Raw genomic sequence first — 230,686 nt, 5'->3', positions numbered from 1 at the left:
CTGGTCGTCGGGGCCGGCGGGCTCGCGGCCCCGGTGATCCCCTACCTGGCAGGTGCCGGGATCGGACGGATCACGGTCATCGACGACGACGTCGTCGAGCTGAGCAACCTGCACCGCCAGGTCATCCACCGCACCGCCGACATCGGCGTTGCCAAGGTGGACTCCGCCGTGCGTGCCGCGCTCGACCTCAACCCCGACATCGATGTCGTCGGCATCGAGCAACGGCTCACCGCCGACAACGCGCTGGCGATCTTCGCCGACCACGATGTCGTGGTGGACGCGACCGACAACTTCGCCACGAGATATCTGGTCAACGACGCGTGCGTGATGCTCGGGCTGCCGCTGGTGTGGTCGTCGATCAATCGCTTCGACGGGCAGGTCACGGTCTGGGGATATCGCGAATTCCCTTGCTACCGCTGCATTTTCCCTTCGGCGCCGCCTGCCGGGACGGTGCCGTCGTGCGCGGAGGCCGGAGTGGTCGGATCGCTTCCCGGCGTCATGGGATCGATCCAGGCCACCGAGACCCTCAAGCTGGTGCTCGGCGTCGGCGAGCCGCTGGCCGGGCGGATCGTGGTGCACGACGCCCTCGCCGGGAGCTGGGCGACAGTGCCGGTCGCTCGTGACCCGCACTGCGCGGTCTGCGGGGACAATCCGAGCATCACGGTGCTGCAGGACGAGGCGTCCTGCGATGTTCCGGCGGAGCAGCCGGTCGCGACGATCGGCGCGCGCGAGCTGGCGGAGCTGGTCGAGCAGGGCCGTGCCCCGGTGTTGGTCGACGTGCGCACCCCGGCCGAACGCGACATCGTGTCGCTGCCCGGCGGCGGCATACAGGTGGAGGTGGGGGACCTGCGCGAGGGCCGCGGGCTGGACACGCTCGCCGACCTCGACGAGTCGGCGGTCTTCTACTGCAAGAGCGGTGCACGTTCGGCCGAGGCGGTGCGACTGGTGGCCGCGGCCACGGGAGTGCACGCGCGCTCGCTGGACGGCGGGGTGCTGGCCTGGATCGACGACGTCGATCCGTCGCTGCCGAGGTATTGAGCTCATGACCGTCCACGAGTTGCCCGACCTCGCCGACGCCGTGCTCGAGGTGGTCGATCAGGTGCCGGAGGGCAAGGTCGTCACGTATGGCGACATCGGTCGCGTCGTCGGCGCGGGCCCTCGCCAGGTCGGGTCGGTGATGTCGCAGTACGGCGGCATGGTCACCTGGTGGCGGGTGTTGCGGGCCGACGGCCGGCCGCCCCAGAGTCACGAGGACGAGGCGCTCGCGCACTACCGCGAGGAGGGCACTCCGCTGAAAGGCGTGTTCCTGGATCGCGTCGACCTGTCGCGTGCCCGCTTCGACCTGTCCGTGGTCGTGCTTGATCCACGTTCCTAAGCTTCGACGGTCGAGGTTTGGGTCGGGTTTTGGCGGGGATTGCCGTTCCTAACCTTCGACGGTCGAGGTTTGGGTCGCGAAGCCCGTATGTCGGTCGTGCGTGATGGGATGAGACGCGTGCTGGAACTACGACGACCTCCCGACCTGACGGAGCGCCCGCCGGTCCTGGACGAGATCCAGCAGGCCGCTCGCGACAGCACAGAACGCTCGACCGTGGTCCTCGGCGCGCCCGGCACCGGCAAGTCGACCCTGGCGGTCGAGTGTGTCGTGGCGGCGGTGGAGCGCGGCATACGACCGGATGCCTGTGTGCTGCTGACCCCGACCCGCCTGGGTGCGGCGGAGTTGCGTGACCGGGTCACCGCGCGGCTGCGGCGGACGTCGACCGAGCCGCTGGCGCGGACCCACCAGGCGCTCGGCTTCGGTGTGCTGCGGCAGGAGGCGGCACTGGCCGGGGAGCCGGCGCCGCGGCTGCTCAGCGGTCCCGAGCAGGACGTGGTCCTGCGTGAGCTGCTCGCCGGCCACGAGGCCGGTGACGGCATACCGCCCGACTGGCCCGACTTCGTGCGAAACGCGTTGCCCACCAGGGGGTTTCGCAATGAGCTGCGCGACCTGTTGATGCGCGCGGTGGAGTGGGGACTGACCGCCGAGGAGCTCGCCGAGCTCGGTCGCCGGCATGAGCATCCGGAGTGGGAAGCAGCTGCCCAGGTGCTCGACGAATACGACCAGGTCACTGCGCTGTCCCGGCCCGGGGCGTTCGACCCGGCGTGGATCCTCAGCGCCGCCGCCGACCTGTTGGAGGCTGACCCCGGCGCGCGCCAGCGGGTGCAGCAGGCGATCCGGCTGCTGGTGGTCGACGACGCGCAGGAGCTCACCCGAGCGGCGACCCGGTTGTTGCGGCTGGTCGTCGCTCCGGACACCCGCGTGGTGCTGATCGGCGACCCTGACGCCGCGGTGCAGAGCTTCCGCGGCGCGGACCCGCTGATGTTCGGTGCGCTCGGCGACCACTTCGGCGCGCGCGACCACCTCACGCTGTCGGTCGAGCACCGTCAGCCCGACGTGTTGCGACAAGCCGCCGAGCGGGTGGCTGAGCGCATCGGTGCGGTCGCGGGTGCCGAGCACCGGCGCGTGGCGCCGCGGCCCGGCGGACGGGTCGATGTCGCGCTGCTGCGATCGACGCCGCAGGAGGCGGCGCACATCGCCGCACAGCTGCGTCGGGCGCACCTGCTCGACGGACTGGCGTGGTCGCAGATGGCGGTCATCGTGCGCGGGCAGGGGCGTGCCGGTTCGTTGCGGCGGGCACTCGCGACCGCCGGCGTGCCGGTCAACTCACCGCCGACCGTCGTGCCACTGCGCGACGAGCCGGCAGTGCGGCCCTTCCTCGCGCTGCTGGAGACCATCGGCAAGCTGCTGGCCGACGATCCGGAGCCGATCACCGCCGAGCTGGCGGTGGACGTGCTCAGCTCGCCGCTGGGCGGGGCCGATGCGGTCGCCCTGCGCCGACTGCGGCGGGCCCTGCGCGCCGAGGAGCTCGGGTCGGGCGGCTCGCGCTCGTCCGACGAGCTGCTGGCCGCCGCGCTGGTGGACCTGCCGTGGCTGGAGCTGCTCGGGCCGGTCGCCGACCCGGCCCTGCGGGTCGCGGGCGTCATACGAGCGGGGCGGGAGGCTGCGCTGGCCACCGGCGCGACAGCCGAGACCGTCCTGTGGGCGATGTGGGAGGCCGCCGGGCTGGCCGACGAGTGGCAGGCTCGTGCGCTCGCGGGTGGTCGGGACGGCAAGCGCGCCGACAGTCGCCTCGACGCGATCGTCGCGTTGTTCTCCGACGCGGCGGCATACACCGATCGGTTGCCGGGTGCGGCGCCGCTGGACTTCCTGGAGCACGTGCGCGGTCAGGACGTGCCGGGTGACCGGCTGGTCGCGGCCGCCCCGGACGACGAGACCGTCTCGTTGCTGACGCCGCAGGCGGCGGCCGGTCGCGAGTGGCAGTTCGTGGTGGTTGCCGGGGTGCAGGAGGGCGTGTGGCCGGACTTGCGGCTGCGCGGTTCGCTGCTGGGCTCGGAGCGGCTGGTCGACGTGCTCGCCGCCCGTGGTGACTCGTGGCGCGCCGCCCAGACCGCCGTTCGGTATGACGAGACGCGCCAGTTCCTCGTCGCGGTCACCCGGGCGAGCGAGCGGCTGCTGGTGACCGCGGTCCGCAACGAGGACGAGCAGCCCTCGCCATACCTGGATGTCATCGACCCGCTCGACGGCGACTCTGCGGAGGACCCGGACCGGCTGCGTGCGTTCACCGAGGTCGCGCGGCCCACGACGTTGTCGGCGGTCGTGGCCGAGCTGCGCAGGGAGCTCGCGACCGGCGACTACGAGGTGCGTGAGCGGGCGGCCGCCCAGCTCGCCCGGCTCGCTGGGGCTCGCGTGCGCGGTGCCGACCCTGCCCAGTGGTGGGCGCTGCGGGAGCTGACCGACGACCGTCCGCTGCGGGCTCCCGACCAGCAGGTCCGGGTGTCTCCGTCACGGGTGGAGAGTTTCGGCAACTGCAGCCTCAACTGGTTGCTGACGACCGCCGGGGGAGACGGCCCCGACGTTGGCGCGGCCGCACTCGGCACGCTGGTGCACGAGGTTGCGCAGGAGTTCGGCGACGACGACCCGGAGGCGATGGCAGCGGCGTTGGACGAACGCTGGCCGCGACTCGGGCTGGGCGACACCTGGGTGTCGGAGCAGAAGCGAGTGACCGCTCACCAGATGCTGCAGCGACTCGTGGAATATCTCGACGAGGCCAAGGCGCAGGGGTGGCAGCCGGTCGGGGTCGAGATCGACTTCTCGGTGCTGGTCGGTCGCGCTCGCCTGACCGGCCGGGTCGACCGGATCGAGAAGCGGGAGAACGAGATTCGGATCATCGACCTCAAGACCGGGTCGTCCAAACCGAGCGCTGCGGAGCTGCCGACCAACCCGCAGCTCGGCGCCTATCAGGTGGCGGTCGCCGAGGGTGGCTTCGAGGCGGGTGACGTCTCCGGGGGTGCCGCGCTGGTGCAGGTCGGCAAGGCCGGCGGGAAGAAAGCCGCCACCCAGGTGCAGGCGCCGCTGAGCGAGCAGGACGATCCACGCTGGGCCTACGACCTGCTGGCCGAGACCGCCGACGGTATGTCGGGTGCGACCTTCACCGCACGGGTCAACAGTCGGTGCCGCACCTGCCCGGTTCTGAAGAGCTGCCCGCTGCAGCCCGAGGGAGGTCGCCTGTGACCCGCGAAAATCGTTATTCCGCAACAGACCTCGCACACGCTCTCGGGTTGCCGGTGCCGACCGAGGAGCAGGTTGCCGTCACCGAGGCAGCGCCGGACAAGCCGTTGCTCGTGGTGGCGGGAGCCGGCTCGGGCAAGACCGAGACGATGGCCGCCCGCGTGGTGTGGCTCGTCGCGAACGGGCACGTCGATCCGGACCAGGTGCTCGGTCTGACCTTCACCCGCAAGGCCGCCGGCCAGCTCGCTGAACGCATCGGGCTGCGGCTGCGGCGGCTGCGTCGCGAGGGCATCTGGCTGCCGTCGACGGACGACGGCACGCAAGCTCTGGTCGAACTGCCGACCGTGCAGACCTACCACTCCTACGCCGGGCGGCTGGTCGGCGAGCACGGACTGCGTCTCGGCATCGAGCCCGAGTCGCGGCTGCTGTCCGAGGCGGCCGCCTGGCAGCTCGCGTCCGAAGCCGTGCTCGGTTACGACGGGCCGATGGACCGCGTCACCAACACCGAGGGCAACGTCACGACCGCCGTCGTCAGCCTCGCAGGGGAGCTAGCCGAGCACCTCGTCGACCCCGACGAGCTGATCACCTACCTCGACCAATACCTCACGGACACAGCACAATTGCCCGCTGTCGGTGCGACGAAGGTCACCGGCGGCGAGATGAAGAAGGTCGCCGACGCACTGACCGCGCGGCGGCAGATCGTGCCGATCGTGCAGCGCTACCTGCAGCTGAAGCGGCAGCGATCCGCACTCGACTTCGCCGACCAGATGGCGCTCGCCGCGCGACTGGCCCGGTCCTTCCCTGCGCTCAGCACACTCGAGCGCGGCCGCTTCCGGGCCGTGCTGCTCGACGAATTCCAGGACACCAGCGAGGCGCAGATGGTGCTGCTGCGGTCGTTGTATGCCGGGCAACACCACGACGACTCCGCGGCTGCCCCGAAGCGCTCGGACGTCTCTTCGGGTGCGGACGCGCCGGGTGTCGACGTGCGTGTCACGGCGGTCGGTGACCCGCACCAGTCGATCTACGGCTGGCGCGGTGCGAGCGCGACGACGCTGGCGAGCTTCCCGCGGCTGTTCGCCGACGCCGACGGTCCTGCGGAAGTCCTTCAGCTGTCACGCAGTTGGCGCAACGACAGCGCCATCCTGGCAGCCGCCAACCGAGCCGCCGCGCCGTTGCGCGAAGCTAGCGCGGTGCCGGTCGCGACCCTGCAGCCACGCCCCGGCGCCGGCGACGGTGTCGTCGTCGCGGCACGGTTGGCGGACCAGGAGGCGGAGGCGGCATACGTCGCGGATTGGATCGCCCGGCGCCACACCGACAGTGAGGGGGAGTGGACCGGACGCACGGCGGCGGTGCTGTGCCGCAAGCGGTCGCAGTTCGTGGCTGTCGTCGACGCGCTGCGTGAGCGCGACCTGCCGGTGGAGGTCGTCGGCGTCGGCGGGCTGCTGACCACGCCCGAGGTCGCCGACATCGTGAGTCTGTTGTGGGCAGTGCAGGATCCGACGCGCGGCGATCAGCTGATGCGGTTGCTGACCGGTCCGTTGATGCGGCTGGGAGCCGCCGACCTCGACGGGCTCGGGGAGTGGGCACGCGCCCTGGAGCGACGGGACCGGCCGCAGCCTGCGACCGGTGACGGGATGGGGGACACGACCGGGTCCGCGACGGGTGGGTCAGCCGCGGCCGATCGCTCCCGCACCGACATCGAGAGCGAGACCCGTGACCGTCCGTCCATCATCGAGGCGCTCGAGGAGTTGCCGGGCGAGGACTGGCGGGGTCCCGCCGGGCAGCGGATCAGCTCGCTGGCCCTGGAGCGGCTCGCCGGCCTGCGCGACGAGATCCGCCGGCTACGCACCCTGACCGGGCTGCCGCTGAGCGAGCTGGTCGTCGAAGCGGAGCAGGCGCTGGCACTTGACATCGAGGTGCTCGCGCGCCCCGGTCAGACTCCCGACACCGCACGCGTCCACCTGGACGGATTTGCAGAGGTCGCAGCCGGTTTCGCGGCATCGGCAGACCGCCCGACGCTCGGCGGGTTCCTCGCCTGGCTCGCCGCGGCAGAGCGGGAGGAGCGCGGCCTGGACCGGCCCTACCTCGAGGCGGAGCCTCGCGCCATACAGGTGCTGACGGTGCATGCCGCCAAGGGGCTGGAGTGGGACCTGGTCGCCGTGCCAGGGCTGATCGAGAGCACCTTCCCCGACCACCTGAGCAAGGTCGGCTGGAGTGCCGATCACCACGGCTGGAAGATCAGTCCCAAGGGCCTGCCCGGCGATCCGTCGTCGTGGGCGGTCAACGCGACCGAGTGGGCCGGCGGGCTCGACGGGCTCCCCTTTGACCTGCGCGGCGACGCCGACGGCCTCCCGCAACTGCGCTGGGCGGAGGCGACCGATGCCCGCGAACTCCGTGACGCCATCACCGAATTCAAGGCTGCGGCGGGTGTGCACGGGCTGGACGAGGAGCGGCGCCTGGCGTATGTCGCCTTCACGCGGGCGCGCTCGGAGCTGCTGCTCACCGCGTCGGTGTGGGCCGCCGCGTCCACTCCGCGGATCACCTCGCGCTACCTGTCCGAGCTGGTCGACGCACAGCTGGTGCAGCAGGACGTGTGGGAGCCGATGCCGGTCCCGGAGCCGGGGGAGAGCACGGTGCCCAATCCGCGCGATGACGTCGATGCCGCGGTCAGTTGGCCGACCGACCCGATGGCCGGACGCCGCGCGGACCTGACCGAGGGCGCCGCACTCGTGTCCGCCGCGCTGACCGACCGGGACACCGTGCAGGCGGTGCTGCCGCTGGAGGACCGCGAGCAGGAGATCGAGCTGCTGCTGCGCGAGCGCGATCGTGCGCGCACCCGCGGCGTCGGTGCGGTGCAGCTGCCGCGACACCTGTCGGCGTCCGCGGTGGTGTCGCTGGCCGACGACCCTGCCGAGTTCACCAGCAGGTTGCGACGGCCGATGCCCTCCCCGCCCGCGCTGGCAGCCCGGCGCGGCACGGCGTTCCACGCCTGGATCGAGCAGCACTACGCCAAGGCGGCATTGGTCGACGTCCTCGAGCTCCCCGGTGCGGCGGACGCCGATGCCGACGACGGTGCCGACCTGGAGGTGCTGAAGGAGCGCTTCCTCGCCTCCGAATGGGCGTCGCGCACACCGATCGAGATCGAGGTGTCGGTCGAGACCTGGATCGACGGCATCTCGGTGCGGGGACGGATCGACGCGGTGTTCCCCCGTGCGGGCGGTGGGTTCACGGTCGTGGACTGGAAGACCGGGGCACGACCGTCAGGGGCCGCGATGCAGGCGCGGACGTTGCAGCTGGCGGCATACCGGCTGGCGTTCGCCCGGCTGCGGGACGTGCCGACCGACCAGGTCGACGCGGCGTTCTACTACGCCGCGACCGGTGAGACCGTGTGGCCGACGATGCCGGCCGATGATGCGATTTCCGTTCTGCTGCAACGAAATCTGAGCTGACCGGCGACCGGGGTTACTTCGGTATGTCGCCGCGGGGCTCCTCGTCCTTCGAGTCGTTGTCCGAGGTGTCCGGAGCGTCCTTCGCGTCGGGCTCGTCGTCGGCCGCGTCTTCCGGTGCGTCGTCTGCGGCGTCGTCCCCACGCTCGCCCGACTTCGCCTCGGCGTCCTCGATCGGGTAGCTCGACGGCTCTGGGTCCTCTGCGTCCTCATCGTCGCCGCTGCCCCGACTGCCACTGTCACTCTTGCGGTCCGGACCCGCGGCGACCTCCTGCCGTGCACCGACCGGGATCTCGACCGTCTCGTCGTCGGACCCGGCGTCCTGGAAATCGACCACCTCGATGTCCTCGGGATCGACCGCAGGGGCCGGCTCCGAAGGCGTGACTTCGGGCATCGTGCGGCGCCCGGGTGCGGCGGGCAGCAGCGACTCGTCGTCCCGCACCGCTTCGTCGAGTCGCTGCAGCGCGGCCTTGCGGCGGGCGACCAACTCGCTGTCGTTGCTGCTGACGGCATCCATCAGCGCGTTGACCCGCTGGAGCTCGGCGGCCAGCCGCACCCGACGCTCCAGGTGCGGGTCGATGGAGTCGTGCCGGGCGCCGGCATACGCCTCGAGCACGGTGTCGAACGCCGCGGGCTCGGCTAGCACCGACAGCACGGCGAAGTCCGCCGCAGGGTCGGACACCCCGGCCTGCTCCCACCCGGTCATCGCGACGACCTCGTCACCGTCGACGAGCACGTGCGAGCCCTCGAGCGGGCCGTGGACGGTGCAGGTCGCGAATTTCCAGAGCGCGACCTCCTCCAGGGCGCGCTCCCAGCGCGACAACAACCCGGACGGCACGTGCCCGGTCGCCGCAGCGCGGTCGAGCGTGGCCAGTCGCCGGGCGCGGTAGGCGTCGGCGTCGTATGTCGGCAGACCGGCTTCCTCCACCGCACGCGGATCCGTGTCGTGCAGCGCGGCCAGCGCCCGGCCGATGCTGCGTGCGATGACCGATCCGGGGCGCAGCTCGCGCCATACCAGCGGACTGCCCGGGAGTCGGGTCTGCACGGAGACCACGGTGCCGTCGTCGGCGATGGCAGTGCCCTGGATGCGGGGCACCGAGAACGGCACCCGCTTGGCGAGCAACCGCAGCAGCCCGTCGGACTGCTCCATCTGTGCGCCGGAGGCGGTGCTGAGGCCGGCTCGGACGACCCATTGGTTGCCGTCGGCGGTGGTCACGAAGGCAACCTGGAAGCGCTCGTCGGCGGCGGCCGAGCTGCCTTGGACGCTCGTCGGCTGGAAATGCGGGACGGCGGCGGTCGCCAGGGCGGCGAGCTTCAACGGACTGCGGAGCACGCCTCCACGGTAAGCCGAAGCGACCGCATAACCTGGATGGCGTGCCCGCAGCTTCGGAAACTGGTTTTGATCTCGTCCTCGACAGCTCCGCGCTCGACCGCGGCTCGTTGCGGCGCCGCGACGCCGCGCTGATCCCGTCCCTGCTCGTCGACCCGTCCACCGCGGTGCTGGATGTGTATGGCGACAGGCTCCCCAACACCGGCGGTGGCGACCGGCTGCACTACCGCGCCCCCGAGGCCGCGGATCGTGACGAGCTGGTGGTCTACCTCGGTGCGATCGCCGGCCGTGACGTCCTGGCGGTGCTGCGCGACAGGGATGACCGGGCGCCGGCCGAGGGTTTGCGGCATCTGGGCATGCGGCTGCACACCGACGACCTGCCGGTCGCCGTGACGGCAACGGGCATCGGCCGCTGGCATGCGGTCAACGGCTTCTGCGCCAACTGCGGCCAGGCCACCGAGGTGATGGAGGCCGGGTGGGTCCGGCACTGTGCGAGCTGCGGCCGCGACCACTACCCGCGCACCGATCCCGCGGTGATCATGTCGGTGCTCGACGCGGACGATCGACTGCTGCTCGGGCGGGGCCGCAACTTCGCGAGCAACGGGATGTCGGTGCTGGCTGGTTTCGTGGAGCCCGGCGAGTCGCTCGAGACCGCCGTCGCCCGAGAGGTCATGGAGGAGGTCGGGGTGTCTGTGGCAGATGTGCGGTTCCTGGGCGATCAGCCGTGGCCGTTCCCGTCCTCGCTGATGGTCGGCTTCACCTGCCGGGCGACCAGCACGGAGTTGACCCTCGACCCGGAGGAGATCGCGGCCGCCCGCTGGTTCACCCGCCCGGAGTTGGCCGCAGCCGTCGAGAGCGGCGAGGTCCACCTGTCTGCACGCTTGTCGATTGCGCGGCACCTGATCGAGCACTGGTATGGCGGGCCGATCGACCAACCCGACGACGGATCGCTGTTGCGACGGGGACGATGACCGAGGAAGGAGGCACGACAGCAGGTATGACGACCACCTCATGGGGTGCAGACGACGTCCTGGCCGGGCTCGACCCGGAGCAACGACAGGTGGCGAGCAATCCGCTCGGACCGATGTGCGTGCTCGCGGGTGCGGGCACCGGCAAGACCCGCGCGATCACCCACCGCATCGCCTATGGCGTGCACTCGGGCGCTTACCGCCCGGACCGCGTGCTGGCGGTGACCTTCACCGCGCGTGCGGCGGGGGAGATGCGCACCCGGCTGCGCGGTCTGGGCCTGCCGACCGTGCAGGCGCGCACCTTCCACTCTGCGGCGCTGCGGCAGCTGCAGTATTTCTGGCCGCAGGCGATCGGCGGTCCGATCCCGCAGATCCTCAAGCACAAGGCGCCGGCCGTCGGCGAGGCCGGAGCGCGGCTGCGGTTGGAGCTGGACCGGGTCGTCATACGGGATCTGGCTGCCGAGATCGAGTGGGCGAAGGTCTCGATGCTGACGCCGGAGACCTACCGCGCGGCGGCTGCCAAGGCGGGGCGTTCACCCGCCGAGCTCGACCTGACTGCGATGGCGCGGCTCTGGGAGACTTACGAGGAGGTCAAGTCGGCGCGTGACGTCATCGACTTCGAGGACGTGCTGTTGCTGATGGCCGGTGTGCTGGCCGAGCGTGATGACATCGCGGCCACCGTGCGCGGGCAATACCGGCACTTCGTGGTCGACGAATACCAGGATGTCAACGCCGCCCAGCAGGCGTTGCTCGACCAGTGGGTCGGTGATCGGCCCGACCTGTGCGTGGTCGGCGATCCGGCGCAGACGATCTACTCCTTCACTGGAGCCACGCCACGTCATCTGCTCGATTTCGCCAAGCGGCGTCCGGAGACCCGCACGGTGCAGCTCGTGCGCAACTACCGCTCGACGCCGCAGGTGGTCGACCTCGCCAACCTCGTGCTGCAGGCGGGCCCGAGGCATGCAGAGACGGTCCGGCTGCAGGCCCAGCGCGAGAGCGGTCCACAGCCGGTGCTGACCCAGTTGGCCGACGACGAGGCCGAGGCGGCATACGTTGCCGAGTCGGTGAAAAAGCTTCTTGAACAAGGGGTTCCGGCGAGTGAGATCGCCGTCCTCTACCGCATCAACGCGCAGAGCGAGGCCGTCGAGCAGGCGCTCGCGGCCGCCGAGATCCCTTATCTCGTGCGCGGCGGTGAGCGGTTTTTCCAGCGGTCCGAGGTCAAGCAGGCTCTGGTGCTGCTGCGTGGTGCGGTGCGCAGCGACGACGGTAGTGTCGAGCTGGGCAAGCTGGTGCGTGACATCGTCACCGCCGCCGGCTGGTCACCACAACGTCCGGCCGGTGGTGCGGTGCTGGAGCGGTGGCAGTCGCTCAACGCGCTCGCCGAGCTGGCTGACGATCTGGGCGGCGAGGACTTCCGGCTGCGCGAGCTGGTCGTCGAGCTCGACCGGCGCGCCGCCGAGCAGCACGCACCCACGGTCGAAGGCGTGACGCTGGCGTCGCTGCATGCCGCCAAGGGTTTGGAGTGGGACGCGGTCCTGCTCATCGGGTGCTCCGACGGGTTGCTGCCGTTCTCGCTCGCGGAGGGCCAGCAGGCGATCGAGGAGGAGCGCCGGCTGACCTACGTCGGCCTCACCCGTGCCCGCAAGCACCTGCTGCTCAGCTGGGCCGCCGCCCGCAACCCGGGCGGGCGGGCGAGCCGCCGGCCGTCACGTTTCCTCGATGCCGCGGCACCGGTGCTTGGTCCCGGCGCCCGCAGCGCACCCAAGGCCCGGTCCGGCCCTGCGCCCAAGAAGCCCTCGAAGCCGAAGACCTGCCGCACCTGCGGCAACACGCTCGACACTGCCGCCGAACGCAAGATCGGCCGCTGCAGCGACTGCCCCGCGACCTATGACGAGGCGCAGTTCGAGGCGTTGCGCGCCTGGCGGCTGGAGGTCGCGACCCGCACGAAGGTGCCCGCGTTCGTCGTCTTCACCGACGCAACGCTGATCGCCATCGCCGAGCGACGGCCGAGCGACATCGCAGGCCTGGCAGGTGTTTCCGGCGTCGGCAAGCACAAGCGGGACACCTATGGCGACGCCGTGCTGGCCGTGCTGGACGGCGCTGATCCGGTCTCCGCCGCTGCGGAGTGTGTGACGGCTCAGGAGACCGCCTGAGCGGTCCTTCGCTTGTCCGACGCTTCGTCGTCGGGCCCGCACAAACTCGTTGGTTCGACCGGGTCCGCGGTCCGTAAAACTTTCTGTGACTCAATCCTGTTGTCGCACAATGTTTTTCGAGCGCCGCGAGATCCGTGCAAAAATTTGTCGTTAATTCAGTTGCCGCGGTCTATATCGACGCCGTAGCCTGTCTGATGTTCAGCTCGCGCGCCCAGGCGGTGTGGCGAGGACCGAGAGAGTGAGAGGAGGGGTCGACACCATGGGAAACAACCTGATGACGCAGCCGTGTGACGAGCACGCCGCGATGATGTCTGCCCTTCCGATGCTGACGAGTGTTCACCTCGCTGCCGCCTCCGGTCGGGTCCAGGGGATCAGTGCGTTCGCCGCCGGCAGTGTCAACAACTCCGTCGTGCGTGAGCGCTCCGTTGATGGCACGTCTGCTGTCGACGCCCGCGATATCGACGTCAAGCGCCAGCTCCCGATCTACAACTCCACCTTTGCCGGCGGTGTCCGGCGTTCCGCTCTTCCGAGACCACCAGTCTGACTCAGACACAAGGTCCTCATCGAGGCCGCGGAACCCGACACCAGGGTCCGCGGCTTTTTTTATGTCGCGGGCTTCCGAACCACCACAGGAAGCAGGAACCGAACTCCATGTCAGAGCACAGGACGACGGAACGACCGGCCAGCGCGAACCGCGCGCGAACCGAGCAGGACGGGCCCCGCACCCGGGGTCACCGCGACAAGGAGGTGCCACCGATGATGTTGACCGATCTCATAAACGCAACAGGATTCGCCGCAGAGTGCGGCGAGCAGTTGCCTTGCCACCAGAACGACCCGGAACTCTGGTTCGCCGAGCGGCCGGAGGATGTCGAGTTCGCCAAGCAGTTGTGCACCAGCTGCCCGCTTCGGGAGGCGTGCCTCGCCGGAGCCAAGGACCGCTCCGAGCCGTGGGGTGTCTGGGGCGGCGAACTCTTCGCCCAAGGCGTCGTCATTCCGCGTAAGCGGCCGCGGGGCCGGCCGCGCAAGCAGACCGTGGCCGCGTGATCGCCATGCGCACCACCACATCTTCATTCCATGACACCGGTATGCCGCATGACCGGTGCCTCCAGTCCGGATCGCACCGGTCATGGCGGGATGCCCATCCCGGAAGAGCTTCCATCATGTTCCAGTTGCTGAGGGTCGAACCGACCCGACCGCGTCCACCGACGGGACAGACGGCGACCAGGCGAAGCAAACACGTGACGCGTGTGCTTCCCCCGCCGACCTCACCACGTCGATGAACCCGCAGATGCCGCCCTTCGATGGCGGTCCGATCGCAAAGCCGGTCGCGGCTTACCGCGGCCGGCTTTGCCATGTTGTTTTGCTTCGACTCCTCGCGGAAGGGTGCGGGTGATGGCACGAGCTCGCTCGTGCCATCACCCGCACCCTTCCGGTCGTCGTCTCCGCGCCGTCGGCTTGTCGTTCAGCTGGCAGACCTGGGCTGCCGCCTCCAATCTGTCCACCCACCTCGCCCAGTGACGGCTTCCTCGGCGAGCGACGGCGTCATACCGCCGTCAGTCGACGGGCGCGCCGTCACTCGGTGCCCTCGAGGGCATCTCGACGAGATCGCGACGAGAGCTCGAGGAGATCCGACGAGGTGTAGCACGGGAGAGTGCCCGGAGGCGGCGAGTGGCGTCGATATCGTGGTCGGCCGTCCTGGACGAGTGGCTAGTCCTTTCTGGGCAGAATTTGCCGGATCTTGGCGAATCCTTACCGGTACGTAACTTACTCATATATAAAGGCGGAGGTTCGTCTCACGGTGTGAGCCGGAACACAGACCAACAGCGCTCAACGTGCCCAGGAGGGCTCATGTCAAAGACCCAGACCGGCAAGACCCAGATCTCCCGCCGAACGGTGGCCAAGGGCGCGGCGTGGACGGTGCCGGTCATCGCCACCGCAGCCGCGGCACCCGCTGCGAGTGCCAGTGTCGTTCCTGGTCAGTCAAGCGCCGGTCCCGTGCAGGTCGCCTGCAAGCTGACCAGCCCTGTGCCGTTGGAGGCAACCTGGACTCTCACCCTGACCGCCACGACGCCGACGAGCGTCTCGCCGGGGGACGCCATTCCAGCTCCGTCGCTCACCGCGACCGTGACGACCGACGATCAGTCGGGGGATCTGCTCCGGCAGCTGGGAGTGACTTCGCTGGACGGCACGAGCACGGCGCCCTACACCGTGTCCGGTGCGATCGTGAACCCGGGCGATCGGAGCGCCACACTGACGGTTCCGCCGACGGATGTCGACCCGGAAGGCACGGGTGGCCTGACGACGACGGCGACCGGCGCCGGTGCTGGCGAGACTGCCGGCGGGAGCGCAGGGTCGATTGTGGTCACCCTGAAGCCGTTCGACATCAGTCTCACTGCGCACGGGGGCGCATTCGACGGCTCGAACATCGCTGGCACCTGCACCCCGCCGGACGGCACGGTCCTAGCGCCCGCGACCCAGGTCAAGTAGCACCCGAGTGGTTTCGGCGCGCGGCGCCGCTGAGTGAGCCCGGCGACCGACTGGTCGCCGGGCTCACTGCCGTCATACAGCGGGGTGAGTGGTTGCGGTGTACGCGAGCGGCGACCCAGCGCCCGCGCCGACTGACGGTCAATTCGTTGAGCGACGGTCAGATTTCGCCGTCGCTCGGCGAGGAAGCCGTCACTGGCCGATAAGGGTCAGTGTCAGTCGGGGAGTGGGGGCAGGTCGGCGCCGGGGACCCAGCGGTCGAAGATCTCGCGGGCGGGCACGGTCCCGCCGATCTGACAGAGCACCGCGATGCCGCCGAGCCAGGCGCGGTGGATCATCACGTAGTTGGGCGGCAGGTTCAGTCGCAGGCCGACGGTGAACGTCGTGTTGCGGGGGTCGTTGAGGTAGTTGAAGATGCCCCGCAACCAGTCGCGGTCGAAGGGGAAGTCGTTGCTGCGCAACGGTTTCAGGAAGACGCCGAGGTAGTCGAGCACGTCCTGGGCATCGACGTCGATGGAGCGCTTGACGAAACCTTCGTCGCGCAGACCGTCCAGCAGTGCGTCCGCATCGCCGCGCAGTGCGGCGGTGATCAACTCACCCATCGCCGGCGGCAGTCCGTCGGGCAACCTGTTGACCGCACCGAAGTCGAGCACACCCAACCGGCCGTCAGGCAGCAGCCGGAAGTTGCCCGGGTGCGGGTCGGCGTGCAGCAGCCCGGCACGCTCGGGGCCGCTGACGAGGAACTCGAAATACCGCGCAGCGGCCAGGTCCCGCTCCTCCGGGGTGCCGGAGTCGATAATCCGGGACAGCGGCACACCGTCGATCCAGTCACTGACGATGACCTGCTCGGTCGAGAAGAGCACGCCGGGCAGCAGATAGTCGGGGTCGTCGGCATACGCCTCGGCGAACTGCTCGTGCATCGCCGCCTCGAGGCTGTAGTCGGTCTCCTCCGCCATCCGGCCCTTCAGCTCGCGCAGGATCGGGACGACATCGAGCCCGGGCACCCAGCTGGTGCTCATCCGGGCGACACGAGACAGCTGGTTGAGGTCGGACATCAGTGCCTCGGCGGCGCCCGGATATTGCACCTTGACGGCCACCTCGCGGCCGTCCCGCCATACGGCGTGGTGCACCTGACCGATCGACGCGGCGGCGCGGGGCTCGTCCTCGAACTCGCGGAACTTCGACCGCCACCTGGCACCCAACTGCTCGCGCAGCACCGTGTGCAGGGACTTGGTCGACATCGCCGGCGCCGTGTCCTGCAGCTTGGTCAACGTCGCACGGTATGGCGCCGCCAGCTCCTCGGGGAGCGCGGCCTCGAACATCGACAAGGACTGCCCGAACTTCATCGCGCCGCCCTTGAGGCCGCCCAGCACCTTGAAGAGCTGCTCGGCCGTCTGCGCCTGCAACTCGGCAGTGACGGCTTCGGCCGGGCGCCCGCCGACGCGCTTGCCCAGGCCGACCGCGGCGCGTGCACCGATGCCGAGGGGCAGCGTCGCGAGCCGCGCGGCTCGTGTCACGGTCTTGCGTGGCAGGTCACTCATGTCATTCATGGCAGCCTGCTCCTGCTCGAACAGACCTCGCGCGGTCGGAGCACATGCATCCGGACGTCATGCATTCATTGTCACCCTTGTGTCCTCGCTTCCGCAGCAGGCCGGGTGACACGTCCACAGATGATGTCGCAGCCGCGGCTCGGGACGCTCCAGGCTGAGGCTCAGGCCGATCGGCAGCGGACGGTCCTCGAAGAACCCGCGGACAATCAGTGCCGTGAGCGCGGCTGCGGTCACCCGCAGCTCGGGCGCGGCGTCCAACTCGCGCTCCACGCCGTGGCGCACGGCCCGCGAGGCCAGCCACGGTGCCCACGCCGGGTCACGCGCCCCGCGGTGCAGGTCCAGGCAGGTCAGGCACGGACCGGTGTCGGCCCGCACCAGCGGCCCGACGTTCAGCCGGCCGCCGGAGACGACGACCGGGAGGTGCGGCACCTGCCGGCCGTGCCACGGCCGCCCGGCGAATGCCGTGACCGCGTCGACCGCCGGCAGCACGACCAAATCGGGCGTGCGAGTCACCGGATCACCGTCCGGCGCGAGGAGTGCCTCCGGCTCGGTGACGACGCGATGGACGAGCGGGGACACTGCGCGGGCGATCTCCTGCGGCAACGGTCCGTCGCCCAGCACCAGCACCTGGCCGCGTGCAGGTCCCGGAGTTAGCTGCGCGGCGGCCCGGCAGACGAGATCGAGGATCATCGACCAGCGCGCCGACGGCGCCGGCCGGATCGTGCCGCGGCCGGCCCCGCGCAACGCAGCGGGCAGGTTGAGCACAGCGTCCACCTCGGCCGGGGTGAGGCCCTCGATGACCAGACCGCCCGGCTTGCTCCCGCTCACCAGCACCGAGTCGCTGCCGCGCTGACGCACCACCAGACTCGTCGGCAGGATCGGTGTCAGTGATCGCTCGGCGCACTCGCCCATCAGCGGCCCTCCCTTCCCACGCCGGTCCGAGTGCCGACCGGCTCCCGGTGAGGCAGCTCACCGTGCCACCATCGGCGGTGTCGGCGCAGACGTTGTCCACAGGGGCCGGTCGGTCAGCCGGTGACCTTGAGGATCCCGTGGGCACCGCGCTCGCCGTCGGCCATGATGTGGCTGACGAAGGGATAGTGGCCGGCTGCCGGTGGCGTGAACTCCACGAAGCCGCCCTGCCCGGGTTGCAGAGCCAGTGCCTGCCCGCCGCCGCTCCGGTCGCCGAAGGCGTCCTTGCCGCGCTTGAGCTGGTAGGCGCCCTCGGCGTAGACGGTGTCGAACTGCGTGCCGATCACATGGAAGCTGGTCGCCCTGTTCGGGCCGGCGTCGAGCACCCAAACCCGCACTCGTTGCTTGGCTTTCGCGGTCAGCGGCCGGTCGTCATACTGGTTCGCCGCGCCGTTGAACGTCACGAAGGTCGGCTTGTCCTGCGCCGCGGCGTCGGCGTTCACCTCACGCACCGGCGAGCGGCCGTTGCCGTCGACATACACCTCGGACTGCACCAGCAGGTAGCTACGGGAGACCGCGGGCAGGCCGGGCGGCTCGATGACGACCGCGCCCGCCATACCCGCCGCGATGTGTGCGGTCATCGGCATCGTGGCGCAGTGGTACATCCAGATGCCGGCACGGTGCGCCGTGAAGGTGTAGGTGAGCGACTGGCCGGGCGGGACCTCCCGCATCGGCTTGTCGGGGGAGACCTCGCCGGCGTGGAAGTCGATCGAGTGCGACATCGAGCCCTTGTTGATCAGCTTCACCACGAAGGTGTCTCCGACCCGGCCGTGCAACGTGGGTGCGGGCACCTTGCCGTTGTAGGTCCAGCGCTTCTGGCGTATGCCGGGAGCGACCTCCATCTCCACGTCCCGGACGGTCAGCGTGACGTGGTGGACCTTTGCGGACGTCAGCGGCGGCAGCTTCGCATCGGCCGGGCGGAACGACGCGGGGAAGGAGCTGTCCGTGTGCACGGTGTCGCTGCTCGTCGTATCGCTCGTCGTATCGCTTTTCGCACCGCTCATGCCGGCCATGTCGTGACCGGCCGAGGCGCTCGCCTTCGTCACCTTGACGTCGAAAACCATTCCCATTGCTCGGTGTCCGGGCACAGTGCACCAGCCCTGGACACTCTTGGTGATGACCCCGACGTTCACCCGCGCACTCTGTCCCTGCGATAGGCGCGGCGCCTTCGCGCCGTTCGCGAAGGCGATGTCGTGTGCGGTGCTGGGGTCGGTGTTGGTCAGCACCACCACGAGCTTGTTGCCGCGCGGCACGGTGACCGACGACGGCGTGAAGCGCATGTCCTTGGCCGTGACGCGCACGACGGTGGTGTGTCCCGTCGCCTGCACCGCGGATGCTCCACCCCCGGTGGCCCCCACCGCGCTGACCCCCGTCGGGTTCCACGCGACACCGACACTGACGGCCAGCGCGAGCACGGCGACTCCGGCGACCAGTTGGCCGGGGGACCAGATGCCCGGGTCGGCGCCCAGCTTCCGGCCGCGCAGGCTGTGGTCGTCGGCCAACTCCCGCCGCATCCGTAGGGCGGAGGAGATGCCGAGCACCATCAACGGCGCCAGCGTCAGCAACGCGAGGAGCACGAGCACGCGTGCCGTGTCGCGAACGCCGGGTGGCGTCGGCGTGATCCACAGCAGCAGGCCCAGGTTGACCACGGTGACGCGGGCGACGGCGTAGCGGTCGAACCACTCCTGCGCGGCGCGCACCACCTGTGCGCCGCCGCCGATGACGACCGGCAGCAGGTGTGACAGTGCTCCGCTGAGCAGCTGGGCGGCGAAGCCGACCGCGGCGATCGTCGCGACCCGGTCGTAGCCGTCGCTGATCGCGCCCCACGACGAGGCGGTCGCGACGGTGACCGCCACGAGGACGAGCAGCATTGCGGCCCACACCACGGCGGCGCTGACGAAGTATGCCGAGGCGTGCTGCGGCGGATTGGCTCGCACCGGCCGCAGCAGCGCGCGACCCCACCAGCACGCCGCGGCGGCATACCAGACGAGACCGACGACCGCAGCCTGCCGCAGACCCAGCAACGCCGCCGAGTCGATCGCGATCAGGGCGACAATGAGGAACGGAAGTGCTTGGCGGGCAAGGGTTTCCGCGCGCTCGTCCATGCGGGTGCGCAACATCGTCGGCCACAGCGTCAATAGCGTGCCGAGCACGGTCAGCCCGAGCCAACCCAGCAGCATCGTCATCGTGTGCGCGAGCAGCAGACGCCCGTGCCACTCCTCGGCCGGACCCTTGGCGAGCGCGGCGCCGAAGCCCGCGCCCACCGGCAGGCAGACCGCCGCAGCCAGGTAGTAGAGGACCGTGGTGCGGAAGCGGCGTGCCACGCTGTGGCGCAGTCGCAGTGCGAGCGCGACAGCGTGCCACAGCACCGCGGCGGAAACCACCGACGCACCGGTGACCACCAGCGCCCACCGTGCCGTCGGCACACCGATCAGCACGCACACGACACCGACGACGACCAGCACGATCCGGGTCGACTGCAGCCGCCGGGGATCCACGTCGTCGGAGGTCTTCAGCAGTGCCTGGGTGAAGTAGGTGCTCCACACCATGGCCGCGTGGGTCAGCGCGCCCAGCAGGATCATGTGCACCATCAGCCAGTGCGCGTCGGCGACGAAGGGATGCAGCAGCGCGGTGAGGACAGCGGCCGCGATCCAGGCCACCGCCGGCTGGTCGCGCAACGCCCACAGCCCGCGGGCGGCGCCCGGCGCCGGTGCGCCGCGGCTCCCGCGTCGGGCGATGGGATCGATCATGTCGAGGCCTTTCCGGCTGGTGTGCGGGCGGTGCGGACACGTGCTGTGCGGGTCGGGATGAGGCTGGCCACCACGGTGATCGGCAGGAGCAGCAGCGCGATGACGCCGAGTGCCGCCCCGAGCTTCCAGAAGTGTTGGAGGCCAAGGAGATTCGCGCCGAGTATGCGCACGACGAGACTGACCTGCAGCACCACCAACGGTGCCCACTGCATCGGCCGGTAGGGCATCGGGCGGCGTATGACGGCCGGCAGGATCACCGGCGCGTGGGCGATCACCATCGACATACCGAAGCCGAGGAAGACACCGTGCACAGCCGTGTCGTATTGCGCTGTGGTTGTTGGGGTTCCGGCATACAGCAAGACGCCGGCGGCGACGGCGAGCCAGACATAACCGCACAACAGCGCGGCAGCCGAGAGCCGCGGCAGACCCGGCAGTCGGATCGTCCGCCGTGCGACGTCGTGGACCGCCAGCAGCGCGGTGAGCACCAGCAGGATCAGACCCGCGGCGCAGTTGCCGGCGTCGGGCTGCGCCAGCGACACGATCGCGGCCAGCACCAGCAGCACGCCCGCGGCCAGCAGCAGGCGTCCGGCGCTCGGGGGAAGGTGCAGCCGGGCGAGCTCGACACGCTCGGCGGCGATGGTCAGGACCACGAAAGCGACCAACCAGAGCAGTAATTCGGCCACCGGCAGGCGGATCCACAGGATGGCGGCTCCGGTCGCGGCCACCGCGGCGAGCAACTCCACCGCGGTGGAATCGTCGTGCTGACGTTGCTGCAGCATCGCGTAGACAGCGACCAGGGCCACGCCGCCGTCGGCCAGCAACACCGCGCCGACGTGTGCCGGCAGGCCGATGATCAGCGCGAGTCCACCGGCGCCGAGCAGGGCTGGGGCGGCATACCCCCAAGGTGCGCGTAAGGCGACCGCGCGTTCCAGGGCGATCAGCGTGCCGAGGAAGCCGAGCGTCATCAGCACGCCGTGCCGCGAGGCAAGCTGGGTGTCGTCGACGGGTGCGGCCAGTCCGGCCAGCAGCAGGGCGGCGTCCAGGCCGGCCAGCAGGCTCAGCCCCGCCGGCAAAATCAGCCAGACGCGCGACGGTGCCCGCACGCCGACCCGACCGGTGCGGGTCGGACGTGCGCGCAAGGTCATGCCGGTCGGGTCAGCGCCGCGTCATACGCAGCTGCCACGCCTCCGGGCCTTCGACCAGGTAGGAGACCTCGATGGCGCCCTGGCTGCTTTCGGCGATCTGCGCCAGCAGCGGCTTGGGGTCGTGGGAGGCGGTCAGGACCAGGCCTTCGCCGACACCCAACGTGGCGAGCGCACCGAAGACGGCGCCGTGCCGCAACTTGTGCGGGATGGTGCGCGTGTCCAGCTCGGGCAGGCCGGCGGAGTCGGAGCAGCCACAGCCGCAGCTGTGCGCCTCGGTGATCGGGAGTTCGGTCATCAGAGTCCTCGGTGCAGAGTGATTTATACGATTGACATTGTTAAAACTACTACGTGTCGGATTCGGCTGCCAGTCGGGCTGTCGACACCGCTTACCTGGTCGCCAATGTCACCGCCATCGCTTAAGTTCGGGGGTATGACGTCGCCGACACCCGAAGTGGAGGTGCGGCGGTCCGCCCGGCGTCGGCGCACCGTGTCGGCATACCGCGAAGGCAACCGCATCGTGGTGCTGGTCCCTGCCCGCTTGTCCAAGAGGGACGAGGAGCGGATGGTCGCCGACATGGTCCGGAAGGTGCAGGCCGCGGCGACCCGGGGCAGGTCCACCGACGCGGAGCTGATGCAGCGGGCGGCGCAGTTGTCCACGCGTTACCTCGGCGGCCTGGCCCATCCGGTGTCGGTGCGCTGGGTCACCAACCAGCGCGCTCGCTGGGGGTCCTGCACTCCGGCCAACGGCACGATCCGGCTGTCGGACCGGCTGCAGGGCATGCCCGACTACGTCAGCGACTACGTCCTGCTGCACGAGCTGGCCCACCTGCTGCAGCCGCACCACGGCAAGAGTTTTTGGGCGCTGCTCGAGGCCTATCCGCAGCTGGAGCGGGCCCGCGGCTATCTAGACGGCGTGGCGTTCGGGGTCGGCATGCCGGCCGACCAGGAGGACGAAGCGGTGGACGGCCTCGACGAGAGCGCGGCGGACGACCCGGGCGAGCCGGGTTCGCTGGCGTCCTCCGCGCTCGACGGCTGATGTGTCGGCGGACGTGTCGGCCGGACCCGGTAGCCGAACCGTAGGAGAGATGCGCATGAGCACCGTCAGTCGACGCGCCGCCCTCAGGGCGGCCGGAGCAGGAGTGGCGATGGCCGGCCTCGGGTGGCCACAGATCGGTCTCGCGGCACCGGCCGCGGGTGCGACCGACGATCAGCAGGCGGACGATCAGCGGGTGCTCGCCAACGTCACGGCGGCGTTCGCGGGCACCACGGCGACCAACGCCGACCCGGCGGTGCAGGACAAACTGACGGGGCTCTATCGCACCGCACAGAACAACCTCGCCGCCATGGTCGCCGAGCCGACGACCGAGCTCTTCACCGGTCTGCCGCTCGGCACCGACGATGCACACCTGACCAGCACCTATCTGAAGCTGAGTCAGATCGCCTTCGCCACGGTGATGCCGTTGCCGGACGGTTCCACGGTCCCGACGGATCTCGCGGGCAACACCGGCGTCCAGCATCGGGTGATCGATGCGCTCGGCTGGCTCTACGACACCTACTTCGGCGACCAGGACGCCGGTTACTACGGCAATTGGTACAACTGGGAGATCGGCATGCCGATGCACGCCAGTCGCACCCTGGCCGTGCTGCACGAGGAGCTGGCGGCATACCGCCCGGACCTCGCCGCCACCTACGTCCAGGCGATGGACGACTACCTGCGCAGCGGCAAGGACGGCGACGTCGACCTCGACTCGCGCTTCGACACCGGCGCCAACCTGGCCGACATGACGACCAACCGCATCGTGCAGGGCGCGGTGCTCGGCGACGACGCTCGCATCACCAAGGCAATCTCCGACCAACTGACCGTCTACCGCACCATCGATCCCTACCACCTGCAGCACGAGGTCACCGACGGCTTCTATGCCGACGGGTCGTTCATCCAGCACGCGTCCGTCGCCTACACCGGCAGCTACGGCATCGGTCTGCTCTCGCGGGTCGCCGCGACGATCGCGATGCTCGACGGCACCGGCTACGCGAGTGACGCCGAGCTGGCCGACCAGGTCAACGTGTGGATGTCGCAGACGTTCGCGCCGGTCATCGCGCAAGGCTGGATGATGGAGATGATCAAGGGCCGGGCGATCTCCCGCACCAAGACCGGCTACCAGGATGCCGCCGGCGTCGTCGAGTCGGCCGTCACGCTCAGCGCGTATGCCGGGTCGCCCGGGGCCGGCGATCTGCGGTCCTACGTGAAATATCTGCACGAGTCGACGAAGGTCCCGATCGACCCGACCTCGTTCACGTCGCCCGCGGCCGTGCAGCGCTACGCACAGATCGTCGCGGACTCCGGCACCGTCGCTGCCGACCTCCTGCCGCAGGAAGCGACCTTCGCGTTCAACGCCATGGACCGCAACGTCCACCGCCGCCCCGGCTACACCTTCGCGCTGGCCCGCAGCTCGAGCCGCGTCAGTAAATACGAATACATGAGCGGCGAGAACCTCCTGCCGTGGTTCCAGGGCGACGGGGCGCACTACCTCTACCTCGCCGGCGACGACCAGAGCGAGGCCTACGGCGTCGACTACGTCACGGTCGTCGAGCCCTACCGCCTCGGCGGCGTCACGTCGCCGGTGGAGGACCGCAAGACGATCCCGCAGCTGTATGGCGAGCAGTTCTACGACAACCCGGAGGCCGGGTTCACCTCGTCGTCGGTGCTGCAGAACACCTACGTCTACTTCCCGCTCGGCACCAACGACTACTCGGGCGGAGCGACGCTGGGCAGCTATGCGGTGGCCGGTCTGGTGCAGTCCGACGACGCCGCCTATGCCGCCAAGAGTCGTGGCGAGCTGCCCGGCGACTTCGTCGCCTATGCAAACTCCCGCTCGCAGAAGTCGTGGTTCCTGCTCGACGACGAGATCGTCGTCCTCGCCGCGGGCATCGACGACCTGCACGGCAGGGACGTGCTGACGACGATCGACAGCCGGATCGCTGCCCCGACCGACGACGTCTCGGTCACCGGTGTGCTGCGCGGTGGCACACGGTTCGCCGGAGCAGGCACCGCACATCAGCCGCGCTGGCTGCGCTACGCGAACGCGACGCGGGGCAATGCCGTCGGCTACGTCTTCCTCACCGATCCTGATGCCGATCCTGATGACGACGTCGCGGTCGATGTGCGGCTGCGCGAGGTGCGGCGCAGTCGCCGGCTCGTGCGAGCGACCAACCCGGACACTCAGATCACGAAGCAGGTCTTCGACCTGTCCGTCGCCCACGCCGCAGACGAGCGGCCGGGCGCGCTTGCCTACGCGATCGTGCCCGGTGCCGACGCAGCGGCCCTGGGACGCTACGACGGCACGTCGCGCGGGCCGGTCGTTGTCGCGAACTCCACCGACCTGCAGGCGGTGCGGCACCCACAGCTGGGGCTGGTCGCGGCCAACAGCTTCATCGGCGGCACACACCGGCTCGGGAAGCTCACGATCGACGGTGCCGCGTCGGTGATCGTCCAGGATGCCGATCGCGGGCGCACGACGATCGCAGTGTCTGACCCCACCTTCGGCCGGGACGAGATCGCCGTGACCGTGCCGGGGCATCGCCGCGTCGTGACGCCGCACGACGGCGTCACGGTACGTCCGGTGCGGGGTGGGACGCAGCTGGTCTTCGCCACTCGTCACGCGTATGGCGCAACGACCTCGGTCACCGTGCGCGGCCGCGGCATCGGCTGATCGCGCACCTGCCGGGTGCTGACGCTGGCGGCCGGCGCGCGACCGTCGTCAGGCCGAAACCAGTTGTCCCCGAAGGAAATCGATGCATTCGGCCAGGTCGGGGTCGGTCGGCTCCGGCAGGGCATCCACCGGCCACCAGCGGACGTCGTCCGACTCGTCCGACACCGTGACAGCCGCCTCCGGTGGTGCGACCGCGGCAATGCGCAGGTCCCAGTGCGCCATACAGCGGCCGAAGGCGGCGGCGAGGTCGTGCCGGTGCAGATAGAGGGCACCGGGCACCGGGCTGAGTCCCTCGATGCCGGACTCCTCGGTCGCCTCACGCAGCGCGGCGCCGGCGACCGTCGAGTCGCCGTCCTCGAAATGCCCACCGGGCTGCAGCCACAGCTTGGCCTTCTTGTGCAGCACGAGCAGCACCTCGGTGTGGTCCGCCGAGAAGACGACGGCACTGGCGGTGAAGTGCTCCGGCGGACCGTCGCGCCACATCGCGTCGTCGTATGCCGCGAGGTGTGCCTCGAACGCGTCGCGCGTCGGGCTCGCGGCCGCCGCGCGCAACACCTGGAAAGCGTTGTCGCGCAGGGCCGTCCGGCTCACGCCTTGCCCTCGGGCTCGTCCCCGTCGCTGTCCTCGCCGTTGTCGTCTTGGCCAGAGTCCCCGTCGGAGGTGCCCGAGTCGTGCGAGTCCTTCGTCCCGCCTCGCTCGGCATCCAGCTCCGCGGTGCCCTGGGCCAGCAGCTCCTCCAGCGCGGCGTCGACCTCGTCCGGCTGCTGCACGGTCTCGTCGGGGGACTGCCTGCGGCGGACATAGCCGCTGGGGTCGTCCAGGTCGGCGGTCGTCGGTGCGAAGTCCGGGTGCTTCCACGCGCCGTCCCGCTCCTTGGCGCCGAGCGCCTCCTCAAGCTCGGTGAACAGCTGCGCGCCCTCGCGCAGGCGGCGCGGGCGCAGCTCCAGACCGACGAGCGAGGCGAAGGTCCGCTCGGCCGGACCGCCGGACGCGCGGCGCCGGCGAACGGCCTCGGCGAGCTGGGTCGCGTGCGGCAGGTGCTTGCCAGCCGCTTCGTTGGCCACGACGTCCACCCAGCCCTCGACGAGCGCGAGCAGAGTCTCCAGGTGCGCCAGGGCGCGCTGCTGGGCCTCGGACGGCTCGTTGCTGAACATCGATCCCTGCAACGCTTCCTGCATGGCCGCCGGGTCGGACGCCTCGACGTCGGACACCGCACGCTCGATGCCTTCGGTGTCGATCGAGATGTCACCGGCATACGACTGCACGGCCGCGATCAGTGCGGGGCCCAGCCACGGCACCGCGGCGAACAGCCGGGCCCGGGCAGCCTCGCGCACCGCAAGGTAGAGGTGCACTTCGCCGCCGTCGACCTCGAGGCCCTCGGCGAAGTCCCGCACGTTGGCCGGCAGCATCGCGACGCCGTCGGTGAGCGGCAGGCCGACCTCGGTGCCGCTGACCAGCTCGCCGGCGAGTGCGCCGACCGCCTGGCCGATCTGTGCGCCGAACATGCCGGCGCTCATCCGCGCCATCATCGGCTGCATCTGCCCCATCATCGACGCGGGGTCGACGCCCGGAGGCAGCCCCATCTCGCCGGCCTGCTCGGGCCCGAGGCGGCGCAGCTGCTCGCCCATCGCGCGCTCGATGGCGCTGTTGACGCCGCCGGCCACCGGCTCGACGAGCTGCCGCCAGGTCGGCATGGTCTGCTCTACCCACTCGGCGCGGCTGAGCGCCTTGGCCGGGCCGACGGCGGAGAACTCGGTGACTTCGTCCAGCCACAGGTTGGCGACCTGCACGACCTGCTCGACGTCGCGGGTGGTCGCCGAAGTCACGCTGCTGTCACCGGCCGCGGACACCGTCTTGCGTGCCACGTCCGTCGCCAGCTCCAGGTTGACCGGGCCGTCGACCGGCCCGGACATCATCGCCTGCAGCTGACTCTGCAACGCCTCCATCATCTGGGGGTTCATGCCCTGCACGCCCATCTGCTCCAGCGCGCTCGCGAGCTCGTCGTTGCCCCCGCCGTCCCCGCCGAGGATCGACCGCAACAGCTCGGACAGGTCCGGCTGCGACTCGTCGTCGCCGGAGTCGTCGGGCAGCTCTGGTGGGTTGTTCGACATGTCTTCTCCTGTTCTCCGCCGATGCCCGGACCGGGCACGCGGCGAAAGCGCGCCGTAAGCGGTGAATAGGCTCTTCAATAGGCTCTGCACTAGACAACCACGAACCGGCCGGTGTGGTTCCACCACTCGGGACGTGTTCGCTGGAAGCGCAATGGAAAATTGCGGTGACACCGCGCCCGACCCGGTGACTTTCGTAACTTTCGTGATCAGGAGGACGTCGTATGTCGGAATCAGACTCCTTACCGGACGCCGGGTCAGACGCCGGGCCGGACCCCCGGGTGCGCCTGGTCGATCTGCGGGACTCTCCGCTGTCGGTGGACGAGGCGCTCGGCCTGGTCAGCGACCCCGCGGCCGGCGGCGTGGCGGTCTTCGTCGGCACGGTCCGCCAGCAGGACCATGCCAGGGCCGTTGAGCTGCTCGACTATTCGGCCCACCCGACGGCGGTCGACGTGCTGCGCGAGGTCGCGGAGTCGGTGCTGACCGACGAGATCACCGCGCTCGCCGCCGTGCACCGCGTCGGCCGGCTGGCGATCGGTGACACCGCGGTCGTCGTCGCAGTGAGCGCACCGCACCGTGCTGCCGCGCTCACAGTTTGCACAGAGATGATCGACACCCTCAAGGCACGGGTGCCGATCTGGAAGCACCAGGTGTTCAGCGACGGAAGCGACGAATGGGTCGGACTGTAGATCGATGACAGGTGCAGATGAACAAGGCGGTGCGGTGAGCGCTACGAAGACCGGCAACTCCACGACCGGCGGGCGGCTCAGCGGCCGCAACATCGCGGTGCTGGTCGCCGCGGTCGTGCTGGTGATCGCGGTGGCCGCACTCAACCTGATCCATGTGCCGAAGGTGATCCTGCGGCCCGGCCCGGTCACCAACACACTCGGTGAGAAGTCCGGGAAACCGGTGATCGAGGTCAAGGGCGCCAAGACCTATCCCACGACCGGCACGCTGGACTTCACCACCGTGTCGATGGCGGGCGGCCCGCGCTATCCGGTCAGTGTGCTGGAGTGGCTGAAGGCGAAATATCTCGACAGCGACGCCGAGATCTACCCCGAGGAAATGTGGTTCCCCAAGGGCATCACCTCCAAGCAGGTCGAGCAGCAGAGCACCGCCGAGATGACCAACTCGCAGCAGACGGCCGAGGTCGTCGCGATGCGCGCGGCAGGTGTCACCGTGCCGGAGACCGTCCGGGTGGTGCAGTTGCAGAAGGGCGCCGCCGCTGAGGGCAAGCTCAAGACCAAGGACGTGCTGGTCGAGGTCAACGGTCACAAGGTGCGCACGCTGAAGTCCGTGTCGACAGCCATGGCAAAGGTCAAGGCCGGCGCCACCGTCCCGGTCACCGTCCAGCGGGCCGGCAAGACCGTGCACCTGAAGGTCCCGACGAGCGCGGGCGACGGCGGCGACGCAGTCTTCGGCATCGCGATCTCGCCGGCATACAAATTCCCCTATGACGTCAAGGTCAACGCGGGCGACGTCGGCGGACCCTCTGCGGGCACGATGTTCACCCTCGCGATCTACGACAAACTGACGCCGGGGTCACTGACCGGCGGACACAAGGTCGCCGGCACCGGCACGATGAGCGAGGACGGCTCGGTCGGTCCGATCGGCGGCATCAAGCAGAAGATGATCGGCGCCAAGAAGGCGGGCGCGAAGTTCTTTCTGGCGCCCGACAGTGACTGCAACGAGGCCAAGGGGCACGAGCCCGACGGGCTGACCGTCATCAAGGTCGACAACCTCAAGGGCGCCCTGTCGGCGCTGAAGCAGATCCGGTCGGGCAAGACCTCCGGCTTCCCCAGCTGCGGTTGACCGTCGTCCACCGAGAGGCCCCCCGAATACCGAGCGGACCGGCGATTCTTACCGTTCGGCGCCCGATTCGGGGGCCTCTCGATGTGTCGCTGGGCCTCTCGGCGTAAGGGGGTGCCGGTCGGTTCGCGGGTCGGTCAGTCCTCGAGAGTGACCTGCAGCGCGTGGACGAGGCCCGGCGCGATGTCATTGCCGACCGCGACCTTGTCGTCGTCGTCATGGGCGCGCTGTCGCAGCAGGCAGATCGACTCGCCGTCCCGCAGGACGGCCACCAGCAGCCGCACGTCGGCGCGGTCGGGATGCGCGGCCAGCGCGTCGGTCGCGGCGTCGGGGTTGTCCGGCAAGCCCTGCTCCGCCTCGGGCGGCACCACGATCCGCTCCAGCGCCAGCGCGACGCCGTCGACCTCCGGCGGCCAGGCGAGCTGCCGCAGAAGGCTCTCGATGTTGGAGGTCTGCGGCAGCCCCTCCTGCTCGATCGTGCTGTATGCCGCTGGGTCGGCGGCTCCCAACTGCCCGGCCAGCGCCGGCTCGCGGGCCAGCAGGTCGCTGTTGCGGGCGATCGCGAAGAGTCGGGGAGCCTGGTCCCATCCCGCGGCTGCGACGTGTCGCTCGGTGTCGAGTGCACACTCGGCGAGGGGAGTGAGGACCTGTTTGAGTTGTTGGCCCGGGGTGGTGGGATCGTCCGACATGGGAACCATGCTGCCGCACCGCCACGGCGCGGGAGACTCCTGCCTCCGGTTTCGCCGGCATCAACGTGGCTGGCGCTGCGATTCATAGCACCGCGGGTTAGGTTTGGGTTTCACCATCAGCACCTTTGGACACGAGGCCCACGTTGACTTCTTCGGACGAGCCCGCCGGCGGCGACGAGCGAGACGAGCACGAATCCCGCATCGTGGTGCGACGATTCGGGCCATCCGGCGCACGCCGGGTGGTCATCGTGGCGGCTGCGATCGTCGCGATCCTGGTGCTCGCGCAGGTCTGGGCCAACGTGTGGACCAACCAGCTGTGGTTCCAGAGCATTGGCTACTCCTCGGTCTTCCGGACCGAATACCTCACCAAGGCAACGATGTTCGTCGGTGGTGCGGTGTTGTGCGGTGGGCTGATCTGGCTCAGCATGTGGCTGGCCTACCGGCAGCGGCCGATCTACGCCCCCACGACGGCCGAGTTGGACAGCATGGATCGCTATCGCGAAGCGATCGAGCCGTTCCGGCGGGCGTCGTTCTGGCTGGTGCCCGGTGTCTTCGCGCTGTTCACCGGCTCGGCGGCGATCGGGCAGTGGAAGGTCGCGTTGCTGTGGCTCAACCGGCAGAGCTTCGGCGTCAAGGACCCCGAGTTCCACAAGGACATCGGCTTCTTCGTCTTCACCCTGCCGTGGCTGCAGGTCGTCGTCGGGTTCCTGACGATGGCGCTGATCCTCTCGCTCGTGTCCGCCGCCGTCATGCATTACCTCTACGGCGGGATCTCCTTGCGCGAGAGGGGTGTTCACACCACCGGATCGGCTCGGGTCCACCTGTCGCTGCTGCTGGCCGCGCTGGTGCTGGTGCGCGCGGTGGCCTACTGGCTGGGTCGCTACGACCAGACGACCACCGACAACTCGCTGTTCACCGGTGTCGATTACACCGCACAGCACGCGGTGCTGCCGGCGAAGGCGATGCTCGCGGGGGCGGCCGTGATCTGCGCAGCGCTGTTCGTGGCGACGATCTGGACCCGCACCTGGCGGCTGCCGGTCGTCGGTCTCGCGTTGCTGATCGTCTGCGCCCTGGTGCTGGGCGCCATCTATCCCGCGCTGGTGTCGCGCTTCAAGGTGCGCCCCAACGAGCAGGCGCTGCAGTCGCCATACATCTCACGCAACATCAAGGCGACCAAGAAGGCCTACGGCCTCGACAAGGTCAAGGTCACGTCCTACACGCCGACCAAGAAGACCAGCGCCGGGCAGCTCGCGCAGGACGCCGAGACGGTGCCGGGCATCCGGCTGGTCGACCCGTCGATCGTGTCGCCGACGTTCCGGCAGTTGCAGGGCACGCGCAACTACTACCAGTTCGGCAACACCCTCGACGTCGACCGCTACAAGGTCGGCGGCAAGACCGAGGACACCGTCATTGGTGTGCGTGAGCTCGACCTGTCCGGTGTGCCCGGGTCGCAACGCAATTGGGTCAACGACCACATGGTCTACACGCACGGCTTCGGGGTCGTGGCGGCATACGGCAACGAGCGCACGGACGACGGCCAGCCGGTCTTCATGGAGTCCGACATCCCGCCGGTCGGCAAGCTCGGCGACTTCGAGCCACGGATCTACTTCGGGGAGTCCTCGCCGCGGTTCTCCATCGTCGGTGGCACCGCGGACAGTCCCAAGCGTGAGCTGGACTATCCGCGCACGTCCTCCGGTGGTGAGCAGCGCACCACCTACGGCGGCGACGGCGGCGTCGGGGTCGGCTCGTGGAACCGCAAGCTGGCGTATGCCGTGAAGTATCACGACCTCAACTTCCTCTTCTCCGGCTCGATCAACCCGGACTCGCGGGTGCTGGACACCCGCAACCCGGTCGACCGGGTCAAGAAGGCCGCACCGTGGCTGACGGTCGACGGCGACCCCTACCCGGTAGTCGAGGGCGGCCACGTGCAGTGGGTCGTCGACGGTTACACCACCTCCGCGCACTACCCCAACTCCGAGTTGCAGTCGCTGGGCAACGCCACCACGGACGCGCTGACCACGTCCTCGGACAACCTGCGCAACCTCGCCGGCGGCCGCGTCAACTACATCCGCAACTCGGTGAAGGCGACGGTCGACGCCTACACGGGCCAGGTGACGATGTATGCCTGGGACGACAAGGATCCGGTCCTCAAGGCGTGGCGGAGCGCGTTCCCCGGCACCGTGAAGCCGATGTCGAAGATCCCGTCCGGCCTGATGTCGCACCTGCGCTACCCGGAGGACTTGTTCAAGGTGCAGCGCGAGCTGCTGACGAAGTATCACGTCACCGACCCGGGGCAGTTCTTCCAGGGCAACGACCAGTGGCAGATCCCGACCGACCCGGCCCGTGGCAACCGTGAGCAGCAGCCGCCCTACTACCTGTCGGTGGCGATGCCCGACCAGAACTCGCCGACGTTCTCGCTGACGTCGACGTTCATCCCGACCGGTGACCGGCAGAACCTCGCCGCCTTCATGACGGTCGATGCCGACGCCGGATCGATGCCGGGCAAGAAGAGCAGTGGCTACGGGACGTTCCGCATCCTGGAGATGCCGCGCAACGTCACGGTCAAGGGCCCGGGGCAGTTCCAGAACGACATCAACTCCTCGCAGGCCGTGTCACCCACGACCAAGCAGACGCTGGCGCAGTTCCTGACCTACAACAAGCAGGTCGGCTCCGAGGTGCAGGAGGGCAACCTGCTCACCCTGCCGGTCGGCGGCGGGCTGCTGTATGTCGAGCCGATCTACGTCAAGGCGGCCGGGAACACCTCGTTCCCGTTGCTGAAGGCCGTCGTGGTCGGCTTCGGCGACAAGCTGGCGTGGGACACCACGCTGGATGGTGCGCTGAACGAGCTCTTCGGCGGCGATTCCGGTGCCAGTGCTGGTGATTCGGGCCAGTCGAAGGCGCCGGAGAAGAAGTCGAAGTCGCCGTCCTCCTCGCCCTCGTCGCCGTCGTCCTCCTCGAAGTCCAGCAAGTCGTCGAAGGAGCAGAGCGCCGAGGTCAGGGAAGCGCTCGCCGATGCGAACAAGTGGTATGCGCAGGGCGAGAAGGACCTCAAGAAGGGTGACTTCGCGGCATACGGCAAGGATCAGAAGAAGCTGAAGGCGGCGATCAAGCGGGCCATCGAGGCGCAGGGCGGCACACCGTCCACCCCGTCCTCCTCGCCCGCGCCGAAGTCGACCGACAAAAAGTGACCCCGCAGTCGATCGGGTTTGAGATTCCCCGTTTCGGGCATGCCGAGAGTGCGCCGGAGCGCACTCTCGGCATGCCCGGGGCGGTCGGGCGCCCCGCTGTTGCGGGCCGGCCCCCCGCGCGGGGGGCCGGCCCGCAACAGCGGGGCGCCCGACCGCCCCGGGCATGCCGAGAGTGCGCCGGAGCGCACTCTCGGCATGCCCGGGGCGTTCGGGCGCCCCGATTTGGCGCTCCGGCCACCGTCGCGTAGTGTTGGTTTCACCGACGCGGGGTGGAGCAGCTCGGTAGCTCGCCGGGCTCATAACCCGGAGGTCGCAGGTTCAAATCCTGCCCCCGCTACTACGCGAAGCGTCGCTGAGAGCGCCTCGGATCTGCACTGATCCGAGGCGCTTTCGTCATGTATGGCGCCAATGCCGCTCACAGCCGTTGAGTCGGCCCGTAGGCTGCCGGCATGGACGACGGACAGGTTGAGACGGCTGTTCGGGTTGCCTGCGCCTTGGAAGATCTGGGCGCCTTCCGGTCCGATGATTGGGTCCGGCTCGGGACAACGCTGGTCGGACTCGGCAGTGATGACGAGGGAGCCGTCGACCTTGCGATTCTCCACGAGTCCGCATCCGGTTGGGAGACGGCGCCGGTCACCCGTGAGCTGAGGGACCGCCTGGACATTCCGGTGACGACCGCGAACGACGCGACAGAGCTGGTCGCGCGGTTGCTGGCGGACGACCTGCGAGCTCGCCCGGCCGCCGTGAGTGCTCCGATGATCCGGATGCTGGCGCGACTCGCTCCCCCCGACTACGCCTCGGATCTGGCGAACGAGTGCAGCGGCACCGAGGAATACCTGGACTGTGACTGTGCGCGGGTCGATCCCGCGTTTGAGGCTGAACTCGAGGGGCGGGCACCACACGATCTGCCCGACGTGGTCGTGCGGGTCTTGGCGTGTCGACTGCGGGCGTCGCTGCCGACCGTGCAGCCCGTTCGCAATCACTGATCGCTGACTCGTCGGTCCCTCGAGCTGCGGCGGGGCGGGTGTTCACCGATCTGCATGGCAGGTCAACCGGAAGCCGGGCACCGGCACGGCGGAGGGGACGGTGACCTCCAGGCGCAGCCGGCGGAGCCGGGAGATGACCGCGGGTGCACCGATCACGGCGAGCCAGGCAAGAACCACGACAGCGCCTCCGACGATGACGTCGAGTGCCCAGTGGTTGGCGGTACCGATCACGACGAGGGATGTTGTGGCGGCATACGCGAACCCGAGTGTGCGGGCCAGCCAGGAGCCGGTCGCGGCGGCGACGGCGATCGCGACCCACAACGCCCAGCCGGCGTGCATCGACGGGAAGGCGGCCAGCTGGTTGGTCGCACCGCCCATGCCCTTGGGTGCTGATGCTTCGCTGCCCCACCAACCGACGTCCGCGTGCAGGCTAAGCACGTCGGTGAATCCGCCGAGCAGGCGCGGGGGAGCGGTCGGCAGGAGTAGGTAGCAGCCGAGTGCAGCGAACGTCGCGGCGACCAGAGCGGTGCGCGCTCTGCGGTAGACCTGCCGGTGACGTGCATAGAGCCAGACCAGCACCGCGAGCGTGACGATGTAGTGGCCGCTGGCATACCAATAGCTGCCGAAGAGCCCGAGCCAGTCGTGATCGACGAAGACCGCGTTGAGCCGGTGCTCCCAGTCGAGATCGAGCAGCGTCTCGATGTGCAGCAGTCCTTTGGCGGTGCCGGCGGCATCGCGCAGGTTGTCGTCCGCGAGCAGCCGACTGGCGGTGTAGCCGACGTAAAGCACTGCGAGCAGCAGCAATTCGCGGGCGGCGGCACGGACGCCGGGCGACATTTTCGGCCGGTGGCTCCACCGGCGGCGCGGGGCATCGGTCACGCGCCGTGGCCGGTGTCGTGCCGTCGTCGGTGTGTGCGTCCGATAGCTGACGCTGTGGTCGATGGTCATCGTTCCCCCGATCGATGCCGCGTAGTAGAGGATGAATTCGTATACCAACCGTACGCCCGAAACGGAGCGTTGCTCCATTTCATTCCCGACATTGCGGTGAGAATCACTCTCCGGAGGTATGTCGAGTGCGGGAATATACCCCTCTGGGGTATGTGTTGTGGTGTGAGTGCGCCCGGACCGCCCGGGGGCGGATCGGAGGACCAGCGACATGTCGACGCCCGACCCTGCAGCAGCGGCCCACTCCCACGGCGGCCACCAACACGCCGATGCGCACGCCGGCCACGACCACCACGGGTCCAGCCTGCCGATGGCGGTCGCGGCGACGCTGCACTGTCTGACCGGCTGTGCGATCGGCGAGATTGCCGGCATGATGATCGCCACCGGCGCCGGCCTCGGCAACGGCTGGTCGGTCGCGATCTCGATCGGCCTGGCGTTCGTGTTCGGCTACACGCTGTCGACCATGCCGCTGCTGCGCGCAGGAGTCGCGCCGGTCGCCGCGCTGACCGTGGTGCTCGCAGCCGACACGCTCTCGATCGCGAGCATGGAAGTCGTCGACAACATCGTCATGGTGGTGCTGCCGGGCGCGATGAACGCCGGCCTGGTCAACGTCGTCTTCTGGATCGGGATGATGATCTCGCTGACCGCCGCGTTTCTGGTCGCAGTGCCGGTCAACAAGTGGCTGCTCGGCAAGGGCAAGGGGCACGCGCTCACCCACGAGTTCCACGGCATGGCGCCGGTCGTCGACGGCTGGCGCCGCTGGGTCCCGAACATCCCGACCGGTGCGCTGGTCGCGGTGCTGATCGCCTTCATGCTCGGCGGTCTGGTCGTCTCGATCGCGGACGAGGCCGGCTGGCACCAGGAGGCGAGCAGCCTGCCCGTGGCGTCGGTCCCGCACGGCATCGTCCGCTGACCGGCTGCAATGCTGGGAGTCCGGGGGGCGGCATACACGGGCACTCACGAGGGAGCTGGACATGGCGGGAACGACCGAGCAGTACGACGTGTCACGGGTGCGGGAGCACTTCCCGGCACTGCGCACCGGGCGGGCACACTTCGATGCTCCCGGCGGGACGCAGACACCGGAGCCGGTTGCCCGAGCGGTGTATGACGCACTTACCGCGCCGCTGTCCAACCGCGGCCGGCACACCCAGGCGGCGCGCAATGCGGACGACATCGTGGTCGGTGCGCGTGCGGCGATGGGGGACCTGCTGGGTGTCGACCCGGGCACGGTCGTCTTCGGGCGCAGTGCGACGGCACTCACGTTCATCGTGGCGCGCACGCTGGCCCGCGGATGGCAGCCCGGCGACGAGATCATCCTCAGCCGGCTGGACCACGACGCCAACGTCGGCCCGTGGCTGGTCGCGGCGCGGCGTGCTGGGGTGGAGGTCAAGTGGGCCGACTTCGACGCTGGCACAGGCGAATTCGACCCTGCATCGGTCATCGGGCAGCTCACCGACAGCACTCGGCTGGTGGCACTGACCGCGGCGTCCAACCTGCTGGGCACGCAGCCGAACCTCGCCGAGGTCGCGGCTGCGACGAGGCGGGTGTCGGCGGTGCTGTATGTCGACGGCGTGCACCACACCGCGCACAACTTCGTCGACGTGCCGGCGCTCGGTGCAGACCTCTATGTCTGCTCGCCATACAAGTTCCTCGGCCCGCACTGCGGCGTGCTGACCGGTCGCGCCGACCTGCTGCGGGACCTTGCGCCCGACAAGCTGCGCCCGTCGAGCGACGAGGTGCCCGAGCGCTTCGAACTCGGCACTCTCCCATACGAATTGCTCGCTGGTGTGACGGCGGCGGTCGACTTCCTGGCCGATCTCACACCGGGTGACGGGACGCGTCGCGAGCGGCTGCAGGACTCCTTTGCCGCGCTCGAGCAGCACGAGGACGCACTACGCCGGCGCCTCGAGGACGGTCTGGCCGCACTGCCCGGGGTGACCGTCCACTCACGGGCAGCACGTCGGACCCCGACACTATTCATGACATTCGAAAACCGCTCTGCCGCAGAAATTTCGGCACACCTCGAAGCGGACGGCATCGACGCCCCGGCGGGGACCTTCTACGCCTACGAGACGGCGCGCCACCTCGGTGTGAGCGGTGGGGTGCGGGTCGGCCTGGCGCCATACAGCACGCAGGAGGAGATCGACCGCCTCATCGTCTCGTTGGGCAACTGCCTGAACCGGGTTGGTTGAGCTTGTCGAAACCTGAGCTTGTCGAAACCGCAGGTTCGCCCAGGTCAAGGTGGTTGAGCTTGTCGAAACCTGAGCTCGTCGAAACTACAGCGACGTGACGCGCGCCATCGTCAGCACCACGGCCGCGTCCTCGAGTGCCAGCAACGCGTGCCGGCTCTGCGGGATGGCGAGCAGGTCGCCCTCGCCGAGGTCCCACTCGTCGTCGCCGGCGGTCAGCCGGACGCGACCGCGCAGCACCTGGAGGAACGCCTCGCCGGGGTTCTCGTGCTCGGACAATGCCTGCCCGGCCATGAGCGCGAGCACGACTTGGGTGAGGATGCCGCGCGGTGCGGCGTGCAGTGCCTGCGTCGCGCGACCGCTGCTGGCGCCAGCTGCCTTCGCGATGAGTTCGTCGGTGAGGGTGCGCAGGGGTGTGGGCTCGTCGGTCATGCCCCTGAATTTACCCACACCGTCGATGCGAAAACAGAGCCGACTGGTATTTTCACAACACAACCTTGTGTAAAACATTCGAGCGAAAGTAGCGCCATGTCCGACTCGACTCCTGCCGCCGACACCCCCGACACCGCAGGCTCCACCCAGACCCTCGACGTGCGCGGCATGCGCAAGCCGGACAAGCACCCGACGATCTTCGCGACCTTCGGTGACCTCGCGGTCGGGGAGTCGTTCGTGCTGGTCAACGACCACGACCCGAAGCACCTGCACGACGAGTTCGAGGTCGAGTGGCCCGGCGGCTACGACTGGGAGTACCTCAACCAGGAGATGCGCGACTGGCAGATCCGCATCACCCGCAAGGCGAGCGCGCCGACACCGCGACCGCTGGGCCGGGCCGACGAGCTCGGCGGGAAGCCGGGCGCGGACGGGGCCGTATGGCGCCTGGGTGGTCGCGACCGCGACCTGGACGCCAGCGTCCTGGAGGTCGAGGCCAACGTCTCGCTGGAGCCGCATCGCGGACCTGGCACGGACGTGCTGGTCAGCGTGCTCTCCGGTGATGGTGCGCTGGTCACCGAAGTCGGCCACATCCCTTTGGCAGCAGGCGAACTCGTGCACATCCCGGCGGGAGCCACCCGCGGTTTCACCGCGGGCGAGTCTGGGCTGCGGTGCCTGCTGGTGCAGCAGCGTCGCCAGGAGCTCAAGCTCGGCTGACCGGGGCAAGGGGAGCGCTCGGCCGGGTCGGTGTCAGCTCGCCCGGCCGACCTTCCAGTAGCCGGTGAACTGGATACGGGACTTCGGCACCCCGGCGCCGACGAGGTGCCGTCGGGATCCCGCAACCATCGCCTGCTCGCCGCCGACGTAGGCCTGCAGCCGGTCGGGGTGTTCCGGCCGGAAGCGTTGCACCTCGGCGAGCGCGCCGGCGCCCGGCCGGGCACTGGCGCCGGTGCGGGTGACCCAGTGGACCTCGAAGCCGTCGGGTGCGGCCAGCTCCTGCTGGTCGGCCTCGTCACCGAGCTCGATGATCGCCAGCCCGGAGCTGTCGCTGGGCAGATCGCGCAGGATGCCGGCGACCGCGGGGAGCGCGGAGTCGTCGCCCACGAGCAGCACGAAGTCGGCATCCGCGAGTGGGTCGAAGCCGCGTCCCTGGTCCAGCATCACGACACGTTCGCCGGGCTCGGCGCCGCTCGCCCACGGGCCGGCGATGCCGCTGTCGCCGTGTATGACGAAGTCGACGTCGAGTTCGCCTGTGTGCGAGCGCAATTCGCGCACCGTGTAGTTGCGGAACGGCGGGCGCGTGCCCGACTTGGCGGTGAGGTAGCGCAGGTAGCCACCGAGTCCGAACTTCTCCGGCACCGCATCGAAGTCGGTCGTGCCACTCGCGTGTGGCAGGAAGAGCCGGAACCACTGATCGAAGCCGTGGCTCGGCAGCTCGCGCAGGTCGTCGCTGGCGAAGGTGACGCGCTGCATGTGCGGCGTGACGCGTTGGGTCCCCACGACCTCTGCGTGGTAGAGCCCGGACATTTTGCGACCGTCGTCGAATCCCATGAGAGTTAGGTTAGCCGATCCTAACTAGTTTGCGCGGCCTGTCCCTAAGGTGACCGAGCTTGTCCCTACGGTGGCCGAGCTTGTCCCTACGGTGGCCGAGCTTGTCCCTACGGTGGCCGAGCTTGTCGAGGTCATGAGGTGGTTTCGACGAGCTCAACAAGCTCAGCTCGCCACCTGGATCGGCACCGGCCGGGTGCGTATGACGAGGGCACCGCGACCGGGAGTCGGCCGTCCGGCGGGTCCGAGCTGGGCGCCGAGCAGGTTGCCGTCGCGCCGTCCGGGCTGCAGGATGATGCCGGTCTGCTTGCGGCGAAGCTCGGCACAGGCTCCGCGGTAGGCGTTGGCGAGGGTGTCCGATCGCCCACTGGCACAGACGATCCCGCCGGCTCGGCGACCGTGCTGCAGGTAGTCGGCCAGCAGGTCGTCGGTCGGTGTCCCGAGCATCTCGTCGAGATCGTCGACCAGCACCGCACCTCCGGGGTGGGCATTGAGCCACTCCGCGAACGCTTCGGGCGCCGTGGCGTCGAGGACGTCCACGTGCTCGGGCAACGACGGCGGGACTCCGTGGCCGGCGAGCCAGCAGACCGGTCGGTCGGGCAGTTGGTGCGCGATCGTGACCAGGGCGGTGGTGCGGCCGCTGCGCGGTGGCCCGGCGACCACTGCGGCCAACTCGCCGAAGCCACCCAGCGGCAGGCCGATCGGTGCGATCTCGGCACCGCCGACGCCGACGAAGATCTGCTCGGCGGACGACGGGAGGTCGGTGCGCAGACAGTGCTCGGGCATCGGTGCGAAGCGATGCACGTCGTGCGCCTCCATCTCCTGCGCGATCGCCGAAATGTGCTGTGCGACAGCTGATCCCGACACGTCGGCGATCGGGGTGGCCACCTGCAGCTCGAGACCGTCCGGGCAGGTCAACGCACGCCCGGCCGGCATCGCCTGGGGCAGGTCGGCCTCGCGCATGCCGAGCAACATCGCATCGGCGGAGTCCGCGAGACGGAGCATGAGCTTGGTCGAGAAGCTGCTGACCACCCGGCCGGTCGCCAGCCCGCGTCCGCCGGTGGCGGCGGCATACAGCCCGACGGCGGAGCCGTCCCGCAACAGTTGCAACACCTCCTCGGTGAGTCGCCCGAAGGTGGTCTCCTCGCTGATCTCGGTGAGCGACTCCCATCCGTCGATGAGCAGCAGGATGCGCGGGAGATGCCCACCGTCGTGGACGTGCTCGGCGAACCCGCTGACCTGATCACGGGCGAATTGTTGTTGGCGAGAGCGGATTTCGCCGGCCAGCCACTCCACCAGCTGAGTGAGGCGCCCCGTGTCGTCCCGGTCCACGACTGCGCCGACCTGCGGAAGTGCGGTCAGTGCGCCGAGGTTGGACCCGGCGTCGACGACATAGACGGCAAGGCCCGAGCGGGGCCATGCGTGCGCCGCCTGGACGGCGAGAGTGCGCAGCAGCGAGGTGCGGCCACTGCGCGGACCGCCGACGATCGCCAGGTGCCCGTCGGTCTCCAGGTCCCACGCGACCGGCCGAGTCTGTTGCTGCTGTGGGACGTCCATCAGCCCGAGGATGATCGACTCCGGCCCGCACGGGTCTCCGCCGATCGCGTACGGAGCGTCCGTCAGCTTTTCCGTGGTCACCGCGGCGGGCAGCGGCGGGAGCCATGGGGACGGTGGCGGCGTGATGGCCAGGTCTGTGGTCGCCTGCCGGATCGCGGTGACGGTCCGTTGCAGGTCGGTCGGGCCGTCGGCCTCCTCCAGAGCACTGAGCCGGGTCGGGAGACCCCCGCGGTGGCCGGCGACCGACACCTCGATCTGCGCGGTGTCGCCGGAGCTGCAACCTCCGATGCGAGCCGTCTGGAAGGTGACCGGGCGGCCACCGCCGGTGCGCAGGATCGCGCGGCCGGGCAAGGCAGCCGGGATCTGTGCCGCGTCGCCGTTGTCGATCACGTCCTGGGAGTCGGCACCGTCGCGCACTCGCAGCGCGATCCGTAGGTTGACGTTGGCGCGGATGTCGGCGGAGACCACGCCGGCGGGTCGCTGTGTCGCCAGCACCAGATGTATGCCGAGCGAACGACCCACGGCAGCAAGACGGACCAGACCGGAGATGAAGTCGGGCATCTCCTCGGCCAGCACGCGGAATTCGTCGATGACCAGCACCAGCCGGGGCAGTGACTCGACATCCGGAATGCGTTGATAATCCTCGATGTCCTTGGCGCCGACTCCCGCCAGCAGCTGCTCGCGACGGCGCACCTCGGCGCCGAGGGAGGTCAGTGCTCGTGCGGTGAGATGCGCGTCCAGATCGGTGACCAGACCCACGGTGTGCGGAAGCCGCGCGCAGTCCTGGAAGGCGGCACCACCCTTGTAGTCCACCAGGACGAAGACCATCTCGTCCGGGCGGTTGGCCAGGGCGAGCGAGGTCACCAGGCTCTGCAGCAGCTCCGACTTGCCGGCACCGGTCGTGCCGGCGATCAGTCCGTGCGGTCCGTCCGTCGCCAGGTCGATGCGAAGGGTGCCGTCCCCGGTGCGGCCCAGCGGCGCGATAGTCGACCGCGGCGAGGCCTGCCATTGTCGTGCCACCGCGGCGGATTCCGTTGCGTCGCAGGCATCGTCACGCCATACGTCCAGCAGCGCGGCCCGCTCAGGAAGTGCTCCGGAGTCGGTGTCCGGTGTCGCGTCCCGGATCGCGGCCAGCCGGGACGCGACACCGCGCGCGAGGAAGGCATCCGGCAGGTCGGGACAACCCGTCGCCGTGATGGCGCCGGTGACGGTCAGTGTCGTGCTGCTGGACACCTCGATCGAGAGGTCGCACTCGGCGGGCAGGTCGGCTGCGGCACCGATCGCGATGACAGCCACACCCGCGGACTCGACGTCACGCAACAGCGCGGTGACCTCCGGGCGGTTGCCGAGTAGCGCACAGCCGTCGAGCACGACGACGGTCCGGACCGGGTGGTCATCGCTGTGTGCGACGGGCATCTCGGACTTCTCCGGGAGCAGTGCGGAAAGGGCACGGACGCAAGCGGATTCGTCGGTCTCGACGTCGAGAATCGTGCTCGAGGCGTGCGGTGCTGCGGTGATGTGCGGCAGGCCCTCGGCCCACGACCAGCCCTCGCTGGTGGCCGCGCTGTCGCAGACGACGATGATGCGCAGGAAGTGCGGCGACTGCCAGGTCGCCAGCTGCAGGACGAGTCCGTGCGCCATACGATCGCGCTCGGTCGATGCCCCGGTCACGCCGACAACGCGGGACTCGTTGGCACAGAACGAGATCGGAGCTTCGGACAGCAGCAGGGTCTCGGTGCCTCGCCCGCCGCCGGTCACCCGAACCCGGCTGGGGATGCGGCCGATGCCGACGCGGCAGTGCAGGTAGTCGTGGTGTGCCGGTGAGCGTGACCAGAGTCGATTGTCACGACTGCTCACCGACCGCAGCGTCTCGCTGATCGGCGGGGTGATGCGACGTCGCAGCGCGACTTCGGTCTCGCGCGCGGACTCCTTGTCGGCCTCGAGTCGGCGCAGAGCTTCGGCGAACTCGGCGCGTTGGGTCTTGGCCCGGCTCGAGCCACCCTGACGGTCGTTGAGGTGCTGACCGATCATCATCACCGGTCCGAAGAACGCGAACATCAGGAACATCATGTTGTGCATGACCAGGACCATGACGACTGCGATCACGGCCGGCAGCACGACGACCGGCCAGGGCATCCGGTGTCGCTCCGGCTTGCTGGGCGGTGTCGGTCGCGTGAGCTCGGTTTCGTTGATTTGCAGAGGGATTCGTGCCGACCGTTGGAACGGAACCCGGCACGACTCATCGGTCGGCACCGTCGTGTCGACCGTCACCGAACGCTCGAGTGCGAAGGTGGTCGACCCGGCGCGCAGCCGTTGTCCGGCACGCAGCTCGGCGGGTCGCTCCGGGCTGAGTCGTCGCCCATCGATGTGGCTGCCGTTGGTCGATCCGGCGTCGGACACCATCGCCCGCCCCTGATCGAGGTCGACCACCAGGTGGGTGCGGGAGAGGTCGGGGTCCTGCAGCGGCAGGGTGTTGCTGGTGGCGCGGCCGATGCGCTGCACCTGCGGGCCGAGTGCGGTGCGTGCGCCGACCTCCGGACCCTCGGTGACCACCAATTCCAGCAGATGCCGTGCCTCGGCAGCCGTGGGCTGGACGCTCAGTTGTGCGCCGTTCACCAGAGGTGCCCGGCCCAGTGGGGTGTCGTCCTCGAGCAGCCGGCTGCCGACATACAACTCATCATGCACCGAAACCCCACACCCGCGTATGGCGTCGCGCGCGGCTGCCCACGTGGTGCCGTCCGGCGCGCGCAGGCAGAGTGTCACCGCGTCCGTGCTCGTCACCAGGGTGCCGGTGGCCGAGGTGTCGGTGGGCAGGTCACTCGCGACCAGATCGAGGCGGATGCTGCGACTGGTTGAGCTCGGTGCTTCGGGCGGGGCAGTGGTCATGGCAGCGATTGTCGGACGCCTCGGACCGACCCTGCTGTGTCGACAACTGCACCCTGTGGATAACCTCCACGGGCCGTCCGACTGGGACATGCTCAGGGGAGTAGTTCGTTCGCGAGCGTCGGTTCGGTGACTTTTCGAGAGGTTCGTCGAGAAGTTGTTCGAGAAGTTCGTCGAGCATGTCGCGAAGGTATGGCGTTCGTAAAGGATTCGTCCGAAAACGCCACACCGGACCGGTTCATGTGTTGTATGTGCACGTCCACTGGAGGAGTGGGCGAAATGTGTCAGGGGAGGAAGTCCGATGGACGGCGCAGACGTCATCGAGGACGAGATCCGTGAGTTGATCCGTCGGCAACGGCTGGACCCTGCCCGGGATCAGCAGGTGCTGCACGGACTCGTGCGTGATGCCGTCCAGGATTACGAGGAACGCAGCCTGCACGGCGGATTGGTGCCGCTGGGCGACCGGGAGAAGGCCACTCAACGTGTGCTGGACGCGGTGCTGGGTTTCGGCCCGCTGCAGCCCTATCTGGACGATCCCACGATCGAGGAGATCTGGATCAACGAGCCGGAGCGGGTGTTCGTCGCCCGCAGTGGTGTCGCCGAGCTGACCCCGACGATCCTGACCGGTGAGCAGGTCCGCACGCTGGTGGAGCGGATGTTGAAGCCCTCCGGTCGCAGGATCGACCTCAGTTCGCCGTTCGTGGACGCGACGCTGCCGGATGGCAGCCGGTTGCACGTCGCCATACCCGACATCACCCGCAGTCACTGGCTGATCAACATCCGCAAGTTCGTCGCGCGTGCTCGCCGACTGGACGATCTGGTGCGGTTGGGCACCATCACCGCGCCCGCCGCACGGTTCCTCGCCGCGGCCGTCGCGTCCGGGCTGAACATCCTGGTCTCCGGAGGCACACAGGCGGGCAAAACCACGACACTCAACTGCCTCGCGAGCGCGATCCCGTCGATGGAGCGGGTCGTGTCCTGCGAGGAGGTCTTCGAGCTGCAGCTCAGTCTGCGTGACTGGGCCGCCCTGCAGTGTCGCCAGCCGAGTCTGGAGGGCACCGGCGAGATTCCGTTGCGCCGGTTGGTCAAGGAAGCCCTCCGCATGCGGCCCTCGCGCATCGTCGTCGGCGAGGTCCGGCAGGAGGAGAGCCTGGATCTGCTGATCGCGCTCAACTCGGGCCTGCCTGGTATGGCGACACTGCACGCCAACTCCGCCCGCGAGGCGATCGTCAAGATGTGCACCCTGCCGCTGCTGGCGGGGCCCAACGTCAGCTCGACCTTCGTGGTGCCGACCGTCGCCGCATCGATCGACATCGTCGTGCAGATCGCGCTCGACCGGGACGGCAGCCGTCGCGTCCGGGAGATCGTCGCGGTCCCCGGCCGCGTCGAGGGCGATGTCGTCGAGCTGGCGGACATCTTCGTGCAACGTGACGGCCGGCTCGTGCGCGGCAGCGGTTTCCCCACGCACGAGGAGCGCTTCCACCGCGCGGGCTACGACGTCGCGGAGCTGCTGGGGGACCGCGGATGAACATCGTCCTGCCGCTGATGTTCGGCGCGGGACTGCTGTGCATCTGGTGGTCGTTCTGGCCGCAGGAGGAGTCGGCCGGCAACTCACGCAGCTCCATGCGAGACCAGCTGAATGACGAGGTCGTGCAGTCCGGCCTCAATGGGCTGACCGTGTCCAGGTTGCTGTGGATGTGCGGCGGCCTCGGCATGTTCGTGTTGCTGATCGTCATGGCTGCCACCGCTGTTCCCGCCATCGCCATCGCGTTCGCGGCCATTGCGGCATACGGCCCGATCGCGTTCGTGCGCGGCAGAGCCCGCCGCCGGCGGAGTCAACTGCGGGACCTCTGGCCGGACGTCGTCGACCACATCGCCTCTGCGGTGCGTGCCGGCCTGGCATTGCCGGAGTCGTTGTCCCAGTTGGCGATTCGCGGTCCGGAGGAGCTGCGCCCGGCGTTCGCCGAGTTCGCGCACGACTACCGCGCGACCGGCCGTTTCCACGAGTGCCTCGACGCCCTGAAGGCGCGGTTGAGCGATCCGGTCGCAGACCGGCTCGTCGAGTCGTTGCGGATCGCCCGTGAGGTCGGCGGCACCGACCTCGGCAAGCTGTTGCGCACCCTGTCGACCTTCCTGCGCGACGACGCACGCACGCGTGCCGAGCTGGAGGCTCGACAGTCGTGGACCGTCAACGCGGCCCGGCTGGCCGTCGCCGCGCCCTGGATCGTGTTGGCCATGCTGGCAACTCGCGGTGACTCGCTGGCGGCATACCGCGAGCCCGGTGGTGTCATCGTGCTGGTCATCGGCACCGCGGTGACGTTCGTCGCCTACCGGGTCATGCGGCGCATCGGACGGCTGCCGGTGGAAGTCCGGGTGTTGCGATGATCGCGACATACACCTGGTTCGGTGCGCTCATCGGGCTCGTCGCCGGCGCTGGTCTGCTGCTGATGTATGTCGGACTGCCCTTCCACCGCAAGCCCGACCTCAACTCCCGGATCGAGCCCTACGTGCGCGATGCACCGATGCCGTCCCGGTTGCTGTCCACTCCGACCGACAAGCTCGACGTCAATCAGCTGCTCGCACCGTCGCTGCGGAGACTGGGACATTACGTCGACCAGGTCCTCGGCGGTGCGACGTCGGTGCGCACCCGCCTGGAGCGAGCCGGACAACCGCCGGACCTCGAGGGATTCCGTGCGCAGCAAGCGCTGTGGGGGCTCGTGGCGATGGTCGTCGGCGGGTTCTACGTGTCGCTGACGTTCGTCGGTGGCAAGGGCTCACCGGTCCAAGCCATCCTGATCCTGGTGATCGCATTCGCGGCGGGAGTCGTCATGCGCGACCAGATGCTGACGCGTGCTGCCGAGCATCGTGAGCAGCAGATCCTGGCCGAATTCCCAGCAGTGGCAGAGATGCTCGCGCTGGCGGTCACCGCCGGAGAAGGCGCTGCTGCTGCCCTCGAGCGCGTCGCAGGACTCTCCTCCGGTGAGCTGTCCGGCGAGCTGGCACGGTGCCTCGTCGACGCACGATCCGGGTCTTCACTGCCGGAGGCGCTGCAGGGTCTGGCCGATCGCACGGGCGTGCCGAGCCTGTCCCGATTCGTCGACGGAATCGTCATCGCAGTCGAGCGCGGTACCCCGCTGGCCGACGTCATGCGCGCGCAGGCACAGGACGCACGTGACTCCAGCAAACAGCAACTCATCGAACTCGGCGGACGTCGCGAGTTGATGATGATGGTCCCGGTCGTCTTCCTCGTCCTGCCCGTCACCGTCCTCTTCGCCATCTATCCCGGGCTCGGAGTCCTCAACATGTCCATCTGACTACGAGCGCGCTGGGAGAGCGACTCGAAACACCCGTCATACAACAGAATTCGCAACAATATGGAGGAAACATGACCGTCATGGCAAAGCTGCAGTCGCGGACGATACGAGCGATGAACGCGCTGCAGGAGCGCGTCGACAGTCTCCAGGACCGCGAGCGCGGCGACGTGCCCGGCTGGGTCCTCATCACCATCATGACGGCCGGCCTGGTCACAGCGTTGTGGGCGACCGCCCAGGGCGCGCTGACCGGGCTCTTCGACAAGGCCGTCCACGGCGTCACCGGCGGAGGGAAGTAGTCCGTGCGGGCATTGCGCCCGCGCGAGTTTCAGCAGCGGCTGCTTGCGGACGAAAGCGGTTCGGCCACTGCCGAATTCGCGCTCGTCGGAGCTCTCGTGGTGCTGTTCTTCCTGGCTGCTTTCCAGATCGGCTTCTCCCTCTACGTCCGCAACACCCTGATCCAGAACGCCGCGGAGGGCGCGCGTTACGGAGCGCGCGCGGATGCCACACCCGGCATGGGCGCGCAGCGCACAGGCGAATTGATCCGCGCGTCGCTGGCCGACCGCTACGCGAACAACGTGTCGGCGACCACGGTGACCGAAGGCGGTGCACAGGTCGTCAAGGTCACGGTGCGGGCGCCGCTGCCGATCGTGGGGCCGTTCGGTCCTTCGCAGGCGTTGACCGTCTCCGGGCGGGCGTATGCCGAGGCGCAGCCATGAGCGGCTCGACCGACAGTCTGCTGGCGCGCCGGCTGCGGCAACGACTGCAGCGTCGTCTCGGCGAGAGCGGTGATCGGGGGAGCGCGCTGATCGAGTTCCTCGTCATCGGCCTGCTGCTCACGCTGCCGGTGTTCTACCTGGTCATCACTTTGGCAAGGCTGCAAGCCGGCACCTACGCGGTGGCGGAGGCAGCGCGTGAGTCGTCGCGGATGTTCGTGACCGCCGAGAGTGACGCAGCCGGACAGGGTCGGGCGCAGGCCGCCGCGGCGATGTCCTTCGCCGACCAGGGTTTCAGCGGGCAGGGGAAGGTCACGATGCAGTGCAGCAAGCACCCGTGCCTCAGTCCGGACTCGGTGATCCAGGGCGTGACCGACCTCGACGTCGAGTTGCCGTTGATCCCCGACTTCCTGCGGGGAGTGGTGCCTTCGAGCATCCACCTGCACTCGCGTCATGCCGAGGTCGTCGATCACTACCGGGCCCGATGACGATGCTGCGCGCCATACGAGACAGGCTGCCGGAGACGAAGGACGACGGCGGGCGCGTCGTGCTGCTCATCGCCGGGCTGTTCGGCATCCTCGCCGTGCTGATCGTCGGCGGGGTCAACGTCACGGCGTTGCAACTTGCGCGGATGCAGGTGATCGACGCCGCCGATGCCGCTGCCGCGAATGCCGCCGACGCAGCCGACGAGAGCAGCCTCTACAAGCACGGGCTGGGCGCGGAGCTGTCGCTGTCCGATCGCTCGGTCCAGCAGGCGGCAGGCAGCACCCTCGCCCGAGAGGATGTGCCGGCGCACGTCACCGGTTGGCGGGTCGCTGACGGCACCGGTGCGCAGGACTCCCGCACCGCCGTGGTGCGCGTGTCCGCCGTGGTCCACCCGCCGATCCTCGGCGGGATGGTGTCGGGCATGTTCGGCGACATACACATCACGGTGCAGTCCCGAGCCCGCGCCGACGTGAAGTGACCTCGACGGGCCGATCGCGGTGGCGGGCGTGTGCCGCCCGACGGGGCCTAGCCTCCCGGCATGAGCGGCAGGAGTGCCGACGCCGTACCCTCTGAGGTTGTGGCTACTGACTTTCCTGCCGAGATCAAGGCGTTGCGCACAACGATGGACACCGTCCGCGGGGTGACCGACCTCGACGTGCTGCGCGCCCAGATCGCCGACCTGGAGCAGCAGTCCGCCGCTCCCGACCTGTGGGACGACCCCGAGCACGCCCAGCAGGTGACCAGCCAGTTGTCGCGCTCCAACGCGGAGCTCGAGCGCGTGGAGACCATGGACAGCCGCGTCGACGACCTCGAGGTGCTGGTCGAGATGGCGCAGGAGGAGGACGACGCCGACACCATGGCCGAGGCCGAGAAGGAGCTGACCGCGCTGCAGAAGGCGGTCGGCGAGCTTGAGGTGCGCACCCTGCTGGCCGGCGAATACGACCAGCGCGAGGCCGTCGTCACGATCCGCGCCGGCGCCGGCGGCGTCGACGCAGCCGACTTCGCCGAGATGCTGATGCGCATGTACCTGCGGTGGGCCGAGCGCAACGGTTACCCGACCAAGGTCATGGACACGTCGTATGCCGAGGAGGCCGGGCTGAAGTCCGCGACCTTCGAGGTCAACGTCCCCTACGCCTACGGCCACCTGGCGGTCGAGGCAGGCACCCATCGGCTCGTCCGGATCAGTCCCTTCGACAACCAGGGCCGCCGGCAGACGTCGTTCGCCGCCGTCGAGGTCGTGCCGCTCATCGAGCAGACCGACTCCATCGAGATCCCGGACAATGAGCTGAAGGTCGACGTCTTCCGCTCCTCGGGCCCCGGCGGGCAGAGCGTCAACACCACCGACTCCGCGGTCCGGATGACGCACATCCCCACCGGCACCGTCGTGTCGATGCAGAACGAGAAGTCGCAGATCCAGAACCGCGCCGCGGCGTTGCGCGTCATGCAGTCCCGGCTGCTGCTCATCCGCCAGCAGGAGGAGGCCGCCGAGAAGAAGGAACTCGCCGGCGACATCAAGGCCAGCTGGGGTGACCAGATGCGCTCCTATGTGCTGCACCCCTACCAGATGGTCAAGGACCTGCGCACCGAGCACGAGGTCGGCAAGACCGACGCAGTCTTCGACGGTGACATCGATGACTTCATCGAGGCCGGCATTCGCTGGAAGCGCAGCCAGGAGAAGTCCCAGGCCGAGTGACCTGGGTCCTGGCGATCCGGTCCTGCGCATAACCGGCGACGGTCGCTGGGAAGTCTGCGTTCTGGGCCGGAAACCCGTGCGTAACCGGCGACGGTCGCCAGTTGGTGCACACGCGGCAGGTGCTCCTGTGGCACCTGAGATCTCTGAGGATTTTGTGACTCGCGGGCGCGCCTGACCCGCTGCAAGCGGGCCCCGTCATACCGTATTGCGGCCAGCGTCCTGCCCCCCGAAAAGGCCTCCCGTCCCACATGATTCGTTTCGAACACGTCACCAAGCGGTATGCCGCGGGCGCTTCCGCCGCACTGGACGACGTGAGTCTCGACATCGACCGGGGCGAATTCGTCTTCGTGGTCGGCTCCTCCGGGTCGGGCAAGTCGACGCTGATGCGACTGGTCACCCGGGAGATCACTGCCACGGCGGGATCGATCCTCGTCGCGGGCCGCGACCTGGCTCCGATGTCCGAACGCAAGGTGCCCGCGCTGCGTCGTGACATCGGCGTGGTGTTCCAGGACTTCCGGCTGCTGGAGGGCAAGACCGTCTATCAGAACGTCGCATTCGTGCTTCGCGTCCTCGGCAGCAAGCGCCACCAGATCAAGCAACTGGTGCCTGAGACCCTCGACCTCGTCGGCCTGGACGGTATGGCGGGCCGGCTTCCCCACGAGCTGTCCGGCGGCGAGCAGCAACGGGTGGCCATCGCGCGTGCCGTGGTGAAGAAGCCGCCGATCCTGCTGGCCGACGAACCGACCGGCAACCTCGACCCCGAGACCAGCGCGGAGATCGTCAAGGTGCTCGACCGCATCAACAAGACCGGCACGACCGTCGCGATGGCGACCCACGACCAGGGCATCGTCGACGTCTTCCAGAAGCGGGTCCTGGAGCTGAAGGACGGCCGGCTGGTCCGCGACGAGGAACGCGGCGGGTATGCCGCCGACGAGACACGTGCCCGAGAGCGTGCCGCCGACCGCGCGGCCGAAGCGCTCCTGCGGGACGAGGACTGACGCCGATGCGACTGACATTCCTGCTCGGCGAGGTCGGCAACGGCATCCGCCGCAACGCCTCGATGATCGTCTCGGTCGTCCTGGTGTCGATGGTCTCGCTCTTCTTCCTCGGCGCCGGCCTGCTCGCACAGCGCGAGGTGAGCGTGGCCAAGGGCTTCTGGTACGACAAGGTCCAGGTCTCGATCTTCTTCTGCACCCCGCAGTCCACGCAGTCCGAGTCGTGCGCCGACGGTGCGGCGACGCAGGCCCAGAAGGAGCAGGTCAAGAGCCAGCTGGACGGCATGAAACCGCTGGTCGAGCACGTCTATTACGAGAGCGAGCAGCAGGCCTACGACCGCTTCAAGAAGCAGTTCCGCAGCAGTCCCTACCTGTCGGACATCAGCAAGGACGCGATGCCCTCGTCATACCGGGTGAAGCTGTCCGACCCCGACAAGTACAACGAGATCGTCGCCTCGTTCGACGGCCAGCCCGGCGTCGAGGCGGTCAGCGACCAGAGCAGTGTGCTGAGCACGTTCTTCAAGTTGCTGCGGGTGATCAGTGTCGGTGCCGTCGCGCTCGCGGTGGTGATGGTGATCTGCGCAATCCTGTTGATCACCACCACGATTCGGCAGGTCGCCTACACGAGACGACGGCAGGTCAGCATCATGCGACTGGTCGGTGCGTCGTCGACGGTCATCTATCTGCCGTTCGTTATCGAGATCCTGCTGGCGACCGTCGTCGGTGCGGCGCTCGCGGTCGGGTTGCTCTGGGCCCTGGTGCATTACGGCGTCGAAGGCTTGTTCAACACCACCGGTTCATCGACCGGCAATCTGGTCAGCATGATCGGCACCGCGGACGTCTGGGACTTCGCGCCCTGGCTGTTCGCCGGGGCTGTCGTGATCGCGCTGGCCACGGCGTGGGTGACGCTGCGCCGTTATCTGAGGGTCTGAGGAGAGGCGAGGCGTATGTCGCACAACCACCGGGTGCTCCGGCAGGGACGGCTGATCGCGGGCGCGTGCGCGATCGCACTGCTGTCGACTGCGATCGCGGCACCCGCTTCGGCGGACGTCGACGACCAGAAGAAGAAGTCCGACCACAAGGTGGCCACCGCCCAGCGCAACCTGGACGACACCTCGGCCAAGCTGGTCAAGGTCAACAAGGCGCTGATCACGACCAACAAGAAGGTCACCAAGGCACAGTCGAAGCTGAAGTCGGCCAACAAGAAGGTCACCAAGGCCAACAACCACCTGCGCGACATGCGCTCGCAGCTGGCCATTGCCAAGGCGGACGAGAGCAAGAACAAGAACACCCTGAAGGTCAACAAGTCCAAGCAGGCCAAGTCCAAGGTGCTGGTCGGCGGCATCGCCCGGCAGAGTTACATGTCCGGTGGCCTGGGCAACCTGCAGCTGACCCTCAACATCCTGACCAGCCACGGGGACGTCACCTCCAAGCTGTCGGTCGCCGACATGGTGATGCGCCAGCAGGGCGGTGTGCTCAGCAAGCTCGCGAGCGAGCGCGCGAAGGGCACGGCGGCCAATGACCGGCTCAGCGCCGCGCGGCGGCGGATCGCCACCCTGACGGTGCAGGCGACCAACGCGCAGACGGCTGCGAAGAAGGCGCAGGGCAAGGCCAAGACTGCGCGCAACAAGGTCGTGTCGCTGCAGAAGACACAGACCAAGCAGCGCAACGCGCTGGCCAAGCAGAAGAAGACCGAGCTGGCCAACCTCAAGAAGCAGAAGAAGGAGTCGTCGCGGCTGGCCGCGATCATCCGCAAGCGCAACATCGCGGCGGCGAAGGCCGCCAAGCGCAAGCGGGAGACCGCGACCCGCAAGGCCACGCCACCGCCGGTGCGGCACTCCAGCAGCAGCAGCGGCAGCGGCACCAGTCGCCACAGCAGCGGGGGCGGCGGCATACTCGCGGCGCCCGGTTCACTCGGGTCGATCGTGTCCGGCTTCGGCAGCCGGGTGAACCCCGTGCTGGGCATCAGCATGCTGCACGCCGGCGACGACTTCCCCTACGCCTGCGGCACCCCGGTGCACGCGGCGCGGGGCGGCACCGTGGCCAGCACCGGCTGGGACAGCGCCGGCGGCAATTTCGTGCTGATCGATCACGGATACATCGGCGGCACTAACATCGCCAGCTACTACGCGCACTTCCAGCGGTCCGCCGTGGTGCACCGCGGTCAGCACGTCAGCAAGGGGCAGCTGATCGGGTATTCGGGCACCACCGGTCGGTCCACCGGCTGTCACATGCACTTCGGCGTGATGGCCAACGGTCGTTGGGTCAACCCGATCCCGTACATCAGCTAGGTCGCTCCCTCGATCGCTGTTGGCCGAGCCTGTCACATGAGGTGGCCGAGCTTGTCGAGGTCACGGTGTGGTTTCGACAAGCTCAACCATCTCGAGCGCAGCCCGTGGCCAAATCGGTTTGCGCTCGCTCCGTAGACTTGGCCGCATGGCCAAGAAAGCGAAGAAGTCCGCCAAGGACGAGCCGGCCAAGAAGGTCGTCGCCACCAACCGCAAGGCGCGGCACGACTACCTGATCGAGGACACCGTCGAGGCCGGCCTCGTGCTGACCGGCACCGAAGTGAAGAGCCTGCGCATGGGACGAGCCTCGCTCGTCGACGGGTATGCCGACGCGCGGCACGGTGAGTTGTGGCTGGAGAACGTCCACATCCCCGAGTACATCAACGGCAACTGGACCAACCACTCCACCAAGCGCCGTCGCAAGCTGCTCATGCACCGGCACGAGATCAACAAGTTGATCGGCAAGTCCCAGGAGGCGGGGCACACGCTGATCCCGTTGCAGCTCTATTTCGTCGACGGCCGGGTCAAGGTCGAGATCGCGCTGGCCAAGGGCAAGCGGCAGTACGACAAGCGGCAGGCGCTGCGTGAGCGCCAGGACAACCGCGAGGCCGAGCGCGCGATGTCGCGTGCGGTGCGTCGCGCACACAGCCAGATCGGCATCTGAGTCCCTCTCCGGGCCACTGCCGAATCACTCCTGTGGGGGATGTTCCTCGCCGATGAGCGAGCCTACGATCGAGAGATGAACGCGCCATTCACTCGTCGCCCCTTGCTGCGCTGGGCTGCACCCGGTGTCGCGCTCGCCACGATCATCGCCGGGTCCCAGGTCGCCGCACACTGGCCGGCGCAGGCCGACACAGATCTGCCGCCGCGCACCGCCGCGCAGTTGTTGACCGATGTGCAGCAGGCCAAGCCGGTCGCCATGTCGGGCACGGTCACCGCGACGATGGCGCTCGGCCTGCCCGAGTTGCCGACCAGCGGGAGCAACCCGACCGCTCCGCTCAACCTGCTGAGCGGCACGCACACGGCGAAGGTCTGGTATGACGGCGGCACTCAGTCCCGGATCGCCGTCCTCGGCAAGTCCGCCGAGACCGACGTCGTCACGAACGACTCCGGGCTGTGGGTCTGGCAGAGCGCCGATCGGTCCGTGCTGCACGTCGCCCCACCTGCCGGTGACCAGGGCCCCAAGGCGTATGCCGACCGGACAGGCCCGTCCCACTCGGGCATCCCGTCCGGTAAGAGCGCTGTGCCGGGCGGTCTGAGCACCCCGGAGGGCGTCGCGACGTGGGCGCTGAAGATGCTCGAGCCGACGACTTCCGTCACCACGACGAGCAACGAGCGGGTCGCGGGGTGCGCCGCCTATGAGCTGGTGCTGACGCCCAAGACGAGCAACACCAAGGTCGGCTCGATCCACGTGGCGATCGATGCCAAGCACCACATTCCTTTGCGCGCAGAGGTTTTCGCGCGCGGTGCCGACAAGCCGGCGATCAACGTCGGCTTCAGCTCGATCGACTTCGGCAAGCAGCCGGCGAGTCGTTTCGACTTCACGCCACCGCCGGGAGCGAAGGTCACCACCCCGAAGAAGTCCGCCAAGAGTCGCAACCACGCGAAGAGCCCGCGGGTGACGAGTCCGCGGGCGAAGGCCGACCTGCCGCAGGTTGTCGGCAAGGGCTGGTCCTCGGTCCTGGTCGGCACCATCCCGACGAAAACAACTGGGAAGAAGGCAAATCAAGACCTGCAGCGCGCCCTGAAGGTGCTGCCGAAGGTGTCGGGTTCCTGGGGCCAGGGGCATCTGCTCGACACCGCGCTGTTGAGTGCCGTGATCACCGACGACGGCCACTTCGCCGTCGGAGCCGTGCAGCCCAAGACCCTCTATGCCGCCCTCGGCTGATCCCAACGCTGGTCGAGTAGACCAGAGCGCCGGCGGAGGCACTGTCGAGACCGAGTCGCCATTCGCCATCGAAACCTCCGGTCTGACAAAGGTTTTCGGCTCGCAGCGCGCTGTCGACGGGATCGACATCAAGGTCCCCCGTGGCAGCGTCTACGGCTTCCTCGGCCCGAACGGATCGGGCAAGACGACGACGATCCGGATGCTGCTCGGGCTGATCACACCCTCGGCGGGTGAGCACCGGATCCTCGGGCATCCGATGCCGCAGGAGCTCACCACGGCACTGCACCGGGTCGGCTCACTCATCGAGGGCCCGGCGTTCCACGCGCACCTGTCCGGGGTGGCCAACCTGCGGCGCCTCGATGCCGCGGACGCGCGCTCGGATCCGTCGACCAGTGAGCGGCGCATCGACGAGGCGCTGGACCGGGTGGGCCTGCAACCGGCCGCGCGCAAGAGGTTTCGGGCATATTCACTCGGCATGAAGCAGCGTCTGGCCATCGCGGCGGCACTGCTCGCTCCGCGTGACCTGCTGGTGCTCGACGAGCCCACGAACGGGCTCGACCCGCAGGGGACCCGCGAGGTCCGGCATCTGGTGGGCACGCTCGCAGCGGACGGCATTACCGTGCTGATCTCCAGTCACCTGCTGGGGGAGATCCAGCAGATCTGCTCGCACATCGGTGTCATGCGCGCCGGGAATCTGGTGGCGCAGGGCAGCATCGACGACCTGCGAAGGTCGCAGACTGCGCAACTGGTGGTGCACACACCGGACCCGTTGCAAGCCGTGCGCACCCTGGAGCGCCTCGGAGTCACCGCGGTGCACCGTGACGGCGAAGTGGTGACCGGTCTGCCGGGCGACGAGCTGCCGGAACGCATCTCGGGTGCCCTGGCAGCGGCCGATGTCCGGCTGCGCAGGTTCGCGATCGAGCGACCCAGCCTGGAGGACCTCTACGTCTCGCTGACCGGTGAGGGATTCGAGGTTCGCGCATGATGACCACCCCACGAAGTTCTCCGCTCGTCCCTCGCTCCGATACTTCGCGGGGACCCCGGAAAATCGGGCGGTTCTTCCGTTCCGAGCTGCGGCTGATCATGGGCCGGCGACGCAACCAAGCGGGCCTGCTGGTGCTGGCCACGTTGCCGGTCATCCTCGGCGTTGCGGTGCGGCTGACCGAGAGCAACCCCCGCGGGGACGGCGGGCCGAGCTTCGTCGACGACATCGTCGAGAACGGCGTGTTCCTGGGTTTCGCCGCGCTCACCTTCGAGCTCACCCTCTTCTTCCCGCTCGCCATCGCGATGGTCTCCGGGGATGCGATCGCGGGGGAGGCCCACAGCGGCACGCTGCGCTACCTGCTGACCGTGCCGGCCGGGCGCACCCGGGTGCTGGTCGTGAAATACCTCGGCATCGTGGCCAGCTCGTTCCTCGCGGCACTGACGGTGACCGTGGTGGGCGCGCTGGCCGGCATACTCCTGTTCGGCACCGGACCGCTCACCACGTTGTCCGGCGACCGGATCTCGCTCGGCATCGGCCTGTGGCGACTCCTGCTCTCGGCGTTGTATGTCGCCGTCGGCCTGTGCGCTCTCGGTGCGCTGGGGCTCTTCGTCTCCACCCTGACCGAGCAGCCGATCGCCGCGACCGTCGCGGTCATGATCATCACGGCGACGATGTGGGTCCTGGACGCGATCCCGCAGATCGCCTGGCTGCACCCGTGGTTGCTCGTGCACCACTGGACCGATTTCGCCGAGCTGATGCGGAACCCGCCGGATTTCAGCGGGATTCGCGACGGGCTGCTGGTCGCGGCCGGCTACGCCGCCGTCTGCCTGCTCGCTGCGTGGGCGAGGTTCGACGGCAAGGACATCACCAGCTGAGGCGAGCAAGTATCCTCACGGCTCATGGGGCGCACCAGCAGCTGGCGGACGGCACTGATGAAGGACGGCACGGTCGAGGTGCTCGACCCGACCGGGCGCAGTCATCTGCGGATCAGCGTCACCGCCCACACCGACGGCGTGCGCGATCTGGCCACCAAGGGACGCATCCCACGTGACTCCGAGTGCCGGATCGAGACGCCCTGGGGCGAGAGCGTGGTCAGCATCACCGACAAGTCCGAGCCGATCCGTCGCAGCTCCGCCCGACGGGAGGTCGCTCTCGGCGGTCGGCGGTTCGTCTACCGGCATACCTCCGACCGGCGGTCGGTGGTGGAGCGCGACGGTCAGCAGATCGCCAAGCTGCACAAGAGCTGGCAGCACGTATGGCGCGGGCGTCGCCCGAGCTTCCGTGATCTGGGTTTCACCATGAAGGCGCCCGCAGTGCTCGACCCCTTCGACGAGGCGATGATCGTGGCGTTCGGCGCGGTGATCGGCACACCCGGTCACGAGGGCGGGTTCACCACCATCTGCCGCGTCCTTCCGTTGCTGGTGACTGAACTGCCGTGAGGCGGCTCAGCGCCCTGCCGCCTCTCGGACGATCGGGTTCGGCAGCGTGCCCACCAGCTGCAGCGCCCCCGACGGGTCGGCGAGGTCGACCATCTGCCGGTTGTTGCGCAGTTGCAGCCGATTGAGGCAGGAGAGCGCGAATTCGTCGGTGAACAGGTCGAATTGCGCGAACCGGTGCTGCAAGCTCGGCTCCGAGCGCTGGTAGTCGGATGCCGCCTCCGACACCGTCGCCCAGAACGTGCCGACATCAAGTAACTCCTCGGTGTCGAGGACCGCACTCAGATGCCGCAGGAAGCAGTCGAAGACGTCGGTGAAGATCGACAACAGCTGCATCTCCTCCGGCACGTCGGCGCGCACGCGCTCGACCTCGTCAGGCAGCGGGGTGTCAGGGGACATCACCGCGATCTCCTCGGCCAGATCCTTGAGCACCACCCGCTCGACCGCGCCGTCGTTGAGCACCAGGATGACGTTCTCCCCGTGCGGCATGAACGTCAGGCCGTAGCGGTAGAAGCAGTGCAGCAGCGGCACGAGGTATGCGTCGAGGTAGCAGCGCAACCACTGCCCGGCGGTGAGCCCGGAGCGCTCGATCAGGACACCGGCGAAGGACCGGCCGCTCCGATCGATGTGCAGCAGGGCAGCCATCGTCGACAACTGACGGCCGGGCTCGAGGTCGGCGACCGGGCTCTCGCGCCACAACGCAGCAAGCATCTTGCGGTAAGGGGAGTGCCGGTCGGTCGCGGCCTCGAACTGTGTCGGGTGATAGCCCACGGCCGCACGCTCGCGAATGATGCTCACTCCGGTGCGCTTCAGCGTGTCGTCACCGTCGATCAGGTCGGCGAGCCAGTCGTTGATCGCCGGGGTCGCCTTCATGTATGCCGCGGAGAGACCGCGCATAAATCCCATGTTGATCACTGAAAGCGCAGTCTTCACATAGTGTTTCGTCGGTGCGGTGGTGTTGAAGAATGTCCGCACCGACTGCTGCGCACGGTAGGAGTCCGCGCCGGCGCCCAGGAACACCAGGCGCTGCTGGGCGACCTCGGCGGCGAAGGTGACCGACAGCTTGTTCCACCACTGCCACGGGTGCACCGGGATCAGCGTGTAGTCGCGTGGTCGCAAGCCACGATCTCGCAGTCGCCGGTCGAAATCGTCCATCTGGTCGCCGAGCTCAGTGCGCAGGAACGTGTCGTATGACGTGTCGCGACAGCAGGTGACGGTCGTGCGATCGCGCCGAGCCGCGAGCCACACCAGCTGCATGTCTTGCGCGGATTCGGGTGCGAACGCGCGATATTCGTGCACGCCCCAGCCGACTCGTCCACTGTTGGCCAGGAAGCACGGGTGGCCGCCGAGCATGCCCTGCTCGATGTCCTGGAAGTCGCCGTCGAGCAGTTCGCGGCTGGTCGGGGCCGATCCGGACAGTTTGAAGGCCACCGCGGACGACGTCGCGGCGATCTCCTCCAGGTAGATCGGCAGCATGTCACCGGACAGCCCGAGCTCGCTGCGGAAGTCCAGCACGAACTGCAGCAGGTCGAGCGACCGATCGGCACCGGCGACGGTGCAGCGCACCGAGTCCGGGTCGATCTGCCAGTGGTCCAGCGGCAGCCGGCGGGCGGTGAAGGTGTAGGTCGCATCGTGTTGTCCATCGTGCTGTCCGGCGCTGAGCGACCACCGACCGTGGCCGATGTCGACCGGGGCCAGCAGCCGCTCGTGGCTGAACTCGGACAGCGCCTTGGCCAGCAGCAGCCGGTTCGCCGCCGACCAGTCGGTGGGGTTGAGGTGGGCGACTGCGGCGTCGGCATCGTCCGGGTAAGGGCAGGCGGTCACGTCGTGCTCCTGGAAGTTGTTGCGGGCTGGAAGGATTCGCGGGTGCAGACACTGAGCAGGGCGGTCTTGTCCGGGAGGGTGATCTCGCGCAACGGCACAAATCCGACCGCCGCATTGATCCGCTGGACCGCGGTGTTGCGGACGTCCGGTTCGACGACGACGCGTCGGACCGAGGCGTCGGCGAGTAGGGCGGTCAGCACCGCCGAGATGACCGACCGGGTGAAGCCGTGCCGCGGTGCCTGCGTGGGCGCGACGAGGAAGTGCATGCCGACATCGCCGGGCTCGGCGTCATACGCGCCGACGAGCTCGACGTGCGCAGGGTCATAACGCTCCATCAGGAATGCCGGTGATCCGTCGACGAAGCCGAGAAACGCCTCGTGGTGCGGGTCGGCCGCAATCCGCCGGTGCTCGGCTGCCACGTCTTCGACGGACGAGTTCGTCATCATCCAGAAGGTCGCCTTGGGGTGAGTCACCCACGAGCGCAGGATGTCGGCGTCGAGCTCGGGATCGACTGCTCGGAGGGCGAATTCGCCGTTGCCGTCGCGGAACACGGTGTCGAGCTGCACTGTCACGAGACCACACCGGCGGGCGCGCCGAACTCCTGGAAAGCGATGGACTTCTCGATCGGGTAGGGCTCGCGTCCGGTCAGCTCCCGCACGATGCACGAGTTGCGGTAAGCGCCCATCCCGAGGTCGGGGGACGAGACGCTGTGCACGTGGTCTCCAGCACTCTGCACAAATACGTTGCGACCGACATGATCCACCGAATAGTTGCGGGCGATGTCGAACCTGCCGTGGTCGTCGAAGCGCAACCGATCGCGGATCGGTGTCAGGAAGTCGGGCACCGGGTGGTGATAACCGGTCGCGAGGACCAGTCCCTCGGTCCCCAGGGAGAAGCACCGGTCCTGCTCGTGCTGACGCAAACCCACGGTGTACGAACCGGATTCGGCGTCATATCGCACGGTCTCCAGCGCCGTGTTGGTGAGCAACCGGGCGGCCGGAGCGGTCCGGAGGCTCTGCTCGTAGAGCTGGTCGAAGATCTCGTTGATCAGGTCGGCGTCGATGCCCTTGGACAACGACTTCTGCTGCCCCATCAGTCGATAGCGGTCCGCCTCGGGCAGCGCGCTGAAGTAGTCGATGTAGTCCGGCGACGTCATCTCGAGCGTCAGCTTGGTGTATTCCAGCGGGAAGAAGCGCGGTGACCGGGTCACCCAATTCAGTTGATAGCCAAGACTTTCCCGCTCACTGAGCAGATCGGCGAAGACCTCGGCGGCACTTTGCCCACTGCCGATGACGGTGATGCTGCGCTTGGCCTGCAGGGCGTCTTTGTGCTGCAGGTAGGCAGCGTTGTGCACCGCATCGCCCGGGAGGTCCCGCGCGGCGGGCGGCAGGTAGGGCACGCTGCCGGTGCCGAGCACCAGCTTCGGGGCGCGGTGCTCCACCAGATCGCCGGATGCTGAGCAGCGGGACGTCACGCGGTATGTCGAGTCGGTCTCGTCATACCGCACGGCGAGCACGTCGTGCCCGAATCTGACCGAGGTCAGTGAGTCCGCGGCCCAACGGCAATAGTCGTTGTATTCGCGGCGCAGCGGAAAGAACGATTCGCGGATGTAGAACGGGTAGATCCGGTTGTGCTGCTTCAGGAAGTTCAGGAAGCTAAAACGCGAGGTGGGATCGGCCAGGGTCACCAGGTCCGCCAGGAAGGGGACCTGCAATGTGACCCCGGGCAGCATCATGCCCGGATGCCAGTCGAACGCCGCGCTGCGCTCGAGGAAGACTCCGTCGACGTCGTCGAGCGGCTCGGTGAGGCAGGCCAGTCCGAGGTTGAAGGGACCCAGCCCGATCGCGATGAAATCGTGTGTGTTCACGGCGGCCCTCCCGATCACGAAGCGAGTGACGGACGGGCGGCCAAGTGCGCCGACGCATGTCCGGCGATGCGGTCGAGCACATCGGCGATGTCGTCGAGCGTGGTGCGTGGATTGAGCAGGGTGAACTTCAAGAACGTGCAGCCGTCCACTGTCGTGCTGGCGATCACTGCCTCGGCGTTCGCCGAAAGCGCAGCGCGCGCAGCAAGATTGGCGTCGTCGAGCGTCCCCGCGGCGCAGGTGTCCATCCTGGCGACCATCCTGGCCGGGGCGTAACGGAACACGACGGTGCTGAGGTCCGATGCGGTGACGACCTCGAAGCGCGGGTCGGTCCCGAGCAGCTCGTAGGCGGCTGCGGCCAGGTCGATGACGCGGTCGAAAAGCACCCCGACCGCATCGGCTCCCATCACACGCAGCGTCAGCCACAGCTTCAAGGCGTCGAAGCGGCGGGTCGTCTGCAGGCTCTTGTCGACCTGGTTCGGGATGCCGGCCTGCGCCATACGCATGGGGTTGAGGTAGTCGGCGTGATGCCGGGCGGCGTCCATCCACTCCGCCCGCCGGACGAGGATCGCGCTCGCGCTCACCGGCTGGAAGAAGGACTTGTGGAAGTCCACGGTCACCGAGTGGGCACGCTCGATGCCGTCCAGCAGCGCGCGGCGGCCGGGGGAGACCAACAACCCTCCGCCGTATGCCGCGTCGACGTGCATCCACACCGGATCCGGCTGCCGCTGCAGGATCTCTGCGATCTCCCGCAGCGGGTCGATCGCGCCGAAGTCGGTGGTGCCGGCTGTCGCCACGACCGCCATCGGGACGAGGCCGTCATCCCGAGCCGCGGCGATGGCTGCCTGCAGCGCGTCGGCACGCATCCGCCGGCGCTCGTCGACCGGCACGGTGACGACGGCATCCTCGGACAGGCCGAGCAGTCCGGTGGCGGTGCGAACGCTGAAATGGGCGTCGGCAGAGGCGAACACCCGCAGCCGGGCAAGGCCCTGGATGCGCCCGGCGTCCGGAGCACCGAGCGCGTGCTCGCGCGCAAGACAGAGCGCGTGCAGGTTGGACTGGGTGCCACCGCTGGTGAAGATGCCGTCGCTCGCCGTCGCATCGAACCCGAGTCGTGCGCACGTCCACGCGATGAGGCGTTGCTCGATCAGCGTGCCACCGGCGCTCTGGTCCCAGGTGTCCAGGGACGAATTGACCGCGCTCGCAACGGCGTCCGCGACGACGGCCGGGGTTGCCACCGGGCAGTTCAGGTGCGCGAGGTAGCGCGGGTGGTGGAAGTAGACCGCGTCGCGCAGGTAGAGGTGCTCAAGCTCGCGCAACGCACGCGAGGTGTCCCCGAGCGGGTGGTCGAGGTCGACCGCGGCGACCTCGAGCCGAAGGTCGGCGTGATCGACACCGGTGCTGGGTGCGGTGCAGCGGGCGAGACGGCTCGACACAGCGCGGACGGCGCGGGCCATGTCGTGTTCGTAGCGGGCTGGGGCAGCTGCGTCGAGCAGGAAGTCGGCCGGATCCGCCGGCAGGGGCGTCGAGGGCAGAAACTTCGCGGGCTGGGACATCGCGTCCTCTCGTCATTTACAAAGGCAAGCCTTACCTAATAACAAGACGCGTGACCAGTGCAATACCTCCCGGCGGTGGTCAACGCCACAGCCGAAAACGTCTGTCGGACAACCGGTTTGCGCACATCGCGTGGTACTCGCGCGCGGATGCATAGCGCACCGGGCCCCGGGAGCGTGCAGCTCCCGGGGCCCGGTGCGGTGGGTCGGATCAGCCGATCCGTCGGTCGATCACTCTCAGTCGATCACCTTGCGCGACAGCCGCCACTGGGTGACCGCGGCGAAGATTGCTGCCAGTACGAGCAGCATGAAGATCTCCAGCAGGAAGACGCCCGCCGAGTGCTTCCACAACGGGTCGGTCTGCGAGGCGAGGATGTTGCGGACGTCGGTAGTGGCCGCCGAGCCGGCATACCCCCAGCGCGCCGGTGTCAGCCAGGAGAACTGCTCCAGCCCGACCCGGCCGTTGACGGGGAAGAGCCCGCCGCACAGCGCCAGCTGCGCCATGATCGAGATGACCAAGGCCGGCATCGCCTGCTCGGAGGTCTTCACCACGCTCGACAGCAGCAGGCCGAGCGACGCCGCGGCGAAGGCCGTGAGCCAGCACGCCAGGATGATCTCCAGCATCGGCGACCCGAAGAGGATCGCGCCGTCCGGCATCGGCTTGCGGATGCTCACCAGCCCGACCATCAGGATCGACTGCAGCAGGGTGAGCACCCCGAAGATCGTCAGCTTGCCGGCGAGATAGGCCTGCGGCGACAAGCCGACGGCCTTCTCGCGTTGGTAGATCGCCCGCTCGCCCACCAGCTCGCGAATGGTCGCGGCGGTGCCCATGAAGACCGCGCCGATGATCAGGAACACCAACAGCTGCAACGGCTCGGTGGTGTGGATCTTGACCTGCCCCTCGCCGGTGCCGAAGGGAGGTTGTTGCTTCAACCCGTAACTGCCGGGCACCAGCATCGCCACCAGCGCCAGCGCGATCGGCAGCACGAGCATGAAGATCGAATACCCGCGGTCGGCGAGTATGACGCGCACGTGTCGCCGGGCCAGCGTCGACAGCTGCGAGGGGATGCTCTGCTGCCGCGGTGGCTTCTCCAGCGGCGGCGGCTCACGCCGCGGCGCGCTCAGCGGACCCTCGACCTGCTCGTCCTCCATCGGCGACTCCTTGAAGCGGCGCTGCGCGCCGTTCGGGTCGGCGGTGACGGAGGTGAAGACGTCGGCGAAGTCGGCCGCGCCGAAGAAGGACAGGATTTCGTTCGGCGGGCCGAAGTAGGCGACCTTGCCGCCCGGCGCCAGCAGCAGCACCTTGTCGCACACGTTGAGGTTGGCGACGCTGTGCGTGATGACACCGACCGTGCGGCCGCCGTCGGCCAGCTGCCGCAGGGTCTGCATGACCTGCTTGTCCAGGCCCGGGTCCAGCCCGGACGTCGGCTCGTCGAGGAAGAGCAGCGACGGCTGGGTCAGCAACTCCAGCGCGACCGAGGTGCGCTTGCGCTGGCCGCCGGAGAGGCGGTCGACCCGCGTATGTGCGTGTTCGCTCAACCCGAGCTCGGCCATCACCTCGTCGACCCGCCGCTCGCGCAGCTCGGCAGGCAGGTCGTCCGGGAAGCGCAGCTCCGCGGCGAAGCGCAACGCCTGCTGGACGGTCAGCTGCCGGTGAACCACGTCGTCCTGCGGGACGACGCCGATGCGGTGCCGCAGGTCCTGGAAGTTCTGGTAGAGGTCTCGGCCGTCGTAGTAGACCTCGCCCTCGGTGGCCGGCTGCGAGCCGATCAGTGCCTTGAGCATGGTCGACTTGCCGGCGCCGGACGGGCCGATGATCGCCAGCAGGCTGGAGCCCTCGAGCGCGAACGACACGTCGTCGAGCAGCTTCTTGCCCTCGGGCAGCGTGAAGCTGAGGTGGTTGGCGACGAAGTTGACGTCACCTTCGTCGACGCTGGCGACCAGTTGGCCGTGCCGGACGGTGAAGCGCGAGTGGCCGACCGCCAGCAGGTCACCCTCGCCGAGATAGCCGCTGGTGATGCGTTGACCGTTGACATACGTGCCGTTGCGGCTGCCGAGGTCCTGGACGGTGTAGCCGCCCTGCGCCTGCAGCAGTCGTGCGTGCTGGCGGGAAGCCAGCAGGTCGTCCACGACGATCTGGTTCTCCAGGCCGCGACCGATGGTGATCGCACCCTGCTGCCCGCCGGCCGGGCCGGGGTCGACCGACATCACCTGCGGCGTCGAACCGGTCACCGTGGCGTGGCCGGACGGTGTCACGGGTGCGCGCTGCTCGATCGGCCCGCTGGGCAGGGAGTAGCGGTCGAAGACCACACCGGTGTTGCTGGGCGCCGACGGCAGCGGCACGCGCTGCTTCTTCGCCCGCGTGGGCAACGGCTGGCCGGTGGCACGGTTGTGCTCGGGCAGGGACCGCTCGGCCGACGGCGCACTGGCGGCCGCCGTCTGCTGCGGGGCCTGTTGCCGGGCCTGTTGTGGCGCCTTCTGTGCGGCCGGCTGTGGGGTGCGTATGCCGCCCGACGGCGTGCGTGGTGTCCGCACGGCAGCACCGGTCGGGGCTGCCTCGAACTGCACCTGCGGTCCGGCGGCACCGCCGATGCGCAGCGCACTGCCGGGTCCCAGGACCATCGGCGCACTGATCCTTGCGCCGTCCAGGAACGTGCCGTTGGAGCTGCCCAGGTCGGTGACCGTCAGTTGTGTCCCGTCGAGGCGGAGCTCGGCGTGCCGGCGTGAGGCCAGGGCATCGGTGATGACCAGGTCACTGTCGAGTCCTCGGCCGACGACGAGCGTCTGCCCCGACTCCAACGGGATGGTCCTGCCCTCGCAGGACACTCTGATGGAGAAGTTGGTAGCGATGGCTGCTGCCCCCATGGTGTCGATACGGCGCAGCGAAGCTGCAGCCAACGTTCACATTGGACTGCACCCTATCGAGGAGATCGCTCAGACGTTCAACAACCAGCCGTCGCGGACCTCGAAGGTCGCCGCGCCGATGCCGATGCGGTCGCCCTCGGACAGGTGCGTGCTTTCGACGCGCCGTCCGTTGACATAGGTTCCGTTGCGGCTGCCGAGATCTTCCAACACCAGGCCCTGCGCGTCCGCGGTGATGCGCACGTGCTGCCGGGACACCAGCATGTCGTCGAGGACGATCGAGTTGTCGCGGCCACGGCCGATGGTCAGCGCCTCGGGCTCCGGCTCGGGTTCGGGCGCCCCGCCGCCGACCGCGGGCGTGGTCGCCGTCGCCGCCTCGTTGAACGACGGCTCGTGCTGCTGCGCCGGAGCGTCGTAGGACGGCCACTGCTGCTGCTCGGTCTGCTGCGGCTGCTGGGGTGGCGGCGACTGCTGGAAGTGATCCTGCTGCGTCTGCTGGTAGGGCTGCTGCGCGTGATCCTGCGAGTAGTCGGCCGCCGGCGGGCGCTGTGCCTCCTGGAAAGACTGCTGCGGCGGTGCCTGCAGCTGCGCCTCCTGGGCGGACTGCCAGTTGTCGGCGACCTCCTGGGCGGCGTGCCCGCCGCCGGACGGTGCTGCACCGGGTGCCCCACCCGCCCACGGCTGGTCGTGTCCGGTCGGGGGTGCGAACTGCTGCGGCTCACCGGCGGGTGGTCCCGCGGGAGCCGGCGGCGCGAACGCTGCTGGGCCGCGCCACGGCGCCTGCTCCTGCTGCGGCGGTGCGGAGTGCCAGTCGATCTGCGCGGGCTCGACCGGCTGCTGCCACTGCTGCTGGCCGCCCCACTGCTGCTGGGGCTGCTGCGGTTGTTGCCCGTATGCCGGAGGCTGCCCCCCACCCTGCGCGGAGCCCGCGTCATACCCCTGACCGGGCTGGCCCGGGTAGGCCGGCTGACCCCACTGCTGCTGATCCTGCTGCGGGGGGTCGTATGGGTTGCTCATTCGAAGCCTCCGTGCACGCGACGTCTGGTGATGGTGCGTGGCCGAGCAGGTTCCACGCACACGCTCATCCAGACTAACCCGCGATGCGGCCACTGCCGAACCGTTCGACTAGCCTGATGACCAGGAGCCATGCACACGACTTCATATAGCGCCCTGCGAAATGCTTCCGTGCGGAAGTTGGGGTCCCCGCGATGCATCGGAGCGAGGAACGAGCGGAGAACTTCGCGGGGCATTCGACTCAAGGCAGGTGCTGATGACCGACTCCACCGTCACTCCCACGGATACGCCCGCTGACCCGCCGGCTGACACGTCAACTGACAAGCCAACGGTGAGCCCGCGCCCCGCACACGGGCATCTCCCGACCGGGCGACACCGCGTGGTGATCATCGGCTCCGGCTTCGGCGGGCTCTTCGCGGCGCGCAAGTTCGGTGGGGAGGACGTCGACGTCACCCTGATCTCGGCGACCGCCTACCACCTCTTCCAGCCGCTGCTCTACCAGGTCGCGACCGGGATCCTGTCCGAGGGACTCATCGCGCCGACCACCCGTGAGGTGCTGGCCAAGCAGAAGAACGTCGAGGTCGCCTTCGGGAAGGTGACCGACATCGACCTCGAGTCGCGGACGGTCACCGCCAACGCCCTCGGCGTCGAGACCAGCTACGACTACGACTCGCTGATCGTGGCGGCCGGCGCCGGGCAGTCCTACTTCGGCAACGACCACTTCGGCGAATACGCACCGGGCATGAAGAGCATCGACGACGCGCTCGAGTTGCGCGCACGCATCTTCGGGGCGTTCGAGCTGGCCGAGCTGGCGGCCGCGTCCGGGCGCGAGGAGGACCTCGAGCGGCTGATGACCTTCGTGGTCGTCGGGGCCGGCCCGACCGGTGTGGAGATGGCCGGACAGATCGCGGAGCTGTCCCGGCGCACGCTGCCGCACGACTTCCGGCACATCGCCGCGGAGCGGGCACACGTCATCCTGCTGGACGGCGCCGACCAGGTGCTGGGCGGCTTCGGCTCCCGGCTGGGCAAGAAGGCCAAGAAGCGGCTGACCGAGATGGGCGTCGACGTCCGACTCAACGCGATGGTCACCAACGTCGATGCCGAAGGCATCGAATACCGCTCTCCCTCAGGCGAAACCGAGCGTGTCTCGGCGCTGACCAAGGTGTGGGCCGCCGGTGTGCAGGCCAACAGTCTCGGCAAGACGCTCAGCGAGCAGACCGGTGCCGAGCTGGACCGCGCAGGCCGCATCGCGGTCAACCCGGACCTCACGCTGCCCGGGCATCCGGAGGTCTTCGTCGTGGGCGACATGATCGCCCTGGACAACCTGCCCGGTGTCGCGCAGGTCGCCATACAGGGCGGGACGTTCGCGGCCAAGCAGATCCTGCACGGTCTGGAGGGCAAGTCGACCGACGCGAAGTTCCACTACTTCGACAAGGGGTCGATGGCGACCATCTCGCGGTTCAGCGCGGTGGCCAGCGTCGGCAAGATCCGCATGTCGGGCTTCCTGGCGTGGGTGATGTGGCTGGCCGTGCACCTCTGGTACATCATCGGATTCAAGAGTCAGATCGGCACCTTCTTCCACTGGGCCGTGTCCTTCCTCGGCAGCTCGCGCGGCGAGCGCACCGCGACCGAGCAGCAGATCTTTGCGCGCGGCGCGCTGGAGCAGCTCGGCGACCAGTTCGACCCCAAGGTGCGGTTGAGCGCCGGTCGACCGCTGCCGGAGCGGAAGAAGGACTCCGACGACGCGTCCTGACCCGAGGTGGCCGAGGAGCCGGGGGAGCGAAGCGGCGGAGGCGTCTCGAGGTCCCTCGCAACCAGTGACGGCTGAAACGGCCATTGACTCCCCAACAGGAGGGTCAATGGCCGTTTCGACCGTCAGTCGCAAGCGAGCCCGTGCCTCAGTTCGCCGGTTTGGCGAGCAGGCAGCCCTCGACGCTCAGGTCGAGCTTACGGTCGTCGGTCAGGCACGTGGTGATCCAGTAGGTCTGCTGGGCGTAACCCTCGCCCTCGGTCGCTGTCGTGGTGCCGTCCTCGTTGACCTCGCACGGATTGTTCATCGTGCAGTCCTCGCCGCCCTCGTTGATGGTGTTGTTCACCGCGACGACCTCACCCGAGGCGTCGTCGATGACCGGGGAGCCGGACGAGCCGCCGAGGATGTCGCAGCCGGGCATGCTGTAGCGAACCGAGTCGTGCATGGTCCAGTCGGCTTCCTTGAGGGTGTCGACGAAGCCGTTCACGTCGCAGTGCCAGGTGCGCTGCCAGTAGCCGGACGCGACGGTGATCGCGGTCTTGTCGGTCGGCTTGCTGCTGGCCAGGGTGAGCGGCTCGATGTCCGTGTCGGCCGTGATCTCGTCATACGTCGCGTCGAGCTGGTAGAGCGACACGTCGGTGCCGGTCATGGTCGAGTAGAGCAGGGTGTCCGCAGTGACCGTGCCGACCGGGTCGCCGGCGGTGTTCAGCAACTTGCCGGTGCGGCTGCTGGGCTGGTCGGTGATGACCTCGCCCGCCTCGGGCATCCCGCCCTCGTAGCAGTGCCCGTTGGTGAGCATCAGCGCCTTGTCACCGCCCTCGGACTGCGCGTAGCGCACCAGCGACCCGGAGCAGTTGTCCAAGGCGATCGTCCCGGCGAGGGAGTCGGACGCGACGGTCGTGCTCTGGGAGGTTGTTTGCGTCGCGGGCTCGGGCGCTGTTTGCGCGGAAGCCGGTGCGACACTTGCGAATCCGGCGCAGCTGAGGATGGCGGTGGCCAGTGCGGTGCGGCGGAGGACCTTCATGTGGTGACCTTTCACGGTTCGAATGTGACGGACTGCGAACGGTCATCGACTCTGCAGCCCGCGGCGTGGTCCCGTCCCGGAAGCCGACGAATGATTACCGCGTCTTGGGCAACTTCTGCACTCGTGCTGACCGGCCGCTGACACGCGGCACACGGTGGCCGGTCACCGGCGGGCGCTCCGCGGGTGCGGCGCGCCCGCGCAGCGCGGCATACGACAGGGTCCGTAGGGTGTGCCGATATGCGGCCCCAATACCCGATCGCCACGCACGTGCTCGACAACGGTCTGCGGGTGGTCGTGTCACCCGACCACTCCGTGCCGGCCGTCGCGGTCAACCTCTGGGTGGGCGTCGGCTCACGGCACGAGCAGCCGGGTCGCACCGGGCTGGCACACCTCTTCGAGCACCTGATGTTCCAGGGGTCGGAGAACGTCGCCGAGGGTGAGCACTTCTCGGCGCTGCTCGCGCAGGGCGCGCAGATGAACGCCACCACCTGGGTGGACCGCACCAACTACTTCGAGGTGGTGCCGACCGGCGCGCTGGAGCTCGCGCTCTGGCTCGAGGCCGACCGGCACGGCCGCCTGCTGCCGGCGCTGACCGAGGCCAACCTGGACAACCAGCGTGACGTGGTCAAGGAGGAGAAGCGCCAGCGCTACGACAACGTGCCCTATGGCACCGCGTTCGCTGAGCTGACCGCGCTGGTCTTCCCCGACGGGCACCCCTATCACCACACGACGATCGGCTCGATGGACGACCTCGACGCTGCGTCGCTGGCCGACGCCCGAGCCTTCTACAGCCGGCACTACCGGCCGAACAACACGGTGCTCACCCTCGTGGGCGATGTCCGGCCGGACGACGGATTTGCCCTGGTGGCAAAGTATTTCGACGAGCTGACCAACCCGGAGGTCCCGGCCGATCGGCCGCTGGCAGCACCGCTGCCGCCGCTGACCGACCCGCAACGGTTGGAGGTGACCGCCGACGTGCCGTCCGACCGCGTCTACCTCGGTTTCCGGTTGCCGGCCGGTGGCACCGACGACTTCGTGCGCGCCGAGCTCACCTTCGACCTCTTCGCCGGGCTGGCGACCTCGCGGCTCTACCGGCGGCTGGTGCGCCAGGACCAGATCGTCACCCACGCGTCGCGCAGCGCCGGCGCCCGGATCGACGGCACCTCGATGGGCGCGCTGATCCTCGACGTGGCCGACGGTGTGGCCGTTGAGCGCGTTGAGGAGAGCGTCGCCGAGGAGTTGCGGCGGCTGGCCACCGATCCACCGACCGATGTCGAGATGGCCGCTGCGCTCGCCGATGTCGAGCGGTGGTGGCTGCAGAGCCTCGCCCAGCCGGACGAGCGCGCCGACGTGATCAGCGGCAACACCTTGTTGTATGCCGACCCCGACCACCTCAACACCTACCTGGACAGGGTCGGGGCAGTGACCGCGCAGGACGTCGCGGAGACCGCAGCGACCTGGGCGCAGCCGGAGTCGGCCGCCGCCGTTGTCTACCGCAAGGAGGAGCACTGATGGTGCAGCCGCGTCCCACCGTGCCGCTCGCGCAGCCCTGGCAGTTCCCGGCGAGCACGCAGCACGTGCTCGACAACGGCATCCAGGTGCTGCTCTATAACCGTCCCGGGCAGCACATCACCTCCACGCGGTTGCTCGTGCCCACACCGATCGCGGTCGAACCGCGTGCGCTGGAGGGCGTCGCCACCATGGTGTCCCGCACGATGGACGAGGGCACCCAGAGTCACACGGCCGACGAGATGGCCGAGCTCTTCGAGTTGAGCGGGATCGCCTACGGCGCGGGCTACGGAGCACGCGGTCTGACGCTTGAGACCGACTCGACCGCGGCGAAGTCCGCACAGGCGTGGGCGCTGCTCACCGAGTGCCTGCGCGAGCCGGCGTTCCCCGAGCAGGAGGTGTCCCGGCACGTCCGGCAGCGGCTGTCCGAGATCGAGCACGAGGACGCCTCACCGGACATGCGCGCCGCCAAGGAATGCGTCGCGAACTTCTACGATCAACGCTCCCGGGCGTCGCGTCCCGCCGGCGGCACCGCCGACACCGTCAGCGCGATCACCGCCGAGGAGTGTGCCCGATTCCACGCGTCGTGGATCCGCCCCGAGGGTACGACGGTCGTCGTCGCCGGTGAGATCGACGAGCAGCAGGTGCTGCACGACCTGTCCGCCACGATCGGCTCCTGGCAGGTGGATTCCGCTGCGCCGCAGGATGATTCGCTCGCAGCCGAGGTTGCGCCGGGGGAGACCCGGGTGCGCTTCGTGCATCGCCCCGGTGCCGTGCAGACCGAGATCTATCTGGGCTCTTACGGACCCGACCGGCGGGTGGAGGGCGGTTGGGCGCCATACCCTGCACTGAGCTTCGTAATGGGCGGCTCACCCAACGCCCGGCTGGACGCGGTCCTGCGGGAGGAGAAGGGCTACACCTACGGCTTCCGCTCGGTCTTCCGGCCGCGGTCCGAGGGCGGCATGTTCATCGTGTCCGGCTCGGTGCGCAACGAGGTGACGGTGGAGGCGACCGCGCTGACGCTGGAGATCCTCGACAAGGCTGCCGAGGGATTCACCCAGGAGGAGACCCGCGCCGCCACTGACTTCATCGGCAAGACCGCACCGGCTCGTTATGCGACCGCGGACGCCGTCGCCGACGAGGCCGTGATGCTCCGATCCAATGGCCTGGGAACCGAATTCGTGTCGTCATACCTCGAGCAACTGGCCACCCTGCAGGCAGCCGACCTCGACGCCGCGTGGCGCCGGTGGGCCGACCAGCCGCGCACCATCGTGCTCGTCGGTGACGCGGAGGCGCACGCAGCCGGCATTCGTGACCTCGGCATCGGAGAGGTGACGGTGGTCTGAGGCACCGAGGTCCGGCCTCACTCCGGCTTGTGGTGCCTGCGCTTGCGCACGGACCGCACGGTGAGCGGGCCGACCAGGCGCGGACCGGACAGTCGCTGCTCCAGGCGGCGGCCCTCCCGGCGCAGCGGCTGCGCGATGTATTCACCGAAGATCACCCCGGCCGCCAGCGCGAGCAGGATGACGGAGGCGTTGATCAGCTCGACCAGACCGCCGGCATCGTTGGCGGACAGGTGCGCCAGCCCGCGGTAGACCGACAGACCGGGCAGCAGCGGCACCACTCCGGCGACGACCAGCACCAGCGTCGGCACGCGGATTCGCGACGCGATGGTGTAGCTGACCAGACCGACGATGACCGCCGCGATCGACGACGGCCAGGAGACGCCGAGCCCGAGGTGGTAGGCCCCGATGAAGGCCAGCGCCGAGACCATGCCGAGCAGCGCCGTCGGCAGCAGGGCGCGTCTGGGTGCGTATGACGCAAAGGCGAACGCGCCGGCACTGATCGCGCCGCCGAGAGCCATCTGCACCCAGGAGGGGTAGGCGATCGTGCCCGGCGTCAGGCTCGAGAGTTTGACCCCCAGTGCGGTGGCGATGGTCAGACCGGCGCTGACCCCCGCGATGACACCGGCCGTGGCGAGGGTGGCTTCCAGCGATCGGGCAGCCGCGGTCAGCGGGAAGCCGGTCAGGGCGTCCTGCACCGCGCCCATGTAACTCACGCCGGCGAGCAGCAGGATGATGCCCGCACTGACGATCCGGCTCGGGTGCTGACTCAGATCCGTGGCGAACATGAAGACTGCGACCAGTGTGGCCAGTAGTCCACCGGCGACCTGCTGGTAGAACATCGGCAACCGGCGACGGCCGAGGTAGCGCTGCACCAGGTCGATGCCGACCGCACCGAAGAACGCCGCCGCCAGCGCAGTGGGGCCCGCACCCAGCAACAGCCCGATGCCGAAACCCATAGCGCCCCAGCCGAACGTGATCACCCGACGGGAGCGGTCGTGTCCGGAGGACACGAGTTGCGCGAGCTGGGAGCGTGCCTCGTCACGGTCGATCCGGCCGGAGACCAGGTCGCGGACCAGCCAGTCGACCCGGGTCAGGTCCTCGTAGTCGATCTCGCGCTGCGTCACGTTGCGCACCTGGATCAGGGCCGGGTCCTCCGGCGACTGCTGGTGGGTCAGCTGCAGCTCGGTGAAGGTCACGCTGGCGCTGACCCCGCGCAGCCCGCAGGCGATGCAGACGTTCTGCATCTGCACACTCACGTCGGCTGCACCGGCTCCGGAGGAGAGCAACAACTCCCCGACGCGCAGCGCCAGGTCCAGGGTGCGGTAGGTCTCGTCCGTGGCCATCGTGGGTAAGTGTGACGGATTGCATGACCGAGGGTGCGCACACCCTCGGAGCACTGGCATCCCCGGCTTCTCCTACGCATTGTCGTATATCGACATACGACTCGATGAGTTGACGTGAATCCCGGCTCCTGACAACGTCGGAGGGCTGTTTTCGCCCGTCGAAAAGGAGTTGAGCCCACTCGTGCAGACCCTGGAACCGACCGAGACGCCACAGGATTGGCAAGTGAGCGACGTCGTCGTCACCGAGCCTGGCATCATCCGCAGAGCCATCGGAGCGGCCGCCATCGGGAACGTCACGGAGTGGTACGACTTCGGTGTCTACGCCTACTTCGAGCCCACCATCAAAGAGGTCTTCTTCGACGGGTTGAGCGACGCGGCCGGCACGATCGCGACCTTCGGCCTCTTCGCCGTGGCCTTCCTGGTCCGTCCCTTCGGCGGCATGTTCTTCGGGCCGTTGGCCGACCGCATCGGTCGCAACAAGGTCCTCGCGATGACGATGGTGCTGATGGCGCTCGGCACGTTCGCGATCGGCTGCATCCCCAGTCGCAGCTCGATCGGCTTCCTGGCGCCGGTGCTGCTGTTGCTCGCTCGGCTCGTCCAAGGCTTCTCCACCGGCGGTGAATACGGCAACGCGATGACGTTCATCGCCGAGTACGCGCCGGACCGCAAGCGTGGGTTCTGGGGCAGCTGGCTGGAGTTCGGCACCTTCACCGGTTACCTCTTCGGCGCGATCATGGTGACGGTCATGGACGGCCTGCTCTCGCACGACCAGCTGATCGCGTGGGGTTGGCGGATCCCGTTCTTCGTCGGCCTGCCGCTCGGCCTCGTCGGTGTCTACCTGCGGACCAAGCTGGCCGACACCCCGGCATACCTCGAGCTGGAGAAGGAGTCCGAGGAGCGCGAGAAGGCCAACAAGGCCGAGCAGAAGAAGGGCGGCGAGATCCGCGGCATCCTGCACCTGTGGCCTTACATGCTGGTCTGCATGGGTCTGGTGCTGGTCTGGAACGTCACCAATTACATGCTCACGTCCTACATGCCGACCTACGTGACCGACACCCTGCCGTCCGGCGGCCAGGTGTCGGACACGACCTCGCAAGTCATCCAGATCGCCGTGATGCTGCTCGCGCTGTTGACGATTCCGCTCCTCGGGATGCTCTCGGACCGGGTCGGTCGCAAGCCGATCTGCTGGTTCGGTGCGATCGGGTTGATCGTGCTCGCCATACCGATGATCGCGCTGGTGCGCTCGCAGACCACGGTGGGCATCTTCGCGGGGCTGCTGATCATGGCGATGCTGCTGATCTGCTTCTCGTCGACGATGCCGTCGACCCTGCCGACGCTCTTCCCGACCAAGGTCCGCGGTGGCGGGCTGTCGATTGCCTTCAACGTCTCGATCTCGCTCTTCGCCGGCACCACGTCGGTCGTCGTCGGGTCGCTGGTGTCGCTCACGGGCGACCTGAACTGGCCGGCCTACTACCTGATCATCGCCGGCGGCATCGGCGTGGTCTCGGTGCTCTTCCTGGCCGAGCCCAACGGCCGCAAGATGTGGGGCTCGCCGCCCGCCGCCGCGACCCGCGAGGAAGCGCGCGAGCTGGTGCGTGCGCTGCGCAAGAAGTTCAACGACGCCAAGGATCGCGCCGGGGGAGCTGTGCCCGGCAAGTCGCCCCAGCCGGACTGACCTCCGCCCCGCGCGCTCCTCACTCACCCCGCCCGGCCCCCATACCGAGCGGACACAAAACGCACCCAGCGGACACAAAATTCGGCCGGTCGACGGTCGGATTTCGTGTCCGCTGAGTGCTGTCGTGTCCGTTCGGTCAGGGGGATTGCAAATAATTGTTTGCAAAGAGGTCTTTGCGGTGTAGCTTCGTCGTATGGCGACAGGCGAGCGACACGAGATCAACCGGGTGCGGCCGGATCTGGACCAGCTGAAGGCGATGGCGCATCCGGTGCGCCTGACGATGCTCGGTCGACTGCGCACGGACGGGCCGGCCACCGCGTCGTCCCTGGCGCTGCAGCTCGGCCTCAACTCCGGCGCGACCAGCTACCACCTGCGGCAGTTGGCGCGTGCGGGGCTGATCGAGGAGGACACCACACGCGGCACGAAGCGCGACCGCTGGTGGAAGGCAGCGCACGAGGCCACGATGACCGAGCCGGCCGCGGCCGACGACGTCGAAGAGCGCGCGGTGCTGGGCGCGTACCACGGTGTCGTCGCGCACCAGGCGGCTGTGCAGATCGAGCAGGCTGCCGCAGAGCTCGCCGAACTGCCGAAGGACTGGGCCGATGTGGTCGGTGCCAGCGACTACAACGTCTACCTCACGCCGCAACAGGTGCGGCGGGTCAAGAACGCCGTGCACGAGGTGCTGCAGGAGGTTGCGGAGACCTCCCGCGATACCGAGCAGGCGCCCGAGGATGCGGCGCCGGTCGTCTTCCAGTTCCACACCTTCCCGCGCCCGGGTGTGCTCGCGACCGTGACGACTCAGCCGGCGAGGACTGAATCATGAGCAGCCGCAAGCCTTTCGCGTCGCTGGCCGTCGCCGAGGCATTCTCGATCTCCGGCACACGACTGTCCCAGATCGCGGTGCCGTGGTTGGTGCTCACGATGACCGGGTCGGCCGTCTGGACCGGTGTCGTCGGCTTCGCGGAGATGCTGCCGTATGTCGTGGCGAAGGCGCTCGGTGGTCCCATCGTGGACCGAGTGGGCGCGAAAGTCGTTGCAGTGACATCGGATTCGTGCAGTGTGCTGATTGTCGGACTGATCCCGATGCTGCACTGGTGCGGCATATTGCACCTGGCGTTGTTGGTGCCGATCTCGGCACTGATGGGCGTGGTGCGTGGTCCGTCGGACGGCGCGAAGTCCGCGATGGTGCCTCTCGTTGCCGAGCAGGGTGCCGTCCCGCTGGAGCGGATCACCGGCGTGATGGGCGCGATCGAGCGACTCGGCGGCACCGTCGGTGCGGCCGCTGCAGGTGCGGTCGTTGCGGTGCTCGGCGCACCGCAGGCGTTGCTGGTCAACGCGGTCACCTTCGCGGTTGCGGCAACCTGCATCTCGTATGGCGTGCCGCGCGTCAAACCTGTTGCAGGAGCGACTGATTCGGATGACGAGCCGATCTCGCCATACAAGGAACAGCTGGCGGAGGGTTGGCGCTTCCTGCGCAGCGACTCGGTGCTGGTCGGGATCACGGTGATGGTGGCGCTCACCAACGTGCTGGATCAGGCGTGGTCGGCGGTGCTGCTGCCGGTCTGGGCGCACGACACGGGTCGCGGTGCCGGCGCTGTCGGCCTGGTGCTCGCGGCACTCGCCGGGCCGTCCATCCTGGGTGCGCTCACGGCGGCCGCAATCGGGGAGCGGCTGCCGCGGCTGCCGATCTACGTCCTCGGCTTCCTTGTCGCAGGCCTGCCGCGCTTCGCGGTCTTCGCCTTCGACGTCCCGTTGTGGTCGCTGGTGACGGTGCTCGCGGTCGCGGGCTTCCTCTCCGGCTTCATCAACCCGATCCTGGGTGCGATCACCTTTGAGCGCATTCCTCGAGGACTCGTCGGGCGGGTGAGCGCGCTGAAGACCTCGCTGTGCTGGTCGCTGATCCCCTTCGGCGGTCTCGTCGGCGGCGTCCTGTCCGCACTCGTCGGCTGGCGTGCCGCCACCATGGCGGTCGGGGCGGCATACTTCGTGATCACGCTGATGCCGTTGGTGCGCAAGAGTTTCCGTGAGTTCAGCAAGCGCCCGCCCGAGGAGTCGCTCACTTCGAGCGCAGATATGCCGACCGCCCGCGACGTCGCCGTCACCTGATATGCCGAGAGGCTCAGAAACGTATCGAGAGGCTCAGAAAAATCGGCTTCTGGAGCGCGCTTATCTGAGCCTCTCGGCGGTTATGTGAGCCTTTCGGTCAGAAGGGGGCCGGGGCCTCGAGACGCGCGCTCGTCCCTCACGCGCTCCTCGACCACCTCACGGGACTGTCAGGCGGTCTCGGCGGCGAAGGCGTCGCCGAGAACCTGCAGACCCTCGGTCAGCAGTTCGTCGCTGATCACCAGCGGCGGGAGCAGTCGGATGACGTTGCCGAAGGTGCCGCAGGTGAGGATGACGACGCCCTGCTCGTGGCAGCGTTTGGCGACGGCTGCGGTCAGCGCAGCGTCCGGCTCCTTCGTGCCGGGCTTGACGATCTCGATCGCAAGCATGCCGCCGCGGCCCCGAATCTCACCGATGGCAGGGGTTTTCGTCTGTATGGCGCGCAGCGCGGACGTCGCCAGCTCCTCGATGTGCTTCGCGCGATCCAGCAGCCCGTCGGCCTCCATCGTCTCGATCGCACCCAGTGCTGCGGCGCAGGCGACGGGGTTGCCGCCATACGTGCCGCCGAGCCCACCGGGGTGCACCGCGTCCATCAGCTCTGCGCGACCGGTGACTGCGGACAGCGGCAGACCGCCTGCGATGCCCTTGGCGGTGGTGACCAGGTCGGGCACGACACCTTCGTGATCGACCGCGAACCACTCACCGGTGCGGGCGAATCCGCTCTGCACCTCGTCGGCGATGAAGACGATCCCGTTGTCGGTGCACCACTTCGCCATCGCAGCCAGGAAGCCCGGCGCCGGGACGATGAATCCGCCCTCGCCCTGGATCGGCTCCATGATGAACGCCGCGATCTGGTCGGCGCCAACTGCCTTCTCCGCCATGGTGATTGCGCGCTGTGCGGCTTCTTCGCCCGTCATACCCTCCGGGTCACGGAAGGGGTATGACGTGGGCACCCGGTAGACGTCCGACGCGAAGGGGCCGAAACCCTTCTTGTAGGGCATCGCTTTCGCGGTCAGCGCCATCGTCAGGTTCGTGCGCCCGTGGTAGGCGTGGTCGACCGCGACGACGGCCTGCCGATCGGTGGCGTAGCGCGCGATCTTCACGGCGTTCTCGACGGCCTCCGCGCCGGAGTTGAACAGGGCCGACTTCTTGGCGTGGTCGCCAGGGGTCAGCTCGGCGAGCTTCTCGGCGACAGCGACATACCCCTCGTAGGGGCTGATCATGAAGCAGGTGTGGGTGATGTCGGCGACCTGCTGCTGCACGTTCGCGACGACCCGCGGGTCGGAGCTGCCGACCGTGGTGACCGCGATCCCCGAGCCGAGGTCGATCAGCGTGTTGCCGTCGACGTCCTCGATCACGCCGCCGTGTGCGCGGGCGGCATACACCGGCATCGTGGAGGAGACGCCGGCCGCGACGACCGAGCTGCGACGTGCGGCCAACTCCTGCGAGCGCGGGCCGGGGATCGGCGTGCGCAGCTCGCGGCGTTGGGTGATGTCCGGTGCGGTCATGGTCATTTGGGGGCTCCTTCGCGTATGTCGATGCCCTTTCAGTGTGCCACGCAGAGTTTCGAAATCGAAGGAGTATGCCGATGTAGGACCTCTCTACGACCCGGTCGTAACTCCGCCCGTCTGGTCGTTTCGGGGCAACCCATCGACGACCCGGCACGTCGTAGTTCATATCCGGCCGACGCGGTCGGGCCGCCGGGCACACGAGGTGTCCGTTGCGGATGACGGCACGTATGACAATGCATACGACGAAGGGGGCCATCGTGAAGCGCACCAAACTCAACACCCTGGTCGTGGTGGCGATCGCAGGCAGTGCGACGCTGCTCGCCGGATGCCAGGCCAACGGGGACAGCACTGCCGGGCCGAGCACGGGGGACGGATCCACCAGCAGCAATCACGCGGCGCCGACGTCGGGTGCAGGGGAGACGCCCGACGGTGGCGCAGCCGGCGTCGGCGCGGCCGATGACTCGAACGGGGAGAAGGACGGGAAGGATGCCAAACCGGGCGAACCGGGGGCGTCGAAGAGCACTCGCCCTGCACAGTATTCGCAGACGGCCCGGGAGGCGGACCTGGAGCGGGCGACCGGCGACACCTCGCGCTCGGCGATGGTGCAGGTGTCCTCCGGGGTGTGGGAGGCCGCGAGCTGGGACGGCAAGGGGAACATCTGGTTCTGGCGCACCAGCGGACACGGCTGGCACAAGATCGGCAGCAGCCGCTACCCGACGTTGCCCGGCCAGCACGATGCGCAGGTCAAGGTGGCCAGCACGATCCTGCCGGGGATGCAGCACGCGGCATACCTGGCGGACGGTCCCTTCACCGGTGACAGCTCGGGCAACGACATCGCGTTCACGGCGACGGCCGACGGCAATTGGGGGACCGTCGCGCCGAAGGACGGCGGGTTGGCCCCGACCGGCAAGCCGGCGACGGACAACACCACGCCCGGCATCTGGCGGGACGCGCGATTCACCGGCGGCAAGCTGCGCACGACGATCGGCAACCCGTTCACGGCCAACGCCGGCGCGTCGGCATACCCGCTGATCAACGACTGGCAGTGGAAGTCGGGCAAGTTCGTCAACGCCAAGGACAACGCGTTCAAGTCGTGGACGGTCCAGCCGCCGAAGCAGGCGACCAAGTCCGTCACCACCTGTCCGGACAAGCTGTCGAAGGGCAGCTACAAGGCGCGGATCAAGGCGTCGCTGCCGGAGGAGGATGCGCCGTATTCGACTGTGGCACTGTCGGTTTGGTCCCCGAAGGGAGGCTCGCCGCTGTGCACCGTGCAGCTCGACGCCACCACGATCGTGCAGGCACCAGCAACCATCGACACCGGCAAGTCCTGGGTCGCGCTGCCCGCCTGGATGCTGCAGACGACCTTCCAGCCGGGTGGCGGTGTCACCAAGGTCTACCCGGATCAGGTGCGGGCCGGTGAGTCGCCGCTGATCGCGCCGCGGCTGCGCAGCCTGCAGCCGGACCTCGGCGGCAGCTCCGCGTCGTCGATCCCGGCGCAGCTGGAGGTGGACGGCGGCAAGATCACGGTCGTAGACCTGGCCGAACGCGGCTGACCCGACCGCCCATTGACGCAGTTACCGGTGAGTGACGCAGTTGCAAATGCGTCACTCACCGGTAAGTGCGTCACTCGGCGGTGGAGATCATCCACCGATCCGGCGCAGCACCTCGTCGTGCAGGATTCCGTTGCTGGACAACGCATTCCCGCTCCACGGGCCGTCCTTGCCGTCCAGCCCGGTGAAGCGCCCACCGGCCTCGGTCACGATCGGCGCCAGCGCCGCCATGTCGTGTATGGCGAGCTCCGGCTCCGGCGCGAAATCGATCGCTCCCTCGGCCACCAGCATGTGCGCCCAGAAGTCGCCGTAGCTGCGCACCCGCCATACGTCGTCCATCAGCTCGACGAGGGCATCACGCCGACCGAGCTCGTCCCAGGTGCGCCAACCGGCGACGGAGGTCGACGCATCAGAAATCTTCGAAACACCAGACACACCAATGTGTTTCGCGCCCGATAAGGACCGTCCGGTCCATGCCCCGGTGCCGAGACCGGCCCACCAGCGACGGCCGAGCGCGGGCGCCGCGACGAGCCCGACCACCGGCAGGTCGTCCTCGACCAGCGCGATCAGCGTCGCCCACACCGGGACACCGCGGACGAAATTCTTGGTGCCGTCGATCGGATCGACGATCCACCGCCGCGGCCCGCTGCCCTCGGTGCCCTGCTCCTCGCCCTGCACCGCGTCCCGCGGGCGGGCGCGCTTCAACTGGCCACGCAGGATCTCCTCGACCGCGATGTCGGCGTCGGTCACCGGGGTCAGGTCGGGCTTGGCGGTGACGTGCAGGTCCTCGGCCCGGAAGCGTGAGGTGCTCGTCGGCTCCACCGCGTCCGCGAGCACGTGGGCGAGGCGGAGGTCGTCGTCATACGTCGGCATGCCCCCGAACCTATCGGCCCGACGCTGCCTGGCGGTGGTCGACGCTCAGACCAGTGGCCAGCCCTTCTTCGCCAGCCGCTTGCGCACGCGGTCGATGTCGGCCTCGATCGGCACGACGCCGGCGACCTGCTGCATCAGCTCCTGCGCCTCCTCCTCGGAGATCGGCGTCTTGGGCTCGCCGGGGACCTTGTTGGTCGCGATGAGCTCCTTGGCGACCTTCTTGATCTCCTTCTTGGTGAGCCGGCGCTGCAGCAGCGCGAACAACGGCGGCAGGTCGGTCGGCGGCACGCCTTCGGGATAACCGGCCCGCAGCCAGTCGAGGATGCGGACGAAGAAGTTGAACCGCTCGGGGCTGTCGTCCTCCTCCTCGTCGTCGTCCTCGTCCTGCGGCATGCTGGCCGGCCAGCCGACGGCCTGCAGACGGGTGGCGACGGCCTGCACCTCGTCCTCGCTGGGCGGCGCGGACTTCAGCTGCTCCACCGCGTCGGCGACGGTCGCGGCCGAGATCTCCCCGTCGGGGTTGTCGGCGATGAGTTGCGCACACGCCGCCTGCACCTCCTCCGGCGCCAGGGTGCGCTGCAGCAGCGCCAGCAGCGGCGGGAAGTCCTTGGGCGGGATGCCTTCGGGGTAGCCCTTGCGCAGCCAGTCCACGACGGAGGTCAACAGTTGAGTAGCCATCAGAACAGCTCGATCCCGAGGTAGTGGTCGATGCTCTTGTGCGTGATGTAGAGAACGCCGACAGCGATCGCCGCGGTCACCACCGCGAAGATGGCGTATGCCGCCCAGCGCGCGACCACGTTGCCGGCGGCGACGGATCCGTCGGCCTGCTCGTGCTCGTCGCCGACGTCCCACAGCCGCATGCCGACAGTGAACAGCAGCGGCAGTCCGGCTCCGAAGAGCAGGCCCACGACCAGCACCTTGACGGTGCCGTCCACGATGCTCGTCCAGTCGATGTTCATTCGATGCCCTATTCCCCTTTGCCTGGCCGCCGGTCAGGCGGTCGGTACCTTCGACTTCTTGCCGCGCTTGCCGGGTTTACCGTCCTTGCCGTCCTTCTCCTGCGACTCCGGGCCCTGGGAGTCGTCCCAGTCCGCGTTGACGTTGTCCGCGCCGACCTTCTGCTGCTGCGCCCGGTAGTAGATGTAGGCCGCCAGGGCGACCAACACCAGGAAGATGACGCTGGCTCCTGCCGCGCCGCCGATGAGATGCCCGATGAAGAAGCTCACCGCGCCACCGATGGCCGCACACGGCAGGGTGATGATCCAGCCGGCCGCCATGCGCCCAGCGACCGACCAGCGCACGGTCGAGCCGGGCTTGCCGACGCCGCTACCGATGATCGAGCCGGTCGCGACGTGGGTGGTGGACAGCGCCATACCCAGGTTGCTGGAGGTGAGGATGATCGCGGCTGCGGACGCCTGCGCCGCCATACCCTGCGGGCCCTCGATCTCGACCAGGCCCTTGCCGAGGGTGCGGATGATGCGCCAGCCGCCGATGTAGGTGCCGAGCGCGATCGCTCCCGCACACACGACGATGATCCACACCGGCAGGCCGTGCTCCTCGATCTGCGCGTCGGACAGCGAGCCGTGTGCGATGAGGGCCAGCGCGATGACCCCCATGGTCTTCTGCGCGTCACCGGTGCCATGCGCCAGCGAGACCAGTGAGGCGGTCGCGACCTGACCCCAGCGGAAGCCGCGGTCCTGCTTGTCCTTGCTGACCTTGCGGCTGAGCACGTAGACACCGGCGGTGCCGACGGCTGCAACGCCTCCGGCGATGAGCGGCGACAGCAGCGCCGGGATGATCACCTTGACGACCAGGCCGTCCCAGTTGATGCCGCTGGTGCCGATCGCGGCCAGGCCGGCGCCGATGAGTCCGCCGAAGAGCGCGTGCGAGGAGCTGCTGGGCAGGCCGAGTAGCCAGGTCAACAGGTTCCACAGGATGCCGCCGATGAGCCCGGCGAAGATGATGAACATCGCTTCCTGTGCGTCGATGCCGGGGATCAGTCCGCCCGCGTCGTCCTGGATCTTCAGCACGGACGTGGTGACGGTGACTGCGACCTCCACGGACAGGAAGCCGCCGACGAGATTGAGGATCGCCGAGAGTGCGACGGCGGTCTTGGGCTTCAGTGCACCGGTGGCGATCGAGGTGGCCATCGCGTTGCCGGTGTCGTGGAAGCCGTTGGTGAAGTCGAATCCCACGGCGGTGATCACCAGCAGGATCAGAATGAAGAGTTCGGCACTCACAGAACCTGAGTATGACGCCGCCACCCAGGTGCGGTGCAAGTCGGGACCGGCACGTCCCGGAAATCGTCACTGCTCCGGCGCAGGCTGCTTTCCGATGTCCAGCATGCGTTGCAGGCCGCCGGCGATGACCCTGGCGTCGACCATCTTGGTGCCGACCGGCGGCAGCGCGGCGATCATCCGGGTCAGCACACCGGCCATCCGCTCGGCGTCGATCGCGTGCGGCGGGTCGGCCGTCCAGCACGCGGCGAGCACGACGTATGACGCCTCGTTCATCGACGTCTCGAGCAGGCTCCAGTCGGCGAGGGCGTCGGGCAGGTCGGTCTGTGCGAGCTGCAGGATTCGGCCGGATTGCAACTGTTCGTAGGCGAGGTCGCGGCGGGCGGCGTACCCGCGGGCGGTGCTCTGCTCGCCGTCGGCGATGAGCAGTAGGAGGCGTTCCAGTGCCCGCAGCGAGCGGCGGTATTGCCGTCGGACCAGCGCGATCGGTGCTCGCCGGCCGGCGACCCAGATGACGGCGACGGATGCCGCGGCGCCGATGAGCGTTTGCAGTAGGCGTTCGCCGACGATGTCGCCGACCGGCAGATAGGGACTGCCGGCGGTGCTGATCAGCAGCGCCATGGGTGTCACGAAGATCACGGCCAGCGCGTAGTTGCGGACGGCCAGCATCTGGATGAAGAAGATCAGCACCAGCGCAATCACGAGCAGCACCAGGCCGGTCGGTCTCGTCGCGTGGATGCCGAAGAACAGCAGGATCCCGGCGGCGGTCCCGGCCAGGCGGTGCAGCGCCCGGTGGGTCAGGGCGAGCCGGTCGGCGGTCACGGACATCACCAGCGCGGCGGTCATTGCGGCCCAGTAGGGATGGTCCAGGTGCAAGCCGTAGGAGATCACGCAGGCGATCAGCACCGCTGCCGCCATACGGCGTGCGGCCAGCCAGGGCAGCGAGGAGCGTGACAGCCCCCAGCGCAGCAGGTATGACGCGTCCGGGCGACCCAGGTAGCGACGGTGCTCGACGCCGCTGACGACGACTTCGCGGCCGGGCAGGTGCACTCGCACCACTTGCTGGATGATCGCCAGGTGCAGCCGTCGCAAGGTGGTGTTCATCCGGCGCCAGCGGTGCAGCCGCGGCTCTCGGCCGACGGCGTCCTCCAGGATCATCGACGCGCCGAAGACCGAAGCGAATGCCTGGTCGCGCAGTCGGGCCAACTCGTGGCGCGGGATGATGCTCCGGTCGGCGTCGAGGTAGGCACGGACGGCGTCCTCGGCGGTGTCGATCGCGTCCTGCTCGGCGTGCTGGTGCTGGGTGAGCAGTTGCAGCAGCAACGAGGTGGCCGAGGCGCTGACGCACCCGATCGCGCAGACGAGGATCACCTTGCCGGCCGGCACGCCGACGGTGGGCAGGTAGGACGCGATCGCCGGGCCCAGGATGAGGAACATCGCACCGGGAGGTTCGCCGACCAGGGTGTTGTAGCCGAGCACGGTGACCAGGGCGATGAGGCTCAGCAGGATGGTCAGCAGCACCGGTTCGCTGCCGACCAGGGCGCCGACGGCGACCCAGGCGATGTAGGTGGCGTTGAGGCAGCCCAGGATCACCAGGCGGGAGCGGATCGGCCGGGACTGCGCGATGAAGCCGAGGAAGGCGCCGGTGATGCCGATCAGGCCCATGCTCGGACCCAGCAGCACGCTGATGACGGTGACCGCGACGATCACGATCGTCAGCACGTGCAGCGCGAACTTCCATCTGCCCGGCGCGGACTTGATCTCCGCGAACGCGAGCAGTTGCCGGTTGATCGCTTCGGTCTCCAGGCGCACGGGGCTACTCGCTGTGGGGTATGTCGCCGTCGGGTATGACGCTCTGGGGCGGGTCGCCGGACGCGTCGGTGGTGGCTGCGTCGGTGTCCGACGTGTCGGTGTCGGTGTCGCCGCTGCGGGTGCGCAGCAGCCGGCGCAACGACGCCAGCCGGGTGACGCCGGAGGTGCCTGCGTGACCGTCGGCGACCCATGCGTCCAGCGCGCACTCCGGCTCGTCGTGGCTGCAGCCGCGTGGGCAGTCGGCGATGCCGTCGGCGAGATCGGGGAACGCGTGGATGATGTGGTCGGGCTCGATGTGGGCCAGCCCGAAGGAACGCACGCCGGGGGTGTCGATGACCCAGCCGCTGTCGTGCTGGTCGCCGTCGTCGTCGCCATTGCCGGGCAGCGGCAGTGCGATCGCCGAGGTGGAGGTATGCCGCCCGCGGCCGGTGACCGCGTTGACATGCCCGATGGTGCGGCCGACACCGGGCACGAGCGCGTTGACCAGGGTGGACTTGCCGACGCCGGAGTGGCCGACCAACACGGTGATCCGGCCCTCCAGCGCCGCCTGCACTTCCGCCAGGCCCTCGATCTCGGGCTCGGTACCGGCCGGGACCGTCGAGGTCACCACGTGCGGCACGTCGAGCCCGGCATACCCGGCGAGGAACTCCTCCGGGTCGGCGAGGTCGGACTTGGTGAGGATGAGCAGTGGCGACATGCCGGCGTCGTATGCCGCGACCAGGCACCGATCGACCATCCGCGGGCGCGGCTCGGGGTCGGCCAGTGCGGTGACGATCGCGAGCTGGTCTGCGTTGGCGACGATGACGCGCTCGTAGGGGTCGGTGTCGTCCGCGGTCCGGCGCAGCACGCTGGTGCGCGGCTCGACGCGGACGATGCGCGCGAGCGTGCCGGGGTCGCCGGATGTGTCGCCGACGAGGGCGACCCGGTCGCCGACGACGGTGCTGGTGCGGCCGAGCTCGCGGGCTCGCATCGCGACGACCTCGTGGCCGTCGACCAGGCAGGTCCAGCGGCCGCGGTCGACCGTGGTGACCTGACCGATGCGGGCGTCCTCGTGCTTGGGACGCTCCTTGGTGCGCGGCCGGCTGCCGCGCTTGCCCGGGCGCACGCGGACGTCGGACTCGTCGTAGTCACGACGTCCGCGGTTGGCCACGGGTCAGTCTCCGATCATGCGGGTCCAGCGGGCGGTGAAGTCCGGCATCGTCTTGGCGACGGTGCCGGCGTCCTGCACGACGAGGCCGGGCACGCGCAGGCCGAGCACGGCTGCAGCCATCACCATGCGGTGGTCGCCGTAGGTGTGGAAAGTGTTGCCCTGCAGTGGTTTCGGGCGTATGACGAGTCCGTCCTCGGTCTCCTCGACGTCGGATCCGAGGCGACCGAGCTCGGTGGCCAGCGCGGCCAGCCGGTCGGTCTCGTGGCCGCGGATGTGCCCGATGCCGCGCAGGTGGCTCGGCCCGTCGGCGAAGGCGGCGACGGCAGCGACGACGGGGGACAGCTCGCTGGCTTCGTGCAGGTCGAGGTCGACCGCATGGATGCTGCCGGTGCCGCGGACGGTGAGGCCGTCGCGGGTCAGCTCGACGTCGGCGCCGAACTGCTCCAGGATGTCGCGAGCATGGTCGCCCGCCTGGGTGGTGAAGTGCGGCCAGCCCGGCACGGTGACCTGACCGCCGGTGAGCAGCGCCGCTGCGAGGAACGGCAGGGCGTTGGACAGGTCGGGCTCGACCTCGACGTCGAGTGCGTGGATCTGGGAGGGCTCGACACGCCAGCGGTTGGCGTCGCCGTCGTCGACCATCACGCCGGCGTCGCGCAGCACCTCGACGGTCATTGCGATGTGGGGGAGGGACGGGACCTGCTTGCCGTCGTGGATGACGGTGATGCCGTCGTCATACCGAGCGCCCGCGAGCAGCAACGCGCTGACGAACTGCGACGAACCGGACGCGTCGATGTGCACGGTGCCACCGGCGACGCGGCCGGTGCCGGTCAGGGCGAAGGGCAGCCCGTCACCGTCGACGGCCACGCCCAGGGATCGCAGCGCCTCCAGCACGGGGCCGAGCGGGCGCACCCGCGCGGCAGGGTCACCGTCGAAGTCCACCCGGCCCTCGGCGAGCGCGGCGACCGGGGGCAGGAAACGCATCACGGTGCCGGCCAGGCCGCAGTCGATGAACGCCGGGCCGCGCAACGGCGCGGGCTCGACGATCCACTCGGTGTCGTCGCTGCGGCTGTCGATCCGGGCGCCGAGCGCCTGCAGCGCCTCGCACATCAGCGTGCTGTCGCGTGACCGCAGTGGGTTGGTCAATCGTGAGGTGTCCTGTGCGAGTGCTGCAAGCACGAGGAATCGGTTGGTCAGCGATTTGCTGCCGGGGACGGGCACGACGGCGTCCACCGCGCGGTCGACGGACGGGGCTGCCCAGTCTCCCGAAACGATCGTCGCGGTGGTGGTGGGACTCGGAGGTTCTGCGCTCATCGGGCCAAGATTACCGAGCGTTGCCGACATCGCAGCCCGCACCGGGCGCCGACGCTACTTCCCAGCCGACTTGCTCAGCTTGTCCAGTGTCGGCGTGATCTCGTCGATGAGCCACGGGATCGAATAGACGCCAGGGCTGTTCAGGGCCGTCGCGAAGTCCTGGTCCACGACCTGCAGCGTGCCGTTCTTGCTCGCCGGCAGCTGACGCACGCCGGGCGCTTGCTGCACGTCGGCGGCCGACTTGCCATATGCCCAGACGAAGACCGAGTCGCCGATCAGCTCCCGGGTGCGCTCGGTCGACAGAACCTTCCGGTTGGTGTTGTCCTGACCCTTGGCCGGCTGCAGGCCGAAGGAGTCCAGCAGTGAGCCGTTGCCGAATCCCCAGCCGTTGGCGTCATACCGCACCCAGTTGTAGGTCGAGCCCTTCGGCACGTCCTTGCTCACGGCGGACATCTGCTTCTTCAGCCCGGCGATCAGCTTGCTGCCCTGCTTCGGCTTGCCGAGCGCGTCGGCGGTCGAGGTGATCACCTTGTCCCAATCGGGGTTCACCGCGGAGCCGGCGACGTCGACGGTGGGCGCCAGGTTCTGCAGCTTGTTGGCCACGCCGGGCAGTCGCATCAGCCAGTTGGACACGATGATCAGGTCCGGGCGGTTTGCGGCGACGGCCTCGATCTTGACCGACTTGGAGTCGCTGAGCGTCTGGTGCTTGGCGCCGCGCGTCTTGCCCTTGAGCCATGGGGTGTATGGCGCGCCGTAGGTGTCTATCGCCACCGGTGTCACCCCGAGTGCCAGCACTGCCTCGGCCGGCTGTCCGCCCAACACGACCACACGCTGTGGAGCGGACTTGATGGTGACCTTGCCGTGGGTGGCCTGCACGGTGCGCGGGAAGGCGGAGTCGGCTCCGCCGCCCGGCGCCGAGCCGGAGGCCGGTGCGGCCGAGGTCGCGGTGGAGCCGGAGCCGCATGCGGTGAGCGTCAGCGGGACGGTGAGCAGAGCGGCGAGCAGCATCGTGCGGCGGCGAGCGGTGGTGTTCATCGGGGCCTTCCGGTGACAGTGGGGCGGATCGTGGAGTTAGGTTAGCCATGCCTAAATGAAATGTCATCGTGGGGTCCAGTACTTGGCTGTCGTCGTCGGCTCGGGCACGTAGGCTGGCCCCATGTGTGGCCGGTATGCCGCGAGCTTCGCGCCTGACGACCTCTTGCAGGACTTCGACATCGAGCAGGACCGCTCCGACGAACGCAGCCGGTCGTTGCTGGTCAACCCGCAGGATCCGCCGGTCGGCGCCCCGGACTGGAACATGGCGCCCTCCAAACAAGCACCCGTGGTGCTGACCCGCGCGCCGCGCGATGAGCCGGACGCGACACCGTTGCGACAGTTGCGGATGCTGACTTGGGGTCTGGTCCCGAGCTGGGCCAAGGACCCCAAGATCGGGCTGCGGATGATCAACGCGCGCTCGGAGACTCTGCTCGACAAGGGCGCCTATCGCAACGCCGCGCTGGCCCGGCGGTGCCTCGTGCCGGCGGACGGTTGGTACGAATGGCAGGCGTCGCCGACAGCGACGGATCGCAAGGGCAAGCCGCGCAAGCAGCCGTTCTTCGTTCGCCGTGGGGATGGCGAAAAGTGTGCATTCGCAGGGGTTTACGAGTTCTGGCGGGATCGCTCTGCGGGAGATGACGATCCCAACGCGTGGGTGGTCAGCTACACCATCGTCACGACAGCTGCCGAGGCCGGCATGGATCGCATCCACGACCGCCAACCGGTCGTGCTCGACCGCGACCAGTGGGCCAGCTGGATGGACCCGACGCTGACCGAGCCGGATGACGTGCGTGCGTTGCTGGAGCCTCGGGCGCTCGGCAGGTTCGAGGCCTGGCCGGTGGGCCGGGCGGTCGGGTCCAGCCGCAACAACGGGCCGTCGCTGTTGGAGCCGGCTCCGGCGGCCGATCTGGAAGGCGTCATCGACCCGATGACCGGCGAGGTGCTCTAACCCCGAGGAAAGGCATTGCGATGACGATCCGATCCCGACTGATCGAGACACCTCGCGGCCCCGGCCGCGTCCACATCGAGCGCCCTCCTACAAGCTGGTTGAGTAGCGGAGGAGCGAAGCGGGGGAGCGTATCGAAACCAGCGACCAGTGAGGGCGTATCGAAGCCCGGCCCCCGAGGCAGCGTCGTCCTCAGCCACGGCGCAGGGGGCGGCATCGACGCCGCCGACCTCGTCGCGCTGCGCGCACTGGTCGACGACGGCTGGACCTACGTCCGCGTCGAGCAGCCCTGGCGGGTGGCCGGCAAGAAGGTCGCGACCCCGCCGAAAACCCTTGATGCTGCGTGGATTCCGATCCTGGCAAGCCTCACCCGTGGCCGGTGGGCGCTGCCTCGCCCGCTGGTCGTCGGCGGTCGTTCGGCGGGCGCTCGCGTTGCCTGCCGGACCGCGTCGGAGGTCGGTGCCGACGCCGTGCTGGCGCTGTCCTTCCCGCTGCACCCGCCGAACAACCCGGATCGCTCGCGCGCGTTCGAGGCGCAGGCCGTGCTGGATGCGGGGTTGCCGCTTGCCGTCATACAAGGGGAGCGGGATCCGTTCGGCCGTCCGGCTGACGTGCGCGCCGCGCTCGGTGACGCCCCGACGATCACCGGGGTCCCCGGCGACCACAGTCTGGCCCGCGGTCGTGACCAGACGCTGGCCGCCGCCCGCGCGTGGCTCACCTCGCTGATCGAGTAGGGGAGGAGCACAGCGGGGGACCGTATCGAGATCAAGAGGCCGAGTAGCGTGGTCGTATGAGCCTGACGATCGGATACAAAGCATCCGCAGAGCAATTCGCGCCCCGTGAACTCGTCGACCTGGCCGTCGAGGCCGAACGCGCCGGGCTGGACAGCGTGTTCGCGTCCGATCACTTCCAGCCTTGGCGCCATGAGGGCGGCCACGCGCCGCACGCGCTGACCTGGCTCGCTGCGTCCGGCGCCCGCACCGAGCGCATCACGCTCGGCACGTCGGTCCTGACACCGACCTTCCGCTACAACCCGGCCGTGCTCGCGCAGACCTTCGCGACCTTGGGCTGTCTCTATCCGGGCCGGGTCATCCTCGGCGTCGGGACGGGGGAGGCCCTCAACGAGATCGCGGTCGGGCAGCAGGGCTGGCCGGAGTTCAAGGAGCGGTTCGCCCGGTTGCGCGAGTCGGTCCGGCTGATGCGCCGGTTGTGGACCCAGGACCGGGTGACCTTCGAGGGCGACTACTACCGCACGGTCGACGCGCATCTCTACGACCGGCCGGAGCAGCCGATCCCGGTCTACGTCGCGGCCGGCGGTCCCACCGTCGCGAAGTATGCCGGCCGGATGGGCGACGGCGTGATCGTCACCTCGGGCAAGGGCATGGAGTTGTATGCCGACAAGCTGGTCCCGGCGATGCAGGAGGGCGAGCGGCTCGGCAAGCGCGAATCCGGTGCTGTGGAGCGGCTGCTCGAGGTCAAGATCTCCTACGACCGTGACCCGCAGCGCGCCCTGGAGAACACCCGTTTCTGGGCACCGCTCGCGCTGACGCCGGAGCAGAAACACAGCATCGACGACCCGATCGAGATGGAGCGTGCGGCGGACGCGCTGCCGATCGAGCAGATCGCCTCCCGCTGGATCGTCGCCTCCGACGCGCAGACGGTGATCGACGGTGTGCGTCCTTATGTCGACCTCGGCTTCACCCACCTGGTGGTGCATGCGCCGGGCAATGACCAGCGGCGTTTCCTGCAGCAGTTCAGCGAGGATGTGCTGCCGGCGCTGCGCGCGGAGTTCTGACGGCGGACGCTGCAGCACACCCCAAAGTGAGCGGTCCGAGCGCGGCTCAGGCGGTGCGGGTCGCCGGGTGCGAGTCGGTGCCGGCCGAGCGCTCGATCGATCGGGACGACTGCGCTGATCCGCGCGCCGAGGCGACCGTGCTGAGGCGGGCAAGAGGTTCGCTGCGCTCCCGCCAGAGGACTCGAATGAGAAGTGTGCCCACACAACACAGTGACGCTGCGTAAATGACGCCGAGCGCCGCCACGATGTAAAAGGTCACCTGGCGAAACTTAGTGTCCGTCACTACAGCCGTCAACAGTGCGAGATCCCTGTGATGGCGCGGATCTGCGAGTCAGATGGTCGATCGTCCGCGTGTCCGACGCGTCGATTCGGCTATACCGCGGCTTTTTTCGGGCTTTACGTCTGCTTTACCTTCTCGCCTCGTCCTACGGCGCTCGTCCGATGTGGCTGTCCGCCTGTCGGACGGTCCGTCGGGACGGCATACCGGGCGGCATACGGGAATGCCACCGGAGGTGCCGTCGTTGAACACCTCAGTCCAGGCATCGTCTCTGTAGTGAGGAGTGCACTTTGTTGCACGCGCCATTGATGCTCTCGGAGTCCTCGGGCTCTGCGAGCGGCTCGACCCTCGTCGGCGCCACATCGGGGTCCGTCCACAAGCCGACCGGAGGACTAGGCTTGACGTCGATGACCACCGAAGAAGGCAGCGCTGCGCAGCCGAACTCCGCTGAGGATCCCACCCTCGACGTGGCGAGCGAGTCCGAGGCGGACCGTCTCGCGCGGTTCGAGCGTGATGCCATGCCCTACCTGGACCAGCTCTACAGCGCGGCGCTGCGCACCACGCGCAACCCGGCCGATGCCGAGGACCTGGTGCAGGAGACGTTCGCGAAGGCGTTCTCGGCCTTCCACCAGTACAAGCCCGGCACCAACCTCAAGGCCTGGCTCTACCGCATCCTGACCAACAGCTACATCAACACCTACCGCAAGAAGCAGCGGCAGCCGCAGCAGTCCGATGCCTCCGACATCGAGGACTACCAGCTCGCTCGTGCCGAGGCGCACACCTCGCGCGGCCTGCGCTCGGCCGAGACCGAGGCGTTGGACCACCTGCCCGACAGTGACGTCAAGCGTGCGCTGCAGGAGGTGCCCGAGGATTTCCGGATGGCCGTCTACCTGGCGGACGTCGAAGGCTTCTCCTACAAGGAGATCGCCGAAATCATGGACACGCCCATCGGCACGGTGATGTCGCGGCTGCACCGTGGCCGCCGGCAGTTGCGAGAGCTGCTGACCGACTATGCCCTCGAGCGTGGATTTATCAAGGAAGGGGCATCTTCCTGATGGGCGACGAATGTGGCGACTACCTGTCGCAGATCTACGAACTCATCGACGGCGAGCTCGATGACGCTGGTCGCGCGCGACTGCAGGCCCACCTCGACGAGTGCCCGCCGTGCCTGGACGAATACGAGCTCGACCGCATCCTCAAAGCGCTCGTCCAGCGCTCCTGCGCCTGCGAGCACGCCCCGGACACACTGCGCACGCAGATCCTGCAGCGCATCACGTCGGTGCGGGTCAACCAGACACAGGTGACCCAAGTGACCCAGGTGCGCATCCAGGAAGGCTGACCCACGCCTGCCGTATGACGACGAACGGCCCGGCCCACGCTTCTCGCGTGGGGCCGGGCCGTTTCGGTGTGCGGGGTGCGCCGACAGGTCGGGCAGTCGGGCCGACGGGTCGGCCGGTGCGCACTGCTCAGGCGTTGGGCTTCTTGCCGTGGTTGGCGGCCTTGCCCTTGCGGCTGCGGCGCTTGCGGGCGCGCTTGCTCATGGTGACTCCTCGATCGAGCGGAAGCTGAATGGGTATGCCGCAACGGCGGCGCGCCCATCATCTCACACACCTGAAAAGTAAAAAATTGGTCAAGAACCGGGGTTCCCATCCGTCTCGGCTTGCGAGATTCAGGTCACAGTATGGGATGATCAGACCGGATGGACCACGGTCGCCACCCTGGACGGCTGTGCTGAGATCTGCGTGCTCTCCCCCTGCTGAGCGCGCGGAAAGGATCTGGACATGGATCAGGCTTCATTGCTCGCGTTGCTGACGGCGCTGGCCGGCAACGGTGGCGGCATGTCGACCAACACTGTTAAGTGGGACCCAGACAACTGACGAAAGGCTTTCCCCGTCTAGGCGGAGGTGACGTCGTGGCGACCGGTGGGACGCCGCGAGCCAAATACATATGACACGTGCGTGGCGAGCAGTCCTCGCGATCTCGCTCGTATTCGCGGTCTCACTGTCTGGTTCTGTGCTGATTTCGTCAGCGCAGGACCTTTCCGTGTCTGCAGTGGTCATCCTCGCGGTGCTCTCCCTGCTCGCGTCTGCAGCGCAGTCGACGCGACTCGCGACGCCGAGCGCGAGCGTCTCGTTGACGTCCATCCTGCTGGGTGCGGCGATCCCGCTCACCGGCCCGCTCGGGGCTGGGATTGTCGGCTTTGTCTCCGCGGTCGATCCGCTGCAGAAGCGGTCGCTGGTCGTGCGTGTATTCAATGTCGCGATGACCGGACTTGTCGGTGTCGTTGGCGGGTTCGTCTACCTCGGGCTCGGCGGGATCGTGCACGCCGACGCGACCTTCGACCCGCTGGGCATCGTCGCCCGCCAGCTGCTCCCGCTCGCGGGAGCGACCGTGATCATGCTCTTGGTCAACACCGGGTGCGTGAGCCTGATGATCTCCGTGACGGGCGGCGCTCCGTGGTTGATCAACTGGCGCCGGATCGTCCGCCAGGTCGGACGCACCTACCTCGGATACGGCATCGTCGGTCTGCTGTTCGCCGTCCTCTGGGACCCGGTGGGCCTGGGGCCGGCCACCGTGCTGGTGATGTTCGTCCCGCTGGTCTTCGCGCAGTGGTCCTACGCCCAGCAACACGCTGAGGCCGTCGCGCACGAGCGCACCGTTGCCAGTCTGGTCGCTGCTGGCGAGGCGCGCGATCCGATCATGAAGGGTCGCATCGAGCGCGTCGCCAAGGTCAGTGAGCTCCTGGGCAATCAGTTGCGCTTGTCTCCGGCCGAAGCGGATGCGTTGCACTTCGCGGCGTTGTTGCACGACGTCGGCATGGTTGCGCCGATCGAGGGTCGGCATCGCAACAACGCCGACACCCGCGCGGACAATCTCGAGCGCATCCGCCGGCACCCCACTCGGGGCGTCGAGATGCTGCGATCCATCGAGTTCCTCGCAGACTCGATCACCGCCATACGCCACCATCACGAGCGGTGGGACGGCCGCGGCTACCCCGACGGGCTTGCCGGACCGCAGATCCCGCAACTGGCCAGGGCACTGGCGGTCGTGGACGCGTTCTGTGCGCTGGTGCCGCGAGTCGGCGAGGAGCGGGCGATGGAGCAGCTGCGCGAGCGGTCCAGCGTGCAGTTCGACCCAGAGTGTGTCGAGGCCATGGGCAAGGTCTCGTCCGCCGCGGCCACGATCGCGCAGGCGGACCACAGCGGACACGAGCCGGGCGAGGTCGTCGGCACCGAGCAAGCGGTGGACGAGCGCTGGCTGGACCACGATCTGCCCGAAGTGTCCGACCTGCTCATCGCCGATCGGAGCCGGCCATGACGCGCAATCGGACCGCAGCGGTCACGGCGTGGTCTGTGGTGCTCGTCCTGGTCTGCCTGGGTGCGGCCGTGTTGCAGGAGGAGCTGCAGACCGGGACGAGCGTGCTGGTGCTGGTGTGTTTCGCGTTGGCGATCGCGTGCGCGTCACTGTTGCACCTGTCGCTGCTCGGCGGTCGCGTGGCGACCCCTGTCGCCACGGCGGTCGCGCTGAGCGTCGCGCTCGCCGGTCCGCAACCTTTCGAGGGCAGTGGTCGCGCGCCGGACTCCACCTGGCAGGTCATCGTCACCGTCGTCGTCGGGCGCGTAGCCGGCGGACTGCTCAGCTGGCGCCTCTTCGGCATCCGGCCCGCGCCGAAGGAGCGCCTCGGCGCGCTGCTCGCCATCTTCATCGCGGCGGTGCTCTATCGCGATCTGCCGTTCTTCAACGGTGTCTCGGCACTCGACATGTATGGCGAATGGGGGCAGCATCGCTGGCGATCCGCCGCCGCCATGGCTGTGGCCGGCATCGTCGCGGGGATCGTGCTGCTGCTCACCTCGGTCTACCTGCACCGGCAGGGGAGGACCTTCCGGGCGGAGTTCGCGGAGGTCGCGCTGCTCCAGTCGACGCTCAATGCGGCAGTGGTCTCGACTGCCATCGCGATCGCGCTGGGCACGTCGGCGCTGGGTGTGCTCGCCATACCGCTGATGTCAGCACCGTTGGTGCTGTTGCGTTTTGCGCTGCAGCAGCAGTCTTCGGTGACCGACACGCGTCGGCAGACGATCGCTGCGTTGTCCCAGCTGACCGACATCGCTGGTTACACGCCGGACGGGCACTCGGCACGAGTTGCGAGCCTGGCCCGGCGGATCGGCACCGAGCTGCACATGAACGATCGCGAGCTCGACGAGCTGGAGGACGCGGCCCGGCTGCACGACATCGGGCAGGTGTCGCTCGACGCGCCGATTCCTGGCGGTGCGACCATCGACGTGGCGCCGGCCGATCAGCGGGGGATCGCCGACGAGGGTTCGCGCATCGTGCGGCGCACCGAGGTTCTGGACGGTGTCGCCGACATCATCGCGGCGCAGGTGGTGCAATTCCGGGAGGTGCAGGAGTATGGCGAGGCTGTCCCCATGAGTGCGCGGATAATCAAGGTCTGCAACGCATTCGAGGACCTGACCCGCGGTGACGGTGCGCTGCGGGAGGAAGCGATCGAGCGGCTGACTCTCGGCATCGGCTACGAATACGACCCGACCGTGCTCGACCTGCTGATCAACGTCACCGACCCGCACCGGCCACTGCACTGAGCCGGCCGAGCCACCAAGGCGACCGAGCTTGTCGAGGTCACGGTGTCATTTCGACAGGCTCAATGACCTCGAGGGGAGATGGCCGAGCTTGTTCCCCAAGGTGGCCGAGCCACTAAGACGGCCGAGCTTGTCGAGGTCACGGTGTCAGTTCGACACGCTCAATGACCTTGAGGGGAGGTGGCCGAGCATGTCGAGGTCACGGTGTCAGTTCGACAGGCTCAATGACCTCGAGGGGAGATGGCCGAGCGTGTTCCCCAAGGTGGCCGAGCCCCTCAGACGGCCGAGCTTGTCGAGGTCACGGTGTCAGTTCGACACGCTCAATGACCTTGAGGGGAGGTGGCCGAGCTTGTCGAGGTCACGGTGTCAGTTCGACACGCTCAATGACCTTGAGGGGAGATGGCCGAGCTTGTTCCCCCAGCTGGCCGAGCCACAAAGACGCCCGAGCTTGTCGCGGTCACGGTGTCAGTTCGTCACGCTCAAGGACCATGATGGGAGGAGCCCGAGCTTGTCGAGGTCACGGTGTCAGTTCGACACGCTCAATGACCTCGACAAGCTCAGCCGGCTTCGGCATACCTGATGATCAGGCTTTGCCGGGTGCCTCCTCGGCGGGCCCTTCGCTGGTCACGAGCTCCGTCGGGTCGAAGTCCTGGTCGACCCGAGGGTCGTCCGCCTCGACGAAGTAATCGGCGACTGCTGTTTCGTCGACACCGGCCGGCAGCTTCAACGCGTTGAAGGCGACCGTGAGCACGGCCGCGACCAGCACGTTGAGGATCACGGCTGTGAAGGCGATGTAACCGAGCTCGCCGATGACCGGGATGTTCGACAGCGAACCACCGAAGTGTTTGGTGGCCGGGCTGGCGACCTCGTAGGCCTTCCAGGTGCCGTAGACCATCGAGACCGCCCAGCCGGCGAGCAACGCCCAGCGATGCATCCACCGGGTGTAGAGGCCGATCACGATCGCCGGGAAGGTCTGCAGGATCCAAATGCCGCCGAGCAACTGCAGGTTGATGGCGTTCTGCTTGTCCATCGCCAGCACGAAGACCAGCGCGAAGACCTTCACGACCAGCGACGTCAGCTTGGAGACCTTGGCCTCCTCCTTGACGGTGGCATTCGGTCGCAGCCACTCCTTGTAGATGTTGCGGGTGAAGGTGTTGGCTGCCGCGATCGACATGATCGCCGCGGGCACCAGAGCGCCAATCGCTATGGCTGCGAACGCAACTCCGGCGAACCAGCTCGGGAACTGATCCTCGAAGAGTTGCGGGATGACCAGTTGCGGATTGGCCTTGCCGTTCAGGCCGATCGGTTTGGTGCCGGCAGCGATCGCGACCCAGCCGAGCAGCGCCAGGAGGGCGAGCACGAAGGAGTATGCCGGCAGCATCGACGCGTTCTTGCGGATCGTGTCGCGGCTCTTGGACGACAGCACCGCGGTGATCGAGTGCGGATACATGAACAGCGCCATCGCGGAGCCGAATGCCAGTGTCACGTAAGCCCATTGGGCCTTCGGGCCGACCGTGTCGGAGAACGCTGCGTCGGCAGGTGCTGTGGACTCGGACTTTGCGTGCGCCACGTCGAAGATGTGCGACCAGCCGCCGATCTTGGTCGGCAGGTAGATCACCGCGACGATGATGACCAGGTAGATCAGGATGTCCTTGACGAACGCGATGATCGCCGGTGCGCGCAAACCACTGGTGTAGGTGTATGCCGCGAGGATCACGAAGGCGACGAAGAGGGGTGCGTCGTTGGCGAACCAGTTGCCCTTGCCGCCGACCCCCGCGACTTCCAGCACGGCCTGAATACCCACCAACTGCAACGCAATATAGGGCAGCGTCGCCACGAAACCGGTGACCGAGATGGCCAGCGACAACTCCCGGGAGCCATAGCGCCCGCGGACGAAGTCACCTGCGGTGACGTAGCCGTGCCGGTGGCTGACCGACCACATCCGCGACATGAAGAAGAAGATGATCGGGTAGAGCACGATCGTGTAGGGCACGGCGAAGAAGCCGCTGACGGCGCCGGCGCTGAACATCGCCGCAGGGACTGCGACGAATGTGTATGCCGTGTAGAGGTCGCCGCCCAGCAGGAACCAGGTGATCCAGGTCCCGAAGCTGCGGCCGCCGAGGCCCCATTCGTCCAGTGACTCCAGGTCCTTGCCCTTCTTCCAGCGGGCCGCCATGAATCCCATGACGGTGACCAGCAGGAAGAGCAGGACCAGGACGATGGTCGCCGAGACATTGAGCCCACCGCCGGGATCCGACGGATTTGCTTTGAGCGGAAGGAGATTCGTCATGCCTCACCGCCTTGCCCGGTCGCCGCGTCCGCTGCCTCGAACGGCACGCGTGGCCGTGCCTTCTTGACCAGCACGTAGGCGATCGAGGTGCAGAACACGCAGAAGAAGACCAGCGCCATCTGATACCAGATGAAGAACGGGAAGGCGCCGAGCCTCGGTGTGATCCGCGAATACCAGCCGACCGGGACCAAGGCGATCATCGGCAGGAGCAGGAAGATGCCCGCGAGGACCTGTAGGCCGCGATTCGCAGGTGGTGCTTGGTCAGGGTGCTTGTGTTGTGCCATCCGGTGCAACCTCTCGTGGTGGAGTTGCTAACCGGAAAACGTTAGCGCCGGGACGACCGTCGCAGGTGGAAATTAAACGTGCTCATCTGTCCCCGAAGCTGGCCGCGCTTGTCTAGCTTGTCCCCGAAGCTGGCCGAGCTTGTCGAGGTCATACCCAGAGCTGGCCGAGCTTGTCGAGGTCATACCCAGAGCTGGCCGAGACTGTCACCGAAGCTGGCCGAGCTTGTCGAGGCCGATCATCCACATCCCCGGGAGTATGGCGCCGTCATACACAGGCGGCCAGACCCGAAGGGCGCTATGACGACTCGGGATGGATCTTTGCCGGATGGCTTGGACCTACATGCTGCGGTGCGCGGACGGCACCTACTACGTCGGCAGCACCCGCAACCTCGACGTTCGGATGGCGCAGCACTACTCCGGTTACGGCTCCAGTTACACGAGCAAGCGCATGCCCGTTGAACTCGTCTGGTGCGTCGAGTGCGACGACATCGGCACGGCGTGGGCCTTGGAGCGGAAGCTGCATGGCTGGAGTCGTGCGAAACGAGAAGCGTTGATAGCTGGTCGGTTTGACCTCTTGCCGGGGTTGTCGACGAACAGGATGGACGATTGACCTCGACAGGCTCGGCCACCTCAAGGACAGGCTGGGGTCGTTTCGTCTTGAGGACGTTGAGCTTGTCGAAGCGACGGTTGTGACCTCGACAGGCTCGGCCACTTCGAGGGCAGGCTTGGCGGGCTCGCGGGCAGGCTCGGGTCGCTTCCTCTTGTGGTCGTTGAGCTTGTCGAAACGACGGTTGTGACCTCGACAGGCTCGGCCACTTCGAGGGCAGGCTTGGCGGGCTCGCGGGCAGGCTCGGGTCGCTTCCTCTTGTGGTCGTTGAGCTTGTCGAAACGACGGTTGTGACCTCGACAGGCTCGGCCACCTCAAGGACAGGCTCGCCACATCGAGGGCAGACTGTGCGACCTCGAGGCAGACTGCGGGACTCAGTCGATCTTGAACTCGCCGAGCTCGTCCCAGTGGTCGCCTTCCATCTGCACGTTGCGGACGCGCGGAGTCTCCTGGACGTATTGCGGGAGCTCACGCTGCGCGGTCTTGAAGTGATCGGACGTCACGTGCGCCTCGGCGGCGTCGTCCTTGAAGGCCTCGATGAGGACATATTCGTTCGGGTCCTCGACACTGCGTGACCAGTCGAAGAAGAGGTTGCCAGGCTCGGCGCGAGTCGCCTCGGTGAAGGTCTTGCTGAGCTCGATCCACTCGTCGGCGTGCTCCGGCTTCACCTTCCACTTCACACAGATGAAGATCATGATGCTCTCCTCGCTCAGGTCGGCTGCGGTTGCTGACAACCACCCTGCCAGGTGGGTGCCGCGGCCGGGAGAGCGCTTCTCAATCAGTGACAACTCAGGGGCAACGCAGTGCCAACTCGGTGGCGACAAACCCCGTCGCCGGCCGTCATGAATCGGGCGCGCGGGCACGGCATACCGTCGTAGAGTCGGGAGCATGACCCCGGCGGATGATGGAGTCGCGTCCCGCGGCGGATCCGTGCGACGCACCCTGCAGATCCTGGAGCTCGTCGCGGCACGCGGCGGCGCCAGCGCGAAGGAGATCTCTGACGCGATGGACCTGCCGCTGCCGACGGTCTATCGACTGGTCCGCGAGTTGCTCGACTCCGACTACCTGGTGCACATCCGCTCGGAGCGACGGTTCGAGCTGGGTTACAAGTTGCACCAGCTCGCGCTCAGTCTCCATCAGCAGATCGGTGTCCCCCGGGCGGTCCGCAGCGAGATCGTTGCACTGCACCAGCGGCTGACCGCGGCGGCATACTTCGCGATCCACCGCGGCTCGCAGATCGTGGTCGTCCAGACAGTTGATTCCCCGGCGGCGCCCAGGTTGAAGCCGATCGACTTCGGCTTCCACGAGGCGGCGCATGCGACAGCGCTGGGCAAGATCCTGCTGGCCAACATGGATGCCGAGCAACGTGACCGGCACCTCGATCCGGAGCCGATGCCGCGATTCGGTCCGGGCACCATCACCACGCGGGGTGAGCTGGCCGATCACTTGTCGGTTGTCGCTGATCGTGGGATCGCCTGGGAAGTCGAGGAGTTCGAGCCCGGATCGTCGTGCTGCGCGGCCGCGGTCCGCAGCGCTTCCGGCAGCGTCGTCGGATCGGTGGCGGTGTCGGCGGCCAAGGAGCGATTCGCACAGCGGCGAGACGTGGTGGAGCGCGAGGTGCGGTGCACGGCGTCAGCGGTGAGCCGCTACTACCGGTCGGGACACACTGACTGAGAGCAGCGCGGGGTCTCGATACGGGCGCTCGTTCCTCACGCCCTACTCGACCACCTTGGTGGGGCTCGTTCCTCACGCCCTACACGACCACCTTGGTGGGGCTCGGTCCTCACGCCCTACTCGACCACCTGGGTGGGGCTCGTTCCTCACGCCCTACACGACCACCTTGGTGGGGCTCGGTCCTCACGCCCTACTCGACCACCTTGGTGGGGCTCGTTCCTCACGCCCTACTCGACCAGCTTGGTGGGGTTCGTCCTCGCGCCCTACTCGACCTGCTTGGTGGCGCTTATCGCGCCGCGAGAACGACTCTTGGGAGGGTCGCACCGGACTACCTAGTGTGCGGTAGATCACACCCGTAGGAGGTAGCGATGGCAACTCAGCCGAACATCGACGAAGTCTCGCTCGGCGCGGATGACCGGGCCAATCTGATCAAGCTGCTGCGCACGGCCTATCCGCACGCGCAGTTCCCGGACGGTCCCTACGAGCGCACGGCCGATGCGATCCTCCAACAAGTCGGCGAATCCACCTGGCATCGCACGGTGCTCAGCCGCGGACTGCGGACGCTCGACGGTGCGGCCGGCGGGAGTTTCCGTGACCTGGACGAGGCGGCCGCGACGGAGCTGCTGACCGGCATCGCGGACGCGGAGTTCTTCGTCTTCATCCGAGGCGCCGCAGTGCCGATCCTGTATGACGACCACGAGGTCTGGGACGCACTCGGTTACGAGGGGGAGTCGTTCTCCAAGGGCGGCTACCTGCACCGCGGGTTCGACGATCTGGACTGGCTGCCCGACCCGCGGATCGAGGAGTATGACGGCCCGGAGAAATTCGTCGAAGTCGCCGACGCCGACCAGCCGAAGGAGGCGTGAATCATGAGCACTGACAACGGATTCCAGATTTCACACGACGACGAGGCCGTGGTCATCGTCGGGTCCGGGGCAGGTGGCGGCACGCTCGCCTACGAGCTGACAGCTCGCGGCATACCGTGCGTCGTCCTGGAGGCCGGGGCCTACCTCAAGCCCGAGGACTACGAGAACGACGAGTGGGCGGCCTTCAACCAGATGGCCTGGCTCGACAAGCGCACGACGTCCGGGTCCTGGCGGGTCGCGCGTGACTTCCCGAACCTGCCGACCTGGATCGTGAAGGCTGTCGGTGGGTCGACGACGCACTGGTCAGGTGCGACGCCGCGTTTCAAGGAATACGAGTTCAAGACCAAGACCTACTATGGCGGAGTGCAGGGCGCGAACCTGCTGGACTGGCCGATCACGCTGGCCGAGCTCGAGCCCTACTACGACGCCGCCGAGAAGGCCGTGGGGTCGACGCATCGCCACGGTCGTCCGCCGCTGCCGGCGAACAACAACTACAAGGTCTTCGCCGGCGGTGCGGAGCAGGCGGGTTACCGGTTCTACGCGACGGGTCCCTATGCCACGAATGCCGAGCCGTATGACGGCCGGCCCGCCTCGATCCAGGACGGCTTCAACTTCCAGGGCGACAAGAACTCCTCGAAGTGGTCGACCGCGGTGCGGGAGATCCCGCGAGCGCTGGCGACCGGCAAGCTGGACCTGCGGACCCAGTCGCAAGCCGTGCAGATAACCCACGACCCGGCCGGTCATGTCGACGGTGTCCTCTACCTGGACAAGGACGGCAACCTGCATCGACAGCGCGCGAAAATCGTTTGTGTGGCGGGCAACTCGATCGAGTCACCGCGTCTGCTGCTGATGAGTTCGTCCTCGCTGCACCCCGACGGACTGGCCAACTCGTCAGGTCAGGTGGGACGCAACTACCTGCGGCATACGACCGGGTCGGTCTATGCCACGTTCGACAAGCCGGTGCGCATGTATCGCGGCGAGACCATGGCCGGGATCATCGCCGACGAAGCACGGCTGGACACCGCGCGTGGTTTCGCCGGCGGCTACTACCTGGAGACGCTCTCCCTCGGGCCGGCGTTCATGGGAGCGTTCGTCGAGCCCGGCGGATGGGGACGCGAATTCACCGCGCTGCTCGACGCCTACCTGAACACCGCTGGTTTGTGGATCGTGGGCGAGGACCTGCCACAGGAGACCAACCGGGTCACGCTGAACAGCGCGGAGCAGGACCAGTTCGGGCTGCCGGTGCCCAACGTGCACTTCGATGATCACCCCAACGACATCGCAATGCGCGAACACGCCTACGGAAGATCGGATCTGATCTACGAAGCCGTCGGCGCACGGAGCACGCACCACACGCCGCCATACCCGTCGACGCACAACCTCGGCACGTGCCGGATGAGTGCGCGCCCGGAGGACGGCGTCGTCGACTCGCACGGTCAGGCGCACGACGTGCCGGGGCTCTTCATCTCGGACGGCTCGCAGATGACCAGCGGTGCTGCCGCGAACCCGACCCTGACGATCGTCGCATTGGCGATCCGGCAGGCGGAGTTCATCGCCGACGGGCTGTCGAAGGGTGCACTCTAGTTCCGTGATGAGACCCTTGAGGAGCTCGTGAGGGACGAGCGAGCGTCTCGAAAGGGCGACGAAGTAGAAGAGGTGTATCGAGATCGACGTCGTGGCAGCCGATCGACTTAGAGGTGAACTCGCCGACGAGATCGAGGTACTGGGCCGGCAACTCGACCTGCGCGCTCGCGCACACGACGCGTCGCACTACCTGCTCGTGCCGTCGGCGGTTGCCGTGCCGCGGGACACGAGCCAGGTCGCCGAGGTGATGCGGGCGTGCGGACGGCTCGGCATACCGATGACCTTCCGCAGCGGTGGGACGTCGTTGTCCGGCCAGGGTGTGACCGACCAGGTCCTGGTCGACACGCGGGCGGGCTTCCGTGGCGTCGAGGTGCTCGACGACGGGGCACGGGTGCGGGTGCAGCCGGGCATCACGGTGCGGGCGGTCAACGCGCGACTGGCACGGCACGGGCGCCGGCTCGGTCCGGACCCCGCCAGTGAGATCGCCTGCACCATCGGCGGTGTCGTGGCCGACAATTCCTCGGGAATGCAGTGCGGGACGGAGTTCAACTCCTACCGCACGATCGAGTCGATGGTCTTTGTGCTGCCCTCCGGGACGGTCATCGACACGGCGCGACCCGACGCCGATGCACTGCTCAGGGAGCGCGAACCCACTGTGCACCAAGGGATTTCGGCGCTTCGTGATCGGGTGCGCTCCAACCGGGAGTCCGTGGCGACTATCGAGCGGCTCTTTGCGATCAAGAACACCATGGGCTACGGCGTCAATGCGTTCGTCGATCACGACGAGCCGGCGCAGATCCTCAGTCACCTGCTGATCGGCAGTGAGGGCACGCTCGGGTTCGTCGCATCCGTCGTGTTCCGGACGGTGCCGGTGCTGCCGCGGGCGGCCACCGGCCTGCTGGTCTTCGACGACCTGGTGACCGCGTCCGCCAGTGTGGACCAGATCGCGGCCGCCGGGGCTGTCACCGGAGAGCTGCTCGACGTGCGATCGCTGCGGGTGTCGCAGGCAGACCCGAAGTGCCCGGCGGAGATTGCCGACCTCCAATTGCGTGAGCAGGCAGCGGTGCTCGTCGAGTTGCAGGCGGCCGACGACCATGGACTGGCCGAGTTGCGGCGGACCGCGGAGGCGCAACTTGCCGATCTGCCGCTGCAGGTGCCGTTGCGGATGACGACCGACAGCGCAGCCCGGGCGGCGCTCTGGACGACCCGCAAGGGGCTCTTCAGCGCGGTGGCCGGAGCGCGCCCGTCGGGCACGAACGCACTGCTGGAGGACGTCGCGGTGCCGGTGCCACGACTCGGCGAGCTGTGCATCAGCCTGTCCGCGTTGTTCGCGGAGCACTCGTATGACGACTCGGTGGTCTTCGGCCACGCGCGCGACGGCAATCTGCACTTTCTGCTCGTCGAGCAGTTCGACGACGCGGCGAAACTGCAGCGGTACGACCGGTTTACGGCCGATTTGGTCGACCTGGTGTTGGGCCTGGACGGCACGCTGAAGGCGGAGCACGGGACCGGTCGGATCATGGCGCCCTTCGTGGAGCGGCAATACGGCACGGAGCTCTTCGAGGTGATGCGCGAGGTGAAGCGGCTGGCCGACCCGGGCGGTCTGCTCAACCCGGGCGCGGTGCTGACCGACGATCCGCAGGCGCACCTGAGGGACCTGAAGGTCGCGCCACGCGTGGAGGCAGAGGTCGATCGTTGCGTCGAGTGCGGCTACTGCGAGCCGGTCTGCCCCTCACGCTCCCTCACTCTCACGCCGCGTCAGCGGATCGTGCTGCGGCGCGAGCTCGAGGATGCCCGACGAGCCGGAAACGACGAGTTGGCACGTGAATTGGAGGCCGACTACGAGTATGACGGGCTGGAGACATGTGCCGCTGATGGCATGTGCGGCACAGTCTGCCCGGTCCACATCGACACCGGTGATCTGGTGCGCCGCCTTCGGGCGGAGACGACGTCACGGGCCGAGGATCGCGCCTGGCGGGTTGCCGCCAAGCATTGGGAAGCCGCCACGAGGGCCGGATCTGCAGCGTTGACAACGGCTTCCGTCATACCAGCTGCGGTACCGGAGGCACTGACGCGTGGGGCACGTGCGGTGGCCGGCGCCGACCGCGTGCCGCTGTATGACGAGGGTCTGCCGCGGGGCGGGAAGAAGCGGCCGCAAGTGGCGAGCGATAGTCCGGTGGCGGTCGTCTTCCCGTCGTGCATCGGTGCGATGTTCGGTCCGGCCCGAGGGGAGGGGGTGTCGGCAGCGTTGCTCCGGCTGTGCGAGGCCGCAGGCGTTGCGGTGCGCACGCCGGACGGCATCGACGGACTGTGCTGCGGCACCCCGTGGTCGTCGAAGGGGCACACGTCGGGACACCGCGAGATGCAGGAGCGAACGGCGAAGTCCTTGGCGGCCGCAACCGACGGCGGTCGGCTGCCGGTCGTCGTCGATGCGAGCTCGTGTGCGGAGGGTCTGGACAAGCTTCTGGACGCTGGTCGAGTAGGGCGAGCCCCCAAGGGCGAGTCCGTATCGAGACCAACGGCCACGGAGTTCACGGTCGTTGACGCCCTGGACTTCGTGGCGGAGTCGGTGCTGCCGAAACTCGCTGTCCGCAAAGAGGTTCCACGTGTCGTGGTGCATCCGACATGCGCCACGAACGTGCTCGGATCGACGCCGTCGCTGGTGCGTCTCGCGGAGGCGGTCACGGACTATGTCGAGGTGCCCAGCGACTGGGGTTGTTGTGCGTTCGCCGGTGACCGCGGTCTGCTGCACCCGGAGCTGACGGAGTCGGCCACGCAGCCGGAGGCGGCGCAGGTGGCGGCCCTGTCAGGCGTGCCCGGCACGGAATATGTCTCGGCGAACCGCACGTGTGAGATCGGCATGACGCGGGCCACCGACCGCACCTACCGTCACGTCCTGGAGGTCCTGGCCGAGCACGTCTGAGGTGGCCGAGGAACTGGAGGTGGCCGAGGAGGTCGTGAGGCACGAGCGACCGTCTCGAGGCCCCGATGCGAGGAGACCGTCTCGAGGCCCCGCCCCGTGTTGTGTGGTTGGTGGAGTGGGTTGTGGGGGCCGAGGAGGTCGTGAGGCACGAGCGACCGTCTCGAGGCCCCGATGCGAGGAGACCGTCTCGAGGCCCCGCCCCGTGATGTGAGGTTGGTGGAGAGGGTTGAGGTGGCCGAGGAGGTCGTGAGGCACGAGCGACCGTCTCGAGGCCCCGATGCGAGGAGACCGTCTCGAGGCCCCGCCCCGTGTTGTGTGGTTGGTGGAGTGGGTTGTGGGGGCCGAGGAGGTCGTGAGGCACGAGCGACCGTCTCGAGGCCCCGATGCGCGGGGAGACCGTCTCCGCTCCGCCCGAACGCTGTGTCCACATCCCGTCAGGCGACAACGGCTGGTCCACAGGCAGAGCATCAACTGCACGTCATTGCGCTCAGCCTTGCGCATGCTGCTGATATGCCCTGGACCTACATCCTCCGTTGCGGCGACGGCACGCTCTACGTCGGCAGCACGCGTGATCTTGACCTGCGTATGGAGCAGCACTGTGCGGGGAGAGGTGCGGCATACACCAGTCGACGTCTGCCGGTCGAACTTGTCTGGTGCTTCGAGACATCCGACGTCAGCACCGCGTGGGCACTGGAGCGTAAGCTGCACGGCTGGAGTCGCGCAAAGCGCGAGGCGTTGATCGACGGAAGGTTTGACCTGCTGCCGATGCTGGCCAGAAGACACGAGCAGCGCGGACGATTGACGTGGCGGGGCCTCGAGACGGTCGCTCGTGCCCCTTCGAGACGCCCGCTCGTCCCTCACGGGCTCCTCAGGGCGCAGCTCACGACCTCCTCGGCCAGCTTGGCGGGCTACCGCAGCGAAAAGCGCCGGACCCCAACGGGATCCGGCGCTCTGCGGTGCGACGTGCTCAGGCCTTCTTGGTCTCCCAGAAGATCTTGGCGATCTCGTCGATCTTGGCGAGCAGCTCGTCAGCGGTGGCGACGTCCCATGACGCCTTGGTGCCGCCGGCGCCGGCCAGCTTGGTGGCCTCGTTGACCAGCTGGTGCAGCTGCGGGTACTTCTCGAAGTGCGGCGGCTTGAAGTAGTCGGTCCACAGCACCCACAGGTGGTGCTTGACCAGCTCGGAGCGCTGCTCCTTGATGATCGCCGCGCGGATCTTGAAGTCGATGTCGTCGGCGTGGCCGGCGGCCTTCTCGATGATGGCCTTGACCGACTCGGCCTCGATGCGGGCCTGGGCGGGGTCGTAGACGCCACACGGCAGATCGCAGTGGGCACTGACCTCGATCGTGGGTGCGAAGATTCGGCGAAGCATGTGTGTCCTTCCATCGGTTGATCGGACGTATGGCGGAGCTTGACACCTCAAGCAGGCTTGAAGTCAATGGAAGACGTCGCTTTCACGGCGCTTCGTTTCACTCCTTGCTACGAACCTACTCGGGGGGTGACGTAAGACTGAACCCCCCTGTGTCATATGCGACTTCATCGCATATGGGGGTTGTGACGCGGCGTCTGGGCGAGTTGTCGGGCACCCTCTCCGGTCGGCCAGGCGGAGCTCGCCGGTCGGGTAGCCGAGCGTTCGGACGGTCGCTCCCGCCTCACGCCCCCTTCGGCCGCCGCACGCTCCGCGGCAACCTCAGCAGCACGACACCGAGCACGTCGGCGGTCGGTATGGCGCCGACCAGCCACGAGTCGACGCCCTCGGCGGGGTTGTCACGCTCCACCCACCAGCCGTCGCCGACGGTCCGGGTGATGCGCTTGACGGCGATGGGCCGCGGCCCGTCCGGAGCGTCCGGCAGCCGTATGACGTGCGCCCGGCCGATGCGAGGCCGCACGCCATACGCGACGAGCAGTCTGTCTCCGTCGACGTAGGTCGGCTCCATCGACCGACCCCGCACGATGGCGAACCCGAGTCTCATTCTTTGGTGGTTTCGACAGGCTCAACCAGCTGGCTGTTCACTCAACCACCGGACCGTTCAGTGGTTTCGCCAGGTCTGCCGCGGCCGCAGCTTGCTCCTCGTGCTCGGAGATGATCCGGCTGAGGAACGCCTTGGTCCGCTCGTGCTGCGGGTTGCGGATGACCTCGGCGGGCGGGCCCTGCTCCACCACGACGCCGCCGTCCATGAAGATGACACGGTCGGCGACGTCACGGGCGAACGCGATCTCGTGGGTGACGACGATCATCGTCATACCGTCGTCGGCGAGCTCGCGCATCACCGCGAGCACCTCGCCGACGAGCTCGGGGTCGAGTGCCGAGGTCGGCTCGTCAAAGAGCATCAGCTTCGGCTTCATCGCCAGCGCACGCGCGATCGCGACCCGCTGCTGCTGCCCGCCGGACAGCTGTGAGGGGTAGTGGTCGGCGCGCTCGCTCAGCCCGACCCGCTCCAGCAGCTCACGCGCATCGGCGACGGCCTGCTTCTTGCCGACACCACCGACCTGCACCGGCCCTTCGGTGACGTTCTCCAGGGCCGTCTTGTGCGGGAAGAGGTTGAACCGCTGGAAGACCATCCCGATCTGCCGACGCTGCCGGGCAATCTGCTTGTCCGGCAACCGATGCAGCGTGTCGCCGTTCTCGCGCAGGCCGAGCAACTCGCCGTCGACATACAGCCGGCCGCCGTTGAACACCTCGAGCTGGTTGATGCAGCGCAGGAAGGTCGTCTTGCCCGACCCCGACGGCCCGAGCAGCACCACGACCTCGCCCTCGGAGACTGTCAGGTCGATGCCCTTGAGCACCTCGACCCCGTGGAAGTCCTTGTGCAGGTTCACCGCTTCGACGAGCGGACTCTCAACCGAATTCACATTCCACCTCCGCCGGCGCGTAGCGACAGCATTCGTGAGCGCAGGGACGGCTTGGCGGCACCGGTCCGCACGCCGAAGCCTCGTCCGAAGTGGCGCTCGAGCATGGTCTGACCGATCATCAGGATCGAGCAGACGATGAGATACCAGATGACCGCTGCGACGAGCGCGGGCATCACCAGATACGTAGAGTTCGCAACGGCATTCGCCTGGAAGAACAACTCCGTGGTCACCGGCACGGCCGACAGCAGCGAGGTGTCCTTGACCATGGCGATGGTCTCGTTGCCGGTCGGCGGCACGATGACGCGCATCGCCTGCGGCAGGATGATCCGCCGCATCGCCTTGCCGCGGCTCATGCCGATGGCGCTGGCCGCTTCGTGCTGCCCGTCGTCCACCGACAGCAGGCCGGCACGCGCGATCTCCGCCATGTATGCCGCCTCGGACAACCCCAGGCCGAGCACACCGACGAGGATGCCGTTGCTGACCGACTTCACGTCGAGTGTGTAGAAGTGCACGTCCAGGAACGGCAGGCCGAAGTCGAGCTTCGGATAGAGGTAGAGCACGCCGACGCCGAGCACGACCAGCAGCACGTAACGCGGCACCGCCCGGAAGAACCAGGTGAAGACGAACGCCACGAACCGCAGCACCGGATTGGTCGACAGCCGCATGATCGCGAGGATCACGCCGAGCACGATGCCCAGGATCATCGCGCCGACGGTGCAGATGATGGTGCCTTTGACCAGGCCCTCCAGCACCGGGCGGTATTCCATCACCCGCCAGACGAAGTGCCAGTCCCACTTGGAGTTGGTGACGAACGAGTTGATCATCATCGCGCCGAGGATCACGATGACGACGACGCCGACCCACTGCCACGGGTGGGGCACCGGCCGGGCGTCGATCTTGCCGGGCTTCGCGCTCGCGGCCGGCTTCTCGGACACTGCCTGCTCAGCCATCGGCCACCGCCGGGTTCGCAGCGAACATCTCCACCGCTCCGCTCTGCTGGCCCCACTTGGCCAGGATCTTCTCGTAGCTACCGTTCGTCGCCATCTGCGCGAACGCCTGCGCCAGCGCCGTGCCCAGCTTGTCCTGGCCCTTCGGCAACACCACGCCGTATGGCGCGGAGCCGGTGATCTTGCCCAGCGGTTGCAGCTTGCTGCCGGTCTTCTTCACGGCATACAGCGCGACGGGTGAGTCGGCGGCCATGGCGTCGACCTTGCCGGCGAGCAGGTCGGTGGTGACCTTGGACTGCAGGTCCTCCACGACGGCCTTGACCGGGTGGCCCTTGCAGACGCCCTTGTTGATCGCCTTGAGCTCGTCGGCCTGCGTGGTGCCGGTCTGCACACCGACCGAATGCCCGCACGGTTTGGTCTGATTCACGTGTCTGGGGTTGCCCTTGCGGACGATCCACTGGGTGCCGGCGGAGAAGTAGCTGACCATCGTCACCTGCTTCAGCCGGGCAGTGGTGATGGTGAACGACGACGTCGCGATGTCATATTTCCCGCCGACGATGCCGGGCAGGATGTTGTCGAACTTGGCGTTCTGGAATTTGCCCTTGAGACCGAGGCACTGCAGTGCGCCCTTGAGCAGGTCGATGTCCATGCCGACGATGGTCTGGCCGTCGGAGGCGAGGAACTCGTTCGGTTGGTATGACGCGTCCGACGCCACCGTGAGGGTGGTGCCGGGTTTCACGTCCGGCGGCAGGACGTCCTTCAGTCCGCCCGATGCGCACCCGGCGGTGGCGGACTGCTGATCGGTCGAGCCGAGCCCGAGAGACGTTGCGCCACAACCGGATAACAACGAGGCGACCAGTCCGCCGGCGAGCACCATCGGCCCGCCGCGTGACCATGCTGACATGGAAGTCCTTTCGCCAGAGGAGGGTGCCCGAGCACCTCGTGCACGCCGAGCGACTCGGGGAAGGGAGCGTTGCGACGCTCCGGACTTCCGTGCCTTCGACCGGCCAAGTCTGGCAGCGCCGCGTCCTGCGCCGTAAGACACCCCGCGTGGTTTCCGTCAACAAGCTGATCGAGTAGCGGAGGAGCGCAGCGGGGGCCCACCCAAGCTGATCGAGTAGTGGAGGAGCGCAGCGGGGGCCCACCCAAGCTGATCGAGTAGCGGAGGAGCGCAGCGGGGGCCCACCCATGCTGATCGAGTAGTGGAGGAGCGCAGCGGAGGAGCGTATCGAGATCAACTGGCGTTGAAGTCCTACGGACCGGCCGAGCCGGACGTAGCGACCGTGGGGGTCACACCAGTCCGTCGATGAACTTCACGCAGTCGTCGTATGCTGGCAGCAGCCCCTGCTCGCGCGCGTCGGCAAAGGACGGGGCGGCGGTGTCCTTGGGGGAGAGGATCGGCTCGATGTCGTCCGGGAAGGTCAACGCGAGGTCGGGATCGAGCGGGTTGATCCCGTGCTCGCGCTCGGGGTTGTAGGTGGCCGAGCACAGGTAGATCGCGGTCGAGTTGTCCTCGCGAGACACCAGGCAATGACCGAGACCCTCGGAAAGGTAAACAGCACAACGTGTTTCGGTGTCGATCCGGACGCTGGACCACTGGCCGAAGGTCGGTGACCCGACCCGGATGTCTACCACGTAGTCGTCGAAGGAACCGCTGACCGCGGTGACGTACTTCGCCTGGCTGGGTGGCACGTCGGCGTAGTGGATGCCGCGCACGGCGCCCTTGCACGACACCGAAACGTTGGTCTGTATGACGTCGAGGCGGTGCCCGATGTGTTCGGCGAGCTTGTCGCCGCGGAAGCCCTCCATGAAAACCCCACGGTCGTCGGGGAATTGGCGAGGGGTGACGACATACGCACCGGCAATATCGAGTGGTTCGATCTGCATCAGCGGCCGTCCTCCAGCAGTTGCGTCAGGTAGTCGCCGTAGCCGCTCTTGGCGAGCTGCGCGGCGTGCTGTGCCAGGCCGTCGTCGTCCAACCAGCCGGCGCGCCAGGCCACCTCTTCGATGCAGCCGATCATGAGCCCCTGCCGGTCCTCGATGACCTGCACGAAATGAGCTGCATCCATCAGGCCTTCGAAGGTCCCCGTGTCGAACCACGCGGTCCCACGCGGGAGCACCGTCACGGTCAGTGCGTCGCGCTGCAGGTAGGTGTCGTTGACGGCCGTGATCTCCAGCTCGCCGCGCGCGCTCGGGGTGAGGCCGCGGGCGATCTCGACGACGTCGTTGTCGTAGAAGTAGAGACCGGGCACGGCGAAGCGCGACTTGGGCTCGTGCGGTTTCTCCTCGATGGAGAGCACCCTGCCGTCCTTATTGAATTCGACGACGCCGTAGGCCTCGGGATTCTTGACGTGGTAGGCGAATATCTGTCCGCCAGAAAGGGATCCGGTCGATCGGCGCAGTGCGGTGCCCAGCCCCGAGCCGTAGAAGATGTTGTCGCCGAGCACGAGCGCGACGGAGTCGTCGCCGATGAAATCGGCGCCGATGACGAACGCCTGGGCGAGTCCGTCGGGGGAGGGCTGTACGGCATACGTGATGTCGATGCCCCACTGGCTGCCGTCGCCGAGCAGCCGGACGAACTGCTCCCTGTCGTGCGGCGTGGTGATGATCAGGACCTCGCGGATGCCTGACATCAGCAGGGTCGACAGCGGGTAGTAGATCATCGGCTTGTCATAGACCGGCATGAGCTGCTTGCTGATGCCGCGCGTGATCGGGTGCAGCCGGGTGCCGGACCCGCCGGCCAGAATGATCCCCTTCATCGTGCCGACCTTAGCGGCAGGGCGTCCGACGACCCTGCAGCTAGTCGACTCCACCGGTGTGCCTGCAATATTCGCCGGTCCTGCGACCTCGCACCGTTAGTGTCCAGCGGCGACAGGAGGTGGGCCAGGATGGTGAGCGTTTCACCGATCACGGTCGACGACGTTCATGGTGTCGGCGCATTCCTGCACACGCACCTGAACCAGCGTGTGCAGGCCGCGGACTGGGAGCACGCACTGGACGTTCCCTGGGAAGTGGACCGTCCGAACTTCGGATTCAAGCTGATGGCGGAGGACTCAGCACTCGTCGGTGTCCTGCTCGCGTTCTACTCGGAGCGGCAGATCCGAGGCGTGACGGAGCGCTTCTGCAATCTCGGGGCATGGTGTGTGCTGCCCGAGCATCGCGCGCACAGCTTTCGGCTGTTGCGGGCTGCCCTCGCTCAGCCTGACTTCACGTTCACTGATCTGTCTCCGAGCGGGGCCGTGGTGCCGCTGGACGAGCGGCTCGGTTTCGTCCACCTCAACACAGCCACACAACTCGTCCCGTGCGTGCCATTGCCCTCTCTCCGCACTCAGGTGATCGATGACAGCGACGGCATCGAACGGCTCCTCGACGGCGTGGACCTGCAGGTCTATCGAGACCACCAGGGTGCGGCCGCGGCTCACCACGTTGTTCTGCGACGAGGCGGCCGGACGTGTTATGTGGTCTACCGGAAGGATCGCCGCCGCAACATTCCTGCCTTCGTGTCAGTCCTGTACGTCAGTGATGCGCACCAATTCCGTTGCTGCCTCAAGGCATTTGGTGGCTACGTGCTCCGTCGACGCCACGGTGTGGCGCTGTTGTTGGAGGAACGTGTCGTCGGCCGGCTGTTTATTGCACGACGTATGGCGGGTCGGCCAAAAATGTTCCGCAGCATGACGATCGGGCCCGAGGACGTCGACAATCTCTACAGCGAGCTGACCTGTTTGGCGTGGTAGTCAGATTGGCGGGCTGACCGAGAAGGGGTGTCGCCGAATGGCGCGGGCATTACACGAATTGGTGCGAGCCACCGCCGGCCGCACGCCATCTGCGGCTGCTGTGACGGACCGCTCCGGAACCACGAGCTACGCCGGTCTGTGGGATGCCGTCACGAGCTGTGCGGTCGGGCTCTCGTCACGCGGCGTCGGACGCGGAGACCGAGTCGCGGTGTTCCTCGACAAGCGCGTGGAGAACGTCGTCGCAATGTTGGCCGCGTCAGCTGTGGGTGCGATTTTCGTGCCGATCAACCCGGTGCTGAAGGCCAAACAGGTTGGATACATCCTGGCCGATTGCTCGGCGCGGTGCGTGGTGACCTCGTCGGAGCGGATGCCTGCCGTGGCGACGGCCGAGCTCGCCGGACTTGAGACCGTGGTGTTGGTCGACGACACGGTGGCGGTGGGCACAGTGCCTGCTGACACCGATGTCGTGCGATGGAGCGAACTCACGGCAGCGTCGGCTCCCGCGCCGGCATACCGGCCGGTTGACAGCGATCTTGCCGCCATCTTGTACACATCGGGCAGCACCGGCATGCCGAAGGGCGTGATGCTCAGTCACCGCAATCTGGTTGTCGGCGCGGAGAGTGTGAGCGAATACCTCGCGAACACCTCGGCGGACGTCATACTTGCTGCCCTTCCGTTGAGTTTCGATGCCGGTCTGAGCCAGGTCACGACGTCGCTCTACGTCGGAGCTCACGTGGTCCTGGTCAACTATCTGTTCCCGGCGGATGTGGTGCGGCTCTGCGCGCAATACGACGTCACCGGGCTGACCTGCGTTCCGCCGCTGTGGATCCAGTTGACCGCGGCCAACTGGCCAGCGGAGGCCACGCGGAAGATCCGCTATTTCGCGAACACCGGCGGCCGTATGCCGAAGTCCACGCTGTCGCGCCTCCGTGCGCTCTTCCCGGACGCTCAGCCGTTCCTCATGTACGGACTCACCGAGGCATTCCGCTCGACCTACCTCGATCCCGCCGAGGTGGACCGTCGGCCGGACTCGATCGGCAAGGCCATTCCGAACGCCGAGGTACTGGTGGTTCGTCCGGACGGATCTCGTTGTGAGCCGGGCGAACCCGGCGAGCTCGTGCACCGTGGACCGCTTGTCTCGCAGGGCTATTGGAACGACGCAGCGCGTACTGCCGAGCGGTTCCGGCCACTGCCGTCAGCGAGCGCAGGAGGCCGTGACGAAGTTGCGGTCTGGTCCGGTGACACCGTCATGTGTGACGAGGACGGGTTCCTCTACTTCGTCGGCCGTCGCGACGAGATGATCAAGACTTCGGGTTACCGCGTCAGCCCCAGCGAGGTCGAGGAGGCTGCCTACGACACCGGTCTCGTGCGGGATGCAGTGGTGCTCGGTGTTGAGGACGAGACGCTCGGACAGCAGATTGTTCTGATCGGTGCGGTCACACGTGCGGACTGTGACGAGGACGAGGTGCTCGCCGCAATGCGCTCGCGGCTCCCGCTGTTCATGGTGCCGCGACGTGTCCTGCTGCTCGACGACCTGCCGCGCTCACCGAACGGCAAGTTCGACCGGACCGCGTTGCAGGCATTGGTGACGGTGTGACTGCCACGGGGGCGTCGTTGCACAGCACGGTCGCTCGGTTCTCGACGGCCGGGGGACAGCTGGTCGTCGGCGGCGTCGAACTCCGCCGACTCGCAGCGCAGGTGGGCGAGACACCGTTCTTCGCCTATGAACGCGAGGCGATCGCGCAGCGGATCGATCTGCTGCACGGACTGCTCGGCCCGTCGATAGGCCTGTCCTATGCGATGAAGGCCAACCCCATGCCGGCGGTCGTGGAGTATGTCGCTGACCGTGTCGAACACCTCGACGTCGCTTCCTCGGGGGAGCTCAAGGTTGCGCTCGACGCCGGAATGCCAGCACGCAGAGTCAGTTTCGCGGGGCCGGGCAAGAAACCTGCCGAGCTGCGTCGCGCTGTCGCAGCCGGTATCACTGTGGAGGTCGAGTCGTCACTCGAGGCCGATCGACTTGTGACGATCGGGCACGAGTTGGGTGTCCGTCCGCGGGTCGCCGTGCGGGTCAACCCCGACTTCTCGGTGAGAGGGTCTGGCATGCGGATGGGCGGAGGTCCGCAACAGTTCGGCATGGACGCCGAGATCGTTCCGGCCTTCCTCGGGGACTTGGCGAGCTACGACGTCGATTTCGTGGGACTGCACGTCTTCTCGGGCTCACAGAATTTGCACCCTGAGATCCTGATGGAGGCGCAGGATCGCACGGCCGATCTGATCCTCCGTCTCTCGGACTTCGCTCCCGGACCTATCAGCGAGGTCAACCTCGGTGGTGGGTTCGGGATCCCCTACCACGACAGGGACGAGCCGCTCGACGTCGCTGCTGTCTGTGAGCACCTGAGTGCGGTGGTGGCGGATCGAATTGTCCCTTCCCTCCCGGGCGCGGCACTGTCACTGGAGCTGGGGCGATTCCTCGTCGGGGAGGCCGGGGTCTACGTCACCGAGATCGTCGATCGAAAAGTCTCCCGAGGACGGACGTATCTCGTGGTTGACGGTGGACTGCAGCACCAACTCGCTGCCACAGGCAACCTCGGTGCGGCTATTCGGCGTAACTACCCCCTCGTGATCGGAACCAGGATGTCCGACACCTCGCTCGAGTCGATGCCGGCAACAGTGGTTGGTTGCCTCTGCACACCACTGGACGTCTTGGGCGACGACGTAGAAGTCCCGACGGCGACCGACGTCGGCGACCTCGTGGTGATCTTCCAGGCGGGGGCCTACGGGAAGACCGCCAGCCCAGCCGACTTCCTCGGACACCCCCCTGCACCCGAGGTGCTCATCGGATCTGACCAGCGAAAGGTGGATAACCATGCATGAGACAACTTTTGACCACGTGAAGGAGATCGTCGTCGAAGCCCTTGGTATTCAAGGACGTTCAGCGACCTTGACTCCTGAGACCCCGCTTCTCGACAGCATGCCCGAGTTGGACTCGATGGCAGTGGTCGATCTGCTGGTGCGCTTGGAGAACCACTTCGACATACGCATCGACGACAGTGCCGTGAGCGGCGAGGTGTTCGGCACTCTGGGTTCGCTCGCAGAGTTCGTCGACTCCGAGCGCGCGCTCTCCGACGCTTGAGGTAACTACCGTGTCGTCGAGCAAACCGGCCGTCACTGTTCGCCCGATCGAGACATCTGACCTTGCACAAGTGAGCCGATTCCTCGCCCAGAACTTTCCGCCCAACAGTTCGGCGGAGGACTGGGTCACTGGATGGGCTGAGATCAACAGCCGACCCGAGGCGGAGGCTCCGAACCACGGCATGGCGTTGTGGTCCGGACAGGACCTCGTTGGCGTGTATGCCGCGATCTACTCGACGCGCATCATCGACGGTCGCCGAGAACACTTCTGCAACCTCGCGGTCTGGTGCGTCTGCGCCGAATTCAGGGCCAGTAGCGTGCGCATGCTGAGGGCCCTGCTGGCGCAGGACGGATATCACTTCACCGACTTGTCGCCGAACCCTGACGTGCAACGGCTCAATCTTCGACTCGGCTTCCGTTACCTGGAACCGAGCTGGCATCTCACGTTGAACCTTCCGTGGCCGACCTGGCCGCGTCGCATGACGGTGAGCTCAGAGCCGGAGGACGTTGCCCGCGCCCTGACCGGGGAGCCGCTGCGTTTCTACGAAGACCATCGGCGGTGTCCTTGGGCACGGCACGCCGTCATCGAGACCGACACCGAGGCGTGCTACGTCCAGTGGCGTTTCGAGCGACGCAAGCGCCTGAGGTGGTTCGCTGCGATCCAGTACGTCAGCGACCCGGTCTTGTTTCGAGCAGGCTGGCGCCATCTGTCACGACATCTCGGCTTGCGACACCAGGCCGTTGCGACACTCGTCGACGCGCACGTGGCCGGCGGAGCCGTGACGCCGTCGATGCCCCTGTCCGGCGAGCCGCATCGGATGTTCCGGAGCATGACGCTGAGACCCGATGACATCGACTACCTGTACTCCGAGATCACGGCCGCACCGTGAAAACCGCACCATGAAGAACCGAGTCTTGATCGCCTTGCTGCGCACAGCCGTCGGCGGAGCAAAAACTCCGGGTCGGGTCCGCCGATCTTGCTAATTTCCACGTACTTTCCGCGACAGCCGAGCATCCGCAATGTGACGGTCTCCGGCACGCGTCCGTCGTAGCACTACTGGGGAGCATGATGAAGATCGCCGTATTCGGACTCGGGTATGTCGGGGCGGTGACAGCCGCCGGTCTCGCTGCCCAAGGGCACACAGTCGTCGGCGTCGACGTCGATCCGGTGAAGGTCGATCTGATCGCCGGCGGCCACAGTCCGGTCGTCGAACCGGGGATCGACGACCTGATGCGCGAAGGGGTTGCCTCCGGCCGGCTCTCGGCGACCCTCGATTGCCGTGAGGCCATGGACTCGACCGACGTCTCGTTACTGTGCGTTGGCACTCCGTCGACCTCGCACGGTGCCACGGATCTGACCTACATCCGACGGGCGGTCCAGGACGTGCGCGATGCGATGGACCACGTGCGGCCACCGCGGTCGGGTCATCACAGCGTCGTCGTACGCAGCACCGTCCCGCCCCGGACCGGCAGGGACATCGTTGCGCCAGTCTTTGCAACAGACCCTCCGGAGGGCTGGCGGGTGGGAACCGCCATGTGCCCGGAGTTCCTGCGTGAAGGGGCCGGCGTAGCTGACTTCTTCGACCCGCCGTTCGTCGTGGTCGGGTCGGTCGACGACGACACACACCGCACGATGGCGTCGATGTTCGACTTCCTCGACGTCCCGATCCAACACGTCAGTGTCGAGACGGCTGAGGCATTGAAATACGCCTGCAACGCGTTCCATGCGACGAAGGTCAGTTTCGCCAACGAGATCGGCCGGGTGTTCCGACCGTACGGCGTCGACTCGCGCGAAATGATGGAGATCTTCTGCGCAGACACGAAGCTCAACATCGCGCCGACCTACCTCCGGCCAGGCTTCGCATTCGGTGGGTCATGCCTCCCGAAGGACCTGCGGTCGCTGCAGCACATGGCCAGGATCAACGGAGTCGACGCCCCGCAACTGTTGGGCACGGCGACGAGCAACGAGATCTCCGTCCGCGATGTGATCGACCGCGTCCTGTCCGTGGGTGGACGGCACGTTGCTCTGCTGGGGTTGAGCTTCAAGTCCAACACGGACGACCTGCGCGAGAGCCCGAACGTCGAGTTGGCCGAGCGGCTGATCGGGAAGGGCTTCGACGTGCGGATCTACGATCCGATCCTCAACCCGCAGCAGCTGATGGGCTCCAACCGCGCCCATGTGATGGCTCGTCTGCCGCACCTGGACCGACTGCTCATGACAACGCCCCAGGACGCACTCGTCGGAGCCGACATCGCCCTGGTGTCGGCCGGTGGCGAGCAGGTTGTCGAGGCGTTGCAGGACGCGCAACCGCGCCTGCTCATCGATCTCACGGGACGGCTCGGCCTCGAGGTGGAGCGTTGCGCCGGATACGAAGGAGTCGGCTGGTGAACCACTCCGGCGCACAGCGCGTGCTGATCATCGTCCAGAACCTGCCGGTGCCGTTCGACCGCCGTGTCTGGTTGGAGAGCCTCGCGCTGAGGGACGCCGGGTATGACGTCACGGTTGTTTGCCCGCAGGGTCGGGGCACGCGTGCCCGCCAGGTGATCGACGGTGTGACGATCCTCGCTTACCGACCGTATGCGCCGGGTGGAAGCGCGCTCGGTTACGTTGCGGAATACGCATATTCGTTCGCTGCCACTGCTCTGAAGGTCGCTCGCGCTCGCTCGGCCGGGCGGTTCACGGTGATGCAGGCGTGCAACCCGCCGGAGATCTTCTGGCCCCTCGCTCGCCTGCTGCGCCTGGTGGATGGCACACACTTCGTCTTCGACCATCACGACCTGTCGCCGGAGCTCTATCAGTCGCGCTTTCCCAGTGGTTCACGCGCGGCGTTGCGCGGTCTGCGGGCTCTCGAAAGATGGACCTTCCGGGCTGCCGACAAGGTGACTTCCACGAACGAGTCGTACGCCGCCGTGGCGAGAACCCGCGGGGGCAAGGCCGCCGACGATGTCACCGTGGTGCGCACAGGACCCGACCCCGAGCGGCTGAAACCCGGTGAGCCGCACCCCGATCGGCGTCGTGGCCGCTCCCATCTCGTCGCGTACATCGGTGTCATGGGGCCGCAGGACGGCGTCGATCTGGCGCTGCGTGCCGCCGAACTGGTGGTGCACCGTTATGGCCGTCACGACGTGGCCTTCACGTTCATCGGTAGTGGCGACTGTTGGGCCGACCTGGTCGCCGAACGCGATCGACTGGGCCTGCAGGACAACGTGGAGATGCCGGGGCGGCTGTCGGACGAGGATGTCATCGAGGTGCTGTCGACCGCGGACGTCGGATTGTCGCCGGATCCGAAGAACCCGCTGAACGACGTGTCGACGATGAACAAGACGATGGAGTACATGGCGTTCGGGATGCCGGTCCTGGCGTTCGACCTCCGAGAGACCCGCGTGTCGGCGGAGGGCGCAGCTCACTACGTGCCGGCGAACGACGTTGATCTCTATGCGAAGGAACTGATCGAGTTGCTCGATGACCCCGAGTCTCGCCGGGTGATGGGCAAGCGCGGTCGTCAACGCGTCGAGGACGAGCTGGCGTGGCACTACCAGCGTGATGGCTATGTGCGGGTGTTCGACGCGCTCGCACAGATGGAGCGGCGATGACGACGGTGCTCATCGCGGCATACAACGAGGAAGCGGTGATCGGCCGCACCCTCGACCGGCTGCTCGTCGGCGGCTCGGCCGATCCGCTCCACATCATCGTTGCGGCGAACGGCTGCAACGACGCGACGGTATCGGTTGCCAGTCGCAGACCGGTCGAGGTCGTGGAGGTCGACGAGGCCGGCAAGGCTGCAGCGTTGAACGCTGCAGAACGCGCTGCCGATGAATATCCGCGCATCTACCTCGATGCCGATGTGCAACTGGACAAACCGGCTGTTGAGCGCTTGTCCGATGCGGTGCGGGGGATGGACGACGAGGGCCGGCCGTCGTCGCTCGCGGCCGTTCCGTCACGGTTCGTCGATACCTCTGCGAGCTCTCGGTTGGTCCGCATGTACTACCGCATCAACGCACTGCACCCCAGCTACTCGTCCGGTCTGTTCGGCCGGGGCGCGGTTGCCATCTCGGCCGCTGGCCGCGGTCGCTTCGGAAAGTTTCCCGAGGTCATCGCGGACGATCTGTTCCTGGACTCGTTGTTCGAGCCGTCCGAGATCGCACACGTCGACGACGTGGTGAGCGTCGTGGCAGCCGCACCGTCGGCCCGCTCGTTGCTGCGAAGGTTGGCTCGGGTGCGGCGAGGTAATGCCCAGTTGCGTGCGACGCACCCGGGCAGCGGCGTTCGCGAGTCGGTCGGACTCGGCTGGCTGCGCGCGGCAGTGGGTGAGCGCCCAACACTCATTCCGTCCGCGACTGTGTATGTCGCACTCACTGTTCTCGCCGAGGCCAGAGCCCGATGGGGCCAGGTGCCTTGGGACGATCGGCGATCGATCCGCGCGCGGGCCGGGACGGTGACGACATGATCGTCGCGCCGGCGACCTCCCGACGGACTGCGAACATCTGCTTCCACGGCGTGGGTCGGCCTAGCCGTGAGCTCGAGCCCGGTGAGGACCGCTTCTGGCTCGACGAAGCCGAGTTCCTGCCTCTGCTGGACGAATTGGCGGACGCTGGTGACGCGGTGTCACTCAGCGTGGATGACGGCAACGCTTCGGATGTCGAGATCGTGCTTCCGGCGCTGCGTGAGCGAGGGCTTCGCGCGACGTTCTTCGTGATCGTCGATCGACTGGATCAGCCGGGCAGCTTGAGCACGTCGGATCTGGGCGCGTTGTCGGCCGCCGGTATGACGATCGGCAGCCACGGGTGGACGCATGCCCCGTGGAATGCGTTGGCTGCCGGGGAACTCCATCGTGAGGTCGTCGAAGCTCGAGATGTCCTGAGCGCGCTTGTGGGACAAGAGGTTTCAACTGCTGCGCTACCCCTCGGGCAATACAGCCGCCAGGTGCTGAGGGCATCTCGGCAGGCGGGCTACGCGCGCCTCTTCAGCAGCGACCGACAGCGCGCCGGCTCGCACCAGTGGCTGCAGGCGCGATTCAGCGTCGAACACGGCGTGACGCCGGAGTCGCTTCGCGACACGGTGCGGCGCTCCGATCGCAAGCCGAGCAGGCTCTACTCGGCTGCCAAGTGTCTCGGCAAGCGACTGCGGTGACCGTCCGGAGCACCACTCACAACAACCACCTGTACCGTCCGCGATGGAAAAGCAGGGGGTGTTTCCCAGGTCCGACGTGTGCCAGGGACTTGACCTCGCCGATCACGATGTCGTGGTCTCCGGCCGGGTGGACGGCATTCGTGAGGCATTCGAGTTGGGCCACCGAGCTGGTCAGCAGTGCGACGTCGGTCTCCGGACCACGATCGAACCGCACGTTTGCGAGCTGGTCCGCCGCGTCGCGCCCCGGAACCGCGAATGCGGTTGACAACTCGTGCGATCCGGCGTCCAGGATGCTGATGCCCCAGCGCCCCGACTGCAGGATCGCCTCGTGAAACCGTGCGGTCTTGGCGATGCAGACCAGGACGAGCGGCGGATCCAGGGACACCGAGGTCACGGAGTTGGCAGTCATCGCGACGTCGTGCCCGGCCGAGAACGTGGTGATGACACACACCCCTGTGGCAAGACAGCCCATTGCGTCACGAAGGGCTCGCGGGGTGACCGATTGGGTGAGCTCGGAGCGCTGAGCCTCGCTGGCATCCACTGCGGTGGATGCGAAGCGGAGCGCAACCGTCGCGGCGTCGACGTAGTTGGGTGCGACGTCGTCCGCGAAATCATCCGCGGCTGGCACGTCGGACCGCCAGCCCTCCGTCACCGGTGGCTTCGTCATGTTGTGCATTCTAGGTCTCTGCACGAGGCGGAGGGCAGAGCTTGATCCGGGCTGTGCGCACCGTCCGCCACGGTGCTCCCGAGCAGCTCGAGAGCGTCGTTCCGCTTCAGCACGGCCGACGGAACGCCGGGCGGTCGCGGTTGGTGGGCATCGACGTCGCTCGCTGTCTCGCGCTGCTCGGCATGATGGTGGCGCACATCGTGCCGAAGGCGGTCGGCGGCAGGGTGCCAGTTGCGCAGCGGCTGACGACAGGCACATCGGCTGCGTTGTTCGCCGTGCTGGCGGGGGTGTCGCTCGCACTCTTGACCGGTGGTCACGCACCGCACCGCGGGCACACCCGACTCACCGACTCGGTCGCGATCGGCGTCCGAGCGCTGATGATCCTCATGATCGGCTTCCTGCTGGAGCAGCTGCACCCTGCAGGCATCGCCGTGATCCTGCCCTACTACGCGCTTCTCTTCGTGCTCGGACTCCCGCTGCTCTGGCTGCGGCCACCGCAACTTTTCTTGCTCGGTGGCATCTGGATCTGTGCGGCTCCTGTTGTCTCACAAGCGTTTCGGTTGCTTCACCCGACCTCGGTCGCGGGTGGTTTCGGCGGCCTCGGTCCCGTGGCTGTGCTGTTACGACTGCTCGTCACGGGGGAGTATCCGGCGTTCACCTGGCTGAGCTATCTGTGTTTCGGACTCGCCATCGGACGCATGGATCTCCGACGAACGCGCAGCGCCGTCCACCTGTTGTGCGGCGGGGCAGTTCTCATAGCCGGCGCGACCTTCATGTCCGGGGCCATCACCTCGCGCGGCGAGGTTCGCTCCCGTCTGATGCAGAGCTGGCCGGGACCGCCCGTGTCGACCTGGGATGTGTTGCAGCCGCACTTGCAGGTCGGTCTCGAAGGAGTCACCCCAACGCACAGCTGGTGGTGGCTCGCGGTCAATGCCCCGCACTCGGGGTCCGTGGCGGACCTGGCCTTCACCACCGGGACTGCCTTGCTGATCATCGGAGCTGCGCTTGTCCTCACCCGGGTGGCGACCCGCTGGTGGCAAGTGGCGTTCGGGGCGGGCTCGATGACGCTCTCGTTGTACAGCCTGCACCTGGTCATGGTGTTGCCGCAGACATGGCCCGACTACGGGCCACGGCGACTGCTGCCGGAAGTGTTGGTGGTGTGTGTCATCGGTGCGGTGTTTGCCGGGCTACGACGGAAGGGTCCGCTCGAGAGCCTTGTGACATTCATATCGCGGACCTGTGCCCGATGGACCACGCGATTGCTGCGTTTGGGGGTGAGCTTCATCGGCTCCGCTGAGCGATGTGAGCCAGCACGCCGCGATGATCCGCCCCTTTCACATGCACCGTGCTCGCGCTGGAGGCTGCCAGTGTGTCCGAGAGCAGGATGTGATCGATCGTGACCAGACGTGGCACCGGGATGCCCAGGTATCGCCTCGTTGCGGAGTCCGGCCAGGTCGGTTGGAAACCGTGGCGCCGCTGGGTCATCGCGTCGGAGTAGCCCATGTCGAGGACGGAACGGAAAGGCACGTTGTCCGTGGTCGCGTTGAAGTCTCCCGCGATGATCGTCGGTTGTTGGTCGGGCCGGGGGATCGCACGGCGCAGGTATGACGTCAGGGCGTGGTAGTCGGGCCGCCAGCGCGTGGTGTACGGCGGCTGCGGGTGCACCGCGACCAGGTCGACGTCGCCGAGCGACGGAGCGTGCAGGCGAACGAGATCGGCATGCGACGAGTGTGGACCGCGCCGGACCGAGTCGATGGGAAGGCGGCTGAAGAACACCGAGGAGATGGTCTGACCCGGTTTGGTTCCAACGGAATACGGCAGGTCCCGAAGAACTCCCGTCGCAGCCAGGGCCCGCACCCGCCCTGCGTCGATGTCCGTCAACACGAGCACGTCGACATGCTGGGTACGGATCACCTGTGCCAGGGATGCAGGGTCGCCGTACTCGAAGTTCTGACTGAGCACGATCACGGGACGGCCGGTCGTCCCGGGCTGGGAGCCGACATACAAGGGAGCGAGCCACGCGATGTGGAACCCGAGCAGAATTGCGCTCAAACCGGCGAGTGCTGCGGCGGCGCGTTGCTGCGTCCGGTGGACGAAGACCAGCACGAGACCGCCGAGGAGCGCGATGAGTGCGAAAGGCGTGCCCAGGGGAGTGAAGGCTGCCAGTTGGGTCAGCCGGGGCACCGACGTGTCGATCCAATGCATCGGAGTCAGGGTCAACGCTGCCAGCAGACAGCCGATTACCAGTGCCCATAGGCAGATTCGCACCCACGACAATGGAGTGTCCCTGATCCCGGGTTGGCAGCTCACCATCCTGATGATGATGGAATTTCCGGCAGTGTGCCGAGTAGTTTCGCACCGGCCGCGAATCATGCCGAACGACTGACTCTTCCTTGCGGTAGCAGTGGAATTCCGCGTCGCGCACAACCCTGAAATAACCGGCTGCACTCCTGGCGCCGAGCCTATAGTTCGTAGCGCTCGGGACGGGCGACATCGACAAAGCCCGCTCGGTCCACACCGGCTCTGCCGGTGAATTCGCATCCATGGCTGCGCGGGAGGCGTCGTGCCCGATTCGCTCGCCGGCCGAGTGGCCAAGGCAGCTGTCTGGAGCGGTGTGAACACAGTCGCAATGCGACTGTCCGGTGTCGTGATCACCATGGTGATGCTGCGGATCGTCACCCCCTCGGAGTTCGGTAACTACGCAGTCGCGCTCGCGGTCTTCACCGTCGTCAGCTCGTTCTCCGAGTTGGGCCTCACCGCCTGTCTGGCGCAAGCCGACATGGATCCTGCGGAGGTCGGTCCGACCGTGTCGTTCTTGTCGATCGTCATCGGCGTCGGACTCGCAGCGGTGATGCTGATCAGTGCGCCGCAATTGGCGGTGCTGCTCGGGGCGCCGGACAGCGCCAACGCGTTGCGCATTCTTGCGCTGTGCATCGCGATGGTCGGCCTCTTCACGATCCCGTGCGGCCTCCTCGCCCGCGAGTTCCGTCAGGACGCGATGTTCTTCGGGGCGGCCGCCGCGTTCGTGCCGGGCAATGTGCTGATGATCCTTCTCGCTCTGAACGGCCCCGGCGACATCGCCTTCGCCTGGTCACGCGTGTTCGGGCAACTGGTCACCGGTTGTGTGTTGCTCTGGTTCGCCAAGAAGTTCTACCGGCCGCGCTTCGACAGGAAGCAGGCCATGCGGGTGCTGCGATTCGGCGTGCCTATCGCTGCAGCGAACCTGGTCGGCTTCATGTTGCTCAACGCCGACTTCCTGTTCGTGAGCAAGGTCCTGGGTCCGGTTCGGCTGGGCATCTACACGCTGGCGTTCAACGTCAGCTCGTGGGCGACCGCGACGTTGAGTTCCATGGTGATGAATGTCGCCATGCCGATGTTCAGCCACGCCAAGAGCGACCCGGGACGACTCAGCCGGGCGCTTCGCAGCTCGCTGAGTCTCATCTGCCTGGTCGCGTTTCCGATCTCCGGTTTCACCCTGGTGCTCTCGGGCGAGATCGTTGACACGCTCTACGGTCACCGCTGGATAGCTGCGGCGCCGGTCATCGTCGTGCTCGGCGTCTACGGCAGCTTGTTCGTGGCGTCGCTGTTGCTGAGCAACCTTCTGGTCGGGGTTGGCCTGCCGAGCCGCAACCTGATCGTGCAGATCATCTGGCTCGTTGTCCTGGTGCCTGCGATGTTCCTCGGAGTCGAGTTGGACGGAATGCGGGGCGCCGCCTTTGCACATATCGCGGTCATCGTGCTGGTCGTCCTGCCGGCCTACTTCGTGCTGACACGCGGTTTCGTCGAGCACCTGGCCAGGATCCTGCTCGTGTCGACGATGCCGGCACTCGGGCTGACAGTGGTCAGCGCGCTGGCTGCCTGGGCGACCAAGCAGGTGACTGACGTGACCGTCCTCCGGCTCGCGATCGGGCTCACCGTCGGCGGGGTCGTCTACCTGGGTTTCGGGCTCCCTGTGATGGGGCGCTACCTTCCGGGCCGGGTCATGCGCCTGCTCGGCAGAGTCGGCCTGGACGACTGGGCCCGCTATCCCCTTTACAGTCGCCTGCGGCGTCCGGCGGCGGCGATGGTCCGCGACTGACGGCCCTTCGTCAGTGCGTCAGTTTGCCGGAGCGAGCGCAACCAGGCTCGCCAGCAGTGCGGTCGTCGACGGATCGGCGTCGCCACCTGCAAGCAGTGCGTCGATCCATTCGTTGTCGAAGATCTGGGTTCCGCGAACTGGATCGAGCAGCTCCGGATTGCGACGCCAGTGCTCGGCCAAGAGGGCGGAGAGAGTGTCGCCTCCCGCTGGGGGGCGTCGATCCCTGCGTATCCGTTGGATGACCTTGCGGCGCGCTTTCTGTGCCATCGGAACGCTGTTCGCCATCCGTTGACGCAGTCCGGGCGAGGCGTATGCCGAGGGTGCGAGTCGTCCGTCGAGCGGGATCTCCGCCAGGTCCGTGTCCAGCCGGCATACGAGCTGCGCCAGGAAGCGGGCGTGCGCCTTGGCTGCCGGTGGCAACGAGTTCGCGATCGCGATGAATCGGGGATCGAGCATCGGATTGACCGTCGCCCGGCCGAGGCAGACGGCGCTGTCGGTCACTCCAGCCCATCGCTGCATGCGCTCGTAGAGGTAGAGCTCATCGGTCGCTTGGAGCCAGGGCATGCCCGACTCGAGCAGGACGCGGTGGATCTCCTTTGTGGCGAATTCCCTTGCCCAGGAGGAAAATTCGGGATTGAGCGCCGCGGGTGCCACTGAGTCGTTGGCATACATCCGCCACCCTGCAAGGGTGCGGGTGAACGGCTTTGACACGGGGTAGTCGAAAGCCGGGCCGACATAGTAGAAGCCGCGCGCGACCTCGCCGCCCAGCCCGGAGATCCGGTCGCCCTGGGGGAAGCTCGACTCGACACAGAGCAGCGCCGCGTGAGCGACCGGGTCGGCCATGCCGTTCAGGTCCTTGGCGGCAGACATGACCAGGGCGTGTGCTTCTGCGGGATCGAAGCCGTCCAGCCCGGACAGACCTTGCACGAGGTGGCGCATGCCATATCGCTCGGCGATCCGACCCGCGATGCGGACGTCTTCGGAGCCCGGTCCGCTCTCCAGGGTCAGCACCCGGAGGCCACGACGTCGCTCCGGTGGAATTGCCGCAAGAAGGATGCGCGAGTCGATGCCACCCGTCAGCTGCAAGATCGCATCCGGATGTTCATCGAGGTAGTCGACCAAATACTCCCGAAGCAAGGTGGCCGCCTCGTTGACGGCGTCGCGAGCTGCGACGCCGGCACGCGACGGCTCTGGCGCGTAGTGGTCCGTGAGCGATCGACCGCCGGTCATCGTCACGCGCTCGCGCTGTCTCAGTTTCGTGACTCCCTCGAAGAGAGTGCGATCGCCCAGTTGCCAACCCAGCATTGCCTGCACGGCGATTGCGTTGCGGTCCATGCGTGGTGTGTCGAGATGTGCGAGGACGAGGCTCGACGTCGAGACTGCGCTCCAGCCGTCGCATCGGCGCTGGTAGAGATGCCGGTAACCGAGCGCGTCGGTCACAGCCAGGGCGGTGTCCCCGGTGATCTGGACGGCCCCGAACGGCGGCATCAGGTCGGCGATCGAGTGGGCACCGGCTGTGCCCTTCGTGAGGTCGATCTGTCCGGGCGAGATGCTGGAACGGGGACCGCGCGCGAGCCCGCTCAGCACGATCGACGAGTCGTTGTTCGGTGTGGCAAGGCGGCCCCAGGTTCGCACTGCGATGTGCCCCTGCTGGCCGCACGTCGGCTCCGCGGTGCCCGCAGACCGAAGCGCGGCATCGGGATCCGGGTGATGCTCTTGCTGCTCATCCCAGGACAGGACCAGGGCGCCTCCGCTGTAGCGGTCCAGGTCGATCATGCGGCGAGTATGGCGCCAACCAGAATCGCCTGCGGCTATTGTGCAGACGGCGACCCGATGTGGTGACTACTTGGCGTATTCCACCGGTCGTGCGCCGATCCGGAGTCGATCCTCTCGCCCTCTCAAGAGCTGCACCATCGCCGCGATCGTGAGTGCGGTCACCAGCGCCATCCCGCCGAGGGCACGCACTCGGCTTCCCGACTCGAAGTAGACCGGCGGAGGGCCTGAGCTGACGAGGATCCTCACTCGTCGGCTCGACGGGACCTGCTTGGAGTCCTCACGGGCAGTCACGCTTGCCCGGATGCGATCCACCAGGTTGTCGATCTTCGTCGTGACGGACTCGGCGGTCGGTCCGGTGGCCTGCACTTCCATGCCGGCTTCGCTGAAGGCGTATGACCATTGGCCTCCGACGTTGGGCTGGATCACCCTCGACCCGTCATACACCCCGCTGTCCAGCAGCGTGACGTCTCCGGACACCGCCTGCGGCGGCGTGTGCAGGCCGGTAACCTCCCGAACCGTGATGGCTGCGAGGTCGATCAGGCTGTGCCGCGACGAGGAAGTGAGCGGATTGATCGCCTTGGTGAAGGGGTCGCGGGCGTCCTGTGGGTTGGGCGACGCGAACGTCACTTGGATGGTGCCTTGGTATGCACCGTGGGTCTGCGCGGCCCACAGCCAACCGCCGCAGAGGCCGATGACGACCACGAGCACAACTGCACGGGTCCATATCAACTGCGTCCGGCGTTTGGGGGGTTCTTCTTGCCTGGGCGGTGTCACGAACAAAACCTGCCTTCCGCCGATGCCGTCATTAAAGTAACAACGGTCGTCAGCGGGAAGGGACTTATTTTCAGGCGGCGCACGAGTGGAGGGGATCCGGTTGAAGGTCGACCTTGCAGGAGCCTTACGGCGGCGTTGGTACGTCGTGCTGATCGGTTTGCTGATCACGCCTGCCTTGTGCTTCGGTGCGACCCGGCTCGTGGGGGAGACCTACGAGGCCAAAGCGATGCTGGTGCTGTTGCCACCTGGAGCGAGCATCCCCAAGGCCGGCAACCCCTATCTCAACCTGGGCAGCATGCAACCGGTCGTCGGTGTTCTGTCCGACTCGATGCTGAGCCAGCAGACCGCGCGGTCGGTGCGCGACGTCAGCCCGACAGCCAGCTTCACCGTCGCACCCGACCCGGCGACCAGCGGCGCAGTCCTCATCATCGATGTCAAGGACACGACATCGGCGGGTGCTGCACGGGTGCTGAAGATGCTGACAAGCTCGGCGCCGCAGGAGCTGGAGAAGTTGCAGGACGCGGCGAAGACTCCCGCGAAGGGACGCATCACCACCGACTTGGTTGCCCAGGACACCAAACCGGTGGCGAGCCACAAGAAGCAGCAACGCGCCGGCCTGCTCATTGCGGCGATGGGGATCGCGCTGACAGTCCTGGTTGCGGCATTCGTCGACGGGTTCGCGAGCCGGCGGAGCCGTCGACGGGGGGCCGACTCCTCACGCGGGGCGCGGCATGCGAGTGAATCAGCCGAAATTGAATCAGTCGAAATTGACGACGTCCCGACGTCTGGAGTTGCGGATGCGGCGAGCACCCCTGAGCCCGGTCGCGAGGCGCGTGGTGAGCGGGAGCACCCTTCAGACAGTGACGGTTTCAACCTCGAAGACGACCGTGACGCTGCCCTCGCCGAATTCGACATGCAACGTCTCAGCCCTCGAGGCTGACCGCTTCAGCGTCCGGGACAATCATGACGGATCTGGGGGTGCGCCGGCAGACGGCCGATCCGGTTGCACCGGGGCCAGACCCGGGCGGTGCGGCCGATTGGCGGATCTGGCGTTTCGACGCCAGCGCCGTGCTTTCGCTCTATGTGTGGATGTTCGCGTTCATCCCATCGGTGCTCGTGTTTGCGCCGCTCGGGGCGGCCGGAACTCCCGCCCAGATGTTGGCCCTGCTCATTTTTCTCTGGTGGGGCTCGGAGCGATTGCGGCGCGGAGAGCGCGCGCATCGTCAGGGAGCTGTGATCCGATTCGCCCTCACCCTCTACGCGTTGGGAATGGTTGTCAGCTACGTTGCGGCCGCGACTCGGCCCATCGCGACGTTGGAGATCAACAGCACGGACCGCTCGCTGATCAGTCTGACGGCGTGGAGCGGGGTCCTGCTGCTCGCGCTCGACGGCATAGCCAGCCGTGAGCGGCTCGAACGGCTTGTTCATCGCATTGCTGTGTCCGGTGGAGCAGTCGGTGCGCTCGGACTGATCCAGTTTGCAACGAAGCGGCAGTGGATCGACTTGATTCAGATCCCCGGGCTGGGATTCAACTCCGACCTGGAGGCGGTGAGCCGCAGCGGGTTCGACCGGCCGGCGGGCACTGCCACGCATCCCATCGAGTTCGGCGTCGTCATCGCAATGTGCCTGCCGATAGCGATCCACGACGCGATGCACGGCCGGCCGGGACGCTCGCTGCTCCGCCGCTGGTGGCCTGTGGCGGCGCTCGCGATGGCGTGCCCGGTGAGCATCTCCCGGACCACCATCATGTGCCTCGTACTCTCGCTGCCGATCGTCGTCGCAGCCTGGCCGCCGGCCCGTCGGCGCCTGATGTATCTCATGACCCTGGTCGTTCTGGCAGTGTTCTACGAACTCGTTCCTGGGATGCTCGGCACGTTGGCGGGCATGTTCACCGGGATCAGCACCGATGGCAGTGCGAAATCACGCACCGACAGTTACGCCTACGCACTCGAATTCATCGAGCGGTGGCCGGTTTTCGGCAGAGGCTACGGAACGTTCCTGCCGGAATACCGAATCCTCGACAACATGGTGTTGGGCGTGCTGATCGGCGGCGGCATCGTGGGGCTGTTGCTGACCGTGTGGTTCGCACGCGGCGCGTTCGTCACCGGCATTCGAGTCATGCGCCGGTCCGTGTGCGGGTCCTGGTCCGACTCGTTGGCGAGATCGCTTGTGGCAGCGGTGATTTCGGCATTCGCGAGTTACGCGACGTTCGACACATTGGGATTTCCCATGGTGCCGTGCCTGCTCTTCCTCGTCGTCGGCATGCTCGGTGCTCTGGCGCGCATCAAGGCAGCTGAAAGCGGGTCGCAGACCATAGATATTGACCGGCATGTCGCACGAAAGCAGGACGAGCATGATGCCTGATGATCCGCCTCGGCGCGGCAACCGCCCTGCGGCGGCTGACGTCGCAATCATCTGCGTGACACATAACAGCGCCGACCTCATCGCCGAATTCATTCACACAGCGGCAGCCGGAGTATCGCTGAAGGCACAGCGGATCGTCGTGGTGGACAACGCATCCACCGACGGAACCCCCGAGGCCGCGCGAGCTGCTGCGGCCGATGTCGACGTGTGCGTGCTGGCGGAGAATCGCGGATACGCAGCCGGCATCAATGTCGGCATTGATCATGTCCGCCGCACCGGTGGAGCAGCCGCCTTCATCGTCGCCAACCCGGACGTGCGGCTCGGATCCGAAACCGTTGCACGACTGACCGATGCCCTGAAGCTGCCGGAAGTCGGGGTCACCTGCCCGATGATCGTCGACCAGCACGGAGTTCGCGACGACTCGCTCAGTCGACTGCCCAACGTCTGGGCCGGCCTGGTGTCCGCGTTCGTCGGAGCGCGATGGTCGGCTGCACTCGGGCTGCCGGTCGAGGTGCTACGGGATGAGGCCGCCTACCAACGGGCGCATGCCGTCGGGTGGGCATGCGGTGGCCTCCTCGCGATCTCCGATGAGTGCTCGACCAGCGTCGGACCATGGAACGAGGAGTACTTCATGTACGAGGAGGAGGTCGAATTCTGTGAGCGGGTGCAACACGACGGTCGGCTGGTCTGGTACGTCCCCGACGCGGTGGTCACACGCATCGTGTCCTCCGACGCCAACGCGCCGTGGCGGCACGCTCTGTCACAGATCAACCGGATCCGTCGGGACGACCGTGCCGGCCGGGGGTCGCTGCGCAGAGCGCAATTCGTTGTCGAGAACGTCTTGCGGCTGCGTCGTGCTCGTTCGCGCGCTGCCTTGTGGGCGATCCTGACCGGTGCATCGCCGGCCGCGGTGATGCACCGCTATCACCCGGACGCGAGCATCGAGGTCGGAGCAGTGCGCCCGCTGGGGACCGCCACGTTTCGGCTGCTGCCGCCGAGCCGGCAGGTCGACGATCCTGTCGATGGTGCCGACTCGTGCCGCACCCCTGCTGAGGACGGAGCGTTGTCATGACGACCGGGCAAGCCAAAGAGGCGGCACTCGCGATCGTCACGCCGACCTACTCGGTCGACTACGACGTATTCACCCAACTCCGGCGATCTGTCGAGCGATTCGCGCCACCGGACACCATTCATTACCTGATCGTCCCCGAGGAGGATGTCGCACTCTTCTCGTCGTTCCGTGGTCCCAACTGCGTCGTCTGGTCGGCCCGTGAGCTGCTCGTTTCGAGGATCCGGTTGACGCCTTGGCTGTCCCGGCTCAGTGATCGTCTGCCTCGAGTGCCCTCGTCCGCGCGTGTGGTGGCGATCGAGCCACGGCATCCGCTGCCGCCCGTTCGGGGCTGGATCCTGCAGCAGGTCTTGAAGCTCGCGGCGGCCGATCGGTTGTCGGCCGACACCATCCTCGTCGCGGACTCGGACGTGGAGCTGATCCGCCCGTTGCAGGCAGAGACGTTCCGGCATGACGGGCACAGCGTCCTGCTTCGCCGTGAGAATGCAGTGACCGAGGAGTTGCCCGACCACGTTCGCTGGCACCGATCTGCCCGGGCCCTGCTCGGGCTGCCGGCACAGGCGCCGCCGTTCCACGACTACATCAGTGCATTCGTGGCTTTGGACGGAGACGTCGTGCGGCGACTACGCGACCACCTTGAGCAGCGGCACGGCATGTCATGGCAACAAGTGATGGCACGACAGCTGAATCTGTCCGAATGGACGCTGTACGGCGTGTTTGCCGACGAGGTGTTGGGATGGCGGGACCAACCCGAACGGCACCGCGCTCAGTCGCTGTGCCACGAGTATTGGGGCACTGTGCCGATGCGGACAGCTGCCGTCTCCGACTTCGCGGAAGCCTGTCGACCGGATGACGTCGCAATGATGATCTCGGCCAAGTCACGCACCTCGATGCCGGTGCGGCGAGCAGTCTCGGACCTGCTCGCACCGCCCGGCACCTCCTGACGGCCGGTCCGTCGATCGGCGGACCGGGTTGTCAGCCCTCGGCGTGGTGCCGGGCGAGGACATAGAACCAGGCTGTGTCCACACCCGCTTCCGAGTCCTCGATCGGCAGGCCGTACTGGTCGAGCAGAGTCGTCGCCCCGAAGCCGTGCTCTGTGACCTCGGCGCGCGCACCTCGAGTCGTGATGTAGTGCACGACCAGTGACCAGTCGTGCGTCGGCATGGTGTCGATCGCCCAATCCCCGTGGTCCTCGAACTGGTCGGCGTGCTGCCGCACATGTCGGAAGCCAGACAGGTGTGCGCCTGGATGGAGCATTGCTCGAGCGGCGAATCTGCCCACGCGGTATGGCGTCGGCAGCTTCCCGGGTGCGTGGAGCGGACCCGGGTGGGCGCCGAAGAACGGCCCCGAACGGTTGAGCGTCGAGTAGAGCAGGATCCCGTCGGGCCGAAGTACCCGTGCGAATTCGCTGAGCGCCCGCGACCGTTGCGCGTGATTCATCGAGTCGATGCCCGCATTACTGAAGAAGACCAGGTCGAAGGACTCGTCGGCGAAGTCGAGCGCGCTGGCGTCGCCGAGGCGAATGTCGGCCCACGGGCAGTTCCGGGCGGCGGCCGAGACCATGGCGGGCGTGGAGTCGACCCCGGTGTATTGGTGCGTGAGCAGACCGAGCAGCCAACTGGTGCGTCCTGCCCCGACACCCACGTCTAGAACGCGGCCGCCGCGCACCGCGTCGGCGACCTGCTGCACCGCGACGCGTTCTCCTGCGTCGTTCCAGTTGAAGTGCGTCTCGTATGCCGGGGCAGACTGTGTCCAGGTCGAGAGATTAGGGTCCGTCCTGTCTGTTCGTGGCGAGGAGTCGGTCACTGCTGATTGCTCGCTCATGCTGCGCTCCTAGGGCGGCACGACGACTCCTCCGGTGGAAAGCGGTCGCGCAGGTCATTCTTGATGAGGGTGGCAACGAGTTGCTGGCCGTCCTGAGTCATCAGCGGATGGTCGATTCGCTCGTCGACGGACAGTCGGAACAAGCCCGCACGTCGCCACCGCCAGGTGTGCAGCCCGGACCAGAACACCGACTCCCAGAAGTGTCGTCCGTCCTCCGGGCTCATCAGCAACACGACTGCCGTGCCTCGTCGGACCAGGTTGTGAACCGCGGAGAGCGGGGCGTGCCAGACGGCGATCTGGCGGTAGAGCCGCCACGCAATTCCGCGCCGGCGCACGGCGGCCGAGTCACTCACCGACCTGGGAAGGAAGGCCCGGGTGACCGGGCGGGCGATCTGCCGCGAGCCGTTGTAGAGCCGTTGGCCACGGCTGGTTCCGTACATCGTCAGGATGACGTTGATGGGGTAGACGACTGCGACTGGTATGCGCATCGCGGCTTCGAGCGCGCTGTATGCGCCCGAGCACAGCGAGATGAGAGCAGTCCGCTCGGCGCCGGTCGCTTGTTCATCGCGGAGAACGGGATCCGCGAGCGCATCGGGCAGGTCGGTGAGCCACTCCGGGCAGTAGAGATCCCCGAAGGTCTGACCTGGCAACGTGATGCTGTCGCCGGTGCCCGATTGGCTCAACCGCACACAGTAGAACCCCTCCTCGGCCAGCTGTCGTGCCATGTCGACCCAGCGACGTCCAGGACCGGTCTGCCGGTCGTTGGCGACGTTGACGAAGACAACTGTCGCGCGACGCTTGCAGCCCACGGGTTCCGTGCAGATGCCGAACAGTCCGGCGTCTCCGAGGCGGACTGGAGACTCTCGGATCGTGAGTGATCCGTGCGGTGTTCGCGGCCGGCTGATGACGACGGGCGCGTGTGGGATCGCCAGCGTCGCCTGCTCCTGCTGGGCAGGTTGGGCATGGTGTTGTGCGACCCACTCGACGACCTGCTCGACGGCGTCGACCGGCACGGAATTCTTGTCCATCGGGACGTCGAGCATGTCGGACAGACCGACACAGGTCTCCCACGCGACTGACTCCGATGCGGGGAGTTTGCGACGGAGTCCGCGTGGGGGAGGACGGTCATCGCGATTCAGGACAAGGATGGTGCCGGCGGTGATGTTGCCTTGCACGGTCGCCACATCGAGACGCCGCAGGTCTGCCACCGTTTGGGGGCTGTAGAGGTAGCCGGGGGTCTCGATGGATCCGTCACTTCGCTCGGTCGTGCTGGGACTGCGCGCCAGACCTTCGCGCAGCATGCTCTTGCCGCTGCATGGGTCCCAGAGGACGAGAAGCTCCAAGTCGAGTGCACGTCGAGCGGACGCTTCGGCGAGAAGTGTTGCGCCCAAACGCATTCCGATCCCAGCGATGCGTCGGACGCCCGTTGCTCGGAGGACATCGTATGCATCGGAGAGGCTCGAACGCCACGCTGCGAGCCGGTCGCTGTCGGACCAAGCACCCATCGAGTCACCGGTGCCGTGGTAGTCGAATCTGAGGGATGCCACTCCGATTTGCGCGAGGCCCCAGGCCGTTCGCCGCATCGTCTCGTGTGCATTGTGTTCTTCTTCGCCTATCGGTGGGCACAGCAGGACTCCGAGGTCCGCGCGGCCGGAGTCGGGCGTGCAGAACCAGCCGAACAACGCACGGTCGGCGGGTCCGAACCAGCTAGGTGTGTCGATCACATCGCCACCGCGATCCTGGTCGGATGGGCCGCGTTGATCGCGGTGACGTCGCCGCGAGGGGGCCCGGGCAGGGCGTCGGCACGTCGTGTCAGCCGCATGGATCGTTCGGTGCCGGGCAGCAGGTGGAACCAGCTGTCCTCCGGCTGCCAGCCGTCGATGCAGATCTGCACCCACTGTGCGAATCGAGCCGTGGACACCTTCAGACGCCAGGTCTCTTCGTCCTCCTCGTGGGCGACCGCCTCAAGGCTGAGCCCGTGGTCGATCGGTCGGATGCGTTCTCCGGCAAGGAAACTCGCCTGGGAGATGGCCATGCCTTCGGGTACGACCAGGCTGACCGTGACGACGTCGTATGCCGGCGGCCCGAACCGATGGACGTAGCTGATGTCGCGGAACTCACCGAGAACTGCCGCCATCTCGATGCTGACCCCGGGCGGCGGCACGTGCAGAGCATGCGTCGTCGATTCCGTGATCGAACCGCCTTCGCGCACGAGGTCGATCCGCAGTTCGCCGTCCCATGTTCCGGGCCCATCGTTCGCGATGTGGATGCCGAGTCCGTTGACGCCTTCGTCGGTCAACATGACCGCGACGGGCTGCATGAGCCGGCGCATGACGTACCACGGTGCCTTGGGCCTGCCGTGCCCGTCGACGATGCCGATGCCGCCACCGAATCCGACGTCGTGACCGTCGAAGACGATGGCTCCGGCGCACCCGGATCCGGGCCGACGCCACTCGGACAACACGTCCTCGAAGACGGTCGCCACAGTTGCTCTGGCCACAGCAGACGCGCGCTCACTGTCGGCCCGGCGGAGCTCTATGGGGTCGAGTCCGAAGAGGTGCTGCGTGTACCACTCGCGGATGTCCTCCAGGTCCCAAGAGGACTGAGCGTCCCTGTGGATCAACGACTTCCAAGCGGGATGGTGTCCGAGGCGGCGTTGCGCCAACACTCCCTCGATGCTGTCCTCGGTCTCGGCAGGGCACGCCATACACAGACACTCGGACGCGAAGCGAACGCTTGCGCGTCGCGCGTCAGTCGTCGGCTGCAGGTAGGCACCGACACCGTAGTAGTGCGACGGTCCGGCATTGACCATGCTCGGCAGCGGACTCTCGCCGGGCGAGCTGCGGACGTATGGCGTGCCGGGGGCAAGCTGCTCCACCAGATGGGGGATGAGTTCGGCGGCGACCGGAGCAACCCACTTCTCCGGCGGCAGGCCCAAGTAGGCGGCCTGTTCCTCGGCGTCGCTGCTGCCGCAGACGACGGCCAGGCACGGTCTGCCCGCGAAGGAATCCAGGAGCTCTTCGACCTCAGCTCGCAAGTCCGCCGCGAACTCCTCGTCGTCGGGTGCGTCGAAGAAGGCCAGCATGCAGTCCTGCCAGACGAGGAGACCCAGCTCGTCGCAGAGGTCGAGGAACTCGGAGGTCGGGTAGACGCCCGTCCCGCTGAGTCGCACGATGTTGTGACCGCCGTCGCGCCGGATCGTGAGGTGTTGTCGGAGCCGATCATCCTGGAGCGAGATCGGGTCGGTCGGTGACCAGCAGGCTCCGCGAGCGAAAATGCGGACGCCGTTGACCAGCAAGGCGAATGCGCCGTCCGTGCGATCGACGGAGATCGTGCGGAAGCCCACATGACCGAGTGCGTGCTCGGTGCCGTCGACCGTCACGGCTACCTCGTACAACGGCTGGGGGCCGTGCGTGTGTGGCCACCACCGCTCGACGCCGCCGAGCTCGACCCTCGCGGTCGCCGTGGTGCCCTCGCGGTGCTGCGTGGTCCGACACGTCGCAGTGGTGTCACCCACGCGCACGAGGACCGGTCGCGTGTTGTCGACGTTGCGGAGCTCAACAGCGATCTCGACAATCCCGGTCCCGTCGGTGGCGCACTCGCTGTGCAATCTGGTCCGCCGTACGAGCGGGACGTCGGCGGGGCACAGAGTTATCGGGCGCCACGGTCCGACGGGAGCGGGGGCAGCTACGCCACCGATCTGCCGACCCTGCAGGGTGGTGCGGATCCAGCGCAGGTTCTGGTGCACCAGGTCAGGACTCTTCCACCGCGGCCGCGGGCGCCGACGTTCCAGGATCGGTTGCAAGGAACGGCAGTGGATCTCGATGGTGTGTACACCCGCGGGGAGTTCGACTCGTGCCTGGTGGCTGACGAACATGTTGCAGGTCTCGATGAGAGGGATGTCGTCAACGAGGACTTCGGCATACGTCGCGATCCCGCGAGTGGTCAGTGTGTGGGGTCCTGCCTTGGCGACCGTGAATTCGCAACGCCACCACCAGTCTTCGCCGTCATAGTCATGCCCCAACGCCTCTGGGTTGCCTGCCTGCTGCTGCGCTTGCGCGGCCGTCCCCGGCACCCAGGCAGGGATCCACCCCGTCCGCGGTGCAGCCGTTGACCCGACGGCTGCTGTCGCACACAGCCAGCGAGCGTCGGCGAGCAGATCGGTTGTGGTGTTCACAGCGTGGTCAACTCAGCCGTGAGTGTTCGCGCTCGGTCCCACTCTCGTGCCAGTTGCCGCATGCTGGTGCGTAGGTCGATGGATCGGCCACGAGCGGCCCGGGCGAGTGCAAACTGCAGGGCTTTGGACTGGTCCGCGATGTTCAGCCACGGTTCGGCAGCGGCGTGCGCTCTCTGTGGCCCGCCGTGGGAGCCGAGCCAGGACAGGAAGGACGCCGCGGTCTCGGCGCATGCACCGCACTGCCGCACGGTGCCGAACGCCCACGCGTGAAACATCTCGGGCGGTTGATCCCGCAGCCAGGTCAGGTCGGTCGTCATCCGGTCGGCCATTCGGATCACCGGGTTTTCCACCGGTGCGCGAGCTATATGTTCTGTGAGTAGGCCCATGGCCAGGGATACGGCGTCGGTGCCCAGCAGCCGGTGCATCTTCTCGAGGCGGATGATCTCGACGTATGGCGGCAGTGTCGGCTCGTCACCGTGTGGGCCGAGGCGAAAGACTCCGTCGAAGTCGTCACCGGTCAGTTCGAAATAGCCGGCGTTGTGGAAGTAGCTGAGCGTTCGGCCGCTCACATCGACCGCGTTCGGAACGATCGTCGACTTCGTATGGTCGAGTTGATAGCTGATGCCTCGGGTGTCCGGTAGGTAGAACGAGTCCGCCTCGACCGTCATCAGCCGACCCAGGGTCAGCTGCTCGACGACGTGCTCCAGGACGCCTCGCCAGGGGTTCATCTCGTGCACGTCGATGCCGTATGCGCGCCGCAGATCTGCCTCGGGGTACTTGAAGAAGGTCCACTGATCGCCTTCGAAGTCGGCGCTCACCGCGAAGGCCGCAGCGATCATCGGGTCCAGTCCCAGGCTGTGCAGGACCTCTATCCAGACATCGACGTAGCAGTTGGTCTCGGTCCAAACACGTTGTGTCGAGTGCAGTGGATGCGTGTGATATCTGTCTGCACGAAGCGGCAGCAACTGGGCCGTCACGGTTGACGGCTCAGCAGCAGTCGTGGGGATGCGCTGGACCGTCATATTTCCAGCTGTGCTCGCACCGCGCTCGGCCAGGCATGAGGGTCGAGACCGTGAGTCTTCAACAAGGCGAGGGTGATTCGCTCCATGCCGAATCCGATGCAGGCCGAGTGCGCAGTCTGTCCGTCCGTTGTGCGGATCGCGAAGGGGTTGCCGAAATGGTCGATGTGGTAGTTCCCCGAGGTGATCGCGGTCGGAGACTCGACCGACGTGATCGGGCAGACGATCTCGTATTTCAGCGTGGTCTCGCGCTGGTTGGCTGCGAGCATGCGCCCCGCCCGACCGAAGAACGGATCGTTGGCCACGACCTTGCTGACCGGCAGCCCGAGACCGCTGAGGATCTCAAGTGCTCGCTCGAGCCACTCGTCCCGATGCGCAATGCAGTGCTCCGGGTCGCCGACCGCGACGAACTCGTGCTGACGGAAGACCTGCATTCGGGCAGGGTCGACGCTCGGCTCGTGTCGGAAGCAGAATCCCTGCACCTCCATCTGCCTGCCCCCGGCCGGCAGGGTTCCCGTCAAGCTCGGATAGAGCGGGTGGCACGCAGCCGAGCAGAGCATCACCTCTGCCGGCACGAGGTGTTGCGTCCAGTCCTCACCGTTGTCGAGCGCGCGGAGCAGATCGGCATGGTCCCGGTCGTCACCCACGAAGGTGTCGACCGAACCGGTCAGGTCGGGGAAGGACCGCAGGTAGTCGCTGCGAATGAACACTTCCCGTGGCAGCACCGGCGGGAAGTAGAGCAGAGGCTCGTATCTGCCGCCACCTTCGGCGGAGATGCGCCGCTCGAGGCCACGGACGACGGACTCGAAGGTCGCAGAACGCTGGTAAAGCCCGTCGACAGAGGTCGCGACAAGCACTCCGGCGTCGATCAATTCGGCACGGAACTCCGCCTGAGCGGACTCAGGCGCAATGGCTGTTTGCTGGACCATGGCCGTCAGCCCCGTGACACGAGCAGTAGCTGAGCGTTGTTGGCGTTGATGCGGTCGTTGTTGACCATCAACTGCGCGCCGTACGCGTCGCGGAGAAGGCGACCGAGCGTGAAAGGTCCGTGGTTGGCGTAGCCCGCCATACCGCAGATCAGCAGCGCACGCTGGACGACATCGACAACCAGTGTGGACGCGGAGACCTTCAACGAGTTCATGTTGATCGCGAAGCCGATCGAGGTCGTCTGTGACTGGTCTTCGCAGATCGCGGTGTAGCGGTCCCGTGCCGCGATGACCAGGTCCTGGAACTGTTGGAGCACTGTGGTCAGCTCGGCCAGACGTAACGCGTTCGGTGGCGTTACGTCCGGGTTCTTGCGAGCGGCGGCCTGGACGAACCGACGAGCCTTGTCGCTCGCGGCGCTCGCCATTCCGAACCACAGTGAGGACCAGAGGATGTGCGACACCGGGAGCATCGTCTGTGACGAGATGTCCCCGTATGGCGCAGGCAACACGTCTTCCGGAGCCCCAGCTGCAGAGAGCACGAAACCGAGGCTGCAGGTCCCGCGGAAACCGAGCGCGTCCCAACCGGATTTCGGGTCGAGCGTGAGGTTTTCACGGCGACAGAGGACGAGGACCTGGTCGTTCGGCGGGCTCGTTCGGTTGCGCCGGGCGGTGGCGAGGATGGCATCGGCGTATTCGCCGTAGGAGATCACCGGTGCCTGCTTCTTCAGCGTGAAGCCGGTCGCGGTGGCGTCGACTGCGCAGCTGCTGTTGCGGACGTTGCCGCCGATCCCGACCTCGGTCGTGGCCGAGGCGAGCAGGAGGCCCTCGGAGGCAACGCGCCGGGTGAATTCGCGCAGCGCGTCGTTGGTGCCGTGACGCACCAGGCATGCGACCTGGATCTGGTGCATCGCATAGACCATTGCGGCGGACGAGCAGGCCTTGGCGAGCTCGGTCACGGAGTGTGCGACGTCTTCGAGCGACCACCCGAGTCCACCGTCCGCGACCGGCACGAGCGCGCCGAGCATCCCAGCTTCCCGCAGCGCGTTGATCGCCTCCGTCGGGAAACGAGACTCCGTGTCGACCGATTCCGCATTGGGCGCCGCGATGTTCTCGGCGATGCGGGCCGCGAGCTGCGTCGGTGACTGTGCGGACAGGCCCTCATCAGGGGCGGCCGCGACGATGCTGGTCATGCGATTCTCCTACGTCAAGCGGGCAGCCGTGACTCATCGGCGAGCTGCTGCAGCGCCGATTCGATGGCCGCGATTGATTCGAACGTGCTCTTGCGCAACATGGAGTCCGGAAACTCGACGTCGAACTCGTCCTCCAGGCCGAGCATCACGTTGACGCTCGCGTGAGACGTGAGGCCGGCCCGGTAGAGATCGTCGTTGACGCCGATCTCGCCGACCGGGCCCGGAAGTCGGCCGTAGTTGTCGAGCACCCCTCTGATTCGTTCTTCCATTTCCGTTCCTTTCTGGTCCGGATGCCTAAGCATTCGGTGCGGCTGTTGGTGAGACGGCGATCCCGACGACGGTCGCGACCGCAATGGCGCCGTCGTGCGACAGCGACAGCTCGAGATCGTGCAGCCCGCACTCGTCGGCGAGTTGACTCGCACCTCCGGTGAGCTGGATCCGCACCCAGCCGCCCGGCATCCGAACGACCTCGATGTCGCGCCACTCGGGGATGATGTTGTGTGGGCGTAGCGCTTTGAGCGTTGCCTCCTTCGCGCAGAAGCGAGCAGTGAGTCCTGGTGCGAGAGTGCGTGATTCAGCGTCATACCCACCGCACGCCTCGACCTCGTGTGCGGTGAAGATTCGGTCCAGGTAGCGGCGGCCGTGCCGCTCGATGGAGTCGGCGATGCTGCGGATGTATTGCACGTCCGTGCCGACGCGAAGTCCTCCCGGCTGGTTGGCGCCCGGCCGGTCGGCGGCAGCCCGCCCCGGCCCGGAAGGAGTGCCTGTCGCGATGGCCATCAGTACGCGCCGTTCGAGGTCACCACTGCACGCGCAGTCCGCCAGAGGATCTGCAGGTCGAGGATGACGGACCAGTTGTCGACGTAGTTGAGGTCCAGCCGCACGGAGTCCTCCCAGGACAGGTCGCTGCGTCCGCTGACCTGCCAGAGTCCGGTGAGCCCGGGCTTCACGTGCAGCCTGCGGATCACGTCGGTCTCGTATTCGTCGACTTCGCTCTGCAGCGGCGGGCGAGGCCCGACCAGTGACATCTCGCCGCGCAGGACGTTCAGCAGCTGCGGCAACTCGTCCACCGAATACTTGCGCAGGAACCGGCCCACGCGCGTGATCCGAGGGTCGGCATGACTCTTGAAGAGGTGGCCGTTGCCGTCGTCATGCTGCTTGACCTCGTCCAGCAGGCGTTCGGCATCGGGCACCATGGAGCGGAACTTCAACATCTCGAACGACTGACCGTGCTCACCGATCCTGCGTTGCCGGAAGAGGGCAGGCCCCGCCGAGTCCACGCGTATGACGATGGCGATCGCGATCAGAGCCGGCAGCGAGATCGTCAGTAGTGCAGCGGCTGCGACGCGGTCGAATACCGACTTGTACCTCGCCCGCATTCCATGAATCCCGGGGCGTTCCAGGTGAAGCAGGGGTAGGCCGGCCGCAGGGCGCACCGACACCCTCGGACCGACGACGTCGAGAAGCCCCGGCGACATCATCAGCTCGATCTCTTGCTCTTCCAGCAGCCAGGACAGCCGGCGCACGGAACTTGGTGCGAGTCCTGAAGGCGAAGTCACGAGGACAACCTCGGGCCGCGTCCGGGCGACCTCGGCCATGACCTGCGCGACAGGATCGGACGTCGAGGTTCGTGGCAGGGCACAGAAGGCCGTGGGTAGCAGGCCATGCGCAGGGTCGCGTCGCAACTCGGTGACCAGATGGTCGATCGCATCGTCCGGCCCGACGACCAACGCAGGGCTGACAGCCTGTCCACGGTTGCGTCGGCGGTAGAGCGCGCGACGTTGTTGTCGCCGTAGGAGGAGTGAGAGCAGCGGCAGAACAGTGAAGAAGGCCAGCACGGCATACCTCGACAGCAGCGGCCTACCGCTGTAGGCCGCATAGGACACCAGCCCGGTCATCGCGAGCAAGCGAACCGCAGCCGTGACGATCGCTCGGAATTCGTTCGTGCCCGTCCCCAGGTGTCGGCGGTCGTAACCACGTGAGAGGCCGATCATCAGCGGCCACAGGATGGGCGCGGCGACGGTGGTGAGGACGTAAACCGCAGGGAGTGGCCGGTTCGCTGCCGGTGCAACACCTGCGACCCGGATCGCCAGCACCGCAACGCACGCCGCCGCAGCGGCATCGGCCAACACCGCGCGTGTGCGGTAGTGAGCGGCCCACTCGCCCTCATGCGTGTCACTGGGCAAGGCTGTCGCGGCGCCGGGTGCTGTGTCCGGCGCGGCCGAGTCGACGACAGATCCGCGGTATCCGGTTGCCGGGAGCTCGACCTCGGCCGGGCCTGGAGCGACGAAGCTCAAGGCTTCACGCGGTGCTTCACTGATCTCAGTCATGGCAGCCGCCGATGGTCAAGGGTTTGGCGATGACCCGAGGGCTCCGGGTGAAGGGATCTGTCCGACGCCTTGTGGTCGAGGATGTCCTTCGCAAACGGGCGTCCTGTGGTCGTGACATCGTCGACGCTCCTTCCCCCGCTCACCTAGGTCGGCCGCCCATGCCGGGCTCAACTCGAGGAACGGTAGGGACGCCGGCGGCTGCCACGACGATGTTTTGCAGACTCCGACAAAGGCGGAAATAAGTCGTCGGGCCACGCCGGGCTGTGAGCGCGGGTCCGGTTACAGGCGACTTGCAGGCGACACGCAGATGACTTGCGACGCCTACGAGTCTTCGCAAGAAGCGCGACATCCATGCAGCCGCCGAGGAAGATCAGCGGTGGGGAGGGCAGAGTGAACCACAAATAAAGTAAAGTTTCAGTAAAGCCTTGTTCTGGAAACGGTAAAGTAGTACGTTGCCTAAACGTTACAAGTAGTACCCACGAGGTTGGCCAGCGGCGACGCTGGCCACACATAAGACTGCGGCGCACCCCTGTTATCGCGACGTGGTCTGCTTGTCCGCCCCCTGTCATTGGGCTTGCGGCGTTTTTGGATTCGTCAGCACAGCCGCCAGGGGAAGTAAATGTCATCCAAAGCTCAGCAAGATCGTTCATTCGGGGAGTCGGGGAGGCGCGGCCGCAGGACGGTTCTCGTCACCGGTGCCGCAGGAGACTCGGGGAGGTCGCTCGCGCACCAACTGCTCGCCCGCGGCCTGCACGTGCACTGCGTGGACACTCGCCCCGTGGATGTCCCGTCCGCGACCTGCCACGTGATCGCCGGTGTGCCGGGCGTGCTTCCGGCGCTCACCCGGCTCGTGCGGACCGAACACATCGATCTCGTCATACCCGCGAATTCGCCTGCAATGTCTGTCGTTTCGTCCGGACGCGCAGCCTTCGGCACCGACGTCGACGTGGTCGTCCCCGGCCCCGGGCCGACGGCAGCCGCCCAGGACCGCCTGGTGACCGCATGGGGGTTGTGGTCGCGCGGCATCGCGGTGCCCGACTTCGGCGTCCCGAGCGATTTCGCCGCCGCCGAAACCACTCCGTCGTTGCTGCGCCGCGCCCTGATGCTGCGGCCACGCTGGGCCGACGGTGAGCAGACAACTGTCCTGGTCGACCATCCGGCCGAGGTCGACTGGGCCTCGTTGGCCGACGACATTCTGGTGCAGGAATTCATTCCAGGCACGACATACAAGGTTGTTCTCTATCGCCCGCTGGACGGAAAAGGCCGCTTGACGACTGTCCTGGAGGAAACAATCCTCGACGACGGCGAGATCAGTGCGGCATACGCGGTCGGCGACAACAAGTTGCCGGATGTGGAGCGCGCGGCGCAGGCAGCGGTGCGGGCGCTCGGAGTCACCGGGCCGGCCGAGGTCTCCCTGCGCAGCCGTGCAGGAGGCGCCCCGGTCGTCCTGGACGTGCGCGTCGGCTTCGGCCCGCACAGCCACCTGGTCCCCGAGCTGCTGGACGCAGTGCTGCGCGACCACCCGCCGAGGGCGAGCGTGCAACGACCACGAGATCGGCTCAACGGCGCCCCTGCCGGCGGCTTCAGCGCGCGCACCGCACGCTCCCTCCCGAACGGAGCGCAGCTGTGACCTGGGTGCCCGGCCGCGGGCGACCAGTGGTTATCCCGGAGGACGCGACACCGCTGCGCGGCGCCCGGATCGACGCGCGTGGGCGCATCGCCTGGCTGTTGCGACTGAGCCGGCTGGCGGCCGCGCCCGGCCCGGCAGGACGCTTCGTGGAGATGCTGCGTGCGCAGGGTTGCGAGCTCGGGCCGAGCACGCTGTGCCGCTATGAGACCGGTGTCGAAGCGATCCCGAAGCAGGTCGTGCGAGCCTACGAGAAGGCGCTGGGCGCGCCCGCCGGCAGCCTGCTCGGCGCCAGCCTGGGCATCGACCGCGCATTCGGCCCGGCCCTGGCAGCCGACGGTCCGCAGAGCGTGTCCCGGACCGCGCTGAGCGACGCGCTCGGCGACTGGGAAACCATGATGGCCGCCGGGTCGATGGCGGGCACGGACTGGATCCACCTGGCCGACGCGATCACCCGACCGACCGGACCATTGCTGCCACCGTCGATGCTGCACGGCTGGATCCAGCAACTGGTCGGCGAGACGATGCGGGCCGTGCGACACGGTTACACCACCCGAGTGCACGCGCTCAACTGTCTGCTCAGTGACGCGTCCACGGGGCGCATCGTGCTCGACAGCATCGCCGACACGGTCGCCCAGCCCGGTGCGCAGTCGGTCTCCAAGGTGCTGCCGGTGCTCGGCAACAGCCGGGACCCGGAGGTGCTGCGCTGGCTGATCGACCACTTCGACAACTCCACGGGCGAGCAGATGTGGGGAGCGGCATACGGCATGCTCAGCCAGATCTGCAACGGCCGGATGCCCGGCCAGCTGGTCCCGACGGTTGCGCAGGCCGTGCTGAATGCCGCGGCGGACGGCCCGGGACGTGGCGAGCCGGCATTCCATGTGGCACAACGTATTTCGGCTGATCTGACCCGCCAGGTGGTTGCCCGTCTCGGCTTCTATCCCGCACCGACCGCGGCAGGTGCCCGGGTGCAGAGCCCGACGGCGCTGAGCAACTATCGAGCAGCCGGGTTGCGCGTCTCCGGCTTGGACGACCCGATGCTCGATCGGCTGTTGCGCGAGGCTCTTTCGCCGGACTTCCTCGAGCGGCAGCACCACTCCTCGACCCTGCTGGGCGTCAGCCCCTATCGCAGGACGATCGTCGAGGTCGCGATCGAGCAGGTCCGGCAGCCGGCCGGCCCCTATGCGAGGGACGCCGCCGCGCACCTGCTCGGCTACCTGGCGGTCCCTGAGGAGCAGGACCTGCTGGTCGATCTGCTCGAGACCGTGCCCGAGGCCCGCGGCGCGATGCTGGTCGCGCTCGCGCGCATCGGCGGTGTCCCTGGCGACATCGACCTGGCGGCGATGGCGACGGACCCGATGCTGGCCGCCACGGTGGTCGAGGTCGCCGGGATGAGCCGCCACCCCGACCTGGACCTGCTGGCAAGCAGCCCGCAGGTGGCCGGGGAGCAGGTGCAGCGCAACGCGATCTGGTGGCAGCAGATGGGCGGAGCGATCACGGACGTGCCAGCTGGTATGCCGAGCGACTGCCTCTCCCTGGCGGGCTGAGCGCACGGTGAGGTGGCCGAGGAGCGACGAAGGAGCGTCTCGAGGTGCGAGCCGTTCCTCGCCGACTTCTCGGCACGCGCCGATCGGTCGGGTCCCGTGGAACACCTGGATTCGCCCGGTCGGTGTGACCGTCGCAGCGGCTGCATCACACGGTTAGCATCACGGACATGCGCGTATTGGTCACCGGCGGAGCCGGTTTCATCGGCAGCAACTTCGTGCACCTCACGGTGGCCACGCGACCCGACGTGCAGGTGACGGTGCTGGACGCCTTCACCTACGCCGGAGACCGGGCCTCGCTCGCAGGCCTCGAGGACGCGGTCGACATCGTCGAGGGCGACATCAGCGATGCCGCGCTCGTGGACCGTCTGGTCGCCGGCACCGATGCCGTCATACATTTCGCCGCCGAGTCGCACAACGACAACTCCCTGGCCGATCCGTCGCCCTTCGTGCAGACCAACCTGGTCGGCACCTTCACCTTGCTGGAGGCCGTCCGCCGGCACGACGTGCGCTACCACCACATCTCCACCGACGAGGTGTATGGCGACCTCGAGCTGGACGATCCGCAGCGTTTCACCGAGAGCACGCCATACAACCCGAGCAGTCCCTACTCCTCGACCAAGGCGGGCAGCGACCTGCTGGTGCGTGCGTGGGTGCGGTCCTTCGGGGTGCGCGCGACGATCAGCAACTGCTCCAACAACTACGGCCCGCGCCAGCACGTGGAGAAGTTCATCCCGCGGCAGATCACCAACATCATCGACGGCGTCCGCCCCAAGCTGTATGGCGACGGGCTCAACGTCCGCGACTGGATCCACGTGGACGATCACAATCGCGCGGTGTGGACGATCCTGGAGCGCGGCGAGCTCGGCCAGACCTACCTCATCGGCGCGGACGGGGAGTGCAACAACAAGGATGTCGTCGAGCAGATCCTGACCGGCATGGGCAAGGACCCGCACGACTACGACCACGTGACCGACCGGGCCGGGCACGACCGACGCTACGCGATCGACTCCACACGGCTGCGCACCGAGCTGGGATGGCAGCCCGAATTCGGTGATTTCGCAACGGGACTCGCGGCCACCATCGACTGGTACCGCGACAACGAAGCCTGGTGGCGCCCGCAGAAGGCCGCAGCGGAGGAGCGCTACGCCGGTCAGTCGGTGATCAGCTGATGCGCTGGCTGGTCACCGGCGGTCGGGGCATGTTCGGCACCGACCTGGTCGAGCTGTTGCACGAATGCGGGCAGGAGGTCGTAGCGGTCGGCTCGGCCGAGTGCGACATCCGGTCCCTGGACTCCGTGCGCGCGACGGTGGACGGCTTCGACGTGGTCGTCAACGGCGCCGCGTGGACGGCCGTTGATGACGCGGAAACCCATGAGGCAGAAGCCTTTTCGGTCAACGCGGTGGGCGCTCGCAATGTCGCGCTGGTCGCCGCCGAGACCGGCACCCGGATGGTGCACATCTCCACCGACTACGTCTTCGACGGACAGGCGTGCGCCCCTTACGAGCCTGATCACCCGCAGAATCCGCGGTCGGCATACGGCCGGACGAAAGCAGCGGGGGAGTGGGCGATCCGCGCCACGAACCCGGACGCGCTGATCGTCCGCACTGCCTGGCTGTATGGCGCGCACGGCCCCAACTTCGTCACGACCATGCGTCGGTTGGCGGGCGAGCGCGACACCCTCAGCGTCGTCGACGACCAGCTCGGCCAGCCCACCTGGACTCGCGACCTGGCGGCATACGTGATCGCACTCGTCGAGGGAGGTGAGCAGGGCGGCTACCACCACGGCACATCAGACGGACAGGTCACCTGGTGCGGCTTCACCCGGGAGATCTTCCGACTGTCCGGTTGGGATCCGGGGCGCGTGCAGCCTTGCACGACAAGGGAATTCCCGCGGCCTGCCCCGCGCCCGGCATACAGCGTGTTGGGACACGACCATGCGAGCCTCGGCCCGTGGGAGGAGCGGCTGGCGGCCTACTTGGAGCGCGCGCGAGCGACCGCGACCGGCGGCCGCTAGGGCTGCCGAGCCTCCGCGGGCGGCTCACTCGGACGATGCCGAGTGCGGTGGGGGCCGCCCGCTGCCGACACCGACGACCGTCGCCACCGCAACGGATTCCTCGAAGGAGATTGACACCTGCAGGTCGACGAGCCCACGCTGCTCGGCCAGCTCGGCAGCGATGCCGCTCAGTTTCAGACGGAGCCAGCCGCCCGGCATGTTGATGATCTCCATGTCGGTCCACTCCGGCAAGATCCCGGCCGGCCGCAGCACCTTGAGTGCTGCTTCCTTCGCGCAGAAGCGGGCCGCGAGTCCGGGCGCGAGCAGATGCGGCTCGGCCGTGTATCCGCCGCACGACTGCACCTCTTGCGAGGTGAAGGTGCGGTCGAGATAACGGCGGCCGTGCCGTCTGATCAGCCCTTCGATCCTGGCGATGTCGTGCACATCCGTGCCGACCCGCACGGTGACAGGCGGAGTCGGCGGAGCGGTCGGCTCCGGGGCGTCCGGCGTCGATGGTGCCTCGGGCATTTCGTGTTCTCCGCTGTCGTGACCGCACGTGCAACCTGCCAGGGACGGCTGGTCACTCCTCGAAAGGTAAAGAAACAGTAAGGCCAGCCACGCCAACCGCTGAACAAAATGCGGGAGTGTCGCCGGCCCGCACAAAATCGGCACACCACGTCAGGCGGACGGGCCGGCGCGGCCCGGCGAGCCCTGCTGGAGGCTCATCCGACGCCGGACACCGGAGCAAATGCGGAGCGACGATCGCTCCGGAATTTGTCCTGTAAGTCGACAGCGGCTGCCTAGGGTCGACCGCACGGGTCGAGGAACGGGCAGAGCCGGAGGGCGACCATGGAGTTGGCAACACGGACGCAGGGCACGCACGCGCAAGCTGCCACAGAGCGGGTGGACGCCGATGAGATGCGCCGCCTGCGGCACGCACTCGGTGGTGCAGCACGGCCCCTGGCGACGCTCGACTTCTGGCAGGACGACCACTCCTGGTCGATGTTCTCCGGCGTCGACAACGTGGACTACAACGTCGCGATGCTGAGCGGTCCGAACGCGTCGCAAAGCGTGGAGCGGGTGCTGGACACGGCTGCCCGGCACGGCCTGCCGGCGATGGTCTTTCTTCCGCCGGGCGGAGAGAGCGCGCGGCCCGTCCTCGCGGCAGCCGGATGGTCGCACGTCAAGGACGTGCCGTTCATGCGACAACGACCGCGACACCGGCCGGCAGACCCGGGCATCCGCGAGTTGGGTCCCGCAGACATCGCCGCAGCGCGTGACTGCGTGATGGATGCATTCTCCGGACCGGAGAGCCTCGGGCGCGCGCTGTTCAACGACACCGTGCTCGCCAGGCCGGACGCGTCGGCCTGGGGGCTGTTCCTCCCGGACGGCGAGTTGGTCGGCTGTGGTCTGCTGACCGTCGGTCCCGAGGCGCTCTGCGCGTGGGGCATGGGTGTGCGTCACTCGGCGAGGCGGAGCCGCGCCGCGTTGTCGTTGGTGTTCTACGGCGTCAATCTCGCGGCGCAATGCGATCCGCCGCGTCCGTTCCTGTTCAACGCCACGGAGGACGGCGAGCGTCTGCATCTCGGGCTCGGCGGCGAGCTGTTGGAGCGGTGGGAGTTGTGGACCCGCCGGCGGTGGGTGCTCGGCTGAGTGTCTTGCGGTGCATCTTCGACTACGTCGTCGCCCGCGCGGTGAGCCGGTTACATTGAGCGGGTGAGTCCCGAGCTGAGCCGCACCACCGACGCCGGGCACGGATTGCTGGTCCACGAGTGGATCGAGCAGATCGGCGGCTCCGAGAACGTCCTGGACGAATTCGCCAGGATCTTCCCCGGCACCGACATCCTCAGCCTGTGGAACAACGCACCGGAGCGTTACACCGGCCACCGGGTGCTGCAGTCGCGGCTGGCTCGCACCCCGATCCGGCGCAGCAAGGCACTCGCACTGCCCGCCTCCGCTGTCGTATGGCGCACGCTCGGCCTGCACGCGTCATACGACTGGATGCTGGTGTCCTCACACGCTTTTGCGCATCACGCGCGGGTCCGGTCGGTGCCGGCCGACCGCAAATTCGTCTATGTGCATTCGCCGGCGCGCTACCTGTGGGTGCCGGACCTGGACGAGCGCGGCCAGTCGCGGGCGGTGCGTGCGGTCGCGCCGGCCTTCCGGGCGCTGGACCGGCACCGGGCGCAAGAGACCGTGCACTTCGCCGCCAACAGTGCGTATGTCGCCAGGCGCATCGAGGACAGCTGGCAGCGGCCGGCGCGAGTCATCCACCCGCCGGTGCGGGTGGCGGAGCTGCAGCAGCCCGCCTCCTGGCGTGGCGAGATCAGCGCTGACGAAGCCCGGGTGCTCGACGGGCTGCCGGACGAATTCCTTTTGGGCGCATCACGATTCATCCCCTACAAGCAGCTCGACCTGGTGATCCGGGCGGGGGAGGCAAGCGGTCTGCCGGTCGTGCTCGCCGGGCGGGGTCCGCTCGAGGCGGAGCTGCGGGCGCTCGCGGCGGACGCCTCGATCCCGGTGCACTTCGTCATCTCGCCGAGCGACGAGATGCTCTTCGCGCTCTACGAGTCCGCCGCGGCGCTGGTCTTCCCGGCGCTGGAGGACTTCGGCATCATGCCGGTCGAGGCGATGGCCCTGGGCACCCCGGTCGTGTCGCGCAACGAGGGCGGGGTCGTCGAGTCGGTCCGCGACGGGGTCTCCGGCACCCACGTGGAGGAGTGGACGCCCACCGTGCTGAAGGCAGCCGTGCAGCGTGCGGTCGGTCTCGACCGAGCGCAGGTGCGTGCGAGCGTGCAGCGCTTCGACAGCAGCCGATTCCGCGACCAGATCAGCACGTGGGTGCTCGGCACCTGACCGGGGCCTCAAGACGGGCTTCCCCCGCTTCGCTCCGCCGCCCTCCTCGGCCACCTTGTCTGCCGGATCAGGCGGATTGCTGATCGAGGATGATCTGCACCGTCTCGGCATACCACCGGCCGGCGCGCTGTGCCATGGCTGCGGTCGACCCGGCCAGCTCGGCGGAATAGTCCGCGGACGGCATCGTCAGCGCCTCGCGGATCGCGTCGGTCGCGCCGTCGGTGTCCCCGACCGCGAAGGTGCGCATGCCCTGCCGGGTGGGTGACAGATAGGGCATCAGGCCGAGCCGGGAGGCGACCACGAAAGCACCGTTGGACAACGCCTCCTGAGCCGACAGGCAGGCCGCCTCGCCACCGATGGACGGCACGACGAAGATGTCGCCGGGGTCGATCCAGGCAGGCGTGCGCGGCCCGTCGGTCAGCCACGGCGCCAGGTCGGTGGCCAGCCGCGTGCGATAGGACTCCTGCTCCTGCAGCGCGTTGCCGAGCGCGACCTCGCAGCTGAACCCCTCGGCCTGCAGGCGGGAGAAGACCGCCGGCAGCAGGTGCAGCCCCTTGGACTTGTCCGGCCGACCGTAGGACTTCACCCGGCCAGTGCGCCCGATCGTGGTGCGGCTCAACGTAGCCGCCCGCGTGCCGTCCTGCACCGACAGCCAGCTGGGAGTGAGTATGTCGGCGCGCAGCGCCCGCAGCCCGGGCTCGACCGCGACGGTCACGTCGACGAAGCGCAGCACGCCCTTGGTCACCGCACCCTTCGCCACAGACAGGGGGTAGTTGTGCACGATCGCGACCGTGCGCACGGCGTTGCCGGCAGCACGCAACCGGCGTGCGGTGCGCACGAGGTCGGGGAAAGCGGAGTTGGCGTTCGCGACGAGCGTGACCGACTCGCCACGCGGGGTCAGCTCCGCCGAGGTCGTCAGGTGCTGCACGGCGGCGGGAGCGGTGATGGCGGCATACCCGTCCTGCGGCATCACCAGCCGTATGTCGGGCTCGGCGGACAGCAGCTCCAGCAGGCGCTCCAGGACCACCTGTCCACCGCCGCGATCATGCTTGGGGTCGAAGAAGACGATCACGCCTCGACCTCGCCTGCGGGCTCGTCGGTGCGAGCGGTGGACTCCGCGGCATCGGGCTCGTCACGGGTGCTGACGATGCCGAGCTCGCGCAGTGAAGTGACGAATTCACGCACGCCTGCTGCGATTTCGTCCGGAGGTGGTGCCTGCTCGCTGTTGAACCTCGCCACCAGGTCGTCGAGCGAAACCCACGACCGCAGCGCCTCGCAGATCTCGACACCTGACTCGCGGATGACGACGGGGTCGGGGTCGAGTCGCCCGTCGAGCGGGAGCAACCCGACCTCGTGCGGGCGTCGGACGAAGGCGGTGCCGGGGGACAGGCGATATTGGGTGCTCATTGCGGCTCGCGGGGTGGTCGGCCGGCGCGGATGTCGGCGGTGATGGAGGGTGCCAGCGCGCGTAGCCCGCGGCCCAGCCGAGCGAGTCGGGCCCGGGTGCGAGCGACAGGACTGTCGCCGACCTCCGGGTGCAACTGGTCGAGCAGGTCACCGGGCAGGGTGAGCGCCCGCCAGGCGATCGCCGGCCGGGAGCGCCACGGTGAGCGGCGGATGGTGTAGAGCCAGCGGGAGGTGGGGGTGTTGTTGCTCGAGCGCATCCGCCAGTCGTGCAGCCGCTTGTCGTAGGAGCGGGTTGTCGGCCCGGCGGGCGGCTCGACGTCGAGGTCGGCGAAGAACTTCTGCAGGCTGTCCATCGTCTCGGTCGCACCGGCCAGGACACGCAGGTCGGCTCGCATATCGAGTTGGTTGAGCTTGTCGAAACCATGTGGCGCATCAAGGTGGTTGAGCTTGTCGAAACCAGGGTTCTTGGCCTCGACAGGCTCGGCCATCTCAGGGGCGGGCTCGGCCACCTTGGAGGTGACCTCGACAGGCTCGGCCATCTTCCGGAGCCGGTCCAGCAGCCAGCGGTATTCGTTCTTGTTGCGGTCGACGTCGAAGTCGCGCAACTGGTGCGCCGCGAGCACCAGTGCGGCGGCCAACCGGTCGCAGGCGGGGATGGAAACACCTGCGAGCTCTACGGTTTCGTGTCGGTCCCAGAGGAAGTCGAAGACTGCGCGCGGCTCGGCGAGCAGGCCGGGGAAGTAGCGGTGGACGTCGATGTCGCACGGCCAGTCGTCGTGCAGCAGCGTCACCGAGTGGCTCTCCAGGATGCGGGGGCCGTCCGGCAGGACCCGTCGACGCCAGCCGTGCTCGGCCAGCGCCCGGATCAGCGTCCCGTGCTTCTCCGGTTCGACCCAGACGTCGACATCGGTCGACGTGCGTGCCGGACGCAGGTCCTGGACGGTGGCAACCGGACCTTTGATGAACAGCACGCGGCAGTCGTGCCGCGCCGCCACGTCCGCGGTGAGAGCGTGCGCGAGTTCGACACCGACGTCGATCGGGAGCGTGGTGCGCTCATGCACGTCGGTCGTCCTCCCTACTTCTCGCATGTGCTCCGGATCCTGCATGCGACCCTGGCCGTACGATAGCCGCCGCCCCGGGCCTACCGTGGCGGTTCTCGACAGGTGGAGGTCGCACGGTGCTCGCGAGAGTTTATCGACTGATCGCGCTGGCTATTCGGCTGCTGCCGCCCTTGCCGATCGTCGTGGTCCACGGCTTCGCCGACGACGAGGAGAACTCGTTGCGACTGGCGGCCGCGATGGCTGCTCGCCGGCCCGGGCGGTGGCCGGTGGTGCTGTTGTGTGCGAATCCCGCACACGCCCGGCAACTGCTGCAGATCGCCAACCGGCACGCGGCATACCCGACGGCCGTGCCCCGCTTCGTGCGCAAGGACTCACCGCAGGGCGTGCTGCTCTTCGTGCTGGCCCGCGTCTTCTGCTACACGCACCACATGTTCGGCGCACCGGACCCGGGCCCGCGGCGGGTGCACGTCAACGTCGGGCACGGGCACGGGCCGAAATGGGCTGAGTCCAAAGGCGCTTCGGCGACGCACCGCGCAGACCTGGCGATGATCAACAACGCCGAGTGGGGCGGGGACGTCGTCGAGGTGCAGGGTCTGGCGCGCGGCGGCGAGACCGTCGTCCTGCCCAACCCGCGCGAGGACGCGCTGCGCGAGCCGGCCGACCGACACCTGCTGCGCTCGCTCGGTGTGGACCCGGAACGGCCCGTGGTGATGTGGCTGCCGACCTATAGGCGGACGATCGCGATGCGCAAGGCGCAGTGGCAGGACGGGTCGACGCTGCACGACGACCCGACGATGATCGCCGCGCTGGAGCGGATGTCCGCGTCGGCGCACGAGCACGGCATACAGCTGCTGACGAAGTTCCACAAGCTGGACTCCGAGGCCCGCACTGTCGTCGACTTCGGGATGCCGGTGGTGACCCAGGAGCAGTTGGACGAGGCGGGACTGAGCTTCTATCAGCTGCTGACCTGCATCGACGGCATGATCTCCGACTACTCCAGCGTCTACGTCGACTACCTGAGCAAGGACAACCCGGTCGCGTTGTTCTTCCTGGACTACGCGGCGATGGAGGGCAGTCGGGGGTTCAACTCGCCCGACTTCCGCGATGCCGCACGCGAGCTGATCCTGACAGGCGACGCGTCGGTGGCGTCGTTCTTCGCGGCGATCGCCGCCGGCGAGGGGTGGCGTGACGAGGCGCGGCACAGCTTCGCCGACGCCATCGGATTTGCCGAACCTGTTTATCCCGCAACGCTGGCCGCGCTCGCCAGGATCCGGCAGGTGGCGCAACGCAAGGGTGTGCGCGTGCCGGCTTCCTGGTCGTATGACGGCCGGTATGACGAAACCGGTGAATCGCCCGCTGTCAGTTGAACATCCGCTGTCGACCGAAGATCTTCCGGAAGCGCAACGCGCCGGCCAGCTCGCGAGGCGACGTCAGGGCCAGCTGGGCAGCGGAGTGGTAGACCCGCAACGCGAGTGCGCTGTCGGGACCGCGCAGCGCCGAGTGCATCACTCGGCGCATCTGCCGATGCTGTGCGCGTGACATCCGCTCGCCGTAGATGTCGAGGTAGAGCTGCAGCCCGTCATACCGGGCACGGCCGCTGCCGGTGAGGTGCCCCAGGTCGTGCGAGTGCCGGTCGACCAGCGAGATCGGCACGACTGCGTAGATGTGTCCGGCGTCGAGGAAGCGGACCATGAAGTCGTTGTCGTTCTTGACCCGCAGGCGCGGGTCGAAGCCGTCGATCGCGTGGAACGCATCGGCGCGCACCACGAAGTTGGAGCCACTGATCTGCGCGTTGTAGAGCACGTCGTCGGCCGTGTTGCCCTCGGCCGGCCGCAGCCAGAGCGACCGCAGGTCGCCGCGGACGTTGGACAGCCAGCTGGCGACGAGATCGGTGGACCGGTCAATCCGGGCCAGGGTCAGCTCGAGGAAGCGCGGATCCCACACATCGTCGTCGTCGAGGAACGCCAGGAAATCCCCTGTGGCGACCGCGGCGCCGCCGTTGCGGTTGCGGCCCGCGGTCGATCGGCCGTGGTCGGGCCGGGTGTCGACATACGCCAGAGTTATGCCGAGGTCGGCCGCCAGCCGGGCGACATCCTCGCGGGTCCGGGCCAGGCCGAGGTCGTCGGCCACGATGATCTGTGTCGGCGCGGTCGTCTGCGCGGCGACCGACCGCAGCGCGCGCTCCAGCAGCTCGGGGCGGTCGTGGGTCGGGATGATGCAACTGACATCTGCCGACGGCAGCGGGGGAGTGGACGCGGACAATCGGGGCTCCGTCGGCTGGGTGAGGTGAGCACAGCGTACTTCGGTCGCGACGCGATCCCCGGCATCGCCTGCTGTCTACACTGACGCCAGAAGTGACGATGCCGGTCGGATCGTCAGATGCGGGAGGGCGGTCCATTGTCGGTCATCGACACGGTGAAGCGATTCGCCGTGCGCAGCGCACTGCCTCGTGTTTTGCGGGTCGTCCGCAGAGTCGCTCCAGTGACGAACACCGCTCTGGTTGCCGGATATCCGAGCAGCGAGGGCAACGCCGTCGAGACCGTGCGTGCGCTCACCCGCAGGTTCTCCGGCACCGTGGTGTGGGTCGACGCTCCGCCGGCGGCATACCTGCGGGCCATCGGTTTCGGCGACGAGCAGCTCGAGCGGATCCGCCCGGTCGCCAAGACCGACCCGCGCACCTTGTGGGACTTCGCCACCGCGTCCGCGGTTTTCTTCACCCATGGCCTGTATGGCGACCCCGGCGTCGACCCGCGCAAGCTGACCGTCAACCTGTGGCACGGCGCGGGGATGAAGCGCAGCAAGTCGCTCTTCCCGGATCGGTCGTTGCGGTCCAAGCCATCCGACGTCATCGTCGGAGGGTCGGCTCTGTGGGGGCACTACACCGCAGCGCTGTCGGGGCTGCGTCCGGACGAGACGATCCTGTCGGGTTATCCGAGGAACGACCAATTCTTCCGAGACCTGGACGATCAGCAGCTGACCGCGATCGGCATCGATCCGTTGGCGCCGTTCGTGGTGTGGTTGCCGAGCTATCGCACCGCGCGAGACGCGGGCACGATGGCGGCGTTCTCGGACTCTGCGAGCATCCACGTGGATGCAGCACTCGCCGACCGCTTCGCCGCGGTTGTGCGTGTGTTGTCCGTCCAGGGTGTGCAGGTCGTGGTCAAGCCACATCCGCTGGACGCGGTCGCGCGCGACATCCGTGGCGGCATCACCGTCAGCGACACCGAGTTGCTGGACGCCGGAGTGCCGCTCTACTCGCTGCTGGGGCGCTCCTCCGGGCTGATCACGGACACCTCGAGTGTCTGCATCGACTATCTGGTGACGGACAAGCCCATCGGCTATTTCTTCCCCGACCGGGCGGACTACGCGGCCGGTCGGGGCTTCTTCCCGGCGGACATGCTCGACCGGTTGCCCGGCCCGTTGCTCGACACCGCTGACGACTTCGCGGCCTTCGCGCGCGACGTCATCGACGGGGGCACTGGCTGCCGTGATCGGCGAGCAGCGCTGCGACGCAGTGGTGGCGTTGTGCAGACACAGACCGCAGCGGATCGCTTGTTGGACGCGTTATCCTCCGGATCGACCGATTTCGCAACGGCCCTGCGCCATGGCCGGACTGGGTCCGGGGCGTTGCCCCGCGGTGACTCGGACACCCGTTGATCGTGAGCAAAGCAACCCACCCCGAACACGTTGAGAGTTGGAAAGGTGGCACCGTGCTGAACGGAGTTGCTGGCGCAGTTGTCCGCAGGCAACCGTGGACCAAAGTAATGCCTGCTGTCCGATCAGTGCGACCACGTCGCTACCTGCAGGTTGGACCGGGGGCACGGATCGGCAGGAACGTCACGTTCAGTCGTGCGGACGTCACTTGTGGGGCGCGGGTCAGGATCTTTCGGTATGGCGAGTTCGTCGGCCCTATCCGGGTAGGCGACGACGTCTTCTTCAACCGCAACGCTTACGTCCGGCCGATGACGACCATCGGTTCGCGCGTTGATGTGGGGCCGTTTGTCCGGATCATTACCGACACTCACGTCCTTGGAAGCCATGAGCGACGTGCTGGTGAACCTGTCTTTGAGCCTGTGACGATAGGTGACGGAGTGTGGATAGGAGCCGACGCGACAATCCTCCCGGGCGTCACGATCGGAGATGGAGCGGTCATTGCGGCGGGTGCGGTCGTTCATGCCGACGTGCCAGCTGACACGCTCGTCGCCGGTGTGCCCGCAACGATCCGCCGAAAGCTGCCGTAGCCAGCGATGCTCGGGCACGATGCGCAGGAGCTGGCGGTTGGGGCTCCATTAACCTTTGCTGATAGCACTCAAGGCCGCACCCTGCGCGCCACCGCGTCTTCGGGAGTGACTGAGAGTGAGGGACTGACGCGTTGACCACAATGCTGTGTGTGATCCCGACGCATCTGCGCCCGTCGCTGCTCGTGGCCGCCCTCGACTCAGTGCTTGCGCAGACGCTGCAGCCGACTCGGATCGTCGTCTCGGACGATGCCGACGACGCTGCGACTCGCGAGGTGGTGAGCGCCGCGGCTGCTCGCGCTGATGTCCCGATCGAATATCGCCCGCACCGGGGCGGCCCTGGCACAGCCGGCAGCTCCCGCAATGCCGGAGCTGCCGGTGCCGGCGAGGATCTCATCGGCTTCTTGGACGACGACGACCTGTGGGAGCCGACCTTCCTCGAGCGCAGTTGCGCTCGACTGGAAGATGCCGGCGCCGACTTTGCCGTGGCGTGGCTCGATCACGTCGTGGACGAGCACCGGTCGCCCGGAATGCGTATGCCGCAAGGTCTTTCGGCCGGTGACTGCTATTACCCGAACCACGGCATGTCGGGCAGCAACGCTCTTTATCGGCGGAGCGCGTTGGAGACCGTCGGTGGGTTCGACCCGGCGCTACCCGTCGCGAATGACATGGATCTATTGGTCCGATTACTGGGAGCTGGACTCCGCTACGTCGTTGTGGAGGAGCCGTTGGTGCAGCAGGTCGGCCACCCGGGCGAGCACCTGACGACCCGCAGCGAACGTCGGGCGCTGGGCCTGATCGCGTATGGCGAGAAGCACCAGGTCCAGATGTCCCCGGCGCAGCGACGCGACATCAAGCGTGTGGTGCACGCAGCGCGTCGTGGGCGCGACCGTGCGCTGCACGAGCGTGCTTGGCACCTGGCCGGTCAGCTCTGGCACACGTCGCCGACGCGTTTCGTCCAGGGCGCTCGCAGCAGGTTGGCGCGCAACCCTGACATGTTCAATCGGGCTGGGCGGTCTTCACGGTGAGTAGGTCCGCGGCGTCGGTCCCCGTCGCTGCGTCAGATATTGCGATCCCACGTGATCGTGCGGCCCGCTGGCGACAGCTCCAGTTCAGCTGGATCCTTGGCGCGGCGCTGCTCTATGCAACAGGAGGCGACTTCGTCGACATAGTGACGGGAGGCGGTCGGCTTCCGCCGGCTGCGGGTGTGACCGGAGGCATTGCCAGCACTCACCTGGGCACGGAGGTGAGCCAGTACTCCCGATATCTCCTGCTGCTCGTGCCGATCGTGATTGCGGTGATCAACTCCCGAACGAAACACGCGAACGGCCGCGCTCTACTCGCGGTCCTGATCATGGTGGCCGGTCTGCAGTGCGTCAATGCGCTGAGCCTGGGTTTGGTCCATCTGAGTGGCCGGTGGTACATCCTTCCGCTCATCGCCATCGGCCTGTGGTCCATCGGACTGCATTGGAACGACCTCAAGGTCGTCGGTTACTTCTGCGCCGGGGTCTCCGTGTTGAGTCTGCTGATGGCGGCGACAACGTCGCGGGCCTGGATGGTGAACGCGGTCGACGCCTCATCGCTCAACGAGACCAAGGCGCTCATCGGATCGCGTCTGCTGGCCGGGCCCTTCGCACAGATGAACAACCTCGGCATGTCGGTCGCCGTCGGTGTTCCGTTCTGCATGTTGATCACCCACAAGTGGCGTCGCCGCCTCGCGATCGTGGCGATCCTCGCGACGGCCACACTGGCTTCTTCACGTACATCGCTGCTCGCGGTCCTGGCCACAGTGGGCTGCATGTTCTTGTTCCGAGTGGTCAAGTCTGATCGGGCGCGTCGAGCTTGGTCGACAGTCTTGTTGCTGGGCATATCTGCCGTGATCGTGTGGCTGCCGTTGCACACGAGCGATCCGCACTCCTTCACCAACCGCGGCCGAATCTGGTTGGCATCACGCGAGATGTGGACTGACAACTGGCAGATTGGGCTATCAACCTGGGCCTACGTCAGGCAGGGACCGCTACTGGACGTGCTGCAACACCCCTCGTATCACGGGCACAATCTCTTCGTCACGGTGTTCACCTGCGGCGGTGTCGTGCTGATTGCGTGCATGACGCCGGTCGCAGTCTCACTGATCGGGCGTGCCAGGTCCGTCCTGCCGTATTCATACGCGCCAGTGCTTTTCACCGTGATCATCCTGACGATGTCCATCGCCGAGATGCCGTTGCGGATCGACTCCTTCGAGGGAGCGTCGTGGGTCACCTGGACCGCCTTGCTGGCGCTAGTGCTGTTCGACCGAGACTCGGTCACGGAGACTGCGCGGGAAGAAGCGGATGCGAAGCCCGACGCGGACGAGCCACGACTCGTCGGTGCAGTGTGATCCGGTCAAGAGGTCGACGACGAGACATCGTCATAGATGTCTTCCAGCTGAGCGGTGCATGCTGCCACGTCGAACTCTCGCTTCACGCGGGCCAGGGCTGCGCGGCCCATCTCGTCGCGCAGGGCGGAGTCGGACAACAACCGCTCGAGGTGCTCTGACAGAGCTCGGACGTCTGCCTCCGGCGCGAGGAGGCCGGTGAACCCGTCGACCACTGCTTCCGGCACGCCACCGTGCTGGTAAGCAACCACCGGTAGCGCGTGGGCAGCGGCCTCGAGGAAGACGATGCCGAATCCTTCGGTGTCTCCGGCAGCCGCAGTGCGGGACGGACCGCAGAAGACTGCGGCCTCGGACAACGCCTCGAAGACCTGCGCCTGCGGCTGGGCTCCTCGGAAGTCGACGGTGACGTCAAGACTGTCGGCCAGTTGCTCGAGCTCCGACCGGAGCGGACCATCCCCGACGACCGTCAGCGGATGCTCGTCCCGGAGTGCATGTGGCAGGGCGGCCCACGCCTGCAGGAGGTCGGCGACACCCTTCACCTCGACGAGACGACCGACGAAGACGACACCGCTGCGGTCTCGCTGACGGCGTGGGTCGGTCTGCGGCACCTCGACGCCAATCGGCAGGATGCTCGTGCGCGACGGGTATCCACCGAAGGACATGACGCGGCTTCGCAGCATCTCGGAGACAGCGATGACTCGGTCGGCGCCGCGCAGCGTCCGCCGAGCTGCCCGTCGCCGCCGCCAGCGCAGCATCGGCTGCACAACTTCCGGGAATGCCCGGGCCTTTGGCCATCTGGTGATGTCGAACCCGTGCACCGTCACGATGGTCGGGATGTCACAACGTATGGCGACAGGCACCACTCGCAGGGCATCGCGCAAGAAGTGGACGTGGATCACGTCGGGCTGGTGTGCCCGGATCGCTGCACGGACTGCTCGTCCGGTGCACAGATCCTCGCGGATCCGGGAGCCGAGCCGGGACTTCAGCATGTGGTCGAAGTAGACGTCGTCCGCCGGACTCGACAGTGGCGACTCATGACGGTAGAGACCGGCGGCAACCGGGCGCCAGCGCGTCATGGACTTCATCTGTTGACGGATGAACGTCTCCGATGCCGGGAGCCACGTCCTGCGCCAGATGAGAACAGTACGCCGCTCGGCGGAGGACGTCGGATCCGGCGTTGTCACGACGGCGTCCACGGGCAGGGCGGCATACGGCACAGAGTAATGCAGCCAAGTTGTCCCGGCGCTGCATGGCTATGAGCCTTTGGTCAGTACGATGCACCAGACGTGGACCCGAAGTTCGGTCGGCGAGGTAGCGGGGGTGGACCGGCCTCCTCCGTGGTGTGAGCGAAGATGCAGGTTCTCAATGATTCTGACGATGGTCATCGTGGTCGTTGGGCTCGTCACACTCGGCATCAACCGCAGACTGTGGCTCTGGCTGCTCTCGGTCCTATGGATCGTGTCGCCGGTCGGCGTCGCGGCAGCGATGAAGTTCTCGCCATACACCTGGTTTCAGCTCACCGGTGTGTTCTGCGAGCGCCGGCGGTCCTCGGTCATCACCAAGACCGTCTTCTTCCGAGCGATGCTCGCCGTTGCGGGGCTCTACGTCCTGGCTGCGTGGTGGTCTCCGGAGTCGGTCCAGTCGCTGAAAACCGCGTTCGGTGTCCTGGTGATTGCTCTGGCTTTCGTCACCGTGTGCGAACTCGCCGGTGGTGTCTCGGCGATCGCCTCGATGCTTGGTGCGCTGAGTCTGCCGGTCCTCGTGCAAGTGGCGTCCACGGTCTACTTCTACTTCGACGGCGCGGCGAAGGCTGACTATTACGGCTCGCGCATCGGCAAGTTCTTCATCGGCAGTGTTGGCCAGGAGGCAGTCTATGGAGATGCGCAGATCAATGGTCTGAGCATCGGCAAGTCGGCCGGCATGTTCTTCACCAACGGAAACCGCGCGTCGATGGTGATGGGTGTCGCGGGGATGGTCTATCTGGCCGCAGCGATCGCCAGTCGACGCCGGTGGCCCGCGGTGGTGGCGTTGCTCTGCGGTGTCGGTGTCTGGGCGAGCGGCTCCAAGACCGGCATCGCGCTCCTCATCGTGCTGCCGATCTTTGCCATCCTGCAGGCGTCCATTGCCAACCGGTCAGCCGGAGTCAACCGGCTCGTCGTGCTTCCGTTGTCCGCGATCCTGATCGCTGTCGGCGGTGCGTCGGTGTGGAAGTTCGGACAGTCGTACTTGGCGGAGTCCGATCAGTCGTTGTCTCCGCGTCGCGCTCTGTGGGAGACGGCATTTAACGGCATCAAGGACAATCCGCTGACGGGGTGGGGAGTCGGAGGTTGGGAGATCCATTGGCCACAGGTCGCCGGCTCTTTCGGTGTCCGGCCGACGTTGCCACCACACAACTTTCTGCTGTATGCCGGAACGCAGGGCGGGCTGCCGATGCTGGTGGCTCAGCTCGTCGTCACCGTTGGCATCGCCGGCTTCTGCATGCGCGGCATCACGCGGGTGGTCGATCGGCGGCAGCGCATGGCGATCGCATTCGCGGCCGGTGCGCCGTTGTGGGCGCTTTTTCACGGCCAGGGCGACAACACCGCCTTCTACGGGGCGTCCAACACAGTTCCGCTGCTGGCATTCGCCGTCGTTCTCTGTGCCACCATTCGCGGTGAGTTTCCTGACGACGACACGATGGATGCAGATGTGAGGCAGTCCGTGACGACTGCTGACTCGACTGCGCAGCTGACGGTCTGAGGCATTTAGATGTCTGTGCCGACGCCTCCGAGCGACGAGTTCGGTGCCGAATCCTACGGTGAAGATCCGCGCTCGCAGCCTGGCCGGAGCTACGGCGTCAATCTGGTCATCACAGCGTCGTCCAACCTTGCGCTTCCGATGGCGGCGCTCATCACCTCGCCGTTCTTGGCCCGTGGCTTGGGAGTCGCCGATCGTGGACACCTGGCAGCCGCTACCGCTCCTATGCTCCTCGCCGGCACTGCCGCAACGTTTGGATTGCCGGAGGCACTGACCTATTTCACTGCGCGTCGACCGCAAGCGGCACGGGCGATGCTCTATCGCGCGCTGCGGGTGCTTCTCGTCGGTGCGGTGCTGGTCGCGCTGTTGGCAATCGGCGCCGCTGACTGGCTTGCCGGAGGCAATCCCGAGGTACGCGACCTGATCATCGGTCTCTCGATCCTGATCCCACCAGCCATTGCAGTCGGCGCTGCACGCGGCGTGGCGATGGGTTTGCACCGGTGGAGACTCGTGGCGCTCGAGCGCATCACTTCTGCTGTCCTGCGCGTCGTCGCAGTCTTCGCGTTGTTCTTCACAGGCCAGCTCACGGTGGTGACGGCCGCGCTGGCGATCACCGGACCGACGGCGGTGACCCTGCTGGTCTATCTGCCGATCTTCCGGCTGCGAGCAGCGCCGGCGGTGCTCACGGAGACTCAGGACACTTCGTCCGAAGCGTCAGCGGCGAGTGTCTCGGAGCTCAGCCGTTTCGGACTCCGCGCTTGGGCGGGATCGGTTTCAGGGATTCTGCTCAGTCGACTGGACCAGGCGATCATGGTGCCGATTGCCGGCAGCACGCAGCTTGGTCTCTACACGGTCGCAACGAATATTGCCGACGTCACGGTGCTCGCGAACAACGCAATGCGCGACGTCACGCTCGCCGCCGATGCTGCCGAACGCAAGGACGCTCGGCTATTTCGGACCGCACGGGTGTCATTGCTGGTTGCACTGGCGGTTGCGTTGGTCGTGTGCGCCACAGTTTGGTGGTGGATCGACCTTGTTTTCGGTAGCGAGTTCCACGACGCCACTTCTGCGGTGCTGATCCTGATCGCTTCTGCAGCGATTGCGACGCCCGGCTCCGTGATGGGTGCTGCTCTCACCGCACGGGGGCTGCCCGGACTCCGCAGCATCAGTCTCTTCGGGGCATTTATCGCCGACATCGTCGCCTTGGTACTGCTCGGTCCGGCGTTGGGCGCTGTCGGCGCAGCGATTGCCACTGCGATCGGCAATCAAGTGGCAGCAAATATGAATGTGTTCTTCTACGCGCGTCGCTTTCCGCTGCGCCGCCGCGACATCTACTTCTTCGGCGCCGATGACGTCAGAACAGTCCTCGCCGGTTTGGCGGCTGTGCGCAGTCGCCTGTGGCAACAACTGCGGGTGCAACGCTGACGGGAGTCGTCAGCTGTCGAGTTGCAGCCAGGTCTGCCAGCCGGCGTGCAGCACCAGCCAGGCGATGAGTCCGTAGCCGGCCTGGCCTGGGTGCATGCCGTCACCGGACGCGAGGTCGGCGTGCCACTGGTCGTGGCCGAGCAGCGGGCGGAATGTGTCGACGTAGGTGATGCCCCGACGCGAGCAGACGTCGGACTGCGCGTCGACGAGAGTCTGCAGGCGATCGTTGGTCTCGGCGTCGATCGTGGGGGATGGTCCGACCACGAACGTGGAGATCGCCGCTGACGAGGCGTCGTCCAGAATGTTGGCCAGGTTGAGCCGGGACCGGGCAGTGGTCAGGCCCTGTGCGATGTCGTTGAGGCCGACACCGACGACCAGGCGCCGCTCGTTGCCCATCGCCCAGCGCGGCTCACACTCGGCCTGCCAACGGGCGAGCACGTCGGTCGAGCTCTGCCCGCGGATGCCGAGGTTGTAGCTGGCCAGATCGATGCCCGAGTGCGGCGTGCGGGCCACCACTCGCGAGACCCAGCCCAGCGCCTTGGGGTCGCCCAGGCCCGCGACGAAAGAGTCGCCGACGAAGCACAAGCCCACGTGCCGGTCACCTTCGGTCACGTGAAAACGCGCGGTGGGGCTGAACTCGGGTTCGCTGCCATCGTGGAGGGTGCTCACGGGGGACATTCTCGCGCATGTGGCGCGCGGAGTCGCGAAGGGGACCGGCGCGAGTCGCGGGCGGACTGACCACCTCAGCAGGAGGCCGACAGCAAATCGCACCGATGCAGGCAAAGGCGATGGCTGGGAGGTGGACTTGTGCTTACATTGCGGCGCAAGCGTCAGCGCAGGTGGGAGTGATCAATGAGTGGGCAAGAGGCCGAGTCCGAGCACTACTGGACGCGAGGCGGCGAGCACTTCGCCCTGCACGCTGGGCCGACGGGCAATCCAATCCTGCACATGGAGTACGACGCCGTCGCCGAGCGCGTCGCGCAGGACGGCAACACCGACGTGCTCGACTGGGGTTGCGGCGTCGGCTACGTCGCGCAGTTCATGCGGGACCGTGGACTGCAGGTCTCGCTCTACGACTTCGACCCGGGCGCAGAAGCCGTCGAAGAGCGGGTGTTGCCGAACTTCGACGGCATGACGGCCAAGTTCAGCGCCGACCCCGTGCGCCTGCCATACGCAGACGAGTCCTTCGACGCGGTCCTGTCGCTCGGAACCTTGGAGCACGTGCAGTTCCCTGAGCACTCTCTGGCCGAGATCCGGCGAGTGTTGCGTCCGCGCGGATACTTCTACTGCTACAAGCTGCCGAATCGTTGGTCGTATGTCGAATACGCAGCGCGTCGGAAGGGGAAGAACTATCACGGCGCGCAACCGCATGACCGCTTGTACTCCCTGCACTCGGGTCGGCAGATGATCGCGAAGTCCGGCTTCGACGTGCTCGAGGCGCAATACCGCAACATGCTTCCTGCCAGCGCTACCAGCCGGATCATTCCGCAGAAGTTTCACCACACGGCACGAGCATTCAGCGACGTGCTGTCTCGGGTGCCGATTGCCAACCTGATCGCCACCAACGTCGAAGTCATCGCACGCAAGCAGGACGAGTTCACCGAGCCGCGCTGACTGCTTGGGGAGCACGGTGCGGTATGACGAGCGCTGGAAGTCACCTGGCGCGAGATCTGAGGAGATCTGAATGCACGTCTCGGACAAGCAGATGCGGGCACTCCCTGGGAGTGCGAGCTTCTCGGGCGGACTGTGGAACCCGGACCTCGGAATCTTCCGATTCCTGTTGGAGGACACCGGGACTCGCGTCCCGGGTGGCGGTGACCTCGCGGAGATCGGGGCGGCGTGGGGGCACACTTCGGTGCTGATCGGGTCCTATTTGCAGGCCGGTGAGACGTTCACCGTGGTTGACCTGTGGGAGAAAGGAGCCACCGACGCAGAGAATGCGCGTGAGAATGCCCAGTCCTACACCGGCCTCACCAAGGCGAAGTTCCTCAGCAACTATCTTTCCGTGCTGCCGGAGCCGCCGACCGTCATACAAGATTTCAGCAGTGCCATCACGGGTGTTGCTTCTCATCGGAGCCATCGCTTCATCCATGTCGACGCGTCGCACCTCTACGAGCACGTCCGGCAGGACGTCGAATCGTCACGGGTGTTGGTCAAGCCGGGTGGCGTGGTCGTCTTCGACGATTACCGAGCCGAGCACTGTCCGGGTGTCGCTGCTGCTGTTTGGGAAGCCGTCACGCAGGACGGCTTGAGACCTTTCATGGTGACACCGTTCAAGTTGTATGCCACGTGGGATGACTCGATCGACTGGCGCGAAGTGATGCGTGGGTGGTTGCCGACCTTCGGGTGCGGCATCGATCCCCACTATGTCGGCGAGCACGAGATCCTGCGCGTGAAGGTGCCGAGTGCGTGGGGCAAGCACCCTGCGAAGCAGTTCCTACCGCCGGCGGCGATCCCAGCGCTGAAGGCTGTTCGCAACCGGGCGAAGGCCGCACTGCACCACGCCCGTAACCGCGGCTGACCGCTTGCGGAGTCTCAGTCGTCCTCGTCCTCATCGTCCAGTCGCGCCAGCCAGGTAGCTAGGCGCTCGACCGGCGTCTCGAACTCCGGGTTCAGGTCGACGAAGGTGCGCAGCTGATCCGACAGCCAGCCCAGGGTGACGTCCTCGTCGCCGCGTCGGGCAGCGAGCTCTTCAATTCCTCGGTCGGTGAAATACATGCGTCCTACTTGGCCTCATCTGCGGCGGGCTTCCGTGCGACCCCGACCGTGTCGACGGCGTACTTGCTCTCGAAGGCACCCCACGGCCAGGCCGGTCGCCCGAGGGCGCGCTTGACGAAGACCCGTGCGTCCCGTTTGCGCATCTCCCAGGTGGTCTGCGTGCTTTCGTGGCCATCGTCGATGCCATCGAACTCGGCCAGCACAGTCTCCAAGCCGGCGTCGTCATACAGCGCTCGGAGGCCATCGGGGTAGATACGCCAACAATCGTAGGGAGAGGCGTGATAGGGCCAGTTGAGAGGAACGACCGTGATGAGGATGCCGCCCGGGCGCAACACTCGAGCGAGCTCAGGCACCCAACGCCAGGGTTTCCGCACGTGCTCCATCACATTGGTGGACACGACGACGTCGAACGAGTCGTCGTCGATCGGCAACGTGTATTCGTCCGGCATCAGGTAGTCGTGATCAGACGCTACGTTGAACGCTTCGAGATCTGCGGTCTTCCAACTGGCGACTCGGTCTCCCACCAACTTCCGAACGGTGCTCGGTTGGGAGTCCGGACCAACTTCGAGGATGTCTTGACCGGCCTCGAAGAATGGCGCTGCATGCTTCTCGAACATGTAACGACTGTTGTGGTGCACGACGCTGATCCGCCTTTACCTGGACGATGATGCGGTAACGATACGGCGAGGGCAAGGATTATGGGAACGTCATGGTCGACCTGCCACAGATTGCGAAATCGACGTGGTGGCAGGCGAACTCGAACGGTCAGCCTGGATCCGTTTGGTGAAGAAAACGTGTGCGCGTCATACCCGACAGTTGTCGTGCATGGCGGGGAGGCGCCGGGCGCGGTACCTCGCTGACGGTCAGGAGCGCAACGTTGCCGCAGTGCGGCGGATGGAAGCCACGATGTCGGCTTCGCGATGCAGCAGGCCGACCAGGTCGGGGTGCAGCGCCTGCTGGGTCGGCGCGTCGACGCTTTGCTGTGAGGTGCGCAGCTGCCGGACCTGGTCCTCGACGTCGGCGAGTTCAGCGATCAACTCACGCACGGACTTGGATGCGACAGGGATCGTCTGAGTGGTCATTGGTGCCTCCAGCTTTCGTCGCCCGCGTCCCACCGCGAGCACCACGCCCCCCTGAACGAGGCGTCGACCCAAGGTCAGCGTTACTGCTCGGTATGTCAAAGCAGTGCTCGCAGTGAGGAGCAGTTGGTTGCTGCCGACCTCGTGAATCACGCTAGGCCGGCGACATACGAACCAGCTGTGGAGAGGGTTAGCGAAGGGGCCGCACACCGGGTGGTGTGCGCCCCCTTCGGTCTCGGGTCTCGATACGCCTCGCCTAGCGGCTCGGCTACTCGACCGGCGTTGGTGTGTCGCCTCGACCCTTCGAGACGCCCGCTCGTTCCTCACGGGCTCCTCAGGGATCTCGGGTGAGACGCCCGCTCGTTCCTCACGGGCTCCTCAGGGATCTCGGGTCAGCGGGCGAAGGCCTCCTGGATGAGCTGCTCGCGCTGCTCGTCGTGACGCTTGTGCGAGCCGGTGGCCGGTGCGGCCGTCGCCGGGCGGGAGACCAACCGCATCGGACGGGTCTCGCCGAGCGGGGCGAGCATCTCCGGCAGGTTGAGCGCCATGAAGGGCCAGGCACCCTGGTTCTTCGGCTCGTCCTGCGTCCAGACGATCTCGGCGGTGGGGTATTTGGCCAGCTCGTCGGCGATCTCCTTGGCCGGGATCGGGGCGAGCTGCTCCACGCGCACGATCGCGGTCTGGGTGTCGCCACGCTTCTCGCGCTCGGCCTCCAGGTCGTAGACCACCCGCGACGAGGCCAGCAGCACGCGGGTCACGTCCTCCGGCTTCGGCGACTTGTGGTCCGACATCACCGGACGGAAGCGACCGTTGGTGAAGTCCTCGGTGTCGGAGGTCGCGGCCTTCAGGCGCAGCAACTGCTTCGGCGTGAAGACGATCAACGGCTTGCGCGGGCGAGCCGCCGCCTGCCGACGCAGCAGGTGGAAGTATGACGCCGGCGTCGACGGGTAGGCGATCGTCATGTTGTCCTCGGCGAAGAGCTGCAGGAAGCGCTCGATGCGCGCCGACGAGTGGTCGGCACCCTGGCCCTCGTATCCGTGCGGCAGCAGCAGCACGACCGACGAACGCTGCGTCCACTTCTGCTCACCGGAGCTGATGAACTCGTCGATGATCGTCTGCGCGCCGTCGACGAAGTCGCCGAACTGCGCCTCCCACAACACGAGGGCGTCCGGGCGCTCCACGGAGTAGCCGTATTCGAAACCGAGGGCGGCATACTCGCTCAGCAGCGAGTCGTAGACCCAGAACCACGCCTGGTCGGGGGAGAGGTAACGCAGCGGCGTCCACTCGTTGCCGTTGGTGTGGTCGATCAGCACCGAGTGCCGCTGCACGAAGGTGCCGCGGCGGCTGTCCTGGCCGGCCAGGCGCACCGGGGTGCCCTCCATCATCAGTGACCCGAATGCGAGCAACTCGCCCATCGCCCAGTCGATGTTGCCGCTGGTCGTCATGTCCGCGCGGCGCTGCATCAGCTTGGCCAGCTTCGGGTGGATCGTGAAGCCCTCCGGCGGGTTGGCCCACGTCTTGCCGATCGTCAGCAGCTCCTCGGAGCTGATGGCCGTGTCGAAGAAACTGCGGTCCGCGCGAGTGTCGTCCTCCTCCTGGGCGGACGGACGCTCCAGGCCGCCGTGGCCCTCGGCGTCGGTGCCGACCGAGCTGTCCGCGGCGGGAGCCGACTGCTCCTGCTTGGCGGCCTTGGTCTCGGTGAAGACCCGCTCCAGCTGCTTCTGGTAGTCCTTCAGCGCTGCCTCGGCCTCGTCCGGCGTGATGTCGCCGCGGCCGATCAGGGCCTCGGTGTAGAGCTTGCGGACGCTGCGCTTGGCCTCGATGAGCTTGTACATCATCGGCTGCGTCATCGACGGGTCGTCGCCCTCGTTGTGACCGCGGCGGCGGTAGCAGACCATGTCGATCACGACGTCGCGGTTGAACTTCTGGCGGTATTCGTAGGCCAGCTCGGCCACCCCGACACACGCCTCCGGGTCGTCACCGTTGACGTGGAAGATCGGCGCCTGCACCATCCGCGCCACGTCCGTGCTGTATGTCGAGCTGCGGCTCTGCGACGGCGCGGTGGTGAAGCCGACCTGGTTGTTGACCACGATGTGGATCGTGCCGCCGGTGCGGTAACCGCGCAGCTGCGACAGGTTGAGCGTCTCGGCGACGATGCCCTGACCGGCGAACGCCGCGTCACCGTGCATCAGGATCGGCAGCACCGTGAACGCGGCACCGGCCAGGTTGATGCGGTCCTGCTTGGCACGGGCGATGCCCTCCAGCACCGGGTTGACCGCCTCCAGGTGCGACGGGTTGGCCGCGAGATAGACGCTGGTGCTGTTGCCCGCGTCGGAGGTGAAGGTGCCCTCGGTGCCCAGGTGGTATTTGACGTCACCGGACCCCTGGACCGACTTCGGCCGGGTGTTGTCCTCGAACTCGCGGAAGATCTGCCCCGGCGACTTGCCGGCGATGTTGGCCAGCACGTTGAGCCGGCCGCGGTGCGGCATACCGATGCAGACCTCGTCCATCGAGTCGTCGGCCGCCTCGGAGATGATCCGGTCGAGCATCGCGATGACCGACTCGCCGCCCTCCAGGGAGAAGCGCTTCTGGCCGACATACTTGGTCTGCAGGAAGGTCTCGAACGCCTCCGCCGCGTTGAGCCGGCGCAGGATGCGCAACTGCTCGGCGCTGGACTGCTTCTCGTAGCCCTTCTCGACCTTGCTCTGGATCCAGGCCCGCTGCTCGGGGTCCTGGATGTGCATGTATTCGATGCCGATCGAGCGGCAGTAGGCGTCGCGCAGGATGCCGAGGATGTCGCGCAGCTTCAGGAACGGCTTGCCGCCGAAGCCACCCGTCGGGAAGGTGCGGTCCAGGTCCCACAGGGTCAGGCCGTGCGTGGTGACGTCGAGGTCGGTGTGCCGGCGCTGCTTGTATTCGAGCGGGTCGGTGTCGGCCATCAGGTGACCGCGGACGCGGTAGGCGTGGATCAGCTCTTGGACACGCGCGACCTTGTTGATGTCGTCGTCGTGGCCGGCGTCGATGTCCTGGACCCAGCGGATCGGCTCGTAGGGGATCTTCAGCGACTGGAAGATGTCGTCGTAGAAGTTGTCCTCGCCCAGCAGCAGCTGGTGCACCACGCGCAGGAACTCGCCGGACACCGCACCCTGGATGACACGGTGGTCGTAGGTGGAGGTCAGCGTGATGATCTTGCTGACGGCCGCCTCGTTGAGGGTGTCGGTGCTCGCGCCCTGCCACTCGGCCGGGTACTCGAGCGCGCCGACGCCGATGATCGCGCCCGCGCCCTTCATCAGCCGCGGGATCGAGTGCACCGTGCCGATGCCGCCGGGGTTGGTCAGGCTGATCGTGGTGCCGGCGTAGTCGTCGATCGTCAGCTTGTTGCCGCGCGCCTTGCGGACCATCTCCTCGTATGCCGCCCAGAACTGCGCGAAGTCCATCTCCTCCGCGCCCTTGATGCTGGGCACGACGAGAGTGCGGGAGCCGTCGTCCTTCTGCAGGTCGATGGCCAGGCCGAAGCCGACGTGACCGGGCTTGATCAGGGTCGGCTTGCCCTTGTCGTCGGTGCCGAGCGCGTAGTTCATCTCCGGGATGAGCCGCAGCGCCTTGATCAGGGCGTAGCCGATGATGTGGGTGAAGCTGACCTTGCCGCCGCGGCTGCGGGACAGGTGGTTGTTGATGACGATGCGGTTGTCGATCAGCAGCTTGGCCGGGATCGCGCGCACGCTGGTCGCGGTCGGGACCTCGAGGCTGGCCTCCATGTTGGAGACGATGCGCGCCGCGACGCCCTTCAGCGGTGTCTTGGTGTCCTCGGCCGGGTCGACGTCGGGGACCTTCGGGGTGGCCGCGTCACGGGCGATGACCTTGGCGTTCTTCAGCTCCCAGTCCCGCGGGTTGGGGCGCGGGCCGTCCTTGGGGAGCTTCCGGGCTGCGCCCTTGGGCGGCTCGGCGGTCGGGCTGGTGCGCTTGGGCCGGGCCGGGGAGGCGGTGAACTCGGGGACCGCCGGGGTGTCGGCCGGCTGTGCTGCCTGCTGTGCTTGCTGGGCCGGTGCGGCCTTCGCGGCGGCGCCGGACGTGTTGTCGCTCGTGTTGCTGCTCGTGCCGTCGGAGGTGCCGTCGGTCGTGCCGTCGGAGGTGGCCGAGCCGTTGCCGGCCGCCGGTGTCTCGGAGGTCCTGGGCGTGTAATCCTCGAAGAAGCTCCACCACGCCTTGTCGACGGAGTTCTTGTCCTGCTTGTACTGCTCGTAGAGTTCGTCAACGAGCCATTCATTGGGTCCGAATGTCGCGAGTGGGTCAGGCGACTGGGATGACACGCGAATGCGCCTCTTTCGTCAAGGTCGGCACGGCCATGCTGAGGATGTCCGGCTATGCGGGTTTTCAGTTGTATGACGACGGTCGCCATACAGGCTCCAGCGTAACGCTCAGGTCACGATTGACCACACCAGGCCCAAGGCGTGTGGCGGCCCGATTTTCCGCGAACTTCGCGGCGTGTCGGGACGCCGCGGCTCAGTAGGCGCCGTCCTTGGCGGCGACCGCGCGGACCGTCTTCAGCATGATCGCGAGATCCCCTGTCAGAGACCAGTTCTCGACGTAGTAGAGGTCCTTCTGGATGGTCTGCTCCCAGGTCAGGTTGGAGCGTCCGCCGACCTGCCACGGGCCAGTCACGCCCGGCTTGACGTTGAGCCGGCGGTGCACGTGCTCCTCGTAGGTCTCGACCTCGCTCGGCTGCTGCGGCCGCGGACCGACCAGCGACATGTGGCCGATCAGCACGTCGAACAGCTGCGGGAGCTCGTCCAGCGAGTAGGTCCGGATGAATTTGCCGATGCGGGTGATCCGCGGGTCGTCCTTGAGCTTCCACACCGGTGTGCCCGACCCCTCGAACTCCGCCAGCCGGGCCTCCGCGTCGATGCACATCGAGCGGAACTTGGTGATCCGGAAGAGCGCGCCGCCCGCGCCCACCCGGATCTGCCGGAAGAGCACCGGGCCGCGATCCTCCAGGTAGATCAGCACCGAGACGATCAGGAAGACGGGGGAGAGGAGCAGCAGCGCCATACCGCTGAGGACGATGTCGACGACGCGCTTGACGATGAATTTGGTCCCCGAGTATGTCGGTGACTCCACGCTCATCAGCGGCAGGCCCTCGATCGGCCGGCGGTGGATGCGCGGGCCGGCGACGTCGGTCATCTGGCTGGCCAGGGCGAGTTGTATGTCGCTCTCCTCCAGCTGCCAGCCGATGCTGCGCAGCTGGGTGCGGGAGATGGCGCTCTGGCCGGCGATGATCAACGTGTCGATGCGACCGTCGAGCCGTCGCACGTCGTCGATCGCGGGCAGGTTGTCGACCTCGGTGCCGTCCGACAGCTCGAAGACCGGGTCCGGCTCGCCGATCACCGACACTGCCGCCGTGCGGTAGCCGGCCGACGGGTTCTGCGCGATGCCGGCGGCGACGTGCCGCACCTCGACCGGAGTGCCGACGATCAGCGCACGATCACACAGGACGCCGCCGAGCCGCTGGCGGACCACCCACCGGCGCACCAGCAGGCGCTCCAGCAGCAGTGCGGCCAGGCCGAGCGGGAACGCGATGGCCAGGTATCCGCGGGCGATGTCGACCCGGAAGAGCAGCGCCGCGATGGCGATCGCGCCGAAGACGCCGAACGTCGCACGGGCCACCCGCCGGTATTCCTCGGACCCGAGGCCGAAGAGCTCGTGGTGGTAGCACTGCGCGATGTGCAGGCCGGCGATCCAGCAGATGCCGAGCACCACGGAGAAGTAGACGTAGTCGACGGTCCCGGCTCCGGCCACGGTCCGGTCGACCGTGTCGCCGAAGCGCAGGATGGCGGCCAGGACGATCGCGAGCAGGATGACGACGACGTCGAGCAGGCCGACCAGGGTTGCAACCGGTTTGCGACGGCCGGTGGCCTCGCTGGTCACTCCCTCGAGCGTCGGGACGAGATTCACGTGGTTCTCCTGCGCGCCGTGACAGCGGGGTGCGATGCTGCCTTCCTCCCCGCTGGGGATGATAACCGCTGCAGGCAGAACGCGTGACCAGTTCCTGAACGCACGGTAACGTTGCCTGTTGCGACATATCGTGTTTACCATGAACGCGATATGTCGTGATCAACTGAACGCGACCTACCGGACATGACCTACCGAACGTGACCTACCGAACGTGAACTACCGAAGGAGCAGCGGCATGGCGCAGCAGTGGGAGCTCGACGGGCCCAAGGTGCTCGACATCGGCGGCGAGGGCGAGCGCGTCGACGCACTGACGGTGGCGCTGGTCGGCGGTCATGTCGACGTCGTCACGCACGACGCACCGACCGCCCAGGTCGAGGTGCAGGAAGTCGTCGGTCAGCCACTGAAGGTCACCTGGAACGGCCACAAGCTGAAGATCAGCCACGTCAATGCCGAGGGCAAGGACATCTGGACGACGCTGAAGGCCTTCGGCGGGCCCGGACACACCCGGGCGGTCGTGTCCGTGGCGATCCCGCGGGACGCCAAGACCGACATCAACACCGTCAGTGCCGGAGCGGTGGTGAGCGGCATACATGCCAAGACATCGCTCAACACCGTCAGCGGCGACGTCACGGCCGACGACATCGACGGCAAGATCGAGATCAACGGCGTCTCAGGCACTTTCGAGGGGCGGCGGCTGTGCGGGCGGCTCGAGGCAAACACCGTCTCGGGGTCGATGACGGTGCACGACAGCACCCTCGACCCGATCGAGCTCAACGGCGTCTCCGGCGACATCACCCTCGACCTGAACGAAGGCGAGACCAAGGTCGAGTCCAACACCGTCTCCGGTGACGTGACCGTGCGGGTGCCGGCCGGTGGCGGATACCGCGTCAAGGTGTCGACCATGAGCGGCGCCGCTGTCGTGGACGGGATGAAGCTCGGCGGCAAGTGGTTCCGCGGCGGCGAAGCACGCGACGGCGACGAGGCGCTCCGGCTGGAGGCGACCTCGGTGTCCGGTGACGTCGTGGTGTTGCGTGCGAAACCTGCGGCTGGGGGGCCGAGCTTGGCCAAGGAGTCCTGATGGCACCGGTTTTCGCCCATGGGCAGTTGCGCCTCTATCTGCTGTCGTTGCTCAACGAAGGGCCGCGGCACGGCTACGAGATCATGCGTGACCTGGAGCAGCGGTTCAACGGCCTCTACACCCCGAGCGCGGGCACCGTCTATCCACGGCTGGCCAAGCTGGAGGAGGAGGGCCTGGTCAGTCGCAGCGACGACGGACGCAAGGCGACATACACGATCACGGCCGCAGGCCGGGACGAGGTTGCCAGGCGGCAGCTGGACCTGGGCGACCTCCAGTCCGACCTGGACCGGTCGGCCAGCCAACTGGCCGAGGAGGTGCGCTCGCGGGTCAAGGGCGAGGCCGCCGACCTGCGCGCCGAGCTGAAGGCCGCCGCCCGCGAGGCGCGACGTGTCGCCCGCCCCGCCGGCGAGCCGATGTCCGGCCGCGCCGGCAGCGAGTTCGAGCGGCAAATCAACGAACTGCGTTCCAGTGCGCGCAAATTGGTGCGCTCGCGACGGACCAGCGAGGCCGTGCGTGCCGAAGCACTGCGGATCGTGCGCGAGGCCCAGCAGCGGATCGACGACTTGTCGTAGTTCGAGGTGGCCGAGCCTGTCGAGGTCCGAGGCGGCCGAGCCTGCCGGAGGAGCGCCTCCCCTCAAGCTGATCGAGTGCCGGAGGAGCGCCTCCCCCCAAGCTGATCGAGTGCCGGAGGAGCGCCTCCCCCCAAGCTGATCGAGTGCCGGAGGAGCGCAGCGGGGGAGGTGTATCGAGATCAGCGGCGGCCTCGATACGGGCTCGCCTTTGGGCTCGCCCTACTCGACCACCTTGGCAGCGTGAAACTATGTCGCCAACATGTTGGTCGAATGGCTGCTCATCCTCGCCGGGGTCGTATTGACCGTCGGCACTGCTCTCTTCGTTGCCGCCGAATTCAGCCTGGTCGCGCTGGACCGCCCGACGGTGCAGCGCGCTGTCGACGAGGGTGACTCCCGGGCCGGCGTCGTGCTCGGCTCGCTGCGCCGGCTGTCGACGCAGTTGTCGGCCGCCCAGGTCGGCATCACGATCACCACCCTGGTGCTCGGTTATCTCGTCGAGCCGTCGCTCGGCTCGCTGCTGGAGAGCCCGCTGGACTCGATCGGGGTCTCCGGGGCCGCGGCGGTTGCGGTGGCGACCGTGCTCGCGCTGGTCATCGCATCGTTCTTCTCGATGATCTTCGGCGAGCTGATCCCGCAGTTCCTCGGCATCTCGGCACCGCTGCAGGTCGCCAAGGTCGTCGCCGGCCCGGTGCGGGTCTTCGCGACGGTGACCAAGCCGTTGATCGTCATCCTCAACGGATCGGCCAACGGGGTGCTGCGGCGCATGGGGATTGAGCCGCAGGAGGAGCTGAGCGCGGCCCGCACACCACAGGAGTTGTCGTCGATGGTGCGGCGTTCGGCGGAGGCCGGGACGCTCGAGGAGGGCACGGCGCGGTTGCTGACCAAGTCGCTCGATTTCGGCGAGCGCACCGCGTCCGACGTGATGAGCCCGCGCGTGCGCTGTGTCTATGTCGAACGCGACGCCAGCGCCTCCGACGTGGTGGATCTGGCTCGTAGCACTGGACATTCGCGATTCCCGGTGATCGGCAACGACTGGGACGACGTCGTGGGCGTGGTCCACGTCAAGAAGGCCATCGCCGTGCCACAGGACCGGCGCGAGGACGTGCCGGTGACGGCGCTGATGATCAAGCCGGTGCTGGTGCCGGAGACGATGCTGCTGGACCCGCTGCTGCTCCTGCTGCGTGCCGGTGGCTTCCAGCTCGCGATCGTGGTCGACGAGTACGGCGGCACCTCGGGGGTCGTCACCCTCGAGGACGTCATCGAGGAGATCGTCGGTGAGGTCAGCGACGAGCACGACCCGCGGGTCGACGTCAGCCGGGTGCTGCCGGACGGGTCCTGGACGGTCCCGGGTCTGTGGCGGCCCGACGAGGTGCAGGACCGGATCGGCGCGACGATCCCCGAGGGCGCCTACTACGAGACGGTCGGCGGCTTCGTGATGGCCGCGGTCGGTCGCGTGCCGCAGGTGGGTGACGAGGTCGCGCTCGACGGTTGGACGCTGCGAGTCGTCGTCATGGACGGCCGGCGCGTGGATCGGGTGCGGCTGGCGCCCGTCATACCGGCGGACGATGCGGAGGTGGACCCCGCATGAAACTCGCACTCGGACTCCTCTTCCTGCTCGGCAACGCGTTCTTCGTCGGCGCGGAATTCGCCGTGATGGCCGCTCGGCGCTCGCAGCTGGAGCCGCTCGCGGCATCCGGCTCGAAGCGCGCGAAGCTGAGTCTTCAAGCGCTGGAGAACGTTTCGTCGTTGCTCGCCTGCGCGCAACTCGGCATCACCGTGTGCTCGGTGCTGTTGGGTGCGGTCGCCGAGGACGCGTTGCATCACCTGATCGAGCCGATCTTCACCGGGCTCGGCGCCCCGCACGGTATGTCGACCGTCGTCGCCCTGTTGTTGGCGCTGCTGATCGTCGCCTATCTGCACGTGGTGCTCGGCGAGATGGTCCCCAAGAACCTCGCGATCGCCGGCCCCGACCGGGCGGCGTTGCTGCTCGCGCCTGCGCTGCTGTGGGTGACCAAAGTGCTGCGGCCGATCATCCGGGCACTCGAGGCGATCGCGAAGTGGGCGGTGCGCCGCCTCGGCATCGAGCCGAAAGACGAAGCGACGTCGGCGTTCTCGGCCGAGGAGGTCGAGCTCATCGTCGCCGAGTCGCAGCGCGAGGGCACTCTCGCCGAGCGGCAGTCCGAGCGGGTCCAGGGTGCTTTGGAATTCACCGACCGGGTGGCGGCCGACGTCGCGGTCCCGGTCGACGAACTCGTCACCGTGCAGGTCGGCGCCACCCCGGAGGACATCGAGCGCCTGGTCGCCAAGCACGGGTTCTCGCGGTTCCCGGTCGTCGACCGCCGCGGCGTCATCGCCGGATACGTGCACCTCAAGGACGTGCTCTATGCCACGGACGAGGCGTATGCCGAGCCCGTCCCGCCACGGCGCATCCGCCCGCTCGCGACGGTCGCACCGTCCGACGAGGTCGACGACATGCTCGTCACGATGCAGCGCAGCGGTGCCCACCTGGCGCGGGTCGTCGACAAGTCCGCCCAGCGGGTGCTCGGTGTGGTGTTCCTCGAGGATGTGCTGGAGGAGCTCGTCGGTGAGGTCGACGACGCCACCCAGCGGTAGGTGCGCACCCAAGGTGGTCGAGTAGCGGGTGAGGAACGAGCCCGCGTATCCAGACCCAAGCTGGTCGAGTAGCGAGACCAAGGTGGTCGAGTGCCGCGAGGGACGAGCGGTGTATCGAGACCCGCCCTGTCCTCACGCCGTACTAGCGTGACAAGGACTTCCGATCGAGGAGAAGCCCATGTCGGCATACCCCGTCCTGTTGCACACGGCGATCGATGCGCGCGACTGTCGGGCGCTCGCGGAGTTCTACCGGCAATTGCTCGGTCTGCGTTATCGCGACGGTGAGGAGCCGCCGACCGACGGCACACCGGACGATGCGGACTGGCTCGTGCTGGTGAACGACGCGGGGGAGCGCGTGCTGACTGTGGAGGAGAAGACGGACACAACGCCTCCGACGTGGCCGGCCGAGGACGTCCCGATGCAGATGCACATGGATTTCAGGGTGTCCACTGTCGAAGAGCTCGAGCATCACCGTGATCGCGCGATCGAGCTCGGCGCCACTGTCCGCTATGACCGTTCGGCCGACGACGGTGAACCGCTCTACGTGCTGGCCGATCCGGCCGGGCATCCGTTCTGCTTCCTGGTGCAGTGACCACTCGTTGGCGCCTGCCGCGTTGACCCGCTCAGTGGGTCAACGATGCAGGCAGCCCCGAGTGACATCCGTCGCCGTGTTCGGGGTCGCACCGCGATCGAACGTCAATCGAGCCATGCCTGCAACGACTCGGCCTCGCGTGGCAAGACGGCCGGGTCGTCCTCGGGCACGAACTCGAGCAACAGATCCAAAGGCTCCACACGCTCCCGCAGCAGTGTGATCACGCCCTGCCAGAGCCCGGCACGATCGGCCAGCGGTAGTCGATCGGCGAACGGCCACCACGAGAACACGTGCACCGCACAGACCCGATCCACCATCCGTCGCAGTCCCTCGACCGCATCGGCCGCGGGCTCGTCGACGCGGGGCTGCCAATAGGTCGCCAGGTTGTCGTGCCCGACCTCGTCCAGCAGTTGCAGCGTCGAGTCGACCGTGTCGGTGAGCGTGAGCCGGTGAAACTCCAGTCCGATCTGTATGCCGTTCGCGGCGCCCACCTCGGTAGCGTGCCGCAGGTCCGTGACAACTCGATCCCGTTCGCCCGCAGGGCAGTCCGCTGATCCCACCGAGCCCGCCCACACCCGGATGCGGGGCGCGCCGAGGCGTGCTGCGGCATCGACCAACTGCTCGATGGTCGGGCTCGCACCCGCTCCGGACGCGCTCTCATCCCCACCCGCACGCCAGTAGCTGCCGTAGGAGCTCACTGTCAGGCCTGCCGCGGCGGTCGTCTCGCGCACAGCATCGAGTGCGCCCGGGTCGTCGGCCGGAGCGTGCACGTCCGACCCCCACTCGATGCGGCGCAGCCCGGCCGCGGCGACGTGGTCGACGACTTCGGCCGGCTGCAGCTGCCGGAACGTTACCGAGCAGATGCCGGTGTGCTCGATCCAGCTGTTGGTCGCGGCATCGTTGGCGGGCACAACAGGCATGCACCTCAGCGTAGGTGTCCGCTCGCCCGTCGCGGGTTCAGCCGGCCTGTGCCTGGGCGTCAACGGCGTCCGCCGCTTCCTCGAGGGCCAGCTCGGCGTTGATCTGGGCGCCGGCCATCGAACCGGCTGCCGCGGCAGCGCCCACCTGTGCGGCCAGGTCGGTGACATTGCCGGCCGCCCAGACACCGGGCACGTCGGTGCGTCCTGCAGCGTCGGTCGGCACGTGCATCCCCATCCCCGATGGGTGCTCGACGGGTTCCAGCCCGAGAGTTGCCACGACACCGGCACGGGCGACCATGCGGGTGCCGGCCGTGATCACCTCGCACGGGACGACCTGGCCGTCGGCCATCGCGACACCGGTGATGGCGTCGTCAGTCGTGACGACCGACTGCACCCGGCCCTCGGCGATGCGCACACCACGCGCGGTGACTTGCGCCAGTTGCTCCGCGGTGAAGTCGATCCCGTTGCGCAGCAACACAACTCGGTCGGACAGCTGTCGCCACAGCAGCGTGGAGTGGAACGTCATCGGGCCGGTCGCCAGCACGGCGATCGCCCGGTCGCGCACCTCCCAGCCGTGGCAGTAGGGGCAGTGCACCAGGTCGCGTCCCCAGCGTTCGGCGAGGCCGTCGATGTCGGGGATCTCGTCGACCAGGCCGGTGGCGAGCAGGATCCGACGTGCGTGGGTGTTGCGACCATCGGCCAGCGTGACAGCGAATCCGGTTGTGTCCCGGGAGATTTCGGAGACCTCGCCGTCGATGACGAGGCCGCCGTAGCGGCGGACGTTCTCGGTGCCGCGTGCGAGGTATTCAGCCGGTGGCATCCCGTCATACCCGAGCAGTCCGTGTATGCCGTCGGCCGGTGCGTTCCGAGGGGCGCCGGCGTCGATCACGGCGACGGATCTCCGGGAGCGGGCGAGCATCAGCGCGCCGCTCAGTCCGGCGGCGCCACCGCCGATCACCACAACGTCGAGTTCTTTGCGAAGCATGTCTGTCGTCATACCCAGCAGCCTGCGGCGTGCATGTCGTCCTGGCAAACAGTGTTGCTGTTATGGCAAACTGCTCGTATGGCGACCGAAGATCTCGACACCGCACTCGAAGCCGTCGGACCGCGACTTCGGCGGCTGCGGGAGCAACGCGGACTGACCCTGGCCGACGTCGGGCGCGCGACCGGCGTCGCGGTGAGCACGCTGTCCCGACTGGAGTCCGGCGGCCGGCGACCGACCCTGGAGCTGCTGCTGCCGCTGGCCAGGACCTACCACGTCACGCTCGACGAACTCGTCGATGCGCCGCCGACCGGTGATCCGCGGGTCAACCTGCGGCCGATCAAGGCGCACGGGATGACGATGCTGCCGCTGAGCCAGCGGCCCGGCGGCATACAGGCCTACAAGATCGTCGTGCCCCGCAAGCGTGGCCGGCATGTCGAGCCCGAGCTGAAGACTCACGAGGGATACGACTGGCTGTATGTGCTCAGCGGCAAACTGCGGCTGGTCCTCGGCGAGCACGACCTGGTGCTGCAGCCGGGGGAGGTCGCCGAGTTCGACACCCGCACGCCGCACTGGTTCGGCGCGGCCGGGGAGGAGCCGGTGGAGTGCCTGAGCCTCTTCGGGACGCAGGGCGAGAAGGCGCACGTGCGGGCGCAACCGCGCCGTGGCGGCTGAGCCCAAGATGGCTGAGCTCAAGAGATGGTTGAGCTCAAGAGATGGTTGGCTTGTCGAAACCATCCGGCTCATCGGGAGGTGGCCTCGACAGGCTCGGCCATCTTCGTGTCGAGGTCATTGAGCTTGTCGAAATGACGCCGTGACCTCGACAGGCTCGGCCGTCTTCGTGTCGAGGTCATTGAGCTTGTCGAAATGACGCCGTGACCTCGACAGGCTCGGCCGTCTTCGTGTCGAGGTCATTGAGCTTGTCGAAATGACGCCGTGACCTCGACAGGCTCGGCCGTCTTCGTGTCGAGGTCATTGAGCTTGTCGAAATGACGCCGTGACCTCGACAGGCTCGGCCGTCTTCGTGTCGAGGTCATTGAGCTTGTCGAAATGACGCCGTGACCTCGACAGGCTCGGCCGTCTTCGTGTCGAGGTCATTGAGCTTGTCGAAATGACGCCGTGACCTCGACAGGCTCGGCCGTCTTCGTGTCGAGGTCATTGAGCTTGTCGAAATGACGCCGTGACCTCGACAGGCTCGGCCGTCTTCGTGTCGAGGTCATTGAGCTTGTCGAAATGACGCCGTGACCTCGACAGGCTCGGCCGTCTTCGTGTCGAGGTCATTGAGCTTGTCGAAATGACGCCGTGACCTCGACAGGCTCGGCCGTCTTCGTGTCGAGGTCATTGAGCTTGTCGAAATGACGCCGTGACCTCGACAGGCTCGGCCGTCTTCGTGTCGAGGTCATTGAGCTTGTCGAAATGACGCCGTGACCTCGACAGGCTCGGCCGTCTTCGTGTCGAGGTCATTGAGCTTGTCGAAATGACGCCGTGACCTCGACAGGCTCGGCCGTCTTCGTGTCGAGGTCATTGAGCTTGTCGAAATGACGCCGTGACCTCGACAGGCTCGGCCGTCTTCGTGTCGAGGTCATTGAGCTTGTCGAAATGACGCCGTGACCTCGACAGGCTCGGCCATCTCCGCGGCCACAAAAAAACCAGCAGCAAGCTGCTGGAATTTTGTACCCCCGGCAGGATTCGAACCTGCGCTCCCGCCTCCGGAGGGCGGTGCTCTATCCCCTGAGCTACGGGGGCGTGGCGCGAAGATGATCGCTCATCATCGCATCAAACGCCTGTGCCATTTTGTCCGTCCTGCGGATGGCACCTCGCCACATTATCAGCCTCGCGGGGGTCGCTCCGAATCGGCGGCGCACCTCGTCGGCATACCGCTGCGGTGTTCATCCGCCGGACGGGGAAGTATGCCGTGACCGCCCCCCGTATCGTGTCGCCCGTGAACTCCACCGAAACCCGCATGGCTGATCACATCTGGCCGTCCGGTCTCACCGAGACCGTGGACGGAGGACTCGCGCTGCACGGACACGCGTTGCGTGACCTGGCAGCGGCATACGGCACGCCGGCATACCTCGTCGACGTGCCGGATCTGATCGCGCGAGCCCGCGCGTTCCGGGACGAATTTGCGACGGCGTTCGAGGCGATCGGGACGACCTGCGACGTCTTCTACGCGGGCAAGGCCTTCCTCTGCACGGCGCTGGCGCGGCTGCTCGACGCCGAAGGGTTGAGCCTGGACGTGTGCACCAGCGGCGAACTCGCGGTGGCGACTCGCGCCGGATTCCCCAGCGAGCGCACCGGCATGCACGGCAACAACAAATCGGTCGCCGAGATCGAGGCCGCCGTCGAGCACGGTGTCGGCCGCATCATCGTCGACTCGATGGTCGAGATCGAGCGCGTTGTGGCTACTGCCCGCCGGCGCGGTGTCCGCGTGGGCGTCATGCTGCGTGTCAAGACCGGGGTCGAGGCGCACACGCACGAATTCATCGCCACGGCGCACGAGGACCAGAAGTTCGGCTTCTCCCTCGCCGGCGGCCAGGTGCGCGAGGCGGCCGCGGAGGTGCTGCGGCACCCCGACGAGTTGCACCTGCTCGGCTTCCACTCCCACATCGGCTCGCAGATCTTCGACTCCGACGGTTTCCGCGTCGCGGCCGAGCGACTCATCGCGATGCAGTTGCAGATCGCCCAGGAGCACGGCGTCGTGCTGCCCGAGTTGGACCTCGGCGGCGGCTTCGGCATCGCCTACGTGCCCGAGGACGAGCCGCTGACGCCGCGGGAGATGGCCACCCAACTGGCCGCGATCTTGCGGGCCGCGTGCGAGGAGGCCGGGACTCCAGTGCCCCGGGTGTCGATCGAGCCGGGCCGGGCCATCATCGGACCCGCCGGCATCACGCTCTACGAGGTCGGCACTGTCAAGCCGGTGCAGGTCGACGAGGACCTCACCCGCAGCTACATCTCGGTCGACGGCGGCATGAGCGACAACCCGCGACCGGCGCTCTATGAAGCGGATTACGTTGCCACGCTTGCCAATCGGCTCGGTGACGACAAGACCACCCAGTCCCGCGTCGTCGGCAAGCACTGCGAGTCCGGAGACATCGTGGTGCGCGACCAGCAGCTCCCGGTCGACGTGCGGCCGGGTGACCTGCTCGCCGTCGCCGCGACCGGCGCCTACTGCCGTGCGCTGTCCAGCCAGTACAACCACGTCACGCGCCCGCCGGTCCTCGCGATCACGCGTGACGGTGTGCGGACCTGGCTGCGCCGCGAGACCATTGACGACCTGTTGGCCCTCGAAGGGGAGTAGAACCTGATGTCGAAACCACTGCGGGTTGCCCTGCTCGGCTGTGGCGTGGTCGGCACCGCCGTCGCCCGACAGCTGACCGACGACGCCGCCGACCTCGCCGCGCGAGTCGGCGCACCGCTGGAGCTGATCGGTGTCGCCGTGCGTGACGCGAAGAAGCCGAGGCCCGAATCCGGTGTGCCACCAGAGCTTTTCACCACTGACGCCGACGCACTTGTCGCCAACGCTGACCTGGTCGTGGAGCTGATGGGCGGCATCGAACCGGCGCGCACGCTGCTGCTGCGTGCCATCGATCACGGCGCCGCTGTCATCACCGCCAACAAGGAGCTGCTCGGCGCCGACGGTCCCCGCCTGTATGCCGCGGCGGATGCGCGCAACGTCGACCTGTCCTTCGAGGCGTCGGTGGCCGGCGCCATACCGCTGCTGCGTCCGCTGCGTGAGTCGCTGGCCGGTGACGACGTGCACCGGGTGATGGGCATCGTCAACGGGACCACCAACTACATCCTGGACAAGATGGACCGCACCGGCGCCGCGCTGCCGGACGTGCTGGCCGAAGCACAGGAGCTCGGCTACGCCGAGTCGGACCCGACGGCCGATGTCGAGGGGTATGACGCGCAGGCGAAGGCCGCCATCCTGGCCTCGCTCGCCTTCCACACCCGCGTCTCGAGCCGTGACGTGCACTGCGAAGGGATCATGGCCGTCACCGACGCGGACATCCGCGATGCCCGCAAAATCGGTTGTGTCGTCAAGCTTCTCGCGATTTGTGAGCGGACGGAAGACGGTGTCAGCGCCCGGGTGCACCCCGCTCTGGTGCCGCGCTCGCACCCCCTGGCGACGGTGCACGACGCGTTCAACGCGGTGTTCCTGGAGACCGCGCTGGCCGGCGAGTTGATGTTCTACGGGCAGGGTGCCGGTTCGAACCCGACGGCGTCGGCCGTGCTCGGCGACCTGGTCCAGGCGGGCCGGCACCGGGTGGTCGGCGGGCACGGGCCGCGGGAGTCGGCATACGCCGAGCTGCCGGTGCTGCCGATCGCGCAGACACAGACCAGCTACTTCATCCGGCTCGACGTGATCGACCAGCCCGGCGTGCTCGCCCGTGTCGCGAATGTCTTTGGCGCACATGATGTTTCGATCGAAAGCATGCGTCAGGGCGTGCGACGATCCGAGGAAGGACTGGCGCTGTTGCAGCTGGTCACCAACCAGGCGGCTGACGCCTCGCTCGTCGCGACGGTCGACGCGCTCCGCGAACTCGACGATGTGCACGAAGTCAGCTCCGTGCTGCGTGTGGAAGGAATGTAACTGTGGCCAACCAGTGGCGAGGCGTCATTCGCGAATACGCCGACCGGCTGCCGAGTCTCGAGGGTGCGCCCGTGGTCACGCTCGGTGAGGGAGGCACGCCGCTGATCCACGCCGAGTGGCTCAGCAACCACGTCGGTGCCGACGTCCACGTGAAATACGAGGGTCTCAACCCGACGGGCTCCTTCAAGGACCGCGGGATGACGGCAGCGATCTCGGCAGCCGCGAAGGCCGGTGCCAAAGCAGTGATTTGCGCCTCCACCGGCAACACCTCGGCGTCAGCCGCGGCATACGCGACCAAGGCCGGGATGACGTGCGGCGTCCTCGTGCCCGAGGGCAAGATCGCGATGGGCAAGCTCGCCCAGGCCATCGCGCACGGCGCGCAGCTGCTGCAGGTCGAGGGCAACTTCGACGACTGCCTGACCCTCGCGCGCAAGTTGGCCGAGGCCTATCCCGTCGAGCTGGTCAACTCGGTCAACCCGGCGCGCATCGAAGGCCAGAAGACTGCTGCCTTCGAGGTCATCGACGTCCTCGGTGAGGCCCCCGACATCCACTGCCTGCCGGTCGGCAACGCCGGCAACATCACGGCATACTGGAAGGGCTATCGCGAATCCGCTGCATTGCCAATAGGTTCCGAGGGCGCGACGGTCAAGACTCCGAAGATGTGGGGTTTCCAGGCAGCGGGTGCTGCGCCCATCGTCAAGGGACATCCGGTGGACGAGCCGGAGACGGTCGCCACCGCGATCCGGATCGGCAACCCCGCGTCCTGGCAGCAGGCGCTCGCTGCGCGGGACGAGTCAGGCGGCGTGATCGACGCGGTCACCGACGAGCAGATCCTGCACGCACACCGCACGATTTCCAGCAAGGAAGGCATCTTCGTCGAGCCGGGCTCGGCGGCCAGCATCGCCGGCCTGCTGATGATGCACGAGCGCGGCGAGATCCCGGCCGGTGCGACGATCGTGTGCACCGTCACCGGACACGGGCTGAAGGATCCGCAGTGGGCGCTACAGGGTCCCGACGGCGAGCAGGTCCAGCCCACGAAGGTCCCGGTCGACGCGGTCAGCGCCGCGCGGGCGCTCGGCCTGGAAGGCTGACCGGGGCCCGATCCGATGGATTCTGAAGTGTTTTCGCCGGGGACCTCCGTCACCGTGGAGGTGCCGGCGTCCAGTGCCAACCTCGGCCCCGGGTTCGACTCGATCGGCCTCGGGCTCGCGATCACCGACACGGTGCAGGCGACGGTCGGCGGCGACGGCGTCCAGATCTCCGTCGACGGATGCGGTGCCGGCGAGGTGCCGACGGACGGCACACATCTGGTCTGGCGGTCGGCTCTGACGATGTGGGAGCAGCTCGGTGTCGAGCCGCCCACCGGTCTGATCCTCCACTGCCGCAACGGGATTCCGCATTCGCGTGGGCTCGGATCCTCGGCCGCAGCGATCGTGGCCGGGATGGCCACGGCGCTCGCGCTGGTGCGCGGGCACATCGACAGCCCCGCGTCGCTGGCGATGCTCAGCAACCTCGCCGGCCGGGTCGAGGGACACCCCGACAACGCCTCCGCCAGCGTGTATGGCGGACTGACCGTCTCCTGGGCCGACGACGACGGGCACGGCTTCCGCACCGTGCGCCCCACTCTGCATCGCGATGTCACCGCGGCGCTGCTGCTGCCGGAGACCACGCTGTCCACCGACACGGCGCGCGAGGTGCTCGGTGACACCGTCTCACTGTCGGCCGCGGCCTCGACCGCGGGACGTGCTGCCCTGCTGGTGCACGCGCTGACCCAGGAGCCGGAGCTGCTGCTGCCCGCCACGCGGGACTGGTTGCACCAGGAGCCCCGCAGGGCGTCATACAAGGAGAGCATGGAGGTCGTCGACCTGCTGCGCTCGCGCGGCATCGCGGCGACCATTTCAGGCGCCGGCCCGGCCGTGCTCGCCTTGGGCACAGGGGAATTGGCGCTCGACGAGGATTCGCTGCCCGACGGCTGGCAACTGCTGCGATCGGGAATTGCCGACACGGGTGTGCGGGTCGTTTAGCATTCCGCACCGCGGACGGTGTAAGTTTGGTTCTGCATCGACGGCCCAAGCCGACCGCGTGACAGTTTCGTCCCGGATGTCGATGCCTCACCGCAACGTTCTTCGCCGAGTGCTTCGGCAGTGCGCAAGCCGGTGATGAGTGTTACTTCACTGCAGTTAATTCTGGAGAGGCACAGGGGGCTCGCAGAGCAGGCCTCGATGTGCAGAAGCAAATTTTTGGCATACCCCACACCGGTCTCAGAGCCGGACGAACGAGGGGGAAGGAACCTTCGTGACCGACACCACCGAACTCTCCGCGCCGACGGCGTCAGCTTCGGGCTCCAAGGGCAACCTGAGCACGATGAAGCTGGACGAGCTCAAGCAGCTCGCGGTGACCATGGGCATCAGTGGCACGTCCAAGATGCGCAAGAGCGACGTGCTCGCGGCGATCCGTGAGCGCGGGGGCGAGGGCCGCGCAGCCGGCTCGGACGGCGCGCAGACTGCGCCGCGCCGCGCGCGCCGGGCGACCTCTGCCGCGGCAGCCGCCGACAGTGCGAGCACCGACAAGACCGACAAGAGCGCTGACAAGAGCACCGAGAAGAAGGCCGACAAGGGCGCCGACGCCCAGCCGGCCGCAGACACTCCTGCCGAGCAGGGTGCCACGGACAAGCGTGGCGACGACCGTGCGCAGTCCGACAAGGGCGCGGCGACGTCCGATCCGTCGTCGGGCAACGCGCCGGAGAAGTCCGCTGACAACAGCACGGACGACAACTCCGCCAAGAGCTCCGACGACCGCGGCGACAACCGCCAGGGGAGTGGCGACCGCTCGAACGACCGTGGCAACAACGACCGGGGCAACGACCGTGGCGGCCGCTCGAACGACCGCGGCAACCGCGACCAGCAGCACGGCGGCAACGACCAGCACGACCGCGACAACCGTCAGGGTGGTCGTGGCGGCCGGCAGGGCGGCAACAACGACGGTGACCGTCAGGGCGGCAACGACAACAACCGCCAGGACAACCGCCAGGGCGGCAACAACAACCGCAACGGCCGCAACAACGACCGCTGGAACGACGACGGTGGCGGCAACAGCCGCAGCCGCCGGCGGCAGCGCGGCCGGGACCGCAAGCGCGGCCGTGGCCGTGGCGACGACTTCGGTGACGTCGACACGCAGGTGCGCGAGGACGACGTCCTGGTGCCCGTGGCCGGCATCGTCGACGTCCTCGACAACTACGCGTTCGTCCGCACCAGCGGCTACCTGCCCGGACCCAACGACGTCTACGTGCCGATGGGCATGGTCAAGAAGAACGGCATGCGCAAGGGTGACGCCGTCACCGGCGCGATCCGTGCGCTGCGCGAGGGTGAGCAGCTGCCGAGCCGGCAGAAGTTCAACGCGCTGGTCCGGGTCGACACCGTCAACGGGATGACCCCCGAGCAGGCCAAGGCCCGCGTCGAGTTCGGCAAGCTGACCCCGCTCTACCCGCAGGAGCGGCTGCGCCTGGAGGACGACCCGAAGCACATCACCAACCGGGTCATCGACCTGGTTGCACCGATCGGTAAGGGCCAGCGTGGTCTGATCGTGGCGCCGGCCAAGGCCGGTAAGACGATGATCATGCAGTCGATCGCCAACGCGATCACCACCAACAACCCCGAGTGCCACCTGATGGTCGTCCTGGTCGACGAGCGTCCGGAGGAAGTCACGGACATGGAGCGCTCGGTCAAGGGCGAGGTCATCTCCTCGACCTTCGACCGTCCGGCGACCGACCACACCCAGGTCGCCGAGCTCGCCATCGAGCGTGCTCGTCGCCTGGTGGAGCTGGGTCAGGACGTCGTGGTGCTGCTGGACTCGATCACCAAGCTCGGCCGCGCCTACAACCTGGCGGCCCCGGCGAGCGGCCGGATCATGTCCGGTGGTGTCGACTCGGCTGCGCTCTACCCGCCGAAGAAGTTCTTCGGTGCCGCCCGCAACATCGAGAACGGCGGCTCGCTGACCATCATCGCGACCGCGCTGATCGAGACCGGCTCCCGGATGGACGAGGTCATCTTCGAGGAGTTCAAGGGCACCGGCAACATGGAGCTCAAGCTCGACCGTCAGCTGGCCAACCGCCGCATCTTCCCGGCCGTCGACGTCAACAACTCCAGCACCCGTCGCGAGGAGATCCTCCTCGGCAGCGACGAGCTGAAGATCATGTGGAAGCTGCGTCGGGTGCTCGCCGCGCTCGACTCGCAGCAGGGCATCGAGTTGCTGCTCGACCGGTTGAAGAAGACGCACTCCAACACCGAGTTCCTGGTGCAGGTGCAGCAGACCTCTTCGATCAAGCTCGACGACGAGGACTGAGCGAGCACCGACCCCGGCATACTCAGACCGGCAACGAAAGCGCCCCACGAGCACAGTGCTCGCGGGGCGCTTTCGTTTGTTGCCGGCTACCTCCGGGCCGGCCGGATGAGCGTCAGCTCAGCTCGACGTCGTCGGCCATGACGTACATGACGCGGTGACCGAAGTAGACCAGGTAGTACTTCGTCTTGCCGACGATGTCCATGTGGTCGTGCGGGGTCGTGACGTCATACGTCCACGCCTTGTAGTAGTCGGTGGGCACGTCCTGGTCGGCGATGACGTATTCCTGTCCCGCGGACCAGGTGTAGCTGGTGTATGGCGACACCGGCTGCACGTCGCCCGGGTCGGTGTATGCCGACTCCTCCGGGTAGGCGCGGCCGTAGACCTGGATGTCACGACCGTCCTTCGGCGACGCCTTGACGCCCTTCTTGACCAACCGCGCGGTCGGCTTCTTGGCCGGGTTGTGGAACCACGCCTTCTGCCCGAGATACCAGATCGCCGTCCAGTCGCCGAAGGTCCCGGCAACCACGAAGTCGGTGCCGGCAGCGGCACGCGCGCCGACGTCGTCGGGTGCGGTCGTGGAAGCGTCGGCACCGGGGTGCAGGCCCTCGTCCTTGACCAGCGGGGCACCGCCGTCGGGCTGGATGTGCAGCGCGACGAAGTTGGTCGCCGGCTGCGGTCCGTCGACGACACAGATCGGCGGCTTGTTGGTGTCACACCCGGTGACGACCTGCTCGTTGCCGTCGAAGCCGGGCAGGATGCGGATGACATCGCCGAGGGCGAGCTTCTTCTTCACCCGGGTGCCCTGGTGCAGCGGCGCCTTGAGCAGCTCGAAGTAGTGCTCCCAGTCCCAGAAGGGGCCCGGGTCCCAGTGCATCGACTTGATCCCGGCCGTGGTCGTCGCCGGCACCTGGTCGTGGCCGATGATGTGTGCCCGGTCCAGCGGGATCTTGTATTCCTTGGCGAGGTAGCGGATCAGTCGCGCGGACTTGCGATACATCGGCTCGGAGAACCAGGTCGGGCCGGACACGGCGTAGCCCTCGTGCTCCACACCGATGGAGTGCGCGTTGACATACCAGTTGCCGGCGTGCCAGCCGACGTCCGCGGCCTGGAGGTGCTGGGCGATCAGTCCGTCGCTGGCACGGACCGAGTAGTTCCACGCCAGGTAGGTCGGGTCCTCGACCAGCTTGATGCTGCCTTCGTAGGAACCCTCCATGTCGTGGATGACGACGGTGTTGAGCGCGGGGGAGGCGGGACGACGGGCCAGGTCGTGGTTGCCGTAGTCGCCCGGGTCCTCGCTGAGCTGCTCGTATGGCGCCGGCACCCAGTCGACCGGGAGGTTCTTCGGGGCGTCGATCGGGTATGGCGCCGGCTTGGCCTTCTTGGCGGCGATGTCGACACGCTTGGTGAGGACCGCGCGCTGGGGCGAGACACTGCCGACCTTGCCCGCCTTGAGCTCCAGCCGCACACCGGAGGCCTTCTTGGCGACGCCGGAGCGCAGGTCGCCGATGACGTCGTCGGCGAAGCCGCGCTGGGTCGCCGCGGTGGTGAATCCACAACTGGCAGCGATGGATTCGTACCAGGTCGCCGGATCCGTGTGGGTGCCGACAGCGTGGCCGAGGGACTTCTGGGCGTTGGCGAGCAGCGCGGCGGCGCCCATGATGTTTGCTGCGGTGTCGGTGCGCAGCGTGTCCTTGCTCAGCCCGGTCAGCTTGGCGGCCTTGCCCAGGGTGTCGATGACGCCGGCGGACGTCCTGCCGGTGTCCTTGCCGACAGCCGCGTCGCGCTGTGCCTGCGCGGCGGCACCGTCGATCAGGTGCATCGGGCCGTAGCCCAGGCTGGTGCTCGGTGCGCCGGCGTGATCCTCCCAGCGGGTCTGCCCGTAGGAGATGGCGGCGAGCACCGCGGCCGGGACGCCATACTTGGTCGCTGCGGTGGTGAACTGGTCGTGCTTGTCCACCGCGAGAGCTGGTGACGCGGCGGCCGTTGCGGTGACGGGTACGGCCAATGCGGCAACGAGGAAGTTGCGTCTGGAAAGCGGATGACTCATCGTGACTCCGTTGCTCTTTCAGGGTGATGATCAGCCCAGGGGAGAGCTGACACTTTCACCTTGTCACGTTGGAGACCGTAAATGGTTTTCAACGGCCGAAGACTTCACAGCCAATGTTTCGTCGGATGACTGTCGGTCAGCGCGGCGGGCCGGCGGCGACCCGGCGGCGCAACTCCTCGACTCCCTGCGGACCTTCGGGCAGGTCCCACCAGGACTCGATCCACCACGTCGCACCGGCTGCCTCCCAGTCGGCGGGGCCGCCGTCGACGTCGGCGAAACCGCGATAGGAGTCGCCCTCGATGACGAAGTCGTAGGGCCGGTCGGCCGGCCCGTCGGAATGGCCGTCGGCGTCGCGGAAGTCGTGGACCTGCCGCACGATCTCGGCGAACGAGTCGGGTGTGATGCCCGACTGCCCCTCGATGGCGCGGGCGACGGCGGGGAAGATCCCGTCATACCGCGCGGCGCGAGCCAGCGACGGCTGACGCTGCCGGCCGGGCACGAGCGCCCCGACCACCCAGATCGGCGGGTGCGGTCGTTGCACGGGCGGTGGCGGCGCGAGCTCGGTGACCGGGGCGGCGCTGAAGTGTCGACCTTCGTAGCTGAACGGCTGCCCGCCCAGCAGTCCGGTGAGTATGTCGAGCCCTTCGTCCAGCTTCTGCGCGCGCACCTTGCGACCCTCGTCCGGCTCGAACGCCAGCCAGTTGTCGTTGGGCGCGCCGAGACCGACCCCGAGGATCACCCGGCCGTTCGAGAGCCGGTCGACCGAGCCGACCCGGGCCGCGAGGTCCCACGGCCGGTATCGCGGCACCGGCGTGATGAGAGTGCCCAGTCGGATCCGCTCGGTGACGACCGCGGCCGCCGCGAGCGTGGCCCACGCGTCGTGCCGGAAGACCGCCTCCCAGCTGAACACCGCATCCCAGCCGTGCTCCTCGCCGAGCTTGGCCAGCTCGACGAACTCCAGCTCGGTCGTGAACGGGACGACATACGCGAATTTCATCTTCAGCAAGCTAGCGGTGATCTCCGACGGCCGCTTGATCTCGCTTGCTTGAACCCGCACATGGCGATGCCTACTGTTTGTCGCCACGGCGCGACCGAGGGGGAAGCCATGGGGCAAAGCAGCTGGAATGGCAGCGACTGGCAGGTCAACGGGCAGGGCAACGAGCAGGGGACCTCGCTGGATGAGGTGCGGGTGCCGTTCGGCGGGGTCCGCGAGGGACTCAAGCTCGGGGTGGTCGGCGTGTTCTGCCTGGCTGTGGGCCTCGCCGCCATCCTCGTCGCCGTATTCGGGGACAACTCGAGCACCGGCGCCGCGGTCATGGGTGGCATCGTCGGCGGCTTCTTTGCACTGATGGGTGCCTTCATCATCGTCGGCGCCACGGCTGCGTCCAGAACGCGCTGGCTGGTCCTGGACGCGAAGGGGCTGCGCTGGCAGGACCGCGGCGATCGCGCCTGGGCCACGACCTGGGCGGACCTGGCGTCGGTGCGAGTGACCTGCGGCTATCACCGGACCCGGTTGGGGATGCGACGCAGCCGGGTGCGACTGGTGGTCGCACCGCAACGGCCGGCCGACTTCCCCGCCGGGCGGCGGGACCTGTCGCAGTTGCGTGGGCGGTATGGCGCGGGCCCGGACGAGTTCGGCGTGCCGCTCGGTCCGGTGCAGAAGAAGGTCCCGGTCATTGCTGAGGGGCTCCGCCGGTTTGCGGGTCCGGTCGACGGCGGTGTCGTGGACGAAGGACGCGTCCACGGCGTGGGATACCTCTGAGCGACCGGCGGGAATGAATCGGGAATCGTTCTCGTTTGGACTGTTCGTCTGCCAACTGGCAGAATCATCGGTTGGTTCACCGGTTCACGCTCGCGCACTCAGCGCCGGCGACCCGGGGACAGAACATCGCGAGGAGATCCCATGAAGAAGGACATTCACCCGTCCTACACCGAGACCCAGGTGACCTGCACCTGCGGCGCCACCTTCACCACTCGCAGCACCGCGCAGGGCGGCACCATCGCCGCCGACGTGTGCTCGCAGTGCCACCCGTTCTACACCGGTAAGCAGAAGATTCTGGACACCGGTGGTCGTGTCGCCCGCTTCCAGGAGCGCTACGGCAAGAAGACGGCCAAGTAGCTTCGACGCACCGCCGGTCCCGACCTCGTCTCAGAGGGTTCGGGGCCGGCGGTTCGCTTTGCCCAGAGCATTGGCACGACAGTCGGAAGGCACACCATGATCGAGTCAGCAGCCGCAGTCGCGGACGAATACGCCGACCTGGAGCGGCAGTTGGCCGATCCTGCCGTCCACGGTGACCCCAAGACGTTGCGCAAGCTCAACAAGCGGTATGCCGCGCTGGCGCCTACCGTCGCGGCATACCGCGCATGGACCGCTGCACGTGACGATCTCGCGGCTGCACAGGAGCTCGCGGCCGAGGACGAGACGTTCGCCGAGGAGATCCCGGCGCTGGAGGAGACGGTCACCGACACCGAGGACAAGCTGCGCAAGCTGCTGTTGCCGCGGGACGAGGACGACGACCGCGACGTCATCCTCGAGGTGAAGGCAGGTGCCGGTGGCGCCGAGTCTGCTTTGTTCGCAGCGGATCTGGTCCGGATGTATCTGCGGTATGCCGAGCACTCCGGCTGGCGCGCCGAGATCACCGACGGCACCGAGTCCGACCTCGGTGGCTACACCGACGTGCGCCTGACCATCCGCGCGAAGGGTCATCCGGAGCCGGGCGAGGCACCGTGGGCGAAGCTGAAATATGAAGGCGGTGTGCACCGCGTGCAGCGCGTGCCGGTCACCGAGAGCCAGGGTCGCATCCACACCTCCGCTGCCGGCGTGATGGTGATGCCCGACCTAGACGACGGTGACGACGACGAGATCGAGTTCGGTCCCAACGACCTGAAGGTCGATGTCTACCGCTCCTCCGGCCCCGGCGGGCAGTCGGTCAACACCACCGACTCCGCAGTCCGGATCACCCACCTGCCAACGGGTTTGGTGGTGTCGTGCCAGAACGAGAAGTCCCAGCTGCAGAACAAGGAAGCGGCGATGCGCGTGCTGAAGGCGCGGCTGCGACAGATCGCGCAGGAGGAGCGCGAGGCCGAGGCGTCGGCTGCCCGGCGCTCGCAGGTGCGCACCGTCGACCGCAGCGAGCGCATTCGCACCTACAACTTCCCGGAGAACCGCATCGCCGACCACCGCACCGGCTACAAGGCGCACAACCTGGACTCGGTGCTCGACGGCGACTTGAGCGCTGTCATCCAGTCCGCGATCGACGCCGACGAAGCAGCGAAAATGGCTGCGGTTGCAGAGGGTTCGACCGCGTGACCGGAGTTCGTGCGCTGCTGACGTCAGCCGCGCAGCGGTTGTCGACGGCCGGCGTGCCGAGTGCCGCGTCGGACGCCCGACTGTTGCTGGCGCATGCCTGGGACGTCCCGGTGGGAGAGGTGCAGCGTCGGCAGGTGCTCGGGCAGGAGCCGGAGGCGGGGGTCGAGCAACGCTTCGACGAGCTGGTCGAACAACGCTCGACGCGCGTGCCGCTGCAGCACCTGACCGGCGCTGCGCCGTTCCGATCACTCGAACTCCATGTCGGGCCAGGGGTTTTCGTGCCTCGCCCGGAGACCGAGCTGCTGGTGGATCTGGTGCTCGCTGAGGTCGGCGACCGGCCGGCTGCCCAGGTCGTTGACCTGTGCACCGGATCGGGCGCGATCGCACTCGCGATCAAGTCCGAGACGCCGTCGGCTTCGGTCGCAGCGGTGGAGCTGGACCCGATGGCGCATGCCTGGGCGGTGCGCAACGCGGAGCTGTTGGGCCTCGACGTCCGGATCGATTGCGGCCCGGCCGAGTCCGCGTTCGCCGGCCGCGAGGGGACGCTGGACGTGGTGGTGAGCAACCCGCCATACATCCCGGTCGGGATGGTGCCGATCGACCCCGAGGTGCGTGACCACGACCCCGAGGCCGCCCTGTATGGCGGCAGCGACGACGGCCTGCGCATCCCGCTGGAGGTGGCGCGCCGAGCACATCAGCTGCTGTGCCCCGGCGGCCTGCTGGTGATGGAACACGCTGACAGTCAAGGTGATTCGCTCCCTGCAGCGCTGGCCCGCGAGGGCTGGACCGACGTCGCCGACCACGCTGACCTCGCCGGCCGCCCCCGCGCCGTCACCGCCCGGCGCTGACGTTGAGCCGGCCGAGCGTTTCGACAGGCTCAACGATCTCAGCCTGAGGTGGCCGAGCGCTATTTGAGGTGGCCGAGCTTGTCGAGGTCACACACCGAGGTGGCCGAGCGTTTCGACAAGCTCAACGAGCTCAGCCTGAGGTGGCCGAGGAGCGCGTGAGGGACGAGCGCGCGTCTCGAGGCCCCGCCAGGCCCGTCCTACCCTGGACCGCATGACCGGACGCTGGGCTGTGTGGGCAGTGCTTCTCGGGGCGATCGTGTTGGAGGTGGCGGCGACACTCAGCCTGCGAGCGTCCGACGGCCTGCGACAGGTGGTCTGGCTGATCCCGATCGTCGTCGGCTACGGCGGGTCCTTCGTGTTGCTCGCCCAGGTGCTCAAGGACGGTATGCCGGTCGGCGTCGCCTACGGCATCTGGTCCGCGATCGGTGTGGCGCTGACCGCCCTGCTCGGGAAGGCGATCTTCAGCGATCCGCTGACCGCGAAGATGGGTCTGGGCATCGTGCTGGTCATCGGAGGCGTTGCGCTGCTGGAGAGCGAGTCCGCGCACTGACAAGAGCAAGGTGATCGAGTAGCGACGAAGGAGCGTATCGAGATCACCTGCCGCGGAGGCACATCGTGATCGTCACTCCACGACCGTCACACCGGACAACTCGACAACGATCTCCTGGGCCTGCTGTGCCGTGATGATGGCGCCCTTCATCGCGCGCAGACGGTCCAGGTCACACGGGCCGAGCGTGGCGCCGCGCAGATCGGCGTTCTCGAGCTTGGCGTCGTAGAGATCGGCGTGCAGCAACTCGCACCCGTCGAGCACCGACGAGCGCAGGTCGGCGCCGCGCAGCACCGCCTCGGTGAAGCGGCAGCCGGTCAGGTCCGTGTGCGAGATGATCGCGCCGGCAAGGTTGGCAGCAAAGAGATTCGAGCGCTGCAGGGTGAAGCCGAGACCTCGCGTCTGCGGCAGCGATGCACCCATGAGCCGGCAACCGGTGAACGTCGCACCTCCCAACGACGCGCCGTCCAGGCGGACCTCGTCGAGGACGCAATCGGTGAACGTCACCTCGGTCAGATCGACGTCGCGCAAGTCGGATCCGCGCAGGTCACACCGCAACAGCGACACGGCATCGGTGGCGCTCGCCAGCACGGCCGGCAGCTCCTTGCCGACATACGTCTCGTCGGTCAGCTCCATGGGCGCCGAGTCTGCCGGAGTGAGAAGTCGGTTGCCGCGTCGGGGCGCTTCGCCTTGTATGGCGGGCATGGTGGTGCAGATTCGACAACTCGGGGCCGACGATCCCGCGCTGGGGCAGTGGCGGGACAGCATCCGGCTGGCGCATCTGGCCGGTCGCGAGGCCGCCTGGTGGGAGTCGCTGGAGTCGTTGCGGGTCTATCTCGGGCGTGACTCCGAGCGGGTGGCGCGCTGGGCGATCGCGGCGTTCGAGGGCGACACCTGCGTCGGCGGGGCCGAGGTGACGATGCCGCTGCAGCACGACACCCAGACCGTCGCCGTCGAGCTCGGTGTGCTGCCGGAGCATCGTGGACGCGGAGTGGGCACGGCCCTGCTGTCGTATGTCGAAGACCTTGCGACACAACGAGATCGGACCGTGCTGCAAGCGGAGTTGCACGTGCCGGCAGGCCAACAGCCGGCCGACACCGACGGCGGCCGCTTCGCGATGCGGCGTGGCCTGCGGTCGGTCAGCAAGGAGGACCGCTTCCTGCTCGAGCTGCCGGTGCAGGAGTCCACCATGGCCGCGTTGCGCAGCAATCGGGACGGTGGACAGCAGCCGAGCGGAGCCGACTACGAGATCCGCTCCTTCGTCGACCGGGTGCCCGAGGAGTATGTCGCCGAGTGGGCGCGCATGGTCACGCACATGGGGCAGGACGTGCCGATCGGAGACCTCACCTACACCCCGCAGCAGATCGACGTGGACCACATCCGCGAGGCCGAACGCAATTTCGCCGAGCAGGGCTGGACGCGACTGCGCTCGCTGGCGCTCACCCCGTCCGGCGGCGGCGCGGGCTACACCGAGATGTTCGTGTCGCGGTATGACGCCGACTTCGTCATACAGGACGACACGTTCGTGGACCGGTCGCACCGCGGCCACCGCCTCGGGGCACGTCTGAAGGTGGCCAACCTGCTCAACCTGGACGCGCACGCGCGCCGGGCGGGTGGCAAGTGGCGGTGGGTGCAGACCTACACCGAGCGGCACAACACCGCGATGCAGCGGACCAACGAGGCGTTCGGCTTCCGCAGGGTCGATGTGTTGCACGAGTTCGAGGGTCCTGTCGGCGGTCTGACCTAGCGTTGTCTCATGGCTATCGCACGCACTCCCAATGTCGTGATCGACTGCCCCGACCCCGGGCAGTTGGCCACGTTCTACGGCAAGCTGCTCGACTACGAGGTGAAGATCGACGACGACAACAGTTGGGCCGAGATCTACTCCGACAACTGGCCACCGATCAGCTTCCAACAGGTCGCCGACTACCAGCCACCGAGCTGGCCGGGTCAGGAGCACCCACAGCAGATGCATCTCGACGTCGTGGTCGACGACCTCGATGCGGCCGAGGGCCCGACGATCGAGCTCGGTGCGACCAAGCACGAGCAACAGCCCGGTGAGTCCTTCCGGGTGTTCCTCGATCCGGCGGGGCATCCCTTCTGCCTCTGCAACTGCTGACTGCCGCATCTGACAGACTTGGCCGGGTGAGCCCAGTCTTCGATTGCACCGTTCCCGAGTCGCGCGACGAAGGCATCAGCACGGCAGCCGAGGCGATCTTCCGTGGCGAGTGTGTGGTCATGCCGACCGACACCGTCTATGGCATCGCCGCAGACGCCTTCAACCCGACCGCTGTCGGTCAGTTGCTGGAGGCGAAGGGCCGCGGTCGCGACATGCCGCCGCCGGTGCTCATCCCCTCACGCCAGACGGTCGACGGCCTGGCGATGTCGGTGCCGTCATACGCCGCGCGGCTGATGGACGCGTTCTGGCCGGGCGGGCTCACCCTGGTCTTCCGGGCGCAGCAGTCACTCGCCTGGGACCTTGGCGACACCAACGGCACCGTCGGGCTGCGGATGCCCGACGACAAGGTTGCGCTCGCGCTGCTGGAGAGCACCGGGCCGCTCGCCGTCAGCTCCGCCAACCGCACCGGCAAGCCCTCAGCCACCACGGTCACCGAGGCCGGCTTCATGCTCGGCCACTTCGTCGACACCTACCTCGACGGTGGCACGCGCGGCTCCGACACCTCCTCGACCATCCTCGACTGCACCAAGGCCGACCCGGTCGTGCTGCGCGAGGGCGCGATCAGCAACGAGGAGCTGCAGAAGGTCCTCGGTGACGTCGAACTGATCACCGGTCGCGCCATCAACTCCGAGCCCGACGAGCCGGACGCAGAGCAGGCCATCGCACCGGACACCGAGTCGGCCGCGGCACCGGACGAGGACGACAACTCACCCGTCGACCTCGCCAAGTCCGACGCCACCGAGACCGGGCCCGACGAGATCGAGCCTGACGAGATCGAGCCTGACGACATCGAGCCCGACGACATCCAGCCCGACGACATCCAGCCCGACGACGCCGAGTCCAACGACTCGGCAGCGCCAATCGGCCCGCCCGCCAACGAGATTCACTCCTCTGCCGACGTTCCCAGTGCTCCGCCGACGCTCGGCAAGCAGTGGGACGAGGCATCCACGACCACGACCAGCGACGACGAATAAGGTGTCCGACATGACCACGCCCTTCTACGGTTCTGACTTCGACGCGCTGCAGCAGTTCGACCCCGACATCGCCGGTGTCCTGGTGTCCGAGCTGGACCGCATCCGCGGCGGCCTGCAGTTGATCGCCAGCGAAAACATGTCGAGCCCCGCGGTGATCACCGCTCTCGGTTCGACGCTGACCAACAAATACGCCGAGGGCTACCCGGGCCGCCGCTACTACGGCGGCTGCTCGGAGGTCGACAAGGCCGAGACACTGGCGATCGAGCGCTGCAAGGCGCTCTTCGGTGCCGACCATGCCAACGTCCAGCCGCACTCCGGCGCCAGCGCCAACCAGGCTGTCTACGGCGCTTTCGCCAAGCCGGGCGACACCATCCTGGCGATGGCGCTGCCGATGGGCGGTCACCTCACCCACGGCGCGAAGGTCAGCTTCTCCGGCAAGTGGTTCAACGCTGTCCACTACGGCGTCGACAAGGAGACCGAGGACATCGACTACGCCGAGGTCGAGCGGCTGGCCAAGGAGCACAAGCCGAAGATCATCCTCGCCGGCGGCTCGGCGATCCCGCGGCTGATCGACTTCGAGTTCTTCCGCAACCTGGCCGACGAGGTCGGCGCGATCTTCTGGGTCGACGCCGCGCACTTCATCGGCCTGGTCGCCGGCAAGGCGATCCCCAGCCCCGTCCCGTATGCCGACGTCGTCTCGTTCACCACCCACAAGGTGCTGCGCGGCCCGCGCGCCGGCGCGATCGTCTGCAAGGAGGAGCACGCCAAGGCGATTGACAAGGCGGTCTTCCCGATGATGCAGGGCGGCCCGCAGATGCACTCGGTCGCCGCCAAGGCGGTCAACTTCAAGGAGTGCGCGACGCCGGAGTATGCCGCCTACGCCAAGCAGGTCATCGCCAACGCGCAGCAGCTGGCGACCTCCCTCGGTGAGCACGGCATTCGCCCGACCACCGGTGGCACCGACACCCACCTGTCGCTGCACGACCTGCAGGGCATCGGCGTCACCGGCGCCGACGCCGAGAAGCGGGCCGACGCCGCGGGCATCGTGCTCAACAAGAACGCCATCCCCTTCGACCCGGCCAAGCCCAACATCGCGTCCGGCATCCGCGTCGGCTCGCCGTGCGTCACCACGCAGGGCATGGGCACCGAAGAGATGAAGCTCATCGCCGACCTGATCCACACCGCGATCACCGAGGGCGACGGCGAGCCCGACCACGCTGCCGCGCAGAAGGTGCGCGCGCAGGTTTCCGAGCTGGTGGAGCGCTTCCCGGCGTACCCTCGCCCGTAGCCTGTTCCTCTCGGTGTGGGTCGCTGGGAGGGTCTCGATACGGCCTCGCCCAGCGGCTCGGCCTACTCGACCACCTTGGGTGGGCCTCGCCTGCTCGACCATCTCGATCCTGAAGGACTTCGCCCGCCGTGCGTGAATACCTGCTCATCGCGATCGTTGCGGCGGCGATCACCTTCATCACGACGCCCGGCATCCGCTGGGCGGCCGTGCGCTGGAATGCCGTCACGCCTGTGCGTGGCAGGGACGTCCACACGGTGCCGATCCCTCGGCTCGGCGGGGTGGGCCTGCTGCTCGGCTTCGCAGCGGCCATCCTGGTCGCCAGGCAGTTGCCCTATCTGGGCACCCGGATCGACTACTCGTCCGCGTTGTGGGTGCTCGCGGCTGCCGGCATCGCCACCGCACTGGGCGCTATCGACGACCTGCGCGAGCTCGACCCACTGACCAAGGTCGCCGGCACCATCGTGGCGGCCCTGGTCATGTCGGTCTTCGGGGGAGTGCAGTTGCTCTTCCTGCCGATCCTCGGCACACAGACCTACTTCCCGCAGTCGGTGCTCTTCGCACTGACGGTGCTGGTGGTGATCGCGACGACCCAGGCCGTCAACTTCGCCGACGGCCTGGACGGTCTGGCGGCCGGCACCACGGCCATCGCGGCTGCGACGTTCTTCATCTGGAGCTACGCGACCCGGCAGAATTACGACACCGACGTCTTCACCCTGGCCACCTTCATCTCGGCGGCGATCGTCGGCTGTTGCCTGGGCTTCCTGCCGCACAACTTCCATCCGGCCAAGCTCTTCATGGGCGATGCCGGCTCGCTGCTGCTCGGCCTGTTGATGTCGGCTGCACTGATCTCCTTCACCGGCAACTTCGACCCGGCAGGTGATCAGGCACAGACCTCCAAGGTCGCGATCCTGCTGCCGATCGCTTTGCCGGTGCTGGTCCTCGCGCTTCCGGTGCTGGACGTGCTGCTCGCCTTCGTCCGTCGCGGTGGCAAGTTCTGGCACCCCGACAAGAAGCACCTGCACCACCGGCTGATGCGGATGGGTCACCCGCACCGTCAGGCGGTGCTGCTGCTCTATCTGTGGTCCGCCTCGGTGTCCGGGGGAGTGCTGCTGTTCAACTTCCTGTCCACCCAGGTCGCGACCTCACTGCTGGTCGCCATGATCCTGATCTGCCTGGCGCTCACCATCGGCCTGCCGCGCATCTCCCGCCGCTGAACGCCTTCGGGCACCTCGAGACGCCCGTTCGTTCCTCGCGGGCTCCTCGGTGACCTCGGGGCGGGCACCTTGGGACGCCCGTTCGTTCCTCGCGGGCTCCTCGGCGACCTCGGGACGGGCTTCTCGGCCACCTCGCCATGACCTGTGCGGTCATCCGCGGATTTCCCACTGCGGAAGAGCTTGTGATAACTTTCACAAGCAGCAGGACGGAGTGGTTGACCGCTCCGAACACCCGCAGTGAACGCCTATACCCCAGGCAGATTGGTACGAGCCCATGACGGACTCCCGACCGGAAGTGGCCCCGGATCCTCCGGCCGTTCCGTTCGCGACGATGCTGCGTTCCGGCATCGCGGCCAATGCCGTCTGCTTCCCGGTCCTGACGATCATCTTCTGGATCACCAGTGGCCCGAAGGGCGGCGGCAGCGCCGCGATCGGGGTCCTCGTCGCGCTGATCTTCTTCGCCGGCGGGCTCGGCATCCTGCAACGCGTCCCGGATGACAACACCATGTTGCTTCTGGCGAGCGCCCTGGCGGTCTACCTTGGACAGGTCATCTTTCTCGGCATCATCATCCTGGCGCTGTCGGGCCAGGACTGGGTCGACGGCTGGGCCTTCGGGCTGTCCGTCCTCGTGACCGCGCTCGCCTGGCAGGTCGCGCAGGTGACGGCATACGTCCGGGCACCCAAACCGGTCTACTCGCAACTGCCCGACGAGCAGCAGTCCGACGACCGGGCAACCGACATTGCCGAGGGGAGTGCGCGATGAGTGGAGTCGTTATGCCGCAACAGAATTCGGATGTTCCGGGCACGCCGGGTCCGGGCAAGAACGCGGACGCGCGACCGAGCAGTCGGCCGAGCAAGTATGACGAGCACGGTGGCTTCCTCGGAGGCTTCCTGGCCAGCTCGTCCGACTGGAAGACCGAGCGTCCGGGCATGACCGAGTCCGTCGGGGTGAGTGCCCTGAGCTACCTGCTGAGCGGACCGGTAGTATTCGCCTTGATCGGCTTCGGACTGGACCGCTGGTTGCACACCGGCTTCCTGGTCCTTGTCGGCCTCCTTGCGGGGATGGCCTTGTCGATCTACCTGATCTGGTTTCGGTACGGTGCGGAATGACAGCCACGTTTCCGCTGCTTTCGCGCGTCGTCGCCGGGCGACATACGTCACCCGATGAAGCCAGCATCAACCAAGAGTCACTGACCAACCTGAAAGAAGACTGAGGAGCGCCTGTGAGCTTCAGCCCACTAGCTGCGGTGAAGACGGAATCGTTCACGCCGCCGGCCCCGGACGAGTTCTACCAGCGGTTCTTCGGCCATGGTGACTGGTCGTTCACCCGTCCGATGGTGCTCTTCCTCATCGTCGGCGTCGCGGTGTGCACCTTCCTGGTGATGACCACCCGCAAGGCGGCGATCGTGCCCAGTCGTGGTCAGTGGATCACCGAGCAGGTCTACGCGCCGATCCGCAACGGCATCGCGCAGGACATCATCGGCACCAAGGAGTTCCTGCGCTACGTGCCCCTGCTCTTCGCGGTGTTCTGCACCTTGCTGCTGAGCAACCTGATGAGCGTCATCCCGTTCTTCCAGTTCCCGCCGACGGGCCGTGTCGCCTTCCCGATCGCGCTGACGCTCTTCGTCTACGTGATCTACCAGGCCATCGCCTTCAAGCGGAAGGGCGTCATCGGCTACCTCAAGAGTCTCGTCCCGCCGGGACTGCCCGCCTGGATCCGGCCGATCATCCTGGTGCTGGAGATCATCACCTACTTCATCACCCGCCCGGTCACGCTGGCACTGCGACTCTTCGGCAACATGTTCGCCGGCCACATGCTCCTGCTGCTGTTCGTCACCGGTGGCGAGTTCATGATGCTCCACCAGGACGGCTTCCAGTACAAGATCTTCGGCGCCGGTTCGTTCGTCATGGCGGCCGCGATGACGGTCTTCGAGATCCTGATCGAGTTCCTGCAGGCCTACATCTTCACGCTGCTGGCGGCGACCTACATCGCCGACTCGATCGCGACGGAGCACTGAGCGCGCCCGGCGTGCCGTGAGTCGTCACCGACATACAACCGAATAGCCCACAACACAAAAGACTTCCGGGCGGTCCAGCCGACCGGATCAATGAAAGACAAACTCAGAAAGAGAGACCATCGTGTCAGGCAACATTGCGATTCTCGGCTACGGCCTCTCCGCTATCGGCCCCGGTGTCGGTATCGGTCTGATCTTCGCCGCCTACATCAACGGCGTTGCTCGCCAGCCCGAGGCCCGCGGCATGCTGCAGTCGATCGCCATCCTCGGCTTCGCGCTCGCAGAGGCGCTGGCCATCTTCGGTCTGGTCCTCGCGTTCGTCTTCAAGTCGTAATCGCGAACCCACACCACTTCACCAGCACCGTCTCGTAGGAGAAAGTCATGCACAGTGTCGCCCTAGTGGGGCTCGCCGCCTCCAGCGACCACGACGTTGCCGAGAGGGCGCCGATCCTGCCGCAGTGGTCGGAGCTCATCTTCGGTCTCGTCATCTTCGCGGTGATCCTGTTCGTCGTCTGGAAGAAGGTCGTCCCCAACCTGGAGAAGGCCTACCAGGAGCGGACAGCCGCGATCGAAGGCGGCATGCAGCAGGCTGCCGAGGTCCAGAAGCAGGCGGAGGAGGCCAAGTCGCAGTACGAAGCTCAGCTTGCTGAGGCTCGTGCCGAGGCCGCCAACATCCGTGAGGAGGCCCGCACCCAGGGCACCCAGATCATCACGGAGATGCGAGCACAGGCCAACGCCGAGTCGGACCGCATCATCGACAGCGCGCACAAGCAGACCGAGGCCGAGCGGCAGCAGGCCCAGGTCGAGCTGCGCAGCCATGTGGGTCGCCTGTCGACCGACCTGGCCGGCAAGATCGTCGGTGAGTCGCTGGAGGACGAGACGCGTCAGCGCGGCATCGTCGAGCGGTTCCTCTCCGATCTGGAGGCCGGTGACGTGAAGCCGCAGAAGGTCGGCACCACGCCGAGCGAGGGTGCCTGATGCAGGGCGCTTCGCGCAGTTCGTTGCTGACGCTCCGGCAGGAGTTGAACTCGTCGTTGCAGTCGGGTGCCGACGCGACGGCGTTGGGCGATGAGTTGTTCGCCGTCTCCGAGGTGCTCGGTTCCAGCGCTTCACTGCGGCGTGCGCTGACCGACCCGACGTCCGAGGAGTCCGCGAAGGGCTCGCTGTCGGACCGCCTCTTCGGCGGCAAGGTCAGCGAAGCAGTGCAGCAGTTGCTGCGTCGGGCCGTCGGCCAGCGCTGGACCGACGAGCGTGATCTCGGTGACGCACTGGAGCAGCTCGGCGTCGAAGCGACGCTGACCTCTGCCGAGCGCGCCGGCCGGATCGACGGCGTCGAGGACGAGCTCTTCCGCTTCGAGCGGACCGTCGCCGGCGACGCCGGACTGCGGGACGCGCTGAGTGACCGTCGCCGCTCCGGCAAGGACAAGGCGGACCTGGTCGGCAAACTGCTGGAGGGCAAGGCGGCGCCGGAGACGGTGCGTCTGGCACGCCAGGCCGCTGCCAACCCGGGTGGACGTCGCGTCGAGCGGGTGCTCGAGTCGTATGTCGCAGTCGCCGCGCAGCTGCGCGACCGGCTCGCTGCGACCGTGACCTCGGCACGTGAGCTGAACGAGGCCGATCGGTCCCGTTTGGGCCAGGCACTGGCCAGGATCTACGGCCGTCCCGTCCAGCTCAACGTCATCGTCGACCCACAGATCGTCGGAGGCCTGCGCGTGCAGGTCGGCGACGAGGTCATCGACGGCACCATCGCAACCCGACTGGAGGACGCTCGCCGCACCATGGCGGGCTGAATCCCTCACCAGACCTTCCGGCATACGACGCTGGAGATAGACCGAGGAGATACATCATGACGGAGCTTTCGATCCGTCCGGACGAGATCCGGGAAGCACTGGACGGTTACGTCCGGTCGTACGAGCCGGGTGCCGCCAGCCGTGAGGAAGTCGGCACCGTCGTGGATGCCGCTGACGGCATCGCCCACGTCGAGGGCCTGCCCTCGGCCATGACCAACGAGCTGCTGGAGTTCGAGGACGGCACGCTCGGCATCGCCCTCAACCTGGACGTGCACGACATCGGTGTCGTCGTCCTGGGTGAGTTCGGCGGCATCGAGGAGGGCCAGCAGGTCAAGCGCACCGGCGAGGTGCTCTCCGTGCCCGTCGGCGACAAGTTCCTCGGCCGTGTGGTCGACCCGTTGGGTCACCCGGTCGACGGCCTCGGCGACATCGAGTCCGAGACCCGCCGTGAGCTGGAGCTGCAGGCCCCCAACGTCGTGTCCCGTAAGTCGGTCCACGAGCCGATGATGACCGGCATCAAGGCCATCGACTCGATGACCCCGATCGGCCGCGGCCAGCGCCAGCTGATCATCGGTGACCGCAAGACCGGCAAGACCACGATCGCCACCGACACGATCATCAACCAGAAGGCCAACTGGGAGACCGGCGACCCGGACAAGCAGGTCCGCTGCATCTACGTCGCCATCGGTCAGAAGAACTCCACCGTCGCCGAGGTCCGCGCGACCCTCGAGGCCGCCGGCGCGATGGAATACACCACCATCGTCAACGCCCCGGCCGGCGAGGCAGCAGGCTTCAAGTACCTCGCCCCGTTCACCGGCTCGGCCATCGGCCAGCACTGGATGTATGACGGCAAGCACGTCCTGATCGTCTTCGACGACCTGACCAAGCAGGCCGAGGCCTACCGCGCGATGTCGCTGCTGCTGCGCCGCCCGCCGGGTCGTGAGGCCTACCCGGGTGACGTCTTCTACCTGCACAGCCGTCTGCTCGAGCGCTGCGCGAAGCTCTCCGACGAGCTCGGTGCCGGCTCGATGACCGGTCTGCCGATCATCGAGACCAAGGCGGGCGACGTCTCGGCATACATCCCGACCAACGTCATCTCGATCACCGACGGTCAGATCTACCTGCAGGCCGACCTCTTCAACGCCAACCAGCGCCCGGCGGTCGACGTCGGTGTGTCGGTGTCGCGTGTCGGTGGTGCGGCCATGACCAAGGCGCTCAAGGCCGTCACCGGTTCGATCAAGGTCGACCTCGCGCAGTACCGCGAGATGCAGGCGTTCGCGATGTTCGCGTCCGACCTGGACGCCGCGTCCCGCCAGCAGTTGGCGCGTGGTGACCGACTGATGGCGCTGTTCAAGCAGCCGCAGAACAGCCCGTTCTCGCTGTCGTCGCAGGTTGCGTCGCTGTGGGCAGGCACGACCGGTCAGCTGGACGACGTCGCTGCCTCGGACGTCGGCCGCTTCGAGGCGGAGTTCCTCGACCTGCTGCGTCGCGAGCACAAGGACACCCTCGACGCGATCGACGAGACCACCAAGCTGGACGACGGTGGCAAGCAGGTCTTCGAGGAGGCCATGAAGAAGCTGAAGTCGCAGTTCCAGGGCGGTCCGGACCACGGTGGCGAAGGCGCCGAGTCCCACGACGAGATCGCTCAGGACCAGATCGACCAGGCCAAGATCGTCAAGCAGCAGAGCTGACGTCGACGGCATGACGCTCACCGCGCGCCCGGGTGTCGGACTCCTCGTCCGACACCCCGGCGCGGCCGGGGAGCAGCTGGCCGGCACACGGACCCAGCACTGAACCTCACTTCTCACAGCAGGAAGGGGACACCATGGGCGCGCAGATGCGGATCTACCGCCAGCGCATCCGGTCTGTCCAGGCCACCAAGAAGATCACGCGCGCGATGGAGCTCATCGCGGCATCGCGCGTGGTCAAGGCGCGCCAGCGGGTCGAGCAGTCGACGCCATACGCGATCGCGCTGACCCGTGCGTGCTCCGCAGTGGCGACGCACAGCAACACCGACCACGCCCTGACCACCGAGCGGGAGCAGCCCAAGCGCGCCGCCGTGCTGATCTGCACGAGCGACCGCGGTCTGGCAGGCGCCTACTCGGTCAACGCCATCAAGAAGTCGGCCGAGCTCATCGAGCGGCTGCAGGGCGAGGGCAAGGAGGTCGTCCCCTACCTGGTCGGTCGCAAGGCGGTCAGCTACTACAAGTTCCGCCGGCGCGAATTCGCCCAGGAATGGACCGGATTCACCGACAACCCCGACTTCGAGGTTGCCAAGGAGGTGGGCGACGTCCTCACCGAGCAGTTCGTCGACGGCAGCGACGAGGGTGGCGTCGACGAGGTCCACATCGTCTACACGCGCTTCGTCAGCATGGTCAACCAGGAGCCGCAGGTCGTGCGCCTGCTGCCGCTGGAGGTCGTCGAGGGCGAGGTGGACGCCGACGGTGACGGCGAGCCGGACGGTCCGCTGCCGCTCTACGAGTTCGAGCCCAGCGCCGACGACGTGCTCGACGCGCTGCTGCCGAAATACGTCAATGCCCGCATCTACAACGCGTTCCTGCAGTCGGCCGCGTCGGAGCTCGCCGCGCGACAGCGCGCGATGAAGTCCGCGACCGACAACGCCGAGGAACTCATCAAGACCTACACCCGCCTCGCCAACCAGGCGCGGCAGGCCGAGATCACCCAAGAGATCAGCGAGATCGTTGGTGGCGCCAGCGCTCTCGCGGACGCCTCCTGAACGTCTGACGAGAAAGAGATAGCCAATGAGTGAGACCAACGTTCTCGACACGAAGGCGGAGGAGACCACGCCGGGCGCCGTTGGGCGCGTGGCGCGGGTCATCGGTCCGGTCATCGACGTCGAGTTCCCGACCGACGGTATGCCGGACATCTACAACCTGCTGACCCTCGAGGTCGACCTGTCCGCGGAGGGCGAGGAGACCGAGGGCAAGAAGCAGATCAAGCTCGAGGTCGAGCAGCACATCGGCGACAACATGGTGCGCGCGATCTCGCTGCAGCCGACCGACGGTGTCGTCCGCGGCCAGGCCGTGCAGGACACCGGCGGCCCGATCACGGTGCCGGTCGGCGAGTCGACCCTCGGCAAGGTCTTCAACGCGACCGGTGAGTGCCTCAACCTCGAAGAGGGCGAGAAGCTCGAGGTCAACGAGCGCTGGGGCATCCACCGCAAGGCGCCGGCGTTCGACCAGCTGGAGTCCAAGACCCAGATGTTCGAGACCGGCATCAAGGTCATCGACCTGCTGACGCCATACGTGCAGGGTGGCAAGATCGGCCTGTTCGGTGGTGCCGGTGTCGGCAAGACCGTGCTCATCCAGGAAATGATCGCCCGTGTGGCACGCGACCACGGTGGTGTGTCGGTGTTCGCCGGTGTCGGTGAGCGCACCCGTGAGGGCAACGACCTGATGGTCGAGATGGAGGAGGCCGGCGTGCTCGGCCAGACCTCCCTTGTCTTCGGTCAGATGGACGAGCCGCCGGGCACGCGTCTGCGGGTGGCGCTGTCGGCGCTGACCATGGCGGAGTACTTCCGCGATGTCCAGAACCAGGACGTGCTGCTCTTCATCGACAACATCTTCCGGTTCACCCAGGCGGGTTCGGAGGTGTCGACCCTGCTCGGTCGTATGCCGTCGGCCGTGGGTTACCAGCCGACGCTGGCCGACGAGATGGGTGAGCTGCAGGAGCGGATCACCTCGACGCGTGGTCACTCGATCACCTCGATGCAGGCGATCTACGTCCCCGCCGACGACTACACCGACCCGGCGCCGGCGACTACGTTCGCGCACCTGGACGCCACGACCGAGCTCTCGCGTGACATCGCCTCGATGGGTATTTACCCCGCGGTGGACCCGCTGACCTCGACCTCGCGCATCCTGGACCCGCGCTACATCTCCACCGAGCACTACGACACCGCGGTCCGCGTGAAGCAGATCCTGCAGCGCAACAAGGAGCTGCAGGACATCATCGCGATCCTCGGCATCGACGAGCTCTCCGAAGAGGACAAGATCCTCGTCAACCGCGCTCGCCGCATCCAGCGCTTCCTGTCGCAGAACACCTACGTGGCCAAGCAGTTCACCGGCCTCGAGGGCTCGACCGTGCCGCTCGCCGACACGATCGAGGCGTTCAACAAGATCGCCGACGGCGACTACGACCAGACGCCGGAGCAGGCGTTCTTCATGTGCGGTGGCCTCGACGACGTCGAGCAGAAGGCCGCCGAGTTGGCGAAGAACGACTGAGGCGCCATACGCGGTCGTCATACGAAGTGTGACGCGGCCCGCAGTAGTTGGATGACTGCTGGTCGCTGAGAACCCCCGGATCACGTTGTGGTCCGGGGGTTTTCGTGTGTGGGTGTGCCGGTGGCAGTTCACGTCCCGAAGTGCCGACGGTCGGTGTGTCGGGACCGGTGGTGGCGGATGGCGCACATAACCCTCAACAGTCGCGGGTTGTGTGCGGGATCTCGCTGTTTCGTGCGCATAACCCTCAACAGTCGCGGGTTGTGGGCGCCGGTAATCTGCGGCGTATGTCGCAGCCGGAAAGCATTGACGATTACTACGCGCGCATCCGGGCAGCCACCGACGACGAGGGACGGCTGCCTGTCGCCGCGGAAGAGATGCCGGGATGGGACATCTTCCCGTTCGAGATCGACAGCCTGCGGGTCAAGCCGTTGCAACCGCTGGCCGACGCGGAGCCGGACCGGCGTGGCGAGGACCCGGCGCAGTGCCACTGCACCGGTCCCGAGCGTCCCGACGACGGCACCCTCGTGTGGAGCAACGACCGTTGGCGGCTGACCGTCATCGTCGACACCGGTCTGCCGATCGCCGTGTCGTTGGGCCCGAAGCAGCACATGGACCTGCCGACGATGCCGGCGGACTGGGCTGCTGAGTTCGGACAGCTGACCGCGGTCATCAGTGCCGCGATCGAGTCGCTGCCGAGTGTCGGTCGAGCACAGCTCGCGAAGTATGGCGACGGCGGCGCTCACCTGCACGTGTGGTTCTTCGGCCGCCCCGCGCGGATGCTGCAGCTGCGTGGTTCGCCACTGCTGGACTGGGAGGAGAACCTCCCGCGTATGCCGCTCGAAGTGCTGCAGGCCAACGCGAAGCCGATCGGTGACGCTCTCGTTGCGGCATACGGGGGAGAGGTCGGCCGGCTGGGCTGAGGTCCCAACCTTCGACGGTCGAGGTTTGGGCCGCGAGGTCGGGCGCCTCAGCGTGCCTAACCTTCGACGGTCGAGGTTTGGGCCGCGTCGGCTGGGCGATCGACGTGCACAACCTTCCACGGTCGGGAGTAAGGGCACCGCGCTGGACGCCATATGCTGACCTCCCGTGAGTCTTCTTCCCTCGTGGACCCTGCACGGTGACGGAAAATCGGTGTCCGCGGGAGGTGTCGTTGCACCCGACGAGAGACTGACCTGGCCGCGGACGGCAGGTATCGGCCTGCAGCACATCGTGGCGATGTTCGGGGCGACGTTCCTCGTGCCGCTGCTGACCGGCTTCCCGCCGTCGACAACGCTGTTCTTCTCCGGCGTCGGCACAATGATCTTCCTGCTGCTGACAGCCGGCCGGGTGCCGAGCTACCTGGGCTCGTCGTTCGCTTTCATCGCGCCGATCGCGGCGGCCAAGGCCGAACACGGTATGGCGGGCGCGCTCGGCGGCATTGTGCTGACGGGCCTGGCGCTGGCCGTGGTGGGTCTCATCGTGCAGGTTGCCGGGGCGGGCTGGATCCGGGCGCTGATGCCGCCACTGGTTACCGGTGCGATCGTCGCGGTGATCGGCCTCAACCTCGCGGGCGCCGCGAAGGACAACTACGTCAAGGCACCAGTCACCGCGACGGTGACGGTCGCGGTGATCTGCCTGGTCACGGTCCTCGGCCGGGGGCTGCTCGGACGGCTGGCGATCCTCGGTGGTGTGGTCGCGGGCTACGTCACCGCCTGCGTGCGCGGCGAGGTGAAGTTCGACGCCGTGGGCAAGGCGGACTGGCTCGGCCTGCCGACCTTCCACAGCCCGCACTTCGACACCGGGGTCATCGCCCTCTTCGTGCCGGTCGTCCTGGTACTGGTGGCCGAGAACATCGGCCACGTGAAGTCGGTCGCCCAGATGACCGAGCGGGACCTGGACGACGTGCAGGGTCGCGCCCTCATCGCCGACGGGATCTCGACCGCGCTGGCCGGAGCCGGCGGCGGCTCGGGCACCACCACGTATGCCGAGAACATCGGGGTCATGGCGGCGACCAAGGTCTACTCGACCGCGGCCTACTGGTTCGCGGCACTCGGCGCGTTGGTGCTGAGCTTCTGCCCGAAGTTCGGCGAGGCGATCGCCACGATCCCGATCGGCGTACTCGGGGGAGCGGGCGTGGTGCTCTACGGCATGATCGGCCTGCTCGGCGCCCGGATCTGGATCGAGGCGCGCATCGACTTCGGCAACGCCATCAACCTGACACCAGCGGCGATCGGCCTGATCATCGGTATTGCCGACTTCACCTGGACGATCGGCGACGTGCAGCTCGCCGGTATCGCGCTCGGCACCATGGCGGTGCTGGTCTCCTACCACCTGATGCGTGCGATCAACCGGGTCAGCAAGGTGCTGCCGGATCCGATGACGCCGGCGCCGGCCGTCGACCTCAAGCACGAGCAGGGGTATGACGCGACCGTTGATCTCGCCAAGTGAGCTGACCGGTCAGCGGGCAGCCGGGCGCCCGCGACGCACCGTCTCGACCAGCCAGACCAGCAACCCGAGGATCGGGAAGACAGCACCGAGCAGGCAGACGGCGTCCCAGCCGTGGGCGGCATACACAGTCGCCGAGAGCGCACTGCCGCACGATCCGGCCGCGAAGTATGCCGTCATGTATGCCGTGTTGAGCCGGCTGCGTGCATCTGGCCGGAGTGGATAGAACATGGCCTGATTCGTGATGTGCGTGCCCTGGATGCCCAGCTCGAGCAACGCGGTCCCGACCGCGAGCGCGATGACCTGGTCGTGCCCGAGCGCGAGCAGGCCGAAGCTGACCGCCGTGAGCGCGACGAGCACCCCGATCTGCCGATGCGCCCAGCCCCGGTCGGCGAGGCGACCGGCGACCTTGCCGGCCAACGCGCCGGCCACCCCGAGCAGCGAGAAGACGCCGATCGTCCCGTCAGACCAGTTGTATGGCGCCCCGGCGAGCAGGAAGCCGATGCTGGTCCAGAAGACGCCGAACGACGCGAAGGTGACCGCGCCGTACAGCATCCGCCGCCTCAGCACCGGCTCCTCGCGGATCAGGGTGACGACCGAGGCCAGGGCCCGGCGGTAGGTGAGCTTCGCGGACGGCGGGACGACAGGGAGTTCACGGCGCAGCAGGACCAGGGTGAAGAGCATGAGTGCCGCGGCGAGCCAGAAAACGCTCCGCCAGCCGGCGACCTCCGCCACCAGGCCGGCGACGACCCGGGACAGCAGGATGCCGAGCAACAGCCCGGTCATGACGTCGCCGATGACCTTGCCACGCTCGTCCTCTCCGGCGAGGCCGGCCGCGAACGGCACGAGGATCTGACCGACGACCGAGGACACTCCCGCGAGCAGCGCGGCACCGGCGAGCAGCTGCCAGGTCGGAGCCATCGCCATGGCCGCGAGGCACACGGTGGTGATTGCCAGCACGCCGGTCAGCAGTCGTCGCCGCTCGACCAGGTCACCGGCCGGCAGCAGGAAGGCCAGACCGAGGGCGTAGCCGACCTGGCTCGCGGTCACGACCAGCCCGACACTGCCGGTCGAGGCGTGCAACGAGTCGGCGATCTGCGCGACGACGGGCTGCGCGTAGTAGCTGTTCGCGACGACCAGGCCCGAGGCGAGGGCCATCACCAGCACGAGCCGGTGGTCCATCCGATGGTGGACGACGGGAGCTGTCCGGGTTGTCATGGCGGACACCATCGCGGCTTTTCAATCCATCTGTCCAACAAGACGTACCCAGAGGATTGATAGCTACCATTTATAGATGGAGTTGAGGCAGCTGGAACACTTCGCCGCGGTCGCCGAAACACACAGCTTCACCAGGGCCGCCGAGCGACTGCGCATCTCGCAGCCGGGGTTGAGCGCGTCGATCCGCAGCCTCGAGCGCGATCTCGGCACTGCGTTACTCGAGCGCACGACCCGCCGCACGATCCTCACACCTGCTGGCGCAGCGCTGCTGGGGTCGGCCCGGCGGGTGCTGGACGAGGTCGACGCGGTGCGGCGCCGGCTGGCCGACATCGCCGGGCTCAGCGCCGGCAGCCTCGCGTTGGGGGTGGTGCAGACCTTCACCTCGGTCGACGTGCCGGCGCTGCTGGCCGAGCTGTCCCGGCGTCATCCCGGCATACAGGTGACGCTGCGCGAGGAGCCGACGGCCGAGCTGCTGCGATCGGTGCTTGCCGGCGATCTGGACCTCGCGTTCGCGGCCCTCGACAACACGCCGCTGCCCGACGGTCTGATGGTGGCGCGCTCCTACCCGGAGAAGATCGTGGTCATCACCGGCCACGATCACCCGCTCGCCGGCCGCACCCGGGTCCGGTTGGAGTCGCTGGGTGCCGAGCGGTTCATCGACTTCCGAGCCGGCCAAGGGCTGCAGACGGTGATCGACGACGTCTGCGCCGCGGCCGGTCTGCATCGGCGGATCGGCTTCGCCGTGAGCGACATGGAGCAGGTGCTCTCGCTGGTCTCCCACGGCCTCGGTGTCGCGCTCGTGCCGGAGCCGCTCGCTCGCAACAGCGGTCTGCCGGTGATCGCGATCTCGCCGCATCCGCCCGCGCGCACGCTGGCCCTGGTGAGCCGGGCGGCGCCGCCGGCCAACCCGGCAGCGCGTGAACTACTCGACCTGGTGCCGCCGACCGGCAGTGACGCTGTCGGTGGCAGGTGAGAGGTTGGCCGTATGACGAAGAGTGCGACGCCGGGCCGCATGGGCGGCACACCGGAGAAGCCTGCGCGCTTCTTCGCCGATGCCGCGGAGTTCGGTGCCTGGTTGGCGGCACACCACGACACCGAGACCGAGCTGTGGATGGGCCTGGCCAAGAAGCACGTCCCCGACCGCGGGCTGACCTGGGCCGAGGCCGTCCCGGAGGCGTTGTGCTGGGGCTGGATCGACTCCGTCTCGCAACGCATCGACGATGACTTCGTCCGGCAGCGATGGACTCCCCGCAAGCGCACCAGTCACTGGAGCAAGGTCAACCTCGCGCTGGTCGAGCAGCTGCGGGCCGAGGGCCGGATGCAACCCGCGGGCCTGGCGATCTGGCGGGCCCGCAAGCGGGAGGACGCGCCATACACCCATGAGCGGGAGGGCCCGCTGGAGTTGCCCGTCGCGTATGCCGAAAGACTCGCGGATTCGCTTGCCGCACAGGCTTTCTGGGATGCCGCGACCAAGACCTACCGCCGGGTGTGCACCAACTGGGTGCTGTCCGCCAAGCAGGAGTCGACCCGTGACCGACGGATGGCGCAACTGGTCGAGGACAGCGCCGCCGGCCGATTGATCCCGAGCCAGCGCTACGGCACGGTGCCGACGTGGGTCACACGTGCCGCTGCCGCAGCGAAGGCGGCGAAGGCGCGCGAGGCGGCGAAGGAAGGGGACGCAGCAGACTGAGCAGCTAGGTCTCGATCTCGACGTGCCCGGCGTCAGCCCGGGCTCACAGTGACTTGAAGTCGATCTTCTCGGCCAGCACAGGACGCAACCGCTCGGCATACGTCGTGGTGAGGTGGTGATCGTCGCGATAGACGATCGTGCCGTCGACGACGATCGGGCAGACGTCGTCGTGACACTCCCACGGCATCATGTTGATGTAGTCGGCGCCGCTGTCCTTGGCGGTGTCGCGCCAGGCGGCGTCGCGAGCGACCGTCACATCGTCGGGCGCAGTGGCGCAGGTGCTCAGGTCGGCGCTGCGCGAGCCGAGGCAGGTGCCGGCGTCCTTGGACAGCCGGGACTGGTCGGAGATGATGTCGACCTCGTCGGTGAGGCCGTGCAGTTTCTCCAGGGTGCGCTCCGAGCCCTCCCGGAAGAGTTTCGTGCCCTCCTTCGCCGAGACCTCCTTGTTGGTCTTCGGGTCCAGGATCGGGGTGTCGAGCAGGCCGCTGATGATCACCAGGTCCGGCTTGAGCTGCTTGATCTGCTGCAACGCCCACTCCCGGTAGGTGTCGCACTGCGTGTAGGGGACGCCCTTGAGACGCACCCGCACGTCGGCCGGCAGGCAGCCCGCCTTGGTCAGCGGGATCAGCTTCAGGTGGTGCTTCTTGGCCAGACCGCTCAGTGGCTTCAGCCACTGCGCGGCGTGCGAGTCACCCCAGAGCACCACGGTGTGCTCGGCCTTGGTGTCACCCTTCGGGCACAGCTTGTGCGAGGTCTTGTCCCGGGTGCCCGCCCAGCAGGCGCTGCTGGGTTCGGTCTTGTCGTCGGGCAGGTGCAGCAGGCTCGGCACCAGCTTGCTGGGCAACGCGGCACCGTCCTGTGCCTTGTCGCTCGCGGACTCCACCTGGCCACGCAGCGACGACACCGCAGAGGGCTTCTCGGCCTTCTTCACCGCAACCCTCTGCGCGGCGTCCGCGGTCGTGGAGGACTGCGCCATCGTCGACTGATAGATCACGGCGGCAGGGGCGAGCACCATCACCAGCGCGGCGGGCCAGAGCGCCAGCGAGCGCACGTTGGTGTGCCGTCCGCGCTTCTTGCTCGTGCGCAGCGGGGTCTCGACGTAGCGGTAGCTGAGCCAGGACAACCCGATCGCCACCACGATGAGCACCAGCTTGTGCCGGATGCGCAGGTGCCCGCCGGCATACGCGGTGGTGAGGATGAGCACCGGCCAGTGGACGAGGTAGATCGAGTAGGAGATGTCTCCGATGAAGCGCATCGGCCGGACGCCGAGCACCATCGTCGCGCCGTAGCGCGGCCCGTCGATGCCACCGGCGAGGATCAGCACGGCGCCCAGCACGGGCACCAGTGCGGCACTGCCGGGGAAGGGTGTCGACGGTGTGTAGGCAATGGCGGCATACAGCACCATCCCCAGGCCGGTCCAGGACATCACTGCCTTCAGCCGGTCCGGCAGGTGCGCGACCCGGTGGGCGACGAGCGCGAGCAGCGCGCCGAGTCCGAGCTCCCAACCGCGGGTGAATGTCGAGAAGTATGCCGAGTGCGGCGACACCCCGGTGTCGTGGATCGACCAGGCCAGAGACAGCACGCTCAGCAGTGCGATGAGCACCGCGGCGCGGCGCAGCGCCTGCACCCGGCCGAGCGTGATGCGGGCGCGAGTGGCGCGCGGTCCGCGACGGATCTTGCGCTCGCGTCGCCGCCACGGCAGGAGGAGCATGAGGGCGATGATCACCGGCCAGGCCAGGTAGAACTGCTCCTCGACGGCGAGCGACCAGAAGTGCTGCACCGGTGTCTCGAAGGTCGCGGCGGCGAAGTAGTCGGTGCCGCCCTGTGCGAAGTGCAGGTTGGCTGCGAAGAACGCGGCCCACTTCACGTCGGTGGCGACCTTGCTGAGGTCACCGTCGGTGTAGACGAAGGTGGATGCCACCAGGGTGAGCAGCAGAGTCACCGACGCGGCCGGCAGGATGCGGCGGGCACGCTTGGCATAGAAGCCCGTGAACGACACCCGTCCGGTGGAGCGAACCTCGCGGGCCAGCAGGCCGGTGATCAGGAACCCGGAGACCACGAAGAAGACGTCGACGCCGATGTAGCCGCCGGCGAAAATGTGCTTGATCTCGGCGTGGCTGACCACGACCAGGAGCACTGCGATCGCTCGCATGCCCTGGATGTCGGGGCGCTGGGCGTGCGCCTTCGGCTGCTTGCCGGTCTCCTCGCGCGAGTCGTGTGCGGCGGAGTCCGTGCCGTGAGCACGGTGTGCTGCCCTCTGGCCGCGTGGGCCGGAGGAGTCCTTGGCCGGGAGCACCGTGGCCACCATGTCACCCTTTGCTCAGATCGACGACACGTCACTGCCATTGAGGATGGTGCTGTCAATGGATCATTTATTACGTTTTCATAACTCCGCGCAGATGGCCAGTCGGGGAATCACGATCGCGTGTCGTCCGACCACCGATGATGCCCGATCCCGCACGGCGATGGTGGGACGTGGATCGGCGGATCTCATTGTCGCGATCCGGCCGGGCCCGACGGGTGTCGGTGAGGCGCGGTGGCAGGTCATGATGGGTCCATGGCGACTATCGCGGACTCCATCATCCGAACCTTGAAGGCGAGCGGCGTTCGCCGGCTGTATGGCGTGCCGGGCGACTCCCTCAACGGTCTGACCGATGCGTTGCGACGCGACGGAGACCTGCAATGGGCGCACGTGCGCAACGAGGAGGTCGGTGCGTTCGCAGCCGGTGCCGAGGCGCAGCTGACCGACGAACTCGCGGTCTGTGTCGGCAGTTGCGGCCCGGGCAACGTCCACCTCATCAACGGCCTGTATGACGCCGGGCGCAGCCACGCCCCGGTCCTGGCGATCGCCGCACAGATCCCGCGGGAGGAGATCGGCAGCGGCTACTTCCAGGAGACCCATCCGACGCAGATATTCAACGAGTGCAGTGTGTATGCCGAGCTGGTGTCCTGCGCCGATCAGTTCCCGGTGGTCTTCCAGCAGGCCCTGCAGGCAGCGATCTCCCGCCGCGGTGTGGCCGTGATGGTCGTGCCGGGGGAGATCTTCATGGAGGAGTGGTCCGCGGCCGACGTGCTGCCGGTGCACACCCGCGAGACGGTCGTGCTCCCGCCGGTCGAGGACCTGGACGCGGCCGCCGAGGTCATCAGCGGGTCGGCGCGGCCCGCCATACTCGCCGGGGCCGGGTGTGCCGGTGCCCACGACGAGCTGATCGGTTTCGCCGACGCGATCAAGGCACCGATCGTGCACTCGCTGCGTGGCAAGGAATGGGTCGAGTGGGACAACCCCTATGACGTCGGACTGACCGGACTGATCGGCTACGACTCCGGCTACCGCGCGATGGAGCACTGCGACGTGCTGATCATGGCCGGCACTGACTTTCCCTACCGGCCGTTCCTGCCCGACGACGTGCCCGTCATCCAGATCGACGTGCGCGGCGAGCGCATCGGACGACGCGTCAAGGTGTCACACCCGTTGGTCGGCACGGTGCGAGACACGTTGCCGCAGTTGCAAACTCGCCTGAAGGGCAAGCGGGACGGCGGCTTCGCGGACACGATCGTCAAGCACCACCGCAAGCGCCGGGCGAGGCTGGACGAGCTTGCCGAGCCCGGCAAGCCGAAGGAGACGCCGCTGCACCCGCAGTTCGTCACCGACGCGATCAACCGGCACGCGAGCGACGACGCCGTCTTCACCTGTGACGTCGGCACACCGACGGTGTGGGCTGCCCGATACCTGCGGATGAACGGCAAGCGCCGGCTGCTCGGATCGTTCAGCCACGGGTCGATGGCCAATGCACTCGCGCAGGCGATCGGCGCCTCGGCGGCATACCCGAAGCGTCAGGTCGTGGCGCTTGCGGGCGACGGCGGCCTGGCCATGCTGCTCGGTGACCTGATCACCCTGAAGCAGCTGAATCTGCCGGTGAAGGTCATGGTCTACAACAACAGCGCGTTGAGCTTCGTGGAGCTGGAGATGAAGCAGGCGGGGCTGATCAACTTCGGCACCGGTCTGGACAACCCCGACTTCGCGGCGATCGCCGACGCGATGGGGATCCGCGGCTTCCGGGCCGAGCGCACCCAGGACGTCGAGGACTGCGTGCGTGACGCGTTGGAGCACGACGGTCCGGCGCTGGTCGACCTGCGGGTCGCCCGGCAGGAGCTGTCGCTGCCGCCGAAGATCACGCTGGCGCAGGTGAAGGGCTTCACGCTCTACGCCACCCGCACCGTGCTGTCCGGTCGCGGCAGCGAGATCGTCGAGCTGGCGCGGACCAACCTGTCGCAGCTCTGACCCCGAGCGGGTCGAGTGCCGGAGGAGCGCATCTTCAAGCTGGTCGAGTGCCGGAGGCCGAAGGTGGTCGAGTGCCGGAGGAGCGGAGCGGGGGAGGTGTATCGAGACCGAGCGCGCGACGCATATGTGGTCTCGATACGGCTCGCCCTATGGGGCTCGCCTACTCGACCAGCTTGAGTGAGTGCCCGGAGGAGCGGAGCCTCCAAGCGGGTCGAGTGCCGCAGCGGGGGAGGTGTATCGAGACCGATTGGGTCGCCACCGCTCCGGCCAAATAAGCTGGCCCGCATGTGTGGAATCGTCGGGTACTACGGCCCAGGTGGCAACGCAGCGCTGCTGCAACGGATGAACGACTGCCAGGCGCACCGCGGCCCCGACGGTGAGGGCACCTTCGAGGACGGCCCGGTCGGCCTCGGCCACCGCCGGTTGTCGATCATCGATGTGGCGCACGGCCAGCAGCCGATGGCCACCGCCGACGGGCGCTACACCATCGCCTACAACGGTGAGGTCTACAACTACCTGCCGCTGCGCGAGGAGCTGAAGGCACTCGGCCACGAGTTCACCACCGACTCCGACACCGAGGTCGTGCTGGCGGCGTTCGCGCAGTGGGGCAACGAGGCGTTCGACCGCTTCAACGGCATGTGGGGCCTGGCGATCTGGGACGCGGTCGACCAGCGGCTCACGCTCAGCCGCGACCACTTCGGCATCAAGCCGGTGTATGTCGCCAAGGTCGGCGACACCGTGCTGTTCTCCTCGGAGATCAAGGGCATCCTGTCCTCCGGTCTCTACGACCCGAAACCCAATGACCGCACCGTTTTCCGCTACCTGCGCTTCCGCATCCACGAGGACGGTCGCGAGACGTTCTTCGACGGCATCGAGCGGCTGGAGCCGGGCGAGGCCATGACGATCGACGCGAGCGGGACCACGCGGGCGCCATACACCCGACTGCGCGAGGAGCTCGCCGAGCTGGCCACGGAGCAGCGCCCGTATGACGAGGCGGCTGCCGCCGACTACAAGGCCAGGCTGATCGAGGCGGTCCGGCTGCGGCTGCAGTCCGAGGTGCCGGTCGGCACGTCGTTGTCCGGTGGTCTCGACTCGAGTGCGGTCGCGGTGATCATCAACCAGCTGCTCAACTCCGGCGACGAGACGACCGCGGAATCCGTTGGGGCGGAGCAAAACACGTTCTCTGCCGTCTTCCCCGGGTCGCTCAATGACGAGGAGAAGTATGTCGACGCTGTGCTCGACATCTGCCGCGGCCACGTCGACGCGCACAAGATCAAGCCGACGGCCGACGAGTTCAAGGCCGACATGCGCGACTTCATCCGCGCACAGGAGGAGCCGCTGATCTCCTCCGGCCCCTACGCGCAATATCAGGTGATGCGCGAGGCGACCGAGCACGTGACGGTGCTGCTCGACGGCCAGGGCGCCGACGAGATGATGGCCGGCTACATCCCCTATTACTTCGTCTACCTGCGGCAGCTGAAGGCGCAGGGCGCCAAGCAGGCGGCAGCGGAGCTGTCCAAGAGCCTGGACGTGATCTACCGGCTCGGCCGCTTCAAGTTGCAGGCAAAGCTCAAGGGCCGCAAGGGGATTCCGATGACCCAGTTGCTCGCCGACGACTTCGTGTCGGCGCACTCTGGGGAGACCTATTCGGTCGAGGGCACCAACCTCAAGAAGCGGCTCATCGAGGACCTCTTCATCGGGTCGCTGCCGTCGCTGCTGCGCTACGAGGACAAGAACACCATGCGCTTCTCGCTCGAGGGGCGCGTGCCGTTCCTCGACAAGGAGGTCGTGAAGTTCATCTTCAGCCTGTCCGATGAGGCGATCATCAAGGGCGGCTGGAACAAACGGATCCTGCGTGACGCCACCCGCGGCCTGCTGCCGGAGTCGATCAACCGGCGTCGCAACAAGATCGGTTTCACCACCCCGCAGGGTGAGTGGTTCATGCGGCTGAAGAACCACTTCTACAACATCTTCCTGTCCGAATCCTTCGCAAACAGACCGTATTTCGACCAGGCCGAGGTGTTGCACGCCTTCGAGGGCTGGATCAAGGGCACCAACGACGTCGACTCGATGGTCTTCTGGCGGATGCTCAACGTGGAGATCTGGCTGCAGGAGTTCTTCGACGAGAAGCAGCCGGAGGACGACACTCCGGTGCGCATCAAGACCGACCTGGAGCCCAACGCGGGCAAGGAGCTCGACCTGGTCACCAGCCTCGGCGAGCAGGTGCGCCGCTACCCGTTGCGCACCGAGCTGTTCAGCCGGGACGACGACCTCGACTCCCGGGTGCTGGCTCAGGTCGACCGGTTCTTCGAGCAGCTCGACGCCGACTCCGACCATGCCGCGGAGATGGCCGGAAAGCGTTGGTACTACTTCATTTCCGAGAAGATCGTCGCCATCACTCAAGGCCGGTCCTACTTCATCTGGGACATCAACGTCGGTCGGCCGGCGCGGGTGCTGTCCAAGTACGTCACCCGCACACCCGCCGGCATCGGCCTCGGGTCACCGTTCACCATGCAGCTGGCCATCCAGGAGGCCGGTCTGCCGCGCGTGCTCTATGCCAGCGCCGGGGGAGCGGTCGGCAAGTTGATCGGCAAGCGCGGCATGTTCTACGAGCTGGTCGGTGGAGACATCCGGGCCATCGACGGCCCGACCGAGTACTCCGCCTACCCGTCCAACGTCTCGGCCAAACTGGCACCGAAGGACCCGAACGACGTCGCAGCCCGACTGACGGCCGCGATCCGCGAGCGCGTGCCGGCGGCATACAAGGAGACGTTCGGGGGCACGATCGTCATGGACGCCAACGACATCGGCCGCAACGTGCTGGGCAGCGACATCCCCGGTGACTGGACCCGCTTCGAGGAGATGTTCGCCGACAACCCGCTGGGTCAGGGTGGCGAGCAGACCCCGATGGCGATCGTCGTCGAGCGCCCGACAAGCTGATCGAGCGTCGTCCTGAGTAGCCCGTGAGGAACGAGCGGGCGTATCGAAGGGTAGTGCTGAGCACCCACACAAGGTGATCGAGTAGCGACGAAGGAGCGTATCGAGATCACCGCGTCCCGGCGGTCTCGCGGTCGACCTGTCGCTTGCTGGAGATGAGGTTCAGCGCCTCGACGGCCATCGCGAACGCGATCGGCCCGTAGATCACCGGCTTGTCGATGTGTATGTCGAACCCCTCCGCGATCAGCGTCGAACCGATGAGCACCAGGAAGCTGAGCGCCAGCATCTTCACCGTGGGGTGACGGTTGACGAAGTCGCTGATGCGGCCTGCGAAAACCATCATCAGCCCGATCGAGAGTGTCACCGCGGCGATCATGATCGCCAGCTCGTCGACCATGCCGACCGCGGTGATGACCGAGTCGAGCGAGAAGACCGCGTCCAGCAGCAGGATCTGCACGATGACGCCGGTGAAGGTCGCGGTGCCCGCCGACACGGCCGTCGGGTCCTCGCCGGCGCCGTCCAGCTTGTGGTGGATCTCGGTGACCGCCTTGTAGATGAGGAACAACCCGCCGAGCAGCAGGATCAGGTCACGTCCGGACAGGTCCAGGGCGTCTGCATCGCCGATCGAGATGATGGTTGATTTCAGCCCGATGATCCACGACGCGACCGCCAGTAGCGCGATCCGCATCAGCAGTGCGAGCGCGAGACCGACCCTGCGTGCCTTGGCGCGCTGCCGCTCCGGCAGCCGGCCGGTGAGGATCGAGATGAAGACGATGTTGTCGATGCCGAGCACGAGCTCGAGGGCGAAGAGGGTCAGGAACGCGACCCACAGGTCGGGGCTGGTCAGAAAGGCCATGGGGTCGGTTCAACGGCGCACCGGGGGCACCGGTTCCCGGGCGCGTGGCTCAACTCGGGGGATCGTGCACAGAGCACCCTCTGGCGCCCGGTACGCTGTACTACAAGGTCCACCCCAGCCCGTCGGTGGATCCTTCGCCGTACATCTCAAGGAGCTGACTCTTCGTGAGCCTGCAGGTCGAAATCGTCGCCCCGGACCGCATCGTGTGGTCCGGTGACGCCAGCCAGCTGTCCGCCCGCACCGTCGAGGGTGAGATCGGCATCCTGCCCGGCCACGAGCCGATGCTCGCGGTGCTCGGCAACGGTGACGTCCTGGTCGACCCGGTCGGCGGATCGCGCGAGACCGTGACCGTCGACGGCGGGTTCATGTCGGTCGACAACGACAAGGTCACGCTCGTCGCCGAGCGCGTCGACGCAGCCGGCCTCGGAGCCTGAAGGAGCAAGGATGATCGCGACGATCGACTGGGCAGCAGTCGGTCTCGCGTGCCTGCTCCTGCTCGTCGTCCTCGGCCTGGCGGCCCTGATCGTTCGTCGCCGGCTGATCGCGCGGGGCGAGCCCCTCGCGATGGTCGCGGTCGAGCGCGGTGAAGGCTGGAAGCTGCGGATGACGCGCTTCAGCACCGACTCGGTCCAGGGGTTCTCCGTGATCGGCATCGGCCTGCGGCCCCGTTTCGTATGGCGTCGCGGTGATCTCGACCTCGGCGCCCCGACCCAGCTCACCCGCAACCGCCCCATTGCGATCACCGACCCCATTCAGGTGGAGTGCACCGTGGGCAACGACGTTTTCCTCATCGCGATCGCGCCTGGTGACTACACCGCGCTGCGCTCCTGGTCGGAGTCCGCTCCGCCCGGGCTCAACGCCAACGTCGCGTAGCCCGCCCATCGCCCGCACCGACTGACGCATTTGACGCCGAGTGACGCACTTGCAAATGCGTCACTCGGCGTCAAATGCGTCACTCGCCGAAGCGGGGGCGTCGTGGCTGCCGGATCGGATCCCACCGACGCCACTCCTGGGCATCGGCGGGCCGCAGGCCGGCGGCACAAAGGATACGGCGGAGGGGCTCGGTGCGCAGCGCCTCCTGCCATCCCCACCGCTCGACTCCGACGCCGGTCCGTCGCGCACGGTCCTCGCGCTGCTTCTCGTCCCAAACTGTTTCTCGCGCAACGTATTTCACCTTGCCGTCGAACTCGCCGATCAGGCCCGGCCAGCCGAAATCAGCCCACCCGAAGACCCCGATCCGGTCCTCCAGCCGGACCTGCAGGTCCGGCTGCGGGAGGCTCAGCTCATACATTCGGGCACGACTGAGCGACTCTCCCGGAGACTCGGACCGCCCGTCGGCGAGATGTATGGCGAGAGCGGCACGCCGCCGTCCGCGCCCGCCGCGCGGGATCCGGTCGACCTCGGCGTCCAGGTCTGCTTGGGAGCATCGGTCCCAGTGCAGTGCGGCGTCGGCGATGACCAGCCCCTGCGCCAGCGTCCCGATCCTGGCCAGGTCGACGACGGTCCGAGGCACAGGCGTCACCGGGATGCCGTGACAGGTCACCGGCTCCGGCCGGTCGTCGACCCGATGCCGGCGGATCAGACCGTTGCTCCCCGCTGCTGCAGCCTCGGCCAGCACCTCGACCCGGTCGGGCCACCCGCCGAGCGTCGGCAGCTCGAGCAGGACCGCAGCGGAATGTCGGCACGCCATCAGCGGTGGATCGCAGCGCATGTGGGCGTAGGTGCTGAGCACCAGCCCGCGGTAGCGATCCTCGTCGAGGAGCTCCGACCAGCGTGCCGCGGCGACATACCCGCCACGGCGCACCCTGGCCAGTCGTGCTCGCGTGCCGTGAGCCTCCTGCCAGGCCGAGATGCCGCGACGGGCCAGATCGCGTGCGCGCAGGACTTCCTGCGGACCCAGTCGTTGGTGCTCCATCGCCATACATCGATCGTGGCGGTTCGTGCAGCGCCGTGGGCGTTGTCCACAGGGCCCCGCGCCGACTGACGCATTTGACGCCGACTGACGCACTTGCAAATGCGTCACTCGCTGCCACCTGCGTCAGTCGGCGAGCGGGGCTACTTCTCCGGGCGGTCCTCGCGGCCGCCGCCGGGCTGCCACAGCACGTCGCCACCGGGCAGGTTGGCCACGCGGGCGGCGAGGAAGAGCAGATCCGACAGTCGGTTGAGGTATTGCGCGGTCAGCGGATTGACGCCTCCGGTGCCCTTCTCACTGCCGGCGGGGGCTTCGGCGTCGCCATACGTCTCCAGCGCCAGCCAGGCGGACCGCTCGGCGCGACGTGCGACGGTCCGGGCCACGTGCAGGTGCGCCGCGCCCGCGGTGCCGCCGGGCAGGATGAAGGACCGCAGCGTCTCCACCTCGTCGTTCAATCGGTCGCAGTCGGCCTCCAGATCGTCGATCCACGGCTGCTTGACCCGCAGCGGCGGGAACTCCGGCTCGGCGGCCAGTGGCGTGCACAGATCTGCGCCGACGTCGAAGAGTTCGTTCTGGATGCGGTGCAGCATCGTCACCAGGTCCTCGCGGAGTCCGCCTGCGGCCACCGCGACGCCGATGACGCTGTTGGTCTCGTCGGTGTCGGCATACGCGATCAGCCGCGGGTCGTTCTTGCCTGTCCTGCTGAAGTCGCCGAGTGCGGTGGTGCCGGCGTCGCCGGTGCGGGTGTAGATGCGGCTGAGGATGACCATGCGGACATCGTCGCAGATGTGTATTGCGGCGCTTTCCATCGTGGGCAGCAGCCGGATCGCTACCACGATTTACCGAACCGTGACCTGATCCGTGGCAACAAAATCACGTTGTCATGCGTCAATGTTTCCGGAAGCATTTACTGCAAGAGCTTTCGAGGGACGTTCAGACACCCTGACGGGGAAGGTGGCGGAACGATGACGCGGTTCGGAAACGGCGCGAGGATCGACATTCAGCGGCGAGGCACGGAGATTTTCGTGACCGGCGAGCTCAACGTGCACACGGTCGCCGACGTGCGACTCGCACTCGGGCAGGCGATCGACGGTGGCGTCGGCGATCTGGTGGTGCATCTCGGTGACGCCGAGATCGGTGATGCGACCGGGCTGGGCGTCATTGTCGGCGCGCACCATCGCGCGATGCGCGCAGGGCGTCGGCTGGTGCTGGCGGATGCGTCGATGCGGCTGGAGCGCCTCATGCGCGCCACCGGTCTGCACCGCGTGATCCCGCTGTCGGTGCAGCGGCTGCCGCAGCCGATGATCCTGCCGGCCTGACACCAGGCCCGCTGCCCTGCGGTTTGCTCAACTGATGGCGGTCGCGGCGGCTCGTCGTGGATCCGCGGCTGCACCGAGTTCGCCGGCGTCCGTGCCGTATGCCGCACCGACGCCACCGAAATACATGTCGAGTTGCTCGTGCGCGACCGCCGTGGCGCCGGCACGAGCGATCCCGTCGGCGAGGTCGTCGTCCGGCTCGTGATGCACGCGCGGGCGGTCGGCAGTCAGCTCGACGTGCAACCGCGGCGCCTCGATGGCCACTGTGAGATCCGTGCCCTGCAGGCAGTGCCTGCCGAGGACCTGCGCCAGCGCGGTGGTGATGCGGTCGGCCCCCGGTGTGCCGATCGCGAGTGTGACACCGGAGGCACTGCGTGCCGTCACCGGCGACATGTTGGAAGCAAGGCGAGTGCCCGGCGGAAGTGCGTGCAGTCCGCGCCGGTTCAGCTCCGGCTCGCCGAGGCAGTTGTTGAGCACCAGGCCGGTGCCGGGGACCGTCACACCGGAGGAGTAGCCGGCGGACGTCGTGATCGCGCACGCGTTGCCGTCGCTGTCGACGACCGAGACGTGCGCCGTGTCGGTGCTGGTGGGCAGCGACTCCAGGCCGGTGGTCTCCAGCGCCAGCAGCAGCTCCGTGCCGGCCGCGTGCAGGTCCGGTGCCAGGTCGAGGTGCTGCGCGCGGTAGCCGAGCACGAGGGACTGGATGACTATCAGGTCGGCGGGGTCCATCCCGCGCTCGGCGACTAGCCGGAGCATGGCGGTCAGCACGGGCCCGCCGATGGACGGTGGGGGATTGAGCGCGACGTCCCAGTCACCGACCCGGGCCCGACTCGCGGGACGACCGATCGGTTCGTAGCTCGCGAGGTCGTCCGGCCCGATGAGGCCACCGGTCGCAGCCATGTGTGTGGTGATCGCCGCGCCGATGGACCCTGTGTAGAGCTCCGAGATGCCTTGCTGCGCAACGGTTTCCAGTGTCGCAGCGAGGTCCGGATTGACCATCCTGGTGCCGGGGCCGGCCGGGTCGTCGCCGGCGAAGTGCTGCGCGTGAGTCTCGGGGTCGAAGGACCACAGGTGATGGCCGGTGAGCTGCAGGTAGTGTCCCGCCGCCTGTCCCAGCACGAAGCCCTCGCGCGCCGCCGAGATCGCGGGAGTGAGGATGTCGCGCCAGGTGGCCCGACCGAAACGTTCATGTGCCTGCTGGTATGCCGCGAAAGATCCTGGGGTTGCAGCGGATCCGGAGCCGGCGTTGATGGTGATGCCACCCCCGTAGTCCAGATGTATGGCGCGCAGGCCCGCGCCGAACCGCTCCGGCGCGGCGCCACGGCCCGGCATCTCGCAGTTGCCGTCGATCACCTGGGGATCGCCGCCAGCCGCCCACACGTTGACGTAGGCACCGCCCAGGGCACTGACGATCCCCGGCTCGGTCACGTAGGTCACGGCCTGCGCGGCAATGGCCGCGTCGACCGCGGTGCCGCCCATCGCGACGACGTCGAGTCCGGCCTGCGCGGCCAGCGCGTTGGGTGCGGCGATGGCCGCGCGCGTCATACCCGATGGTTCGCTCATGTCCCGACCTCGATCGTTGTCGCGTTATGGGTCGAGTGTGCCAAAGAACCGGGGTGACGGAGCAGTGGCGAACTCCGTGTGGGTGATCAGAAGAGTCGGGACTCGGCGTCGTCCATGCCCTTGAGGGCTTCGTAATCCAACGTGACGCAACGGATCCCGCGGTCCTCGGCGAGCACTCGTGCCTGCGGCTTGATCAGCTGCGCGGCGAAGACTCCGCTCACCGGTGCGAGGTGCGGGTCGCGGTTGAGCAGCTCCAGATAGCGGGTCAGCTGCTCGACGCCGTCGATGTCGCCGCGGCGCTTGAGCTCGACCGCCACCGTCGCGCCGTCGGCGTCGCGGCACATGATGTCGACCGGCCCGATCGCGGTCATGTATTCGCGGCGGATCAGTGAGTAGCCGTCGCCGAGTGTGGTGATGTTCGCGGCGAGCAGCGCCTGCAGCTGCGCCTCGACGCCGTCCTTGATCAGGCCGGGATCCACTCCGAGGTCGTGGCTGGTGTCGTGCAGGATCTCGTGGATGCGCACGTGCAGCCGGTCCTCGGACTTGGCGTGCTGGACCGACCAGACAGCGGCCACGCCCTCTGCGGCCTCGTCCTCGGTCGGCTCGATCTCGGCCATCGCGCACGGTGGCGACATCCAGTTCAGCGGCTTGTAGGACCCGCCGTCACTGTGGATCAGCACCGACCCGTCGGCCTTGACCATCAACAGCCGGGTCGCCAGCGGCAGGTGGGCGGTCAGCCTGCCGACGTAGTCGACGCTGCACCGGGCAATCACAACACGCACGGGACCCGACCCTAACCTGCTCGGGAAGCGACCGGGGACCGCGCAGCGCGTCCAGAGCACCCTGCGACACTGACCGCATGGTTTCAGTCGCAAAGGTCGCGGTCATCGGGCTCGGCACCAT

The 230,686-nt window shown here is 67.6% G+C and carries 201 protein-coding genes, 2 tRNA genes and 2 pseudogenes (2 of these 205 only partly in view); 125 read left to right on the top strand and 80 right to left on the bottom strand.

Annotated elements, in window-relative coordinates; translation table 11 throughout:
* From moeB to ACSZL9_RS06720, 4 genes are all read left to right on the top strand, one after another.
* Positions 1-1,038: the 3' portion of a molybdopterin-synthase adenylyltransferase MoeB gene (gene moeB / locus ACSZL9_RS06735; RefSeq protein WP_446664696.1), read on the top strand. Its footprint begins 129 nt before the window's first position; only the last 1,038 of its 1,167 coding nucleotides appear in the window; the start codon falls outside the window, past its left edge; it ends in the stop codon at positions 1,036-1,038.
* Between the two features lie 4 nt (positions 1,039-1,042).
* On the top strand, positions 1,043-1,375 hold the full coding sequence (locus ACSZL9_RS06730) for an MGMT family protein (RefSeq protein ID WP_446664695.1): 333 nt from the start codon (positions 1,043-1,045) through the stop codon (positions 1,373-1,375).
* A 117-nt stretch (positions 1,376-1,492) separates the two neighbouring features.
* Complete coding sequence (locus ACSZL9_RS06725; RefSeq protein WP_446664694.1) at positions 1,493-4,609, top strand: ATP-dependent helicase; 3,117 nt, start codon at positions 1,493-1,495, stop codon at positions 4,607-4,609.
* The gene (locus ACSZL9_RS06720) at positions 4,606-8,055 is read left to right on the top strand and encodes an ATP-dependent helicase (RefSeq protein WP_446664693.1); all 3,450 of its coding nucleotides are present in this window, start codon (positions 4,606-4,608) and stop codon (positions 8,053-8,055) included. The genes ACSZL9_RS06725 and ACSZL9_RS06720 overlap by 4 nt, the downstream gene beginning before the upstream one ends.
* A 13-nt stretch (positions 8,056-8,068) precedes the next feature.
* Here ACSZL9_RS06720 and ACSZL9_RS06715 read toward each other — a convergent pair whose 3' ends face one another.
* The gene (locus ACSZL9_RS06715; RefSeq protein WP_446664692.1) at positions 8,069-9,385 is read right to left on the bottom strand and encodes a phosphotransferase; all 1,317 of its coding nucleotides are present in this window, start codon (positions 9,383-9,385) and stop codon (positions 8,069-8,071) included.
* Between the two features lie 41 nt (positions 9,386-9,426).
* Here ACSZL9_RS06715 and nudC point away from each other — a divergent pair, with 41 nt between their 5' ends.
* The 5 genes from nudC (at position 9,427) to ACSZL9_RS06690 (ending at position 14,990) form a co-directional block, all read left to right on the top strand.
* Entirely contained in the window at positions 9,427-10,353 is a 927-nt protein-coding gene (gene nudC / locus ACSZL9_RS06710) for an NAD(+) diphosphatase (RefSeq protein WP_446664691.1), read from the top strand.
* 26 nt (positions 10,354-10,379) lie between these two features.
* The gene (locus ACSZL9_RS06705) at positions 10,380-12,503 is read left to right on the top strand and encodes an ATP-dependent DNA helicase UvrD2 (RefSeq protein WP_446664690.1); all 2,124 of its coding nucleotides are present in this window, start codon (positions 10,380-10,382) and stop codon (positions 12,501-12,503) included.
* 259 nt (positions 12,504-12,762) lie between these two features.
* Positions 12,763-13,047: a hypothetical protein gene (locus ACSZL9_RS06700; protein WP_446664689.1), complete on the top strand. Its 285-nt coding sequence runs from the start codon at positions 12,763-12,765 to the stop codon at positions 13,045-13,047.
* Positions 13,048-13,259: 212 nt separating this feature from the next.
* Positions 13,260-13,547, top strand: a complete 288-nt coding sequence (locus ACSZL9_RS06695; RefSeq protein ID WP_446664688.1) for a WhiB family transcriptional regulator — start codon at positions 13,260-13,262, stop codon at positions 13,545-13,547.
* Between the two features lie 804 nt (positions 13,548-14,351).
* The gene (locus tag ACSZL9_RS06690; RefSeq protein WP_446664687.1) at positions 14,352-14,990 is read left to right on the top strand and encodes a DUF6801 domain-containing protein; all 639 of its coding nucleotides are present in this window, start codon (positions 14,352-14,354) and stop codon (positions 14,988-14,990) included.
* Between the two features lie 212 nt (positions 14,991-15,202).
* Here ACSZL9_RS06690 and ACSZL9_RS06685 read toward each other — a convergent pair whose 3' ends face one another.
* The 5 genes from ACSZL9_RS06685 to ACSZL9_RS06665 all read right to left on the bottom strand — a co-directional run bounded on the left by ACSZL9_RS06685 (position 15,203) and on the right by ACSZL9_RS06665 (position 21,696).
* The gene (locus ACSZL9_RS06685; protein WP_446664686.1) at positions 15,203-16,537 is read right to left on the bottom strand and encodes an ABC1 kinase family protein; all 1,335 of its coding nucleotides are present in this window, start codon (positions 16,535-16,537) and stop codon (positions 15,203-15,205) included.
* A gap of 57 nt (positions 16,538-16,594) precedes the next feature.
* On the bottom strand, positions 16,595-17,449 hold the full coding sequence (locus tag ACSZL9_RS06680) for a hypothetical protein (protein WP_446664685.1): 855 nt from the start codon (positions 17,447-17,449) through the stop codon (positions 16,595-16,597).
* 113 nt (positions 17,450-17,562) lie between these two features.
* Positions 17,563-20,256 carry a multicopper oxidase domain-containing protein gene (locus tag ACSZL9_RS06675; RefSeq protein WP_446664684.1) on the bottom strand — a complete coding sequence of 898 codons (2,694 nt, stop codon included), beginning with the start codon at positions 20,254-20,256 and terminating at the stop codon, positions 17,563-17,565.
* The gene (locus ACSZL9_RS06670; protein ID WP_446664683.1) at positions 20,253-21,401 is read right to left on the bottom strand and encodes a hypothetical protein; all 1,149 of its coding nucleotides are present in this window, start codon (positions 21,399-21,401) and stop codon (positions 20,253-20,255) included. Before ACSZL9_RS06670 ends, ACSZL9_RS06675 begins: the two co-directional genes overlap by 4 nt.
* A 10-nt stretch (positions 21,402-21,411) precedes the next feature.
* On the bottom strand, positions 21,412-21,696 hold the full coding sequence (locus tag ACSZL9_RS06665) for a DUF2249 domain-containing protein (RefSeq protein ID WP_446664682.1): 285 nt from the start codon (positions 21,694-21,696) through the stop codon (positions 21,412-21,414).
* Between the two features lie 135 nt (positions 21,697-21,831).
* On the opposite strand from ACSZL9_RS06665, the gene ACSZL9_RS06660 reads away from it, so the two are divergent.
* Together ACSZL9_RS06660 and ACSZL9_RS06655 are read left to right on the top strand one after the other, a co-directional pair.
* Positions 21,832-22,437 (top strand): M48 metallopeptidase family protein, encoded by a 606-nt coding sequence (locus ACSZL9_RS06660; protein ID WP_446664681.1) that lies wholly within the window; start codon positions 21,832-21,834, stop codon positions 22,435-22,437.
* 55 nt (positions 22,438-22,492) lie between these two features.
* A complete protein-coding gene (locus tag ACSZL9_RS06655) occupies positions 22,493-25,111 on the top strand; it encodes a polysaccharide lyase family 8 super-sandwich domain-containing protein (RefSeq protein WP_446664680.1) in 2,619 nt (872 codons plus the stop codon).
* A gap of 48 nt (positions 25,112-25,159) precedes the next feature.
* On the opposite strand, the gene ACSZL9_RS06650 is transcribed toward ACSZL9_RS06655, so the two are convergent.
* Positions 25,160-25,702, bottom strand: a complete 543-nt coding sequence (locus tag ACSZL9_RS06650; RefSeq protein ID WP_446664679.1) for an NUDIX hydrolase — start codon at positions 25,700-25,702, stop codon at positions 25,160-25,162.
* Positions 25,699-27,222, bottom strand: a complete 1,524-nt coding sequence (locus ACSZL9_RS06645) for a zinc-dependent metalloprotease (protein ID WP_446664678.1) — start codon at positions 27,220-27,222, stop codon at positions 25,699-25,701. Before ACSZL9_RS06645 ends, ACSZL9_RS06650 begins: the two co-directional genes overlap by 4 nt.
* Positions 27,223-27,443: 221 nt before the next feature.
* On the opposite strand from ACSZL9_RS06645, the gene ACSZL9_RS06640 reads away from it, so the two are divergent.
* Complete coding sequence (locus tag ACSZL9_RS06640) at positions 27,444-27,908, top strand: molybdenum cofactor biosynthesis protein MoaE (protein WP_446664677.1); 465 nt, start codon at positions 27,444-27,446, stop codon at positions 27,906-27,908.
* Between the two features lie 34 nt (positions 27,909-27,942).
* Positions 27,943-29,031: a YlbL family protein gene (locus ACSZL9_RS06635; RefSeq protein WP_446664676.1), complete on the top strand. Its 1,089-nt coding sequence runs from the start codon at positions 27,943-27,945 to the stop codon at positions 29,029-29,031.
* A 134-nt stretch (positions 29,032-29,165) separates the two neighbouring features.
* Here the strand turns inward: ACSZL9_RS06635 and ACSZL9_RS06630 are convergent, their stop codons facing one another.
* Positions 29,166-29,717 (bottom strand): PPA1309 family protein, encoded by a 552-nt coding sequence (locus tag ACSZL9_RS06630; RefSeq protein WP_446664675.1) that lies wholly within the window; start codon positions 29,715-29,717, stop codon positions 29,166-29,168.
* A 143-nt stretch (positions 29,718-29,860) separates the two neighbouring features.
* Between ACSZL9_RS06630 and ACSZL9_RS06625 the strand changes: the two genes are divergently transcribed.
* The 3 genes from ACSZL9_RS06625 (at position 29,861) to ACSZL9_RS06615 (ending at position 33,891) form a co-directional block, all read left to right on the top strand.
* Complete coding sequence (locus ACSZL9_RS06625) at positions 29,861-32,905, top strand: UPF0182 family membrane protein (RefSeq protein ID WP_446664674.1); 3,045 nt, start codon at positions 29,861-29,863, stop codon at positions 32,903-32,905.
* Positions 32,906-33,168: 263 nt separating this feature from the next.
* A tRNA-Met gene (locus ACSZL9_RS06620) sits at positions 33,169-33,242 on the top strand.
* Between the two features lie 112 nt (positions 33,243-33,354).
* Positions 33,355-33,891, top strand: a complete 537-nt coding sequence (locus tag ACSZL9_RS06615; protein WP_446664673.1) for a hypothetical protein — start codon at positions 33,355-33,357, stop codon at positions 33,889-33,891.
* A gap of 42 nt (positions 33,892-33,933) precedes the next feature.
* Here the strand turns inward: ACSZL9_RS06615 and ACSZL9_RS06610 are convergent, their stop codons facing one another.
* Positions 33,934-34,917: a phosphatase PAP2 family protein gene (locus tag ACSZL9_RS06610; RefSeq protein WP_446664672.1), complete on the bottom strand. Its 984-nt coding sequence runs from the start codon at positions 34,915-34,917 to the stop codon at positions 33,934-33,936.
* 130 nt (positions 34,918-35,047) lie between these two features.
* On the opposite strand from ACSZL9_RS06610, the gene ACSZL9_RS06605 reads away from it, so the two are divergent.
* Together ACSZL9_RS06605 and ACSZL9_RS06600 are read left to right on the top strand one after the other, a co-directional pair.
* Positions 35,048-35,749, top strand: coding sequence for a DUF4396 domain-containing protein (locus ACSZL9_RS06605; RefSeq protein ID WP_446664671.1), 702 nt, complete (start codon positions 35,048-35,050; stop codon positions 35,747-35,749).
* Between the two features lie 61 nt (positions 35,750-35,810).
* Positions 35,811-37,028 (top strand): cysteine desulfurase-like protein, encoded by a 1,218-nt coding sequence (locus ACSZL9_RS06600; RefSeq protein WP_446664670.1) that lies wholly within the window; start codon positions 35,811-35,813, stop codon positions 37,026-37,028.
* A gap of 84 nt (positions 37,029-37,112) precedes the next feature.
* Here ACSZL9_RS06600 and ACSZL9_RS06595 read toward each other — a convergent pair whose 3' ends face one another.
* Positions 37,113-37,457: a cupin domain-containing protein gene (locus tag ACSZL9_RS06595; protein WP_446664669.1), complete on the bottom strand. Its 345-nt coding sequence runs from the start codon at positions 37,455-37,457 to the stop codon at positions 37,113-37,115.
* Positions 37,458-37,553: 96 nt separating this feature from the next.
* Between ACSZL9_RS06595 and ACSZL9_RS06590 the strand changes: the two genes are divergently transcribed.
* Positions 37,554-38,171, top strand: a complete 618-nt coding sequence (locus ACSZL9_RS06590; protein ID WP_446664668.1) for a DUF2249 domain-containing protein — start codon at positions 37,554-37,556, stop codon at positions 38,169-38,171.
* 33 nt (positions 38,172-38,204) lie between these two features.
* Here ACSZL9_RS06590 and ACSZL9_RS06585 read toward each other — a convergent pair whose 3' ends face one another.
* The gene (locus ACSZL9_RS06585; RefSeq protein WP_446664667.1) at positions 38,205-39,005 is read right to left on the bottom strand and encodes a siderophore-interacting protein; all 801 of its coding nucleotides are present in this window, start codon (positions 39,003-39,005) and stop codon (positions 38,205-38,207) included.
* 162 nt (positions 39,006-39,167) lie between these two features.
* Positions 39,168-43,445 carry an FtsK/SpoIIIE domain-containing protein gene (locus ACSZL9_RS06580; protein WP_446664666.1) on the bottom strand — a complete coding sequence of 1,426 codons (4,278 nt, stop codon included), beginning with the start codon at positions 43,443-43,445 and terminating at the stop codon, positions 39,168-39,170.
* Positions 43,446-43,743: 298 nt separating this feature from the next.
* Here ACSZL9_RS06580 and ACSZL9_RS06575 point away from each other — a divergent pair, with 298 nt between their 5' ends.
* The 16 genes from ACSZL9_RS06575 (at position 43,744) to ACSZL9_RS06500 (ending at position 57,243) form a co-directional block, all read left to right on the top strand.
* The gene (locus ACSZL9_RS06575) at positions 43,744-44,970 is read left to right on the top strand and encodes a CpaF family protein (protein WP_446664665.1); all 1,227 of its coding nucleotides are present in this window, start codon (positions 43,744-43,746) and stop codon (positions 44,968-44,970) included.
* On the top strand, positions 44,967-45,827 hold the full coding sequence (locus tag ACSZL9_RS06570) for a type II secretion system F family protein (protein ID WP_446664664.1): 861 nt from the start codon (positions 44,967-44,969) through the stop codon (positions 45,825-45,827). Before ACSZL9_RS06575 ends, ACSZL9_RS06570 begins: the two co-directional genes overlap by 4 nt.
* Positions 45,824-46,756 carry a type II secretion system F family protein gene (locus ACSZL9_RS06565; RefSeq protein WP_446664663.1) on the top strand — a complete coding sequence of 311 codons (933 nt, stop codon included), beginning with the start codon at positions 45,824-45,826 and terminating at the stop codon, positions 46,754-46,756. Before ACSZL9_RS06570 ends, ACSZL9_RS06565 begins: the two co-directional genes overlap by 4 nt.
* 71 nt (positions 46,757-46,827) lie before the next feature.
* On the top strand, positions 46,828-47,052 hold the full coding sequence (locus tag ACSZL9_RS06560) for a hypothetical protein (protein WP_446664662.1): 225 nt from the start codon (positions 46,828-46,830) through the stop codon (positions 47,050-47,052).
* 3 nt (positions 47,053-47,055) lie between these two features.
* Positions 47,056-47,472, top strand: coding sequence for a TadE/TadG family type IV pilus assembly protein (locus ACSZL9_RS06555; RefSeq protein WP_446664661.1), 417 nt, complete (start codon positions 47,056-47,058; stop codon positions 47,470-47,472).
* Entirely contained in the window at positions 47,469-47,957 is a 489-nt protein-coding gene (locus ACSZL9_RS06550) for a pilus assembly protein (protein ID WP_446664660.1), read from the top strand. Before ACSZL9_RS06555 ends, ACSZL9_RS06550 begins: the two co-directional genes overlap by 4 nt.
* The gene (locus tag ACSZL9_RS06545) at positions 47,954-48,433 is read left to right on the top strand and encodes a pilus assembly protein TadG-related protein (protein WP_446664659.1); all 480 of its coding nucleotides are present in this window, start codon (positions 47,954-47,956) and stop codon (positions 48,431-48,433) included. The genes ACSZL9_RS06550 and ACSZL9_RS06545 overlap by 4 nt, the downstream gene beginning before the upstream one ends.
* 99 nt (positions 48,434-48,532) lie before the next feature.
* Positions 48,533-49,648: a peptide chain release factor 2 gene (gene prfB / locus ACSZL9_RS06540; RefSeq protein ID WP_446664658.1), complete on the top strand. Its 1,116-nt coding sequence runs from the start codon at positions 48,533-48,535 to the stop codon at positions 49,646-49,648.
* A gap of 248 nt (positions 49,649-49,896) precedes the next feature.
* On the top strand, positions 49,897-50,646 hold the full coding sequence (gene ftsE, locus ACSZL9_RS06535; protein WP_446664657.1) for a cell division ATP-binding protein FtsE: 750 nt from the start codon (positions 49,897-49,899) through the stop codon (positions 50,644-50,646).
* A gap of 5 nt (positions 50,647-50,651) precedes the next feature.
* Positions 50,652-51,575, top strand: a complete 924-nt coding sequence (ftsX, locus tag ACSZL9_RS06530) for a permease-like cell division protein FtsX (protein ID WP_446664656.1) — start codon at positions 50,652-50,654, stop codon at positions 51,573-51,575.
* Between the two features lie 15 nt (positions 51,576-51,590).
* Positions 51,591-52,934, top strand: coding sequence for a peptidoglycan DD-metalloendopeptidase family protein (locus ACSZL9_RS06525; protein ID WP_446664655.1), 1,344 nt, complete (start codon positions 51,591-51,593; stop codon positions 52,932-52,934).
* Positions 52,935-53,079: 145 nt separating this feature from the next.
* Complete coding sequence (smpB, locus tag ACSZL9_RS06520) at positions 53,080-53,595, top strand: SsrA-binding protein SmpB (protein ID WP_446664654.1); 516 nt, start codon at positions 53,080-53,082, stop codon at positions 53,593-53,595.
* Positions 53,596-53,670: 75 nt separating this feature from the next.
* Positions 53,671-54,819, top strand: coding sequence for a LolA family protein (locus ACSZL9_RS06515; protein ID WP_446664653.1), 1,149 nt, complete (start codon positions 53,671-53,673; stop codon positions 54,817-54,819).
* Positions 54,803-55,804 (top strand): ATP-binding cassette domain-containing protein, encoded by a 1,002-nt coding sequence (locus tag ACSZL9_RS06510; protein ID WP_446664652.1) that lies wholly within the window; start codon positions 54,803-54,805, stop codon positions 55,802-55,804. Before ACSZL9_RS06515 ends, ACSZL9_RS06510 begins: the two co-directional genes overlap by 17 nt.
* 98 nt (positions 55,805-55,902) lie before the next feature.
* The gene (locus ACSZL9_RS06505) at positions 55,903-56,679 is read left to right on the top strand and encodes an ABC transporter permease (RefSeq protein ID WP_446664651.1); all 777 of its coding nucleotides are present in this window, start codon (positions 55,903-55,905) and stop codon (positions 56,677-56,679) included.
* A 24-nt stretch (positions 56,680-56,703) separates the two neighbouring features.
* Positions 56,704-57,243 carry a hypothetical protein gene (locus ACSZL9_RS06500; protein WP_446664650.1) on the top strand — a complete coding sequence of 180 codons (540 nt, stop codon included), beginning with the start codon at positions 56,704-56,706 and terminating at the stop codon, positions 57,241-57,243.
* 6 nt (positions 57,244-57,249) lie between these two features.
* Here ACSZL9_RS06500 and ACSZL9_RS06495 read toward each other — a convergent pair whose 3' ends face one another.
* The 6 genes from ACSZL9_RS06495 to ACSZL9_RS06470 form a co-directional block, all read right to left on the bottom strand.
* Positions 57,250-59,064, bottom strand: a complete 1,815-nt coding sequence (locus ACSZL9_RS06495; protein WP_446664649.1) for an IucA/IucC family protein — start codon at positions 59,062-59,064, stop codon at positions 57,250-57,252.
* Positions 59,061-59,636, bottom strand: coding sequence for a GNAT family N-acetyltransferase (locus ACSZL9_RS06490; RefSeq protein WP_446664648.1), 576 nt, complete (start codon positions 59,634-59,636; stop codon positions 59,061-59,063). The genes ACSZL9_RS06495 and ACSZL9_RS06490 overlap by 4 nt, the downstream gene beginning before the upstream one ends.
* Entirely contained in the window at positions 59,633-60,931 is a 1,299-nt protein-coding gene (locus tag ACSZL9_RS06485) for a lysine N(6)-hydroxylase/L-ornithine N(5)-oxygenase family protein (protein WP_446664647.1), read from the bottom strand. Before ACSZL9_RS06485 ends, ACSZL9_RS06490 begins: the two co-directional genes overlap by 4 nt.
* 14 nt (positions 60,932-60,945) lie before the next feature.
* Positions 60,946-62,484 (bottom strand): pyridoxal phosphate-dependent decarboxylase family protein, encoded by a 1,539-nt coding sequence (locus ACSZL9_RS06480; RefSeq protein WP_446664646.1) that lies wholly within the window; start codon positions 62,482-62,484, stop codon positions 60,946-60,948.
* Positions 62,485-62,718: 234 nt separating this feature from the next.
* Positions 62,719-65,379: an FHA domain-containing protein gene (locus ACSZL9_RS06475; protein ID WP_446664645.1), complete on the bottom strand. Its 2,661-nt coding sequence runs from the start codon at positions 65,377-65,379 to the stop codon at positions 62,719-62,721.
* Between the two features lie 36 nt (positions 65,380-65,415).
* A complete protein-coding gene (locus tag ACSZL9_RS06470) occupies positions 65,416-66,360 on the bottom strand; it encodes an FHA domain-containing protein (protein ID WP_446664644.1) in 945 nt (314 codons plus the stop codon).
* Positions 66,361-66,613: 253 nt separating this feature from the next.
* Here ACSZL9_RS06470 and ACSZL9_RS06465 point away from each other — a divergent pair, with 253 nt between their 5' ends.
* Positions 66,614-68,110, top strand: coding sequence for an NAD(P)/FAD-dependent oxidoreductase (locus tag ACSZL9_RS06465; RefSeq protein WP_446664643.1), 1,497 nt, complete (start codon positions 66,614-66,616; stop codon positions 68,108-68,110).
* A gap of 145 nt (positions 68,111-68,255) precedes the next feature.
* On the opposite strand, the gene ACSZL9_RS06460 is transcribed toward ACSZL9_RS06465, so the two are convergent.
* The gene (locus ACSZL9_RS06460; protein WP_446664642.1) at positions 68,256-69,131 is read right to left on the bottom strand and encodes a S1 family peptidase; all 876 of its coding nucleotides are present in this window, start codon (positions 69,129-69,131) and stop codon (positions 68,256-68,258) included.
* A 237-nt stretch (positions 69,132-69,368) separates the two neighbouring features.
* On the opposite strand from ACSZL9_RS06460, the gene ACSZL9_RS06455 reads away from it, so the two are divergent.
* Together ACSZL9_RS06455 and ACSZL9_RS06450 are read left to right on the top strand one after the other, a co-directional pair.
* Positions 69,369-70,643, top strand: a complete 1,275-nt coding sequence (locus ACSZL9_RS06455) for a M16 family metallopeptidase (protein ID WP_446664641.1) — start codon at positions 69,369-69,371, stop codon at positions 70,641-70,643.
* On the top strand, positions 70,643-71,986 hold the full coding sequence (locus ACSZL9_RS06450) for a M16 family metallopeptidase (RefSeq protein ID WP_446664640.1): 1,344 nt from the start codon (positions 70,643-70,645) through the stop codon (positions 71,984-71,986). The genes ACSZL9_RS06455 and ACSZL9_RS06450 overlap by 1 nt, the downstream gene beginning before the upstream one ends.
* Positions 71,987-72,003: 17 nt before the next feature.
* On the opposite strand, the gene ACSZL9_RS06445 is transcribed toward ACSZL9_RS06450, so the two are convergent.
* Positions 72,004-73,329 carry a threonine/serine ThrE exporter family protein gene (locus ACSZL9_RS06445; protein ID WP_446664639.1) on the bottom strand — a complete coding sequence of 442 codons (1,326 nt, stop codon included), beginning with the start codon at positions 73,327-73,329 and terminating at the stop codon, positions 72,004-72,006.
* A gap of 223 nt (positions 73,330-73,552) precedes the next feature.
* Here ACSZL9_RS06445 and ACSZL9_RS06440 point away from each other — a divergent pair, with 223 nt between their 5' ends.
* The 3 genes from ACSZL9_RS06440 (at position 73,553) to ACSZL9_RS06430 (ending at position 77,110) form a co-directional block, all read left to right on the top strand.
* Complete coding sequence (locus ACSZL9_RS06440) at positions 73,553-75,004, top strand: MFS transporter (RefSeq protein WP_446664638.1); 1,452 nt, start codon at positions 73,553-73,555, stop codon at positions 75,002-75,004.
* A 193-nt stretch (positions 75,005-75,197) separates the two neighbouring features.
* Positions 75,198-75,827: an ArsR/SmtB family transcription factor gene (locus ACSZL9_RS06435; protein WP_446664637.1), complete on the top strand. Its 630-nt coding sequence runs from the start codon at positions 75,198-75,200 to the stop codon at positions 75,825-75,827.
* The gene (locus ACSZL9_RS06430) at positions 75,824-77,110 is read left to right on the top strand and encodes an MFS transporter (protein WP_446664636.1); all 1,287 of its coding nucleotides are present in this window, start codon (positions 75,824-75,826) and stop codon (positions 77,108-77,110) included. The genes ACSZL9_RS06435 and ACSZL9_RS06430 overlap by 4 nt, the downstream gene beginning before the upstream one ends.
* Positions 77,111-77,277: 167 nt before the next feature.
* Here the strand turns inward: ACSZL9_RS06430 and gabT are convergent, their stop codons facing one another.
* The gene (gabT, locus tag ACSZL9_RS06425; protein ID WP_446664635.1) at positions 77,278-78,621 is read right to left on the bottom strand and encodes a 4-aminobutyrate--2-oxoglutarate transaminase; all 1,344 of its coding nucleotides are present in this window, start codon (positions 78,619-78,621) and stop codon (positions 77,278-77,280) included.
* A 254-nt stretch (positions 78,622-78,875) separates the two neighbouring features.
* Between gabT and ACSZL9_RS06420 the strand changes: the two genes are divergently transcribed.
* The gene (locus ACSZL9_RS06420) at positions 78,876-80,171 is read left to right on the top strand and encodes a hypothetical protein (protein ID WP_446664634.1); all 1,296 of its coding nucleotides are present in this window, start codon (positions 78,876-78,878) and stop codon (positions 80,169-80,171) included.
* Positions 80,172-80,258: 87 nt separating this feature from the next.
* Here the strand turns inward: ACSZL9_RS06420 and ACSZL9_RS06415 are convergent, their stop codons facing one another.
* From ACSZL9_RS06415 to ACSZL9_RS06380, 8 genes are all read right to left on the bottom strand, one after another.
* Complete coding sequence (locus ACSZL9_RS06415; protein ID WP_446664633.1) at positions 80,259-81,041, bottom strand: inositol monophosphatase family protein; 783 nt, start codon at positions 81,039-81,041, stop codon at positions 80,259-80,261.
* Between the two features lie 45 nt (positions 81,042-81,086).
* Positions 81,087-81,719: a DUF3349 domain-containing protein gene (locus ACSZL9_RS06410; RefSeq protein ID WP_446664632.1), complete on the bottom strand. Its 633-nt coding sequence runs from the start codon at positions 81,717-81,719 to the stop codon at positions 81,087-81,089.
* A complete protein-coding gene (locus ACSZL9_RS06405) occupies positions 81,719-82,000 on the bottom strand; it encodes a hypothetical protein (RefSeq protein WP_446664631.1) in 282 nt (93 codons plus the stop codon). Before ACSZL9_RS06405 ends, ACSZL9_RS06410 begins: the two co-directional genes overlap by 1 nt.
* A gap of 33 nt (positions 82,001-82,033) precedes the next feature.
* Complete coding sequence (locus ACSZL9_RS06400) at positions 82,034-83,281, bottom strand: anion permease (RefSeq protein WP_446664630.1); 1,248 nt, start codon at positions 83,279-83,281, stop codon at positions 82,034-82,036.
* Positions 83,282-83,347: 66 nt separating this feature from the next.
* Positions 83,348-85,090, bottom strand: a complete 1,743-nt coding sequence (locus tag ACSZL9_RS06395) for an FUSC family protein (protein ID WP_446664629.1) — start codon at positions 85,088-85,090, stop codon at positions 83,348-83,350.
* 4 nt (positions 85,091-85,094) lie between these two features.
* Positions 85,095-86,240 (bottom strand): ribosome small subunit-dependent GTPase A, encoded by a 1,146-nt coding sequence (rsgA, locus tag ACSZL9_RS06390; protein WP_446664628.1) that lies wholly within the window; start codon positions 86,238-86,240, stop codon positions 85,095-85,097.
* Positions 86,241-86,243: 3 nt separating this feature from the next.
* Positions 86,244-87,551 carry a 3-phosphoshikimate 1-carboxyvinyltransferase gene (gene aroA / locus ACSZL9_RS06385; RefSeq protein ID WP_446664627.1) on the bottom strand — a complete coding sequence of 436 codons (1,308 nt, stop codon included), beginning with the start codon at positions 87,549-87,551 and terminating at the stop codon, positions 86,244-86,246.
* A 54-nt stretch (positions 87,552-87,605) separates the two neighbouring features.
* Complete coding sequence (locus ACSZL9_RS06380; protein ID WP_446664626.1) at positions 87,606-88,586, bottom strand: ABC transporter substrate-binding protein; 981 nt, start codon at positions 88,584-88,586, stop codon at positions 87,606-87,608.
* 121 nt (positions 88,587-88,707) lie between these two features.
* Between ACSZL9_RS06380 and ACSZL9_RS06375 the strand changes: the two genes are divergently transcribed.
* The 3 genes from ACSZL9_RS06375 (at position 88,708) to fgd (ending at position 91,327) form a co-directional block, all read left to right on the top strand.
* Entirely contained in the window at positions 88,708-89,535 is an 828-nt protein-coding gene (locus ACSZL9_RS06375; protein ID WP_446664625.1) for an SOS response-associated peptidase, read from the top strand.
* A 98-nt stretch (positions 89,536-89,633) separates the two neighbouring features.
* The gene (locus ACSZL9_RS06370) at positions 89,634-90,266 is read left to right on the top strand and encodes an alpha/beta hydrolase family protein (RefSeq protein WP_446664624.1); all 633 of its coding nucleotides are present in this window, start codon (positions 89,634-89,636) and stop codon (positions 90,264-90,266) included.
* A 56-nt stretch (positions 90,267-90,322) separates the two neighbouring features.
* Positions 90,323-91,327, top strand: a complete 1,005-nt coding sequence (gene fgd / locus ACSZL9_RS06365) for a glucose-6-phosphate dehydrogenase (coenzyme-F420) (RefSeq protein ID WP_446664623.1) — start codon at positions 90,323-90,325, stop codon at positions 91,325-91,327.
* 46 nt (positions 91,328-91,373) lie between these two features.
* Here fgd and ACSZL9_RS06360 read toward each other — a convergent pair whose 3' ends face one another.
* On the bottom strand, positions 91,374-91,586 hold the full coding sequence (locus ACSZL9_RS06360; RefSeq protein WP_446664622.1) for a hypothetical protein: 213 nt from the start codon (positions 91,584-91,586) through the stop codon (positions 91,374-91,376).
* A gap of 425 nt (positions 91,587-92,011) precedes the next feature.
* On the opposite strand from ACSZL9_RS06360, the gene ACSZL9_RS06355 reads away from it, so the two are divergent.
* Entirely contained in the window at positions 92,012-92,659 is a 648-nt protein-coding gene (locus ACSZL9_RS06355; protein WP_446664621.1) for a sigma-70 family RNA polymerase sigma factor, read from the top strand.
* Positions 92,659-92,943, top strand: coding sequence for a mycothiol system anti-sigma-R factor (gene rsrA / locus ACSZL9_RS06350; protein ID WP_446664620.1), 285 nt, complete (start codon positions 92,659-92,661; stop codon positions 92,941-92,943). Before ACSZL9_RS06355 ends, rsrA begins: the two co-directional genes overlap by 1 nt.
* A 127-nt stretch (positions 92,944-93,070) precedes the next feature.
* On the opposite strand, the gene ACSZL9_RS06345 is transcribed toward rsrA, so the two are convergent.
* Positions 93,071-93,145 (bottom strand): 50S ribosomal protein bL37, encoded by a 75-nt coding sequence (locus ACSZL9_RS06345; protein ID WP_370670776.1) that lies wholly within the window; start codon positions 93,143-93,145, stop codon positions 93,071-93,073.
* A gap of 502 nt (positions 93,146-93,647) precedes the next feature.
* Between ACSZL9_RS06345 and ACSZL9_RS06340 the strand changes: the two genes are divergently transcribed.
* Positions 93,648-94,922, top strand: a complete 1,275-nt coding sequence (locus ACSZL9_RS06340; protein WP_446664619.1) for an HD-GYP domain-containing protein — start codon at positions 93,648-93,650, stop codon at positions 94,920-94,922.
* The gene (locus ACSZL9_RS06335; RefSeq protein ID WP_446664618.1) at positions 94,919-96,202 is read left to right on the top strand and encodes an HD-GYP domain-containing protein; all 1,284 of its coding nucleotides are present in this window, start codon (positions 94,919-94,921) and stop codon (positions 96,200-96,202) included. Before ACSZL9_RS06340 ends, ACSZL9_RS06335 begins: the two co-directional genes overlap by 4 nt.
* 580 nt (positions 96,203-96,782) lie before the next feature.
* Here the strand turns inward: ACSZL9_RS06335 and mctP are convergent.
* Both mctP and ACSZL9_RS06325 read right to left on the bottom strand, forming a co-directional pair.
* Positions 96,783-98,489, bottom strand: a complete 1,707-nt coding sequence (gene mctP / locus ACSZL9_RS06330) for a monocarboxylate uptake permease MctP (protein WP_446664617.1) — start codon at positions 98,487-98,489, stop codon at positions 96,783-96,785.
* Positions 98,486-98,773 (bottom strand): DUF3311 domain-containing protein, encoded by a 288-nt coding sequence (locus ACSZL9_RS06325; protein ID WP_446664616.1) that lies wholly within the window; start codon positions 98,771-98,773, stop codon positions 98,486-98,488. Before ACSZL9_RS06325 ends, mctP begins: the two co-directional genes overlap by 4 nt.
* 325 nt (positions 98,774-99,098) lie before the next feature.
* Here ACSZL9_RS06325 and ACSZL9_RS06320 point away from each other — a divergent pair, with 325 nt between their 5' ends.
* Entirely contained in the window at positions 99,099-99,383 is a 285-nt protein-coding gene (locus ACSZL9_RS06320; protein WP_446664615.1) for a GIY-YIG nuclease family protein, read from the top strand.
* Between the two features lie 371 nt (positions 99,384-99,754).
* On the opposite strand, the gene ACSZL9_RS06315 is transcribed toward ACSZL9_RS06320, so the two are convergent.
* Entirely contained in the window at positions 99,755-100,075 is a 321-nt protein-coding gene (locus tag ACSZL9_RS06315) for a putative quinol monooxygenase (protein ID WP_446664614.1), read from the bottom strand.
* Positions 100,076-100,268: 193 nt separating this feature from the next.
* On the opposite strand from ACSZL9_RS06315, the gene ACSZL9_RS06310 reads away from it, so the two are divergent.
* The 5 genes and pseudogenes from ACSZL9_RS06310 to ACSZL9_RS06290 all read left to right on the top strand — a co-directional run.
* The gene (locus ACSZL9_RS06310; RefSeq protein WP_446664613.1) at positions 100,269-101,054 is read left to right on the top strand and encodes an IclR family transcriptional regulator; all 786 of its coding nucleotides are present in this window, start codon (positions 100,269-100,271) and stop codon (positions 101,052-101,054) included.
* 368 nt (positions 101,055-101,422) lie between these two features.
* Positions 101,423-101,920 carry a hypothetical protein gene (locus ACSZL9_RS06305; RefSeq protein ID WP_446664612.1) on the top strand — a complete coding sequence of 166 codons (498 nt, stop codon included), beginning with the start codon at positions 101,423-101,425 and terminating at the stop codon, positions 101,918-101,920.
* A gap of 3 nt (positions 101,921-101,923) precedes the next feature.
* Positions 101,924-103,504 (top strand): GMC family oxidoreductase, encoded by a 1,581-nt coding sequence (locus tag ACSZL9_RS06300; RefSeq protein ID WP_446664611.1) that lies wholly within the window; start codon positions 101,924-101,926, stop codon positions 103,502-103,504.
* Positions 103,505-103,595: 91 nt separating this feature from the next.
* Positions 103,596-106,427: an FAD-binding and (Fe-S)-binding domain-containing protein gene (locus tag ACSZL9_RS06295; protein ID WP_446664610.1), complete on the top strand. Its 2,832-nt coding sequence runs from the start codon at positions 103,596-103,598 to the stop codon at positions 106,425-106,427.
* Positions 106,428-106,598: 171 nt separating this feature from the next.
* A pseudogene (locus tag ACSZL9_RS06290) lies at positions 106,599-107,141 on the top strand (GIY-YIG nuclease family protein); the annotation flags it as partial.
* A gap of 253 nt (positions 107,142-107,394) precedes the next feature.
* Here ACSZL9_RS06290 and sodN read toward each other — a convergent pair.
* The 7 genes from sodN to rfbA all read right to left on the bottom strand — a co-directional run bounded on the left by sodN (position 107,395) and on the right by rfbA (position 112,986).
* Entirely contained in the window at positions 107,395-107,799 is a 405-nt protein-coding gene (sodN, locus tag ACSZL9_RS06285; RefSeq protein ID WP_446664609.1) for a superoxide dismutase, Ni, read from the bottom strand.
* A 280-nt stretch (positions 107,800-108,079) separates the two neighbouring features.
* Positions 108,080-108,400, bottom strand: coding sequence for a S24 family peptidase (locus tag ACSZL9_RS06280; protein WP_446664608.1), 321 nt, complete (start codon positions 108,398-108,400; stop codon positions 108,080-108,082).
* Positions 108,401-108,437: 37 nt separating this feature from the next.
* A complete protein-coding gene (locus ACSZL9_RS06275) occupies positions 108,438-109,280 on the bottom strand; it encodes an amino acid ABC transporter ATP-binding protein (protein ID WP_446664607.1) in 843 nt (280 codons plus the stop codon).
* Positions 109,277-110,230 (bottom strand): amino acid ABC transporter permease, encoded by a 954-nt coding sequence (locus ACSZL9_RS06270; protein WP_446664606.1) that lies wholly within the window; start codon positions 110,228-110,230, stop codon positions 109,277-109,279. Before ACSZL9_RS06270 ends, ACSZL9_RS06275 begins: the two co-directional genes overlap by 4 nt.
* Complete coding sequence (locus ACSZL9_RS06265) at positions 110,223-111,131, bottom strand: ABC transporter substrate-binding protein (RefSeq protein ID WP_446664605.1); 909 nt, start codon at positions 111,129-111,131, stop codon at positions 110,223-110,225. The genes ACSZL9_RS06270 and ACSZL9_RS06265 overlap by 8 nt, the downstream gene beginning before the upstream one ends.
* A 386-nt stretch (positions 111,132-111,517) precedes the next feature.
* Positions 111,518-112,114, bottom strand: coding sequence for a dTDP-4-dehydrorhamnose 3,5-epimerase family protein (locus ACSZL9_RS06260; RefSeq protein WP_446664604.1), 597 nt, complete (start codon positions 112,112-112,114; stop codon positions 111,518-111,520).
* The gene (rfbA, locus tag ACSZL9_RS06255; RefSeq protein WP_446664603.1) at positions 112,114-112,986 is read right to left on the bottom strand and encodes a glucose-1-phosphate thymidylyltransferase RfbA; all 873 of its coding nucleotides are present in this window, start codon (positions 112,984-112,986) and stop codon (positions 112,114-112,116) included. The genes ACSZL9_RS06260 and rfbA overlap by 1 nt, the downstream gene beginning before the upstream one ends.
* A 99-nt stretch (positions 112,987-113,085) precedes the next feature.
* Between rfbA and ACSZL9_RS06250 the strand changes: the two genes are divergently transcribed.
* From ACSZL9_RS06250 to ACSZL9_RS06210, 9 genes are all read left to right on the top strand, one after another.
* Positions 113,086-113,961: a hypothetical protein gene (locus tag ACSZL9_RS06250; RefSeq protein ID WP_446664602.1), complete on the top strand. Its 876-nt coding sequence runs from the start codon at positions 113,086-113,088 to the stop codon at positions 113,959-113,961.
* A 37-nt stretch (positions 113,962-113,998) separates the two neighbouring features.
* The gene (locus ACSZL9_RS06245; protein ID WP_446664601.1) at positions 113,999-115,558 is read left to right on the top strand and encodes an acyl-CoA ligase (AMP-forming), exosortase A system-associated; all 1,560 of its coding nucleotides are present in this window, start codon (positions 113,999-114,001) and stop codon (positions 115,556-115,558) included.
* Entirely contained in the window at positions 115,555-116,838 is a 1,284-nt protein-coding gene (locus ACSZL9_RS06240) for a pyridoxal-dependent decarboxylase, exosortase A system-associated (RefSeq protein WP_446664600.1), read from the top strand. The genes ACSZL9_RS06245 and ACSZL9_RS06240 overlap by 4 nt, the downstream gene beginning before the upstream one ends.
* Positions 116,831-117,097 carry an acyl carrier protein gene (locus tag ACSZL9_RS06235; RefSeq protein ID WP_446664599.1) on the top strand — a complete coding sequence of 89 codons (267 nt, stop codon included), beginning with the start codon at positions 116,831-116,833 and terminating at the stop codon, positions 117,095-117,097. Before ACSZL9_RS06240 ends, ACSZL9_RS06235 begins: the two co-directional genes overlap by 8 nt.
* Before the next feature lie 70 nt (positions 117,098-117,167).
* On the top strand, positions 117,168-117,986 hold the full coding sequence (locus ACSZL9_RS06230) for a hypothetical protein (protein WP_446664598.1): 819 nt from the start codon (positions 117,168-117,170) through the stop codon (positions 117,984-117,986).
* A 176-nt stretch (positions 117,987-118,162) separates the two neighbouring features.
* Positions 118,163-119,485 carry a nucleotide sugar dehydrogenase gene (locus ACSZL9_RS06225; RefSeq protein WP_446664597.1) on the top strand — a complete coding sequence of 441 codons (1,323 nt, stop codon included), beginning with the start codon at positions 118,163-118,165 and terminating at the stop codon, positions 119,483-119,485.
* Positions 119,482-120,690, top strand: coding sequence for a glycosyltransferase family 4 protein (locus tag ACSZL9_RS06220; protein ID WP_446664596.1), 1,209 nt, complete (start codon positions 119,482-119,484; stop codon positions 120,688-120,690). The genes ACSZL9_RS06225 and ACSZL9_RS06220 overlap by 4 nt, the downstream gene beginning before the upstream one ends.
* A complete protein-coding gene (locus tag ACSZL9_RS06215; protein ID WP_446664595.1) occupies positions 120,687-121,544 on the top strand; it encodes a glycosyltransferase in 858 nt (285 codons plus the stop codon). The genes ACSZL9_RS06220 and ACSZL9_RS06215 overlap by 4 nt, the downstream gene beginning before the upstream one ends.
* On the top strand, positions 121,541-122,227 hold the full coding sequence (locus tag ACSZL9_RS06210; protein ID WP_446664594.1) for a polysaccharide deacetylase family protein: 687 nt from the start codon (positions 121,541-121,543) through the stop codon (positions 122,225-122,227). Before ACSZL9_RS06215 ends, ACSZL9_RS06210 begins: the two co-directional genes overlap by 4 nt.
* 16 nt (positions 122,228-122,243) lie before the next feature.
* On the opposite strand, the gene ACSZL9_RS06205 is transcribed toward ACSZL9_RS06210, so the two are convergent.
* Entirely contained in the window at positions 122,244-122,894 is a 651-nt protein-coding gene (locus ACSZL9_RS06205) for a flavin reductase family protein (RefSeq protein WP_446664593.1), read from the bottom strand.
* Positions 122,895-123,160: 266 nt separating this feature from the next.
* Here ACSZL9_RS06205 and ACSZL9_RS06200 point away from each other — a divergent pair, with 266 nt between their 5' ends.
* Positions 123,161-124,294: a hypothetical protein gene (locus ACSZL9_RS06200; RefSeq protein ID WP_446664592.1), complete on the top strand. Its 1,134-nt coding sequence runs from the start codon at positions 123,161-123,163 to the stop codon at positions 124,292-124,294.
* Here the strand turns inward: ACSZL9_RS06200 and ACSZL9_RS06195 are convergent.
* Positions 124,176-125,099 carry an endonuclease/exonuclease/phosphatase family protein gene (locus ACSZL9_RS06195; RefSeq protein WP_446664591.1) on the bottom strand — a complete coding sequence of 308 codons (924 nt, stop codon included), beginning with the start codon at positions 125,097-125,099 and terminating at the stop codon, positions 124,176-124,178. The two genes, ACSZL9_RS06200 and ACSZL9_RS06195, sit on opposite strands and share 119 nt — an antisense overlap.
* A gap of 358 nt (positions 125,100-125,457) precedes the next feature.
* Between ACSZL9_RS06195 and ACSZL9_RS06190 the strand changes: the two genes are divergently transcribed.
* A complete protein-coding gene (locus tag ACSZL9_RS06190; protein ID WP_446664590.1) occupies positions 125,458-126,972 on the top strand; it encodes an oligosaccharide flippase family protein in 1,515 nt (504 codons plus the stop codon).
* Between the two features lie 18 nt (positions 126,973-126,990).
* Here the strand turns inward: ACSZL9_RS06190 and ACSZL9_RS06185 are convergent, their stop codons facing one another.
* Both ACSZL9_RS06185 and ACSZL9_RS06180 read right to left on the bottom strand, forming a co-directional pair.
* Positions 126,991-128,748 carry a hypothetical protein gene (locus ACSZL9_RS06185; RefSeq protein WP_446664589.1) on the bottom strand — a complete coding sequence of 586 codons (1,758 nt, stop codon included), beginning with the start codon at positions 128,746-128,748 and terminating at the stop codon, positions 126,991-126,993.
* 66 nt (positions 128,749-128,814) lie between these two features.
* Positions 128,815-129,450, bottom strand: coding sequence for a hypothetical protein (locus tag ACSZL9_RS06180; protein WP_446664588.1), 636 nt, complete (start codon positions 129,448-129,450; stop codon positions 128,815-128,817).
* A 172-nt stretch (positions 129,451-129,622) separates the two neighbouring features.
* On the opposite strand from ACSZL9_RS06180, the gene ACSZL9_RS06175 reads away from it, so the two are divergent.
* The 4 genes from ACSZL9_RS06175 to ACSZL9_RS06160 are packed head-to-tail and all read left to right on the top strand — an operon-like array spanning position 129,623 to position 133,899.
* Entirely contained in the window at positions 129,623-130,462 is an 840-nt protein-coding gene (locus ACSZL9_RS06175; RefSeq protein ID WP_446664587.1) for a hypothetical protein, read from the top strand.
* 23 nt (positions 130,463-130,485) lie between these two features.
* The gene (locus tag ACSZL9_RS06170; RefSeq protein ID WP_446664586.1) at positions 130,486-131,886 is read left to right on the top strand and encodes an O-antigen ligase family protein; all 1,401 of its coding nucleotides are present in this window, start codon (positions 130,486-130,488) and stop codon (positions 131,884-131,886) included.
* Entirely contained in the window at positions 131,876-132,958 is a 1,083-nt protein-coding gene (locus ACSZL9_RS06165) for a glycosyltransferase (RefSeq protein ID WP_446664585.1), read from the top strand. Before ACSZL9_RS06170 ends, ACSZL9_RS06165 begins: the two co-directional genes overlap by 11 nt.
* Positions 132,955-133,899, top strand: coding sequence for a DUF6492 family protein (locus tag ACSZL9_RS06160; protein ID WP_446664584.1), 945 nt, complete (start codon positions 132,955-132,957; stop codon positions 133,897-133,899). Before ACSZL9_RS06165 ends, ACSZL9_RS06160 begins: the two co-directional genes overlap by 4 nt.
* Before the next feature lie 31 nt (positions 133,900-133,930).
* On the opposite strand, the gene ACSZL9_RS06155 is transcribed toward ACSZL9_RS06160, so the two are convergent.
* The 9 genes from ACSZL9_RS06155 to ACSZL9_RS06115 all read right to left on the bottom strand — a co-directional run bounded on the left by ACSZL9_RS06155 (position 133,931) and on the right by ACSZL9_RS06115 (position 144,421).
* Entirely contained in the window at positions 133,931-134,779 is an 849-nt protein-coding gene (locus ACSZL9_RS06155; RefSeq protein ID WP_446664583.1) for a class I SAM-dependent methyltransferase, read from the bottom strand.
* Positions 134,776-136,170 carry a hypothetical protein gene (locus ACSZL9_RS06150; protein WP_446664582.1) on the bottom strand — a complete coding sequence of 465 codons (1,395 nt, stop codon included), beginning with the start codon at positions 136,168-136,170 and terminating at the stop codon, positions 134,776-134,778. The genes ACSZL9_RS06155 and ACSZL9_RS06150 overlap by 4 nt, the downstream gene beginning before the upstream one ends.
* Before the next feature lie 329 nt (positions 136,171-136,499).
* Positions 136,500-138,956 carry a glycosyl hydrolase 2 galactose-binding domain-containing protein gene (locus ACSZL9_RS06145; RefSeq protein WP_446664581.1) on the bottom strand — a complete coding sequence of 819 codons (2,457 nt, stop codon included), beginning with the start codon at positions 138,954-138,956 and terminating at the stop codon, positions 136,500-136,502.
* Positions 138,953-139,978, bottom strand: a complete 1,026-nt coding sequence (locus ACSZL9_RS06140) for a DUF1839 family protein (protein ID WP_446664580.1) — start codon at positions 139,976-139,978, stop codon at positions 138,953-138,955. The genes ACSZL9_RS06145 and ACSZL9_RS06140 overlap by 4 nt, the downstream gene beginning before the upstream one ends.
* Entirely contained in the window at positions 139,975-140,904 is a 930-nt protein-coding gene (locus ACSZL9_RS06135) for an amino acid--[acyl-carrier-protein] ligase (protein WP_446664579.1), read from the bottom strand. Before ACSZL9_RS06135 ends, ACSZL9_RS06140 begins: the two co-directional genes overlap by 4 nt.
* A gap of 5 nt (positions 140,905-140,909) precedes the next feature.
* The gene (locus ACSZL9_RS06130) at positions 140,910-142,091 is read right to left on the bottom strand and encodes an acyl-CoA dehydrogenase family protein (RefSeq protein WP_446664578.1); all 1,182 of its coding nucleotides are present in this window, start codon (positions 142,089-142,091) and stop codon (positions 140,910-140,912) included.
* A gap of 14 nt (positions 142,092-142,105) precedes the next feature.
* Positions 142,106-142,360: an acyl carrier protein gene (locus ACSZL9_RS06125; RefSeq protein WP_446664577.1), complete on the bottom strand. Its 255-nt coding sequence runs from the start codon at positions 142,358-142,360 to the stop codon at positions 142,106-142,108.
* A 25-nt stretch (positions 142,361-142,385) separates the two neighbouring features.
* Positions 142,386-142,871, bottom strand: coding sequence for a holo-ACP synthase (locus ACSZL9_RS06120; RefSeq protein WP_446664576.1), 486 nt, complete (start codon positions 142,869-142,871; stop codon positions 142,386-142,388).
* Entirely contained in the window at positions 142,871-144,421 is a 1,551-nt protein-coding gene (locus tag ACSZL9_RS06115; RefSeq protein ID WP_446664575.1) for a sugar transferase, read from the bottom strand. The genes ACSZL9_RS06120 and ACSZL9_RS06115 overlap by 1 nt, the downstream gene beginning before the upstream one ends.
* Positions 144,422-145,040: 619 nt before the next feature.
* Between ACSZL9_RS06115 and ACSZL9_RS06110 the strand changes: the two genes are divergently transcribed.
* The 4 genes from ACSZL9_RS06110 (at position 145,041) to rfbD (ending at position 149,609) form a co-directional block, all read left to right on the top strand.
* Positions 145,041-146,051 (top strand): NAD-dependent epimerase/dehydratase family protein, encoded by a 1,011-nt coding sequence (locus ACSZL9_RS06110; protein ID WP_446664574.1) that lies wholly within the window; start codon positions 145,041-145,043, stop codon positions 146,049-146,051.
* A complete protein-coding gene (locus ACSZL9_RS06105) occupies positions 146,048-147,595 on the top strand; it encodes a hypothetical protein (protein ID WP_446664573.1) in 1,548 nt (515 codons plus the stop codon). Before ACSZL9_RS06110 ends, ACSZL9_RS06105 begins: the two co-directional genes overlap by 4 nt.
* 167 nt (positions 147,596-147,762) lie before the next feature.
* The gene (gene rfbB, locus ACSZL9_RS06100; protein WP_446664572.1) at positions 147,763-148,764 is read left to right on the top strand and encodes a dTDP-glucose 4,6-dehydratase; all 1,002 of its coding nucleotides are present in this window, start codon (positions 147,763-147,765) and stop codon (positions 148,762-148,764) included.
* Positions 148,764-149,609, top strand: coding sequence for a dTDP-4-dehydrorhamnose reductase (gene rfbD, locus ACSZL9_RS06095; protein WP_446664570.1), 846 nt, complete (start codon positions 148,764-148,766; stop codon positions 149,607-149,609). The genes rfbB and rfbD overlap by 1 nt, the downstream gene beginning before the upstream one ends.
* A 24-nt stretch (positions 149,610-149,633) precedes the next feature.
* Here rfbD and ACSZL9_RS06090 read toward each other — a convergent pair whose 3' ends face one another.
* Positions 149,634-150,116 carry a holo-ACP synthase gene (locus ACSZL9_RS06090; RefSeq protein ID WP_446664569.1) on the bottom strand — a complete coding sequence of 161 codons (483 nt, stop codon included), beginning with the start codon at positions 150,114-150,116 and terminating at the stop codon, positions 149,634-149,636.
* A gap of 321 nt (positions 150,117-150,437) precedes the next feature.
* Between ACSZL9_RS06090 and ACSZL9_RS06085 the strand changes: the two genes are divergently transcribed.
* Together ACSZL9_RS06085 and ACSZL9_RS06080 are read left to right on the top strand one after the other, a co-directional pair.
* A complete protein-coding gene (locus tag ACSZL9_RS06085; protein WP_446664568.1) occupies positions 150,438-151,241 on the top strand; it encodes a hypothetical protein in 804 nt (267 codons plus the stop codon).
* Between the two features lie 63 nt (positions 151,242-151,304).
* Positions 151,305-152,444 (top strand): glycosyltransferase, encoded by a 1,140-nt coding sequence (locus ACSZL9_RS06080; RefSeq protein ID WP_446664567.1) that lies wholly within the window; start codon positions 151,305-151,307, stop codon positions 152,442-152,444.
* A gap of 67 nt (positions 152,445-152,511) precedes the next feature.
* Here ACSZL9_RS06080 and ACSZL9_RS06075 read toward each other — a convergent pair whose 3' ends face one another.
* Genes ACSZL9_RS06075 through ACSZL9_RS06065 form a run of 3 tightly spaced genes read right to left on the bottom strand, consistent with a single transcriptional unit; the run spans position 152,512 to position 154,912 of the window.
* Positions 152,512-153,516 carry a glycosyltransferase gene (locus ACSZL9_RS06075; protein WP_446664566.1) on the bottom strand — a complete coding sequence of 335 codons (1,005 nt, stop codon included), beginning with the start codon at positions 153,514-153,516 and terminating at the stop codon, positions 152,512-152,514.
* Positions 153,513-153,851, bottom strand: coding sequence for a PqqD family peptide modification chaperone (locus ACSZL9_RS06070; RefSeq protein WP_446664565.1), 339 nt, complete (start codon positions 153,849-153,851; stop codon positions 153,513-153,515). The genes ACSZL9_RS06075 and ACSZL9_RS06070 overlap by 4 nt, the downstream gene beginning before the upstream one ends.
* Positions 153,848-154,912 (bottom strand): nucleotidyltransferase family protein, encoded by a 1,065-nt coding sequence (locus ACSZL9_RS06065; protein WP_446664564.1) that lies wholly within the window; start codon positions 154,910-154,912, stop codon positions 153,848-153,850. Before ACSZL9_RS06065 ends, ACSZL9_RS06070 begins: the two co-directional genes overlap by 4 nt.
* Positions 154,913-155,028: 116 nt before the next feature.
* On the opposite strand from ACSZL9_RS06065, the gene ACSZL9_RS06060 reads away from it, so the two are divergent.
* Positions 155,029-156,279, top strand: coding sequence for a CDP-glycerol glycerophosphotransferase family protein (locus ACSZL9_RS06060; protein ID WP_446664563.1), 1,251 nt, complete (start codon positions 155,029-155,031; stop codon positions 156,277-156,279).
* On the opposite strand, the gene ACSZL9_RS06055 is transcribed toward ACSZL9_RS06060, so the two are convergent.
* Positions 156,272-157,174, bottom strand: coding sequence for a glycosyltransferase family 2 protein (locus ACSZL9_RS06055; protein ID WP_446664562.1), 903 nt, complete (start codon positions 157,172-157,174; stop codon positions 156,272-156,274). The genes ACSZL9_RS06060 and ACSZL9_RS06055 overlap by 8 nt on opposite strands.
* A gap of 219 nt (positions 157,175-157,393) precedes the next feature.
* On the opposite strand from ACSZL9_RS06055, the gene ACSZL9_RS06050 reads away from it, so the two are divergent.
* From ACSZL9_RS06050 to ACSZL9_RS06035, 4 genes and pseudogenes are all read left to right on the top strand, one after another.
* Positions 157,394-158,569, top strand: coding sequence for a CDP-glycerol glycerophosphotransferase family protein (locus ACSZL9_RS06050; RefSeq protein ID WP_446664561.1), 1,176 nt, complete (start codon positions 157,394-157,396; stop codon positions 158,567-158,569).
* Positions 158,570-158,991: 422 nt separating this feature from the next.
* Positions 158,992-159,085, top strand: a pseudogene (locus ACSZL9_RS06045) (DapH/DapD/GlmU-related protein); the annotation flags it as partial.
* Positions 159,086-159,302: 217 nt separating this feature from the next.
* Positions 159,303-160,178: a glycosyltransferase family 2 protein gene (locus ACSZL9_RS06040; protein WP_446664560.1), complete on the top strand. Its 876-nt coding sequence runs from the start codon at positions 159,303-159,305 to the stop codon at positions 160,176-160,178.
* Positions 160,179-160,396: 218 nt separating this feature from the next.
* The gene (locus ACSZL9_RS06035) at positions 160,397-161,527 is read left to right on the top strand and encodes an O-antigen ligase family protein (protein WP_446664559.1); all 1,131 of its coding nucleotides are present in this window, start codon (positions 160,397-160,399) and stop codon (positions 161,525-161,527) included.
* A gap of 5 nt (positions 161,528-161,532) precedes the next feature.
* On the opposite strand, the gene ACSZL9_RS06030 is transcribed toward ACSZL9_RS06035, so the two are convergent.
* Positions 161,533-162,753, bottom strand: coding sequence for a glycosyltransferase (locus ACSZL9_RS06030; RefSeq protein ID WP_446665115.1), 1,221 nt, complete (start codon positions 162,751-162,753; stop codon positions 161,533-161,535).
* A gap of 136 nt (positions 162,754-162,889) precedes the next feature.
* Here ACSZL9_RS06030 and ACSZL9_RS06025 point away from each other — a divergent pair, with 136 nt between their 5' ends.
* The gene (locus ACSZL9_RS06025; protein ID WP_446664558.1) at positions 162,890-164,263 is read left to right on the top strand and encodes an O-antigen ligase family protein; all 1,374 of its coding nucleotides are present in this window, start codon (positions 162,890-162,892) and stop codon (positions 164,261-164,263) included.
* A 9-nt stretch (positions 164,264-164,272) separates the two neighbouring features.
* Positions 164,273-165,685 carry a lipopolysaccharide biosynthesis protein gene (locus ACSZL9_RS06020; protein ID WP_446664557.1) on the top strand — a complete coding sequence of 471 codons (1,413 nt, stop codon included), beginning with the start codon at positions 164,273-164,275 and terminating at the stop codon, positions 165,683-165,685.
* A 9-nt stretch (positions 165,686-165,694) separates the two neighbouring features.
* Here the strand turns inward: ACSZL9_RS06020 and ACSZL9_RS06015 are convergent, their stop codons facing one another.
* Entirely contained in the window at positions 165,695-166,354 is a 660-nt protein-coding gene (locus ACSZL9_RS06015; protein ID WP_446664556.1) for a GDSL-type esterase/lipase family protein, read from the bottom strand.
* Between the two features lie 183 nt (positions 166,355-166,537).
* Between ACSZL9_RS06015 and ACSZL9_RS06010 the strand changes: the two genes are divergently transcribed.
* Both ACSZL9_RS06010 and ACSZL9_RS06005 read left to right on the top strand, forming a co-directional pair.
* Positions 166,538-167,299 (top strand): class I SAM-dependent methyltransferase, encoded by a 762-nt coding sequence (locus ACSZL9_RS06010; RefSeq protein ID WP_446664555.1) that lies wholly within the window; start codon positions 166,538-166,540, stop codon positions 167,297-167,299.
* A gap of 70 nt (positions 167,300-167,369) precedes the next feature.
* A complete protein-coding gene (locus tag ACSZL9_RS06005) occupies positions 167,370-168,206 on the top strand; it encodes a class I SAM-dependent methyltransferase (RefSeq protein ID WP_446664554.1) in 837 nt (278 codons plus the stop codon).
* A gap of 14 nt (positions 168,207-168,220) precedes the next feature.
* Here ACSZL9_RS06005 and ACSZL9_RS06000 read toward each other — a convergent pair whose 3' ends face one another.
* The 5 genes from ACSZL9_RS06000 to ACSZL9_RS05980 form a co-directional block, all read right to left on the bottom strand.
* Complete coding sequence (locus ACSZL9_RS06000) at positions 168,221-168,403, bottom strand: DUF6104 family protein (RefSeq protein ID WP_446664553.1); 183 nt, start codon at positions 168,401-168,403, stop codon at positions 168,221-168,223.
* A gap of 5 nt (positions 168,404-168,408) precedes the next feature.
* Positions 168,409-169,041: a methyltransferase domain-containing protein gene (locus tag ACSZL9_RS05995; protein ID WP_446664552.1), complete on the bottom strand. Its 633-nt coding sequence runs from the start codon at positions 169,039-169,041 to the stop codon at positions 168,409-168,411.
* A 225-nt stretch (positions 169,042-169,266) separates the two neighbouring features.
* Positions 169,267-169,485, bottom strand: a complete 219-nt coding sequence (locus ACSZL9_RS05990; RefSeq protein ID WP_446664551.1) for a hypothetical protein — start codon at positions 169,483-169,485, stop codon at positions 169,267-169,269.
* Positions 169,486-169,874: 389 nt separating this feature from the next.
* Positions 169,875-173,798: a multifunctional oxoglutarate decarboxylase/oxoglutarate dehydrogenase thiamine pyrophosphate-binding subunit/dihydrolipoyllysine-residue succinyltransferase subunit gene (locus ACSZL9_RS05985; RefSeq protein ID WP_446665114.1), complete on the bottom strand. Its 3,924-nt coding sequence runs from the start codon at positions 173,796-173,798 to the stop codon at positions 169,875-169,877.
* Positions 173,799-173,985: 187 nt separating this feature from the next.
* A complete protein-coding gene (locus ACSZL9_RS05980) occupies positions 173,986-175,434 on the bottom strand; it encodes a sugar transferase (RefSeq protein ID WP_446664550.1) in 1,449 nt (482 codons plus the stop codon).
* 235 nt (positions 175,435-175,669) lie between these two features.
* Here ACSZL9_RS05980 and ACSZL9_RS05975 point away from each other — a divergent pair, with 235 nt between their 5' ends.
* From ACSZL9_RS05975 to ACSZL9_RS05955, 5 genes are all read left to right on the top strand, one after another.
* Positions 175,670-176,512: a DUF4097 family beta strand repeat-containing protein gene (locus tag ACSZL9_RS05975; protein WP_446664549.1), complete on the top strand. Its 843-nt coding sequence runs from the start codon at positions 175,670-175,672 to the stop codon at positions 176,510-176,512.
* Complete coding sequence (locus tag ACSZL9_RS05970) at positions 176,512-177,084, top strand: PadR family transcriptional regulator (RefSeq protein WP_446664548.1); 573 nt, start codon at positions 176,512-176,514, stop codon at positions 177,082-177,084. Before ACSZL9_RS05975 ends, ACSZL9_RS05970 begins: the two co-directional genes overlap by 1 nt.
* A 262-nt stretch (positions 177,085-177,346) precedes the next feature.
* Entirely contained in the window at positions 177,347-178,672 is a 1,326-nt protein-coding gene (locus ACSZL9_RS05965; RefSeq protein ID WP_446665113.1) for a hemolysin family protein, read from the top strand.
* A complete protein-coding gene (locus ACSZL9_RS05960; protein WP_446664547.1) occupies positions 178,669-179,697 on the top strand; it encodes a hemolysin family protein in 1,029 nt (342 codons plus the stop codon). Before ACSZL9_RS05965 ends, ACSZL9_RS05960 begins: the two co-directional genes overlap by 4 nt.
* Positions 179,698-179,875: 178 nt before the next feature.
* Positions 179,876-180,289: a VOC family protein gene (locus ACSZL9_RS05955; RefSeq protein WP_446664546.1), complete on the top strand. Its 414-nt coding sequence runs from the start codon at positions 179,876-179,878 to the stop codon at positions 180,287-180,289.
* Between the two features lie 104 nt (positions 180,290-180,393).
* Here the strand turns inward: ACSZL9_RS05955 and ACSZL9_RS05950 are convergent, their stop codons facing one another.
* The gene (locus tag ACSZL9_RS05950; protein ID WP_446664545.1) at positions 180,394-181,209 is read right to left on the bottom strand and encodes a sugar phosphate isomerase/epimerase family protein; all 816 of its coding nucleotides are present in this window, start codon (positions 181,207-181,209) and stop codon (positions 180,394-180,396) included.
* Positions 181,210-181,246: 37 nt separating this feature from the next.
* Positions 181,247-182,206 carry an NAD(P)/FAD-dependent oxidoreductase gene (locus ACSZL9_RS05945; RefSeq protein WP_446664544.1) on the bottom strand — a complete coding sequence of 320 codons (960 nt, stop codon included), beginning with the start codon at positions 182,204-182,206 and terminating at the stop codon, positions 181,247-181,249.
* A 66-nt stretch (positions 182,207-182,272) separates the two neighbouring features.
* Here ACSZL9_RS05945 and ACSZL9_RS05940 point away from each other — a divergent pair, with 66 nt between their 5' ends.
* Positions 182,273-182,866, top strand: a complete 594-nt coding sequence (locus ACSZL9_RS05940) for a helix-turn-helix domain-containing protein (RefSeq protein ID WP_446664543.1) — start codon at positions 182,273-182,275, stop codon at positions 182,864-182,866.
* Positions 182,867-183,865: 999 nt separating this feature from the next.
* On the opposite strand, the gene ACSZL9_RS05935 is transcribed toward ACSZL9_RS05940, so the two are convergent.
* Positions 183,866-183,937, bottom strand: a tRNA-Arg gene (locus tag ACSZL9_RS05935).
* 217 nt (positions 183,938-184,154) lie between these two features.
* Here ACSZL9_RS05935 and lysA point away from each other — a divergent pair.
* The 5 genes from lysA (at position 184,155) to rho (ending at position 191,129) form a co-directional block, all read left to right on the top strand.
* On the top strand, positions 184,155-185,492 hold the full coding sequence (gene lysA / locus ACSZL9_RS05930) for a diaminopimelate decarboxylase (RefSeq protein WP_446665112.1): 1,338 nt from the start codon (positions 184,155-184,157) through the stop codon (positions 185,490-185,492).
* A 6-nt stretch (positions 185,493-185,498) separates the two neighbouring features.
* Positions 185,499-186,788, top strand: coding sequence for a homoserine dehydrogenase (locus ACSZL9_RS05925; RefSeq protein WP_446664542.1), 1,290 nt, complete (start codon positions 185,499-185,501; stop codon positions 186,786-186,788).
* A gap of 2 nt (positions 186,789-186,790) precedes the next feature.
* Entirely contained in the window at positions 186,791-187,879 is a 1,089-nt protein-coding gene (gene thrC, locus ACSZL9_RS05920) for a threonine synthase (RefSeq protein ID WP_446664541.1), read from the top strand.
* Positions 187,880-187,894: 15 nt separating this feature from the next.
* The gene (locus ACSZL9_RS05915; RefSeq protein ID WP_446664540.1) at positions 187,895-188,812 is read left to right on the top strand and encodes a homoserine kinase; all 918 of its coding nucleotides are present in this window, start codon (positions 187,895-187,897) and stop codon (positions 188,810-188,812) included.
* 271 nt (positions 188,813-189,083) lie between these two features.
* Positions 189,084-191,129 (top strand): transcription termination factor Rho, encoded by a 2,046-nt coding sequence (gene rho / locus ACSZL9_RS05910; RefSeq protein ID WP_446664539.1) that lies wholly within the window; start codon positions 189,084-189,086, stop codon positions 191,127-191,129.
* 112 nt (positions 191,130-191,241) lie between these two features.
* Here the strand turns inward: rho and ACSZL9_RS05905 are convergent, their stop codons facing one another.
* Both ACSZL9_RS05905 and ACSZL9_RS05900 read right to left on the bottom strand, forming a co-directional pair.
* Complete coding sequence (locus ACSZL9_RS05905; RefSeq protein ID WP_446664538.1) at positions 191,242-193,176, bottom strand: N-acetylmuramoyl-L-alanine amidase; 1,935 nt, start codon at positions 193,174-193,176, stop codon at positions 191,242-191,244.
* Between the two features lie 136 nt (positions 193,177-193,312).
* Positions 193,313-194,233: an LLM class flavin-dependent oxidoreductase gene (locus ACSZL9_RS05900; protein WP_446664537.1), complete on the bottom strand. Its 921-nt coding sequence runs from the start codon at positions 194,231-194,233 to the stop codon at positions 193,313-193,315.
* Between the two features lie 48 nt (positions 194,234-194,281).
* On the opposite strand from ACSZL9_RS05900, the gene ACSZL9_RS05895 reads away from it, so the two are divergent.
* From ACSZL9_RS05895 to ACSZL9_RS05875, 5 genes are all read left to right on the top strand, one after another.
* Positions 194,282-194,938 (top strand): hypothetical protein, encoded by a 657-nt coding sequence (locus tag ACSZL9_RS05895; RefSeq protein WP_446664536.1) that lies wholly within the window; start codon positions 194,282-194,284, stop codon positions 194,936-194,938.
* Positions 194,939-195,079: 141 nt separating this feature from the next.
* The gene (gene rpmE, locus ACSZL9_RS05890; protein ID WP_446664535.1) at positions 195,080-195,295 is read left to right on the top strand and encodes a 50S ribosomal protein L31; all 216 of its coding nucleotides are present in this window, start codon (positions 195,080-195,082) and stop codon (positions 195,293-195,295) included.
* A 96-nt stretch (positions 195,296-195,391) separates the two neighbouring features.
* On the top strand, positions 195,392-196,486 hold the full coding sequence (prfA, locus tag ACSZL9_RS05885; protein ID WP_446664534.1) for a peptide chain release factor 1: 1,095 nt from the start codon (positions 195,392-195,394) through the stop codon (positions 196,484-196,486).
* On the top strand, positions 196,483-197,334 hold the full coding sequence (gene prmC, locus ACSZL9_RS05880; RefSeq protein ID WP_446664533.1) for a peptide chain release factor N(5)-glutamine methyltransferase: 852 nt from the start codon (positions 196,483-196,485) through the stop codon (positions 197,332-197,334). Before prfA ends, prmC begins: the two co-directional genes overlap by 4 nt.
* A 211-nt stretch (positions 197,335-197,545) precedes the next feature.
* Positions 197,546-197,884, top strand: a complete 339-nt coding sequence (locus ACSZL9_RS05875) for a DMT family transporter (protein WP_446664532.1) — start codon at positions 197,546-197,548, stop codon at positions 197,882-197,884.
* Positions 197,885-197,956: 72 nt separating this feature from the next.
* Here ACSZL9_RS05875 and ACSZL9_RS05870 read toward each other — a convergent pair whose 3' ends face one another.
* On the bottom strand, positions 197,957-198,517 hold the full coding sequence (locus tag ACSZL9_RS05870) for a pentapeptide repeat-containing protein (protein WP_446664531.1): 561 nt from the start codon (positions 198,515-198,517) through the stop codon (positions 197,957-197,959).
* A 67-nt stretch (positions 198,518-198,584) separates the two neighbouring features.
* Between ACSZL9_RS05870 and ACSZL9_RS05865 the strand changes: the two genes are divergently transcribed.
* The 16 genes from ACSZL9_RS05865 (at position 198,585) to ACSZL9_RS05790 (ending at position 214,012) form a co-directional block, all read left to right on the top strand.
* On the top strand, positions 198,585-199,628 hold the full coding sequence (locus ACSZL9_RS05865) for a GNAT family N-acetyltransferase (RefSeq protein WP_446664530.1): 1,044 nt from the start codon (positions 198,585-198,587) through the stop codon (positions 199,626-199,628).
* A 9-nt stretch (positions 199,629-199,637) separates the two neighbouring features.
* On the top strand, positions 199,638-200,000 hold the full coding sequence (locus tag ACSZL9_RS05860; RefSeq protein ID WP_446664529.1) for a VOC family protein: 363 nt from the start codon (positions 199,638-199,640) through the stop codon (positions 199,998-200,000).
* Positions 200,001-200,026: 26 nt separating this feature from the next.
* Positions 200,027-201,034, top strand: coding sequence for an L-threonylcarbamoyladenylate synthase (locus ACSZL9_RS05855; protein WP_446664528.1), 1,008 nt, complete (start codon positions 200,027-200,029; stop codon positions 201,032-201,034).
* 10 nt (positions 201,035-201,044) lie between these two features.
* Entirely contained in the window at positions 201,045-202,322 is a 1,278-nt protein-coding gene (locus tag ACSZL9_RS05850; RefSeq protein ID WP_446664527.1) for a serine hydroxymethyltransferase, read from the top strand.
* Between the two features lie 128 nt (positions 202,323-202,450).
* Positions 202,451-203,536, top strand: coding sequence for an MraY family glycosyltransferase (locus tag ACSZL9_RS05845; RefSeq protein ID WP_446664526.1), 1,086 nt, complete (start codon positions 202,451-202,453; stop codon positions 203,534-203,536).
* Positions 203,537-203,810: 274 nt separating this feature from the next.
* Positions 203,811-204,299, top strand: coding sequence for a hypothetical protein (locus tag ACSZL9_RS05840; RefSeq protein ID WP_446664525.1), 489 nt, complete (start codon positions 203,811-203,813; stop codon positions 204,297-204,299).
* Positions 204,296-204,646, top strand: coding sequence for an AtpZ/AtpI family protein (locus tag ACSZL9_RS05835; protein ID WP_446664524.1), 351 nt, complete (start codon positions 204,296-204,298; stop codon positions 204,644-204,646). Before ACSZL9_RS05840 ends, ACSZL9_RS05835 begins: the two co-directional genes overlap by 4 nt.
* 137 nt (positions 204,647-204,783) lie before the next feature.
* Positions 204,784-205,554: a F0F1 ATP synthase subunit A gene (gene atpB, locus ACSZL9_RS05830; RefSeq protein WP_446664523.1), complete on the top strand. Its 771-nt coding sequence runs from the start codon at positions 204,784-204,786 to the stop codon at positions 205,552-205,554.
* A 121-nt stretch (positions 205,555-205,675) separates the two neighbouring features.
* Positions 205,676-205,885: an ATP synthase F0 subunit C gene (atpE, locus tag ACSZL9_RS05825; RefSeq protein ID WP_440282678.1), complete on the top strand. Its 210-nt coding sequence runs from the start codon at positions 205,676-205,678 to the stop codon at positions 205,883-205,885.
* Positions 205,886-205,932: 47 nt separating this feature from the next.
* Positions 205,933-206,529, top strand: a complete 597-nt coding sequence (locus ACSZL9_RS05820) for a F0F1 ATP synthase subunit B (protein ID WP_446664522.1) — start codon at positions 205,933-205,935, stop codon at positions 206,527-206,529.
* Complete coding sequence (locus ACSZL9_RS05815) at positions 206,529-207,341, top strand: F0F1 ATP synthase subunit delta (protein WP_446664521.1); 813 nt, start codon at positions 206,529-206,531, stop codon at positions 207,339-207,341. Before ACSZL9_RS05820 ends, ACSZL9_RS05815 begins: the two co-directional genes overlap by 1 nt.
* A 56-nt stretch (positions 207,342-207,397) precedes the next feature.
* Positions 207,398-209,032, top strand: coding sequence for a F0F1 ATP synthase subunit alpha (gene atpA / locus ACSZL9_RS05810; RefSeq protein WP_446664520.1), 1,635 nt, complete (start codon positions 207,398-207,400; stop codon positions 209,030-209,032).
* Between the two features lie 134 nt (positions 209,033-209,166).
* Positions 209,167-210,078 (top strand): F0F1 ATP synthase subunit gamma, encoded by a 912-nt coding sequence (locus ACSZL9_RS05805; protein ID WP_446664519.1) that lies wholly within the window; start codon positions 209,167-209,169, stop codon positions 210,076-210,078.
* Positions 210,079-210,103: 25 nt separating this feature from the next.
* Positions 210,104-211,585, top strand: coding sequence for a F0F1 ATP synthase subunit beta (gene atpD, locus ACSZL9_RS05800; RefSeq protein WP_446664518.1), 1,482 nt, complete (start codon positions 210,104-210,106; stop codon positions 211,583-211,585).
* Between the two features lie 284 nt (positions 211,586-211,869).
* Complete coding sequence (locus ACSZL9_RS05795; protein WP_446664517.1) at positions 211,870-212,505, top strand: hypothetical protein; 636 nt, start codon at positions 211,870-211,872, stop codon at positions 212,503-212,505.
* A 166-nt stretch (positions 212,506-212,671) separates the two neighbouring features.
* Positions 212,672-214,012 carry a uracil-xanthine permease family protein gene (locus tag ACSZL9_RS05790; RefSeq protein WP_446664516.1) on the top strand — a complete coding sequence of 447 codons (1,341 nt, stop codon included), beginning with the start codon at positions 212,672-212,674 and terminating at the stop codon, positions 214,010-214,012.
* Positions 214,013-214,021: 9 nt separating this feature from the next.
* On the opposite strand, the gene ACSZL9_RS05785 is transcribed toward ACSZL9_RS05790, so the two are convergent.
* The gene (locus tag ACSZL9_RS05785) at positions 214,022-215,227 is read right to left on the bottom strand and encodes an MFS transporter (RefSeq protein WP_446664515.1); all 1,206 of its coding nucleotides are present in this window, start codon (positions 215,225-215,227) and stop codon (positions 214,022-214,024) included.
* 76 nt (positions 215,228-215,303) lie between these two features.
* On the opposite strand from ACSZL9_RS05785, the gene ACSZL9_RS05780 reads away from it, so the two are divergent.
* Together ACSZL9_RS05780 and ACSZL9_RS05775 are read left to right on the top strand one after the other, a co-directional pair.
* The gene (locus tag ACSZL9_RS05780; protein WP_446664514.1) at positions 215,304-216,200 is read left to right on the top strand and encodes a LysR family transcriptional regulator; all 897 of its coding nucleotides are present in this window, start codon (positions 215,304-215,306) and stop codon (positions 216,198-216,200) included.
* Positions 216,201-216,212: 12 nt separating this feature from the next.
* Complete coding sequence (locus tag ACSZL9_RS05775) at positions 216,213-216,917, top strand: YdeI/OmpD-associated family protein (RefSeq protein ID WP_446664513.1); 705 nt, start codon at positions 216,213-216,215, stop codon at positions 216,915-216,917.
* Positions 216,918-216,960: 43 nt separating this feature from the next.
* Here the strand turns inward: ACSZL9_RS05775 and ACSZL9_RS05770 are convergent, their stop codons facing one another.
* Entirely contained in the window at positions 216,961-219,225 is a 2,265-nt protein-coding gene (locus ACSZL9_RS05770; RefSeq protein WP_446664512.1) for an acyltransferase family protein, read from the bottom strand.
* 249 nt (positions 219,226-219,474) lie between these two features.
* On the opposite strand from ACSZL9_RS05770, the gene poxB reads away from it, so the two are divergent.
* Together poxB and asnB are read left to right on the top strand one after the other, a co-directional pair.
* A complete protein-coding gene (gene poxB / locus ACSZL9_RS05765; protein ID WP_446664511.1) occupies positions 219,475-221,199 on the top strand; it encodes a ubiquinone-dependent pyruvate dehydrogenase in 1,725 nt (574 codons plus the stop codon).
* Between the two features lie 285 nt (positions 221,200-221,484).
* The gene (gene asnB / locus ACSZL9_RS05760; RefSeq protein WP_446664510.1) at positions 221,485-224,139 is read left to right on the top strand and encodes an asparagine synthase (glutamine-hydrolyzing); all 2,655 of its coding nucleotides are present in this window, start codon (positions 221,485-221,487) and stop codon (positions 224,137-224,139) included.
* Positions 224,140-224,245: 106 nt separating this feature from the next.
* Here asnB and ACSZL9_RS05755 read toward each other — a convergent pair whose 3' ends face one another.
* The gene (locus ACSZL9_RS05755; RefSeq protein WP_446664509.1) at positions 224,246-224,992 is read right to left on the bottom strand and encodes a TerC family protein; all 747 of its coding nucleotides are present in this window, start codon (positions 224,990-224,992) and stop codon (positions 224,246-224,248) included.
* A 164-nt stretch (positions 224,993-225,156) separates the two neighbouring features.
* On the opposite strand from ACSZL9_RS05755, the gene ACSZL9_RS05750 reads away from it, so the two are divergent.
* Entirely contained in the window at positions 225,157-225,426 is a 270-nt protein-coding gene (locus ACSZL9_RS05750) for a F0F1 ATP synthase subunit epsilon (protein ID WP_446664508.1), read from the top strand.
* Positions 225,427-225,436: 10 nt separating this feature from the next.
* Positions 225,437-225,865, top strand: coding sequence for a DUF2550 family protein (locus ACSZL9_RS05745; RefSeq protein WP_446664507.1), 429 nt, complete (start codon positions 225,437-225,439; stop codon positions 225,863-225,865).
* Between the two features lie 79 nt (positions 225,866-225,944).
* Here ACSZL9_RS05745 and ACSZL9_RS05740 read toward each other — a convergent pair whose 3' ends face one another.
* Together ACSZL9_RS05740 and ACSZL9_RS05735 are read right to left on the bottom strand one after the other, a co-directional pair.
* Positions 225,945-226,913: a hypothetical protein gene (locus ACSZL9_RS05740; protein ID WP_446664506.1), complete on the bottom strand. Its 969-nt coding sequence runs from the start codon at positions 226,911-226,913 to the stop codon at positions 225,945-225,947.
* A 134-nt stretch (positions 226,914-227,047) separates the two neighbouring features.
* Entirely contained in the window at positions 227,048-227,674 is a 627-nt protein-coding gene (locus ACSZL9_RS05735) for a cob(I)yrinic acid a,c-diamide adenosyltransferase (protein WP_446664505.1), read from the bottom strand.
* A gap of 195 nt (positions 227,675-227,869) precedes the next feature.
* Between ACSZL9_RS05735 and ACSZL9_RS05730 the strand changes: the two genes are divergently transcribed.
* Positions 227,870-228,223 (top strand): STAS domain-containing protein, encoded by a 354-nt coding sequence (locus tag ACSZL9_RS05730; RefSeq protein WP_446664504.1) that lies wholly within the window; start codon positions 227,870-227,872, stop codon positions 228,221-228,223.
* A gap of 27 nt (positions 228,224-228,250) precedes the next feature.
* Here ACSZL9_RS05730 and ACSZL9_RS05725 read toward each other — a convergent pair whose 3' ends face one another.
* Positions 228,251-229,783 (bottom strand): gamma-glutamyltransferase, encoded by a 1,533-nt coding sequence (locus tag ACSZL9_RS05725; RefSeq protein ID WP_446664503.1) that lies wholly within the window; start codon positions 229,781-229,783, stop codon positions 228,251-228,253.
* A gap of 86 nt (positions 229,784-229,869) precedes the next feature.
* The gene (gene nucS / locus ACSZL9_RS05720) at positions 229,870-230,565 is read right to left on the bottom strand and encodes an endonuclease NucS (RefSeq protein WP_446664502.1); all 696 of its coding nucleotides are present in this window, start codon (positions 230,563-230,565) and stop codon (positions 229,870-229,872) included.
* Between the two features lie 77 nt (positions 230,566-230,642).
* On the opposite strand from nucS, the gene ACSZL9_RS05715 reads away from it, so the two are divergent.
* A protein-coding gene (locus ACSZL9_RS05715; protein ID WP_446664501.1) for a 3-hydroxybutyryl-CoA dehydrogenase crosses the window boundary here: on the top strand, positions 230,643-230,686 show its beginning. The gene runs 1,624 nt beyond the window's last position; the window shows 44 of its 1,668 coding nt (coding positions 1-44); it begins with the start codon at positions 230,643-230,645; its stop codon lies beyond the right edge, outside the window.

The sequence above is a fragment of the Flexivirga sp. B27 genome (assembly GCF_052905685.1).
This window is presented reverse-complemented; position numbering and strand designations above follow the sequence as displayed.

Coding starts and splice junctions, on each gene's coding strand:
- ACSZL9_RS06455 (WP_446664641.1), top strand. CDS start 69,369: ATGCGGCCCCAATACCCGATCGCCACGCACGTGCTCGACAACGGTCTG.
- ACSZL9_RS06160 (WP_446664584.1), top strand. CDS start 132,955: ATGACGACCGGGCAAGCCAAAGAGGCGGCACTCGCGATCGTCACGCCG.
- ACSZL9_RS05895 (WP_446664536.1), top strand. CDS start 194,282: ATGGGGCAAAGCAGCTGGAATGGCAGCGACTGGCAGGTCAACGGGCAG.
- ACSZL9_RS06210 (WP_446664594.1), top strand. CDS start 121,541: ATGATCGTCGCGCCGGCGACCTCCCGACGGACTGCGAACATCTGCTTC.
- ACSZL9_RS06450 (WP_446664640.1), top strand. CDS start 70,643: ATGGTGCAGCCGCGTCCCACCGTGCCGCTCGCGCAGCCCTGGCAGTTC.
- ACSZL9_RS05835 (WP_446664524.1), top strand. CDS start 204,296: ATGAGTGGAGTCGTTATGCCGCAACAGAATTCGGATGTTCCGGGCACG.
- ACSZL9_RS06630 (WP_446664675.1), bottom strand. CDS start 29,717: ATGTCGGACGATCCCACCACCCCGGGCCAACAACTCAAACAGGTCCTC.
- ACSZL9_RS06300 (WP_446664611.1), top strand. CDS start 101,924: ATGAGCACTGACAACGGATTCCAGATTTCACACGACGACGAGGCCGTG.
- ACSZL9_RS05740 (WP_446664506.1), bottom strand. CDS start 226,913: ATGGCGATGGAGCACCAACGACTGGGTCCGCAGGAAGTCCTGCGCGCA.
- smpB (WP_446664654.1), top strand. CDS start 53,080: ATGGCCAAGAAAGCGAAGAAGTCCGCCAAGGACGAGCCGGCCAAGAAG.
- ACSZL9_RS06405 (WP_446664631.1), bottom strand. CDS start 82,000: ATGAACATCGACTGGACGAGCATCGTGGACGGCACCGTCAAGGTGCTG.
- ACSZL9_RS06515 (WP_446664653.1), top strand. CDS start 53,671: ATGAACGCGCCATTCACTCGTCGCCCCTTGCTGCGCTGGGCTGCACCC.
- ACSZL9_RS06225 (WP_446664597.1), top strand. CDS start 118,163: ATGATGAAGATCGCCGTATTCGGACTCGGGTATGTCGGGGCGGTGACA.
- prfA (WP_446664534.1), top strand. CDS start 195,392: ATGATCGAGTCAGCAGCCGCAGTCGCGGACGAATACGCCGACCTGGAG.
- mctP (WP_446664617.1), bottom strand. CDS start 98,489: ATGACGAATCTCCTTCCGCTCAAAGCAAATCCGTCGGATCCCGGCGGT.
- ACSZL9_RS06510 (WP_446664652.1), top strand. CDS start 54,803: ATGCCGCCCTCGGCTGATCCCAACGCTGGTCGAGTAGACCAGAGCGCC.
- ACSZL9_RS06155 (WP_446664583.1), bottom strand. CDS start 134,779: ATGAGCGAGCAATCAGCAGTGACCGACTCCTCGCCACGAACAGACAGG.
- ACSZL9_RS05945 (WP_446664544.1), bottom strand. CDS start 182,206: ATGACGACAGACATGCTTCGCAAAGAACTCGACGTTGTGGTGATCGGC.
- ACSZL9_RS05960 (WP_446664547.1), top strand. CDS start 178,669: ATGAAACTCGCACTCGGACTCCTCTTCCTGCTCGGCAACGCGTTCTTC.
- ACSZL9_RS06125 (WP_446664577.1), bottom strand. CDS start 142,360: ATGGAAGAACGAATCAGAGGGGTGCTCGACAACTACGGCCGACTTCCG.
- ACSZL9_RS06460 (WP_446664642.1), bottom strand. CDS start 69,131: ATGAAGGTCCTCCGCCGCACCGCACTGGCCACCGCCATCCTCAGCTGC.
- ACSZL9_RS06445 (WP_446664639.1), bottom strand. CDS start 73,329: ATGGCCACGGACGAGACCTACCGCACCCTGGACCTGGCGCTGCGCGTC.
- ACSZL9_RS06380 (WP_446664626.1), bottom strand. CDS start 88,586: ATGAACACCACCGCTCGCCGCCGCACGATGCTGCTCGCCGCTCTGCTC.
- ACSZL9_RS05785 (WP_446664515.1), bottom strand. CDS start 215,227: ATGACAACCCGGACAGCTCCCGTCGTCCACCATCGGATGGACCACCGG.
- ACSZL9_RS06430 (WP_446664636.1), top strand. CDS start 75,824: ATGAGCAGCCGCAAGCCTTTCGCGTCGCTGGCCGTCGCCGAGGCATTC.
- ACSZL9_RS06580 (WP_446664666.1), bottom strand. CDS start 43,445: ATGACCACTGCCCCGCCCGAAGCACCGAGCTCAACCAGTCGCAGCATC.
- lysA (WP_446665112.1), top strand. CDS start 184,155: ATGGCTGATCACATCTGGCCGTCCGGTCTCACCGAGACCGTGGACGGA.
- ACSZL9_RS05815 (WP_446664521.1), top strand. CDS start 206,529: ATGCAGGGCGCTTCGCGCAGTTCGTTGCTGACGCTCCGGCAGGAGTTG.
- ACSZL9_RS06215 (WP_446664595.1), top strand. CDS start 120,687: ATGACGACGGTGCTCATCGCGGCATACAACGAGGAAGCGGTGATCGGC.
- ACSZL9_RS05970 (WP_446664548.1), top strand. CDS start 176,512: ATGGCACCGGTTTTCGCCCATGGGCAGTTGCGCCTCTATCTGCTGTCG.
- ACSZL9_RS06435 (WP_446664637.1), top strand. CDS start 75,198: ATGGCGACAGGCGAGCGACACGAGATCAACCGGGTGCGGCCGGATCTG.
- ACSZL9_RS06165 (WP_446664585.1), top strand. CDS start 131,876: ATGATGCCTGATGATCCGCCTCGGCGCGGCAACCGCCCTGCGGCGGCT.
- ACSZL9_RS05840 (WP_446664525.1), top strand. CDS start 203,811: ATGACGGACTCCCGACCGGAAGTGGCCCCGGATCCTCCGGCCGTTCCG.
- ACSZL9_RS06185 (WP_446664589.1), bottom strand. CDS start 128,748: ATGATCGACCTGGACCGCTACAGCGGAGGCGCCCTGGTCCTGTCCTGG.
- ACSZL9_RS06590 (WP_446664668.1), top strand. CDS start 37,554: ATGTCCGACTCGACTCCTGCCGCCGACACCCCCGACACCGCAGGCTCC.
- rfbD (WP_446664570.1), top strand. CDS start 148,764: ATGCGCTGGCTGGTCACCGGCGGTCGGGGCATGTTCGGCACCGACCTG.
- aroA (WP_446664627.1), bottom strand. CDS start 87,551: ATGAGCGCAGAACCTCCGAGTCCCACCACCACCGCGACGATCGTTTCG.
- ACSZL9_RS05850 (WP_446664527.1), top strand. CDS start 201,045: ATGACCACGCCCTTCTACGGTTCTGACTTCGACGCGCTGCAGCAGTTC.
- ACSZL9_RS06355 (WP_446664621.1), top strand. CDS start 92,012: ATGACCACCGAAGAAGGCAGCGCTGCGCAGCCGAACTCCGCTGAGGAT.
- ACSZL9_RS06415 (WP_446664633.1), bottom strand. CDS start 81,041: ATGCCGACGTATGACGACGACCTCCGCCTCGCCCACGTGCTCGCGGAC.
- ACSZL9_RS06575 (WP_446664665.1), top strand. CDS start 43,744: ATGGACGGCGCAGACGTCATCGAGGACGAGATCCGTGAGTTGATCCGT.
- ACSZL9_RS06670 (WP_446664683.1), bottom strand. CDS start 21,401: ATGACCTTGCGCGCACGTCCGACCCGCACCGGTCGGGTCGGCGTGCGG.
- ACSZL9_RS06325 (WP_446664616.1), bottom strand. CDS start 98,773: ATGGCACAACACAAGCACCCTGACCAAGCACCACCTGCGAATCGCGGC.
- ACSZL9_RS06130 (WP_446664578.1), bottom strand. CDS start 142,091: ATGACCAGCATCGTCGCGGCCGCCCCTGATGAGGGCCTGTCCGCACAG.
- ACSZL9_RS06525 (WP_446664655.1), top strand. CDS start 51,591: ATGTCGCACAACCACCGGGTGCTCCGGCAGGGACGGCTGATCGCGGGC.
- ACSZL9_RS05725 (WP_446664503.1), bottom strand. CDS start 229,783: ATGAGCGAACCATCGGGTATGACGCGCGCGGCCATCGCCGCACCCAAC.
- ACSZL9_RS05745 (WP_446664507.1), top strand. CDS start 225,437: ATGATCGCGACGATCGACTGGGCAGCAGTCGGTCTCGCGTGCCTGCTC.
- ACSZL9_RS06565 (WP_446664663.1), top strand. CDS start 45,824: ATGATCGCGACATACACCTGGTTCGGTGCGCTCATCGGGCTCGTCGCC.
- ACSZL9_RS06005 (WP_446664554.1), top strand. CDS start 167,370: ATGCACGTCTCGGACAAGCAGATGCGGGCACTCCCTGGGAGTGCGAGC.
- ACSZL9_RS06730 (WP_446664695.1), top strand. CDS start 1,043: ATGACCGTCCACGAGTTGCCCGACCTCGCCGACGCCGTGCTCGAGGTG.
- ACSZL9_RS06320 (WP_446664615.1), top strand. CDS start 99,099: ATGGCTTGGACCTACATGCTGCGGTGCGCGGACGGCACCTACTACGTC.
- ACSZL9_RS06610 (WP_446664672.1), bottom strand. CDS start 34,917: ATGGAGCAACGCTCCGTTTCGGGCGTACGGTTGGTATACGAATTCATC.
- ACSZL9_RS05870 (WP_446664531.1), bottom strand. CDS start 198,517: ATGGAGCTGACCGACGAGACGTATGTCGGCAAGGAGCTGCCGGCCGTG.
- ACSZL9_RS05950 (WP_446664545.1), bottom strand. CDS start 181,209: ATGCCTGTTGTGCCCGCCAACGATGCCGCGACCAACAGCTGGATCGAG.
- ACSZL9_RS05775 (WP_446664513.1), top strand. CDS start 216,213: ATGACGAAGAGTGCGACGCCGGGCCGCATGGGCGGCACACCGGAGAAG.
- atpA (WP_446664520.1), top strand. CDS start 207,398: ATGACGGAGCTTTCGATCCGTCCGGACGAGATCCGGGAAGCACTGGAC.
- ACSZL9_RS05735 (WP_446664505.1), bottom strand. CDS start 227,674: ATGGTCATCCTCAGCCGCATCTACACCCGCACCGGCGACGCCGGCACC.
- ACSZL9_RS06680 (WP_446664685.1), bottom strand. CDS start 17,449: ATGGGCGAGTGCGCCGAGCGATCACTGACACCGATCCTGCCGACGAGT.
- ACSZL9_RS05770 (WP_446664512.1), bottom strand. CDS start 219,225: ATGGTGGCCACGGTGCTCCCGGCCAAGGACTCCTCCGGCCCACGCGGC.
- asnB (WP_446664510.1), top strand. CDS start 221,485: ATGTGTGGAATCGTCGGGTACTACGGCCCAGGTGGCAACGCAGCGCTG.
- ACSZL9_RS06615 (WP_446664673.1), top strand. CDS start 33,355: ATGGACGACGGACAGGTTGAGACGGCTGTTCGGGTTGCCTGCGCCTTG.
- ACSZL9_RS06690 (WP_446664687.1), top strand. CDS start 14,352: ATGTCAAAGACCCAGACCGGCAAGACCCAGATCTCCCGCCGAACGGTG.
- rpmE (WP_446664535.1), top strand. CDS start 195,080: ATGAAGAAGGACATTCACCCGTCCTACACCGAGACCCAGGTGACCTGC.
- ACSZL9_RS06235 (WP_446664599.1), top strand. CDS start 116,831: ATGCATGAGACAACTTTTGACCACGTGAAGGAGATCGTCGTCGAAGCC.
- ACSZL9_RS05730 (WP_446664504.1), top strand. CDS start 227,870: ATGACGCGGTTCGGAAACGGCGCGAGGATCGACATTCAGCGGCGAGGC.
- ACSZL9_RS05875 (WP_446664532.1), top strand. CDS start 197,546: ATGACCGGACGCTGGGCTGTGTGGGCAGTGCTTCTCGGGGCGATCGTG.
- ACSZL9_RS06260 (WP_446664604.1), bottom strand. CDS start 112,114: ATGCAGATCGAACCACTCGATATTGCCGGTGCGTATGTCGTCACCCCT.
- ACSZL9_RS06675 (WP_446664684.1), bottom strand. CDS start 20,256: ATGATCGATCCCATCGCCCGACGCGGGAGCCGCGGCGCACCGGCGCCG.
- poxB (WP_446664511.1), top strand. CDS start 219,475: ATGGCGACTATCGCGGACTCCATCATCCGAACCTTGAAGGCGAGCGGC.
- ACSZL9_RS06305 (WP_446664612.1), top strand. CDS start 101,423: ATGGCAACTCAGCCGAACATCGACGAAGTCTCGCTCGGCGCGGATGAC.
- ACSZL9_RS05905 (WP_446664538.1), bottom strand. CDS start 193,176: ATGAGTCATCCGCTTTCCAGACGCAACTTCCTCGTTGCCGCATTGGCC.
- ACSZL9_RS06070 (WP_446664565.1), bottom strand. CDS start 153,851: ATGAGCACCCAATATCGCCTGTCCCCCGGCACCGCCTTCGTCCGACGC.
- ACSZL9_RS05915 (WP_446664540.1), top strand. CDS start 187,895: ATGGATTCTGAAGTGTTTTCGCCGGGGACCTCCGTCACCGTGGAGGTG.
- gabT (WP_446664635.1), bottom strand. CDS start 78,621: ATGACCATGACCGCACCGGACATCACCCAACGCCGCGAGCTGCGCACG.
- ACSZL9_RS06170 (WP_446664586.1), top strand. CDS start 130,486: ATGACGGATCTGGGGGTGCGCCGGCAGACGGCCGATCCGGTTGCACCG.
- ACSZL9_RS06110 (WP_446664574.1), top strand. CDS start 145,041: ATGTCATCCAAAGCTCAGCAAGATCGTTCATTCGGGGAGTCGGGGAGG.
- ACSZL9_RS06410 (WP_446664632.1), bottom strand. CDS start 81,719: ATGGCTACTCAACTGTTGACCTCCGTCGTGGACTGGCTGCGCAAGGGC.
- ACSZL9_RS06480 (WP_446664646.1), bottom strand. CDS start 62,484: ATGTCCCAGCCCGCGAAGTTTCTGCCCTCGACGCCCCTGCCGGCGGAT.
- ACSZL9_RS06665 (WP_446664682.1), bottom strand. CDS start 21,696: ATGACCGAACTCCCGATCACCGAGGCGCACAGCTGCGGCTGTGGCTGC.
- ACSZL9_RS06025 (WP_446664558.1), top strand. CDS start 162,890: ATGATTCTGACGATGGTCATCGTGGTCGTTGGGCTCGTCACACTCGGC.
- ACSZL9_RS06265 (WP_446664605.1), bottom strand. CDS start 111,131: ATGTCAGCATGGTCACGCGGCGGGCCGATGGTGCTCGCCGGCGGACTG.
- ACSZL9_RS06585 (WP_446664667.1), bottom strand. CDS start 39,005: ATGGGATTCGACGACGGTCGCAAAATGTCCGGGCTCTACCACGCAGAG.
- ACSZL9_RS06700 (WP_446664689.1), top strand. CDS start 12,763: ATGGGAAACAACCTGATGACGCAGCCGTGTGACGAGCACGCCGCGATG.
- ACSZL9_RS06470 (WP_446664644.1), bottom strand. CDS start 66,360: ATGAGCAACCCATACGACCCCCCGCAGCAGGATCAGCAGCAGTGGGGT.
- ACSZL9_RS05755 (WP_446664509.1), bottom strand. CDS start 224,992: ATGGCCTTTCTGACCAGCCCCGACCTGTGGGTCGCGTTCCTGACCCTC.
- ACSZL9_RS05795 (WP_446664517.1), top strand. CDS start 211,870: ATGTCGCAGCCGGAAAGCATTGACGATTACTACGCGCGCATCCGGGCA.
- rfbA (WP_446664603.1), bottom strand. CDS start 112,986: ATGAAGGGGATCATTCTGGCCGGCGGGTCCGGCACCCGGCTGCACCCG.
- atpD (WP_446664518.1), top strand. CDS start 210,104: ATGAGTGAGACCAACGTTCTCGACACGAAGGCGGAGGAGACCACGCCG.
- ACSZL9_RS06465 (WP_446664643.1), top strand. CDS start 66,614: ATGACCGACTCCACCGTCACTCCCACGGATACGCCCGCTGACCCGCCG.
- ACSZL9_RS06205 (WP_446664593.1), bottom strand. CDS start 122,894: ATGACGAAGCCACCGGTGACGGAGGGCTGGCGGTCCGACGTGCCAGCC.
- ACSZL9_RS06660 (WP_446664681.1), top strand. CDS start 21,832: ATGACGTCGCCGACACCCGAAGTGGAGGTGCGGCGGTCCGCCCGGCGT.
- ACSZL9_RS06115 (WP_446664575.1), bottom strand. CDS start 144,421: ATGACTGAGATCAGTGAAGCACCGCGTGAAGCCTTGAGCTTCGTCGCT.
- ACSZL9_RS06120 (WP_446664576.1), bottom strand. CDS start 142,871: ATGGCCATCGCGACAGGCACTCCTTCCGGGCCGGGGCGGGCTGCCGCC.
- ACSZL9_RS06605 (WP_446664671.1), top strand. CDS start 35,048: ATGTCGACGCCCGACCCTGCAGCAGCGGCCCACTCCCACGGCGGCCAC.
- ACSZL9_RS06375 (WP_446664625.1), top strand. CDS start 88,708: ATGTGTGGCCGGTATGCCGCGAGCTTCGCGCCTGACGACCTCTTGCAG.
- ACSZL9_RS06500 (WP_446664650.1), top strand. CDS start 56,704: ATGGGGCGCACCAGCAGCTGGCGGACGGCACTGATGAAGGACGGCACG.
- ACSZL9_RS06685 (WP_446664686.1), bottom strand. CDS start 16,537: ATGAATGACATGAGTGACCTGCCACGCAAGACCGTGACACGAGCCGCG.
- ACSZL9_RS06570 (WP_446664664.1), top strand. CDS start 44,967: ATGAACATCGTCCTGCCGCTGATGTTCGGCGCGGGACTGCTGTGCATC.
- ACSZL9_RS05820 (WP_446664522.1), top strand. CDS start 205,933: ATGCACAGTGTCGCCCTAGTGGGGCTCGCCGCCTCCAGCGACCACGAC.
- ACSZL9_RS06090 (WP_446664569.1), bottom strand. CDS start 150,116: ATGCCCGAGGCACCATCGACGCCGGACGCCCCGGAGCCGACCGCTCCG.
- ACSZL9_RS06695 (WP_446664688.1), top strand. CDS start 13,260: ATGATGTTGACCGATCTCATAAACGCAACAGGATTCGCCGCAGAGTGC.
- ACSZL9_RS05860 (WP_446664529.1), top strand. CDS start 199,638: ATGGCTATCGCACGCACTCCCAATGTCGTGATCGACTGCCCCGACCCC.
- ACSZL9_RS06270 (WP_446664606.1), bottom strand. CDS start 110,230: ATGGCTGAGCAGGCAGTGTCCGAGAAGCCGGCCGCGAGCGCGAAGCCC.
- ACSZL9_RS06280 (WP_446664608.1), bottom strand. CDS start 108,400: ATGAGACTCGGGTTCGCCATCGTGCGGGGTCGGTCGATGGAGCCGACC.
- ACSZL9_RS06000 (WP_446664553.1), bottom strand. CDS start 168,403: ATGTATTTCACCGACCGAGGAATTGAAGAGCTCGCTGCCCGACGCGGC.
- ACSZL9_RS05780 (WP_446664514.1), top strand. CDS start 215,304: ATGGAGTTGAGGCAGCTGGAACACTTCGCCGCGGTCGCCGAAACACAC.
- ACSZL9_RS05925 (WP_446664542.1), top strand. CDS start 185,499: ATGTCGAAACCACTGCGGGTTGCCCTGCTCGGCTGTGGCGTGGTCGGC.
- rsrA (WP_446664620.1), top strand. CDS start 92,659: ATGGGCGACGAATGTGGCGACTACCTGTCGCAGATCTACGAACTCATC.
- ftsX (WP_446664656.1), top strand. CDS start 50,652: ATGCGACTGACATTCCTGCTCGGCGAGGTCGGCAACGGCATCCGCCGC.
- ACSZL9_RS06505 (WP_446664651.1), top strand. CDS start 55,903: ATGGGCCGGCGACGCAACCAAGCGGGCCTGCTGGTGCTGGCCACGTTG.
- ftsE (WP_446664657.1), top strand. CDS start 49,897: ATGATTCGTTTCGAACACGTCACCAAGCGGTATGCCGCGGGCGCTTCC.
- ACSZL9_RS05955 (WP_446664546.1), top strand. CDS start 179,876: ATGTCGGCATACCCCGTCCTGTTGCACACGGCGATCGATGCGCGCGAC.
- ACSZL9_RS06595 (WP_446664669.1), bottom strand. CDS start 37,457: ATGACCGACGAGCCCACACCCCTGCGCACCCTCACCGACGAACTCATC.
- ACSZL9_RS06550 (WP_446664660.1), top strand. CDS start 47,469: ATGAGCGGCTCGACCGACAGTCTGCTGGCGCGCCGGCTGCGGCAACGA.
- ACSZL9_RS06645 (WP_446664678.1), bottom strand. CDS start 27,222: ATGTCGAACAACCCACCAGAGCTGCCCGACGACTCCGGCGACGACGAG.
- sodN (WP_446664609.1), bottom strand. CDS start 107,799: ATGCTTCGCCGAATCTTCGCACCCACGATCGAGGTCAGTGCCCACTGC.
- ACSZL9_RS06600 (WP_446664670.1), top strand. CDS start 35,811: ATGGCGGGAACGACCGAGCAGTACGACGTGTCACGGGTGCGGGAGCAC.
- ACSZL9_RS06135 (WP_446664579.1), bottom strand. CDS start 140,904: ATGGTCCAGCAAACAGCCATTGCGCCTGAGTCCGCTCAGGCGGAGTTC.
- ACSZL9_RS05865 (WP_446664530.1), top strand. CDS start 198,585: ATGGTGGTGCAGATTCGACAACTCGGGGCCGACGATCCCGCGCTGGGG.
- ACSZL9_RS06020 (WP_446664557.1), top strand. CDS start 164,273: ATGTCTGTGCCGACGCCTCCGAGCGACGAGTTCGGTGCCGAATCCTAC.
- ACSZL9_RS06245 (WP_446664601.1), top strand. CDS start 113,999: ATGGCGCGGGCATTACACGAATTGGTGCGAGCCACCGCCGGCCGCACG.
- ACSZL9_RS05975 (WP_446664549.1), top strand. CDS start 175,670: ATGGCGCAGCAGTGGGAGCTCGACGGGCCCAAGGTGCTCGACATCGGC.
- ACSZL9_RS06010 (WP_446664555.1), top strand. CDS start 166,538: ATGAGTGGGCAAGAGGCCGAGTCCGAGCACTACTGGACGCGAGGCGGC.
- ACSZL9_RS06335 (WP_446664618.1), top strand. CDS start 94,919: ATGACGCGCAATCGGACCGCAGCGGTCACGGCGTGGTCTGTGGTGCTC.
- ACSZL9_RS06655 (WP_446664680.1), top strand. CDS start 22,493: ATGAGCACCGTCAGTCGACGCGCCGCCCTCAGGGCGGCCGGAGCAGGA.
- ACSZL9_RS06545 (WP_446664659.1), top strand. CDS start 47,954: ATGACGATGCTGCGCGCCATACGAGACAGGCTGCCGGAGACGAAGGAC.
- ACSZL9_RS06640 (WP_446664677.1), top strand. CDS start 27,444: ATGTCGGAATCAGACTCCTTACCGGACGCCGGGTCAGACGCCGGGCCG.
- rfbB (WP_446664572.1), top strand. CDS start 147,763: ATGCGCGTATTGGTCACCGGCGGAGCCGGTTTCATCGGCAGCAACTTC.
- ACSZL9_RS06560 (WP_446664662.1), top strand. CDS start 46,828: ATGACCGTCATGGCAAAGCTGCAGTCGCGGACGATACGAGCGATGAAC.
- ACSZL9_RS05805 (WP_446664519.1), top strand. CDS start 209,167: ATGGGCGCGCAGATGCGGATCTACCGCCAGCGCATCCGGTCTGTCCAG.
- ACSZL9_RS06310 (WP_446664613.1), top strand. CDS start 100,269: ATGACCCCGGCGGATGATGGAGTCGCGTCCCGCGGCGGATCCGTGCGA.
- ACSZL9_RS06085 (WP_446664568.1), top strand. CDS start 150,438: ATGGAGTTGGCAACACGGACGCAGGGCACGCACGCGCAAGCTGCCACA.
- ACSZL9_RS06315 (WP_446664614.1), bottom strand. CDS start 100,075: ATGATCTTCATCTGTGTGAAGTGGAAGGTGAAGCCGGAGCACGCCGAC.
- ACSZL9_RS05940 (WP_446664543.1), top strand. CDS start 182,273: ATGGCGACCGAAGATCTCGACACCGCACTCGAAGCCGTCGGACCGCGA.
- ACSZL9_RS06705 (WP_446664690.1), top strand. CDS start 10,380: ATGACGACCACCTCATGGGGTGCAGACGACGTCCTGGCCGGGCTCGAC.
- ACSZL9_RS06195 (WP_446664591.1), bottom strand. CDS start 125,099: ATGCATTGGATCGACACGTCGGTGCCCCGGCTGACCCAACTGGCAGCC.
- ACSZL9_RS06140 (WP_446664580.1), bottom strand. CDS start 139,978: ATGACGGTCCAGCGCATCCCCACGACTGCTGCTGAGCCGTCAACCGTG.
- fgd (WP_446664623.1), top strand. CDS start 90,323: ATGAGCCTGACGATCGGATACAAAGCATCCGCAGAGCAATTCGCGCCC.
- ACSZL9_RS05990 (WP_446664551.1), bottom strand. CDS start 169,485: ATGACCACTCAGACGATCCCTGTCGCATCCAAGTCCGTGCGTGAGTTG.